Source organism: Streptomyces sp. NPDC051243, from assembly GCF_044455405.1.
Classification (GTDB): domain Bacteria; phylum Actinomycetota; class Actinomycetes; order Streptomycetales; family Streptomycetaceae; genus Streptomyces.
Genome location: NZ_JBITES010000007.1, coordinates 302,964 through 489,423 on the forward strand (window position 1 = coordinate 302,964; position 186,460 = coordinate 489,423).

Here is a 186,460-nt window from a genome sequence, read left to right on the forward strand (position 1 = left end):
CTGACCGGCGAGCGCAACGTCATATTGGGCGGGCTCGCCATGGGGATGTCCCGCGAGCAGATCAAGGAGCGCTACCAGGGGATCGTCGACTTCTCCGGCATCAACGAGAAGGGCGACTTCATCACCCTGCCGATGCGCACGTACTCCTCCGGCATGGCGGCCCGGCTGCGCTTCTCCATCGCCGCCGCCAAGGACCACGACGTCCTCATGATCGACGAGGCGCTGGCCACCGGCGACCGCAAGTTCCAGAAGCGCTCCGAGGAACGCATTCGCGAGCTGCGCAAGGAAGCCGGCACCGTGTTCCTCGTCAGCCACAACAACAAGTCGATCCGGGACACCTGCAATCGCGTCCTGTGGCTGGAACGTGGCGAGCTGCGCATGGACGGACCGACGGACGAGGTCCTCAAGGAGTACGAGAAGTTCACGGGCAAGTAGTCCACCGGGACATGGGCCGTCCGGCCCAGTGCGCTTCCCCGGGCCTCGCCGGAACTGCCCCGGCGGGGCCCCGCGTCTGCAAAGGAAACGTCAACTCCGGCTGGCTCGTGGAATCTTGGCGCCAATCGGTGCGTTGTTGTGATGCGCAGGACACCCCCACAGGCCCGGCCCCGTTGTACAACGTAAGCTGTACCGGTACCGAAACGCGGCAAGTAGGGCGATAAGGAACGACACCTTCCCATGGGCCGCGGTGCGGACGGCTGGGCGGCGTGTCCGAAATAGTGTGCATTGGGTCGGCGGTGTAGAACGGGAGATGTGACGGCAATGGCTACGGAAACTCCCCAGGTCAACGCAGCAGCCTGTGCCGTCCCCGCCCCGGGCAGTCCACGGTGACGGGACCAGCCGGGGGCACGGCTGACCCGGAGCACGGCACACTCGGCAAGGCCGCCGGGGAGAACTTCCCCGTGGCGCCGTTCTTCCTGCCCAGGGCCTGGCGTGCCGACCTCATGGCCGTCTACGGCTTCGCCCGCCTCGTCGACGACATCGGCGACGGCGACCTCGCCCCCGGCGGCGCCGACGCCCGTCTGCTCGGTGTGTCGGCCGCGGACGCCGAGGACCGCCTGGTCCTGCTCGACGCCTTCGAGGCCGATCTGCGCCGGGTCTTCGACGGCACCCCGCGCCACCCGCTGCTCCGCCGCCTGCAGTCGACCGTCCACCGCCGCTCGCTGACCCCGGAGCCGTTCCTCGGCCTGATCGCCGCCAATCGCCAGGACCAGCTCGTCGGGCGGTACGAGACCTACGACGATCTCCTTGCCTACTGCGAACTGTCCGCCAACCCCGTGGGCCGCCTCGTCCTCGCCGTCACCGGCACCGAGACCCCCGAGCGGATCCGCCGCTCCGACGCGGTGTGCACGGCGCTGCAGATCGTCGAGCACCTTCAGGACATCGCCGAGGACCTCGGCCGTGACCGGATCTATGTGCCCGTGCAGGACATGAAGCGCTTTCACGTCCAGGAAACCGATCTGTCGGTGAAAACAGCGGGCGCATCGGTGCGCGCGCTGGTTGCATATGAAGCCGAACGTGCCCAAAACCTCCTGAATGAAGGCACCCCCCTGGTGGGTAGCGTCCACGGCAGGCTCAAGCTGCTGCTCGCGGGTTTCGTGGCGGGGGGAAGGGCGGCGATCCGCGCGATCGCCGCCGCCGAATACGACGTACTTCCCGGCCCGCCCAAGGCAGGCAAGCTCCAGCTGCTGCGCGAGGTGGGCGTGACTCTGCGAGGAGAGGGGTGATCCGGACCGTGGAGTCTGCACCACACGTGTCCGCACCGGTACTCGCCGCCTACCGCTACTGCGAGGCCGTCACCGGACAGCAGGCCCGTAACTTCGCCTACGGCATCCGCCTGCTGCCCACGCCCAAGCGCCGCGCGATGTCCGCGCTGTACGCGTTCTCGCGCCGCGTCGACGACATCGGCGACGGCGCGCTGTCCGGCGAGGTCAAGGCCGCCAGACTCGAGGAGACCCGGGAGCTGCTGACCCGGGTCCGCGACCGGACGGTCGACGAGGACGACATCGACCCCGTGGCCGTGGCGCTCGCCCACGCCGCCGACACCTTCCCTCTCCCGCTCGGGGGCCTGGACGAGCTCATCGACGGCGTCCTGATGGACGTGCGCGGGGAGACCTACGAGACCTGGGACGACCTGAAGGTCTACTGCCGCTGTGTCGCGGGTGCCATCGGGCGCCTCTCGCTCGGTGTGTTCGGCACAGAACCGGGGGCGCGCGGCGCTGAGCGCGCGCCGGAGTATGCCGACACGCTCGGGCTCGCGCTCCAACTCACCAACATCCTGCGGGACGTCCGCGAGGACGCCGAGGGCGGGCGCACCTATCTGCCCTCCGACGACCTTGCCAAATTCGGCTGCTCGTCAGGCTTCAGCGGGCCGACACCACCGGAGGGCTCCGACTTCGCGGGCCTCGTGCACTTCGAAGTGCGTCGGGCCCGCGCCCTTTTCGCCGAGGGCTACCGGCTGCTCCCGATGCTCGACCGGCGCAGCGGTGCCTGTGTCGCCGCCATGGCCGGCATCTACCGCCGCCTCCTCGACCGCATCGAGCGCGATCCGGAGGCCGTGCTGCGCGGCCGGGTCTCCCTGCCCGGGCGCGAGAAGGCCTACGTCGCCGTGCGCGGTCTGAGCGGTCTGGACACCCGGCATGCCGGCCGTCGTACCGTCAGGAGGCGCGCCTGATGGACATTGCGGTCCAAGGTGATGTCACCGGCGAAAAGCGGCGGGCAACCCTCCGCTGCCGGGCCGCGTCCCTGACTGAGACGACCCGCCGTGCGGCGTTCGAGCACCGGCACGGCGGTCGCGCAGGGAAGGGTGCACGATGACCGACGGCATGCGGCCCGAAGAGCCGCTCGCGGACACCCCCGGACACCCCGGGACCGCCGTCGTGATCGGCGGAGGGCTCGCCGGCATCACCGCCGCGCTCGCGCTCGCCGACGCCGGGGTGCGGGTCACCCTGATCGAGGGCCGGCCGAGGCTCGGTGGCCTGGCCTTCTCCTTCCAACGCGGCGAACTCACCGTCGACAACGGACAGCACGTGTACCTGCGCTGCTGCACCGCCTACCGCTGGTTCCTCGACCGCATCGAGGGGACGGCGCTGGCACCGTTGCAGGATCGTCTCGACGTGCCCGTGCTCGACGTGGCGCGGCCCGAGGGCCGACGGCTCGGCAGGCTGCGGCGTGACGCGCTGCCCGTACCCCTGCACCTGGGCCGGAGCCTTGCGACCTATCCGCATCTGTCACTCGCCGATCGCGCCAGGGTCGGGCGTGCCGCGCTCGCGCTCCAGGGGCTCGACCTCGCCGATCCGACCCTGGACACACAGGACTTCGGCAGCTGGCTGACCGCGCACGGTCAGTCGGCGCGTGCCGTCGAGGCCCTGTGGGACCTGGTCGGGGTCGCCACCCTCAACGCGGTCGCGGGCGACGCCTCGCTGGGGCTCGCCGCGATGGTGTTCAAGACCGGTCTGCTGTCCGACCCGGGCGCGGCCGACATCGGCTGGGCGCGCGTCCCGCTGGGCGAACTGCATGACCGGCTGGCCCGCAAGGCGCTCGACTCGGCGGGCGTTCGTACCGAGGTCCGTACACGCGTCACCTCCATCTCCCCTGACGAGAACGGACATTGGAGCGTTCAGGTTCCCGGCGAGACACTTCGGACGGACACCGTCGTGCTCGCCGTGGCACAGCGCGAGGCGTACGACCTGCTGCCCGAGGGTGCGCTCGACGCGCCCGAACAACTGCTGGAGATCGGTACCGCGCCGATCCTCAACGTCCATGTCGTCTACGACCGCAAGGTGCTCAGCCGTCCCTTCTTCGCGGCCCTCGGCACCCCGGTGCAGTGGGTATTCGACCGGACCGAGGCCTCCGGCCTGCGGAACGGCCAGTACCTCGCCCTGTCCCAGTCGGCTGCGCAGGACGAGATCGACGAGCCCGTCGCCGCGCTGCGCGAGCGGTATCTGCCCGAGCTGGAGCGGCTGTTGCCCAGGGCGCGCGGCGCGGAAGTGAAGGACTTCTTCGTGACCAGGGAGCGCACCGCGACGTTCGCTCCCACCCCCGGCGTCGGGCGGCTGCGGCCCGGCGCCCGTACCAAGGCCCCCGGCCTCTACCTGGCCGGAGCGTGGACCGCCACAGGGTGGCCCGCGACCATGGAGAGTGCGGTCCGCAGTGGCGTGAGTGCGGCCGGCGCCGCGCTGAGCGCCCTGGGCCGGCCCCGCCCGAGTCACCTCTTCGACGTGGAGGAGGCGGCGTGATGCTCGATCAGCACACGGCGGCAGGCCCCCGCACCCCCGGTACCGCAACAAGAGGAGAGACTGTGCCCACTGTGCCCCCGGCCTCGAAGGCCGCTCGTGAGACCGCGGTGGACGTGACCGCGCTCCTGGAGCGCGGTCGGACCCTGGCCACACCGGTACTGCGGGCGGCGATCGACCGCCTGGCCCCTCCCATGGACACCGTTTCCGCCTACCACTTCGGCTGGATCGACGCCGAGGGCAACCCCACGGCCGGCGACGGCGGCAAGGCCGTACGCCCCGCCCTCGCCGTGCTCTCCGCCGAGGTCACCGGCGCCGCGCCCGAGGTCGGCATCCCCGGCGCCGTCGCCGTCGAACTGGTCCACAACTTCTCCCTGCTGCACGACGACCTGATGGACGGCGACGAACAGCGCCGCCACCGAGACACGGTCTGGAAGGTGCACGGCCCCGCCCAGGCCATCCTCGTCGGCGACGCCCTGTTCGCCCTGGCCAACGAGGTCCTGCTGGAACTCGGCACCGTCGAGGCCGGCCGCGCCACCCGCCGGCTGACCACCGCCACCCGCGCCCTGATCGACGGGCAGGCGCAGGACATCTCCTACGAGCACCGCGACCGCGTCAGCGTCGAGGAGTGCCTGACCATGGAGGGCAACAAGACCGGCGCCCTGATCGCCTGCGCCAGCTCCATCGGCGCGGTGCTCGCCGGTGCGGACGACCACACCGCCGACACCCTGGAGAAGTACGGCTACCACCTGGGCCTCGCCTTCCAGGCCATCGACGACCTGCTCGGCATCTGGGGCGACCCGGTCTCCACCGGCAAGCAGACCTGGAGCGACCTGCGCCAGCGCAAGAAGTCCCTGCCGGTCGTGGCCGCGCTCGCGGCGGGCGGGCCCGCCTCCGAGCGGCTCGGTGAGATCCTCGCCGCCGACGCCAAGAGCAGCGACTTCGAGAACTTCTCCGAGGAGGAGTTCGCTGCCCGCGCCGCCCTCATCGAGGAGGCGGGCGGCCGCGAGTGGACCGCCGAAGAGGCACGCCGCCAGCACACCATCGCCGTCGAGGCCCTCGACGCCGTCGACATGCCCGAGCAGGTGCGGGCGCAGTTCACGGCGCTCGCCGACTTCGTCGTCGTACGAAAGAGATGACCACCGCGCGAAAAGAGATGATCAGTATCGGTCGAATAGCCCTCGCGTAGTCGCCGGCCGGTGCCGCTGGAAGCAGCGCACCGGCCGACGGCGGACCCGCAGCAGACGCACTACCTGAGCAACTGCACGAAGGGGAAGCCATGACAGCGACGACCGACGGAAGCACCGGGGCACCGCAGCCCCGGGCAGCCGCGGCCAGCGACACCGACAGCGAAACCCCCGTGGCGGCCGGGGTTCACGAGGCCGCCGTACGCGCGGTACAGCGCGCCACCGACTTCCTGCTGGCGAAGCAGGACGCCCAGGGCTGGTGGAAGGGCGACCTCGAGACGAACGTCACGATGGACGCCGAGGACCTGCTGCTCCGTCAGTTCCTGGGGATCCGGGACGAGAAGACCACACGGGCCGCCGCGCTCTTCATCCGCGGCGAGCAGCGCGAGGACGGAACCTGGGCCACCTTCTACGGCGGACCGGGCGAACTCTCCACCACCGTCGAGGCGTACGTCGCCCTCCGCCTGGCCGGCGACGCGCCCGACGCCCCGCACATGGCCAAGGCCTCCGCCTGGATCCGCGAGCAGGGCGGCATCGCCGCATCCCGGGTCTTCACGCGGATCTGGCTGGCCCTGTTCGGCTGGTGGAAGTGGGAGGACCTGCCCGAACTCCCGCCGGAGCTCATCTACTTCCCCAAGTGGGTCCCGCTCAACATCTATGACTTCGGCTGCTGGGCCCGGCAGACCATCGTCCCGCTGACGATCGTCTCCGCGAAGCGCCCGGTACGGCCGGCGCCCTTCCCGCTCGACGAACTGCACACCGACCCGGCTCGCCCCAACCCGCCCAAGCCTCTTGCCACGCCGACCAGTTGGGACGGTGCCTTCCAGCGGCTCGACAAGGCGCTGCACCAACTGCGCAAGGTCGCTCCGCGCAGGCTGCGCAGAGCCGCCATGAACAGCGCGGCCCGCTGGATCATCGAGCGGCAGGAGAACGACGGCTGCTGGGGAGGCATCCAGCCGCCGGCCGTGTACTCGATCATCGCCCTGCACCTGCTCGGCTACGACCTCGAACACCCCGTGATGCGCGAGGGACTGGCGTCGCTGGACCGCTTCGCCGTCTGGCGCGAGGACGGGGCCCGGATGATCGAGGCCTGCCAGTCGCCGGTCTGGGACACCTGCCTGGCGACCATCGCGCTGGTCGACGCGGGGGTGCCCGCCGACCATCCGCAGTTGGTAAGGGCCGCGGACTGGATGCTGGGCGAGGAGATCGTCCGGCCCGGCGACTGGGCGGTCAAGCGCCCCCAACTACCGTCGGGCGGCTGGGCGTTCGAGTTCCACAACGACAACTACCCCGACATCGACGACACCGCCGAGGTGGTCCTCGCACTGCGCCGGGTCAGGCACCACGATCCCGAGCGGGTCGAGAAGGCGATCGGCCGCGGTGTGCGCTGGAACCTTGGGATGCAGTCGAGGAACGGGGCCTGGGGCGCCTTCGACGTCGACAACACCAGCCCCTTCCCCAACCGGCTGCCGTTCTGCGACTTCGGCGAGGTCATCGACCCGCCGTCGGCCGACGTCACCGCGCACGTCGTCGAGATGCTCGCGGTCGAGGGCCTGGCCCACGACCCGCGCACCCGGCGCGGCATCCAGTGGCTGCTCGCCGAGCAGGAGCCGGACGGCTCGTGGTTCGGACGCTGGGGCGTGAACTACGTCTACGGCACCGGATCGGTCGTACCCGCCCTGGTGGCCGCCGGTGTCCCGGGCTCGCATCCGGCGATCCGCCGTGCCGTCACCTGGCTGGAGTCCGTCCAGAACGACGACGGCGGCTGGGGCGAGGACCTGCGCTCCTACAAGTACGTCAAGGAGTGGAGCGGCAAGGGCGCCTCGACCGCCTCGCAGACCGCGTGGGCGCTGATGGCGCTGCTGGCCGCGGGGGAGAAGGACTCCAAGGCCGTCGAGCGCGGCGTCGAGTGGCTCGCGGCGACCCAGCGGGAGGACGGCTCCTGGGACGAGCCGTACTTCACCGGCACCGGGTTTCCCTGGGACTTCTCGATCAACTACCACCTCTACCGGCAGGTCTTCCCGCTCACCGCGCTCGGCCGGTACGTCCACGGCGAGCCCTTCGCCGAGCGGCCCGCGCGGAGCGGGGCCTCCGGACAGCGCGGGGAGCCGGGAAAACCGCTCGCCGAGGCCAAGGGGAGCTGATGAGCCCACAGCCCGCCCCGGCCCCGCTGCTGATCGCCTGCGCGCTCGGCATCGAGCAGCTCGCTCTGCGCACGGGTGAGCGGGGCGGGGCCGGGGGGCCGGTCACCGTGCTCCGGACGGGCATGGGGCCCCGGGCGGCCGAACGCTCCGTCACCCGGATGCTGGCCGACCCGGCCCTCGGCGGGGCCGCCGTGCTCGCCACGGGCTTCTGCGCCGGGCTCGCACCCGGTATGCACCCCGGTGATCTGGTGGTCGCCGAGGAGACCCGGGATCCGGCGGGAACCGTTCCGTGCGCGGGGACCGACCTACTCGTCAAAGAGCTGGTGCGGACCGTCCCCGGCCGCACCGTCCACACCGGACCACTCACCGGCTCCGACCACGTCATCCGGGGCCAGGAACGTTCAGATCTGCTCTCGACCGGCGCGATCGCGGTCGACATGGAGTCGGCGGCCACACTCCTGAGCGCCGTACGCACGGGCGAGCGCCCGGTTGCGGCCGTCCGGGTGGTGGTGGACGCTCCAGAACATGAACTCGTCCGGATCGGCACATTGCGCGGTGGAATATCGGCTTTCCGCGTTCTTCGTTCCGTTCTGCCTGCTTTCTACGAATGGCACCGTTCTTTGCTGCTCCCCAGGAGGTGAGCCAGATGGCCATGCCGCTGCGTCAGTCCATCAAGGTCGCTACTTACTTGGCCGAACAGAAGCTGCGCAGGCGGGACAAGTTTCCGCTCATCGTCGAGCTGGAACCGCTCTTCGCCTGCAACCTCAAGTGCGAGGGGTGCGGCAAGATCCAGCACCCGGCCGGAGTGCTGAAGCAGCGGATGCCCGTCGCGCAGGCCGTGGGCGCGGTGCTCGAATCCGGTGCGCCGATGGTGTCCATCGCCGGCGGCGAGCCCCTGATGCATCCTCAGATCGACGAGATCGTCCGTCAGCTGGTGGCCAGGCGGAAGTACGTCTTCCTGTGCACCAACGCCATGCTGCTGCGCAAGAAGATGGACAAGTTCAAGCCCTCGCCGTACTTCGCGTTCGCCGTGCACATCGACGGACTGCGCGAACGCCATGACGAGTCCGTGGCGAAGGAGGGCGTGTTCGACGAGGCGGTGGAGGCCATCAAGGAGGCCAAGAGGCGCGGCTTCCGGGTCACCACCAACTCGACCTTCTTCAACACCGACACCCCGCAGACCATCGTCGAGGTCCTCAACTACCTCAACGACGACCTCAAGGTCGACGAGATGATGATCTCGCCCGCCTACGCCTACGAGAAGGCCCCCGACCAGGAGCACTTCCTCGGCGTGGAGCAGACCCGCGAGCTGTTCAAGAAGGCCTTCGCGGGCGGCAACCGGCGCCGCTGGCGGCTGAACCACTCGCCGCTGTTCCTCGACTTCCTCGAGGGCAAGGTGGACTTCCCGTGCACCGCCTGGGCGATCCCGAACTACTCCCTGTTCGGCTGGCAGCGCCCCTGCTACCTGATGAGCGACGGCTACGTCCCGACGTACCGCGAGCTCATCGAGGAGACCGACTGGGACAAGTACGGCCGCGGCAAGGACCCGCGCTGCGCCAACTGCATGGCGCACTGCGGCTACGAGCCCACCGCCGTCCTGGCCACCATGGGCTCGCTCAAGGAGTCGCTGCGCGCCATGCGCGAGACGGTCTCCGGGAACCGGGAGTGACGGCATGACCGCCGTCTCCCTGGGCGTCCCCGAGGTACCCCTCCGGCCGATCGCCGAGCGGCGAGTGTCGCGGCAGATCCAGGTCGGTCCAGTGGCGGTCGGGGGCGGGGCCCCGGTGTCGGTGCAGTCGATGACGACGACCCGTACGTCGGACATCGGCGCCACCTTGCAGCAGATCGCGGAGCTGACGGCGTCCGGCTGCCAGATCGTGCGGGTCGCCTGCCCCACGCAGGACGACGCGGACGCGCTCGCGACCATCGCGCGCAAGTCTCAGATCCCGGTGATCGCGGACATCCACTTCCAGCCGAAGTACGTCTTCGCGGCCATCGAGGCGGGCTGCGCCGCGGTCCGCGTGAACCCCGGCAACATCAAGCAGTTCGACGACAAGGTCAAGGAGATCGCGCGGGCCGCCAAGGACCACGGCACCCCGATCCGCATCGGCGTCAACGCCGGCTCGCTCGACAAGCGGCTGCTGCGGAAGTACGGCAGGGCCACACCGGAGGCGCTCGTGGAGAGCGCGCTGTGGGAGGCGTCGCTGTTCGAGGAGCACGACTTCCGGGACATCAAGATCTCGGTCAAGCACAACGACCCGGTCGTGATGATCGAGGCGTACAAGCAGCTCGCGGCGCAGTGCGACTACCCGCTGCACCTCGGAGTGACCGAGGCCGGTCCCGCCTTCCAGGGCACGATCAAGTCGGCCGTCGCCTTCGGCGCCCTGCTGTCACAGGGGATCGGCGACACGATCCGGGTGTCCCTGAGCGCCCCGCCCGCCGAGGAGGTCAAGGTCGGCATCCAGATCCTGCAGTCGCTGAACCTCAGGCAGCGGCGCCTGGAGATCGTCTCCTGCCCGTCGTGCGGACGGGCGCAGGTCGACGTGTACAAGCTGGCCGACGAGGTGACCGCCGGCCTGGAAGGCATGGAAGTGCCCCTGCGGGTAGCCGTCATGGGCTGTGTGGTCAACGGCCCCGGCGAGGCACGGGAGGCGGATCTGGGGGTCGCCTCCGGCAACGGCAAGGGGCAGATCTTCGTCAAGGGCGAGGTCGTCAAGACGGTCCCCGAGTCGAAGATCGTCGAGACGCTGATCGAAGAGGCGATGAAGATCGCCGAGCAGATGGAGCAGGACGGGGCCGCATCGGGCGCCCCCACCGTCACGGGGAAACCAGCAGTGACTGTGAGTTGAAGCAAGGCACGGAACCGAGAGGGGGCCCGAGCGTGACGATTCTGGAGAGCATCCGGGGACCACGCGACCTGAAGGCGCTGTCCGAGGCGGAACTCGATGATCTGTCCCATGAAATCCGGGAGTTCCTGGTGCACGCGGTCGCCAGGACCGGCGGACATCTCGGGCCCAATCTGGGGGTGGTGGAACTCTCCATCGCGCTCCACCGGGTCTTCGAGTCACCGGTCGACCGCATCGTCTGGGACACCGGCCATCAGAGCTACGTACACAAGCTTTTGACAGGACGTCAGGACTTCTCCAAGCTGCGCGGCAAGGGCGGCCTGTCCGGCTACCCCTCGCGCGAGGAGTCCGAGCACGACATCGTCGAGAACAGCCACGCCTCCACCGCGCTCGGCTGGGCCGACGGGCTGGCCAAGGCCCGTCAGGTGCAGGGGGAGAAGGGGCACGTCGTCGCGGTGATCGGCGACGGGGCGCTGACCGGGGGCATGGCCTGGGAGGCGCTGAACAACATCGCCGCGGCCAAGGACCGGCCGCTGATCATCGTCGTCAACGACAACGAGCGCTCGTACGCCCCGACCATCGGAGGCCTCGCCAACCACCTGGCCACCCTGCGCACCACCGACAGCTACGAGAAGGTCCTGGCCTGGGGCAAGGACGTACTGCTCAGGACCCCGCTGGTGGGCAACACGATCTACGAGTCCCTGCACGGGGCGAAGAAGGGCTTCAAGGACGCCTTCGCACCACAGGGCATGTTCGAGGACCTCGGGCTGAAGTACGTCGGCCCGATCGACGGACACGACATCGGGGCCGTCGAGTCCGCGCTCAGGCGGGCCAAGCGCTTCCACGGGCCCGTGCTGATCCACTGCCTCACGGAGAAGGGACGCGGCTACGAACCGGCCCTCGCCCACGAGGAGGACCACTTCCACACCGTCGGCGTGATGGACCCGCTGACCTGCGAGCCGCTCGCGCCGTCGGGCGGGCCGTCCTGGACCTCGGTGTTCGGTGAGGAGATCGTGCGGATCGGTGAGGAGCGGGAGGACGTCGTGGCGATCACGGCGGCCATGCTGCACCCGGTCGGGCTGGGCAGGTTCGCCGAGCGGTTCCCGGACCGGGTGTGGGACGTCGGGATCGCCGAGCAGCACGCGGCCGTGTCGGCGGCGGGGCTCGCGACGGGCGGGCTGCACCCGGTCGTCGCCGTCTACGCCACGTTCCTGAACCGTGCCTTCGACCAGTTGCTGATGGACGTCGCGCTGCACCGGTGCGGGGTGACCTTCGTACTGGACCGGGCCGGCGTCACGGGCGCCGACGGGCCCTCCCACAACGGCATGTGGGACATGTCGATCCTGCAGGTCGTGCCCGGCCTCCGGATCGCCGCGCCGCGCGACGCCGACCAGCTGCGGGCACAGCTGCGGGAAGCGGTGGCCGTCGACGACGCGCCGACGCTCGTACGGTTCCCGAAGGAGTCGGTCGGGCCGTCGATCCCGGCGGTCGACCGGGTGGGCGGCCTCGACGTGCTGCACCGGGACGAGGGCGAGCCGGACGTCCTCCTCGTCGCCGTGGGCGTGATGGCCCCGGTGTGCCTCCAGGCGGCCGATCTCCTGCGGGCACGCGGCATCAACTGCACCGTCGTCGACCCCCGTTGGGTCAAACCGGTCGACCCCGCGCTCGCGCCCCTCGCCGCACAGCACCGGCTGGTGGCCGTCGGCGAGGACAACAGCCGCTCGTCCGGGGTCGGCGCCGCCGTGGCACTGGCACTGAGCGACGCCGAAGTCGACGTGCCCGTACGGCGGTTCGGCATCCCGGAGCAGTTCCTCGCGCACGCCAAGCGGGGCGAGGTGCTCGCCGACATCGGGCTCACGCCGGTCGAGATCGCCGGTCGGATCAGCGCGAGCCTCGCCCTCAAGGAGGCCGAGAACAGCCTGGCCGGTCCGGAACCGGCCGAGGGCGGCCCTGACGGCCGTACCGTCGTGCCAGTCAAGGAGAAAGCCGAATGACCACGGAGTTCGACCTCGGCCACCTCCTCGCCGAGCGCGGAGCCGAGCGCTACGAGCTGCACAGCAGATACCTCAACCACCAGCTCCCGCGCATGCTGCACACCATCGGCTTCGACAAGGTCTACGAGCGGGCCGAGGGCGCCTACTTCTGGGACGCGGACGGCGACGACTACCTGGACATGCTCGCCGGGTTCGGGGTGATGGGGCTGGGGCGCCACCACCCCGTCGTCCGCAAGGCGCTGCACGACGCCCTCGACGCCTCCCTCGCCGACCTCACCCGCTTCGACTGCCAGCCGCTGCCCGGGCTGCTGGCCGAGAAGCTGCTCACGCACAGCCCGCATCTGGACCGGGTGTTCTTCGGCAACAGCGGGACGGAGGCGGTGGAGACCGCGCTGAAGTTCGCCCGGTTCGTCACCGGCAGGCCGCGGATCCTGTACTGCGACCACGCGTTCCACGGGCTGACCACCGGCTCCCTGTCCGTCAACGGCGAGTCCGGCTTCCGGGACGGCTTCGCCCCGCTGCTGCCGGACACGGCCGTGGCACTCGGCGATCTCGATGCTCTGGCCCGGGAGCTGAAGAAGGGCGACGTCGCCGCCCTGATCGTCGAACCGATCCAGGGCAAGGGCGTCCACGAGCCCCCGCCCGGCTATCTGCGGGCCGCACAGGAACTGCTGCACAAGCACAAGGCGTTGCTCATCGCCGACGAGGTGCAGACGGGGCTCGGCCGGACCGGCGACTTCTACGCCTACCAGCACGAGGACGGGGTCGAGCCGGACCTGGTGTGCGTGGCCAAGGCGCTCTCCGGCGGCTATGTGCCGGTGGGCGCCACCGTCGGCAAGGACTGGATCTTCAAGAAGGTGTACTCGTCCATGGACCGTGTGCTGGTCCACTCGGCGAGTTTCGGGTCCAACGCCCAGGCCATGGCGGCCGGGCTCGCCGTGCTGTCCGTCCTGGAGAACGAGCAGATCGTCGCGAACGCGCGGGCGACCGGGGAGCTGCTGAAGTCCCGGCTCGCGGCGCTGACCGACAAGTACGAGCTGCTCGCCGACGTCCGCGGCCGCGGCCTGATGATCGGCATCGAGTTCGGCCGCCCCGACTCGCTGAAGCTGCGCAGCCGCTGGACCATGCTGCAGGCCGCGCGCAAGGGCCTGTTCGCGCAGATGGTCGTCGTACCGCTGCTGAGGCGGCACCGCATCCTCACCCAGGTCTCCGGCGACCACCTGGAGGTGATCAAGCTGATCCCGCCGCTGATCATCGGTGAGCGGGAGGTGGACCGGTTCGTCGACGCCTTCACGGATGTGATGGACGACGCGCACAGCGGGGGCGGGCTGATGTGGGACTTCGGGAAGACGTTGATCAAGCAGGCGGTTGCCAACCGCTGAGGGCGTGGCGTCCCCGATGCCCAGCTGGTCGAGGGTTTTTGCCTCTGAGGCAAGAAATTTGCCGCACAGGCAAAGCTCCGGCTGAATGGAGAGCATGAGCTCTCCCGAGAACGAGCCCGAGGGTGAGGGCGAGTCGGCGGCGCCGGGCGAGGCCCTGCCCGTCGTCGCGCCTCAGCTCCGGGCCCTGCGCCGCCGAGCGGCCCTCACCCTGGAGGGCGCGGCCCGCGCCGCCGGACTGTCGCCCGCCCACCTCTCCCGGCTGGAGACCGGCCGGCGCCAGCCCTCGCTGCCGATGCTGCTCGCGCTCGCGCGTGTCTACGGTACGACCGTCTCCGAGCTGCTCGGCGAGACGGTCGCCGATCGGGACGCGATCGTGCGCGCCGCCGACATGGAGCCGACGGCGGCCGGCGGCTGGACGTACTGGCAGGCGGGCGCTCCGGGGCGCGGCATGCAGGCCCTGCGCGTCCATGTGCCGTACGGATCGCAGGGCGACATCGTGCGCGTACACCCCGGCGAGGAGTGGCTCCACGTCCTCAAGGGGCGGCTGCGGCTGCGGCTCGGGGACACCACGCACCGGCTCGCGCCCGGCGACAGCGCGCATTTCGACTCGCTCACCCCGCACCGCATCGCCGCTCAGGACGAGGGCGGGGTCGAGCTCCTGTTCGTCCACACCTTGCTGCAGAGTCCCACGGCCACCTTGTGCCTGGGCCCCACCCCTGGAGAGACGCCTTGAGCGACATGGAGGAGAAGTTCCCGCGTGCCCTTTGGGTGCGGCTGATCGTCTACATCGCGGTGGGGCATGTCTTCGCCGCCTTCATCTACTTCCTGTTCGAGGCGGGCGCGAAGTAGGCACGCGGGGCGGCCCCCGGCGGCCGGGCGTCAGTCGAGCAGCCGCTCCCGCAGGCGCTCCCGGGCCTCCGGGGTGATCCCCAGGCCCTGCTCCAGATAGGCGTCGACGCCGCCCCACGTCCCCTCGATCGTCTCGAAGGCGGCCGTCAGATACTCGGCGCGCGCGTCGAACAGCGGGCTCAGCAGCTCCATGACCTCGGGGGAGTAGGCCGAGGCGGAGCTGCTGCTGCGGTGCACCTTGTAGCGGCGGTGCTTGGCGTTGGACTCCAGGTAGTCGGCGAGGATCGCGTCGCGCTCCACGCCGAGCGCGAGCAGCGTCACGGCGATGGACAGGCCGGCGCGGTCCTTGCCGGCCGCGCAGTGCATCAGGGCGGGGACGCTGTCCTCCACGAGCGCGTGCAGCACCTGGGAGTGCTCGGCGGTGCGTTCCTTGATGATCATGCGATACGAGGCGATCATCCGGTTCGCCGCCTTGCCGTCGGCGAGGATCTCCCGCAGCTGGTCGATGTCGCCGTCGCGGACCATCTTCCAGAACTCCGCGCCGTCCGCCGGGTCGCTCAGCGGCAGGTTCACATTGCGCACGCCCGGCAGCTCGACGTCCGGCCCCTCGAGCTTCTGGTCCGCCGCGTTGCGGAAGTCGAAGATCGTGTGCAGACCCAGGGAACCGAGGAATGCGGCGTCCTCCTCGGTCGCGTGCGCGAGGTGGCCGCTGCGGAACAGCACTCCGTACCGCACCCGCCGTCCGTCCACGGTCGGCAGGCCGCCCACATCGCGGAAGTTGCGGACTCCGGCCAGCTCCGGCTCGGTCGACGGGATCTGCTGCGTCACGGGGGCTCCTCCCAGTCTGCCCCGTCGGCGCGGCTCGGCGGTGCGGCCGACGGGATGCGCTCTCGACCATACGACATGGATTCCTGGGGCAATGAGTTGTCCACAGGCGTTGCATCGGAGCCGCGCGGGGCTTGATGATGTTGACGCTTGATCGGACCTGTTCGAATGTGTGAGGGCTTGATGCTGGAGATCTCCGACCGCGGGCGTACCTGGGTTCTTTCCGGGCCCACCAGCAGTTACGCCCTTCACCTCACGGAGGGCGCCGAGCTGCTGCACCTCCACTGGGGACCGCGTATCGCGCTCGCCGACGCCGAGGAGCTGGCCGTGCGCCCGCTCCCGGACTACTGGCCCTTCGAGTCGCAGCTCGACGGACGTGAGGAGTACCCGGTCGAGGGTGGCCCCCGCTTCGTGCGCCCGGCCCTTTCCGTGCGCACCGACGAGCGGCGCGGCACCGAGTGGACCTTCGAGGCGTACGAGACCGAGGGCGAGGAGCTGCGGCTGCGGTTCCGGGACGGCGGGCTGGGCATCACCCTGCACTACCGGATGCGCGACGACGTCGTGGAGCGCTGGGTGACCCTGGACAACCAGGGGCCCGACCTGGAGCTGCTGCGCGCCGACTCCGCCACCTGGACCCTGCCCGAGCGCGAGGACTGGCGGCTGTCCCAACTGCACGGACGCTGGGCCGCGGAGTCCCGGCTGACGCAGTCGCCCCTCACCTACGGTGAGAAGGTCATCGGCAGTCGCCGCGGCCACACCGGGCACCCGCTCCTGCCCTGGGTCGCGCTCGACACCGACGCCACCGAGGAGCGCGGCGAGGTGTACGGCTGCGCCCTCGCCTGGTCGGGGTCCTGGCGGATCGCGGTGGCCCAGCTGCCGGACGCGCGCGTGCAGATCACCGGCGGGGTCGGGTACGACGACTCGGGTCTGCTGCGGCTGGCGGCGGGGGAGTCGTTCGTGACCCCCGTCTTCGCCGGGCTGTGGAGCGACGGCGGCTTCGGGGGCGCGAGCCGCGCCTGGCACGCCTACCAGCGCGCCCATGTCATCCCCGACGCCGATCAGGACCGGCCGGTGCTCTTCAACTCCTGGGAGGCGACGGAGTTCGACATCTCCGAGGAGCGGCAAAGGGCCCTCGCGCGACGGGCCGCCGCGATCGGCGTGGAGCTGTTCGTCGTCGACGACGGCTGGTTCGGGGCGCGCACCAGCGACCGCGCCGGGCTCGGCGACTGGACGCCCAACCCGGACCGCTTCCCGTCCGGCCTCAAGCCCCTGGCCGACCATGTACACGGCCTCGGCATGCAGTTCGGCATCTGGGTGGAGCCGGAAATGGTCAATCCGGACAGCGAGCTCTACCGGGCCCACCCGGACTGGGTGCAGTACCAGACCGGGCGAAAGCGGACGGAATTCCGCAATCAGCTCGTATTGAACCTGGCCCGCCAAGACGTCCAGGAATACCTCTGGAACCGGCTCGACGAGATCCTCTCCAGCGCTCCCGTCGACTACGTGAAGTGGGACTTCAACCGCTGCTTCAGCGATGCGGGCTGGCCCGGTGAGCCGTACCCGCAGCGGCTCTGGGTCGACCACGTCCGCGCCTTCTACGCCCTGTTGGACCGGCTCCGCGCCGCCCACCCGGGCGTCGCCTTCGAGTCCTGCTCGGGCGGGGGCGGCCGGATCGACCTCGGCGTGCTGAGCCGTACGGACCAGGTGTGGACGTCCGACAACACCGACCCGCTCGACCGGCTCGCCATCCAGCACGGCTTCAGTCAGATCCACCCGGCGCGGGTCATGGCCGCCTGGGTCACCGACAGTCCGAACGACCAGCTCAACGGCCGGGCCAGCTCGCTGCGGTTCCGTTTCGTGAGTGCCATGGCCGGGGTGCTCGGCGTCGGCGGAGACCTCACGCAGTGGACCGAGGGGGAGCTCGCCGAGGCGCGGGAGTGGGTGGAGCTCTACAAGGAGATCCGGCCCGTCGTGCAGCGTGGCGACCTCTACCGGCTGCGGCCCCCGCGCGGCGGGCTGAGTGCGGTGCAGTACGCGCTCGGTGACGAGACGGTCGTCCTCGCCTGGCTTCAGGCGCAGAGCTACGGCGAATCCGTACCGGCGCTGCGGCTGCGTGGGCTCGACCCGACAGCATCGTACGAATGCCGCGAAACGGGCGAAGTTCACCGAGGTGCCGTATTGCTGCATCACGGACTGCGCACCAACCTGCGCGGCGACCTTGATGCGACAGTTATCCGCCTGCGCCGCATCTAGGGGTTCTGTCCGAATTGACGCCTTCATTCCAACTCGCTCTGAAGCAAAGGAAGCTGGAGCGGAGTCGCGTGAGGAGCGTCATATTCGTGACCGTGCGTCGCCCGTCATGTTCATGTAATTCCCCTGCTTTTCAAGGGGTTTTGAGTCGGGCGGCGCATCAATAATTCACGCAGGGTGACCGAGAATTCCCACAAGGGATCAACAGGAACGCATTCGGACGGAACCTCTCACTTGTTCCCGTGCGTCTTCCTCGCTTACGTTCGCCACCAATCCGGACGGACGCCGAATCCTGCCGCCGACCGGAGCCCGCGCAAACTCACCCGACCATGGCAGGAGCGGGGGACCCACAGGTAAAACCGCCTGTTCCGGTCTCCGGAACAGGCTTGGGGTCAAGTCGCGTCCCGACGCGGCCGGGCATCTCCAGCCCGCACCCGACAGCTCACCTCGCAGGCGCCGGAGAGGAATTCGCCATGCCCGCGAAGGGTAAGCACCGCCGCCCGAAGTCCCTGCGCTTCACCCGCTCCATAGCCGTCGCCGGAACCGGCGGAGCCGCTCTCGCCCTCCCGCTCATCGGAGCCACCGGCGCCCATGCCGCTCCCGCGCAGTCCGTTTCCGGAAAGGCCGTTCAGACACTTCCGGTCGCTGAGAAGAAGGCGGCCGAGAAGAAGGCCGCAGAGAAGAAGGACGCGGCTCGGAAGACGGGTGTGCGGACCTATTCGGTGCAGGTCGGCGACTACCTTTCGAAGATCGCCGACGAGCAGAACGTCAGCGGTGGCTGGAAGAAGCTCTACGCCGACAACCGAGAGGCCGTCGGTTCGGACCCGTCGCTCATCCACCCCGGTCTGAAGCTCACCATCGGTGGCAAGAAGGCCGCGACGAGCACCCCCAAGTCGTCGCCCTCTTCCCCGTCTTCCTCTTCTTCGCCCTCGAAGTCGTCGGATTCCTCGGATTCTTCCGCCGCGAAGTCCTCCGCGACCAAGACGACCAAGGCTGCCCAGAGCGCCGGGGCGACCAGCACCGCCAGTGGCTTCAGTGCCCCGCTGTCCTCGGCCGCCGTCGGCACCGCGTACAAGGTGGCGGGCAGCATGTGGTCCAGCGGCTACCACACCGGCGTCGACTTCTCCGCTCCGACCGGCACCTCGCTGAAGGCCGTGGGCGCGGGCACCGTCGTCTCCGCGGGCTGGGCCGGCGCGTACGGCAACCAGGTCGTCATCCGGCTCGCCGACGGCTACTACGCCCAGTACGCCCACCTGTCCTCGCTCTCCGTCTCGGCCGGCCAGACCGTGACCGCGGGCCAGCAGATAGGCCTCTCCGGATCGACGGGCAACTCGACCGGCCCGCACCTGCACTTCGAGATCCGCACCACGCCGGACTACGGCTCGGACGTGGACCCGGTCGCCTACCTCCGCTCCAAGGGTGTCGCCATCGGCTGATCCCCCGCCGACCCTCCCCGCTCGAGGCTCCTCTCGAGCGGGGGCGGACCCCACGCCTGACACGCTGCCGCAGGCCGGACCCCGATCCCCGGGTCCGGCCTTCGGTGTGTCCGGGCTCGATCGGTCGTGAGCGCCGCATTGCGTTCGTGTGGCGGGCATGTCCGGAGTGTCGACAGGAGGGGAGGCGGGAAGGCACAGTGATCGGCGCAGCACTGCAAGCGCTTTCTGCTGCCCGCGTCAACTCCCCTGTCCGGCGGGGGCGGTGACAAGGCATCGGAGGGCGCCCGTCATCCGCACGGCTGTCTGCACCCTCCCGGAAGGAGCCGTCCCCAGTGACAACCACGCGTAGAGCCTTCGCAGCCCTGGCCGTTGGCGCCGCTCTGACCGCCCTCGGCCCCGCGGGCACCGCCGGCGCGGCCCCGCGCCATCGCGGGCTGATCGCGCACGACGACTTCCGTCACGGTCTCGGCCGGTGGGCCGTGGAACTGGAGAAGGGCGGCACCGTCACCGCCTCGCGCGGGGTACTGGAGGTCGACGTGCCCGCGGGCGCGACGATCTGGTTCAGAAAGCGGCTGCAAGGCCCGTACGCCATCGAGTACACGGCCGTGCCCATCTCGGCCGGCGGCGTCAACGACCGCGTCTGCGACCTCAACAACTTCTGGAACGCCACCGACGTCCGCTCCCCGGACGACCTGTTCGCGACCAGGCGAGGCGGGGCCCTGGCGGAGTACGACCACCTCAGGACGTACTACGTCGGCTACGGCGCCAACACGAACACCACCACACGGCTGCGCAGGTACGTCGGTCAGGCCGGGGTCCGTCCGCTGGTCTACGACTACGCCGAGCCGCTGCTCGTGGCGAACGAGCCCCACCGGGTCCGGATCGTCTCCGACGGCCCGACCGTGCGGTGGTGGAACAACGGCCGGCTCGTCTTCGACTTCACCGACCCGGAGCCGTACGGCGGTGGGCACTTCGCCTTCCGGACCACCTGGAGCCACTTCCGGTTCAGCGACTTCCGGGTGTGGCGATTGAGCCCACAACAGCCCTGATCAGAGGCTTATTCCAGATTTGGTCAACACTTGGGGAGTGGCTTATCTCACCGTCCGTCAACCCTTCCTTACGGTCGCGTAGGTCACATTCGAAGGTGAATCATGCCGGTGTGACAGGCGATTCGAAGAGTGACAGCAGATCAGTGATCGGGTCGTACGTCGCGGTGGGGGACAGCTTCACCGAGGGCGTCGGCGACCCCGGCCCCGACGGGGCGTTCGTCGGCTGGGCCGACCGCTTCGCGGTCCTGCTCGCGGACCGGCGCCCCGAGGGCGACTTCGACTACACCAACCTGGCCGTCCGCGGCAAACTGCTCGACCAGATCGTCGAGGACCAGCTCCCGAAAGCCGTGGAACTGGCCCCGGACCTGGTCTCGTTCTGCGCCGGCGGCAACGACATCATCCGGCCGGGCACCGACCCCGACGAGGTGGCCGAGCGCTTCGAGCGGGCGGTCGCCCGGCTCACCGCCGCGGTCGGCACCGTCATGGTGACGACCGGCTTCGACACCCGTGGCGTGCCCGTGCTGAAGCATCTGCGGGGCAAGATCGCCACCTACAACGGCCATGTGCGGGCCATCGCCGACCGGTACGGCTGCCCGGTGCTCGACCTGTGGTCCCTGAAGACCGTCCAGGACCGCCGGGCCTGGGACGACGACCGGCTCCACCTGTCTCCCGAGGGGCACACGCGCGTGGCGCTGCGCGCGGGCCAGGTCCTCGGTCTGGAGGTGCCGGCCGACCCGGACCAGCCCTGGCCGCCGCTCCCGCCCCGCGGCACCCTCGAGATCCGCCGGGACGACGTCCACTGGGCCCGTGAGTACCTGGTGCCGTGGATCGGTCGGCGCCTGCGCGGCGAGTCGTCGGGGGACCATGTGACGGCCAAGGGCGCGCTGTCGCCGGACGACATCAAGTCGCGGATCCGGTCGGTGGCTTGACGGTCGTGGCTTGAGGCTGCGCGTCGGCGGTGCGGGCCGTGCCCTGTTCGAGGGTGCGGCCCACGCGGCTGTCATGGGGCCTGTTCGGCCGTCGTGGGGCCTGCGTGGCTGTCGTGGGGCGGCCCATCGCCGAGGAACGGCAGGGGCGGCACGGCTGTCATCGGCCGCCCGCCCGGCGCCGAGGACGATTCACACGGCCGTCGTGGGCGAGAAGGGACCGACCACTCGGCCCGCGGTCACCTCACCGCGCCGATGTGGTCAACGCCTCCCGCTCCAGGCCCAGTTCCCGGGCGAGCGTCTCGTCCACCCACTCCTGGGCACGCGCGCGAGACACCGCGCCGGGGTACGACGTCAGCTGGACGGCCAGCCCGTCGAGGAGGGCCGTCAGACGCAGGGCCGTGCCGGTGGGGTCCGGGCAGCGGAACTCGTCGGCGGCCACGCCCTCCGCTATGACCTCGGCGATGGCGGCCTTCCACTGCCGGTCGAGGTTCCGTGTGACCTCGCGCAGCGCGGGCTCGCGCAGCGCCGCCGCCCAGCCCTCGATCCACAGCCGCCAGCCCTTGGCCTGCCCGGTCGGCGCGTACCAGCGCACGGCAGCCCGCAGCCGTCGTAGCGCCGTCGTACGCCGACCGAGAATCCTGCGCAGATGACCCAGGTCGCCCTCGGCCGCATGGGTGAACGCGGCGGCGACCAGTTTCTCCTTCGTGGCGAAGTGATAGAGCACCAGCGCGTTGCTCACCCCGAGCGCCGAGGCCACGTCGGCGATCCTGACCGCCGCCACTCCCCGTGCCTCAATCTGCTCGACGGCGGCACGCAGCAACTCCTCACGTCGCTCCGCCACGCTCAACCGCACTCTTGTCACTCCGTCACCCTAAGGCCTGGGCACGGGCGGTTTCCTGGCTGCCGCAGGGCGGAGTGCCCTGCGGCGGCCGTCATCGGTGACAGCCGAACCGCCCGCCGTCAGCGATGCCGGCCGAACCGCTCGGCGATCACCGGCAGCCGGTCCGCCGCGATGGCGTGGGCGGCGGCGCGGGGCGTCGTCCCGTCGGCCTCGGCGCGGGCCAGCGTGAGGTCGGTCAGAGCCCGCATCGAGCGTCGTACGTGGGCGAAGGCCTCGTCCGCGTCGGCGCCGATGTCGCCGAACAGCGTCCACCACCACCAGGCGTTCGTGGCCGAGTTGACCACGACGTCGGGCAGTACGGTGACGCCCCGCGCGGCCAGCAGGTCCTCCGCATCGGGCCGTACGGGCATGTTGGCCGCCTCGGCGATCCAGCGGGCGGTGATCCGTTCCTGGTTCGTGGCGTCGATCGCGTACGAGACGGCCGCCGGCACCAGCACCTCCGCCTCGGCCGCCAGCCAGGCGCCGCCCGGCAGCTCACGGTCGCCGGGGCGCAGCGCGGCGCGGTCGACCGTGCCGTACGCGTCCCGCGCCGCGAGCATGGCGTCGACGTCGAGGCCCGCCGGGTTGGCGATCGTCCCCTTGATGTCGGCGACCGCCACCACCGTGAGCCCCGCGCGCGTGAGGAAGCGTGCCGTGGCGCCGCCCATGGTCCCGAAACCCTGCACGGCCACGCGCGTCCTCCAGTACGGCACACCGGCCCGGTCCAGGGCCGTGAGCACCGACTCGGCGACCCCGCACCCGCCGACCAGCTCGTCGAGCCCGCTGCCGTCCACCTCGACCGCGAACGCGTCCGCGAGCCGCCCCCGGGCGCCGGCCTCGTCGTCGAGCAGCGGATACACGGCCTGGATGGACGAGACGAGCCCCGCCTCGGCCGCCGCCCGGTCGACCACGTCCTGGCTGAGGCCGAGGTCTTCGCCCGTGGTCCAGAAGCTCTCGATGTACGGCCGCATGGTCCGCAGGTAGCGCACCAGCAGCCCGTAGGCCTCAGGATCCCGGGGATCGCAGTCGATGCCGCCCTTGGCGCCGCCCAGGGGGACGTACCGCGCCTCGGGGTCGTAGTGCAGTGCTTCCTTCATGCTCATGCCGCGGGCGAGCCCGGCGACCTCGTCCAGCGTGCAGCCCGGCCGCATCCGCAGCCCACCGCTGGACACGCCGCGCACCAGCCGGTCGACGACCAGGAAGCCCTGGCGGCCGGTGACGTCGTCGGTCCAGGTGAGCGACAGGAGTGGGGTGGTCATGAGGTCTCCGGTGAGGGCGTGGGGGCCGCGTGCCGCGCGCGGTTACTGAACGGTGGGTCAGTATCGGAGGAAGGGCGCGAACATGTCAACGTACTGAATCGATCTTCAGCGGCAGGGCGGTTCGCGCAGCACCCGGGTCGTCGTCCGAAGGCGCCCGGAGCGCCGCCCGGTTGCGGCGAGATGCGTCGTCACGGGCTCCCGGGAACTCACCGGAGCCATCCGGGGTTGTCAAAGGTGCCGACCATAATGGAAGGCCTCACCGACTCCACCTGGAGGTACCGTGCCCGGTTTCCGTTTCCCGAGCTCCGGGCCCCGTGCCCTGCGGCCCGAGGCCTTCGGCGTGGACCCGAGCGGTGAGCGCATGGCGCGCATCCGCAGATCGCCGCACTTCAAGGACGGGGTGTTCCAGAACCCCGGGGGTACCGCCCGGATGCGGCCCTCCGGGTCCATGCTGGAGTTCGCCAAGGTCTTCTTCGACAAGGACTCCCGGCTCCGCCGCGCCCCGAAGGGCACGGTGCCGCTCCACCCCACCACATACGCCGACCTGGCCAAGCCGCCCGCCGGCGGACTGCGCCTGACCTGGATGGGGCACTCCAGCATTCTCGCGGAGATCGACGGCCACCGGGTGCTCTTCGATCCGGTGTGGGGCGAGCGCTGCTCCCCGTTCCCCTTTGCCGGGCCCAAGCGGCTGCACCCCGTGCCGCTGCCGCTCGCCGCGCTCGGCCCGGTCGACGTCGTGGTCATCTCGCACGACCACTACGACCATCTCGACATGCTCACGATCAAGGCACTGGCCGGCACGGACACCGTTTTCGCGGTGCCGCTCGGCGTCGGCGCCCACCTCGAACACTGGGGCGTGTCCGCCGACCGGCTCCGCGAGCTGGACTGGCACGAGTCCACGAAGATCGGCGGGCTCACCCTGACCGCCACCCCGGCCCGCCACTTCTGCGGCCGCGGACTGCGCAACACCCAGCACACCCTCTGGGCGTCCTGGGTCGTCGCCTCCGAGGAGCACCGGATCTACCACAGCGGTGACACCGGCTATTTCGAGGGCTTCAAGGACATCGGCGCCGACCACGGCCCGTTCGACGCCACGATGATCCAGGTCGGCGCCTATGCGGATTTCTGGCCCGACATCCACATGACACCGGACGAGGGCGTGCGGGCCCACCTCGACCTGCAGAACGACGATCCGGCCGCGGGCGTCCTGCTGCCGATCCACTGGGGGACCTTCAACCTCGCCCCGCACCCCTGGGCGGAGCCGGGCGAGTGGATGATGCGGGCCACGCACAAGGCCGGGGTCACCTTGGCGGCCCCACTGTGCGGCGAGCCCTTCGAGCCGGCGTCGGTGTCGTCCGTGACGCCGTGGTGGCGTGAGGTCGCCGAGGTGCCGGCCGAGGGGTGGCCGACCTGGCCGCCGGTCGCGTCGGTCGCGGATGACCCGGTGGTCGCCTAGAGGGGGCTTGATCTCGCGACGGGTCCGCAGCGCCGCGGAACGCTGCGGGCGGCAGTGCCACGGAACGCTGCGGGCGGCAGTGCCACGGAACGCTGCGGGCGGCAGTGCCACGGAACGCCGCGGGCGGCAGTGCCACGGAACGCCGCGGGCGGCAGTGCCACGGAACGCCGCGGGCGGCAGTGCCACGGAACGCCGCGGGCGTTCGTCGGCTCCACGCGTCCCCTCAAGGCCGTTCACGCCGGGCGTGTGGGAGCTCGCCGGGGCGCACGTGGAGTCATGCGCGCCCTTACCGCCGGTGACGTGCCGGGGAATGGAGAACCGGGCGTTCCGGGTGCTGAATCGTCCCGGCGGGGGCGTTCATGGATCGGGAAACGGGAAGTGCGCAAGGGGCGGGGTCCAGCGGGTGCCCCGCCCCTGACTTTTGGGCGTGACCATTTCTGACCAGGTCCGATCGTTCGCATGCTCCATCTGGGCGAACTGTGGGGCTGGTTATCGGTCTGTCGTACGAGAGCTCATACCAGAGCGGGACGCTGCCTGCGGGACTTTGTCAACTGCCCACCGCACATGATGCGGAGGCGACTACTGTGAGTGTCCGTCGGGCGACGCGGAGCCGAAATCGTGTCGGCTCCGTCGTCCGACATCGCGATGGCGCATGCCCCGGGCCGCGCAGACCGCGCGCACCCCCAGGCCCCGACCGACGGACCAGCACGAGGACCCCGATGTCTCAACTCCGCGCCCCGGCCGCACGCGCAGACCGCCGTGAGGGCGGGCGGCACGGGCGCCCGGCCGCCCGCACCGCACCAGCGCTGCCCGAGACCCATATACGGCCCCAACTGCTGCGCCTGGCCGTACTGCCACCCATCGCGGTGGCCCTGAGCGCCTGCGCGGCTGTGCTGTTCGTCGTACGCACCACCGGAGCGCGGCCGAGCCTCACCCTGTGGGGTGTGCTCACCGGCGCGGTCTCGGTGACCCTCGCCGCCATCCTCATCGCCGCCGTGGCCGCCAACCGCACCGCCAGGTCCGTGAGCGAGCGCATCGGCGCCCTGCGCCGCAGCAGCGCGCGCGGCGAGGCCGATCTGCGGGCCCTGGTCGAGGCGCTGAGGCGCGGCGACGGCCCGCCGAAACGCAAGTCCCGCAGCGGTGCGCCCGAGGGCGCCGACGACTTCGAACTGCTCGCGGCCGATCTCGCCCGTGCCCACGACGGGGCCGTCACCGCCGTCGTCCAGGCATCCCAGCTCTCCAGTCAGGCGGGCAGCGAACAGAAGCTCGAGGTCTTCGTCAACCTCGCCCGGCGCCTGCAGTCACTCGTGCACCGCGAGATCTCGATCCTCGACGAGCTGGAGAACGAGATCGAGGACCCGGACCTGCTCAAGGGGCTGTTCCACGTGGACCACCTCGCCACCCGGATCCGCCGCCACGCCGAGAACCTCGCCGTGCTCGGCGGTGCCGTCTCCCGTCGGCAGTGGAGCAACCCGGTCTCCATGACCGAGGTGCTGCGCTCCGCCATCGCGGAGGTCGAGCAGTACTCGCGGGTCAAGCTCGTGCCGCCCATCGACGGCACCCTGCGCGGGCACGCCGTCGCCGACGTCATCCACCTGCTGGCGGAACTCGTCGAGAACGCCACGGTGTTCTCCGCCCCGCACACCCAGGTGCTCCTCCGCGCCAACCTCGTGACCTCGGGCCTCGCCGTCGAGGTCGAGGACCGAGGGCTCGGCATGCCCGTCGCCGAACAGAACCGTATGAACGCCCTGCTCACCGATCCGGACCAGGTCAACGTCGCCAGCCTGCTGGCGGACGGGCGCATCGGCCTGTTCGTGGTCTCGCAGCTCGCCAAGCGGCACGGCATCCATGTGCGGCTCCAGACCAACATCTACGGCGGTGTACAGGCCGTACTCGTGGTGCCACAGGGGCTGTTGGGGGCGGAACCGGGGACGGGGGCCCGGGGCGGGGCGGGACGGGCGACGGAGTCTGCGGAGCCGCAAGCGGCGGCGGGTACGGCCGTACCACCGCGTACCTCTTCGCAGGCACGACCGAAGCAGGCGTCGGTGCCGCCGCAGCAGCATCGGCAGCCCACGGCGACCGCCTCGGCGAGCGGGCAGCGCGGCACGGCCGAGGCGGCGCCCGGGACTCCTCGCCCGCCGCAACCGCAGACGGGTGGAAGGGGCGCAGCCACCCCGAGGCCCAACGGCAGCGGAACGGCACCGTTGCCGGTACGCGGTGCCGACGACGGGCGGGCCAACCCGGCGGACGCCCTGCCCGGCATCAGGCCCGGCGAGCGGCGGATCGTCGAGGAGAACACGGTCACGCCGCCGACTCCGCGCACCGGAACCGTCCGCGGCACCATGGGCAAACCCCAACTGCCCCGGCGCCGCGCCCAGGAGCACATCGCGCCCCAACTCCGGGACGCCCCCGCACCGCGCCAGGAACCCGACTACCTCGCCGGGCATGACCCGGGGCTGATGGCGGCGTTCCAGCGGGGCATCGGGCTGGCCGAGACGCAGCAGACCATGGAGGCGGCGCACATGGATGCGGGGCACATGGATGCGACGCGCACGGACGCCGGGAGTGGGGAGGGCGCCCACCTGGACGCCGGGCTCATGGATGCGACGCGCATGGATGCAGGGCGCGGGGACGCCGGCCGTGTGGATGGGACACATGCGGATCTCGGGCATTCAGATGTCGGGCACACCGATGTCGGACTTACGGATTCCGAGCACATGGGTGGCGGCCATATGGGCGGCCGCTCCTCGGAGTTGGGGCATCGGGAACCCGGAGGTGTGGGGCCGTGGCACATGGGCGGCGCACACATGGGTGATGCACACATGGACGCCGGGCGCATGGGCGTGGACCACATGGGCGGGGACCACGTGGACGCATCGCACACATCGTCCGGCCACATGACGTACCCGGTGTCCGGCCACACGACTCTGGGCCACACAACCTCGGACCACATGGGCTTGACCCACATGGACGGGGGCCACGGAAACCCCGGCTACATGGACTTGGCCCGCACTGCCACCACGCCGGCCACCACCACGCATCCGACGCCCTCCTCCTACACGCCCCCACCGCACACGACCTCGGACACCACGCCACCCAACCCGGACCCGACGCGTCCGGACCCCGCACCCGAGACCACGCGCCTGGAGTCCGTACGCCCGGCATCGATCCGGCTGGAACCGACGAACCTCGACACAGGGCGCCCGCAGTCCGCGCCTCTGCGCCCGTCCTCTTTGGAGGCACTCCACACGGACGTGACCCCCATGCCCACCCGGCCGCACATGGGCGTAACGCCCATGGACCCGGCCCATATGACCGAGACGCACCCCGGGTCCGCGCCCGGCACCGACCACACCACCCGGCACGACGGGAGCGCACCAGCCGGATGACCACGCCCCTGACCAGCTCGAAGTCCGCCTGGGAGGCCACCCCCACCCCCAGCGCTCCCGCAGACCTTCGTACCTCAAGGAGTCGATCCATCATGGCGAGCGAAGCGCCGACCGCTCATGTTTCCGATCTCGACTGGCTGATGAGCGGCCTCGTGCAGCGCGTACCGCACACGACCAGTGCGGTGCTCCTCTCCTGCGACGGGCTCGTGAAGTCGGTTCACGGCCTCGATCCGGACAGCGCCGACCACATGGCCGCCCTGGCCTCCGGTCTGTACTCCCTCGGCCGCAGCGCCGGAGTCCGCTTCGGCGACGGCGGGGACGTGCGCCAGGTCGTCGTCGAGCTCGACTCGACACTGCTGTTCGTGACGACGGCCGGTTCGGGCACCTGCCTCGCCGTGCTGGCCGGCCGAGAGGCCGACGCGGCGGTGCTGGGCTACGAGATGGCCATGCTCGTCAAGAGCGTCCGCCCGTACCTGGTCACCGCCCCCCGCCAGCACTCCGTCGAACCCTCGGCGTTGAGGCCTTGAACGTGACGGCGGCCGGCGACGGGCCCTGGCTCGACGACGCGGCCGGACGGCTGGTGCGCCCTTTCACCGTCAGCAACGGCCGTACCAGGCCCACCATCGCGCTCGACCTCATGTCGCAGGTGATGGCCACCGGGGCGACCCCCTTCGGCTATCTCGGCCCCGAGCACGAGCAGGCGCTCGTCCTGTGCCGTGCCCCTGTCTCGGTCGCCGAGGTCGCGGCCCACCTGAAGCTGCCGGCGGCGGTCACCAAGGTGCTGCTGTCGGACCTCGTCGACGGCGGGGCGCTCACCACCAAGCCCCCCGAGTTCCACCACAACCCGACTGACCGGGCTCTTCTGGAGGCAGTGCTCGATGGACTACGACGACAGCTCTGACCCCTTCCCCACCGCACTGAAGATCTTGGTGGCGGGAGGGTTCGGGGTCGGCAAGACGACCTTCGTGGGCGCGGTGAGCGAGATCGCGCCGCTCAGCACGGAGGAACTGCTCACCACGGTCAGCGCCGCGACCGACAGCCTCGAAGGCATCGAGAACAAGGTCGAGACGACGGTGGCCATGGACTTCGGCCGCATCACGCTCGACCCGGAACACGTCCTGTACCTGTTCGGCACGCCGGGACAGGAACGGTTCTGGTTCATGTGGGACGAACTCTCCGAGGGCGCGTTGGGCGCGGTCATCCTCGCCGACACCCGGCGGCTGGAGGACTGCTTCGCCGCCGTCGACTTCTTCGAGCAGCGCGGCCTCGGCTTCATCGTCGCGATCAACGAGTTCGACGGCGCCTACCGGTACGACCCCGAGGAGGTCCGCGCCGCCATCGACCTCGACCCGGAGATCCCCGTCGTCCGCTGTGACGCCCGGATCTCCAGCTCCGGCGTGCAGACCCTGCTGACCCTCGTACGGCACCTCATCGCCCACACGCCGGCACCCGCGCCGAGCCACGGCGCCCACATGTGACACCCGCACATACCAGGACGGAGCCGCATATGACCGACGCCCACAGCGACGGATTCCGCGCATGAGCTATGGCCCACCCCGCCCAGTCGCCCGCCTGTTGCTCACCCCCGAGGACAAGGAGGCCCCCGCCCGTGCGGGGCGACTGCTCCGACTGGGGCTGGGAGAACAACCGGACCCGGCCCTCGACCTCTTCGCTGATCATCTCGCCGGGCTCACCGGGGCGCCGTACGCCATGGTCAACTTCATCGGCGAGAACCGGCAGTTCTTCGCCGGCCTGCATGTGCGGCAGGCCGTGAGCCTGGAGCGGGCCGGCGACGCCAAGCCCCGGCTGGGCCGTCATATGGAGCGAGACCATGGGTTCTGCCCCCATGTGGTCGTCCGACACAAGGCGCTGGTGCTGGAGGACGTGCGCGACTATCCGCGGTTCGCGGGGAACCCGATCGTCGACGAGTTCGGCATCCGCTCCTACCTCGGCGCCCCGCTCATCGACTCCACGGGGATGGCGCTGGGCACGGTGTGTGTCGTCGACGTGCAGCCGCGGCCGTGGGGGAGGGCCGGCCTGGAGACCATCAAGGCGTCGGCGGCGGAACTGGTGGTGCGGCTCGAGCGGCGGGCGGCGGACGGGCTGCCGTTGTGAGTGCCGGGTTCACAGGTGACGGCGGAAGGGACACCATGACCGACCTGCGTCTCGGCGCCCTGGGCTGCGGCCTGCGCGGCTCACTCGCCCGCACCGCACACCGGCCGGGCCGCGGCTCCCGAGTGACCGTCGTCGCCGACCCCGACCCGGCACGACGGGACGATGCCTCGGCCCTCATCCCCGGCGTGCGCACGATCGACGACCACCGTAAGGTGGTCGAGGCCCCGGACGTGGACGCCGTGCTCGTCCTGACACCGGACCACACCCACGCCGACCTGGCCTGCGAGGCCCTTCGCGCGGGCAAGCCCGTCTTCGTCGAGAAGCCGCTGGACATCACCGTCGAGCGCTGCGACCGCGTCCTGCGCACGGCACGGGAGACCGGCACCCGCCTCTACGTCGGTCACAACATGCGGCACATGCCGGTCGTCCGGCTGATGCGCGACATCGTCGCTCGCGGCGAGATCGGCGAGGTCAAGACGGTCTGGGTACGCCACTTCGTCGGATACGGCGGTGACTGGTACTTCAAGGACTGGCACGCCGAACGCCGGTACACCACCGGCTTGTTGCTGCAGAAGGGCGCTCACGACATCGACGTGGTGCACTGGCTCGCCGGCGGGTACACGCGCCGGGTGCAGGCGTTCGGCGATCTCATGGTGTACGGCGACAATCCGCACCGACGGGCACCGGGGGAACCCAAGGCCCCCGACTGGTACACGGAGGACGGCCATTGGCCACCGCACACCCAGCGGGCGCTCAATGCAGTGATCGACGTCGAGGACGTGTCGTTGGTCAACATGTGCTTGAACAACGGTGTGTTGGCCGCCTACCAGCAGTGCCATTTCACCCCCGACTACTGGCGCAACTACACCGTCATCGGTGACGCCGGCCGTCTGGAGAACTTCGGGGACGGGCCCGGGGCAGTGGTGCGGGTGTGGAACTCGCGGCGCTCCGCCCATCGTGGGCGGGCCGACGCGGAGTACTCGGTGCCGGATACGGCGGACGACGCAGGGCACGGTGGCGCGGATCCGCTGATCATCGCCGAGTTCCTGCGGTTCGTACGGGAGGGAGGACGGACGGACACCTCGCCGGTGGCCGCGCGGATGGCGGTGGCGGCCGGGTGCGCAGCGACCGAGTCCTTGCGCACGGGAGGTGTCGTACATGAGGTGCCAACGCTGGATCCCGAGCTGATCGCCTACTTCGAAGGCGGGCAGCGGGCACCCGAGCCGAGGGCGTGAAGGAAAGCTGTGGCGCCGCTTAAGAAATCCTCGATGGACCAGCGCGCCGCCGTACGGCAGATTGCTACGCGATTCCACCCCTCTACCCGGCCGCGGGCTTCCTCGGCATGCCCGTGGCCGGGACTCACCCTCAGGAGCCGTAGCGTTGAAGGCGCTGGTCAAGGAGAAGGCGGAGCCCGGGCTGTGGCTCGCGGACGTCCCGGAGCCGGAGGTCGGACCCGGTGACGTGCTGATCAAGGTGCTGCGCACCGGCATCTGCGGCACCGACCTGCACATCCGGTCCTGGGACGGCTGGGCGCAGCAGGCGATCAGCGCCCCGCTCGTCCTCGGGCACGAGTTCGTCGGTGAGGTCGTGGAGACCGGCAGGGACGTCACCGACGTCACTGTCGGGGACCGGGTGAGCGGCGAAGGGCATCTGGTGTGCGGCAAGTGCCGCAACTGTCTGGCCGGGCGCCGGCACCTGTGCCGTGCCACGGTCGGTCTCGGTGTCGGACGCGACGGAGCCTTCGCCGAGTACGTGGCCCTGCCCGCCGCCAATGTGTGGGTGCACCGCGTACCCGTCGACCTCGACGTCGCCGCGATCTTCGACCCGTTCGGCAACGCCGTGCACACCGCGCTGTCGTTCCCGCTCGTCGGCGAGGACGTCCTGATCACCGGTGCCGGCCCGATCGGCCTGATGGCGGCGGCCGTGGCCCGGCACGCGGGGGCGCGCAACGTCGTGATCACCGATGTGAGCGAAGAGCGGCTGGAGCTGGCCCGCAAGATCGGCGTGAGCCTCGCGCTGAACGTGTCGCGGGCGAGCATCTCCGACGGCCAGCGCGAACTCGGCCTGCGCGAGGGCTTCGACATCGGCCTGGAGATGTCCGGCCGCCCCGAGGCCATGCGCGACATGATCGCCAACATGACGCACGGCGGCCGTATCGCCATGCTCGGTCTGCCCGCGCAGGAGTTCCCGGTCGACTGGGCCCGGATCGTCACCTCGATGATCACCATCAAGGGCATCTACGGCCGTGAGATGTTCGAGACCTGGTACGCGATGTCCGTGCTGCTCGAAGGCGGCCTCGACCTCGCGCCCGTGATCACCGGCCGCTACGGCTACCGCGACTTCGAGGCGGCGTTCGCCGACGCGGCGAGCGGCCGCGGCGGCAAGGTCATCCTCGACTGGACCGCGTAACTCCCTTTCGCCGCAAGCACCTCAGGAGCTTTCCCTCATGTTCGACTCCGTGCGCGACGACCTGCGCGCCACCCTCGACGAGATCCGCGCCGCCGGCCTGCACAAGCCCGAGCGCATCATCGACACCCCGCAGTCCGCGACCGTCAACGTCAGCGCGGGCGGCCGCCCCGGCGAGGTCCTCAACTTCTGCGCCAACAACTACCTCGGCCTGGCCGACCACCCCGAGGTGATCGCCGCCGCCCACGAAGCCCTGGACCGCTGGGGCTACGGCATGGCGTCGGTGCGCTTCATCTGCGGCACGCAGGAGGTCCACAAAGAACTGGAGGCGAGGCTCTCGGCGTTCCTCGGCCAGGAGGACACGATCCTGTACTCCTCCTGCTTCGACGCCAACGGCGGCGTCTTCGAGACGTTGCTCGGCCCGCAGGACGCGGTGATCTCCGACGCCCTCAACCACGCGTCGATCATCGACGGCATCCGCCTGTCCAAGGCCCGTCGCTTCCGGTACGCCAACCGTGATCTCGCGGATCTGGAAAGCCAGTTGAAGGAGGCCCAGTCGGCGAGGCGCCGGCTGATCGTCACCGACGGCGTCTTCTCCATGGACGGCTACGTGGCCCCGCTGCGCGAGATCTGCGACCTCGCCGACCGCTACGACGCCATGGTCATGGTCGACGACTCGCACGCCGTCGGCTTCGTCGGCCCCGGCGGCCGCGGCACCCCCGAGTTGCACGGCGTCATGGACCGCGTCGACATCATCACCGGCACCCTCGGCAAGGCCCTCGGCGGCGCCTCCGGCGGCTACGTCGCCGCCCGCGCCGAGATCGTCGCCCTGCTGCGCCAGCGCTCGCGGCCGTATCTCTTCTCCAACACCCTGGCCCCGGTGATCGCGGCGGCTTCCCTCAAGGTCCTCGACCTGCTGGAGTCCGCCGACGACCTGCGTGTCCGGCTGGCCGAGAACACGGCGCTGTTCCGCCGCCGGATGACCGAGGAGGGCTTCGAGATCCTCCCCGGCGACCATGCCATCGCGCCCGTGATGATCGGTGACGCGGCGAAGGCGGGCCGGCTGGCGGAGCTGCTGCTGGAGCGGGGAGTGTACGTGATCGGCTTCTCCTACCCGGTGGTGCCGCAGGGCCAGGCCAGGATCCGCGTCCAGCTGTCCGCCGCGCACTCCACGGACGACGTCAACCGCGCCGTGGACGCCTTCGTGGCGGCGCGGGCGGAGCTGGAGGGCTGATCCGGAGCTCATGGGGCGTTTGAGACAATCGATCGCATGATCGAAGCGCGGCGGCTCCACATCCTCCGTGCGGTGGCCGACCACCGCACGGTGACAGCGGCTGCCGCCGCGCTGTATCTGACCCCGTCGGCGGTCTCCCAGCAGCTGGCGGCGCTGGAGCAGGAGACCGGTCACCGTCTGGTCGAGCGCAGCGCCAAGGGCGTACGGCTGACCCCGGCCGGTGAGATCCTGCTCAGCCACACCAACGCGGTGCTGGCCCAGCTGGAGCGGGCGGAGGCCGAGCTCGCGGCGTACAGCTCCGGAGCGGCCGGCACGGTCACCGTCGCCTCCTTCGCGACCGGTATCGCCCAGGTCGTCGCCCCCGCGGTGGCCCGCCTCGCCGAGTCGGCGCCGGGCATCCGCATCCGGGTCCAGGACGCGGAGGGCGACGCGAGCCTGCCGATGGTGCTGGACCGGCAGGTGGACGTGGCGGTCGCAGTCGAGTACCGCGGGGCCCCGCCCGCCGACGATCCGCGTCTGACCCACGTACCGCTGTATGCCGAGCCGTTCGACGCGGTCGTCCCCGTCACCCACCGCCTGGCCGACACCGCCGAGGTGCCCCTCGCCGACCTGGCCAAGGACTCCTGGATCGGCCCGTACCCCGGCAATCCCTGCCATGACGTGGTCGTCCTGGCCTGCGAGAACGCGGGCTTCCAGCCCCGCCTCGAACACTCCTCGGACGACTTCCGCGCGGTCGTCGCCCTCGCCTCGGCCGACGCGGGCGTGGCACTCGTACCGCGCTCGGCGCTGCGCGGCATGGACCTCACGGGCGTCGTCGTGCGGCCCGTGGACGGGGAGGCGCCCACACGTCGGGTCTTCGCGGCCGTACGCAGAGGCGCGGAGGAGCATCCGCTGATCAGGCCGGTGCTGGAGGCGCTCGGGGAAGCGGCGGGGGAGTGAGCCGCCCGTAACACGCGTGTTTCATATATGGGATAGCGTCCCGGATATGAAACAGAAGAGTTCCGGCGGTGCCCAGGCCCCGGATGTCCCGGACCCGGTCGACGCCCGCCTCGGCGCCCGTCTTGCCGAGCTTCGTGCGGAACGGGGCTGGTCCCTCGGGGAGTTGGCGGACCGCAGCGGTGTGAGCCGCTCGACCCTCTCCCGGGCCGAGCGGGCGGAGATCAGCCCCACCGCCGCACTGCTCAACCGCCTCTGCCATGTCTACGGCCGGACCATGTCCCAACTGCTCAGCGAGGTCGAGTCGGAGCCCACGCTACTGGTACGGGCGACGGACCAGCCGGTATGGGAGGACCACGCCTCGGGGTTCGTACGGCGATCCGTGTCGCCCCCGCACCCCGGGCTGCGCGGCGAGATCGTCGAGGGACGGCTCACGGCGGGCGCCGACATCGCCTACGACCGGCCGCCCGTGCCGGGGCTGGAGCAGCACATCTGGGTACTGGAAGGGGAGCTCGACGTGACGGTGCAGGAGGTCGAGCACCATCTCGGTGCCGGGGACTGTCTGCGGATGCGGGTGTGGGGGGCGACGCGGTTCCGGTGCGCGGGGCCCGAGGCGGTGCGGTATGTGCTGGCGGTGGTGCTGCCGTGATCGTGACACGGCTGGATGAAATCCAACTGCGGGAGCAGGTGGGCGAGTTGGCCGACCTTTTGGTGGACACGGTCGAGGACGGTGCCTCCGTCGGGTTCCTCGCGCCCCTCGACCGTACGGCGGCCATCGCCTGGTGGGAGGAGCGCGCGGCCGCCGTCGCCGCCGGGCAGTCGGCGGTGTGGGCGGCCCATGAGGGGAAGCGGGCGGTCGGCACGGTCAGCCTGGTGTTCCCCGACAAGCCCAACAGCCGCCACCGGGCCGAGCTCGTCAAACTGATGGTGCACCGGGAGGCGCGGGGGCGCGGCCTCGGCCGCAGACTGCTCACCACAGCGGAAACGGCGGCGATCGACGCGGGTGTCACCCTCCTGCACCTGGACACCGAGACCGACAGTCTCGCCGAGCGGCTCTACGGCTCAGCAGGGTGGACCCGGGCCGGGGTGATCCCCGACTTCGCGGCGAGCCCGGACGGGGTGCTGCGGCCGACGACGATCTACTACAAGGACGTCGGACGATCTGCCGTGAGGGCGTCGCGGTAACCGCTCTCACCAGGTGATTGTCAGTGGCGGCCGCTACGGTGCCTTGCATGCCGGATGCCGAAGACGTACGCCGTATCGCCCTGTCTCTGCCGGACACGACGGAGAAGATCGCCTGGAACATGCCCACGTTCCGGGTCGCGGGCAAGATGTTCGCCACGTTGCCCGAGGACGAGACCTCCATCGCGGTGCGCTGTCCCAAGGAGGAGCGCGACGAACTGGTCCTGGCCGAGCCGCGGAAGTTCTGGATCGCCGACCACGAGGCCCAGTTCGCCTGGGTGCGCGTCCGGCTCGCGGTCCTGGAGGACGAGGCCGAACTCCGCGACATCCTGGCCGACTCCTGGCGCCAGGCGGCCCCGACGCGCCTGCAGGACGCCTACCCCGAGCTGGGCCGGCCGGCCGTGGAGTGATCGTCTGCCGAGCGCGGCTGGATCGTCCGTCGTACATGAGGGGATCACCCGCCGCACATAAAGGAGTGCGCGACCACCACCCCGGGTGCGGTATTGTTTCCATGCGCGTTCGGCCGGGGGAAACCCCAGGTCAGACCGCATCGGGACGTGGCGCAGCTTGGTAGCGCACTTGACTGGGGGTCAAGGGGTCGCAGGTTCAAATCCTGTCGTCCCGACTGCTGTAGGACTACGCAGTCGCAGGTCAGGGCCTTGGATCACTTACGTGAGACGAGGCCCTTGATCGTTTCCGGAGCGCTCCTCTCACAACGTCTCACCCATAGAGATGATCTTTCCTGGTCGACGAGTTCGGCAGGCCGGACCGCAAGAACTCTGGAACGCCCAATTGACCCTCGCGTGAGGGTCCAGAGGCCCGCATCAGCATCCAGAGGCCCACATCGGCATGGTGACAGCGCGTGCGCAGGTTCTCTCGCTGGGTTACGGTCCGCTTGGGCGTCGATGGGAGAATCGACATGAGTTACACGCTGTTGCGCGGCCAATTCGTCATCCGTTACCCCGATCTGCCCCGGCAGGGGCCGGAGCCAGACGGTGACACGGTCAAGTTCCGGCCGGACTTGCCGGCTCTGGTCGAGGGGTTGCGTCGGCCGTCGGGGACGCCGCCGGACATCAACGCCAGAGGCATCTCGGTGCGACTGGAAGCAATGGACGCGCTGGAGACGCACTTCGGTGAAACCCACCAAGAGCTGGTCTGTGCAAACGCCGCCCGCGACAGGTTGCTGGAGTTGCTGGGGTTCACCAACATCGTCTTCTTCGAGGACCAGCCGAACAACGTGAAAGCAGCTGATCAGGACAGCCTTCGCGGTTACGTGCTCTCCAATGGGATCGACGCCAACGGGCGGCTGATCGGCTTCGTCTACCGGGGCGACCCCGCGGAGCCGGATGGGGCGAACATCTTCCTGGAGGAAGATCGGGTGGACGGCTCGGCCAACGCGACGCTGATGGAGGAGGGGCTGGCCTATCCGGCGTTCTACGCGACCCTGCCTGCCTCGCTGCGCACCCACCTTGCAGGAAAGTCGCGGGCGGCGCGGGCGGCGCAGGCGGGACTCTGGGAAAACTCAACGGCCGACCCGAACGGCAAGGCTACCGTCCCGAACCTTCTCGGACTGCAGCAGTTGGTGATGTGGCCGAAGCTGTTCCGGCGACTCGTGCCCTACCTTGCGACTGGAGCCGCCGACTTCACCGGATTCGACACCTGGTTGCGCGCCGATGCGGTGCACCGCGACGACCCGCTCTTCCTGCTGGACCGGGGTGAACACGGCAACATGCACGACGTGATCAGTGCCGCGGGCCACGATGTTCAACTCACGGTCTGGCCGGAGGAGTTCATCATCAACCCCGACCCCGCACCCCCAGGAGCACCCACCCGATAGATACCGCCCGCATCCTGCGCCTGACTGACGGGGCACGCGGGTCCTGTTCGCGGTGCAACGGGCCGTGGCCGCCCTCGGCTTCTGCGACCCGCCGACCCCTGGCCTCGACCTCCGAAGTGGTCAGCCCCGCGCAGGGAACCGAGAAGATCGGCCGATCGTCGTAGTGGGCGTGCCTCTTGATCTCATCCATGGAATCGGCCCGTATGCGGCGCCGGGCATGGATAACGATGTCACGCGTGCGGCTTTTGACCAGAAGCCGGTGCGCCGTGGCGAACGCTCCATTGACACGTCGGGTGAGACGGGCGAGGCGGCGAAGCGGCGACCGTGACCGGGAGCTGCTTCCCGCCCTGTGCGGAGGCACCGGGGCGACGCAACCTGAGCACCTCTACAATCCTGGCGACCACATCGGGGGAAAGTCAGTATGGAAACGATCATTGTGCAGCCGCCCGGTCCGTCACGGCCGGGCGAAGTCGACGTCGACAGGCCCGAGTTGCTGCATATGGGACCGGGCGACGTGGCCGACTTCGGGCGGGGGCTGCCCGGCGGCCGGGAAGTCTCCATCGTTCTGCCCGACCCCGGAATCTCCCGGCGGGCGGGACGGCTGGAGGCGGCCGAGGACTACTGGCGGCTGTCGAACTTCAGCCGTGACACCGCGTATGTGGTCGAGAACCTGGAGGGGGCCGGCGAATACCTCACCGTCGCGCCGGGCCGGCTCGGAGCGCCGGTGCCCTTCGAGTTCTCCAGAGTCGTCCTGCCCGCGCTGGGCGGGACCGTCGACTTCAAGGTGTTCGCCCCGCAGCACGCGTATCTGGACGAGCGGTCCTCGCCCGGCGCCGGGGAGTTGACCGTGCATCCCTACGCGCTCGATGCGACGGCGAAGTACTTCCTGGTGCTGGTGGCCCTGTGCGAGCCGCGGCTGCGCGACCCCTCGGACGGCGTACTGCCGGGCGCCGGGGACATCGCGGAGCGACTTCGCCCGCTGGAGAGCTGTCGTGGTCTGACCCGCTCCGCGGTGAACTACCACATCGACTACCTGGCCTTCGCCAAGCTGCGCCTGGACCTCGGTGACGAGCCCGGAGCCGAGGGCAACGGCCGCACCGGCGCCAAGCGCGCCCGATTGGCCTCCCTCGCCCTGCGCTTCGGCCTGGTGCGCGAGGAACACCTCGCCCTGTTGCCGTCCCGCAGACGGCCCGTCCCGCAGGGGAGCGGCGTATGAGCTCGTCAGGCGCCGAGCAGAGCGCTCTCGAAACGCCGCGTCTGCCGGCGGGTTTCCGTATCGAGGGCTGGGAGTTGGACACCGTCATCGGATCGGGCGGCTGGGGGACCGTGTACGAGGCCCGCTCGGTCGCCGACGGCACGATCGTGGCGGTGAAGGTGCTGCCGACCGGTGCCTTGGCACCCGGTCAGCGTGCCGCGCTCGGCGAACTGGTCGCGCGTGAGGTGCGCTTCAGCGCCGAGGCGGACCATCCCCACCTGGTACGGACACATGCCGTGTGCACCGTGGACGCGCCGGATCTGCCTGCGCTGGACGGTGCCATCGCACTCGTCATGGACCGGGCCGAGGCCAGTCTGCGTCAGGTGCTGGACGCTGCAGGGACAGGTCGCCCGATCCCGGACGCCGTGCGGGTCCTGCGTGGCGTCGCCGCCGGGCTCTCCCATATGCACGGCGCCGGTTGGGTGCACGGCGACCTCAAACCCGCCAACGTGCTGCTGGGTGCGGACGGAGCGGTCTGGCTCGCCGACTTCGGCCTCGCCACCGAACTGGAGGGCACCCACGCCTATGTGCCGCCGCTCGGCACGCTCGACCATGTGCCGCCCGAGTGGTGGTCCCAGCGCACCGGGGCGGACGGGACGATGGTGCGGCCGACCGCCGACATCTGGGCCTTCGGCGTCCTGGCCCACCAGGTGCTCACCGGTGGCCTCCACCCGTTCCCCGGCGCCACCGCCCGCGCCCGCTCGCTCGCCGCGCAGGCCTACGCCCGCGGCACCGCGCAACTGCGTCTGGACGCCGGGCTCGACGAGAGTTGGCGCCGTCTGATCGCGGACTGTCTGGCACCCGATCACGCGGGCCGACTGCGCCACACCGCCGCGAGCCTGTCCGCCCGGATCGAGCAACTGGCAAGCCCGCGTGGCCGGCGTCGCCTGCTGCCGGTCGCCGCCGTGGCGCTGGCCGCGGTGTCGGCTGCCGCCATCGCCGGGGCCGCGCTGCTCGGGGGCGGCGGAGGTGCGGGAGACGACGATGACGACCAGGGGCGGGGTGCGCCGGCCGTCGTCACCGGCGCGCACAGCCCGGCCGCCGGGGAGATCCCGGAGGACTCCGATGTGCCCGAAGCCCTGCGGCCGGTCATCGTGAAGGCCGCCCACCGCTGTACCGACGCGGAGGTCACGCCCGCGTTTATCGCCGCCATGCTCAAGGCGGAGAGCGGTTTCGACGTGAACGCGGCCCGCCCGGCGAACGAGGAGTACGGCATCGCCATGTGGACGCCGTCGGTGTTCCGGGCCTGGGCGGTCGACGGTGACGGCGACGGCGACAAGGACTACATGTCGCCACCGGACGCGATCTCCACGATGTCGCTGTACGTGTGCTGGCTCGACCAGCAGTTCAAGAAGGAGAACATGCCCGCCAAGGATCTCCCCGCGTTGATGGCGGCCGGCTACCGCACGAGTGACCGCACGGTCATCACGGAGGGCGGCGTCCCCGAACGGGTGCGGCCCCACGTCGACAAAGTGCTCCGCTACCTCGCCGACTACGAGCGGTGAGGTGGCGGAGCTGCCGCTCAAGGCCGCTCAGCAGTCCTTGACGTCCGGCATCTTGTTGTCGGGCGAGTTGATGTAGATGTTGGATATCCAGCCGTTGTACTGGGGGAGATACGCCCACCATTCGTTGGTGTAGGGCGGCACGGTGACCTCCTCGCCCCTCGCCTGGCAGCCCACCAACACCTCGACCCCCGCCGGGAGTCGGGTGATCGGTGAGTTGCCCGTGCTGGGGTTGGGGCGGACGTTCACGTGGTCGCTCCACGTGCCGTACCACCATCCCGCGGGCCGCGCGGCTCCGGGGACGTTCAGGGAGCGGGTCAACCGGCCGATGTCCGTGTACGCCTTCCCGTACGACGTGCCGACGGGATGCAGCGTGAACACGGCGACGATGGAGCGGTCACCGGCGCCGACGGTGCCCGTGCTGTGCAGCGCCGGCCGGGTCAGGTCCACGGCCGTGGCGGCGGCCGGAGCCGGGCTCGCCGTACCCGTCGCGGTCGCGGTGCTCACTGTGCCGCAGGTGCCCTTCTCGTACGAGGTCCCCGCCCAGCCCTGCTTCACCGCCCACGGTTTCTCGAACGCCCCGGCGATGCCGAAGTGCTGGTCGAATTTGTCCGAGGCGCAGCGGGTGGACTGACGCAGGTTCCCCATCACGAAGTCGCGCACGGGACCGGGCGCCGAGTCCAGGAGGTAGCGGTAGATCGTGACCGTGTCGCGGGCGGAGAGCGCGGTGTAGCCCCAGTAGCCCTCGTACCCGGTGGGCGGTGGTGCCGTGTCCTTGAGGCCGAGGCGGCTCACCATGCGGGTGATGATCGCCGTACCGCCGTTGTCCGACCAGTAGTTGTTGGCCGCGGTGTCGCTGCTGCTGCGCAGCATCGGCTCCAGCCAGGCCCGGTCGGCGGCGGGCACGGAGTAGTCGGGGCCCCGGTTCCACAGGTAGTCCAGCGCCAGCAGCAGCTTGACGACCGAGGCGGACCGGAAACGGGTGCTCGAGTTGAGCTGCTCGGTGAAGGTGCCGGTCTGCCGGTCGAAGACGGCGATCCCGGCGCTGACGCCGGCGGGCACCGCGACGGACGCGGCGGCGCGCTGCACCGGCTGCCCGGCCGGTGCGTCGGCGGCGGCGGAGCCCGCCGCGCCGCCGATCAGCAGGAGCGCGGCGGCGGCAGCGAGAAGGCGGCGCCTCACAGGTAGCGCTCCCAGAGATTGACCGACCCGCCTTCGGCCTGTGCCTGGGCGGCGCCGGTCAGAACGGCGGCGGTGAGGGCGAGCGCGGCGGCGCCTTGCAGGATTCTGCACATGGTGATGCCTTTCGTCGTGAAGGCCGGGAAGGGGGCCGGTCGGCGGGCTCTACCACCAGTCGGAACAGCGGACCACGCCGTCCGACTTCAGCGAGCCGCAGACCCGGAACTGGTACTGAGGGTCGGTGCTGGTGCGGCGGAACGGAGTGGTCAGGCTCTGCCCCGCGGAGCGGACGGTGAAGGGTCCGCACTGGAGCCAGGGGGACACGGCCTGATCGTGGTCCCAGCCGTTGGCACGCCAGTCCATCCAGACGTTGTCGCCGGGCTGGGTCCGTCCGCTGATCTTGCCGAAGGCGATCTGCTGGTCGATGTAGACGCCCTTCTCCAGCGTGATGCGGACGCTGCCGAGGCTGAAGTCGGCGGGCTTGTCGGTGTCACCCTCGGCGTTGTCGGGGTGGTCACGGAAGCCGCGTGCACCGCCCTCGCAGTCGGAGGCCGAGGCGTGGGCCGGCTGCGGGGAAGGGAGAAGGACGATGCCGGTGGTGACCGCGCACAAGGCCGCACCCGTGGCGAGGGTGGAGTGGAACAGGCGCATGAAAGTCGTCTCTTCCTGTGTGTGGAGGGTGCCCCGCGGTACAGCCGAGGCCTGGAAGACGACTCGAACCTTAGAAAAAGGGGGCGGGCCTACGGTCCTGACGAATGTCAGGACGGCGCCCGCGCCAAAGGTCGGGATCCGGCCTGCCGGCTCAGCCCGACAGCAAGTTGACCAGTGCCACACCCGAGGCCGTACGCCGGGCCACTACGTGTTGCCCGCGGCGCTCCCGGGCGAGGAGACCGGCCGCCTCCAGCTGACCGCAGTGGTACGTCACGGTCGCCGGCGTGCAGTTGAGCGCGGAGGCCAGGGAGCCCATGGTGCACGGGCGAACCAGCTCGCGCAGGATCCCCGCCCGCAGGGAGCCCACCAGGAGCTTGAGCGGGTCCCTCTCGGCAGTGGTCTCCTGAGCGGTCCACAGCGTGTCCAGACCGGGCACGGGATAGCCGAACCACACGGCGTCGGAACGGTCGAAGCTGAAGACCGAGGCACCGTTGCCCGATACGATGGGCACCAGCACCACACGGCGGGCACCCCGCTCGAACGTCTCGGGGTGCGGATCGGGCACGTACAGCGTCTGGCCGGCAAAGCGGATCTTGTGTCCTAGTCCGGTCATGACGAGCGGCAGGGCGTTGCTGACGACCGCCACCCCCACCCGCTCGGTCTCCCGGGCCAGCAGGGAGCCGGCCCGCGCCCATATCGGCCCGAAGGCCTCCCACACGGCGCCGAGAATGGCCGCGTACGCGTGGATGAAGGCCTTCGGCCGATCGACGACCGCCTCCCACTGCCGGGGGACCGTCCCCCCGAAGTCCCTCTCCAGCTCCTGCAGCAGCAGATGGGGCGAGAGCTCCGCCAGACGGTCGAGCTGGACCGAGAGATCGGTCTCCCACAGCGGCGCCGTGGGGGTGAGGCAGTCGGGGACCATCGAGTACTCACGGGTGAACAGCGGACGCAGCACCGCCTCCGCTCCCTCGGGCACCGCCGAGCGCAGCGCGCGCCGCCACGTGGGGTGCACGCCCTGGGAACGGCCGCCCAGTGCATCCGCGACAAGCGACATCAGAGTGACGCCGGGCTGCGCCACGACCGACACCGGCACTGTTTCCAGCGGCCCCAGACACAGCTCGGAGAACCCGGCCATGAACACCCCCCGTTGACGTACTACCACCCCTTGGGACGCACAGGTTTGAGCAAGGGTTTCGAACAGTCCGGGCAAAAACGACCGGGACGCGTTTTGAAACTTCTCGAAATGCTGGGTTCGTGCTGCCGGCTTTGAAGGAGACTGTGTCCACCACGGGGGACGGTGGCGGCTGACCAACCGCGCACATCGCTGTGCCCCGCGCAGAACATGCAAGAGAAACGGGGCACTGCATGTCTTTCGGACGCCGTGCCGGCGCGGGGCCGTTCGCCGTGCTGACGGCCTTCGCCGCCACGTTGACGCTGGTCACCCCCGCTGAGGCAGCCGTCCACGACTGCCGTGTGTCGCGGGAGCGGGCGGTCTGCGCGTACGTCACGGGAATCGACGCTCCTGGCTGCGCATGCGCACCGACCCCGGATACGGCCAAGCCGACGTGCCGTACGGCGTCCTGAACAACGGGTCCCGAAGGGGGCCTGAAGAACTGATCCACGGCTGACGGGCCGTGGACAGCCCCGACTGACGCTACTGGATGAGGGGGAACCCCATGAACTCCGCCCGCCGAAAGATCCTCGGCCTCGCCACAGTCTTCGTAACCGCCGTGACGCTGATGGGCACGGCCGGCCCGGCGAACGCCGCGACCTACCCGTGCCAGGTGTCCGGTTCCACGATCCCGTGCACCACGGTCACGGGTATCGACCCGGGTTCCTGGCTCCAGGTGCGCACCGGCCCGGGCTACGACTACGGCCCGATCCATGAGCCGTACAGCCGCCTCTACAACGGCAACCAGGTCGGCCTCACCTGTTGGAAGCTGGGCGACGGCGCCTACGACAACCCCAACTACCGCTACTGGATGTGGGTCGAGGTCGGCAACAGCTACGGCGGCTACGTGAACGACTGGTACCTGAACACCGGCAGCCCGGACGTATGGAAGCAGCAGATCAGACAGTGCCCTGCCTGATCCGGCGGTCCGCTCCCGCCCCATACCCTGCCCTTTGACTCGAGGAATCGACATGACGCTGAACAACCGCCGACGACTGGCCGTCGGCGCCACCCTGATCGCCGCGCTCGCCGCCGGTGTCGTCCCCGCCACCACCGCCTACGCCGCGCCCGCCGTTCCCGCCGCCACCGGCACGACCACCCCCGCCCCCGACATGGAAGGCGTGGTCGCAGCTCTGAACGCCGCCAAGGCCGAGGGCGCACCGGGAGCGATGGCCCGGTTCACCGGCCCCGAGGGCGTCCAGGCCCGGACCGTGGGAGTGCGCGACCGGGACTCCGGTGCCGCCATGGACGTCCGCGCACGCTTCCGTGTCGGAAGTGTGAGCAAGACCTTCTCCAGCGTGGTGCTGCTCCAACTGGTGCAGGAGGAAAGACTGGAGCTCGACGCGCCGGTGAACCGTTACCTTCCCGGACTGCTGCCCGACGACCGGATCACGGTGCGGCACCTCCTGACCCACCGCAGTGGGCTCGCGGACTACACCAACGCCATGTTCGAGCACACCGTGCCCGGCTTCGAGGCCGTTCGCAACAGGGTCTTCAGCTACCAGGAGCTGGTGGACCTCTCACTGAGTGAACCCCGCACCACCGAGCCCGGCGTCGCGTACAAGTACTCCAACACCAACTTCGTGGTGGTCGGCATGCTGATCGAGAAGATCACCGGTAATCCGGTCGCCAAGGAGTACCAGCGCCGGATCATCAAGCCGCTGGGGCTGCGCAACACCTCGTACGTGCACCCGGACGTCCGCATCGCGGGGCTGCATGCACGCGGCTACCTGCACCCCGACGAGGCCGGCGCGCCGCTCGTGGACTCCACCGAGCAGACGGTCTCCTGGGCGCAGTCGGCCGGGGCGATCATCTCCAGCCCGGCGGACCTGAACACCTTCGTGACCGCGCTGATGCGGGGCAGGCTGCTGGCGCCGCGGATGCTGGAGGCGATGACCACCGTCACGCCGACCGACGCCACCAACACCCGCTTCTACGGCCTCGGTCTGCGCCGCTACGACCTGTCCTGCGGTACGCGGGTCTACGGCCACACCGGCACCGTGCAGGGGTACTACACCTACGCCTTCGCGACCGGCGACGGCCGACGCAGCCTCTCCGCGATGGCCAACACCTCGAACAAGGGGTCCGCCAACACGGCGCTCGGCGGCACGCTCGAGGCCGCGTTCTGCGGCAAGAAGCCGACCTCTACGGCGTCGGCGCCCGCTCAGCCCAGGTCGTCCATGGTGCCGGCCGAGTCGGACCTGCCCGAACGCCGCTGAGGCCCGGCCGGGGTCTCGACCCCGGACGCCGACCGCGTCCCTCGGCTCCCGCACCGTGGGGTGAGGGGGACGCGGTCGGATGCCGTGCACCCCTCGGATGCTCCGTATCCTCTCCACCCGAAGCGAGTCTCGGAGACTCTCACCGCGTCGCGTCGGCGCGATCCCGGCCGCGTGTTCGGAAGTACACGGCCGTCATCACCGAGCCGAGGACGCCGAACACGATGGGTCCGGCCAGGGAGTCCCCGTGCTCCCTCCCGTCGTCCTTGGCATCCGTCGCCTTGGCGGAGTCACCACTGACTCGCGCACGTACGGATCTGGGGGCGACCAGGGCCCTGGCCGGATACTGGTCGTCCGTCAGCCTTCCCCGATGCGTGACGCCATCCGCCTTCCACGAAGCATGCGGGCAGCTCAGTCGACCGTATTCGTCACCCACGTAGCGGCTGATGTGACAGTCTCCGTGAATCGACACCGTGGTGAGGGTGACCGGCGGGTCCGTGGTCACCGCGTCGATGAGGGTGACGACAAAGACCCCGGAAAACACCATCGCGGAGGCCTTGACCCATGGTTTGAGGCCATCTCTCATGCGCGGCACGCTGCTGCTGAACCGCCGGGACCCCTCCCGGGCGTGGGGGCACACCATGCGTGGACCGGAACCGCTCCGTGCCCGGGGGAGACCACGATGAACGACCACACGCAAGCCCCACCCGCCATGCCGAGCTCCGTGCCCGACGCCGTCAGGGCACACGATCCGCTGGCCGTCGCCCTCGGCAACGCCTCGCTGCTCGGCGTCGGTTACCTGATGCTGCGGCGGCTCAGGCTCGCCCTGGCGGCCGTGGTCGTGACCGTCGTGCTGGTGTCCCGGCTCGTGGCGACGGCCGACGCGGCGTACGAGATCGCCGTACTCGTGTGGTGGGTGGCTGTCGTCGGCCACGGGTGGTTCCAGGCGCGCCGAGGCGGCGGCAGGGGCCCGGCGCGCGGCCGGCGCCTGGTCGCGCTCGGTGTCACGCTGCCCTTGCTGCTGACCGTGGGGTTGCTGCGGTTCGACGCTGCGAGGATCGGGCAGAGCGTGACCGACGCCCGCGAACGCGGCGACTGCGCCGGGGCGTTGAGCGCACAGGACGAGGTCTGGTTCGGGCACCGTGTCGCCGACGCGCCACTGAGCGCCCGCGGCGACGACGTCGTACGGGCATGCGGCCGACTGCGAACGGCCCGAGCCGAGTTGGCCACCGCGCTGGCCGGGGACACCGACGCGCTGAAGCGGGGCTTCGGCACACTCGCGTCGGTCCTCGCGGAGCCCGGCAACGAGAAGACGGTCGAGACGGCCCTCGACGGGTTCCTGCGTGGCCTGCCCACCAAGGATCCCTGCGAGACGGTCACCGTCACCGACTGGCTCCACGGCCGTGTGCGCAGCGACGACGTACTGGACCGGTCCGCCGACACGGCCGAGCGCACCGCGCCGGGCGCGCTGGTCGGGTGCGGTGACGACCTCATGGCGAACGACAGCTGGGAGCCGGCCCGGACGCACTACCAGCAGCTCCTCGACCGCTACCCCGACCACGAACTCGCGGACCGGGCCCGGCAGGGAGCCAGGAAGGCCACGCTGAGCATCGAGCTCGCCAACGTCCGCAACCTGCTCTCCGCGCAAGCCGGCACACAGCCCGAGTACTGCACCCACCCGGCGAAGTACAGCGGCGCCAAGCCCGTCGGCAAGGGCGCCAACCGTGCGCTGTTCCACCCGGCCGACGGATACAGCATCGCGTCCGACTACCCGAAGGGGTTCCCCCGCTCCTGGAAGGCGGGCGACGCGGCGGACGCCGTACTGGTGGTCTGCATGGGCGAGGAGACCTTCGGCCCGTCCGTCGAGGCGTGCCCGTACCGGAGCAGGTCCTCCGGCACCGTCTCGTACGTGAGCTTCCACAAGATCGAGATTCCGGTGAAGGTCTACGAGCTGCGCACCGGCAAGGTGGTCGCCGACCGCACCGTCCGGATCGGCGGCACGAGTTGCCCCTCGGTCGTCCACGCCCCGCAGGACACTTCCCCGGGCCCGATGTACGTCAAGGCGTCCAGGTCCGGTGTCAACGCCGCCTTCCGGCCCCTGGTCGTGCGGTGAACGGCGGAAGCGGCGATCCGGGAGGGCTCCCGAGCGAGGCGGGTGAGCATGGGGTCGGCGACCGCCCGGAGTTGACGGCGGGCGCTGCGCAAGCGCCGCCGAGGAAGGGGACGTTGGTGACACGGCAGGAACGGGTCATCGCCGGGCGCTACCGGCTGGGGCAGCGGCTGGGCTCGGGCGGCGGAGGAGACGTCTGGCTGGCCGAGGACGCGGAGCTCCGGGTCCCGGTCGCGGTCAAGGAGATCGACGTACCGCGCGAGCCGAGCGGATCCGGCGACGACCCCGCCGGCCGGGGGCGCAAGGAAGCACTGAAAGCCGCGCAGTTGCGCGAGCACCCGAACGTGATCACGGTGTACGACGTGGTGGAGGACGACGGCCGCCCGTGGATCGTGATGGAGTACCTGCAGGGCACGCGGGATCTGCGCGCCGTGGTGAAGGAGCGCGGTTCGCTGCCGAGCGACGAGGTCGCCGGGATCGGCGCGGCCGCCCTCGACGCCCTCTGCGCCGGGCACCGGCTCGGCATCATCCACCGGGACGTGAAGCCCTCCAACATCCTGCTGGCACCGGATCATTCGGGCGCCGCCGACCGCCGGGTCCTGCTCACGGACTACGGCATATCGCTGTGGCCCAGGGAGACCCGCGTCACCCAGAGCGGCATGGTGGTGGGCACCCCGGGCTTCCTGGCCCCGGAGCGGCTGTCCGGCGGCGAGGCGACGCCCGCGACCGACCTGTTCTCGCTCGGCGTCACCCTCTACTTCGCCGTCGAGGGCACCTCCCCGTTCGAACGGGACACCCTCGACGCGTCCCTCATGGCGGCGCTGACCACGCAACCCGAGGCGCCGGAGCAGGCGAGCGAACCGCTCAGCCGCGTGATCATGGGGCTGCTCGCCAAGGATCCGGCCGAGCGCATGCAGGCGGCGCGGGCGCGCGAACTGCTTGCCGAGGCCATGGTGAGCAGGGGCGCGGACAGCGGTGCCACGGGCCGTGGTGTGGTGGGGAGCGAGGCCGGCGCCGCGACGGAGCCCGCCCGTCCCCCGCGTTCCTGGAAGGAGCGCCTCGCAGCCGGCCGGGGCACCTCGGGCGCCGCTCGTCGTTCGCCCGCACCGCGCACCTCCGTGCTGCTGGCGCTCGCCGCCGTGCTGGCCGGGGGCGGCGGATTCGCGCTGGGCGCCGCCACCTACCACGACGGGCGGGCCGAGGCGAAAGGGCCGCGGACCGGCAGCACGAAGATTGCCGCGACAGCGTCCCCGTCCCCGTCCCCGTCCCCGACGGTGACCCGTGCCGCGTACCCGTACGGCAAGCAGGTGGGGTTGCGTGACGGGCTCATGCCGGGGCAGTGCGTCGACGCCGACTGGAAGGACGGGGACTACCGGGGGCGACCCGGGGTGAAGGTCGTCAGCTGCTACGACGACGATCCCGAGGGCCAGGTCATCGCGACCGTCGCGGCCGACGGCGCCGCGCGGGCGTCCGGCGCGGAGTCGGTACGGGACGAATGCGCGCGCCGCACCGCCGAGTTGCGCGAGACCATGGCCGACCCGGTGCTGTACGTGCTCACCCCCGAGCCGCGGCAGAGCGAACCGCCGGAGTCGGCCTGCCTGCTCTTCCTGAAGCACGCCACCCTCGGCGGCCCGCTCGGCGGCTTCCGCAAGCTCGGCGACGAGGTGTACGTCACGCAGCAGGGCCCGGGCGACTGCGTCACCTCCGAGGAGGACGAGGACGGCACGATCACCGACACCCTGGTGAGCTGCGAGGAGCCGCACCACGAGCAGGTGGTCGGCTGGATCCGGGCCTCCGGCGACGGCTCGGCGGACAGCGTCGACACGGACGGTCTCTGCGAGGAGAAGTACGGCGTCAACTGGGCCCGTGGCAAGGGACACGAGATGCGGGGCTGGCAGTCCTCGGACGAGGAGTGGGACGCCGGATTCCGCTACGTGCTGTGCAGCGTGGGCCGGGAGGACGGCGGGAAGCTTCCGGGAGGAGTGCTGAAGTCCGCGTACTGATCCCCCGCGCGCCTCGCCCGTGCGGGAGGGGTCCCGCAGAGCAGGCGGAGAATCGTCGGAACGTCGTACGCCCACCGCCAGGTCCGCCGGCCGGCGCGAAGCCACCGACCACCGCGAGGCCTGCTGGCCGCCGCAAACCCCATGAACCACCGAGCAGTTCACGAACCGAGGAGACCAGCGATGCCCCTCTCCGCCAGCCTCGCGCGTGGTGTCGCGCCCACCACGCCCGGAACCCTGCACGCCCGCACGGTCACCGGAGAGCTCAGCGCACCGCCCCGCCAGGGACTGACGGTCCGGTTCGGACGTGGTGAGAAGCCGGACGTGGACCTGGGGGTCGGCGTGGACGATCTGCGGGTGAGCCGACGGCACGGTGAGTTGACGTACCGTCAAGGGCTGTGGTGGCTGCGCAACACCGGGCAGCAACTCGTCCGCCTGCCCCGCGGCCGGATGATGCACCTCACCACCGAGCCGATCCCCCTCGCCACCGGCTACACCCCGCTGTTCGTCAAGGGCTCCGGCTACCGTGAGCACTTGGTCGAGCTGTACGTGGCGGGCCACGACGACCAGGGGATGGTGTCGCGACGGCGCGCCGAGACCGTACGACCGGAGACATGGTCGCTGGACGACGACGAGCGGCTGCTGCTGGTGGTCCTCGGCCAGCGGTACCTGCTGTACGAGGAGGACCCGCGTCCGCTGACGTACCGTCAGGCCGCCGAGCGGCTCGCCTACCTCCGCCCGGACGCCAAGTGGAACGAGCGCAGGATCGAGTTCCGCGTCGAGGCCGTACGCCGTCGGCTGCACGGCACCGGCTTCAAGTACCCGCTGCTGCACGACAAGTCGGAAGGCCGCCGCCCCGCCGACAACAGTCTGCTGCACAACCTGATCAGGGGGCTGGTGGAGTCCACGACTCTGGTGCCGCCGGACCTGGAACTGATGGAGGACGAGGACGACTGGCCGGACTCCGCGCTGTGAGGACGGGCTCGGCGGCCGCGGCCGACCCCGTCTGTCACGGCTTTCCCGTCATCGCGCGCGGAGTTCGGCGGCGGCGGAGGAGGCAAGGTTCCTGGCCATGGTGCAGAGCCTGTCGGTGGGTTGTTGCCCGCCGACCTCCAGACGCACCATCTCGGCGGCGGTCTCGGCGTTCTGGCCGCTGTACCTGCGGTACTCGACGAAGGCCGTACAGGTGTCGCCGTCGTCGTTCTGCTCGATGATCGTGCGGTATCCGCTGAGTGTGACGGTGGTGGCGCCGTCCTCCGCGGACTTGGGCTGATCGCGGAAGAAGCTCACCTCCGCGTCCAGCTCGTCGACGTCGCTCTGCCACTCGCAGCTCCAGTCCGCGACACCGACCTCCGGCACGTCGACCTTGAGGCCGGGGACGGCGGACAGCGCCTTGGCGTCGAGCAGCTCGCAGGCGTTCGCCCAGGCCAGCGACGCGCGCGGGTACGCCGGTGAACGGCGCTGCAGCTGACCGCGGTTGAGGACCTCGGCCGCGCTGGTGGCCGCCTGCTCGGCGACCGTGCACAGGGTCGCGTTGCCGCCGACCACCGAGCCCTTGCCCATGTTGACGCGGACCCCGACCAGGGTGTCCTCGGTGTCGCCGTCGGACGTCAACAGTCGCTTGCACTCGTCGCTCTCGCCCTGCTCCTCGCGGATTCCGATCCGCCCGAGCGTGCGCGAGGGCTTCGAACCCTCGGGCGGCGAGCCCGGGAGGAGACTGACCGACACATCGATCCGGGTCTTGTCGTCGATGCCCACGAGCACGTCGCAGCGGTCGAAGTTCCCGTAGTCCACGTCCACGCGGATGTCCCCGTCGCCGAACTGGTCGAGAGCGTCGGGGTCGGCCAGGGCGCACACGTCGGCCGTGTGCGGGTCGCCGATCAGGGCCTGCGGTTCGCCGTCCGAGGCGTCCTTGTCCAGCGCGCTCAGGCCGGGTGCGGGGGTGGCCTTCCCGTCGTCGCCGTTGCCGGGGATGAGGGCGAGCCCCAGGGCGAGTACGGCGGTGACGCCGAGCCCGGCCGCGATCAGTGGCCGGCGGCGCCGGCGCCCGGTGACGGTGGTGGCCGAGGCGGTCCCGGAGGACTTCGGGTCGGATCCGGCGACCTCCTCCAGGAGCCGCTTGACCTCGGCGGCTTCGGGGCGTTGCCGTGGGTCGCGTTGCAGCATGGCGGTGAGCACGGGGTACAGCGGTCCCACGGCGGCGTCCAGCTCGACGACGCCCTGCTCGGCCTTCCAGTACCTGAGCCGCTCGGCTTCCTCCCCGTCGGTTCCCGTGCCGGCGGGGCCGGTGTCGTCGTCGGGGGCGTCACCGCGTGGCGGGGCGCCGGTGACCAGGGCGTGCAGGGTGGCGGCCAGGCAGAAGACGTCCGAGGCCGGGCGGGGGACGTTGCCCCGGGCCAGCTCGGGGGCGGCGTAGTCCGGGGTGAAGCTGTACGGGCCGTTGACGGTGATGGTCTCGGAACCGCCGGCCCGATAGGCGGCACCGAAGTCCAGTAACTTCGCGGCCCCGTGCCGGGTGAGGCCGATGTTCGCGGGCTTGACGTCGCAGTGGACGATGCCGGCCTCGTGCAGCGCGGCCAGTGCGTCGGCGAGCTGGGCACCGATGCGGGCCGCCCGTTCGGGAGAGACCGTCGGCTGCCGGTCGAGGCCACCGCCGGGGACGTACTCCATGACGAACCAGTACGTCCGCGAACCGGCCCCGCCGTTCGGGCCGGCTCCGCCTTCCGGGCGCGCTCCGCGTTCCGGGCCTGCTCCGTGCTCCGAGCCTGCTCCGTCCTTGTACCCCGGCCCGTCCTGCGGCACCGTCACGACGTCGTAGAGGGTCACCACGTGCGGATGATCGCGGAACTTGGCCATGGCACGCGGTTCGCCGAGCAGCCGCCGCACCGCGGTATCGCTCTCGCCGTCGGTCCGCTCCGGTTTCAGCGCGACGTCCTGGCCGACCACCGTGTCGTGGGCCTGCCACACATCGCCGCCTCGCCCCGTGCCGATGACCTCCTTGAGGACATAGCGGTCGGCGAACTGGTCTCCGGAACGCACGGATCTTCCCCCTCGGTCGAGCCCGGAACGCACACGGCCCCCCGGCCGCGCGCATGGGTCGAACCTACTGCGTACGGCGGACCGCACGCAGTGTCTACCCAGACCCTCCATCAGTCGCACTCATGCGTAGACGTGGCGAGATCGCGGACCCACGGGACCCCTCCCGGCGAGGACGCCTACGGTACGCCTCGGTAACGACCGAACACCCCCCGACAGGAGACCCCCATGCCCAGAACGCGGACTCTCGTGCTGGCCGGCATCACCGCGGTCGTCTCGACCGCCACCTTCACGCTGTCCGCCCACGCCGACGCCACGACCTCGCCTACGCGGGCGGCCGACCGGTGCACGCACCCCGCCGAGGCCCTCGACCTGACGAACTGGAAGCTCACGCTGCCCACCGGCGACGACGAGGACCCCACCGAGATCACCCAGCCCGAGCTGGCGACCTTCTCCGCCGACCCCTGGTTCCGCGTGGAGACCCACTGCGCCGCCGTAAGGTTCCGGGCCGCGGTCAACGGCGTGACGACCGGAGGCTCCAGCTACCCGCGCGCCGAGCTGCGGGAGATGACCGACGGCGGCGAGGACGAGGCCGAGTGGTCCACCACGGACGGCACCCACACCCTCGTGGTCAGGGAGGCGTTCATGGCACTGCCCGAGGAACGGCCCTATGTGGTCGGCGCACAGGTCCACGGCGGGGACGACGACGTCACCGTCTTCCGCCTCGAAGGCCGCAAGCTCTACATCACCGAGGGCGACGACCGCCACCACCACCTCGTCACCGCCGACTACGAGCTGGGCACCGAGTTCGAGGCCAAGTTCGTGGCCGAGGACGGAGAGATCGACGTGTATTACAACGGCCGCCTGCAGACCACGATCTCCCACGACGGCGACACCAACTACTTCAAGGCAGGCGCCTACACGCAGGCCAACTGCGGCAACTCCGAGCCGTGCGCCGACGACAACTACGGCGAGGTCCGCATCTCGCGCATCAAGGTCAACCACTCCTGACGCAGGAGGCAACTGAGGCGTACCGGGCTCAAGTCGCCCCCGACCGGCCGCGGATGGGGGACGATGGCCAAGGCGGCGAGCCCAGAGATGCGGGGGAGACCGATGGAGGCTGCGGACGTCATACAGGCGCTGGACGGGCTGAAGGGCCCCCGGGCGGTTGTGGTGGGAGGGCGGGTCTGTGTGCACGTGCCCGCCATCGATGACACCGTGCGCATCGACGCCGCCCAGGTGAGGCGGTGCAGGCGGATCTGGGCCCCGAACGGAGACCCCGCCGTGGAGTTCGTGCTGGAGGACGACGGGGGAGTGTGGCCGCTGGTCATCACTCCCGACGACGTCGTCTTCCAGCCGGTGGACACCGGAGCCGTGCTGGACTCCCCGATCGAGTACCGGATCGCCAACGCGCCGCACATCGTGGCGTACACCGAGATGGAACGGGCCGCCGAAGACGTGGCCGTGCACTGCGAGGAGCCGGGGCCGATCGAGTTGAACGGCGCAGGCGTCACTCTGCTGCTGGTGCGGTGCTTCATCGTCGCGGCGACTCTGACCGGGCTGCGGCCGGTGCGCAGCGTGGCGTGGTGGCAGCGGGGCTGGACCGCCCTCGGCGGAGACCTTCCACTGCCGCCGTTCCGAGCCGACCCGGTCTGGGACGAGCTGACGCACGAGGCGTCCCAGCTCACGCTGACGGCCTCGGTCCGGAGGGAAACCGACGGGCCCGAGGCCGCCGCCGGAGTGGCCGTCACGGACTTCCGCCGACTGGAGCCGACGCTCACCGCTGTGGCGCTCGACGACGAGTTCGTGTCGTGCTGGCGTACGACGATGGGGATCACGCCGGCACGGTTCGTCGAGACACTGCTGAGCGGCCTGGACCTGGCGCGGGCCCATGTGGCCCTGTACCCGGGTGGCGGTGGCAGTGTGGACGTCGTGCTCGGCGAGGGCGACGCACAGGCGCTGCTGCAGCTGAGCTGGTCCGACAAGCTCGCGCTGCACGTCGACGAGATCCGGATCGCGGACGCCCTGGCACACACCGGCCTGTTCCAGCGGATGATGTTCAACACCGAGCGTCTCGCGGCCATGCTGGGGTTCTCACAGGTGACGATCCTGGCCACCGGGGTCGGTTCGTATGCCTTCGCGGTGATGGGCTACCCCAGGGATCCCGAGCTGTCCCAGGCGATGCGGCGTCGCCGTTCCTAGCTTCCCCCGGCTTTCCTCACGGCAGGAGTCTGTGGCGGAGCCTGGCCATGGCCTCGGGCCCGACCGCTGTCTCGGTCGCGTCGCGCAGCGTGGAGCAGCAGTCCTTCGCACGCGTCAGGTCAGCCCGGGCGGACGCGATTTCCGCGCGCACCTGATCCCGGGCGCTCCGGGTGGCGAGTCGAATGTCGCGCACTTCGCGGGCGCGGGTGTGCCGGATGCTGTCGGCGACGGCCGCCACGTACGCGGTGCGGTCCACGTCCAGGCCGTCGGGACCAGCATGTGCCCGGCCGGTCTCGATGAGGCGCGTCAGGTCGTCGGCGGGCAGGAAGAACAGGGTGGTTGTGGAGAACTCGCTCAGGGACACCTGACGTCCCCACCGGGTGAGCAGACCGGACTTCTGGTCGGCCAGCGGCGCCAGATCCAGGTAGAGCTGTGCGTCGATGGTGGCCATCAGATCCTTGGAGTCATCGAGGAGCGACCGCAGATCGGCCACCTCGCGCGCTTGCCGGACCAGAAGCCCGGTGAACTCCGCCGACGTCTCCGGCGTTCCCTCGCCGTCGAGCAGCTTCTCGGCCAGTACGAGGAGTTGCTCCCCGCGGACGCACAGATCCTGCAGCGCCACCACCATGCGCACCAGGTGCCGGGCGACCTTCGCGTCCCGGCTGATCTGTCTGCCGTCGAGCAGCCTCCCCCAGTGCGAGGAGAGGATCTCCGCCAGTGTCGAAATCAACCCGAACATTCCGCCCCTTCCCCTGTGGCAGCCGAGTCTAGTGAGGCGGCACCGCCGTTCGGCTCCCTCAGCCGGCGTTCTGATCGGGAGGCAACGGCTGTTCGAACCACACCACCTTGCCGGTGCTCACCCTCGTGGCGCCCCAGCGTCGCGCGAGCTGGTCGACCAGGAACAGGCCGCGGCCGCCCTCGTCGCTGAGGCGGGCGTGGCGCATCCTGGGGACGATCGGGGAGTCGTCCTCGACCTCGCAGCGCAGGACGTCCGTGCGCAGGAGGCGGAGGACGAGCGGCCGGGAGGCGAAGCGTACGGCGTTGGCGACCACCTCGCTGACCAGCAGTTCGGTGGACTCCACCAGGGCGTCGAGGTCCCAGTCGTGCAGGGTTCTGCGGGTCAGCCGGCGGGCCTGGCGGGCGGTCTGCGGGCGCGGGGCCAGGTACCAGTACGCGACGGTCTCCGGCAGGAGGCCCTTGAAGCGGGCGGCGAGCAGCGCGACGTCGTCGTCCCGGTCGCCCGCCCTCAGCGTGCCGAGCGCCTGGTCGCAGAGCGCCTCCAGCGCCGGGGGCGTGGACAGCGAGGCGGCTTCCCGCAGTCGTGCGCGCAGTCGCTCCACACCGGTCAGCAGATCCGAGTCGCGGGACTCGACCAGGCCGTCGGTGTACAGCAGCAGCGTCGCACCGGCCGGTGCGTGCATCTCGGTGGACTCGAACCCACCGCCGCCGACCCCGATCGGCGCTCCGGACGGGACCTGCACGACCTCCGTGCCACCGTCCGGGTGCAGGAGCACCGGCGGCAGATGACCGGCGTTGGACACCAGCAACCGGTGCCGCACGGGGTCGTACATGGCGTACAGGCAGGTCGCCGTGTGCTCGCTGCCCAGGCGCTCCGCCTGTTCGTCGAGGTGGTGCAGGATCTCGTCCGGGGGCAGGTCGAGCCCGGCCAGGGTCTGCACGATGGTGCGCAGCTGGCCCATGATCGCGGCCGAGGTCATGGAGTGGCCCATCACATCGCCGATGACCAGCGCGACTCGGTTGCCGGGGAGCGGGATCGCGTCGTACCAGTCGCCGCCGACCTGCGCGGTCCGCGAGGCCGGCAGATAGCGGCTGGCCAGCTGGATCCCGGCCGGCGTGGGCAGCGACGGCGGGAGCATCGTGCGCTGCAGCGCGTCGGCGACGGATGCCTCGCGTGCGTACAGCACCGCCTTGTCGATGCCCAGCGCGGTGTGCGTGGCGAGCTGGGAGGCGACGAGCAGATCGTCCGCGGTGAAGTCCGCCCGGCCGGGTTCGCGCAGCAGGACGACGCTGCCCATTCCGTGGTGGCGGCCGTGCAGCGGGGCGACGATCAGGCGTCGTCCGGGGGGTACCGCCGGGGGCGGGGTGTCGGTCGCCAGGAGCTCCGCCGCCGCGGACGCGGTGTCCGGGGTGTTCGCGAACACCGGGCGCCCGGCGCGCAGCAGCTCGGTCAGCGGACTGGTGGCGGACGGGCGTACGACCTCAGCCGCCCGGACGGGTGCGGAGGGCGGTGCGGCGGGTCCGGAGCCGTGCGCGGCGGGTCGGCGCAGCGGTGCGCGGTCCGTGATGTGCAGCCGCAGGACGCCGGGGGCGGCGTCCGTCTCGTCGTCGACCGGAAGGGGAGCGTACAGATGGACGAACGCCGCGTCGGCGAATGCCGGGACGGCCGCCCGGCACAGCTCGCGCAGTGTCTCGTCGAGGTTCATCCCGCGGGCGATCTGGCGGGTCGCCGCGTCGAGGTAGCGGAGTCGGTCGGTCCGTGACTCGGTGACGTCCGGCCGGTCGCTTTCCTGGTTGCCGGCGGAGGGCCCGGAAGCGGGCAGACGCTTCGCGGCGTGCGAGGGAGCGGCCGGTCCCCGCACGCCGGCCGCCTGCCCGCCGGCGCCTCCATCGGCGCCGAGGTCCTTCGTCACCCGTCTCCTTCCCGTCTCGTCAGGCGCGCCGCCTGCAGCGCAGGAAGATCTGCACCTCGGGCGGGACATCCACGCTGGCCGGGGCGTACGTGTACGACGACTCCTCGACGATCTCGAAGTCCGCCGCCTCGACGACCTCGCGCAGTTCGTCCCTCAGATAGCCGGACACCCGGATGGTGCTTCCGATGAACGGGATCGAGAAGTCGTCCACGTCGGCCTCCACCATCGACAGCGCGAACAGGCCGCCCGGCTGCAGCAGGTGGTGGATGGTTCGCAGGGCGAGGGGTATCTCCGCGCGCGGCAGCATGAGCAGTGAGAAGAAGGCCGCCACCGCGTCGAAGCGGCCGAGGTCCCGGGGACCTGCGGGCCGCAGATCCGCGATGTCCGCCCGGTGGAACTCCCCGGTGGGCACGTTCTCGCGGGCGAGCGAGACCATTCCGTTCGACAGGTCGACACCGACCACCCGCAATCCCGCCTCCGCCAACTGGAGCGCGGTCGGCACCCCGGTGCCGCACCCCAGGTCCAGCACCCGGGCCCCGGCCGGCAGGGACCGGATCAGCCACTCGGCGGACCTGATCTGCCCCTCCTTGTGCGGGAAGGCCTGGTCATAGCGGTCGCCGATGGCGTCGAAGGCCTCCGCCTGGCCGTCGCGGTCGAGCGGCATGCTCTCGTAGCCGAGCTTGTCGCCAGGAGTGCTCACGAGGAATCTCCTTTGAAACCTTATGTGTGATTTTTTCACAGTTATACAGACCCGGGGAGTCGCCTGGACGGGTCCTCGGCCGTCGCCGGAATGCGGCCACAGTACGAGGCGCGTCGGCTGGTTGGCCCTCGGTGCGCCCTTAAGGATGATGTGTTGCGTCAAGTGAGACATGTGCCGCGATGAGAAGCAGCTGTGGGCGGGCGTGTCACCACCGACGGGTGAATCTCACCGGCCGGTGATGCCGCCCCAGCAAATCTGAGGGAGCCTCACCGTCGTTGTACATCCGGACGACCGCTCTGCACACAGTGGGTCGTAGTCCGTCCGGAGTTCCGGATTGCTGCGGATGACGTCATCGGAATGCGCGGTCTGCGAGCGCGGTGAATGCTGGTGCTCCGCGGGACGACGGGACGACGGGCTAAGGAGAAATCCATGCAGTGCGTGCGGTTCAATTCTTCCGGCAACGAGGCGGCGAAGGTGTCGTACACGGCTCGCCGCCTTGTGGAGCTGGGCTACGGAAGCCCCGGAACACTAGGGCTGAGAATGGAGGATGAGCCTCCACGGGCGGGCGACCTGGTGCTGTGCCGGGTCACCGAAATCGGTCAGCACAGATTCCTCGGGCAGGTGGACGGAAAGCGGAATCGGCTGTTCGTCGGCGACACGATCGTGGTGGCCTATGGCGCCCGCTACGCCCCGGATCAGTTCGAATCGGAGGTGCCCGGCGACCTCGGACCCTGTGACCTGGTCGCCGGAGGCGGCATAGCAGGACGGGTCGTTTCGTCCCACGCCAGAATGAAGTCCCCCACCCAGTTGGAGCCCTTGGGCCTGGTGACCGACGAACGGGGCGAGGTCATCAACCTCGCTCGCCTGGCCAGGCCCGTGGTGCCGGCCCTCGCTCCCCGTCCGCGCACCATCGCCGTACTCGGCACCTCGATGAACGCGGGCAAGACCACCGTCGCCGCCGCCCTCATCCGCGGTCTCAGCCTGGCCGGCCGCCGGGTCGGCGCGGCGAAGGTGACCGGCACGGGTGCGCCCGGCGATCCGACACTGATGTCCGACGCCGGCGCCGCGCGGGTCATCGACTTCACCGACCTGGGCTTCCCCACCACCTACCGACAGCCGATGCCGCAGGTGATCCGCATTCTGCGCGGCGCGATCACGGATCTGACGAGTCACCAGACGGATGCCATCGTGCTGGAGGTCGCGGACGGGCTCCTGCAACGGGAGACGGCGGCACTGATCCGGACGCCGGAATTCCGCGCCAGCGTGGACAGCATCGTCTTCGCGGCCGGTGAATCGGTCAGCGCGGTGGCGGGCGTACGGCTGCTGCGCGAGGAGGGACTTCCCGTAGTGGCGCTGAGCGGGGTGCTGACGTCCTCTCCGCTGGCCATGGCCGAGGCGGTCGCCGAAGTGGGTATCCCGGTGTACAAGGCGGCCGCCATGTCCGACCCGTCCGTCGCCGCCCAACTGCTCGCGGGCACCGTCACAGGCGGGGTCGTCGTGGCGGAAGGCGGCGGGCTGTCGGAGGACGCCGGCCAACTCAGCGACCACGGCGGGCTGCCGCAGGAACGCAGTCGGCTGAACGACTACAGCGGTCCCCTCACGGACTACAGCGGTCCTCTTACGGCCGAAACCGTGGCGTGACCATGGCGGGACGACGGCGTGTCAGGATGCCGCACACCCTCGGCGGTGTGCGGCGCCGACTGATGCTGCTGTTGGTTCTCGCGGGTTTCGGGCAGGCGGTCTGTGTGGTCGGGTTCGCCCTCCTCGTGCATGGCGCGGCCTACCGCGTCACACACGGCGGGGAGATCGAGTCCGGCCACGACCGCAGCGCCCTCTACACGCACGTGGCCGGCTACGAGCCCACCGCACTGGCCGTCGGACTCCTCACGACCGCCTGTGCGACCGTGCTGCTCAAGGCGGTGGGTGAACCGCTCGCGGAACGGCTGGCCCAGAGTTACGTGCACAGCATCAGAATGCGTCTGTTCGACCATGTCGCCGGAAGCGAGGCGGGCGGCCCGTACCGGCGCACGGTCGGCGTGACCGTGCTCCGCTTCACCGGTGACGCGTCCGCCCTCCGGCTGTGGATCAGCAAGGGCGTGGCACCGATTCTGGTGGACGGCGTGTTCGTGGCGTGCGCGCTCGGCGTACTGGCCGTCATCGCGCCGGGGATCGGCGCCCTGTCGGCGGCGCTGGTCCTCCTCGCCGCGGCCGCCGTAGCGCTGTTCGGGCGGCGGCTGCGCGAACGCGTACGCGAGACCAGACGGTATAACGGCAGACTCGCCGCCTTCGTCAACGAACGGGTCACCCACACCGCCGTCATACAGTCCCTCGGACGGGTCGCACAGGAGCGCCGGGTCATGCGGCGGCACAGCCGTGACTACGGTCGCGCCATGGTGCGCCAGGCCCGGCTCACCGGAGCGATGTCGGCGACGGCCGAGGCGTGCGGCATCGGGGTCCTGCTGATCGTGGTCACCATGGGACTGATGGCGGGCATCACCTGGGAGGCCCTCGCCTCGCTGCTGACGGTGGCGAACTTCCTCGGCCGGCCCCTTTCCTCGCTGGTCCGCGTGCAGGAGCACTGGCAGCGGTCGCGCGTCGCGCGGAGGCGCATCGCCGAGGTCCTCAGGGCTCCGGCGCCGTTGCGCAGCACACGCGGAGCCGAACCGCTGGCGAACGGGCCCGGACATCTCGAACTCAAGGACATCCGCGTGGACGGTGTCCTGGAGGTGTCGGCCGTCGCCCTGCCCGGGCAGCGGATCGTGCTGCAGGGACCTCCGGGCTCGGGAAAGTCGCTGCTGCTTCGCCTGATCGCGCGGCTGCAGGACCCCGACGCCGGCGCGGTGCTGCTCGACGGCCAGGACCTCGCCCGGCACGACCCCGAATCGGTACGCCAGGTGGTCAGGCTGACCAGCCCCGAACTGCCGTTGCTCCGCGGCACCGTGGGCAAGAACCTGCGGGACGGTGAACCACCGGACGTGGACCAGAAGGCGGACGAGGAGCACGTCGATGCCCTGGCCGAACTGCTGCCCAACGGTCTGCGCACGCGGGTGGGCGAGGGCGGGCACGGCCTCTCCATGGCCGTGCGCTACCAGGTGGCGATGGTACGGGCGCTGCGCAGCGGCCCCCGGGTGCTGCTGCTGGACGAGGCCAGGTCGGAAGGAGCGCCCGGTTCCGACCTGATGGAACGTCTCCTCGAGAGGTATCCGGGCACGGTCATCTACGTCACCGACGAACCCGCGCTCGCCGCGCGTGCGGACGCGCTCTGGTACCTCGACGACGGCAGGCTGACGGTGCGTGAGCCGGAGCGGTCCGTCACGGAGGCGGAGACGGACCAGCACGGTGCGTCGACCGGCCGCGCATCTCAGGCGGTTGCCGGGGACTCATGACCCGGACAGGGCCCGGCGCACGACGTACGGCAGGACGCCGCCGTGCCGCGTTCGACGTACGTCGACTCGCGTCTGACGGGAAACGGGTGCCTCCCGGCGCCTCGATCTCCCGCCAGATCCGGGTGCCCTGCCGGATGCGCGCGGCGTTGGCCCGGAACATCTCCGGCCGGTCGAACTCCGTGACGCACGCGGCGACTTCCTCGTCCGAGGGCCACAGGTCCTTCAGGTGGACGGGCACTTTCTCGAGGTGCTCCATCTCCGGGTGCGGCCGGGTCGGCGGTGTCGGCGCAGCTGGTGATGGCGGCGATGGCGACCGGTCCGTCCGGCAGCGATTCACCGAAAGTCCAGTATCTACCGACTGTTTCATACCAACCGCCCGGACGTCAGGGAGGCCCGATGCCCGTTTCCCCGATTCCCGGGGTCAGCCGTCCGCGCGGACGAAGACGGGCTTGAGGTGCTTCTCGGGCAGGGCGTCGGGGATGTGGCCCCCGACCTTGTCGCGGGCGATGCGCAGGGTGACGCCGGTGAGGTACATGTCGAGCAGTGGCAGCTCGCCGGGGCGGAAGTGGTTGCCGGCGGACTCGCAGACACCTTCGGGGGCAAGGGACTTGACAGGCCGGGCGAGCTGCTCGACGCGGCCCGTGGCCTCCACGGCGATGTCGAAGCCGTGCCGGACGGGTTCCAGCGTCTCGGCGGTGGCGGCACCGAAGCCGCGGGCGATCTCGCGGTGCGCGGGATCCGGGTCCACGTACAGCACCTCGGAGGCGCCGAGCGCGCGGGCGATGTCGCACACGTACAGACCGATGCTGCCGCGGGCGACGACCAGGACGCGGGCGCCGGGCCGGCTCCTCCGGTGGGGTGCGACCAGACGCCAGGACAGCGACCAGTTGTCACTGGCCGACGCCATGGCGACGGGGTCCAGATCACAGCCCGGCGCGACAGCGGTCGCAGGTGCCGCGGTTGATCGACCACGGGACCACCACCAGATCGCCTGGAGCCACGGTCGTGACGGCGTCGCCGGTCTCCACGACCCGGCCCACGCACTCGTGGCCGAGGGCGAACGGTGGATCGATGCTGTGTTTGATATGCGGCTGCCGCCACGTGGCATGGCCCGCCAGGATCGCGGAATCGACGTCACAGGAGGTCGCGGCGACCGGGGCGACGATCGCCTCCTGGTCCGACCGGAGCCCGGGGCCGGGCGCCTCGCGTCATTCGACCGTGTGCCGGGCGGCGTACGTCAGTTCACGCATCGGCCCGCTGCCCCTTCGCCAGGGCCACGAGGTCGGCGTACCGGATGACCGATCCCCCCGCCCCCCAAGTGCCGTCGGCCTGCTCGTGCACCAGCACCCACACCCGCAGGGCCTCCTCCGAGGGGAGCCCGGCGGCGCCGAGCACGGTCTTGGTGGCCTCCTCGACCAGGCCGGCCTTGCGCCGCTCGGACAGCGCGCCCTGCGGGACCGTCACCTCGACCAGGAAGCGGGGCGCCTCGTCCTCGGCGGTGGTCAGCGCTCCCTCGGGCAGCTCGACGAGACAGCTCCACGCCTGGGCGCGGAAGAACGCCGTGCCGGGTGCCCCCTCCCAGCGCAGCAGTACGGCGGCCAGGTCCCGCTGGACGGTGCTCCGGCCCTCCTCGGTCAGCGAACCGGGCGGGACGGTGAGCCGGATCATCGGCATGGCGAGTCTCCCTTCGTGCTCCGCACGCCGACGCCTGCTCGGCGCCCGGCGTCTATAACAGTCGTTATAAGCGGTCGCGAGGCTAGACTATGACGGTCGTTATAGCCAGAGGGGAGTACGGTCTTGGCCAACTCCAGCGCGCCGTCACGTGACCGCATCGTGGCCGGGGCGGCCGACCTGATCAGCAGGCGCGGCCTGAACGCGGCGAGCATCCGGGAGGTCGCCAAGCACGCCAAGGCGCCGCTCGGTTCGACGTACCACTACTTCCCCGAGGGCAAGCAGCAACTCGCCACCGAGGCGGTGCGGTACGCGGGCCAGGCGGTCGCCGGGATCCTGCGCAAGGAGCTGGACGCGGGCCCGGTCGCCGGCCTGCGCGCGTTCCTGGCCCTGTGGCGCGGCATCGTCGTCGAGAGCGACTTCCGCGCCGGCTGCCCCGTGCTGGCGGTCTCCGTCGAGGAGCCCCCGGCCGACGAGACGCCGCCGGCCCTGGTCGCCGCCGCCGAGGCCTTCCAGGAGTGGGAGCGGCTGCTCGTCGAGACGCTGTGCGCGCACGGGGCCGACGCCGAGCAGGCGCCGGGGCTGGCGGCCCTGGTCGTGGCGTCGGTGGAGGGCGCGATCGCGATGAGCCGGGCCGAGCGCAGTATGCGGCCGCTCGATCAGGTCGCGCGGCAGCTCGAATCGCTGATCGTGGGGGCGGTGGGCCGTCCGGACCGACGGGGAGAGTCTTCGGGACGTTCGGGCGGAGGTACGGGCGTCGAGGGCCGCCGCCGAACTGGCTGACCCGGCTGACTCGGCTGACCCGGACGTCGACCGCTGAGCCCGTCACCGGGCCGTGCGCGTGACGGCAGCCGGGCCGACCGCTGAGCCCGTCACCGGGCCGTGCGCGTGACGGCAGCCGGGCCGACCGCCGGACCCGAACCGCTCCTCAGCCGCCGTCCCTCGGGACCCGGCCTTCCGGCCGGCAGCGGCACAGCTCGTCCGCGCCCTCGCCGGTGACGAGTTCCCGTGCCACCAGCCGGCCGACCGTGGGCGCCAGAGTGACGGCCGAGTGCATAACGGCCACGTACACCGACCCGTCCGGGGTGAGGTGACCGACCAGCGGCCCGCCGGCCGGCACCGGTCGCGCGCTGACGCGGGTGTCCAGGACGCGGCAGCCGTCGGCCCCGTGGAAGGCGGCCTGCAGGTGACGCAGTGCGCCGGCCGATGAGGACGTCGGCGGGACGGTCATCAGCAGCCGGCCCGCCCGCACTTCGCGCACCTCGAACTCCGGCCCGGCGACAATGGCGCGCACCAGCCCGGACGGCGCCGTGAGCCGCACCAGGCGAGCGGGGGACGCCTCGATCGGCACCTCCAGGCCCAGCGGCGCGAGCAGCTCGCACACCTCGGTGCCCGCGGCGAGCACCACCGTCGACGCCGGATGGAACCCGGCGGACGAGGTCACCCCGGCCACGCTTCCGCCGACGGTCTCGAGAGCCGCTCCCGCCACACCGAGGACCGTCCGCGCCCCCAGCCCCCGAGCAGCCCGCACCAGCGCGCCCGTGACCGCCACCGCGTCCACCCCGCCGTCCGACGGCGTGTGCACAGCCCACTCGGGAGGCTCGCGCAGTCCGGGTTCCAGCGCCCTGATCCCGTCGGCGCCCACCCGGAACCGGCCCACGCCGAGCTCGGCCCCCACCGGAGCGCCGTCCCACCTCAGCGAACCGCTCCGGCGCACCGCGAGATCCGGCAGTTCGGCCTCCAGACGCCGGTAGTCCGCAAGGACCGAACCGCGCAGATCCTCGGCGCCGCCGGGCCAGTGGCCGCCGCGGCCGCCGATCCGCGCGAAGGAGGCCCCCGTCACTCCGGTCGCCGGTGCCGGGGCCCGGTCGATCAGCGTCACCGGCGCTCCACGGCGCGCCTGGTGGTACGCCACGGACGCACCGACGACCCCGGCGCCGACGACGACGGACATGCCCGAGCCCGGCCCGGGTCAGATCACGCAGCCCACATGAGCCAGTGCCTGCTTCAGCAGCACCCCGTGCCCGCCCGGCATCTCGCTCTGCACCGCCGGGGACAGTGCCTCCTGCGGGCTGAACCACACCAGGTCGAGGGCGTCCTGGCGGGGGCGGCAGTCGCCGGTCACCGGGACGACGTACGCGAGGGAGACCGCGTGCTGGCGCGGGTCGTGGTACGCCGTGATGCCCTGGGTCGGGAAGTACTCGGCGACGGTGAACGGCTGCAGGGACGCCGGGACGCGGGGGAGTGCGACCGGGCCGAGGTCCTTCTCCAGGTGGCGCAGGAGGGCGTCGCGCACGCGCTCGTGGTGCATCACGCGGCCGGAGACCAGGGTCCGGCTGACCGTTCCGTCCGGTCCGATGCGCAGCAGGAGGCCGATGCTCGTGACCTCGCCGCTGTCGTCGACGCGCACGGGCACGGCCTCGACGTACAGGATCGGCATGCGCGCGCGTGCCATCTCCAGCTCGTCGGGGGTCAGCCAGCCGGGCGTGGTTTCGGTCATGTCAGACATTGCTTGATCATACTTTCCGGGAATTGCGAACGCTCAGTCGCGGGGCTGACGGGAGTCGGGAGCGGGACAGGGGGATGGGGACGGAGCTGGGGGCGGGGAGGGTCGCGTGGCGGGGAGTCCGTAGAGGCGGCGGGCGTTGTCGCCGGCCGTCCACGCCGCGATCCGCAGCGCGTCCGGCAGGCTCAGTTCGTCGGCGTCCACCCGGTCCTGGAGCAGGTCGCCCAGGCCGCGGCGGAACGCCAGTGCGCCGAGCCGGTAGAACTCGGCCAGACCATACGCGTCCGAGCTGTACAGCAGCTTGCGGAACGGGGTGATCTCCAGGGCCTCGGCCAGGATCGCCCGGGACCGGGCGGGGCCGACGTGGTGCAGGGTGAGGCCCACGTCCACGTACACCTGCTCGAACACCGCCGCGAGATAGGCGGCCTGGCGCTGGTAGGGCCAGCAGTGCAGGAGCAGGACGGGGATCGTGCCCCTGGTGAGGTGCAGCCAGTCCGTCAGCAGGGTGGGGTCCACCCGGTGCAGGCGGATGTCGTGGTCGCCGAATCCGGTGTGCAACTGCAGGGGCAGCCCCAGGTCCACCGCCGTCCACAGCAGGTGCCGTACCAGGACCGGGTCGGCCAGCCGGCCGCCCTCCGCCAGCCAGAGCCGGGCCGCCGCGGTGACGAGCGCGTCGCTGGGGCGCGCCGGGTCCAGGTCGAAGCCCGTGCGGTAGGCGGCCACGGACTTCACGGCCACCACGCCCGGACGGCGTACGGCCTCCTCGACGGCCGTGCGGAAGGCGGTGGCGTACGCCTCCGGCTCGACCCCGTCGGCGGCCACCGCTTCGGCGACCGCTTCCAGCCGTAGGACCTCGTACGCCGTCCCGCCGGCGGCCTCCGCCAGTTCCCCGGGTGTGGTGATGCGGTGCGGGGTGTACCCGGTGTCGACGCAGAACACCTCCGTCGCGGCGGCGGCCAGGAGCCGGCGGTTCGCCTCGCGAGCGCCCAGCTCAGCGCGCCGGGCCAGGTACGCGTCGGCCGGGGCGTGGCGCGGCAGATCGAGCAGGGGTGCGCAGTGGCGGCGTACGGCCACCCCCGCCGGGGTGTCGAAGAGCGAGATGCCGGGCCAGGGCTCGCCCTCGGTGAGCAGGGACTCGAAGCCGTCGCGGTCCAGGTCGGCGGCGACCACTCCGTGGCAGTGGTGGTCCACCAGCGGCAGAGCATCGAGCGCCTCGTGGACCGGGCCGGTGGCGCTCATGTCAGTACTTCCAGCGGTAGGCCGCCGCCACCTGGTCGTCGTCCAGTCCGGCGACGGCATCGAGCTCGCCTTCGCGTACGGCGATCACGGCGTCGGCGAGGACCGGGCCCAGCGCGGCCCGCAACGGCTCGTCCGCGCGGAAGTGCCTGACGGCCTCACGCAGCGAGACCGGCAGCCGGCGGACACCTCGGGCCGCCGCCTCCTGCGCGCCCAGCCGCGCCGGATCGCCGGTGATCTCCTCGGGCAACCGCGCGCCCGACGTCAGTCCGTCCAGCCCGGCGGTGATCAGACAGCCGAGGGCGAGGTACGGGTTGGCGGCCAGGTCCACCGGCTTGATCTCCAGATTGGCCGCCTGGTCGCGGTGGCCCGCCGTGCCGGTGACGACGCGCAGCCCCGCCTCCCGGGTCTCCCGGCCCCACGCGGTGAACACCCCGGCCCACTGCGAGGGTTTGAGCCGCAGATAGCTGGCCGGGCTCGGCGCGGTCACCGCCGTGAGGGCGGGGAGGTGGGTGAGGACGCCGGCCGCGAAGGACTCGGCCTCGGGCCGCATGCCGTGGCGGCGGGCACCGCCCGCGTGCAGGTTGACGCCGTCACGCCAGGCGGAGAGGTGGACATGGCCGCCGTTGCCGACGCCCTGCCCGAGGACCGCCGGGGCGAAGGACACCGCGAGCCCGTGGCGTCGCGTCACCGCGCGGATCGTCTGCCGCACCAGCACGCTGCGGTCGGCCGCCGCCACCGGGTCCAGCGCGGCCACCGACAGCTCGAACTGCCCGGCCGCGTACTCGGGATGGAGCTGCTCGACCTCCACGCCCTGTCCCGCGAGCGCCGCCAGCAGATCGGCCGTGCAGTCGCTCAGCTCGACCTGCCGGGTGGCGCCGTACGCCGGTCCCGTGACCGCCGGCACGAACTTGCCGTCGGCACCGGGTGGTTGGGCGACGGCCCACTCGATCTCGATGCTCGCCCTGAACGTGATTCCGTACCGCTCGGCGGCCTCCTGGACCGTCCGACGCAGAAAGGTCCGGCCGCACCCGGGATGCCGCTCGCCCTCCTGGGTGATCCGGTCGACCGGTGCCCACGCCCAGCCGGGCTGCCCGGCCAGCTCCACCAGGTGATCCAGATCGGCGTAGAGGCGCAGATCGCCGTCGGGGGACCCGAGGACGTCGGTGGTGACGATGGAGTCGTTCGCGAGGAACGTGTCGAACACCGGCGACATCCCGACGCCCCAGGCCGCCGCCGAGGCGAGCTTCGCCGTCGGGATCGTCTTCACCCGGGCGACGCCCGCCGTGTCGACGTAGGCCAGGACGACCCCGTGCACGCCCCGCCCGGACAGCTCCCCGCTCAGGGCGGTGGCCCGCTCGACGTCTCCGGGCCGCCCTCCCGGTACGGGGTCGGCAAGGGTGGTCATACGGTCTCCTCGACGAGCTCGGCCGGTCCGTGCCGGGTCGTTGGGATCGTGCGGGTCGTGCGGTCCTGCCGGGCGTCAGGGTTTCACGGCCACCGCGCCGTACTGCGGCACCGGAGCGGGAGAGCCGGGGGCGCGCCACTGCGAGCAGGACACCATGCCCGGCTCCAGCAGCTCCAGGCCGTCGAAGAAGGCGGCGATGTCGGCGCCGCTGCGTGCCGTGATCGGCGGCGTGGCGTTCTCGTTCCAGAACTTCATCGCCGGGATCTGGCCCTCGCCGCCGAGCTCGGAGTCGAAGGTCGGGTGCGTCAGCACCAGCAGGCTGCCGGAGGGGACCGCGGCCAGGACACGCCGGACGATCTCGCGGGCCTTGTCGTGGTCCAGGACGAAGTTGAGGATGCCCAGCATCATCACCGCGACGGGCTCGGTGAAGTCCAGGGTCTGCCCGGCGCGTTCGACGATGGCGTCCGGGTCGTGGACGTCGGCGTCGATGTAGGCGGTGGTGCCCTCGCGGGTGCCGGTCAGCAGCGTGCGGGCGTGCACGAGCACGATCGGGTCGTTGTCGACGTAGACGATCCGGGAGTCGGGCGCGACACGCTGGGCGATCTCGTGGGTGTTCTCCGCCGTCGGCAGCCCGGTGCCGATGTCCAGGAACTGCCGCACCCCGCGCTCCTCGGCGACGAACCGCACCGCCCGGCCGAGGAACTCGCGGTCCGCGCGGGCGATGTCCCGGATGATCGGGAACATCCCGGCGACCTGCTCGCCGACCTGCTGGTCGACCTCGTAGTTGTCCTTGCCGCCGATCCAGTAGTTCCACACACGCGCGTTGTGCGCCACACCGGTGTTCAGCTTCGCCGACCCGCCCGCCGGGGTGTGGCCATCACTCACGACTCGTCCTCTCCTCGCACGCACGACCGAAACCGGCCATCGCCGCCATTGTGCCGCTCCGTTGATCACGTTGTCCCGGGAATCGGCAGAGGAATCGGCACGGCCGGTACGGTCGTCGGCGTGCGGCAGCGGGGAGAGCCGCGGGGCCGGGTTACTCGATCTCGCTCGGGCTCGCGGCCGGCGACTTCCCGGCCAGGACGTCCTGAAGGCGCTGGGTGCCCAGCCTCACCGCCTGCTCGACGGAGTCGTTCTCGTCGCCGTCGAGACCGCCCGCCGTGACGGTGATCGCGTCGTTGCCGACGCGTACGGCGGCGACGTCCAGCGTGAGCGTGGCCTGCTCGCCGCCGGTCGTGCCCCGCACCGTCACGCGCAGACCCGAACGGGCGTCGCCCACGTCGGGCAGCGACGTCTCGATGACCTGCACGGTGCGCTTCTCGCCGTCCGCGGTCATCGTGAACTGGTCGCATTCCTCCGGCAGTTGCGCCATCCAGTCCAACGACTCCTGCGGGTCGCTCCGGTCGTAGGAGGCGACCTGGTACAGCAGACGCGAGTCGTCCTGCGTGAAGCCGCGCAGCGCGCTCGCGCCCGACGGCCTGCCCAGCAGGTCGTCGTCGTAGAGGGAGTCCATGAGCCGCTGGCAGTCGGCGGCTTCGGCCTGGGCGGTGAGGAAGTCCGAGACGTCGACCGTGCCGATCAGCAGGGAGTCGTGCCAGCTCTCGGCCTCCGTGTCCTTGACCTGCGTCCAGTCGTCCTCGATGTCCGCCTCGGTGATCAGCGCCGTCCGCGCGCCGGACTCGGTGAGGGTGGCCGTCGGCGAGGGCGTCGGCTGCTTCCTGGCGGCGGGGGACGCGGTGACGCCCGACCCCCGGGATCCGTCCTGGTCGCCGTCGCCCGAGCAGGCGGCCGTGGCCAGCAGCGCGCCCGCCGCCAGGGCCGAGGAGAGAACGCGGGCGAGCCGGGACGTACGACGGGTCATCGCGAGTGCCTCCTGAGAACGTGACGCGTGTCCTCAGCGCACCATCACGGCCGACGGCCCACCAGCGGCGCCGGACCGTTCGAGTGAGCCCCACCAGGGGCCCGGCGCCTCATCCGCCGGCCTGCGCGTGCCCGTGCTGCCAGGCCCAGGCCGCGATCTCGACGCGGTTCCGGGCGGCCAGCTTGAGCTGCACGCTGGACAGGTGTGTCTTGACCGTGGACAGGGAGACGTACAGCTCGGCGGCGATCTCGGCGTTCGTACGGCCGAGGGCCACCAGGCGGACCACATCGAGTTCGCGGTCGGTGAGCGGCTCCACGGGCGGCGCGGACCTCGCCGGAGCGGCGGGGGCGGGCTCGGCCTGCAAGGCGGTGACGTGCTTGAGCAGGCGGACCGTGACCGACGGGGAGACCAGCGAGTCGTCGGCCGCGGCGGCGCGGACCGCCTCCGCGAGGAGGGCGGGCCCCGAGTCCTTCAGCAGGAACCCGCACGCTCCGCCGCGCAGCGCCCCGTACACGTACTCGTCGAGGTCGAACGTGGTCACCACGACCACCCGCATCGGGTCCGCCACATCCGGTCCCGCCAGCAACCGGGTCGCCTCGAGGCGGTCCAGCTTCGGCATCCGGATGTCCAGCAGACACACGTCCGGCCGCTCCCGCCGGACGATGCGCCGCACGGTGGGCGTGCTGCGCGACACCGGGGAGGAGGCCGACCGCCGCCCGGTCGCCGACCTCGCGGGCATCGCCGGGCTGACGGACGGCTTCGCGAGCCCGGTCCAGCAGGTCACCCTGCGCCGCGACCCCGCCGTCTCCGACGACCTCCCGCACGAGGTGCAGGCCGCCGCCTTCCGGGTCGTGCAGGAGGCCCTGACCGACATCCGCCGCCACGCTGCGGACGCCACACACGTCGAGGTCCGGCTGCGGGACGACGCCGGGCGCCTGGAGGTGTCGGTCGCGGACGACGGACGGGGCGGCACGCAGCTTCCGGCGGCGGCGCACGGGGGCGGATTCGGGCTGGTCGGGCTGAAGGAGCGGGTGACGGCCCTGGGCGGGGAACTGCAGGCGGGGCCGCGGGGCGGGGTGGGCTGGGAGGTGCGGGCGATCTTTCCCGTGCGGGGGACGGCAATCCCCTGAGGGGCGCGGGGCTGCATCGATACCACCCCTCCCTGTTCAATGAGAGCGAACACCCCTGCCCGGCAGAGAGGACCCCACATGCCCCCCGCCACCGTCCCGCCGGTAGGCACCCGCATCCGGCAGGCCCGCCAAGCGCGCGGCACCAGCCTGCGGGCGCTGGCCCGGGAGGTCGGCGTATCGGCAAGCCTGATCTCACAGATCGAGACCGGCAAGAGCCAGCCCTCGGTCAGCACCCTGTACGCCATCACCACAGCCCTCGGCATTTCCGTGGAGAGCCTCTTCGACGCAGGCGAGGACCGAGCCACGGCTCGGCCGGCGGCAGCCTTGCCGCACGCACTCGCCGCCTTCGCCGCCGACCCGGCCCGCCGCATCGGCCCGCTGGTCACGCCGGACGAGCGGGAGGTGCTGGAGCTGGACTCGGGGGTCGTGTGGGAGCGTCTCGGCCACGTTCCCGGCGCCGACGTCGACTTCCTGCTGGTGACCTACCGGCCCGGCGGCGCATCCTCGAGCTCCGGCGGCCTGATGCGTCACGCCGGTACCGAGTACGGCTACCTGACCTCCGGGGAGCTGATCCTCACCCTCGGCTTCGACGAGTACACCCTGCGCCCCGGTGACTCCGTCTGCTTCGAGTCGACGACTCCGCACCGCTACCGCAACGATGGTGGGATACCGGCCGTGGGAGTCTGGTTCGTGTTCAGTGACACTTGACACCCGCCGGGCCGGGTCGTTCACTCCGAAGTGGGGGTGGTCGCCATGGCGATCCGCACATTCGGACCCAACGCCGTCGACTGGGAAGAGCGCGTCGACCTGGACCGGCTGCGCAGACAGCGGCTGGCCCGCCTCGACGAGACCCTGAACCGCTCCGAGCTGGGCGCGCTGCTCACCTTCGACTTCGCCAACATCCGCTACATGACGGCCACGCACATCGGCACCTGGGCGATGGACAAGCTGATCCGCTTCGCCCTGCTGGTGCGCGGCGCCGAACCGGTGGTCTGGGACTTCGGCTCCGCGGCCCGTCACCACCAGCTCTACAACCCGTGGCTCGACTACAGCGACGGCAAGGAAGGCAGCCCGCCCACCGGCGCCCGCGCCGGCATCTCCACGCTCCGCGGCGCCTTCCACCCGGACGCAGGCATAGCCGAGGACGTCGCCGCGAAGATCGCCACCGAGCTGCGCGCCCACGGCCTGGCCGGCGAGCCGCTCGGCATCGACGTCGCCGAGATGCCGATCCTCGCCGCCCTGCGCGCCGAGGGCATCGACGTCGTCGACGGCCAGCAGGTCTTCCTGGAAGCGCGCCGCCTCAAGACCCCGGACGAGATCTCCCTGCTCACCCAGGCCTGCGCGATGGTCGACGCGGCGTACGAGGAGCTGTACGGCTACCTGCGCCCCGGTGTGCGCGAGAACGAGTGCGTCGGCGTGGTCAGCAAGGTGCTGTACGACCTCGGCAGCGAGTACGTCGAGGGCGTCAACGCGATCTCCGGCGAACGCTGTTCACCCCACCCGCACGTCTACAGCGACCGCCTGATCCGCCCCGGCGACCCCGCCTTCTTCGACATCCTGCACAGCCACCTCGGCTACCGCACCTGCTACTACCGCACCTTCGCCGTCGGCAGCGCCTCCCGCGCCCAGCGCGACGCGTACGTCCGCTGCCGCGAGTTCATGGACCGGGCCATCGCGCTCGTCCGACCGGGCGCCACCACCGCCGACATCGTCCAGGTCTGGCCCCGCGCCGAGGAGTTCGGCTTCGCCGACGAGACGGCCGCGTTCGCCCTGCAGTACGGCCATGGCGTCGGCCTGTCCATCTGGGAGAAGCCGATCTTCAGCCGGCTGGTCTCCCTCGACCATCCCGAGGTCCTCGAAGAGGGCATGGTGTTCGCCCTGGAGACCTACTGGCCCGCCGCCGACGGCTGGTCCGCCGCCCGCATCGAGGAGGAAGTGGTCGTCACCGCCGACGGCTGCGAGGTCATCACCAAGTTCCCCGCGGAGGAACTGCTCGTGGCGGGCCGCAAGTACTGGACCGTGGGCGGCGAGCTGAACACCCGGCGCGAGTCGCAGTCACACCTGAACACCTCACGCGGCGACGGGACGCGCTGATGAACCCGGCCGAACTCCTCGCCGCCTACGAGCGGATGACCGTCATCCGCCGCACGGAGAAGGCCGCCCACGACCTGTTCCTGCAGGGCCTGGTCAAGGGCACCACCCATCTCGCCGCCGGACACGAGGCCATCGCGGTCGGCGCGAGCGCCGCCCTGCGCCCCGACGACTACGTGTTCGCCACCTACCGCGGCCACCACCACGCCCTGGCCCGCGGCGCCACACCGCAGGAGTGCCTGGCCGAACTCATGAGCCGGGCTACGGGACTGTGCAGGGCCAAGGGCGGCTCCATGCACCTGACCAAGGCGTCCACCGGCATGCTCGGCTCCTACGCCATCGTCGGCGCCCACCTCCCGATGGCCGTCGGCGCCGCCTGGTCGGCCCGGCTGCGCGGCACCGACCGGATCGCCGTCGCCTTCTTCGGCGACGGGGCCACCAACATCGGCGCCTTCCACGAGGCGCTGAACCTGGCCGCCGTATGGAAGCTGCCGGTGCTGTTCGTCTGCGAGAACAACCTGTACATGGAGTACACGCCGATCGCCGACGTCACGGCGGTGGCCCGGCCCGCCGCCGACCGGGCGCCCGCGTACGGCATCCCGGGCGAGGTCGTGGACGGCAACGACGTCGTCGCCGTACAGGAGACCGTGGCCCGGCTCGCGGCGCGGGCCCGGGCAGGGGACGGGCCCGCGCTGCTGGAGGCGCTGACCTACCGCCACTTCGGGCACAGCCGAGCCGATCCGGCCACCTACCGTCCGGCCGAGGAGGTCGAACGCTGGCTGAAGCACGACCCGTTGGACGTGGCGCGTGGCCGGCTGATCGAGTCGGGGGTGCCCGAGGCCGTGGTCAACGAGGCCGACGAGCGTGCGACTACCGCCGTACGGAAGGCGGTCGAGGCCGCGAAAGCCGCCCCGCCGCCCGATCCCGACGAGGCGCTGACCGACGTATGGGCCGACGGAGGTGCGGCGTGGCGGACGTGATCAGCTACCGGGAGGCGGTCGCCGAGGGCATCGCGCGGGAGATGCGGCGCGATCCGTCGGTGGTGTGCCTGGGCGAGGACATCGGAGAGGCGGGCGGGGTCTTCAAGACGACCGTGGGGCTGCTGAAGGAGTTCGGGCCCGAGCGGGTGTGGGACACGCCCATCTCCGAACAGGCCATCGTGGGGGCCGCCATGGGCGCCGCGATGACCGGGATGCGGCCGGTCGCCGAGATCATGTTCTCCGACTTCCTGGCCTGCTGCTGGGACTACCTCGCCAACGAGATACCGAAGGTGCGGTACATGACGGGCGGGCAGGTCACCGTCCCGCTCGTCGTGCGCACCGCCAACGGCGGAGGGCTCGGCTTCGGCGCCCAGCACTCCCAGGCCACCGAGAACTGGGCGTTCACGGTGCCCGGGCTGAAGATCGCCGCACCGGCGACCCCCGCCGACGTGATCGGCATGATGGCGGCGGCGATCCGCAGTGACGACCCGGTCGTCTTCTTCGAGCACAAGGGGCTGCTCGCCCGTAAGGGAGCCCCTCCGCCGCCGGACCACGTCGTCGAGCTGGGCCGCGCCGCCGTCGTCCGCGAGGGCGCGGACGTCACCGTCGTCGCGCTCGCCTCGATGGTGCCGGTCGCGCTGAAGGCCGCCGAGCTGCTGTCCGACGAGGGCGTCGAGGCCGAGGTCGTCGACCTGCGCTGTCTGGTGCCGCTGGACGTCACCACCGTGCTCACCTCGCTCGGACGGACCTCGCGGCTCGTCACCGTCGAGGAGAACCCGTACCAGGGCGGCTGGGGCGCGACGCTCGTCTCGGTCGTCGCCGACGAGGGGTTCGGCCTGCTGGACGCGCCGATCAGGCGGGTGGCGGGGGAGTGCGTCCCGCTGCCGTTCGCCGACGCGCTGGAGGAGCGGGTGATCCCCACCGTCGAGAAGGTCGTGGCGGCCGTACGCGGACTCGCCGCCTACTGAACACCCCACAGGGAGGAAGGGCGATGACCGATCGGATGCTCCTGCGCGCGGGGCACGTGCTGTCGATGGACCCCGCGATCGGGGACCTGCCCCAGGGGGACGTCCTCATCGAGGACGGCAAGATCACCGCGGTGGAGCGGGAGATCAGCGCCGACGCCGAGGTGCTGGACATGACCGGCCGCATCGTGATCCCCGGCTTCGTCGACACCCACCGCCACACCTGGGAGGCGTCCATCCGGAACGTCGCCCCCGACGCCACCCTCGACGACTACTTCGTCGACATCCTCGACACCTTCGCACCGCTGTACACCCCGCAGGACGTGTACGCGGCCAACCTCGCGGGCTCACTGGAGTGCCTCAACGCCGGCATCACCACGCTCGTCGACTGGTCCCACATCAACAACACACCCGAGCACCCGGACGCCGCGATCCAGGGCCTCGCGGAGAGCGGGATCCGCGCCCAGTACGCGTACGGCAGCGCCAACACCTCCCTCGCCGACTACTGGTTCGAGAGCAAGATCGCGATCCCCGGCGACGACGTACGGCGGATCCGCGGCAAGTACTTCGCCTCCGACGACGGCCTGCTCACCATGGCCCTCGCCACCCGCGGCCCCGGCTTCTGCGTCGACGACGTCGTCACCGCCGAGTGGGCCCTCGCCCGCGACCTGGACATCCCGATCACCGTGCACGTGGCGATGGGCCGGCTGGCGGGCCGCTTCGGGATGGTCAAGCAGCTGCACGACCTGGGGCTCCTCGGCGCCGACACCACCTACATCCACTGCTGCCACTTCCACGAGGACGAGTGGCGGATGGTCGCCGAGAGCGGCGGTACGGTGTCGATCGCGCCGCAGGTCGAGGTGCAGATGGGGCACGGCTGGCCGCCCGTGATGAAGGCCGTCGAGTACGGGCTGCGGCCCTCCCTCAGCATCGACGTCGTCACCACCGTGCCCGGCGACATGTTCACCCAGATCCGCGCGGCCTTCGGCGCCGAGCGCGCCCGCGTCAACGCCGACTGCTGGAACGCCAATCTTCCCGTGCCCGAAACCATGTTGACAGCACGTCAGATGCTGGAGATCGCCACGCGCAACGGCGCACACGTCGCGGGCCTGGAGCACCGCACCGGCTCCCTGACCCCCGGCAAGCGCGCCGACGTCGTCGCGATCGACGCCACCGCGCTGAACGTCGCTCCCGTCCACGACGCGGCCGCCGCGGTGACGCTGTCGGCGGACGTCTCCAACGTCGACACGGTCATCGTCGACGGCGTGGTCCACAAGCGCGACGGCAGGCTGGTGGCCGACGTCGAGCGGGCCCGGCGACTGGTCCAGGAGTCCCGCGACCGGCTCCTGGCCGCGAAGGAGGCGAAGAGCGCCGCATGACCCGACACCTGGTGCGCCGGGCCGCCGACGTCCCGGAACCGCCGTACGACGAACTCGGTCACCGCAGGCGCGAGTTGGTGGGCGAGGACGACGGCAGCGCGCACACCGGCTTCGGTGTGTGCGAGATTCGGCCCGGCGGCCGCGTGGCCGCCCATGTGCACTCCTACGAGGAGAGCTTCCATGTGCTCGACGGGGCCGTGATCCTCGACCTGCCGGAGGGGTCGTATCTCCTGGAAGAAGGCGACTACGGCCTCCTGCCGACCGGCGTCCCGCACGCCTGGCGCGGCGCAGCGGAGACGGGCGGCCGCTGGGCCGACATGCTCGCGCCCGTGCCGCGGGCCCGCTACGGCCACGACACGCAGCCGGTCCCGCCCCTGCCGGCCCGCGACCCCGTCCGCATCGACGTCCGCGACCCGCGCACCCGGTCCTTCGGCCACTTCGAACCCGCGCAGCTGGACCCCGGCAAGCAGTCCCAGGACCTGCTCGCGGTGTCGGCGAGCATGCGCACCGCGCTGCTCGTGTACAGCGGCATCACCGTGAAGATGATGGTCGACAGCGACCTCGGCGCGGTCGCCTCGACCATGTTCATGGTGCAGTACGCCCCCGACGGCGTCGCGGGCACGCACGACCACCCCTTCGAGGAGACCTACCTGTTCCTCGAGGGCGTCGTGGACGCCACCTTCGACGGTGAGCGGTACCGGCTCGGGCCGGGCGACGTCGCCTGGGCCGGGGCCGGATGTGTGCACGGGTTCGCCAACGCCGGGACGGGACCGCTGCGTTGGCTGGAGACACAGGCGCCGCAGCCGCCGCCGCGCCACTCCTACCGGTTCACGCGGGACTGGGAGTACCTGAAGGAGGCCCTGGGGTCATGAGCAGCGTGGTGGTGGTGGGCGGGACGTCCGGGATCGGCCGCGAGTTCGCCCGCTTCCGTGCGGGCCGGGGCGACGAGGTGGTGCTCACGGGCAGGGACGCCCATCGTGCCGGCACGGTCGCGAAGGAGGTCGGCGCCACCCGGGGCATCGCCCTCGATCTGGCCCGGCCGCACGAGATCGCCGCCGCGCTCGCCGGCGTCGAGCGGGTGGACCACCTGGTGATCGCCGGGGTCTCACGGGACGACAACCGGGTGGCCGAGTACGACATCGACGCCGCCCTGCGTCTCGTCACGCTCAAGCTCGTCGGCTACACCGAGGTGGTGCACGCCCTGCGGCCCCGACTGCACGACGACAGCGCGATCGTGCTGTTCGGCGGCCAGGCCAAGGAGCGCCCGTACGTGGGGGCGACGACGGTGGCGACCGTCAACGCGGGAGTGGGCGGGCTGGTGAACACCCTCGCGGTCGAGCTGGCGCCCGTCCGGGTCAACGCGGTGCATCCCGGAGTCGTGGGCGACAGCCCGTACTGGCTGGGCAAGCCCGAGGAGGTGCGGGCGGGGTTGCGGGCCGGAACACCCACCGGGCGGCTCGCCACGATGGGTGACGTGGTGGACGCCGTGGACTTCCTGCTGCGCAACCGATCGGTCAACGCGGTCGAACTCGCCGTGGACGGGGGGTGGTTGCTCGGCTGAGCCGGCGAGGGACAGCGCCTTGTGCGTCGGGTGGAGTCAGCGTTTGAGCCCGACCCCGCCGTACAGCGACACGGGCCCCGCTTCCTCCCGGTTCCCGCCCTCGCCGGGCCGCCAGTCGGACAGGGACACGATCCCCGGCTCCAGCAGCTCGAGTCCCTTGAAGAACCGGCCCGTCTCGGCGTGCGAGCGGGCCACGAGCGTCACTCCGCTCGCCGTGTAGGCCGCGATTCCCCGGTGCACGTTCTCCGGGTCGAAGTCCGCCGTCATCGCCGACAGCACCAGGCAGCTGCCCGGCGCCAGCGCGCCGACCAGGGTGTCCACGAGGTCATGGGCGCCGTCGCTGTCCGCGATGAAGTGCAGGAGCGCGATCAGGGACAGGGCGACGGGCCGGTCGAGGTCCAGGACGGACGCGGCCCGTTCGAGAATCCGCTCCGGTTCGCGCGCGTCGGCCCGGACGTACTCGGTCGCGCCTTCCGCAGTGCCGTGCAGCAGGGCTTTAGCGTGCGCGAGGACGATCGGGTCGTTGTCGACGTACAGCACGCGCGCGTCCGGGACCACCGACTGGGCGATCTGGTGCAGGTTGGGCTCGGTCGGGATACCGGAACCGATGTCGAGGAACTGGCGGATCCCCGTCTCCCGGACGACGGCACGCGTGGCCCGTTCCATGAACCGCCGGTTGGCACGCGCATGCCGCGGAGCGTCACCCTGCAGGGCGGTGATCTGCCGCCCGAGTTCCTCGTCGACCGGGTAGTTGTCCTTGCCGCCGAGGAACCAGTCGTAGACGCGGGCCGGGTGAGGCCTGCTCGTGTCGATCCGGGGTACGGCCGGCTCGGTCCCGGTCACGCAGGTCTCCTCCACTCGACAGCGGTGTGCCGCGAGCAAGTCTTCCACGATCACGCGGCTCGGCGGAGGCTGTCTTCGGCCACCTCCTTGTCGAGCGAGGCCCGCACCAACGCGGCGGCGAGTACGGCCGGTTCGGTGTTTCCGGCCAGGTCGGCCAGCCGGTCCGGGTCCTTGGGCAGACCCAGCCGCTGCGCGCCCGAGAGCGCCTTGGCGTCCAGGTAGGGTGCCACTTCCGGCCAGACCCGCTGGGCCTCGCGCAGGAAGATGTCGGCGCCGGCCGGGCCGATGCCGGGGAACTCCTGGAGCAGGCGGCGCAGTTCGGCGACGTCGCCGTCCGCCTCCTTGCGCAGCCGCCGCAGATCGCCGTTCCACCGGTCCGTCAACAGCTCGGCGGCGTCCCCGAGTTGGGTCGCCGTCCGCTCGTCGTAGCGCCGGTAGCCCCCGCGGCCCAGCGCGTCCACCCGCTCCTGCCAGTCGGCGTCGGCCATCCGGCGCGGATCGCGCAGGCCCGCGTCGTACAGGGCGCGGGCGCTGTCGACGGCGATCGAGCCGCGGATCCGGGCGCTGAGCAGATGCGCCAGCACCAGCAGCCGGTACAGCGGTTGCGGGGTGTCCTTCAGCGCGATGCCCGCCTCTTCGGCGAACGTCTGCCCGTGCGCGCGCACGAGCTCCTGTACGACGCGCCTGTTGTCGCTCATGGCTTCAGCGGGTCGTGGCCGATCGTCATCAGCTGATGCCGGCGGCGGGTCTGTTCGGGTTCGGGCTCGTTCTCCAGGTCCGCCTCCGCGGTGACGGTGTCCACGACGTCGTACATCACCTGGATGTCGTCCTCCGTGAGGTCCGTGCGCCGCTTCTGCAGGATCGCGAGGACGTGCTGCCCGGTCGGCGTGCCGGCCTGGTCCGGCAGCGGCTCGGTCTCCTCGTCCGCGTCACTGACCCGCAGCCAGGCGGCCAGTTCCTGCGAGGTCATGTTCACCACACGGTGGAACTCCTCCCACAGCGTGTCGAGTTCGAGGGCGTCGGCCATGGTGTGCCCCTTCTCTCGGTTCGGCTTCTCATCGGCGTACGGCACTGTGCTCAGGCCGTATGGCTCTGTGACCAGGGTCCACGGCTCCGCGCGGCGCGTAGGGCTGGTCGCGTACGCCCGTGTCACTCGCCGCGCGGCCAGTTCTCCGCGTCGAACATCCAGCGCTGCTTCTCCAGCTCACTGGTGATGCCGATCAGCAGGTCCTGCGTCACCGGGTCCGGCTCGGCGGTCGCGTCGATGCGTTCCCGCAGCCGCCCGATGGCCGCCTCCAAGGTGTCCACGATCAGCTGGACGACCTCGCTGTCGCGTACCCAGCCCTCCTTCGGGCCGGGCAGGGTGTAGGCCGCGGCGATCGTCTCCGGCCGTCCGTCGGGCGGGACGCCGAGCGCGGCGGAGCGCTCCGCGACCGTGTCGGCGTAGGAGCGGGCCACGGACACCACGTCGTCGAGCTGGAGATGGATCGAGCGGAAGCGCGGGCCCACGATGTTCCAGTGCGCCTGCTTCCCGATCAGCGAGAGCCCGAGAAGATCGACGAGAGTGCTCTGCAGCGCGTCCGCGGCCACGCGGCGGGCCGGTTCGGGGAGCGTGCTCTTGACCACAGTCATACGGAGCTCCTCCTTGCTTCTTCTGGCTGCTTGCTCCATGCGGGCGCGGGTGCCCAGGGCGAACCGGTGCAAACGCGACGCATCTCAGGGTGTGAGCACGGTGTCCAGGAAGTGGATGAGGTCCGCGAACACGTCCGCCCGGTTCGTCTCGTGGAACACCTCGTGCCGGGCACCCGCGTAGACGCGCTCGGTGAGCGCCTCCCCGCGCACCGCCTCGATGCCGGTGCGGCTGCCGGGGAGCGGGACCAGCCGATCGTCGCCGCCGTGCAGCCACAGCAGGGGTACGGGCCCGATGCCCCCGCCCTTGGACACGGTGTCCAGCATCCGGGCGAACGCCTCCACCGTCGGCCGCTTCATCGGGCCGTGCCAGACCAGCGGATCCGCCGCGTACGCCAGGCCCACTTCGGGGTCGCGGGAGAGCGCGGCCGGGTTGACGGGGGTGTCGGGGATCGCGTCCAGGGCGAGCAGGCGCCGGGGCAGTTCCCAGTCGCCGATCACGGGCCCGGACAGGACGAGGGCGGCGAGCTCGTCGCCGTGGAGCTGTGCGTAGCGGGCCGCGATCAGGCCGCCCATGGAGTGCCCGATCATGACGACCGGCACGTCCGGATGCGCGGCCCGGGCCAGGTCTGCGACCGCGTGCACATCGGCGACCACGTCGGCGAAGTCCTCGATCAGCACACGCTCGCCCGCCGACCTCCCGTGCCCGCGGTGATCGGGCCCGAACACGGCCGCACCCTGCGCGACCAGGAGCTCCGCCACCTCGGCGTACCGACCGACGTGCTCCCCGTAGCCATGGACCAGCAGCGCCAGGAAGCGGGGTCGCGGGTTCGGCCACTCCCGTACGACGATCGTTCCCCGGCTTGCGTCGAGGGCGTGCTCGCGGGCTTCGGCCATGGCTCCTCCGGCGGCGTCGGTGAGGGTACCGGGGGATCTTCCCAGGGTGCGGCGGGTCGGTCTATAGTCGAAAACTAGCGGTGCTAATTACGAGGGTGCCGATCCAAACTGCCCGGTCAGGAGACCTGTCGTGCGTCCCGTTCACTTCGCGGCCGCCCGCCGCACCCCCATCGGCAAACTCCGCGGAGCGCTGTCGTCGGTACGGCCCGACGACCTCGCCGCGACCGTGATCCGGGGCCTCGTCGCGGATGTGCCCGCACTGGACCCGGCCCGCGTCGACGACGTCTACTGGGGCGCCGCCAACCAGGCCGGCGAGGACAACCGCAACGTCGCCCGGATGGCCGCGCTGCTGGCCGGCCTGCCCGAGTCGGTCCCCGGCGCCACCGTCAACCGCCTGTGCGCGTCCGGCCTGGAGGCCGTGACGACGGCGGCCCGCACCATCGCGGCGGGCGAGGCCGACATCGTGCTCGCCGGCGGCTCCGAGTCCATGAGCCGCGCCCCCTTCGTCCTGCCCCGCCCCGACGAGGCGCTGCCCCACCGCATGGAGACCTTCGACACCCGGCTCGGCTGGCGCCTGGTCAACCCGGCGATGAAGGACCTGCACGGCCTGCTGGCCATGGGGGAGACGGCCGAGGAGGTCGCCGAGCGGTACGGCGTCCCGCGCGAGCGGCAGGACGAGTTCGCGCTGCGCAGCCACCAACGGGCCGCCGACGCCCGCAAGAACGGCCACTTCGACGACGAGATCCTGCCGGTGCCGCGTCCGGACGGGGTGGTGGTCGACAGTGACGAGTGCATCCGCGAGGACACGTCGTACGAGAAGCTGTCGCGGCTGAAGCCGGTCTTCCGCGCCGGCGGCTCCGTCACCGCGGGCAACGCCTCGCCGATGAACGACGGCGCGGCCGGACTGCTCCTGGTCAGCGAGGAGGCTCTGAACGAACTGGGCCTGGAATCCCTCGGCCGCTATGTCGCCGGCGCCTCGGCCGGCGTCCACCCCGACGTCATGGGCATCGGCCCGGTCCCCGCCACCCGCAAGGCCCTTGCCCGCGCCGACTGGGCGGTCGCCGACATCCAGGAGGCCGAGTTCAACGAGGCGTTCGCGGCCCAGGCGCTCGCCTGCGTCGACCAGCTCGGCATCGACCCCGAACTGGTCAATCCGAGCGGCGGCGCGATCGCGCTGGGGCACCCGCTGGGCTGCTCGGGCGCGCGGATCCTGACGACGCTGCTGCACCGGATGCGGCGGACCGGGGCGGAGCGCGGGCTGGCGACGATGTGCGTGGGCGTCGGGCAGGGGAGCGCGGTGCTGGTGGAGAGGCACTAGGCCGTGTCCGCAAAGTCCCGCCTGCCCCGCCGGGCGGACGACGGGACTTTGCGGACACGACCTAGCAACCTCCCGACTGGCGAGACGGTCCTTACCAGTGCTGTTGTCTGCACATACCATCGGTCCCCGCATGGACACGATGACGCTGTGGCACATAACGGGCTGGGAGTTCGCCGCGCTCGCCTTCGCGGCCCTGCTCGTCGGCTTCTCGAAGACGGCCGTGAGCGGGGCCAACACGGTCAGCCTCGCGATCTTCGCGGCCGTGCTGCCCGCCCGCGCCTCCACCGGCGTCCTGCTGCCGGTCCTGATCGCCGGGGACGTGCTCGCCGTCCTCACCTACCGACGGCACGCCCACTGGCCCACGCTGTGGCGGCTGTTCCCCGCGGTCGCGGCCGGTGTCGTCTTCGGCACCCTGTTCCTGATGTGGGCGGACGACGGGATCGTCCGTACGTCGATCGGCGCGATCCTGCTGCTGATGGCGGCAGTGACGGTCTGGCGCCGCCGCGCGGCCGACAAGGGGGACGAACCGGACTCGGTCGGCACCCGGGCCGGCCGCGTCAAGGCCCGCTCCTACGGCGTCCTCGGCGGCTTCACCACGATGGTCGCCAACGCGGGCGGCCCCGTGATGTCGATGTACCTGCTGTCGGCCGGCTTCCGCAAGCTCGGCTTCCTGGGAACCTCGGCCTTCTTCTTCCTGATCGTCAATGTCTCCAAGGTGCCCTTCAGCGTCGGCCTCGGCCTGATCGACGGCCCCTCACTGCTGCTCGACGCCGCGCTCGTGCTGTTCGTCGTGCCCGGTGCGCTGTTCGGCAAATGGGCTGTCGACCGAATCAACCAGCGACTGTTCGAGCAACTCGTGATCGCGGCGACGGTCGTCGGCGGCCTACAGCTACTGCTGCGCTGACCGCTCCCGCAGGTCGGCCAGCAGCGTCGGCAGATCGGCGAAGGAGCCGATCACATGATCGGGCTCGCCGCTCGCGGCCCGATGCGTCTCCGGCAGGTACTTGCCGGTCCTGACCAGCACCCCCGTGACCCCGGCCCGCTGCGCCGCCAGCACATCCGACTCGATGTCGTCACCGACCATCACCGCCTCCCGCGCATCCACCCCCACATGCGCCAGCGCCGCCTCGAAGAACGCGGCCGACGGCTTCCCCGTGATCTCCGCCTCGACCCGCGCGGCCTTCTCCAGACCGACCAGGAACGCCCCGGTGTCGAGCTGCAACCCGTCGTCCGTACGCCAGTACAGGTTCCGGTGCATGGCCACCAGCAGCGCCCCGCCCTGCACATACCCGAAGGCCCGGTTGAGAGCCCCGTAGTCGAACTCGGGCCCGGCGCCCCCGACGACCACCACATCCGGAACCCCGTGCTCCCCCTCCCCGCCGACGAGCGTCACCCCGCCCAGATCCTCCGCGATGTCCCCGCTGTTCAGCAGCGCACACCGCGCCCCCGGCCAGTGCTCGGCGAGATACGCGGCGGTGACGGCCGGCGCGGTCAGGATGTCCTCGGCGGACACCGGGAACCCCGCATCGGCCAGCACCCGCGCGATCGACGCCCGCGTCCGCGACGTCGTGTTGGTGACCAGCGCGACACCGAGACCGGCATCGCGGATCTCCCGCAGCGCCTCGACCGCCCCGGGCAGCGGCTGCCACGAGACGGTGAGGACCCCGTCGATGTCGATGAGGACGGCACGTACGGATCCCATACGAGCGACGATAGTCACCGACCGGCGCGGTCACCGCTCAAGGAGCGATCCCGACGCCTTCGATCCTGCTCCAGGCCCGCTCCTGAGCCGCCGTCATGGCGGGCCACCGCAGCCCGCCCGGGCGCGGCTCGACACGCGAGGCATACGACGACGGACGGAACTCCGGGTCGTAGAAGCAACCGGTGCCGTACGTCCGGTCGAACGCCGCGCACGAGGTCGCCACCGAACGGGCCGTGGGCTTCTCGCCCGCCCGCGCCCACCTGTCCAGCGCCGCCATGGAGGCGGCGTACTCGGCGTCGCTCACCGCACTGTGCTCGCTCTCCCGCGTGAACGTCTGCACCAGATGGCCGTCCCGTCCGGCCCCGCGCAGCGTGTCCCGGTACGCCGCCTCGTGCTCCACGAACGCTGTCGGGTCGCCGATCGAGCGCAGGGTCAGCACCGGGATCGAGACCTGGCCGGTGAGATCGCTGTCGTAGGACAGATCCCGTACGGCCGTCGGGTCCGGGGCGAACCGCTCGACCCCGGCGTTGAGCGCCTCGTCGTCGTGCGACCCGGAGTAGCGGACACCCTGGTTGCCGAACGGGTTCCGGCCCCCCAGACGGTGGTGCACGATGTCCCGGAACGTGAAGGTCGCGAACCGCAGATGCGACTCCAGAGTGCGCTCCGGGACCCTCGTGACGGCCAGGATGTCGTCGAGATTGCGCTGCTGCAGCGCGGTCCGCTCCGCGGGCGCCGACGCGTAACCGGTGCACTCCTGCAGCCGGGCGCGCAGAGCGGCGGTCGTCATGGTCGAGCCGGCCCGCAGCCCCTGCCAGAGCGGGTACTGCGGCTCGGTCGGGCGGGGGTGGTTGCCGCAGTAGTACTGGTAGACCACGCGCAGGTCGACGCGGTAGTCGTAGCCGCGCGAGCCCCCGGCGAGGACGCCGTTGGTGAGCAGCGCCCCGTCGTACGCCCCGCCACGCCCGCCGTACGTCTCGACGACCTTCGCGGCGACGTTCCCGCCCCACGACTGACCATGCACATACGTCCGACCCGGCACGCCGAACTCCTCGACGAACAGCCGGCGCACGCTCTCGGTGTCGGCGGCGGCCATCCGCGTCCCGTAGCCGCCCCGGCGGTACGACGAACCCGCCCAGGCGTAGCCCTCCTTCACCATCACCGTCCAGCGGTTCAGGTCGTCGAGGCTGCGGGCGGGATCGGAGGCCGCGCCGAGATCGGGGCCGCCGTGGGCGTGCACGACGAGGGAGCCGTTCCAGTCGTGGGGCACGGCGATCGCGTAATACGCGCCGGCCGAGTCGCGGCCGCTGTAACAGTCGGCCCTGCCGACCAGATCGGCGGGGCACTCGGCACGCGCCGGTCCAGCCGTCTCCCCGCGGGCGTTCGAGGCACCGACGAGGATGCCCACGGTGAGGGCTCCGGCCAGCACGGCGGTCAGCGCCGTACGCCGCCGCGGGGCCGGCGGAACGGTCCTGCGGATCACTGCGTGCGTTCTCGTCCAGTCCAAGACGCTGCTCCTCGTCCTCGTCGGCGCGTCGTCGAGCCGTGCGCCGCGATGCTAGGGAGCGACGGGGTGAGGAACCACGCTCTGATCGTTGTGTTCATAGTGTTCACGCCATCGGCCCAGCCGCCGCCGGGCACCTGGCTCGCGGGCGTGCGGACCCGGCGCCCCGCCCCCGCGCCGCACCTCGTACGCTCCCCCCATGTCCCCCCGCCACATCCTGATCCTCGGCGGCACCACCGAGGCCCGCGAGCTCGCCGCCACGCTCACGGCGCACCCAGGCGTGCGGGTCACGACCTCGCTCGCGGGGCGGGTGTCACGGCCGGGCGCGGTCGAGGGGGAGGTGCGGATCGGCGGGTTCGGCGGAGTCGAGGGACTGGCCGGCTGGCTGCGCGCCGAACAGGTCGACGCCGTCGTCGACGCCACCCACCCCTTCGCCGAGTCGATCACGGCGAACGCGGCCCGCGCCGCGACGGCGACAGGAGTCCCGACGGTGGTCCTGCGCCGCCCGGGATGGCGACCGGGCCCCGCGGACCGCTGGCACGAGGTCGCGTCGCTGGGCGAAGCCGCCGGGGTGCTGCCGGGCCTCGGTCAGCGGGTCTTCCTGACCACCGGCCGCCTGGGCCTGGCGGCCTTCGCCCACCTGACGGACCTGCACTTCCTCGTACGCTCCGTCGATCCGCCCGAGCCCCCGATGCCCCCGCACACCGAAGTACTCCTGGCCCGTGGCCCGTTCACGGTGACCGGCGAGACAGCCCTCCTCCACGAGCACCGTATCGACGTCCTGGTCACCAAGGACAGCGGCGGAGAGGCGACCTCGGCCAAACTCACGGCCGCCCGCCACCTCAACCTTCCGGTCGTCGTCGTACGACGCCCCCCGCTCCCGGCGGGTGTGGCGGCGGTGGCGGACGTGGCGGGGGCGCTGGAGCGGCTCGGCGTCACCCGGTGACGACCGAGGCGCGCATGCGGTCGACGGCGCGCAGGACCTCGTCGCGGTTCTTCGCCTGCTTGATCCAGGTGGGCAGCCGTGCGACGTAGGTCATCTTCCGGCCGTGCTCGTACCACGGCGGCCGCTCCCGCAGTGACGCGGCCACGAACCGCCGGAGCAGGTCCAGGTGTTCGAGGTTGTACGCCCACACCTCGCCGTGCCGGGTCTCGGCCCGCAGCCACAGCACCGGGTGGAAACACCGCCCGTCCGCACACGACGAGTTCCGGGCGAGGCCGCAGGACAGGCAGACCAGACGCCGCTGCGCGTACGTCGTGCCGTCGGCGTCCGGAGTGAAGGCGGGGCGCCTGTCGCAGTGGGCCATGCCGTCGCAGCGCGGGCAGCGCACCAGCATCGAGTCGGTGAACTGGTACAGCTTGCTGAGGGTATCGCGGAAGCGAAGCGGCGCGGCGGACATGCCGCGAGTATCACCCCGGAACGCCGCGCTCCGCACCCGCGCTTGGCGATCGTGTGGACCGCGGCGCGCAGGTCCGTGCCGGGAGGGCTGCTGATGTCCTGGTGCACGCGTTCCTCGAGCCGGGTGCCCCATGCCCTGCCGATTTCGAGGTTCGGCGCCGGAACTCCACGCGTACTCGTTGCCGCCCCAACTCGTCGCCAGGATCAGCACGCTGCGCCGACCGCGACGAACCCGATCCCCACGTAGTCGATGAGGGGCCGCGCCGCCGACTTGACCTCCGGGATGGTCCGGGCGGCCGCCCCGTTCCCGCAGCGGGATGGCGTCCGTGATCAACGCCATCCCGTCACCATCAGACCGCCCGCCCCGACACCCTGCATCGCCCGCCGGACGATCAGCAACGTCATGTCGGAGGCCAGACCGCACAGGAACGAACCCGTGATGAACACGATCGCGGAGACCTGGAAGACCACCTTGCGGCCGAACTGGTCGCCGAACTCGCCGACCAGGGCCGTCGCGACGGCGGCGGACCGACGGCGCATGCGGGCACGGTCCCCTGGAGTACCGGGCGGGCCGGCTGCCGTGACTGTGTCTCCCCGCCCCCGCGTTCCACTGCTCCCCGCGTTCCGACTACTGCTCCTTCGGGTTCCTGCGCAGCAGATACGTGTCCATGATCCAGCCCTTGCGCTCCCGCGCCTCGGCACGCAGCCGCTCGATGCGGGGCGCGGCCTCGGCGATCGGGCCCGAGGCGAGGATCTCGTCCGGGGTGCCTATGTACGCGCCCCAGTAGATGTCGATGTCCTGGTCGGCGTACTGCCGGAAGGCCTGGTGGGCGTCGAGCATCACGACCACGTCGTCCACGCCCTCCGGAAAGCCCTCGGCCAGCCGCCGCCCGGTCGTGATCTGCACGGGCCGGGCGACCCGGTTGAGCCCCGTCCGGTGCCGGGCGACGAGCGCGGAGACACTGCTGATGCCGGGCACGACGTCGTACTCGAAGTCCACTGCGCCCTTGTCCAGGACCTCCTCCAGGATCCCGAGCGTGCTGTCGTACAGCGCGGGATCACCCCACACCAGGAACGCGCCCGTCTCGTCCTCGCCCAGCTCCTCGGCGATCAGCCGCTCGTAGATCCCGGCGCGGGCACTGCGCCAGTCGCCGACGGCGGGGGAGTAGGCGGTACCCCCGGCCGACCGGTCCCGCTCGGGATCGCGGGCCTCCACGACCCGGTACGTCCCCTCCGGTATGTGCGCGTCCAGCATGTCCCGGCGCAGCCGTGTGAGGTCCGACTTCACCTCGCCCTTGTCGAGGATGAAGAACACGTCCGTGCTCCGCAGCGCCCTGACCGCCTGGAGGGTCAGCTGCTCGGGGTCGCCCGCGCCGATACCGATGACATGAATCTTTCGCACGCCTTGAGTCTGCCGTACGGCACTGACAAGGGGATCACCGCGTCTGTCGTACGACACGACACGACACGACACGACGCGCCACCGCGTCCGAGGTCGCGGCCCGGCCGAACGCGCGCCGCCGTTCGTTCTGTCGGGAGCGGAACGTCGTCCGACATCGGACCGCAGTCGACCTCACGCCCCCAGCCGACCTCAGGCCCGCAGCCGCGGCGCCCGGGCCCCCGCGTCCACCACCCCGCCGCCCCGCTCCACATGCTCCGCCAGCGCCCGGGCCCACCGGGCGAGCCCGTCCAGGTCCATCCCGTACGGCTCCGCGCGCCCCGACGCCGACGCCCAGTCCTCGACGGCCCCGGCCCCGCGCCGCAGCAGCCGCGCCCCGCCTGTCACATTTCCCCGGGCCGCGTGGGTGAGGCCCACGGCGAGCTGGGCGAGCCCCCGCCACAGGGCTCGCTCCTCCTCGGGCCCCGACTTCCAGGCGTCCTCGAAGACCTCGTGCGCGTGGAAGGGCTTCCCCGCGTCGAGGAGTTCCTGAGCCTCGTGGACGCTCTGCTCGGGGGTGCGTACGACGCCCTCGGGCTGTCGCTCGACCCCCGCCGAGCCGTACGGCAGCGGCCGCCCGAGCCCGTCCCGCGGCCGGGCGTTGCGCGCCCGCCCCTCGTCGTCCCGGTCCCGTGCGCCGGCCGGCCGTCCTGAGGATGAGGATGTGGTGCCCATACGTCGATTGTCCCGCCCGGCCGGGCCGTCTTCGAAGCGGCCCGCTACGTGGGGTAAAGTGCTGTTCGCGCGATCACGCGGTTCACCGCGCGAGGCGCACCGGGACGTGGCGCAGCTTGGTAGCGCACTTGACTGGGGGTCAAGGGGTCGCAGGTTCAAATCCTGTCGTCCCGACAGTTCGATGAGACTGTCATCGCAGATCAGGGCCTTGGATCACATGATGTGAGACGAGGCCCTTGATTGTTCCCAAGCAGACGCAGTCACGGAAGCACGGCTAGGTGCTGACCTGGCGATCATGAGCGGAGCCACATCACCAACGCTGCGGCGGCGACCGTGCCGAGGTAGACATGGGCGCGCTGGTCGTATCCGGTCGCGACCGCGCGGAACTGTCGAAGCCGGGTGCCGGCCACCGGTGCTCCCGCGCCGCAGACGGCCGGCCGCTTGGTCGGCTCTCTCCGGGGATGACGTGCCGGTCCCGCGTCCACGCAGGGAGGCGCGGGTGCGACGGTTGCTGTAGCCCCTGTCGGCGCTGACGCTGTCGGGTGTCGTGCGAGGCCGGCCGGTGGCCGGGCGGGGCACCCGGATCCTTTCCATGACAGCCTCGAACTGGGTGCCGTAGGCCTGCTGACCGGGCGTCAGGACGAGCGAGAGGACCCGGCACCCCCCTGAGCATCCGTCTGGCGCTGGCGCCGCCGGGCCGCACACACTACTCAGGCCGCTGACATCGGCCAGTGGTGCGGATTGCCCGGCGTGACTTCGTAGGCCGAGCAGCGAGTTGGCAGCGGGCCTGGTGGTCGGGCTGGTGCTCGTGGCCCAGTTGGCAGGTCGGTCCGGTAGCGGTCGAAGTCGCCGTTGGCGAGCGGCGCGCGGAGTTTCAGGACGGCTTCGGCGCCGGCCCTCCGCCGGCCGTCGACGCGTTCGTCCGACAAATTCGCTACCCGGGGGTCGGAGCGCCGTGATACACCACCCAGGTGCAAAAAATCTTGGAGTTCCCCGAGGTCCTGCGGCTGATCGAGGACCGCTCGGCCGCGTTCCGCGCCGCGATCGCGTCCGCCCCCGACCTTGACGTCCAGGTCCCGACCTGCCCGGACTGGACGCTGCGCGAACTGGCGCAGCACCTCGGTGACGGCCGCCGCCGCCAGGCCGCCATCGTCGCGGCGGGCCCGGGCGCCGAGCCCCCGGCGAGGACGGACCCGAAGGGCGCCCCGACCGCGCCCCGCGACCGCGAAGCCCTGGACTCCTGGCTCGCCGAGTCGACCGAGCTCATGCTCGACGCGATGCGCGAGGCCGGCCCGGACCGCGGCTGCTGGACCTGGTGGGGCCGCTCGCAGGCCCCGGAGACCAGCGGAGCCGTGGCCCGGCACCAGATCCAGGAGATCGCCGTCCACACCTACGACGTCCAGCTCACCCAGGGGGCCGCACAGCCGCTGCCGACGGACGTCGCGGTCGAGGGCGTCGACGAGTTCCTGACGACCGTCGCGGCGACGACCGTCCCCTGGCCGTTCAAGCCGGCGACCATCGACCTGCACACGACCGAGGGCCGCTCGTGGCGCCTGACCCTCAACGCCGACGGCGTCCGCTGCGACGACCTCGCCGCCGACGCGGAGCCGGGCGACATGGCGATGCGAGGCGCAGCGAGCGAACTGGTCCTCTACTTCTACGAGCGCATCCCGCTCGACGGCCTGGAGACCACCGGCGACACCGAGCCGATGGAGCAGCTCGCAGACTGGGACCCGAACGCGTAAGACGCGCACTTGTGACGCAAGCGGCCGGCCGTCTGCGGCGCGGGAGCACCGGTGGCCGGCCACCCGGCTTCGACAAGGAGCGGTACGCCAAGCGCAACACTGTCGGCGCAGGGCCGGGGCTGGCGGTGTCGGTCGCCGGTCGGTCTGGGTCGCCTTCCACAAAGCAACGCGGTGGACCTGGGCGGGCCCGGACTTCCGCCGAGCCCGCCCAGGTCGGCTCCCGACCGGAGCCGGAGCCGTGTCAAGCCGTCAGCGCTGCAGTGTGAGCAGGCCCGGACGGTAGGGGAGGAGGCCGTAGTCGCCGCCGGAGTTGGGGCTGCGGCCCTGGTAGAGCAACTGCAGATTGCAGGGATCGACGGTCATGGTCTGATCGGGGCTGGTGCGGATCAGTTCGCCATGACTGATGTCGTTGGTCCAGGTGGCGCCGCTGTTGGCCTTGCCGGCGAAGGGATTGCTCTCGGTCGCGGCCTGGGGAGTCCATGAGCCGTTCAGACTGGTGGCCGTGAACGAGCGGAAGTAGCGGCCCTGCGAGCCGATCGCCTCGACGATCATGAGGTAGCGGTTCTGGCCCTGCAGCTTGTAGACCTGCGGGGCTTCGAACAGGTTGTTCGTCGTGTCGCTCATGATCACTGTCGAGTTCGTGCCGAAGCTGCCAGGGAAGTTCCCGATCGGCATACTGGCCCGGTAGATCTTGCCGTTGTCGCCGGCGAAGAACAGGTACATGTTCGTCCCGTCAGCGATGAGCGTCTGGTCGATGGGTCCGGTTCCGGAGTCGGAGATGCTCCCGGAGAAGAGAACCTGCTCGGACGACCAGCCATTCGGGTTGGTGGGGTCGCTCGACGTCCGGTAGGAGAAGGCGGTCCTACCCCACTGGTAGGCGAGCACCCAGATGTTCTTCGGTGCGAAGTAGAAGAGCGTGGGCGCGACGGTGGAGGCTGACATCGTGTTCTGGCTGGCCGAGGCCATCTCCGACCAGTTGGCGAACAGGCCGAAGTTCATCGAACCCCACCTCGTCCCCGTGTCGTGCGTCGTCGCATAGACGAGTTGCCTGCCGTTGTAGGGCACGACCGTGAAGTCCTTGAGCGAGACCCACCCCGGCTTGGGCTGCGCCAGCGCGCCCGTTGACGTCCAGCGGTATGTCGACGGAAGGTCGCACGGGCCGGGGTTGCCGGCGCCGACCTTGACGAGCTGCCACTGCTGGTTGCTGCCGCCCCAGTCGTCGTACTGGACGATGTTCGCGTTGTCGGCGGTGGAGGCGCCTTGCACTTCGAGGGCCTTGTTGCTGTGGCGCGAGATGAACCGTACGTAGCCGTCCGAGCTGTCGGCCAGCCGCCATTGCTGGTTGGTGCCGTTCAGGTCGGCCCACTGAACGATCGAGCCGCCGTTCGCGGTGGAAAAGTTGTGGACGTCCAGCACCTTGCCCGAGTGGCGGGACTTGATGCGGTAGTAGCCGCCCCCGGAATCGACGAACTGCCACTGCTGCTGGTTCTGATCGTTCCTGGTCCACTGGGTGATGCGGGCGCCGTCGCCGGTCGCCAGGTTGTAGACATCCAGCGCTTTGCCACTGTTGCGGTTGACCAGCACATACGAGGCGTTGGTGTCTACGGTCGCCGCGCTGGCGGGCTGGGCACCGAGGAAGGTGGCCAGGAGCAACAAGGGCGCAAGGACGGCGAGTAAGCGTCTTGGACGAACCGGGGACGGATGGCGAAACCGCATCAGAGGGGCCTCCTTGGTGGCGGGGTGAGGTGACGCCGATGAACTGCGGAGCGGCCTTACTGGTGGCGGGGACGGATTCGAAACATTCGAAGCGTTCTCCGAACCTTGACGCCACAAGCTAGAAATGCGGAGCCCTTTGGTCAAGGTCTGTCGCTGATCTGTCCACAAACCGTCAATCCCAGGATCGGCAGCGCGGGGCGGTTGGGGAGGTGGACAAGCGGCGTCTGCCCGCTCGCGGTTTTCGAAAGTTTCGATGGAAGAGCAGAAAGTTTCCCTGCGGTGAGTATTGACGATTCACCGTCAATCCCTCAACCTCCCTCTCTGGGTGGCCGACCATGGTTCGAAATTTCGAACTACGTCGGCCTGGGCAAGCGGTGCCGCATGGCGGATCCGCGCACCGCAGCACCTGCTCGGTGATTCCGCGCTGCCGGGTTCCGGCCCCACCCCGTCCGTCTGCCGAGTGGGGGCGGACGACGCTTTCCCGTGCGCTTCCGTCATTTCGTGATGTCTACCTTGGAGGCACAGTCATGGGCTTGTATGCCCTTGTCAGACCCGTTGTCCGCCGGAAGATCCGCGGCCTGCTGCTGGCGCTGCTCGTCGGTGCCCTCGGCGCGGTCGCCGCACTGGTCGCGCCGCCGCCTCCCGCACACGCCGCCGAGAGCACGCTCGGCGCCGCGGCGGCGCAGAGCGGCCGCTACTTCGGCACCGCCATCGCCTCGGGCAGGCTGGGCGACTCGGCGTACACCACGATCGCGGGTCGTGAGTTCAACTCGGTGACGGCCGAGAACGAGATGAAGATCGACGCCACCGAACCCCAGCGGGGCCAGTTCAACTTCACCGCCGGTGACCGCGTCTACAACTGGGCCGTGCAGAACGGCAAGCAGGTACGCGGCCACACCCTTGCCTGGCACTCCCAGCAGCCCGGCTGGATGCAGGCCCTCAGCGGCAGCACTCTGCGCCAGGCGATGATCGACCACATCAAGGGCGTGATGGCCCACTACAAGGGCAAGATCGTCCAGTGGGACGTCGTGAACGAGGCGTTCGCCGACGGCAGTTCGGGAGCCCGGCGCGACTCCAACCTGCAGCGCACCGGCAACGACTGGATCGAGGTCGCCTTCCGCACCGCGCGCGCCGCCGACCCGGCCGCCAAGCTCTGCTACAACGACTACAACGTCGAGAACTGGACCTGGGCCAAGACCCAGGCCATGTACGCCATGGTCCGCGACTTCAAGCAGCGCGGCGTGCCGATCGACTGCGTCGGCTTCCAGGCGCACTTCAACAACGACAGCCCCTACAACAGCAACTTCCGTACCACCCTGCAGAACTTCGCCGCCCTCGGCGTCGACGTGGCCGTCACCGAACTCGACATCCAGGGCGCCCCGGCCTCGACCTACGCCGCCGTGACCAACGACTGCCTGGCCGTCCCGCGCTGCCTCGGCGTCACCGTGTGGGGTGTGCGCGACTCCGACTCCTGGCGACCGCAGCACACGCCGCTGCTGTTCAACGGCGACGGCAGCAAGAAGCCCGCCTACACCGCCGTCCTCAACGCGCTCAACGGCGGCTCCTCCACGCCCCCTTCGGGTTCCGGACAGATCAAGGGCGTCGGTTCGGGCCGCTGCCTGGACGTGCCCGGCACCAGCACCACCGACGGCACCCAGCTCCACCTGTGGGACTGCCACAGCGGCACCAACCAGCAGTGGACGTACACCGACGCCGGCGAGCTCAGGGTCTACGGCAACAAGTGCCTGGACGCCGGCGGCACCGGCAACGGTGCCCGAGTCCAGATCTACAGCTGCTGGGGCGGCGACAACCAGAAATGGCGCCTCAACTCCGACGGATCCATCGTCGGCGTCCAGTCCGGCCTCTGCCTCGACGCCGCCGGGGGTGGCACCGCCAACGGCACCCTGATCCAGCTCTACTCCTGCTCGAACGGCAGCAACCAACGCTGGACCCGCACCTGATGGGACCTGCCACCAACGAAAGGGTGAATCGATGACGGCCTACGGCGCGGTTTCCCCCGCCCCTCCATTGAAGAGACATCGCTGGTGGTCCCGGGTCGCCGCCGTGGTGGCGGCGACCCTCGCGATCGGCATGCTCTGCGCGGTGAATCCGGCGCCCGCCGAGGCGGCGACCGTGGACACCAACGCCTGGTACGTCCTGGTCAATCGCAACAGCGGCAAGGCGCTGGACGTCTCTGGCGCGTCCGCCGCCGACGGCGCGCGGGTCAGCCAGTGGACGCGCAGCGACGGAGCCAACCAGCAGTGGCAGTTCGTGGACTCCGGCGGCGGCTTCTACCGTCTCAAGGCCCGGCATTCGGACAAGGTCCTCGACGTGGCGGGCGCCTCGACCGCCGACGGTGCCGCGATCCAGCAGTGGGCCGACCACAACGGGGCCAACCAGCAGTTCCGGCTGGCCGACTCCGACGCGGGCCACGTCCGGCTGATCAACCGTAGCAGCGGCAAGGCGGTGGAGGTGCAGGGCGCCTCCACCGCCGACGGAGGCAACGTCGTCCAGTACACCGACTGGGGCGGCGCAAACCAGCAGTGGCAGATGATCAAGCTGTCGTCCGGTGGCGGTGGAGGCGGCGGATGCGGCAGCGCACCCACTCTGGCGAGCGGTACGCACACGATCCAGAGCGGCGGCAAGAGCCGCAGCTTCATCCTCAGGGTTCCCGCCAACTACGACAACAGCCACCGCTACCGGCTGATCTTCGCGTTCCACTGGCGGGGCGGAACCGCCGGCGACGTGGCCTCGGGCGGCACGAGCGGGAACGCCTGATCCTACTACGGCCAACAGGAACAGTCGAACAACAGCGCGATCCTCGTCGCCCCCCAGGGCCTCGGCAACGGCTGGGCCAATTCGGGCGGTGAGGACGTCACCTTCGTCGACGACATGATCCGGCGCATCGAGGGCGGCCTCTGTGTCAACCCGGCACAGCGTTTCGCCACGGGATTCAGCTGGGGCGGCGGCATGAGCTACGCGCTCGCATGCAGCCGGGCGAACGTCTTCAGGGCCGTCGCGGTCATCTCCGGCGCCCAGATCAGCGGGTGCAGCGGTGGCACCCAGCCCATCGCCTACTTCGGAATCCACGGCATCAGCGACTCCGTCCTCAACATCGGGCAAGGACGGTCCCTGCGCGACAAATTCGTCGGCAACAACGGCTGCACTCCCCAGAGCCCGCGCGAGCCCGCGCCGGGCAGCCGAACGCACATCACCACCACCTACTCGGGCTGCCGTGCCGGATACCCGGTCCAATGGGCCGCGTTCGACGGAGGCCACATACCCGGTCCGGTCGACGGCTCCTCCGGTGAAAGCGGCGTCACCACCTGGACCAAAGCAGAGATCTGGAGGTTCTTCGCACAGTTCCAGTGACACGGCCGCACCACGCGCGCAGTGGAGCCAGGATGATCCTGGCTCCACTGCGTCGGCGTCCCCCCGGGGGGAGGGGAGGGTTGTTCAGGAGGGAGTTCCCACGCCTTCGGACTGGTCACAGCCGGCGAACAGGCCGTGGGAGACGTGGCGTTCGAAGAACACCTAACGCGGCAAGCGGCCAAGAGGCGGGTCGGGAGAGGGTACGGTTCACCCGGCCCGCGCGACGCCGGCCGGGTCCGGATGGTAGAAGCGGGCCATGACCAACACGCTCATCCAGCCGGCCGGCGCCCGATGACCGCCGGCATCGACACCCCCGACCGCCGCGGCCGCACCGGACTCGACCGGACCGGCCGAGACCTGACCGGCAACCCCCGCGTCAAGGTGCGGGACGTGAAGCTGCTGTCCAGTCACTGGTACGTCGAGCGCGCCACCACCTTCGACTTCCAGCACGCCGACGGCACGTGGAGCACCCAGCAGCGCGAGACGCACGACCGCGGCAACGGGGCCACCATGCTGCTGTACGACGCCGAACGCGAAACCGTCCTGCTCACGCGCCAGTTCCGCTTCCCGGTGTATGTCAACGGGCACCCCGACGGCATGCTCGTCGAGACGCCGGGCGGGCTGCTCGACGACGATGACGAGCACCCGGAGATCGCCGTGCGGCGAGAGGTGGTGGAGGAGACCGGGCACACCATCGGGGACGTGCGGCATGTCTTCGACGTCTACATGAGCCCGGGCTCGGTCACCGAGCGCGTCAGTTTCTACGCCGCCGCGTACGGGCCCTCGACCCGGACGCACGAGGGCGGTGGGCTGGACGAGGAGGGTGAGGACATCGAGATCCTCGAACTGCCCTTCCGCCGGGCCCTGGAGATGATCCGGACCGGTGAGATCGCCGACGCGAAGACCATCATGCTGCTGCAATGGGCCGCGCTGGAGGGCCCGTTCGCCAAATGACCGCCCAGCCCCGCGGCCCCTTGACCTGAAGTGCGCTCCAAGATGGAGACTCCCGTTCGTGGCCCGGAGCGGGCGCACGGACGGGAGGGGACTCATCCATGAAGTACCGCACCATCGGCACCGACCCGAACAACCGCCGCGAGGTCAGCGTGCTCTCGCTCGGCGCGATGCTCTTCGGCTCGCGGACCGACGAGGAGACCTCCTTCGCCGTACTCGACCGCTATGTCGAGGCCGGCGGGAACTTCATCGACACGTCCGACAACTACGCCTTCTGGATCGACGGCGGGCAGGGCGGCGAGAGCGAGGAACTGCTGGGCCGGTGGCGGCGCAGCCGTGGCGTCGGTGACGAGATCGTCATCGCCACCAAGCTCGGTGCCCGTCCCCTGGCCCCTGGCACCAGTTACGTCGACAACGCCGAGGGCCTGTCGGCGAAGGTGATCCGCGAGTCCGCCGAGCGCAGCCGTGACCGCCTCGGTGTGGCCAAGCTGGACCTGCTCTACGCCCACATCGAGGACCACGGCGTTCCGCTGCGGGAGACCGTCGAGGGGTTCGCCGAGCTGGTCGCGGAGGGCACCGTCGGTCTCCTCGGAGTCAGCAACCACGCGATCTGGCGGGTGGAGCGGGCCCGCGCACTCGCCGCCGCCGCGGGCCTCCCCGGCTACGAGGTGCTCCAGTACGCCCACAGCCACCTGCGGCCCCGCTTCGACGTGCCCGATGGCGGCCTGTTCCCCGACGGCAGCCTCGGCCACGCCGGCCCCGAGCTGCTGAGCTATCTGCGCGCCGAGCCCGGCCTGACCCTGGTCGCCTACACGCCGCTGCTCAGGGGCGCCTACACGCACCCCGACCGGCTGCCCGCCGATTTCGACCACCCGGGCACCCCGGCCCGGCTGAACGCCCTGCGCGAGGTGGCGAAGGAGACCGGGGCCACCCTCAACCAGGTCGTCCTGGCCTGGCAGATCGGCGCCGAGCTGCCGATCGTTCCCCTGGTCGGGGCGTCGTCCGTGGCCCAGCTGGAGGAGAGCCTGGCCGCCGTGGACCTGGAGCTGACGCCGGAGCAGCGGGCCCGGCTCGACGCGGCCCACTGACCACACCGGGAGTACGCTCCGAGGAGGAGCCGAAGGAGGGTGGGCCATGCCTCTGTTCCCCAACGAGCGGAACGTCCGTACGACCCCCGAAGGCCTCCTCTGGGAGCCCAGCGAGCGCTGGGTGCGCGGCCGCAAGGGCGACGTCACCGTCGTCGACAGCCGGCACCCCGTCCTGGTCTGGGAACCCGACCTCCCGGTCCCGTGCTACGCGTTCCCGCGCGAGGAGGTCCGCACGGACCTCCTCCGCCCGGCCGGCAACCCGACGCCGGGCAAGCACACCGGATCGCGCGTCTTCTACGACCTCGAGGCCGGCGGAGAGCTGGTGGAGAACGCGGCGTGGACCTTCGCCGCCGACGACCTCGCCGGGCACATCGCCTTCGAGTGGTTCCGGCGCTGGGGGAGCGGCCTCGACCACTGGTACGAGGAGGAGGAAGAGATCTTCGTCCACCCGCGCGACCCGCACAAACGGGTGGACGCCATGCCCAGCAGCCGCCATGTCCAGGTCGAGGTCGGCGGCACCGTCGTGGCGGACACCCGCCGTCCGGTGCTGCTGTTCGAGACCGGGCTGCCGACGCGGTACTACCTCCCCCGCGAGGACGTCCGCCTCGACCTGTTCGAGACCACCGACCACCGCACCGGGTGCCCGTACAAGGGCAGGGCCCAGTACTGGACCTGGCGCGGCGAGGGCGACGTTCCGCGGAACATCCTCTGGAGCTATGCGGAGCCGCTGCCCGCCGTCGCCGCCGTCAAGGGCCTGCTGGCCTTCTACAACGAAGCGGTGGACCTCACCGTCGACGGCGAGCGACTGAAACGTCCCGTCACCGCGTTCACCGCGAGCCTCAGGGCCTGACCAGCAGCTGGAAGTCGAACGCGTACCGGGACGCACGGTAGATGTGCGTGCCGTACTCGACCGGCCGGCCGGTGTCGTCGTACGCCGTGCGCTGCATGGTCAGCAGCGCGGCGCCCTCCTTCTCGTCGAGGCGCTCGGCCTCCTCGGCGGTGGCGCAGCGGGCGCCGACCGTCTGGCGGGCGCTGTGCAGGGTGATGCCGGCGGCGCGCATCATCCGGTACAGGCCGGTCGACTCCAGCCGGGCCGTGCCCAGGTCGAGCAGGCTGCCCGGCAGGTAGTTGCACAGGATGGCCACGGGCTGGCCGTGGGTGCAGCGCAGCCGCTCCAGTAGCGTGACCTCCGCGCCCTCCGCGATGTCCAGCGCGGCGGCGACGTCGGCGGTCGCCGGGACGCGCTCGTTGCGCACGACGTGCGTGGTCGGGCCCTGTCCGGCCGCCTCCAGGTCGTCGTAGAGACTGCTGAGTTCCAGCCCGCGCTTCACCTGGCTGTGCACCACCTGGGTGCCCACCCCGCGCCGCCGGACCAGCAGTCCCTTGTCGACGAGGGACTGGATCGCCTGCCGCACGGTGGGCCGGGACAGGCCCAGCCGCACCGACAGGTCGACCTCGTTGCCGAGGAGGTTGCCCGGGGCGAGGGCCCCGTGCTCGATCGCCGCCTCCAGCTGCTGGGCGAGCTGGTAGTACAGCGGCACGGGACTGCCCCGGTCCAGGGCGAAGTCCAGCGAGTCCAGCGCGGACGACGTGGACGCGGTGCGTGCGGAGCCGCGGGTCTTCGCCATGGGTCCCTCCCCTTGTTCGTCCCTGTGCGTCAGGAGTTGCTCGGGAATCCGAGGTTGATACCGCCGTCGGACGGGTCCGGCCAGCGCGTGGTGATCACCTTCCCCTGCGTGTAGAAGGCGATGCCGTCGTTGCCGTAGATGTGCAGGTCACCGAAGAGCGAGTCCTTCCAGCCGCCGAAGGAGTGGTAGCCGACCGGCACCGGGATCGGCACGTTCACGCCGACCATGCCCGCCTTGACCTCCAGCTGGAAGCGGCGGGCGGCGCCGCCGTCCCGGGTGAAGATGGCGGTGCCGTTGCCCCAGCGGGAGTCGTTGATCAGCTTGATGGCCTCTTCGTACGTCTGAGCACGCACGACCGCCAGCACCGGACCGAAGATCTCGTCCCGGTACGCGTCCGCCGTCAGCGGCACCCGGTCGAGCAGCGAGACCCCGAGGAAGAAGCCGTCCTCGTGGCCCTCGACGGAGTAGCCGGTGCCGTCGACGACGACCTCGGCGCCCTGCTCGGCGGCGCTCGCCACGTACGAGGCGACCTTGTCGCGGTGCTCACGGGTGATCAGCGGGCCCATCTCGGAGGCCGGGTCGTTGCCGGGGCCGATCCTCAGGTTCTTCGCCCGCTCGGCGATCTTGCCGACCAGCTCGTCGCCCGTGTCGCCGACCGCCACCACGACCGATACGGCCATGCAGCGCTCGCCCGCCGAGCCGTACGCCGCGTTGATCGCCTGGTCGGCGGCGAAGTCCAGGTCGGCGTCGGGCAGGACCAGCATGTGGTTCTTGGCGCCGCCCAGAGCCTGCACGCGCTTGCCGTGCTCGACCGCCTTGAGCTGGATGTACTTCGCGATCGGCGTCGAGCCGACGAAGGACACCGCCTCGATGTCCGGGTGCTCGAGGAGGCGGTCGACGGCCACCTTGTCACCCTGCACGATGTTCAGCACACCGTCCGGCAGCCCGGCCTCGGCGGCCAGCTCGGCGAGGCGGAAGGAGGCCGACGGGTCCTTCTCGCTCGGCTTGAGCACGAAGGTGTTGCCGCACGCGATGGCCAGCGGGAACATCCACATCGGCACCATCGCGGGGAAGTTGAACGGCGTGATGCCGGCGACGACGCCGAGCGGCTGGCGGATCGAGGCCACGTCCACCCGGCTCGACACCTGCGTGGACAGCTCGCCCTTCAGCTGCACGCTGATCCCGCAGGCCAGCTCCACGATCTCCATGCCGCGCGCCACCTCGCCGAGCGCGTCGGAATGCACCTTGCCGTGCTCGGCGGTGATCAGCTCGGCGATCTCGTCGCGGTGAGCGTCGAGCAGCTCGCGGTACTTGAACAGAATCGCGGTCCGCTTGGCCAGGGAGGACTGCCCCCAGCTCTCGAACGCGGCCTTCGCGGAGGCGACGGCGGCGTCCACCTCCTCCACGGTCGCGAACGCGACCTGCTTCTCCTGCGCGCCGGTGGCCGGGTTGTAGACGGGGGCGAAGCGGCCGGACGTGCCCTCCACGGGCTTGCCGTCGATCCAGTGGGTGATGGTCTTCATGGTGCGAAAGGGCCTTTCGTAAGGGGGAGTTCAGAGGTGGTGACGGCGTCCGGCGACGTGCTGGTCGTAGCGCTCGCGGGCCTCGACGGCGGACCGGCGGTCGGCGACCTCGGCCACCGGCACGTCCCACCAGGCCTCGGGACCCGGCGAGGTCGGGTTCATGATGTCCGTCTCGACGTACACGCACGTCGGCCGGTCGGAGGCGCGCGCCGTGGCCAGCGCCTCGCGCAGCTCGCGCACCGTCTTGGCGCGCAGCACGTCCATGCCGAGGCTGGCCGCGTTGGCGGCGAGGTCGACGGGGAGCGGGGCGCCGGTGAAGGTGCCGTCGGCGGCCCGGTAGCGGTAGTCGGTGCCGAAGCGCTCGCCGCCGACCTCGTTCGACAGGCCGCCGATGGAGGCGTAGCCGTGGTTCTGGATCAGGACGATGTTGACCGGCAGCCCCTCCTGGACCGCGGTGACGATCTCCGTCGGCATCATCAGGTAGGTGCCGTCGCCAACCAGCGACCACACGACCGTGTCCGGGGCGGCCTGCTGGATGCCGATCCCGGCCGGGATCTCGTAGCCCATGCAGGAGTAGCCGTACTCCAGGTGGTACTGGCGCGGGCTGCGGGACCGCCACAGCTTGTGCAGGTCGCCCGGGAGCGAACCGGCCGCGTTGATCACCACGTCGTCGTCGCCGACCACCGCGTCCAGCGCGCCGAGCACCTGGGTCTGCGTCGGCACGGCCGCCTCGTCGTCGGCGCGGTAGGCGGCCTCGACGACCGCGTCCCAACGCTCCTTGCCCGCGCGGTACTCGGCCTCGTACGCCTCGCCCACACGGTGCCCGGCCAGCTCCTCCGCCAGCTTCTCCAGACCGGCCCGCGCATCGCAGACCAGCGTCCGCGCCGCCAGCTTGTGCGCGTCGAAGCCGGTGATGTTGAGGTTCAGGAAGCGCACGTCCGGGTTCTGGAAGAGGGTGCCGGAGGCGGTGGTGAAGTCCGTGTACCGGGTGCCGACGCCGATCACCAGGTCGGCGGTGCGGGCGATGGCGTCGCTGACCGAGGTGCCGGTGTGGCCGATGCCGCCGAGGTCCGCGGGGTGGTCGTAGCGCAGTGAGCCCTTGCCCGCCTGGGTGGAGGCGACCGGGATGCCGGTGGCCTCGACGAAGGCCTTCAGCGCGGCCTCGGCCTCGCTGTGGTGGACGCCGCCGCCCGCGACGATCAGGGGGCGCTCGGCGGCCCGGATCGCCGCGACGGCCGCCGTCAGCTCGACCGGGTCGGGCGCGGGGCGCCGTACGTACCAGACGCGCTCGGCGAAGAACTCCTCCGGCCAGTCGTACGCCTCCGCCTGCACGTCCTGGGGGAGGGCCAGCGTCACCGCGCCGGTCTCGGCCGGGTCGGCCAGCACGCGCATGGCGTTCAGCGCGGACGGGATCAGGGCCTCGGGGCGGGTGATCCGGTCGAAGTACCTCGACACCGGGCGCAGGGTGTCGTTGACCGACACGTCCGCCTCGGTCGGGTGCTCCAACTGCTGGAGCAGCGGGTCCGGCGCGTGCGAGGCGAAGTAGTCGCCGGGGAGCAGGAGGACCGGCAGGCGGTTGATGGTGGCCAGGGCGGCACCGGTGACGAGGTTCGTCGCGCCCGGGCCGATCGACGTCGTCACCGCCTGCGCGGAGAGCCGGTTGAGCTGCCGGGCGTAGCCGACGGCCGCGTGCACCATGGACTGCTCGTTGCGGCCCTGGTGGTACGGCATCGTCTCCTCGCCCGCTTCGAGCAGGGCCTGGCCGAGGCCGGCCACGTTGCCGTGGCCGAAGATGCCCCAGGTACCGGCGATCAGCCGGTGCCGTACGCCGTCGCGCTCGGTGTACTGGGCGGACAGGAACCGCACCAGCGCCTGGGCGACGGTCAGGCGGACGGTGGACTGGCTCATCGGGGACCTCACTGGGACGGAGCGGTGTAGAGGGGCAGACGGGGGTCGACGGGCTGGTCCGGCCAGGTGCCGCGGATCCAGGCGTGGTCCGGGTGGTCGCAGATCAGCCAGGCACGCTCGGCCTCCGGGCCCGCCATGACGTTGAGGTAGTACATGTGGTGGCCGGGCACGGCCATGGAGGGCCCGTGCCAGCCGTCGGGGATCAGCACGACGTCGCCGCCGCGCACCTCGGCCAGGACGTCGGTGTTCCGGCCGTGTCCGGACGGGGAGACACGCTGGTAGCCGAGGCCGGGGGTGCCCTCGTGGTCGGCGAACTCGAAGTAGTAGATCTCCTCGAGGACCGATTCCTCGCCGGGGCGGTGCTCGTCGTGCTTGTGCGGTGGGAAGGACGACCAGTTGCCGCCCGGGGTGATGACCTCGACCGCGATGAGCTTGTCGCACTCGAAGACGCCCGCCGCGCCGAAGTTGTTCACCTGGCGGGAGGAGTTCCCGGTGCCGCGCAGCTCCACCGGCACCGACGACGCCGGTCCGTAGCGGGCGGGCAGCCGTCGCGTGCAGCGCGCGCCGGTCAGCGCGAAGCGTCCGCCGTCGGTTGACGAGACGGTCGCACGGGCGTCGCGCGGCACGTAGGCGAAGTCGCTGACGCCGCTGAACACGCTGTCACGGCCGGTGAGCCGGAACGTGTCGTGGCCGAAATCGTCGGTGGTCTCGACCGTGCAGCCGCCGGTCAGCGACAGCACGATCCACTCGCTGTCGCCGGTGTCGAAGGTGTGCGAGCCGCCGGGCGGCAGCTCCAGGACCCTCAGGCTGGAGTAGCCCCAGCCGGCCTTCTCTGGCGTGACGTCCACGACGTAGGGGCCGCCGAGCGCCTTTCCCGCGGGAAGGTGATACGTCATCGTGTTCCTCCGCCTCACAATCCGTGTCACAACAGGCCGACGGCCGTGTCCACCGCCGTCTCCACGCTGCCCTCGGCCGGGTAGAGCAGCGAGCGGCCGACGACCATGCCCTGGACGGTGGGGAGCTGGAGTGCCTTGCGCCAGCGCTCGTACGCCCCTTCCTGGTCATCCCCGACCTCGCCGCCGAGCAGGACCACGGGCAGCGTGGACGTCTCGAGAACCTCCGCCATGTCCTCGGGGTCATGGGTGACGGGCAGTTTCAGCCAGGTGTACGCCGACGTGCCGCCCAGACCCGAGGCGATGGCGATCGACTTGGTGACAGCCTCGGCCGACAGGTCGTTGCGGACCTTGCCGTCGACCCGACGGGAGATGAACGGTTCGACGAACAGGGGGAGCCGGAGCGCGGCCATGGCGTCGATGGCGCGGGCCGTGGACTCCAGGGTGGTCAGCGAGCCCGGGTCGGCGTAGTCGATGCGGACCAGCAGCTTGCCCGCGTCGAAGCGCAGCCGGGCGATGTCCTCGGCGCGGTGGCCGGTGAAGCGGTCGTCCATCTCGAAGGACGCCCCGGCCAGGCCACCGCGGTTCATGGAGCCCATGACAACCTTGTCGTCGAGGACGCCGAGGAGCAGCAGGTCCTCCAGGATGTCGGCCGTGGCCAGGACTCCGTCCACGCCGGGCCGCGACAGCGCGACGCAGAGGCGTTCCAGCAGATCGGCCCGGTCGGCCATGGCCAGGCGCCGGTCGCCGACGCCGAGGGCGCCGCGGGCCGGATGGTCGGCGGCCACGATCATCAGGCGGCCGCTGTCGCCCATCAGCGGGCGGCGCACCCGGCGGGCCGCGGCCTCGGCGATCGCCTCGGGGTGCCGGGCTCTGACCGCGGTGAGCTCGGGGATGCTGATACTCAAGGAAAGCTCCGTTCAGGGTGGCTCGGTCGGCCGGGGTGCTCGGCTACGACGCCCGCGCGAGGAGGTCGTCGACCTCGGACTCGGTGGGCATCGCGGACGAGCAGGCGAGGCGGGAGGCGACGAGGGCGCCGGCGGCGTTGGCGTACCGCATGGTTTCGGCCAGGTCCCAGCCGGACAGCAGCCCGTGGACCAGCGAGCCGCCGAAGGCGTCGCCGGCGCCGAGGCCGTTGGCCACCTCGACCGGCACCGGCGGCACCTCGGCCTCCCTGCCGTCGCGGTGCACCGCCAGCACGCCCTTGGGGCCCTGCTTGACGACCGCCAGCTCCACCCCGGCCGCGAGCAGCGCCTCGGCGCAGGCGCGCGGCTCGCGGACTCCGGTGGCGACCTCGCACTCGTCGAGGTTGCCGACCGCGACCGTGGCGTGGCGCAGTGCCTCCGCGTAGTACGGGCGGGCTTCCTCCGGGTCCGTCCAGAACATGGGGCGCCAGTCGAGGTCGAAGACCGTGGTGCCCGCCTTGTCGCGCGCCTTGAGGGCGGCGAGGGTGGCGGAGCGGCTCGGCTCCTCGCTCAGACCGGTGCCGGTGATCCAGAAGACCCGGGCCGAGCGGATGGCCCAGTAGTCGAGTTCGTCGGAGTGTATCTCCAGGTCAGGGGCCTTAGGCTGCCGGTAGAAGTAGAGCGGGAAGTCGTCCGGCGGGAAGATCTCGCAGAACGTGACCGGCGTCGGGTACGCCGCGACGGGCGTCACCCAGCGGTCGTCGACACCGAAGTCCCTCAGCGCTTCGTGCAGGTAGGCGCCGAAGGGATCGTCGCCGGTGCGCGTGATGACGGCGGTGCTCCGGCCGAGCCGGGCGGCGGCCACGGCGACGTTCGCGGCCGAGCCTCCGAGGAACTTGCCGAACGTCTCCACCTGCGTAAGAGGTAGGCCCGACTGCAGGGGGTAGAGATCGACTCCTATCCTTCCCATCGTGATCAAGTCGAAGGGCTTGGCTGACTCGGCCATGCGCGACGCTCCTAGAGCTGGGCTGGGGGTGGGGCCCCCAGGGGGCCTGCCGCCTCCCAGGTGTAGGACGTGGAGGCCGACGCTGTCAATACTTTGTACTTACATTCGGACCTGATTGTGAAATGATGTCTTAACAAAGTATTGACAGCGGGCGCATCCAGCGATTGGATCCCGTCCCAGCGAAACCGCCGTGTCCCACGGCAGACGACCCGGGCTTCCCACTGGTCCGGGCCATGGATCCAAGTGATCAGCCAACCTTTCCCCCCGTCGCAACACCCCCCCCGTCGCACAGTGAGGTGCTGGAAAGATGGACCGCTCTTACTCCCGTTCCCGCAGACTGGCCCCCGTAGTGGCAGTCGCCGCAGCGGCAGCGCTGACGCTCGCAGGCTGCTCCAGCAGTTCCGGAGGCAAGGAGGCTGAGGAGAGCGCGGAGGGCGCCGCCGCCGGCAAGGCGAACACGCCCCGTATGACGGTCGCCCTGGTGACGCACCAGTCGGCCGGTGACACCTTCTGGGACATCGTCCGCAAGGGTGCCGAGGCCGCCGCCGCCAAGGACAACGTCAAGCTGATCTACTCCAACGACCCGAACGCCGGCAACCAGGCCAACCTGGTCCAGAACGCGATCGACCAGAAGGTCGACGGCATCGCGATCACCCTCGCCAAGCCCGACGCCATGAAGGACGTCGTGAGCAAGGCGAAGAAGGCCGGCATACCCGTGGTCGGCCTCAACTCCGGTGTGAGCGAGTGGCAGAAGCTCGGCCTGATGGAGTTCTTCGGCCAGGACGAGACCGTCGCGGGCGAGGCGCTCGGCAAGCGGCTCAACGAGGCCGGCGCCAAGAAGGCCGTCTGTGTGATCCAGGAGCAGGGCAACATCGGCCTGGAGCAGCGCTGCGCGGGTGTGAAGAAGACCTTCGAGGGCGACGTCGAGAACCTGAACGTCAACGGCACCGACATGCCGTCCGTGAAGTCGACGATCACCGCCAAGCTCAAGCAGGACAGCGACCTCGACTACGTCGTCACCCTCGGCGCCCCCTTCGCGCTGACCGCGGTGCAGTCGATCGGTGACGCCGGCGCCAAGGCGAAGGTCGCCACCTTCGACCTCAACAAGGAACTGACCGGCGCGATCAGCAAGGGCGACATCGAGTTCGCCGTCGACCAGCAGCCCTACCTGCAGGGCTACCTGGCGATCGACTCCCTGTGGCTCTACAAGAACAACGGCAACTACATGGGCGGCGGCGAGCAGCCGGTGCTGACCGGACCGGCCTTCGTCGACAAGACGAACGTCGAGACGATCGACAAGTACGCCGCGAAGGGCACTCGGTGATGAGCATGACCCAACAGGCTGAGCCGGCGGTGACCACACCGCCGGCCCCCGGCCCGGGCAAGGAGAAGGACGGGCGGACCGCCGAACGCCCACTGGCGCTACGGCTGTTGGCCCGCCCCGAGGTCGGCGTCTTCCTCGGCGCGGTGGCGGTGCTGGTCTTCTTCCTGATCACGGCGCCGCCGGTACGCGACGGCAGCTCGATGGCCAACATCCTGTACCAGTCGTCGACGATCGGGATCATGGCCCTTCCGGTCGCGCTGCTGATGATCGGCGGCGAGTTCGACCTGTCGGCCGGTGTCGCGGTGATCACCTCCGCGCTGACCGCCAGCATGATCAGCTACCAGCTCACGATGAACGTCTGGGTCGGCGTGATCGTCGCGCTCGTCGTGTCGCTGGCGGTGGGCCTGTTCAACGGCTGGATGCTGGTCAGGACCGGCCTGCCGAGCTTCCTCGTCACGCTGGGCACCTTCCTGATCCTCCAGGGCGTCAACCTCGCGGTGACCAAGCTGATCACCGGCAACGTCGCCACGGACGACATCAGCGACATGGACGGCTTCGACCAGGCCAAGGCCCTGTTCGCCTCGTCCTTCGACATCGGCGGGGTCAACGTCAAGATCACCGTCGTGTGGTGGCTGGTCTTCGCGGCCATCGCGACCTGGGTGCTGCTGCGCACCAAGTACGGCAACTGGGTCTTCGCGGTCGGCGGCAACCAGCAGTCCGCCCGCGCGGTCGGCGTCCCCGTCACGTTCACGAAGATCTCCCTGTTCATGCTGGTGGGCTTCGGTGCCTGGTTCGTCGGTATGCACCAGCTGTTCTCGTTCAACACCGTGCAGTCGGGCGAGGGCGTCGGCCAGGAGCTGATCTACATCGCCGCGGCGGTCATCGGCGGCTGTCTGCTCACCGGTGGTGCCGGTTCGGCGATCGGCCCGGTCTTCGGTGCCTTCATGTTCGGCATGGTGCAGCAGGGCATCGTCTACGCCGGCTGGAACCCCGACTGGTTCAAGGCCTTCCTCGGCGTGATGCTCCTCGGCGCCGTCCTGATCAATCTGTACGTGCAGCGCACGGCGACCCGGAGGTGACCGACATGACATCCACCAACGGAACCGGCACCCACGGCGCCGTCCTCGCCGACAAGGCCCCCGAGAAGGACGGCCCGATCGTCGAACTGCGCAGCGCCGGCAAGTCGTACGGCAACATCCGCGCCCTGCACGGCGTCGACCTGAAGGTGTTCCCCAGCCAGGTCACCTGCGTGCTCGGCGACAACGGCGCCGGCAAGTCCACCCTCATCAAGATCATCTCGGGGCTGCACCAGCACACCGAGGGCGAGTTCCTCGTCGACGACGAACCGGTCCGCTTCACCACCCCGCGCGAGGCCCTCGACAAGGGCATCGCCACGGTCTACCAGGACCTGGCCGTGGTCCCGCTGATGCCGGTGTGGCGGAACTTCTTCCTCGGCTCGGAGATGACCAAGGGCCCCTGGCCGCTGCGCCGCCTCGACATCGAGCGGATGAAGAAGACGGCCGATGAAGAGCTGCGCAACATGGGCATCGTCCTCGATGACCTGGAGCAGCCCATCGGCACCCTGTCGGGCGGTCAGCGCCAGTGCGTGGCCATCGCCCGCGCCGTCTACTTCGGCGCACGCGTCCTGATCCTGGACGAGCCCACCGCCGCGCTCGGCGTCAAGCAGTCCGGTGTGGTGCTCAAGTACATCGCCGCCGCCCGCGACCGCGGCCTCGGCGTCATCTTCATCACCCACAACCCCCACCACGCCTACATGGTCGGCGACCACTTCAGCGTCCTGCGCCTCGGCACCATGGAGCTGAACGCCTCCCGTGACGAGGTCAGCCTGGAAGAGCTCACCAACCACATGGCCGGCGGCACCGAACTCGCAGCGCTCAAGCACGAGCTGGCACAGGTGCGCGGTGTGGACGTCGAGGAGCTCCCGGAAGAGGAAGACCTCACCGCACCTGTGGCGGGCGCGCCCGAAGGGAAGTCCTGACATGCCCCCTGTGCTGGACCGCATCCGGGTCGGCTCCGCCCCGGACTCCTGGGGCGTCTGGTTCCCCGACGACCCCGTGCAGGTGCCCTGGGAACGCTTCCTCGACGAGGTTGCCGAAGCCGGCTACTCGTGGATCGAGCTGGGCCCGTACGGCTATCTGCCGACCGACCCGGCCCGTCTCACCGACGAGGTGAACAAGCGGAACCTGAAGGTGTCCGCGGGGACCGTCTTCACCGGCATGCACCGCGGGCCCTCCGTCTGGGAGTCTACCTGGGAGCACGTCAGCCAGGTCGCCGCGCTCACCCAGGCGATGGGCGCGAAGCACCTGGTGGTGATCCCCTCCTTCTGGCGGGACGACAAGACCGCCGAGATCCTGGAGCCGCCGGAGCTCACCGGCGAGCAGTGGGCTCACCTGACCAAGGGCATGGAGCGGCTCGGGCACGAGGTGAAGGAGACGTACGGCCTCGACATCGTCGTGCACCCGCACGCCGACACCCACATCGACACCGAGGCCCACGTCGAGCGCTTCCTCGACTCGACCGACTCCGAGCTGGTCAACCTCTGCCTCGACACCGGTCACTACGCCTACTGCGGCGGCGACAGCGTCAAGCTGATCGAGACCTACGGCGAGCGCATCGGCTATCTGCACCTCAAGCAGGTGGACCCGGAGATCCTCGCGGACGTCGTCAAGAACGAGATCCCGTTCGGCCCGGCCGTCCAGCGCGGCGTGATGTGCGAACCCCCGTCCGGCGTACCGGAGCTGGGCCCGGTCCTGGAGGCCGCGCAGAAGCTCAACGTGGACCTGTTCGCGATCGTCGAGCAGGACATGTACCCGTGCGAGCCGGACAAGCCGCTGCCCATCGCGGTGCGTACCCGGAAGTTCCTGAAGTCCTGCGGCGCCTGACGACCCGAAAGGACGGCCATGACTGAGCGCGCCACACTCGGAGTCGCAGTCATCGGTACCGGAAAGATGGGTGCGGACCATGTGCGCCGCATCCAGCAGGTCACCAGCGGGGCACGGGTGACCGCCGTCGTGGACGTCGACGCGGAGCGCGCCAAATCGGTCGCCGCCCGCGTCGACGGCTGCACCGCCCACACCGACCCGGCCGCCGCGATGGCGTCGGCCGACGTCGACGCGGTGATCATCGCTTCGCCCGGCCCCGCCCACGAGGCGGCGCTGCTCACAGCCTTCGAGCACGATCTGCCGGTGCTGTGCGAGAAACCCCTCACCCCCGACGCCGCGTCCGCGCTGCGCGTCATGGAGGCCGAGCAGAAGCTGGGCCGGCGCCGCGTCCAGGTCGGCTTCATGCGGCGCTACGATGCCGAGTACATGAAGCTCAAGGCCCTGCTGGAGACGGGCCAGTTGGGCCGTCCGCTCATGCTGCACAACCGGCACCGCAACGTCGCCAGCCCGCCCGGCTGGACGTCCGAGATGCTCATCAACGACTCGGTGACGCACGAGATGGACGTGACCCGCTGGCTGCTCGGCCACGAGATCACGGCCGTCACCGTGCTGGCCCCGAAGCCCTCCGGCAACGCCCCGGACGGCATCCGGGACCCGCAGTTCGTGCTCTTCGAGACCGACGGCGGCGCGATCGTCGACGTCGAGATCTTCGTCAACTGCGGCTTCGGCTACCAGGTCCAGGCCGAGGTCGTCTGCGAGCGGGGTACCGCCCGCGTCGGCGAAGGCCACGCCATGGTCACCCACGCGGCCGGCCGCTGGGGCGGCATCATCGCCCAGGACTACCTCGAGCGGTTCGCCGACGCCTACGACCGTGAGGTGCAGGCCTGGGTCGACGCCACCCGGCGCGGCGAGGTCACCGGACCGAGCGTCTGGGACGGCTACGCGGTCGCCGCGATCTGCGAGGCGGGCGTACGGTCGCTGGAGGACGGCGGCCGGGTCGCGGTGGACCTCGTCGACAGGCCCGCGCTGTACCGGTGAGGCGTGCGGCTTCCGGATCTGCCTGCCGAACCTGGGTGGCGCTCCTTCGGCGGGCCTGAGGCCTTGCAACCGGGCCGTGCCGGACGGGCGCGGCGCGGCGCACGAGCGTTCAGCGGCTGGCGGCGAGTGCCGCGAGGACGGCGTGGGTGAGGCGGGTGACGTAGGCGTCGTCGGTGGGGCCGCCGACCGCGAGCATCCTGAAGTACAGCGGGGCGCCGAAGGTGTCGACGGCCAGGCCCATGTCGATGTCGCCGGGCAACTCGCCGCGGTCCATCGCCTGGCGCAGGAGCGTCGCCACCGCCGCGCGCCGGGGCCGAGGACCGCCCGGTGCGGCGCGGCGCACGAGCGTTCAGCGGCTGGCGGCGAGCGCGGCGAGGACGGCGTGGGTGAGGCGGGTGACGTAGGCGTCGTCGGTGGGGCCGCCGACCGCGAGCATCCTGAAGTACAGCGGGGCGCCGAAGATGTCGACGGCCAGGCCCATGTCGATGTCGCCGGGCAACTCCCCGCGGTCCACCGCCTGGCGCAGGAGCGTCGCCACAGCCGCGCGCCGGGGACCGAGGACCGCCTGGTGCAGCGCGTCGCGCAGGGAAGGGTTGCGGGCCGACTCGGCCACCAGGTCGGGGATGATCCGGCCGGCGAGGGGATGCCGCAGGTCGGCCATGGTGTGCCGGATGAAGCGCTCGACGTCGTCGTGCAGCGATCCGGAGTCGGCCGTCGCGGGAAGATGCGCTGCGGCGGCCTCGGAGACCAGCTCCACCACCATGGCCTCCTTGGCGGGCCAGCGGCGGTACAGAGCCGCCTTGCCGACCCGGGCGCGGCGGGTCACGGCCTCCATGGACATCCGGGCGTACCCGGTCTCGGCCAGTTCCTCGAAGACCGCCCGTCTGATCGTCTCGGTCACGGATTCCCGTAGCACCGCGGAGCCGGTGGGTCTGCGGTCGAAGGTGTTCCGGCTGGTGGAGTCCACCGCGCGAGATTAACACCGGACGGAACGGTTGCGTTCCGTCCGGGCCGGGTGTACGTTCCGCGGCGAGACGGAACGGACCTGTTCCGTTCCGCCCCGGAGAAGTCCGGGAAAGGAGGTCACGATGAAGTTCCTCTTCGACGACGTGGCGTTCTCCTTCCAGGCTCTGCGCACCGCCGGGCACGCCGCCTACGCCGGCGCGGACCTCGGCGAGGTACTCGTCACCTGCCGGAACATCCCGGACGGCGACGAGCGGGCCTGGTACCGCGAGTGGACCGCCCTCGCCGAACGCCTCCACCGCATCGGCGACGAGACGCTCGCCGCGGGCCACCGGGTCAGCGCCCGCGAGGCACTGCTGCGGGCCTCGAACTACTACCGGACCGCGGACTTCTTCCGCGTCGAGAACCGCGACGCCGACACCGAGTCGGACCGGCTCGCCCGGTGCTCGCGCCAGACCTTCGCACGGGCCGCCGAACTCTTCGACGTGCCCGCGCTGCGCCTGGAGATCCCTTACGAGAGCACCACCCTGCCGGCATACCTGTTCCGCGCCGACGGAGCAGGCCGTGCGGCCCGCCCCCGGCCCACCGTGATCCATCACGGCGGCTACGACTCGACCCTGGAGGAGCTGTACTTCATGGTGGCGGGCGGTGCGTTGCGCCGCGGCTACCACGTGCTCGCCTTCGAAGGACCCGGCCAGCAGTCCGTCCGGCGGGAGCAGGGACTCGTCTTCCGGCCGGACTGGGAACACGTGGTCGGCCCTGTGGTCGACCACGCCCTGACCCGTCCGGAGGTGGACCCTGAAAGGCTCGTGTTGTGGGGCACCAGCTTCGGCGGGCTGCTGGCCGCCCGCGCGGCCGCGTTCGAGGACCGCCTCGCCGCGTGCGTCCTGCACAACGGGATCTACGACTTCTACGAACTCCCGCTCCGTGGCATCCCGCCCTACCTGGGCGAGTGGGTGGCGGAGGGCCGCGACGACGTGGCCGGGCCCGTGCTGGACGTCACCATGGTGCAGAGCACGCGGGTGCGCTGGTTCCTGCGGCACGGCATGTGGGTCTTCGGGGCCAAGACACCCCCGGAGGCGCTGCGCGCCTGCGCGCCGTACAACCTCGACGGCGCGGCTGCGCACATCACCTGCCCGACGCTGGTCCTCGACGCGGAGAACGACGTGATCTGCCACGGCGAGGCCCGGCGGGTGCACGACGCGCTGCGCTGCCCGAAGGAGCTGATGGTGTTCACCGACGCCGAAGGGGCCGGTGAACACTGCCAGGAAGGCGCGGCGCTCCGCTTCCACCAGCGGGCGTTCGACTGGCTCGACGAACGGCTGTCCCCGGCATGACCGTCGAAGCGGACACCCGGCCGGACGCCGCGGACGACACCCGGCGCCGCAGTCGCGTCGTACTGGTCCTGCTCGCGCTGTTCATCGTGATCAACGCCGCCGACAAGGCCGTGCTCGGTCTGACCGCGCGCCCCATCAAGGACGATCTCGACCTCACGGCCACCGAGTTCGGCACCATCGCCAGCAGCTTCTACCTGTTGTTCAGCCTCTCGGCGGTCTCCGTCGGTTTCCTCGGCGACCGCATCCGCCCCCGGCCCCTGCTCGCCGTGCTCGCCCTGGTCTGGGCCGCGGCCCAGCTGCCGATCCTCCTCCCCGCAACCGGATTCGCAGCGCTCGTCGCCACCCGGGTGGTGCTCGGTGCCGGTGAGGGGCCGGGGTACCCCCTGGCCAACTACACGGCCTTCACCTGGTTCCCGGAGAAACGGCGTGCCCTGCCCTCGGCCGTCGTGGTCGCGGGAGCCGCCGGCGGCACAGTCCTGGCCGCCCCGCTGGTCGTCCTGGTCAGCAACACCCTCGGCTGGCGGGCCGCGTTCGCCCTGCTCGGGGCCGTCGGGGTGGTGTGGGCCCTCGCCTGGCTCAGGTTCGGCGGCGGCGGGCCGTACACCGCGCGCCTCGGCCCCGCACAGGACGAACCGTCCAGGGCGACGAGGGAGCAGCCCACCGTGCCGTTCTGGCGTGTCGTCACCACCGGCACCTGGCTGGGGGCCACGTTCTCCGCGTTCGCGGTCATGTGGACGCTCGCCCTGGGCTTCGCCTGGCTCCCGCTGTTCCTGGCGGAACAGGCCGGGTTCAGCGACACGGAGGTCAGCGGGATCGTCGGCCTGCCCGCCCTGGCGATGGCCGTCCTCGTACTCACCGCGGGAACCGTCGCGCACCGGTTGCTGCGGCGAGGGGTGACCGCCCGGGTCGCGCAGGGGCTGGTGGGCGCGTCACTTCCGCTCCTCGCCGGCGTCTGCCTGTTCCTCGCGACCCGGGTCGGTCCCACCGCCCTCCTGCTGCCGCTGCTCGTGCTGGCCTTCTCCGCCGGCAACGGACAGACCCCGCTGACCAACGCGGCGATCGCGGACATCTGCCCGCCGGGACGACGCAGTGCGGCTCTGGGACTGTCGTACGCCCTCGCCGCCCTCTCCAGCCTGCTCGCCCCCTACGTCACCGGGCGGATCATCGACGCCGCGCCCACCGAGGCCGTCGGCTACGACCGGGCCTTCGACCTGACCGCCGGTCTGCTGATCACCGGTGCCGTCCTCTCGGCGCTCCTGATCCGTCCCGACCGCGACGCCCTCGCCCTGCTGCCCGAACCCCCCGTGGCGTCCCCCGCGTTCGGCACGGACGCGGAGCCCTCAGCGAAGGAGTGACCCCGATGCCCGTAGACATCGCCGTCGTCCACGGGGCCCGCACCCCGATCGGCCGGTACAAAGGCGCACTGAGCGCGGTGCCCGCCCACCGGCTCGGCGCCGTCGTGATCCGGGAGACGGTCCGGCGCGGCGGACTGGAACCCGACGCCGTGGACGAAGTCGTCCTGGGCTGCGTGGGCCAGGTCGGCCCCGACGCCTTCAACGCCCGGCGCGCGGCGCTGCGCGCCGGACTGCCCGTGCGCACCACCGCGTACAACGTCAACCGGCTGTGCGGATCCGGCCTGCAGGCGGTCTGGTCGGCCGCGCAGAGCCTCACCCTCGGTGCGACCGACGTCGTCGTGGCGGGCGGCAACGAGTCGATGACCCGTCAGCCGCTGCTCGACTACGGCGAACGGGCCTCCGACGAACTGGCCGAGGGCACGACCATCGACGGCACCCTCTCCCTGGTCACCGATCCCTTCGGGGACTACCCCATGGGCATGACGGGCGAGGTGGTGGCCGACCGGTACGGCATCTCGCGGCGGCGCCAGGACCGGTGGGCCGCCGAGAGCCAGCGGCGCACCGCCATCGCCGTTCAGGAGGGACGGTTCGAGGAGCAGATCGTGCCCGTGGCCACCGCGCACGGCATCGTCGAGCGGGACGAACACCCCCGGCCCGGTACGACGGAGGAGAAGCTCGCAGGCCTGCGCCCCGTCTTCGCGGAGAACGGCACGATCACCGCCGGGAACTCCGCCGGCATCAACGACGGTGCCGCCGCGGTGCTCCTGATGCGCCCGGCCGACCTCGACTCCGGCAGTACCCCGCTGTGCCGGCTGCGGGATGTCGCCGTCACGGCGCTGGAGCCGGAGATCATGGGCGTCGCCCCCGCGGAGGCGATCCGCACCCTGCTGCGCCGCAACGACCTCACCGTGGACGAGATCGACGTGATCGAACTCAACGAGGCGTTCGCGGCCCAGGTCCTGGCCGTCATGGACCAACTCAAGCTCGAACCGGACCGGGTCAACCCGAACGGCGGGGCGATCGCCCTGGGCCATCCCATCGGCGCCACCGGATGCGTCCTGCTGCTCAAGGCGGCGCACGAACTGCGCCGCACCGGCGGCCGGCTGGCCGTGGTCGCCCTGTGCATCGGCGGCGGCCAGGGCATCGCCGCACTGATCGAGAATCCGAGCACGGCCCGATGAGCGCGTACGCCTGGTATCCGACGCGGGAGTTCACCGAGCGGAGCAACATCACGGCGTTCTGCCGCAGGCACGGTGTCGACGGCGGCTACCGCGCCCTCCAGGCCAGGTCCGCGGCCGACCCCGAGTGGTTCTGGGCGCGGGCCGTGCAGGACATCGGCATCGTCTGGCACCGGCCGCCGCAGCGCGTGTGCGACGAGGCCGGGGGGATCGCGTTCACGCGCTGGTTCCCGGGCGCGTACACCAACCTCGTGGACTCCTGCCTGGAGCGCCGGGTGCGGCAGGGGAGCGGGCAGGCTCCGGCACTGCGCTGGGAGCGGGAGGACGGCACGCGCGGGGTGCTCACCTACGGTGAAGCGGCCGCGTACAGCGCCCGGGTGGCGGGCGGGCTGCGTGAGCTCGGTGTCGTGTCCGGGGACCGCGTGGCCGGCTGTCTGCCCCCCGGCCCCGAGGCGTTCGTCCTGCTCTTCGCCTGCGCGCGCATCGGTGCCGTACTGGTGCCGCTGTTCTCGGGGTTCGGTGCCGAGGCCATCGCGGTCCGGCTCGTCGACGCCGGCGCCCGGGTCCTGGTGACCGCCGCGGGCGCCGTCCGGCGGGGGCGGCGGCAGGACATGGAGGCGGTGGCCCGCGAGTCACTGAAGAGCGCCACGTGCGTGCGCCATCTCGTCGTCGTGCGGGAGCCGGGCGGGCCACGGCACTCCTGCGACGCACCTGGTCCGCGCGCCCCGGCCGGGCCGGGCGTGCCGTCCGGGACCGCCGAGCCGCAGGGGCGAACAGCGCCCTCAGGGGCCGGCGGCCGCGACCGCGCCGTGCTCGCCACGACCGACTGGCACCGGCTGGCCGCCGCCGACCCCGTCCCGGTCGTCTCGGTGCCCGTGACCGCCCCCTTCCTCCTGCTGCACACCTCCGGCACCACCGGCCGCCCGAAAGGCGCCGTCCACACCCACGGAGGCTTTCCGGCACAGGTCGGCAGCGAGACCCGGTACAACCTCGACCTGCGGCCGGACGACGTGGTCTTCTGGGTGACCGACCCCGGCTGGATCATGTTCCCGCTCATCGCCGTCGGCGGCACCCTCGCGGGCGCCTGCGTCCTGGCGTACGAGGGCGCGATCGACCACCCGGACACCGCACGCCTGTGGCGGCTGCTCGACGACCACGAGGTCACCGTCTTCGGCAGTTCGCCCAGCCTGTCCCGCATGCTGATGGGCCGTGAGCCGCGCAACCCGGTCGCACCCTCCCGGCTACGGGTCCTCGGCTCGACCGGGGAGCCGTGGACCGAGGACGCCTGGCACTGGTACTTCGCCGAGTTCGGCGGCAAACGCTGCCCGGTGATCAACATCTGCGGCGGCACCGAGGTCGGCGGATCCCTGCTCGCCTCCGCGCCCACCCTGCCCCAGTCGCCGTGCGGCTTCGCGGGCCCCTGCCTGGGCATCGCCGCGGCCATCGAGGACGACTCCGGCGCGCAGCCGCCCGAGGGGCAGGTCGGCGAGCTGGTCGTCCGGCGCTCCTGGCCGGGCATGACCCAGGGGCTGTGGCGGGCGCGCGAACGCTTCGCCCAGACCTACTTCGGCCGCAGGCCGGGCCGTTGGTCCCACGGCGACCTCGTCTCACGCACCGGCGACGAGTGGTTCGTCCACGGGCGGCTCGACGATGTCATCAAAGTGGCCGGCAAACGGCTCGGGCCCACCGAGGTCGAGGACGCCCTGGTCGGCGACCCGGCTGTCGCCGAGGCGGCAGCGGTCGGCATCCCGCACCCCGTCAAGGGGGAGGCGCTGTGGTGCTTCGCGGTCCCGCCCGACGGCCGGTCGCTGGACGGGACGGAGGCCGAGCGGATCCGTACGCGGGTGGCCGGCGCTCTCGGCGCCGCGTTCCGCCCCGACCGGGTGATCGCCGTGCCGGAACTGCCCAGGACCCGCAACGGCAAGGTGATGCGGCGGCTCGTCCGCGCCCTCGTCACCGGCGAGGCGCCGGGCGACCTGTCCACCCTCGTCAACCCCGCCTGCCTCGACGCGATCCGCACCGCCCTGCAGGACCAGTGAAGCGCGATCCGCAGGTGATCAACCAGCCCACCGACCGAGGGAGTTCCATGCCGACGATCGACATCCTCCTGCCCGGCTTCGCCATCGACACCGACCAGGGCTATCCCGCCTTCTGCGGGGTGTTCCTGGTCCGCGGTCCGGACGCGGGCGGAAGGGAGCGGAACATCATCGTCGACGCCGCCCACGTCGGCCGCCGCCCCTTCCTCCGCAACGCGCTCGCCCGCCACGGCCTCACCGCCGAGGACATCGACACCGTCGTCCTCACCCACGCCCACTGGGACCACGTCCAGAACATCGACCTGTTCCCACGGGCCACCCTCGTCCTGCACCCCGACGAACGCCGGTACGCGCACCTCCCGCACGCCAACGACTGGGCCACGCCCGCCTGGACGGGGCTGCTGCTGGAACAGCTCCCCGTCCGCGAGGTCACGGACGGGGAGGAGATCATCCCGGGGGTCGGCGTCATCGGCCTGCCTGGCCACTCGCCGGGCAGCATCGGCGTGCTCGTGCGGACCGAGCACGGCCACGCCGCCATCACCGGGGACGCCCTGCACTTCGCGTACGTCGCCCGCACCAAACGCAACCCCCTGGTGTTCTGGGACGCCGACCAGGCCGCCCGCAGCATCGAGCGGGTCCTGACCGTGTCCGATCTGGTCTACCCGGGCCACGACCGGCCGTTCCGGCTCACCGCGGCCGGCGACATCGACTACCTGGCACCGTTCGAACTCACCGTGACCGGGCTGCGGCCCGACGACGACGGCCTCACGTTCGCCGACGCCTCGGCGCGGCCGCTGTGGGTGATGCCCGGCATCCAGGAGCAGCGCACGCTGTACGAGAAGAACGCCGACGACAGCCGGCGGCGGATCAGCCGGGTGCCGCGGGTGGTGCCCCGGACTCCGCGAGAAGCCGGGCCAGTGAACGGTTGAGCCGCTCGAAGAACGCGTCGGGTGCCTCGCGCGGGAAGAAGTGGCCGCCGGGGACCGGGGTCAGGCGGAAGCGGTGCACATACCGCCCCCAGGCCCGCACCGCGGCCGGGTCGACGAGCGGGTCGTCGGTGCCGGCGAACGCCTCGACGGTCAGCGGCAGCCGGGCCCGCTCGTCGTACGGGTCCGGCAGGCCCGCCCGCGGGTGACTCGCGCAGATCCGCAGGTCGTCGCGGAGGATCGGCAGCAGCACCCGCAGCCAGTCCGCCCGCCCCAGGAACCGCGGGTCCAGCCCGCCCAAGTCCACGAGCAGGCGGGCCAGTTCGCCGTCCGGGTACCGGTCGGGCGGCGGCAGCGTGGGCGTACTGTGCGGGGCCGCGTAAGCCCCGAGGAACAGCGCCTGCGGACCGCGACCGCCCGCGCGCAGCCGGGCCGCCGCCAGCGCGAAGGACAGCAGGGCGCCCATGCTGTGGCCGTACGCGGCCCACGGTCCCTCGTCGAGCCAGGGGGCGAGGTCGCGCCCGAGGGCCTCGACGACCTCCCCGGCGTCCTGGTACCGGGGCTCGCCGTAGCGCGCCTCGCGGCCCGGCAGCTGCACCGGCAGGACGTCGACGTCCGACGGCACGCGCCGGGCCCAGGAACTGAAGAACGAGGCCCCGCCGCCGGCGTGGTGGAAGCAGAACAGCCGCAGCCGGGCGTCCGGACGGGGCGCCCGGCTCAGGCAGGAGGCCGAGGCACTCCTCGTCATGCGGGGTCTCCGGCCGACGTACGGGCGAGGCGGTGGCGGGCGCGCAGGACGCGGGCGCGGGCCGAGGCGGCCCGGCGTACGGCACCCGCCGTTCCGGTCATGCGCAGCGCCTGCGCCAGCAGCCACAGCCGGGTCTCGGCCGCCCGGTCGGGCCGGCCACCGAGGACGTCGTTCTCGACCAGGCGCAGATGCGGCACGGTCCGCTCCAGCAACTCGGCGTCCGAGTGGGGCGCGATCTCGTCGTCGCGGCTCGCCGCGTAGGCGACCGGTGTGCGCAGCCGGGTGAGCCGCTCCTCGTCGAGTCCCCAGTCGGCGAGGGCGGCCGGAAGCCGGTCCACCGGTGTGCGCATGACATGGGAGAGGGTCAGGTTCACCAGGCGCGGCAGCGGCGTGCGGTCCGCGGCGCGGACGAAGAAGTCGCGTACCGGGGCCCCGACGGTGGCCAGCCCCCGGATGCGGTCGTCCTCGAGGGCCTGGCGCAGCGCGAGATGGCCGCCGAAGCTGAGGCCCACGACACAGGTGCGGGAGGCGTCGGCGGCGCGGCCGAGCAGGTCGAGGAGGTAGGTGAGCATGCGTGTGCTGTCCGTTCCGTAGGTGAGGGTGTTCTCGCCGACGCCGGGCAGTTCCGTGACCACGACGGCCGCGCCGAGCCGGTCGGCTCCGGCGAGCACGGGGGCCCACTGCTCCTTGGTGCTGGTGATGCCGCCCAGGACGATGATGAGCGGGAGCCTGCTGCGGGTGGACAGGCCGGCGGCCCAGCAGGCGAAGCCGTTCTCCTCAAAGGGCAGGTCGAGCCGGGAGATGCCGCGGACGCGTTTGCGCCAGCGGTCGAAGGCCTCGACGCCGGCGCTCTGCGCCGCCTTGCGCAACGGCCCGTCGACGTACGGGAAGCGGGCCATCGCGTAGCAGCGGACGGCGTCCAGGTCGCGGCCGCGTGCCTCGGCCGCCATACCGAGGGACGACCACTCGTGCACCCAGGCACCGGGGCCCTCGTCATGGACGTCCGTGCTGAGGGTCCGCATCACCCGGTGGATGACATCCTCGGGGATGCCCTGGGCGTGTGCGTGCGGAAGGCCGAACCTCTGCAGCTGCGCGAAGGGGATCATCGGGCCGCTCCTTTCTCTTCCGGGATCCGTTCCGCGGCATCGGGCGTGCCCTCGGCCGTTCGGCCGTCCCCGCGGCCGTTGACGAGGCGGGCGAGACCGGCGCGCACCCGCCTCACCAGGCCGGGGGAGAGGAACACGTCGAGCTGGGTGTCGAGGAACAGGGCGTGGAAGTGCACGCAGGTGCCGGGGTCGTCGGGCGCGAAGTCCGCACGGGAGGTGGTCACGGGCCCGCCACCACCTCGTACATCTGGCGGAAGGTGCGTGCCTGGAGCACGTCGGCCACCGGGACGCGCCGGCCGACGACGTCCTCCACGACGGTCACGAGCCTGAGCAGCAGCACCGAGTCCCAGTCGGGGAAGTCGTCCAGCGGGCGGTCGAGGTCGTCGGCCCGGACGCGCAGGCCGAGTTCTTCCTCCAGGAGCAGGCGGAACTCGGCGATATCGGCGAGGGCGGTGGTCATGTCGGGTCTCCGTCGAACGGCCCGAACGCGGCGTGCAGCCGCAGATGGGCGGGGGCGGGGGCGAGGTCGGTCAGGTCGTGCCGGAAGAAGACGGCCTCGGGATCGTCCGGGTCGGTGCCGACCGGGGCGAAGCCGTGGTCGGCGTAGAAGGAGGCGAAGGCCGCGTTGCGGGGCGAGGGAAGATGGCGGCCCGTCACGGCGCTCGCTCCGGTGTCCCGGGCGAATCCCAGCACCGCCGCCACACAGGCGCTCTCGATGCCCCGGGCGAACACCCGGCAGCTCAGGACGAAGTTGTCGATGCGCAGCACCTCTGCGTCACGCCGCAGGAACAGCGCGCCGACCAGGCCGTGGTCGCCGAACCGGTCGCGTGCGCGTACGGCGAGCACGTGGTGCCCCGGGCGTTCCAGCTGCGCCGACACCTGGGCCGCCTGAAGACGTTCGGTGGCCAGGTGGAACTGGTTGGTGCGCAGGGTGAGCTGGGAGACCCGGGCGATCTCGGACTCGTCCGGCGGCCGCAGGTCGACCTCCAGGCCGAGCCCATTGAGATAGTCCTCGTAGGAGCCGACGTCCTCGCGGAACTCCTGCCGCCGCGCCTCGGTGCGGTAGCGGCCGGCCCGCTCCAGGTCGGCCTCGGTCAGCTCGAACAGGTCGAACCAGCCGTCGGCCAGCAGCGCCGTGGCGTGCAGTGCGGGCTCCTCGTCGACCCGGACCACGGCGACCTCGGGGAGCTGCTCGCCGACCAGCCCGCACTCGAAGGTGCTGTCGTCGACGAAGACGAAGCTGTCCAGGCCGAGCCCGAGCCGGTCGGCGATGTCGCGGAGGTTGTCGTGCTTGGCCTTCCAGTTGGCGTTGACACGGACGAAGTCGTCCTCGCGCAGCACCATGCCCGGGTGGCTGCGCAGCGTCGTGCCGACCGGCTCGGCGTCGTTCTTGCTGCTGACCGCGAGCAGCACACCCTGCGCGCCGAGCTGCCGCACCGTTCGCTGGAACTCCTGGAAGGCCTCACCGCGCAGCCCCGCGCCCAGCTCGATGCCACCGGGCCCGGCCTCGCCGAGCACCCCACCCCACAGCGTGCCGTCCAGGTCCAGCACCAGGCACTTGCGGGTGCGGCCCAGGCGGGCGCGCACGACGTGGGCGGCCTCCCGGGCGTAGGCGGCCAGCAGCGCGTCGGAGAGCCGGGCCCGGGCGTACTGCGCGGCGCGCGGCTCGCACGCGACAACGCCCTCGGCGACCAGCGGATCGAGGTCCACGGTGACCACACCCGGGTACTGCTCGGCCAGCGCCAGCAGCCCGCTGTTGAACTCCCGCCACACCGCGCCGAGCCGGGCCCGCGAGCGCAGATCGACCAGCTGGTGGGTGTGCCGGCGGTGCAGCGGCACGGTGTTGAGGACGAGCAGGCCGCGGCCGGCCTCCTGGTGGGTGCGCACGGCGCCCGTCAGGAGCGCGAGCCGGGCGCGGGCGGCGGCCTCCACGTCCTCGGCCCGCCACGGCACCGTGACGTCGTCGAAGACGGTGTGCGCGTCGAGCAGGCAGAGCGTGAGCTGCGGCTGTTCCTCACCGGCCGCGGCCGGGCGCATCAGATCCTGGAGGTAGGCGCCGTACGGCGAGACCTTCGCCTCCAGCAGCAGCCCGTGCCGGGCCAGTTCGGCCGTGAGGGGGGCCACCAGCGGAGCCACCGTCGAGTGGCCGGTGACCGTGACGGTGACCACCGGCACCTCCGCGTGGCGGCACACCTCCTTGGGATCGAGCCGGGCCAGCAGCTGGCCCGCGGCCGGGAGATCAGCAGCCGGCATGCGCGCCAGCAGGGACCGTACCGAGCCGTACTCCGCGGGGAGCCTGCCCGAGCGGTGCAGGGCGCGCAGCGCGCTCAACGCCTCGGGGTCGTGCCAGCCGGCCGCCGGGTCCCGGGTGCTGTGGTTCGTGGTCGCCGTCATGAACGCTCCAGCGCGACACCGGACTTGATCCACTTGCTGGACTCGATGGCGACGGCGAGGGCGCGCCCGGGGCCGTCCCACTGCCGCAGCAGCTCCTCCAGCTGGAGGAAGGGCAGCGCGTTGCCGTTGTTGCCGACGTGGCGCACCACATTGACGCGGCGGGCGTCCGGGGCGGGCATGCCGTCCGAGATGCGGTCGCTCATCCGGCCGGACAGCTGCGGGGGCAGCAGGAAGTCCAGCTCGTGCGTGCCCCAGCCCACGTCCTCCATGAGCTCCCAGAACATCTGCTGGGCCAGCACGGGCACCGCCTCCTCGATCGCCTTGTAGTCCTCGAAGACGGCGGTGCGGTCGGTGTGCCGGTCGCCGAGCCCGAACCAGTCGACGACCTGGCCCGGCTCCCGGCCCAGCCCCACCAGCCGGTTGAGCACCTGGCGGATCACGACGCGCTGCCCGAGCGGCTCGACGCTCAGCACGGCCGCGCCGGCACCGTCGCCGAAGAGCACGTAGTTGACCAGCTCGGCCGAGGTGCGCGACCCCGGGTCGAAATCCCTCTCCAGGTGCTTGGCGCACACGTCGCCGCCGATCACCAGCACCGTGCCGCAGCGCTCGGCGAGCAGCAGTGTGCGGGCCACGTCGAGGGCCTGTACGGCGCCGGCGCAGCCGGACTGGAGCTGATACGTGGGGACGTTGTCGATGCCGAGCCGGTCCGCCACCAGGTTGACCGTGGCGGGCATCAGCTGGTCCGGTGTGGCCGTGCCCAGGACCAGGCAGTCGATGTCGTACGGCTCCAGACCGGCCTCCGCCAGTGCCCGGTCGGCGGCGGTCGCGGCGATGTCGGCCAGCGTGTGCCGTACCTCACCGGTCGGAAGGTCGACGGTGAAGTGCCGGGTGGTGTTGCCGATGAACATCTCGGCCCAGGTCTCGTCGACACCGACGAGCTTGGCCAGGGTCGCATTGTCCACGGGGTCACCGGGCAGACAGGTGCCGACCGAGGCCAGATGGACGGTGGGTGCGGTCATCACCGGGTTCCTTCCGGGGTTGTGGGAACGGGAGCCGCGGCGCCGTGGCGGTCGCGCAGGAATCCGACGAGGTCACCCACGGTGCGCAGGCCTGCGAGCAGGTCCTCGATCGGGAGCGTGCCGAGTCGCGGGAGCGCGTCCTCGATCCGGGCCTTGAGCTCCATCACCCGGATCGAGTCGAAGCCCAGGTCCTCGTGCAGCCGGTCGTGGTCGTGCACATGCTCGGGGTCGTGCCCGCCGACCCGGCACACCAGTTGGCGTGTCAGGACGGCGAGAGTGTCCGGCAGGTCACCCGCCGGGGCCGGCGGGCACGATTCCCCGCGGTCCGCACCCCTACGGACCGCGGTGTCCGCGCCAGGGGGGCCGGGCGCGGACAGTTCCGGGAGGCCCGGGGCGGTGCCGGTGCGCCAGGCGCGGAACGAGTCGTCGAACACGTACGGCGGCAGCCGGCGGGGCACCCGGTCGGCCTCGGCGTACAACACGTCCCACTCCGGTGCGAGCCCGGCGCACCACAGTTCGCCGAACAGCTGCTGGGGCCGGTGGTCCGGGGCGTGCTCGCCCGGGTGGGCGGCGTGCAGGCTCACCGGGTGACCGGCGTCCGGCTTGAGCCGGGCCAGCAGCGGGGTCAGTACTGCACGCGGGCCGATCTCCACCACGTGGGTCACGCCCGCGGCCAGCAGCGCGCTCGCGGCATCGGCGAACCGCACCGGCGCGGTGATCTGCCGTGCCCAGTAGTCGGCGTCCATGGTTTCCCCGCCGGTGAGTTCATGGCCGTGCACCGTGGAGAAGACCGGAATCCGTGGCCCCCGGGCGGGCACGTCCGCGCACTCCCGGCGGAACTCCTCGACCACGGGTGCCATCAGCGGCGAGTGGAAGGCATGGGAGACGGAGAGCCGCCGGGCGGCCACCCCGCGCTCGGCCAACTCATCTTCGAGTGACGCCAGTTCACCGAGGTCCCCGGCGACCACCGTGCTGCGCGGCCCATTGACGGCGGCCAGGCCGAGCCGCTGCCGCCTCACCAGCAGCGGCTCGACCTCCGCGGCGCCCATGCTCACCGCGAGCATCCCGCCGTCCCCGGGCAGCGCCTCCATCAGCGCCCCGCGCCGGGCGACCAGCCGGGCGGCGTCCGGCACGTCCAGCGCACCGGCCAGGCAGGCGGCGGCGAACTCGCCGATGCTGTGCCCGAGGACGTACGACGGGCCGATCCCGGACTCGACGAGGGCGGCGGCCATCGCGTACCCCACGGCGAACAGCGCCGGCTGGGCCCAGCGCGTCCGGTGGACCTCCGGATCGCCGTCGAGGACCAGGTCGCGCACCGACCGTCCGGTGTGCGGGGCGAGCACTTTGTCGATCTCGTCGAAGTGCCGTGCGTAGGCGGGCCACCATCGGTACCAGGACGCGGCCATGCGCGGGTGCTGGGCGCCCTGCCCGGTGAAGGCGAACGCCACCGACGCCGCCGCGCGTCGCCCGCCGTCCACCCGGGTGGCCTCCTCGGCGTGCTCCGCGGCCTTGCGCAAACCGGCGGCCAGCGTGGGCAGATCGGCGGCGGCGACGGCCGCCCGGTACGGCAGGCGGGACTTGACGCGATTGCTGGTCCAGCACAGCTGCGCCAGCTGGTTCTCCGGGCGCCGGGACAGGACGTCGGCCTGCGCCAGCAGATTGGCGCGCAGCCGCTCGGGGGAGCGGGCGGAGACCGTGAACACCCCGGCCGCCCGGTCGCGGCCGCGGTGCACCGTGCGGGGAGCGGAGGCGAGCACCGCGTGGGCGTTGCTGCCGCCCATGCCGAAGCTGCTGACCGCGGCGTGCACGGTGCCGGACGGCAGCCTGAGCGGTGCCTTGAGCAGGGAGAGCCGGCGCCCTGACAGGTCCAGCCTCGGGTTCGCGTCGGCCGCGAACCGGCTGGGCGGCACCGTGCGGTGGTGGAGCGCCAGTACGGCCTTGATCAGTCCGGCGATCCCGGCCGCGCCCTCGGCGTGCCCGAAGTTGCTCTTGACCGAGCCCAGTGCGACGCTGCCGCCGCTGCGGCCGCTGGTCAGCTCGCCGAGCGCCTGCGCCTCGATGAAGTCGCCCAGCAGGGTGCCGGTGCCGTGTGCCTCGACGAACCGGATGTCGTCGGCGGTGACGCCGGCCCGCTGCCAGACGGACTCGATCAGCCGCTGCTGCGCCCAGCGGTTGGGCGCGGTGATGCCGTTGCTGCGTCCGTCCTGGTTGATGCCGGTCTCCTTCAGCACGGCGTACACCGGCTGACGGTCCGCCAGAGCGTCGCTGAGCCTGCGCAGCACCAGCACCGCGACGCCCTCGGCCCGTCCGATGCCGTCGGCCGAGGCACTGAACGGCTTGCAGCGACCGTCGGGCGCCGAGAGGCCGGCCTGGGAGTAGAAGATGTTGATGACCGGTGTCATGATCAGGTTGGTGCCGGCCGCCAGCGCGTAGTCGCACTCACCGGAGCGCAGCGAGCCCAGCGCGAGGTGGACGGCGTAGAGCGACGAGGAGCAGGCGGTGTCCACGGCCAGGCTGGGGCCCTTGAGGTCGAGGTGGTAGGAGACCCGGTTCGCGCCCATGAAGTAGCCGTTGCCCGAGCCGTACCGGGCGGTGATCCGGTCGTAGTCGGCGAGCTGGAGATACGCCCACTCGTTGGCCATCACCCCGACGAACACGCCGGTGTCTGTGCCGGCCAGGTCCTGCGGGGCGACGCCTGCGTCCTCGATGGCCCGCCACGAGCACTGCAGCAGCAGCCGCTGCTGCGGGTCCATGGCGGCGGCCTCCCGCGGAGCGATCCCGAAGAAGCCCGGGTCGAACGCGTCCGGGTCCTGGATGAACCCGCCGCGCACGGTGTTGCTGCGGCCCGGCGGCCGGGCTTCGGAGGCGCTCTGCGGTGCGGTGGGCGACGCGTGATAGCGGTCGGCGTCCCACCGCTGGCTGGGAACCCGGTCCGTGCCGTCGCGTCCGTCCATGAGGAGCGACCAGTACTCGCGGGCGTCGCGGGCGCCGGGGAAGCGGCAGTCCAGGCCGACGACGGCGATCGGTTCGCGCTCGGTCATGACGGGTCCCCGGAGGCCAGTCGCTCGGCGAGGTGGTCACTGATCGCGTGGACGGTCGGGAAGTCGTAGGCGATGGTGGGGGAGACCGCGAGCTGGAAGTGCGCCTCGATCTCGCCGCAGATGCTGATCGCCGCGACCGAGTCGATGCCGTAGTCGGCCAGCGGGGTGTCCGGGTCGATCTCCTCGGGGGTCCGGCGCAGATGGAAGGCCACCCGTTCGGTCAGCCACCCTTCGAGGTCCGGGGAGCCGGGCTGCCGGGCGCCGGGGTGCGGCGACGGCTGGTCCACGGGGGCGGCGCCGACGGCGGCGGTGGACTGGTCGGTGAGGCTCATGGCGTGCTTCTCTCTTCCGGATCTCAGCTGCGGGAGGAAACGGAGGCGGTGGGCTCGGTCGCCGGTGCCGGGGTGGGGAGCAGGGCGGCGACCGGTTCCTGGAGGCGCTGGTGCAGCACGGGCAGGGCGCCGTCGAGGAACAACTGCCGCATGAGCGTGCGCTGGGTCTTCCCGCTGGTCGTCTTGCGGATCACCCCCTGGCGCACCAGCACCACGCTCACGCCGGGCAGCTGGAACTGCCGGCTGAGCAGCGCCTGGACGGAGGCGGCGAGGCCGGCCAGTTCCTCCTCGCCACCGCCCGCGCGGGCCTTGAGTTCCTGCACCACGACCACATGGGAGCGGTCGGACGCCTCGTCGGTGACGGTGAACACCGCGCCGCCGCCGCGCCGGAACACCTCCCCGGACTCCTGGACGGCCTGCTCGATGTCCTGCGGGTAGAGATTGCGGCCGTGCTGGATGAGCATCTCCTTGATCCGGCCGGTGACGTAGAGCTCCCCGTCGAGCAGGGCGCCGAGGTCGCCGGTGCGGAAGCAGCCGGCCCGGCCGTCGGCCGTGACCGCCTGGAACGTCTCGGTGGTGAGCTCGCGCCGGTTCCAGTAGCCGGCGGTCACCGAGGGGCCGCGCAGCCAGATCTCGCCGATCCGGCGGTCGGGCAGCACCTGACGGGTCGCCGGGTCCACGATCAGGACCTCGGTGTCCGTCGGCCGGCCGCACCCCACGAGGGTCCGGGCCGGGCGGTCGCTGCGCGCGGGCCGCAGCTCGTCCCGCTCCAACGCGACGGCGTCCACGGTGAGTTCGAGGTGCGGCGCCTCGGTGTCGCCGCCGGAGACCAGCAGGGTGTTCTCGGCCAGGCCGTAGCAGGGCAGCAGGGACTCGGCGCGCAGCCCGTTGCCGGCGAAGCGCCGCACGAAGGCGCGCAGGGTGTCGGCGCGCACCGGCTCGGCCCCGTTGAGCGCCACCCGCAGGCTGGACAGGTCCAGCCCCGCCGACTGCTCCTCGGTGACGCGCCGGACGCACAGGTCGTAGCCGAAGTTGGGCGAGGCGGTGCCCTCGACGTGATAGTCGTGGATCATGCGGAGCCAGCGGTGCGGTTGCTTGATGAAGGAGACCGGTGACATCTGCACGCTGGTGCCGCCCACCCACAGGGGCTGGAGGGTCATCCCGATGAGCCCCATGTCGTGATAGAGGGGCAGCCAACTGCCCGCCACGACACCCTCAGGGGTCCGCATCGCGGTGCGGATGGCCTCCTGGTTGGCCGCCAGATTGGCGTGCGTGACCATGACGCCCTTGGGTTCGCTGGTCGAGCCCGAGCTGTACTGGAGGAAGGCCACGTCGGTGTCGCGTACGACGGGCGGTACCCACAGATCGGGATCGGCACCGTCCTGGTCGTCCGGGCCGGTCGACAGGCACACCACGTCCCCCTCTCCGGCGGCGGCCAGCCAGGCTCCGATGGCCTGCCGGTACTCGGGGAGCGTCAGCACCGCCCCCACCTTCGCGTCCCGCAGGATGCCGCTGACCCGGGCCAGCCGCTCGCCCGGCTCGTCGGGCAGGGGCGCGGGAATGGCCGTACGCCCGGCGTAGAAGCAGCCGAGGAAGGCCGTCACGAAGTCGAGGGTCGGCGGATAGAGCAACAGGACCGGGCGCGAGGGATCGCCCTTGGACGCGTGGCGCAGCCGGGCGGCGACGAGGCGCGCCCGCCGGTCCAGTTCGGCGTAGCCGATCTCTTCCGGCCGCATGGCCGGGCCGTCCTCGTGCAGATACACGAACGCGGCACGTTCTGGATGGCGGTCCACGCCGGCGCGTACGGCGTCGGTCAACGTTCGGTGCTGGTGCGGCACAGGCTGTCCTTTCCGCGGTCGGTGACCGGTGCGGTGTGGAACATCCCGGAGGCACCGAGTGCCATCCGGTGCCTCTCAGCCTCCGTGTGCCGTGAAAAGGCGGCGTAAAGCGGAAATTGGCGTGCACGTCAAGGGTTTGGCGTTGTGCGGACGGCGCCCGCTGGAGCAGGTACAACGGGGGGTGCACGAGGCGGCACCTCTCAGGCCTGGCACGGGGTGCCGGTCAAAGGGCGGGCAGAAGGGGTTGTCATGGCAGAACCGGACGCTCTTCCGGTGGGGGGCGAACCCCTCCCTGTCGGTCCGCTGCCCGCGGTGGGGTGGCACGCGGTCCAGGAAGCCGCGCGGCGGCATGGTTACGCGGTCTGCCACGGCCGGCCGGTGGACTGGGGGCGACAGCCCGGCCCAGGCACGCGCGAACTGCTCGGGCCGGACTGGTCGCGGTACTGCGCGGCACGCGAACCCCTCGTGCGGGCGCGGCTGCTGGGCTCGCGACTGCTGCTGCGCCACACCGTGGCCGCCGTGGCCGGTGTGGAGCCGGATCGCGTCGTGCTGGGCCGCGACGGCCGCGGGCGGCCGGTCCTGAACGAGCCCGACGGGCTGGACGTGGCCATCAGCCATACGGCCGGAATGCTGGTGGTCGGGGCCGCCCACGGCCGTCCGATCGGAGTGGACGTGGAGGCGTCGGACCGCCCACTGCTGATGCCCGGACTGGCCGAGAGGTTCTGCCATCCGCGGGAGCTGGCGCAGCTGTCCGGGCTGGCGCCGGCCGAGCGGAATCAGCAGCTGGTGCGGCTGTGGACGCTCAAGGAGGCCTGTGCGAAGGCACAAGGCGTCGGGCTGGCACGGGACTTCGCACGACTGTGCCCCCGCCCGGGACCGCACGGCGACGGCTGGTGGTCTCTTGAGACGGAGCCCGGCTGGCGACTGCGCTGCGACCGGGTAGCCGGGCGGTTCCTCGTCGCCGGGGCGCTGGGTCCGGACGGCCTGTAACCGCCGCTTCCCGAGGGCGGGTTCCGGTGGGTGTGCGGCAACCGGCAATCGAGTCAGGGTTGTTTCGATACACCGTTGACTCGATTGGTCGCCGGGTCTAGCGTCGGCGGTACACGGCACGAGAACGGCACTCAGCTCACGCACCCCCCTCTTACCGAGGAGCGGAATCCGTGACTTCTCAGCCTCACCTCAGGCCCGCCGAGCGGACCCCGTCGGCCGCGCACCCGCACCGGTGGCGCGTGCTGGCGGTCCTGCTGGTCGGCCTCCTGCTCGTCGTCCTGGACACCTCGATCCTGAACGTGGCCCTGAAGACACTCGCCGAGCCGGCACCCGTCGGCCTGGGGGCCACGCAGAGCGAACTGCAATGGTCGATCGACTCCTACACGCTCGTCTTCGCCGCCCTGCTCTTCACCACCGGTGTGCTCGCCGATCGCTGGGGACGCAAGCGGACGCTGCTGACCGGGCTCGTCGTGTTCGGTGGCTGTTCCCTGTGGTCCGCCCACGCGCACACCGCCGGCGAACTCGTCGTCGCCCGGGCGGGGCTGGGCGTCGGAGGCGCCCTCGTGCTGCCCGCCACTCTGGCGATCATCATGGCCGTCTTCCCGCCCGCCGAACGAGCCAAGGCCATCGGTGTCTGGGCGGGCGCCGCCGGACTCGCCGTGGCGCTGGGCCCCGTCACCGGTGGCCTGCTGCTGGAGCACTTCTGGTGGGGCTCGGTGTTCCTGATCAACCTGCCCATCGTGCTGATCGGCGCTGTCGCCGTGCTGTTCGTCGTGCCCGAGTCCCGGGACGCCGGACGCGAAGGCCTCGACCCGCTCGGCGTCGCCCTGTCCGTCGTCGGCCTGACCGCCCTGGTGTACGGGGTGATCAACGGGGGCGAGTCCGACGACTGGGCGGACCCCGCCGTCTGGGGGCCGATGCTCGGCGGCCTCGCCGTCCTGAGCCTGTTCGCCGTCTGGGAACACCGCAGCCGGTGCCCCGCGCTGGACCTCGCCCTGTTCACCGACCGACGCTTCAGCGCCGCCGTGACCGTCATCGGGCTGGTCTTCTTCAGCCTGCTCGGCGCCACCTTCTTCCTGGTCTTCTACCTCCAGAGCGTGCGCGGCTGGACCCCGCTGGAGGCCGGCCTCCTGCTCCTGCCCCTGGCGGTGGCCCAGCTGGCGTTCGCACCGGCCGCGACGCTCACCGCCAAGCGGATCGGGGTCCGGCCGGTGTGCGTCGGCGGGATGCTGCTCACCTCGCTCGGCTTTCTCGCGGTGGCCACGGTCGACGAGGGGACGGAGGTCTGGGTACTGGAGTCCGTCCTGTTCCTCATGGGCGTCGGCATCGCCTGCGTGATGCCCCCGGCGACCTCCGCCGCCATGTCCGCCGTCGGCCAGGGCCGGTCCGGCACCGGAGCGGCGGTCAGCACCACCTTCCGGCAGGTGGGCGGCGCCCTCGGCGTCGCGGTCCTGGGCTCGGTGCTCTCCGTGGCCTACCGCTCCCGGATCGAGGACCACCTGGCGCCGCTGCCCGCCGCGGTCCGCGACCCGGCGGAGGAGTCCGTCGCCGCCACCCTCACCGCCGCCCGGGAACTGGGGCCGCGCGGAGCCGCCCTTGAGGCCCGCGCGGTCGACGCCTTCGTCTCGGCCATGCACCTCACATCCCTCGTCGCCGTGGGCGTCACGCTCCTCGGCGCCCTCGCCGCCCTGCTGCTCCTGCCCTCCCGTACGGCCGCAGGCAGGACCGGCGCCGAAAAGACGATCGCCGAAGAGCCCTACACCGCGGAGGTCTGAACCCGTATGCCGCCACACCTCGACCAGTCGGCGGCCGCCCCGGGACGCACGGCCCGGGGCGGCCGCCAGCGCGACCCCGCCGCCGACCGGGCGATCCTGGACGGCACCCTCGCCCTGCTCAGCGAGGGGTGCAGCTTCGGCGACCTGTCCATGGACCTGGTCGCCCAGCGTGCCGGGGTGGCCCGCGCCACCATCTACCGCCGCTGGCGCAACAAGGAGGAGCTGGTGCTCGCCGCGCTGAGCACCCTTGACCTTCCCGTGCCGCCGCTGACCGGACTGAGCCTGCGGGACAAGCTGGTGACCCTCGTGGACCAGCTGCGCCACCGCGGCCAGGACACCCCGCTGCACCGGCTGATCGGCAGCCTGCTCGGCGAGGCGGTGCGCCGCCCGCAACTGGTGGAGCGATTCGAGGAGACCGTCACCGCCGCCCGGCACGAGGCCCTGCTGGCGACGCTGCGCGAAGGCGTCGACGGGGGCGAGCTACGTGCCGACCTCGACCTGGAGGACGCGGTCGAGATCCTGACCGGACCGATGGCCGCCCGTCTGATCCTGCGTCAACGCCCCGTCGAGTCAAGCGCGTTCGCCGAGTCGATCGTCGACACGTTCTTGAACGGAACCCGCACGACCCCTGCCGGAGCGCGACCCGGCACAGCATCGGAGCACTCCCCACCACCACAGGAGCCGCAACCATGAAATTCCTCTTCGACGACCCCGCCTTCGACTACCAGGCGCTGCGCACCGCCGGTTACGCCGATTACGGCGGTGCGCAGCTGGGCGAGGTCATCGCGGTCGCCTCGCTCATCCCGAACGGCGACACCGAAGCCTGGCGGCACGAGTGGACCTCCCTCGCCGAACGGGCCCACCGGCTGGGAACCGCCGCCAGGGGCGAGGGCCGCCGCGACGACGCGCGCGCCGCACTGCTGCGGGCACACAACTACTACCGGACCGCCGAGTTCTTCCAGCGCGACGACCCCCAGGGCCCGGAGGCCCTCCGGCTGATGCGGCTGTCCCGGGAGACCTTCGCCGACGCCGCCGAACTCATGGACCGGCCACCGGAGTTCGTGCGCATCCCCTACGAGGACACCTCACTGCCCGGCTACCTCTACCGGGCGGACGACTCCGACGGGCCGAGGCCGTTGATCATCCACCACGGCGGCCTGGACTCCACCCTCGAGGAGGGCTATTTCTTCGTGGCGGCCGCGGCGATCGCCCACGGCTACGACTGTCTCTGCTTCGAAGGGCCGGGTCAGGGCTCGGTCCTTCGCGACCAGGGCCTGGCCTTCAGGCCCGACTGGGAGAGCGTGGTCACGCCGGTCGTGGACCACGCGCTGTCCCTGCCGGGTGTGGACCCCGACCGCGTGGTGCTGGTCGGGACCAGCCTCGGCGGCCTGCTCGCCGTGCGCGCCGCCGCGTTCGAGCACCGGCTCGCCGGATGCGTCGCCCATGACGCGGTCTGGCAGCTGGGCGATGTCGTGGCGCTGCCACCGTTCGTGCTGGAGTGGGTCGAGCAGGGCCACGACGACTTCGCCAATCCGGTGATGTGGGGAATCGCCGCGCAGCAGACCTTCACCCGCTGGCTGCTGCGGCACGCCCTGTGGACCTTCGACGCCGACACACCCGCCCAACTGCTGCGCCGGCTCCCGGCGTTCGCCCTGTCCGACGTGATCGGTCAGGTGCGCTGTCCCGTGCTCGTCCTCGACGCGGAGGAGGACCTGTTCTTCACCGGGCTGGAGCACGCGAAGAAGGTGTACACGGGCCTGAACTCGCCCAAGACGCTCCACGTCTTCCCGGCCGACGAGGGCGGCGGGGCGCACTGCCACTCCGGTGCCATGCGCCTGTTCCACGACCGGCTCTTCGCATGGCTGCTCGAGACCCTCGGGGCGGACCGGTCGGCGGCGGCCTGACCGGCGGCGGCCGGTACGCGGCCCATCCAGCCCGAAGCAGCCCGGCCCGCTCCCCGCGGGCCGGGCTGCTCGACTCTGTCGCCGGACCGTCGAATTTCATTCTCCTTAATAGCCGTGTAACGAGCGAGACTGGTATCGAAGAACAAGCTCGCATATGCTGCACGCCATAGCGACGAAATCGCTGAGCATTTTGCGCCCCAGACCAGGGGCGGACGGGGGATCCGAGATTTAGTTGAATGCGTTCCACGCATTCGGGGGGTTGCCGTGTCCCTGTCCCCTTTAGTGGCCGATCAAACCTTAGTGGCCGACCAAGCTCTGCACTACGCGCTACTGGGGCGGCTGCGGGTGTCCCGCGGCGGCGCCGATCTCACACCCGAGCCGCCCAAACTCGCCAAGCTCCTCGCCCTGCTGCTGGTCAGGGCGGGTGAGACGGTGCCGGGGGAAAAGCTCATGGCGGAACTGTGGGAGCGTGAGCCGCCGCGCTGCGCGTCGACGAGCCTGCGTGTGTACGTCTCGCAGCTGCGGAAATCGTTGAATGGCGATCAGCAAGCATCCCCGATCGTCACGACCCCGCCCGGGTACATTCTCGATGTAAGCGGCGCGGTGACCGATTTTCATGAATTCGAAACGCTCTACGGTCGTGGCCGAGAACGGTACTGCGCGGCCGATTTCCCGCACGCATCCGATCTCCTGCACAGTGCACTGTCCCTGTGGCGAGGGCCTGTTCTGGAGGGTATTCCGGGGTCGCTGGACATCGACTCGTTCGCGGCTGTGCAGGAGGAGAAGCGGCTGAACTGCGTCGAGCTGAGCATCGACTCCTCGCTGGCACTCGGCCGGCATCATGAAGTGTGCGAGCGGCTGAAGGGCCTTCTCGTGCAGCATCCCCTGCGGGAGCCCTTCTACCGTCAGCTGATGGTCGCCCTGTACCGGGTGGGCCGCCAGGGAGACGCGCTGCAGGTCTACCGCCGCGCGCGCCGGGTGCTCAAGGAGGAACTCGGGGTCGAACCGGGGCCGGCACTGCGGCTTGCCCAGGAGGCCATCCTGCGGGCGGACCCGAAGCGGCTCGAGGCCTCCGGGACGATCCCGTCCGTTCCCTGACCGTCCGGGCCGTCCGGCCGGTCGGCGCCGTCCCGCTGAGCCGGGCCGAACCGCCGACCGGCCCTGACGTGCTCCCCGTCATGTGCTCCGCACGGCGCCTGCTTTAACCGGCCTTTGCGGCCCCTTAACCCCTCGCCCATAGCGTGCGATCGATCCCGCATGAGCGGGAGAGCTGAGCTGTCGTGCTCGTCCGTGCGCAGCGGCCACCGCCTCGTCGCGGTGGCGGGCACGGGCCACGGTGCCGTGACCGTGGTCCCTGCCTGCGCCGCTTTGCGAGCGCCGTTGCCCGCTCAACCTTCCGGGACGGCCGAGAACGTGCCCCTTCCGGAAACGACGACGGACGGGACGGCTGCCGAGCGGATGCTTCGGAAGCCGACCCGTCCGGGCACGGCCGGATCCCCGGGCTCGGGCGTCAACCCACCGTCGTGCGCGGCCGCGGCTCGAACCCCGCCGCCCGGTAGGCCTCGTCGATCAGCTCCATCGTCGCCAGCGCGTCCTCGGCATCCAGCGGCAGCGGAGCGTCCCGGCGTATGTGCGCGGCCAGCGCCTCCAACTGGTAGGTGTACGACGAGCGCGTGCCCAGCCGCTCCGTCCGCTCACCCTCCGCCGTGCGCACCACGACCCGGTCGTCGCGGTGCGGCAGCACGAAGTTCGGCGCGAGCGCCTCGCCCCGCGAGCCGACGATCCGGCAGCTCATCTCCAGCTCCCCGTACGCCATGTGGCAGCGCGCGGACGCGGTCGCCCCGCCGGGGAACTCCAGCTCGGCGTCCAGCCACTCGTCGACGCCCGGCGCGCCCGCCCGCTCCTCGCCGCGCGCGGACACCAGACGCGGCGCACCGCCCGCCCAGGGCGCGAGCATCCGCACCGCGTGCAGGCTGTAGCAACCGAGGTCCATCACGGCGCCGCCCGCGAGCGGCAGCGACCAGCGTGGGTCGGAGTCACCGGGAGCCGGGATCGCCACCAGCGTCTCCACCCGCTGCAACTCGCCCAGTTCACCGCTCGCCAGGATCTCGTGCAGGCGCCGCGTCACCGGGTGGAAGAGGTAGTGGAACGCCTCCATGAAGACGGTCCCCGACTTGCCGGCCGCCTCCCGGACCTCGGCCGCCTCCTCGGCGTTGCTCGCCGAGGGCTTCTCCGACAGGACGTGCTTGCCGGCCGCCAGCGCGGCGAGGTTCCACGGCCCGTGCAGGCCGTTGGCGAGCGGGTTGTAGACCACCTCGACCTCGGGGTCGGCGAGCAGGTCGGCGTAGGAGTCCACCACCCGCTCCACGTCGTGCTCGTCGGCGAACGCCGCGGCGCGGGACCGGTCGCGGGCGGCCACCGCGACGAGGCGGTGGCCGGTCGTACGGGCCGGGCCGACGAGGGAGAGCTCGGTGATGCGTGCGGCGCCCAGTATTCCGATGCGCAGCGGCTGCGGGCTCGAGTCGTTCATCCCTGCCGTACCTCCTCGATCGTCACCGGGCGGTGCTCGTGCAGCGACAGCGTGCACGCCTCGGCGATCCAGCCCGCCTCCAGCGCGTCCTCGATCGTGCACGGCGAGGGCCGGGTACCCGACACGACCTCGGTGAACGCGGTGAGTTCGGCGCGGTAGGCCTCGGTGAAGCGGTCCATGAAGAAGTCGTGCGGGGTGCCGGACGGGAAGGTCACCCCGGGCTCGACCGAGCGCAGCGGCAGCTTGTCCTCCAGGCCGACGGCGATGGAGTCCTCGAAGCCGTGGATCTCCATGCGGACGTCGTAACCCCGGGCGTTGTGGCGGGAGTTGGAGATCACCGCGATCGTGCCGTCGTCCAGGGTGAGGATCGCGCCCGTCGTGTCGGCGTCGCCCGCCTCCTTGATGTAGTCGGCGCCCTTGTTGCCGCCGACGGCGTACACCTCGGTCACCTCACGCCCGGTGACCCAGCGGATGATGTCGAAGTCGTGCACCGAGCAGTCCCGGAAGATGCCACCGGAGGCGGCGACGTAGGCGGCGGGCGGGGGCGCCGGGTCCAGCGTCGTCGAGCGGACCGTGTGCAGCTTGCCGAGTTCGCCGCTCTGCACGGCGGCGCGGGCGTTGACGAACCCCGTGTCGAAGCGGCGGTTGTAGCCGATCTGGATCGGCACGTCCTTGCCCTGGACGGCCTTCAGCACCTGGACGCCCTCGCTCATGGTCTTGGCGACGGGCTTCTCGCAGAAGACAGGGATGCCGGCCTCGACGCCGGCCAGGATCAGCGCGGGGTGGGCGTCCGTCGCGGCGGCGACGACGATGCCGTCCACGCCGGCCGCCAGCAGGGCCTCGGGCGAGTCCACGACCTCGGCGCCGAACCGCTCCGCGGCCGCCTTGGCGGCGTCCGCGAACGGGTCGGTGACGACGAGGGAGTCGACCGCGTCGAGTCCGGACAGGGTCTCGGCGTGGAAGGCGCCGATGCGGCCGAGGCCGAGGATTCCGATACGCATGGGGGTTGGTGCTCCTTGAAAGCGGTGGTACGGGGGGAAACGGTGGCAGGGGGAGAGAGGAGGGTCAGTCGAGTCCTCCGAGTACGTTCTGGTCCCAGTCGATCACCGACCCGGTGACCACCCCGGACCGCTCCGACAACAGGAACACCACGAAGTCGGCGATCTCGTCCGGCTGGCCCAGCTTGCCCATCGGCAGCTTCGCGGCGGCCTCCTCACGCCAGTCGTCGCCGGCCCCGTGGAAGGCCCTCTGCGTGGCGTCCTCACCCTCGGTCGCGGTCCAGCCGATGTTGAGGCCGTTGATCCGGATCCGGTCCCAGCGGTGGGCGTGCGCGGCGTTGCGGGTCAGTCCGATGAGCCCGGCCTTCGCGGAGACGTACGGCGCGAGGAATGGCTGCCCGCCGTGCGCCGAGGACGTGATGATGTTGACGATCGTGCCCGGAGCCTTGCGGGCGACCATGTCCGTCACGGCGGCCTGCATGGCGAAGAACGGCGCCTTCAGGTTGATCGCGATGTGCTGATCGAACAGCTCGGGCGTGGTGTCGAGCAGCGTGCCCCGGGACGTCAGCCCCGCGGAGTTGACCAGGCAGTCGATCCGCCCGTACGCGTCGACGACCTCGGCGACGGATGCCTTGGCCTGCTCGGCGTCCGACAGATCGGCCTGCACGAACATGACCTTGCCGCCGTCGGCGGCCAGCTCGGCCACCAGCGCCTCGCCGGGCTCGGCGCGCCGCCCGGTGACGGCCACGACCGCCCCCGCACGCACGGCGGCACGTGCGATGGCCGCGCCGACGCCCTGGCTGCCGCCGTTGACGAGGACGACCTTGTCGTCGAGAAGTCCCATGGGTTTTCCGGGTCCTTTCAGCTCTGGCGCCGCTCGGCGCCGGCCCGCAGCTCGTCCCGCAGGGCCTCGGGAGTCCAGGTCTCGCGCAGCGCCCGCCGCACGAGGTCGGCCTGCGAGGGCGGGGCGAGCCCGTCCACCGGCGGATCGCTGTCGAGGTTCGTGGGGAAGGGGTATCCCTCGGCGCTCGCGGCGATGACGTGCTCCAGCCATGCCTCGTCCGCGCCCTCCGACCGGCGCTTCAGCAGCACGGGGTACACGGCGTTGGCCACCGCCTCGCGGTCCACCGTCTCCATCGCCCGCCCGAACGCCGAGGACACCTGGAGCAGGTTCGCCATGCGCCGGATGTCCGCCGACCGGTTGGTGCCGGCCGCGTGGAACAGCGCCGGGTTGAAGAACGCCGCGTCGCCCTTGGCGAGGGGGAGCTGGACGTGGTGCTCCTCGAAGTAGGCCTGGAACTCGGGCAGTCGCCACGCCAGATAGCCGGGCTCGTACGTCTGCGAGTACGGCAGGTACATCGTCGGCCCGGACTCCACCGGCATGTCGCCGTGCGCGACGGCGCCCTGGAGGGTGAGCACGGGGGAAAGGACGTGGACGTGGGCCGGGTAGGCGGCCGCGGCCTCGTTGGAGAGGAAGCCCAGGTGGTAGTCGCGGTGCACGGTCTGCGCTGCGCCGCCCGGGTTGACCACGTTCACCTGTGAGGTCACCTGGTAGCCAGGGCCGAGCCAGGCGGTGGAGACGAGCGCCAGGATGTCGTTGGCGTAGTAGTCGGCGAACGCCTCGGGGTCGTAGAGCGCCGCCTTCTCCAGCGCGTTCCACACCCTGTCGTTGGCGCCCGGCTTGGCGAAGTGGTCCCCGGCGTTCGCACCGCAGGCGCGCTGCTCGGCGATCAGGGCGTCGAAGACGGTGCCGAGCCGGTCGACGATCACCGGGTCGGGAAAGGCCCGCTTGAAGACCGCGATGCCCGGACCGTCGGTGAGGGCGCGGACCAGTTCGGCGCGCACCTCGCGCGGGTTCTCCGCCCCGCGCAGGCGGTCGCTGTCGTAGACGAGGACACCCCGCTCCATGGCGGAGGCGTACGGATAGTCGCCGAGGTCGGTGCCCCGCTCGACGAGTTCACGGAAGGCGGCGAGGTCGCAGTCCCGCTCGGACAGCCACGCACGGCGTGGCACGGAGGTGTAGGACATCGGCGTCCTCTCGGTGACAGGGGCGACTCGGTGCTGTCATTCTTGTCAGTACAAACCCGTCGAACAACCAGCAGGCGGCCATCAAAAACCCCTCAGGACGCCTCCGCAGGCACCCCTCCAGACCAGCTCCGGGAGCATCCGCATGGGCCACCCCTTCCCGATCCGGGAGATCGCACGTCAGGCAGGCCTCAGCGAGGCCACCGTCGACCGGGTCCTGAACGGCAGGGGAGGGGTGCGCGAGAGCACCGCGCGGGAGGTGCACCAGGCCATCGCCGACCTGGACCGGCAGCGCACCCAGGTCCGGCTGGTGGGCCGTACCTTCATGATCGACATCGTGATGCAGACGCCGGAGCGGTTCTCCACCGCCGTACGGGCCGCCCTGGAGGCCGAGCTGCCGGGCCTGCGTCCGGCCGTGGTGCGCTCGCGCTTCCACTTCCGGGAGACCGGCCCGGTGGCGGAGCTGACGCGCACCCTGGACCGGATCGCCCGGCGCGGTTCGCAGGGCGTGATTCTCAAGGCCCCGGACGTCCCCGAGGTCACCGCCGCCGTCGCACGGCTCGCGGAGGCGGGCATACCCGTGGTGACCCTCGTGACCGACCTGCCGTCCACGCCGCGCCTCGCCTACGTCGGCATCGACAACCGGGCCGCCGGGGCGACAGCCGCGTACCTCATGGGCCAGTGGCTCGGCGACCGGCCCGGTCATGTCCTCACCAGCCTCAGCAGCGGCTTCTTCCGCAACGAGGAGGAGCGCGAGATGGGCTTCCGCAGCGCCATGCGCGCCCGGCATCCCGGGCGCACGCTGGTCGAACTGGCCGAGGGGCAGGGCCTGGACGCCACCCAGTACGACCTCGTGCGGGCCGCCCTGGAGCGCGACCCGGAGATCCGCGCGGTCTACTCGATCGGCGGCGGCAACATCGCGACGCTGCAGGCTTTCGAGGACCTGGGGCGCGAGTGCGCGGTGTTCGTCGCACACGACCTCGACCACGACAACACAGGCCTGCTGCGCGAGCAGCGCCTGTCCGCCGTGCTCCACCACGACCTGCGCCAGGACATGCGCGAGGCCTGCCACATCGTCATGCGCGCCCACGGCGCCCTGCCGCCGGCCGGGCCCACACTGCCCTCCGCGATCCAGGTCGTGACGCCGTACAACATGCCCACGCCCATCGGCTGACCCTCCAGGGTGCCCCTGGCGTGTACGCCCGCTCGACGGGCCGTGGCTCCCTACCGTCGTGCGCATGTGGAAATCGAACCCGGACGGCGGGCCCGAACGGCTGGTGGCGCTCGCCGACGGTGTGTTCGCCATCGCCATCACGCTGCTGGTCCTGGACTTCTACGTGCCCCGGGGACTCGACGACGCGCACTACGAAGACGCCCTGCACGAACTCGTCCCGAACCTCGGCGCCTACGCGCTCACCGTGCTGGTGCTCGGTGCCTTCTGGCGCGAGCACCGCCGTATCTTCAGCCTCGTCCGGCAGATCGACGGACAGGTGATCGCACTGACCGTCCTGGGACTGGGCGTCGCGGCTCTGCTGCCCTTCCCCACCAAGCTCATCGCGGAGTACGGCACCGAGCCCGCGTCGGTCGCCGCCTACGCGGGGGCGGTGGCCGCCCTCGGCGCCGCCCACCTCGCGCTGCTCCTCCTCCTGGCCGCGCGTCCCTGGCTGCGCGACGGGGCGGCGCCACCGGAGGGCTTCCGCCTCTTCGCGCTGGACCTCGGGGTGACCGTGCTGGTGTTCGCCCTCAGCATCCCGCTGGCCCTGGCCGTCGGTTCGGCGGCCATATGGCTCTGGCTCGCCCTGGCCCCGGTCAAGTACACCCTCGGCCGGCGAGCCGTCCGGGCACGCTGACTCCGGCCGTCACGCCCCGGCGGCCACATCCGTCCACGAGCCGCTCTGCGCCGACCGCACCATCGCCTCCACTACGGCGGCGCTGTGCACGGCGTCCTGCAGGGTGGCCCCGTGCGGGACGCCCTCGGCGATCGAGCGCAGGAAGCGGTACGCCTCGATGACCTTCAGGTCGTCGTAGCCCATGGCGTTCGCCGCGCCCGGCTGGAAGGCGCCGAACTCGCCGGCGCCGGGGCCGACGTAGACCGTGCTGACGGGCTGGTCCTGGTAGGTGGTGCCGCGACTGACGCCGAGCTCGTTCATGCGGCGGAAGTCCCAGAAGACGGCGCCCTTGGTGCCGTGCACCTCGAAGCCGTAGTTGTTCTGCTCGCCGACCGAGACCCGGCAGGCCTCCAGGACCCCGCGGGCGCCGGACGCGAAGCGCAGCAGGCAGTTGACGTAGTCCTCGTTCTCGACGGGGCCGAGTTCGCCGCCGGTCGCCAGGCTGTGGCCGGCGGTGGCGCCGGTCGGCCGGGCCCGCTCGGGAATGAAGACGGCGGTGTCGGCGGTGAGGGAGGCGATGTCGCCGAGGAGGTGGCGGGCGAGGTCCGCGCCGTGGGAGGCGAGGTCGCCGAGGACTCCGCTGCCGCCGCGTTCCTTCTCGTACCGCCAGGTCAGGGCACCGTCGGGGTGGGCGGCGTAGTCGCTGAAGAGGCGGATGCGTACGTGGGTGACGGTGCCGATCTCGCCGGAGGCGATGAGCTCGCGGGCGGCCGCGACGGCGGGCGCGTTGCGGTAGTTGAAGCCGACCGCGCCCTGGACCCCGGCCTTGGCGACGGCGTCGGCCACCGCCCGGGCGTCGGCCACCGACAGGCCCACCGGCTTCTCGATCCAGATGTGCTTGCCGGCCTCGGCCATCGCGACACCGATCTCGCGGTGCAGGAAGTTCGGGGCGGTGATGGAGACGGCCTGCACGCGCGGGTCGGCGGCGACCTCCCGCCAGTCGCGGGTGGGGGAGGCGAACCCGAACTGCGCGGCGGCCTCCTCGGCCCGGGCCGGTACGTCCTCGGCGACGGCCACGAGCTCCGGCCGGACCGCCAGCTGCGGATAGTGGTGCAGGACGCGGGCGTACGCCTGGGTGTGCACCCGGCCCATCCAGCCGAACCCGACGACGGCGACACCGAGCGATTCCACCATGACAGCCCTTCTTTGGACCGGTCCATTTCCTGTCCAGGCCACCTTGGGTGCCGTTTCCGCCCGCTGTCAACCCTTTGACAAGCCGCGTGAGCTCATGGAACGGTCCACCCCATGAGACCGCCGACGATCCGCGACGTGGCCGACCGGGCCGGTGTCTCCAAGTCCCTGGTCTCGCTGGTGCTGCGCGGCTCCGACCAGGTCCGCCCGGAGAAACGGGACGCCGTACTGCGGGCCGTGCGCGAACTCGGCTACCGGCCCAACACCGCCGCGCGCAGCCTCAGCGAGCGGCGCACCCGCACGGTCGGCGTCCTCCTGAACGACCTGCGCAACCCCTGGTTCGTCGACATGCTCGACGGCCTCAACTCGCTGCTGCACGACAACGGCCTGCACATGCTGCTCGCCGACGCCCGCCTCAACCGCCGTACCGGCCAGGACCCGGCGGGCCCGCTGCTGGACCTGCGCGTCGACGGCCTGGTCGTGGTCGGCACGCTGCCCGACCCGGCCTCGCTCGAAGCGGTGGCCGAGCGGATCCCGGTCGTGGTGGCCGGTGCCCGGGAGCCGGTGCCGTCCGGGGTGGACGTCGTGGCCAACGACGACGAGCAGGGCGCCCGCCTGGTCGCCGAGCACCTCATCGGCCTCGGGCACCGGCGTATCGCGCACATCGCCGGGTACGGGTCGGTGGGCGAGCTGCGGCGGCGGAGCTTCGAGGCGACGATGCGGGAGCACGGCCTCGCGGACGAGGCGGTGATCGAGCCCAGCGACATGACCGAGGAGGGCGGTTACCGCTCCACCGTCCGGCTGCTCAGCCGCCCCGAGCGGCCCACCGCCGTCTTCGCCGTCAACGACATCGCCGCCATAGGCGCGCTCTCCGCGGCCGAGGAACTGGGGCTGCGGGTCCCGCGTGACCTGTCCGTCGTCGGCTACGACAACACGAGCATCGCCCGCCTGCGCCATGTCTGGCTCACCACGGTCGACAACTCCAGCCACGAGGTGGGGCGCCGGGCCGCCCGCTGTCTGCTCGACCGGTTCGAGGGCGCCGGGGGAGCGGGCGAGGTCCATCTCGCGGTTCCGGCGCTGGAGATCCGGGGGACGACGGCGGCTCCCGCAGTGACGTCGTCGTAGCGGAAACCCGCCGGCAGACACCCGCACGCTCCTCGCACCCCCCGGCGGCGTCGACGAAATTGTTGACAATTCTGTTTGGCTAGATTTACGTTCGACAGGCGCTCACTCAGGGAGGGCACATGCCGAACGAAGCCCGTCCGAGCACCGGGGAGCAGGCCAAGCAGCATGCGCTCGCGCAGCTGCGGCAGGCGATCCTGCACGGCGAGATGGCACCGGCTCAGCGGCTGGTGGAGAACGAACTCGCCGAGCAGTTCGGTGTGACACGGGCCAGCATCCGCGCGGCACTCATCGAGCTGGAGGCCCAGGGTCTGGTCGAGCGGATCCTCAACCGCGGTTCGCGGGTCCGGGTGGTGAGCGTGGAGGAAGCGGTCGCCATCACCGAGTGCCGCATGGTGCTGGAGGGGCTCTGCGCGGCGAAGGCCGCCGTCACGGCCGGTGACGAGCAAGTGGCCCGACTCGCCGACCTGGGCGCGGCCATGACCAAGGCCGTGGCCGACGGCGAGCCGATGACGTACTCCGAGCTCAACCAGGAACTGCACACCACGATCCAGGAGTTCTCCGGTCAGCGCACGGCCGTGGAACTGCTGGACCGGCTCAACGCACAACTGGTGCGCCACCGCTTCCAGTTGGCGCTGAGGCCGGGTCGTCCGCAGCACTCCCTGAACGAGCACCTGGCGATGATCGAGGCGATCACGGCCAGGGATCCGCAGGCGGCCGAGGCGGCCGTCCGTGCCCACCTCACCAGCGTGATCGAGGCGCTGCGCGACGGAGCGTAAGAGTCGCCACGCGACGGCGCGTCGGGGCGGGCCCACACCTGTCACTCGAGGAGAAGCAGCCATGACGCACGCCGATGTGCCCGCCGAAGTGCCCTCGACCCCACCACGCTCGACCCTCGTCGTCACCGCGCACGCCGGGGACTTCGTGTGGCGGGCGGGCGGAGCCATCGCCCTGGCCGCCGCCCGGGGCGAGAAGGTCACCATCGCCTGCCTGACGTTCGGCGAGCGCGGCGAGTCCGCGAAGGCCTGGCGTGAGGGCAGGAAGCTCGACGAGATCAAGGCGATACGGCGTGACGAGGCCGAGCGCGCCGCCGCCACCCTCGGCGCCGAGGTCCGCTTCTTCGACGCCGGCGACTACCCGCTGACCGCCACCGCCGAGCTCACCGACCAGCTCGTCACCGTCTACCGCGAGACCCAGCCCGACATCGTCCTCACCCATCCCACCGAGGACCCGTACAACGGCGACCACCCGGCCGCCAACCGCATGGCCCTGCAGGCCCGGATCCTCGCCCAGGCCATCGGCTACCCGGGCGACGGCGACATCATCGGCGCCCCGCCCGTCTTCTACTTCGAGCCGCACCAGCCGGAGATGAGCGGCTTCAGGCCCGAGGTACTGCTCGACATCACCGAGGTGTGGGACACCAAGCGGGGGGCCATGGAGTGCCTCGGCGCCCAGCAGCACCTGTGGGACTACTACACCGATCTCGCCGTACGCCGTGGCGTCCAGCTCAGGCGCAACGCCGGCCCCAACCTGGGCCTGGCCCACCGGACCATGGCCGAGGCGTACATGCGCCCCTTCCCGCAGATCGCGAAGGAGCTGGCATGAGCGGCGTGATCGTCACCGACCCGCCGAAGGCGGACCTGAAGGACGTCGACGCGCTGGCCGGCTTCGGTGTGGCGACGGTGAGCGAGGCGATGGGCCGAACCGGCCTGCTGGGCCCGGGGATCCGTCCCATCCAGCAGGGCGTACGAGTCGCGGGCACGGCCGTCACCGTCATCGGCTGGCCCGGCGACAACCTCATGATCCACGCAGCCGTGGAGCAGTGCCGCGAGGGCGACCTCCTGGTGGTCACCACCACCTCCCCGTCCACGGACGGCCTGTTCGGCGAGCTGTTCGCGACGGCTCTCCAGCGGCGCGGGGTGCGCGGCCTGGTCATCAACGCCGGTATCCGCGACACCCAGGAGCTGCGCGAGATGGGCTTCGCGGCCTGGTCCCGGGCGGTCTCCGCACAGGGCACCGTCAAGGCCACCGGCGGCTCGGTGAACGTGCCGATCGCCATCGACGGCCAGATCGTCCGCCCCGGCGACGTGATCCTCGCCGACGACGACGGCGTGGTCGTCGTCCCGCGCGAGCGCGCCCGCGAGACCGTCGAGAAGTCCGAGGCCCGCGAGGCCAAGGAGGCCGCGACGCGCGCCGCCTTCCTCGACGGCCAACTCGGCCTGGACCGCTACAGGTTGCGGGAGAAGCTCGAGGAACTCGGCGTGCGGTACCGGACGTACGAGGAGTACGAGGGCGAGCGGCCGTGAACGACTCAGTGCCCTGCCTGCTGATGCGGGGCGGCACCTCCAAGGGCGCCTACTTCCTGGCCGCCGACCTCCCCGCCGAACCGGCCCTGCGCGACGACCTGTTGCTGCGCGTGATGGGCAGCCCGGACGAGCGGCAGATCGACGGGCTCGGCGGAGCCCACCCCCTCACCAGCAAGGTCGCCGTGGTGTCCCCCTCCGCCGACCCACGCGCCGACGTCGATTACCTGTTCCTCCAAGTTGCCGTCGACAAGGCTGAGGTGAGTAGCCGTCAGAACTGCGGGAACATCCTCGCCGGCATCGGACCGTTCGCCGTCGAGCGCGGACTCGTGCCGCCGGGGGAGGAGTACACGTCGGTCCGCATCCGGATGGTCAACTCCGGTGACCACGCCACGGCGACCTTCCCCACCCCGGGCGGCCGGGTCGACTACACCGGTGGCGCCGAGATCTCGGGCGTACCGGGTACGGCGGCGCCCGTGGTGATCGAGTTCCCGGCCGGCACCGGCAGGCTCCTGCCCACCGGACAGGCACGCGACGAGATCGACGGCGTTCCGGTGACCTGCGTGGACAACGGCATGCCGACCGTGCTGATCGCCGCGACCTCCCTGAACGTCACCGGCTACGAGGCCCCCGAGGAACTGGAGGCGGACCCCCACCTCGCCGACCGGCTGAGCCGGCTACGGCTGTCCGCCGGACGCCTGATGGGCCTCGGCGACGTGTCGGACACGACCGTCCCCAAGCTCACCCTCCTCGCCCCGCCCCGGCACGGCGGCGCGGTCACCACCCGCACCTTCATCCCCGTACGCTGCCACACCTCGATCGGAGTGCTCGGCGCGGCGAGCGTCGCCGCCGGCCTGCGCATCGACGGTGGCGTGGGCACGGACCTGGCCCGTCTCGACCCCGGGGACGACCGCGTCCGTATCGAACACCCCACCGGATTCCTCGACATCGAGAGCAGCCTCGGCACCGACGCCGCCGGGCTGCCGTCCCCCCGCCGGACCGCCGTGGTCCGCACCGCCCGCAAGATCTTCGACGGCACCGTCTTCCCCCGGGCCGCCGCACAATCCCGAGGAGGTCACCGATGACCCCGCCGCTCGGCGACATCGCCCATATCGGCCACGCCCAGCTCTTCACCCCCGACCTGGACGCGAGCGTCGCCTTCTGCACGGACTACCTGGGCCTGACGGTCAACCAACGCAGCGGCGACACCGTCTACCTGCGGACCTTCGACGACTACGAGCACCACAGCCTCGTCCTCACCGCCCGCGATGAGCCCGGCCTCGGCAGGCTGGCCCTGCGCACCTCGAGCGAGGAGGCACTGCACCGCCGTGTCCAAGCGATCGAGGCGGCGGGCGGGTCCGGCAAGTGGGTCGAGGACGAGCCCGGCGTCGGCAAGCTGTACGTCACCACCGATCCGGACGGCCATGAGCACGCCCTGTACTGGGAGAGCGAGTACTACCGGGCCCCGGACGATCTGCGGCCGGCGTTGAAGAACCAGCCGCAGGCCAAGCCCAACCGTGGCGTCGGGGTGCGGCGCCTCGACCACGTCAACTTCCTCGCCGCCGACGTGCTCGCGAACGCCGAGTTCCAGGAGCGGGTGCTGGGCGCCCGGCCGACAGAACAGATCCAGCTCGACTCGGGCCGGATCGCGGCCCGTTGGCTGACCTTCACCGACAAGTCGTACGACGTCGTCTACACCTCGGACTGGACCGGCTCGACCGGCAGGCTGCATCACATCGCCTTCGCGACCGACACCCGCGAGGAGATCCTGCGCGCCGCCGATCTCGCCATCGACACGGGCGTGTTCATCGAGACGGGCCCCCACAAGCACGCCATCCAGCAGACGTTCTTCCTGTACGTCTACGAGCCCGGCGGCAACCGCATCGAGCTGTGCAATCCGCTCACCCGCCTGGTGCTGGCCCCGGACTGGCCGCTGATCACCTGGACCGAGGCCGAGCGGGCCAAGGGGCAGGCGTGGGGCCTGAAGACGATCGAGTCCTTCCACACGCACGGGACCCCGCCGGTCGCCTGATCCCTCCGCCCCATGCGCCCGCTGATGGGCACTCAGGATCAGCGCTCACCGATTGGCGTCCGTCATATGTACCGATGAGCCGAATTGGGTTATACGACGGTCTCGCCTATTGTTGCGTCATATGCCTGCTGGGACGCGGGCGGCTCTCGGTGCGCCGGGGGCAGGGGAGTTGAACGGCTGAGGGGGATCAGGGACGTGACGGTATTTCTCGCGCTGGTGGCCGTCGTCGGGTACATGGCCACCGCCCACCTGCCGTGGTGGGTGGTGGCGGCCGTGGCCCTGCTGATGGCGGGATTCGCCGCGGGGAGGTCGGGGAGTCCGGGGAGGGGTGCGGTGCGCAGTCCGGAGGTCCTGGTCCGCCGGTGTGTCCGAGGCCCGGAGCCCGTGGAGCGGCAGCGCGGGGGCCTGTGCGAAGAGCCGGAGGCGGCTCAGGGCCCGCAACCGGCAGAGCAGCAGGCCGAGCTCACGGGTTCATCGGCGTTCCACGGCCTCCCGTAGCCGCCGGGCGATGATCGCGTAGACCTCACGCGCCTTCGCGTCGTCCTCCCCGTCGTACCCGTGGTCGGCGCCGCGCACGTCATGGTGCTCGATCAGCGCACCCGCTCCCCGAAGCCGCTCGGCATAGCGCAGGCCCTCGGCCCGCAGCAGGTCGTGCTCGGCGGTGATCAGCACGGCCGGGGCGATGCCCTTCAGGTTCGCGGTGTCCGACGGGTGCGCGGGGGACACAAGAGGGTCGAGGCGCTGCCGCACGTCAGGGACGTACGACGTGTCGAAGACGTCGGCCATCCAGGGCCGCAGCATCGGCTTGGCGATGGTGGCGCGCTTGTCCCGGGCCCCCGTCGCCAGGTCGAGCGGCGGATAGTGCAGCACCTGGAGCGCGATCGAGGGCCCGCCCTCCTCCAGTGCCTGCCGTGCCACGGCCGCCGCGAGCCCGCCGCCCGCGCTCTGCCCGCCCACGGTGAGCCGCTCGCCGTCCCAGCCCTCCTCGGCACCGTGCTCCGCGACCCACCGGACGATGTCGTACGCCTGCCGGGGCGGCGCCGGAAACGGATGCTGCGGCGCGACGACATAGTCCACGTTGATCACGACCGCCCCCGCCTCCGCGGCGAGGAACCGGCACAGCGGGTCGTCGAGTTCGGTCAGCGTCATGACGTAACCGCCGCCATGGAAGTTGACGTGCACCGGGGGAGCGGGCTCGTCGCTCGCCGGCAGATACACGGTGGCCCGGGCCGGTGCGATCGACGTCGGGATCGTCAACTCGCGTACTTTCCGCGGGTATTCGGGAAACCGGGCATGCGAGGCGGCGGCGGAGCCCCGCCCACCGGAGCGGCGGTCCGCCATGGCGGTCACCCGCTGCATGACCTTGGCGACGAAGGTGGCCACCACGGGCCGGGCCAGGAGTGACATGTCGCTCCGTTCGATCGCGGGCCGTGGGGCTTGCCCGGCAGGGATTCCATTGAGTTAGGCAATTATAGGTGACGACAATTATGGGTCAAGGGGTGGGGTCGTTCGAGCCTGAGGCGCGTATGGGGTAGGGTTGACCTGCATGATCACGCGGTTCGCCGCGCGGTGGCACCGGGACGTGGCGCAGCTTGGTAGCGCACTTGACTGGGGGTCAAGGGGTCGCAGGTTCAAATCCTGTCGTCCCGACTGCTGTAAGAATATGTAGTCGCAGGTCAGGGCCTTGGATCACTTGGGTGAGACGAGGCCCTTGATCGTTTCTGGGGCCTCTCGCTGTAGGTGACTGTCCATGAAACGGTCACAGACGAACGACCACGAGGGCGATGTCATCGCGGCTACCGCCGGCGACGCCCAAGTGGAACAACAGTGCGTCGGCAAGTTCTTCCACTGGCAGAGTGCCGTGCTGGGCGAGGGCGTCGGTCAAACGGGCCAGGCCCGTGTCGATGTCTTCGTCGCGACGTTCGATGAGCCCATCGGTGTAGAGCGCGAGGGTGTCCCCCCGGGTATAGGACAGCCCGGCCTGAGGGCGGGGAACATGATCTGGTCTAGCACCCAGTGGTGGATCGGTGGCCTGATCGAGCAGCTCGCAACTGCCGTCCGGATGGACCAGTACCGGCGGTGGGTGGCCGGCGTTGCTGTAAATGATGAGTCGGCTGCGTGGGTCGATGAGCACCTTCGCTACGGTGGTGGCCAACGCCCCGTCGACCGCGCGGGCGTACAAACCCAGAATCTCCAGGGCTTGTGCGGGACTGGGAATGGCCCGAATGGCGGCGCTCAATGCGCTGCGCAGCATGCCCATGACTGCGGCGGCCTGCAGACCGTGACCGACAACGTCGCCGATGGCGATCGCGTAGCGGTCCGGTGGCAGATCGACTACGTCGTACCAGTCGCCGCATACGTTGAGTGATCCCATGGCGGGCAGGTAGCGCACGGCAATGTCCCGGTGCCTGTCCAGGTCGGGAGAGCGGAGCATGACCTCCTGCAGGGTGAGAACGACTTCCCGTTCGCGGGCATGCGCCTGGCGCAGCTGCTCATTCAGCTGTTCAAGATCGCGTGATCGAGTAAACACTTGAGCCACGAGCCCTGTTCGCTGCCCACCCAGCGGATGGGTGAACTCGCCCATACCCGAGGAACGCATGAACTCAGTGACGTCTTCGGCCCGCGCGATGATCCACTTCACGGAGCCGTCCGGCCCCAGGACCGGACTGGACATCCCTGACCACCACCGCTCCTCAAGTTCACCCGGGCGGTCGGCAACGGGAATGTCGAATCGCTGTGGAGTCACGGAATCGGGCTTCCCGGATGCCAGAACGCGCTGCAGCGAGGCAGCGAAATCACGCGCCACATCCGGTGCGGCAGGTGTGTCCGGGAAAGCCTCCAAGACGTACCGCCCAACCAGTTCCTCGCGGGTCCTGCCGGTGACCTGGAGGTAGGCCACGTTGGCATAGCGGATCACCAGGTCGGCGTCCAGCACCAGGTACGGGTTCGGCGCGGCGTCGAAGAGCTCCTCGAAATCGATCTCCGCTGTCGTCACGCGCGTGCCCTGCCGATCTTTTACGAGCGCGACCGCTTCCATCTCCAACCTACGAGGCATCTGCCGAGTGCGCCCACCGGGATGGCCGCTGGTGCTGTCGCGGTGCCGTGCGTCGGAGAGGCGAACTTGATCGCTACCCGGCGTGCCACTAGGACATATTGGATCTTTTCGTATTAATCTCCGGTCGCCTACGAAGTCGATCTCTCACGGATCGCACACCACTCCAAGTCACCGGAGACACGCATGTACAAGCTTCGCAAGGCTGCCGTCGTGGTCGTCGCCCTCGGCAGCGTCGGACTTCTGACCGCGGGCACTGCCAGTGCGCACAGCAAGGACGGCCACGGCCACAAGAAGGATGGCGACAAGGTCAGCGTCCTGCAGAGCTCCAACTGCAAGTCGCACGACCTGAACCTCGACATCCTTGGCCAGGTCGGCATCCTCAACGGCCTGCTGGGCAACGCGCTCAACGGCGAGGGCAACGCCGGCGGGCAGAGCAAGCACATCGGCTCGACCATGGGCTGCAACAACAACGCCTTCTAAGGCGTACCGAGAAGAACTGCTGTTGCTGTCAGGTTGGCCGTTCGGCATGGTCACGGGCGGCCAACCACATTACTGAGGTGGGGGCGTCTCACGCACTTCGGAGGCCGTATTGGAGCATCTGATACGGCCTCTTGGTCATGGCTGAGGGAAACCCGCCGGTGGATCAGCCGGCAGGCCGGGGCTCGCCGGGGTAGGTGCCGAAGGACCACTGGTTGCCCTCGGGGTCGGCGATGGCGAACTCGCGGTTGCCGTAGGGCTCGTCCACGATTTCGCGAGTGATCTTCACGTCCGCCTCCTTGAGGCGTCGGTAGAGGTCGTCGACGTGCTCGGTGACGACGTACGCGCCGAAGGTGCCCGGCCGCAGGGACCACGTCTCGCTATCCGGCTTGTGCGAGCCGAGCATGACGCCGCCCCCCTCGGGCCAGTCGAGCTGGGCGTGCGCGACACGGTCGCCGTCCTCGTACACGGCGGTGCGCAGGAAGCCGACCGTGCCGACGAGGAAGTCGATCAGCGCGGGGGCGTCGTGGGCCTGCAGCGTCGGCCAGACGCCTGGGGCGCGCCGGCGCTGCGTGGAGGGCGTGGTCGGGGTGGTGGTGTTCGTGGCGTTCGCGGTGTTCGTGTGGGTGTTCATGCCTCACACTCTCCGCCGTTGCGGTGGCCGCCCGCTTGGATATTCCGGCACTCTTCGGCCAGCCAGCCGGTGGGGCTCAGGCCCGTGTACTGCCTGAAGTCCCGGACCAGATGCGAGTGGTCGTAGTAGCCGCACTCGGCGGCCACCCGTGCCAGGTCGGGTGTGCCGCCCACGGCGACGGTCCGGACGACGGCGTCGCGCGCGTGCTGGAACCGCATCAGCCTGGCGACCTGCTTGGGGCTGAGGCCGGTCTCGGCCCGGAACAGTGTGGTCAGGCGGCGTGGGCTCAGCGCCACATGGGCGGCCAGGCCTCCCAGCGTGCCGGCGCCCCGATGCCGGGCGAGCCAGGTCCACGCCTCGGCGACCTCGGGCCGTACCTCGGCGGTGCGCCCGGCCTCCGCGACGCGCCGCCGGAGGTAACCGGCGAGGAGAGCGAAACGCCGGCTCCACCCGGCCTCCCCGCACAACCGTTCGTGGATCTCGCCCGCGGCGCCTCCCAGGACGTCCGTGCCCTCGGTGACGAGTACGTCGGCGAGCTCCCCGGCGGGCATGCCGAGCAGTCGCCGGGCCGCCAGGGGGTGTACGGACAACTGGATGCCGGCCTCGTGCTCCGGTTGCCGTACGAACGCCGGACGCTGATGCAGTCCGCCCACCACGATGTCGGTCCGCACGGCGTCGGCGCCGTACGCCTGCTCGGGGGTGCTGCCGCTGACGACGGGGCCGTCGATGGAGAAGATCAGCGTCAGGTACGGGGAGGGCAACCCTCTGTGGAGGGCCGGTCGCAAGCCGGTGGAACGGTAGCCGACCGCGGAGACCACCATGCCGTCCAGTCGCGGCGTGGCCCGCACGAACTCGCGGACCTCCACGGGCGGCTCGCGGTCCCGGCTGGTGGGGGAGCCCATGGTGCCAGTATGCGGCCCCGCGGCCGCCGATCGCTCCCTGCGGGTGACACGTGGCGACCATCCGGACGCGAGCCCGTGTGGCGGGCGTCCGGGTGGTGGTCCGCTGGGAGACGCGTCGGAATTCCCGCACGGCACAGGCGAAGGAGACAACCGCATGTTCGGACAGTCGAAGGCGTTCAGCGGCTTCTCGGTCGACGACCTCGGCAAGGCCCGCGAGTTCTACGGCGAGACCCTCGGCCTCGAGGTGGAGGAGAGCGGGCAGGGCGACATGAGGATGCTCACGATCAAGCTGGGCAGCGGCGCGAGCGTCTTTGTCTACCCCAAGGACAACCACACGCCCGCGAGCTTCACGATCCTGAACTTTCCCGTGGACGACATCGACGCGGCCGTCGACGAGCTGGTGCAGCGGGGCGTGCGGATGGAGCGCTACCCGGAGTTCGATGCCGACGACAAGGGCATCGTCCGGGGCCCCGAGGGCCCGGTGGGAATCGCGTGGTTCACGGACCCGGCGGGCAACGTCCTGTCCGTGCTCCAGGAGAACTGAGCCCGAGCCGTGTCAGGGGCCTTGCGGGCCTCAGGGCGACCGGTGTTCGGGCGGCGCGGCCGGCAAGGGCATGTTCGGTTGCCGGCAGACGGCTGCTGAAGCCCGGTGGGGCGTGTCCGCGGTGAACCGCAACTCCGCCCACCGGCTGGTCCCGCCGGGGTGCACATGTGCGCCGCACCGGGACGCCAGTGCCGTGACGATGGCGAGGCCCCGGCCGTGCTCGTCCGGGTCGGGAGAGGAGCCCGTCGGGGCCGCGGGCCCCATGTCGGTCACTTCGACGCGTACGGCTCCGGACCTGTCCGCCCGGCTCAACGAGAGCGTCAGGGTCGTCGGGGGCAGCGCGTGGACGATCGCGTTGGTGAGCAGTTCCGAGACCACCAGCAGTGTCTCTTCGGTGACGTCCGTGGCCAGTCTCCAATCGGCGAGGACGTCGCGGATGCGCCGGCGTATCCCCGATACCGCCCCCGGCGTGTGGGGCAGGGAAAAGACGTGCTCCACGTCCTCTTCGGCCTCCCCGTGAGGCGCGGCGTGGAGCTGCGCAGTCGTCATGTGTCCTCCTCCTCGGGGAAGCGCGGTCGCCCGCAGTCAGGGCGTTCAGGCACCCTAAAGAGGGACAAGCGAACGGTCAACGAACATTGGTCGGCATTACCGAACGAGAGTCCCTAATCGGAAAAAGTCGGACTACCATCGCCTCATGGCCGGCCCAGTCCAGTCGATAGAGCGGGCAGCGGCGATTCTGCGTCTGCTCGCCGGCGGATCCCGTCGGCTGGGTCTGGGAGAGGTGGCGTCGTCACTGGGGCTGGCCAAGGGCACCGCCCATGGAATCCTGCGCACCCTGCAACACGTGGACTTCGTGGAACAGGACCCGGCGACCGGCAAATACCAGCTCGGGGCGGCTCTGCTGCACCTCGGCACCAGCTACCTCGATGTCAACGAACTGCGTTCGCGCTCCATCAACTGGGCCGACGCCCTGGCCGCCCGCAGCGGGGAGGCAGTCCGGCTGGGTACCCCCCTGGAGGGCAGGGTGCTCGTCATCCACCATGTCTTCCGGCCGGACGACACCCTCCAGACCCTGGACGTCGGCGCACTGCTGCCCCTGCACGCGTCCTCGCTGGGCAAGGTCCTCCTGGCCTTCGGGGCGACGCCTGTGGACGCCCTGCTGGAGGACGAGCCGGAGGCGTACACCCGGCACACCCTGGTCCACCCGGAACAGTTGGACCGGGCGCTCGGAGAGATACGGGATCTCGGCTGGGGCGCCGAGGTGCAGGAGATGAGCATGGGCGAGGCCGGTATCGCCGCGCCGATCCGGGGGCAGGGCGGTCTCGTGGTGGGCGCGATCGGAGTGTCCGGCGCCGTCGAGCGGATCTGCGACACCAAAGGCCGGCCGCTGCCGGCCCTGATCACCGTGCTGCGGGAGGCGGCACGCGCGATCTCCAGAGACCTGGGCGCGACCCGCTGGTAGGGCACCGGCACCTCCGCGGCACATCGGAAGGCAGGGCCGATCATGGTTGAGCGGTATGTGATGTCCATCGACCAGGGCACCACCTCCACCCGATGCATCCTGTTCGACCATGGCGGACGGCTGGTGTCGGTCGCCCAGCGGGAACACCAGCAGTACTTCCCGCGGCCCGGCTGGGTCGAGCACGACGCCGTCGAGATCTGGCGCAACCTCCGGCGCGTCGTCCCGGAGGCACTGGCGAACGCCCGCATCGACGCCGGCCAGATCTCGGCCATCGGGATCGCCAACCAGCGCGAGACGACCGTGCTCTGGGACCGGGCCACCGGGGTCCCGCTGGGGCGGGCGATCGTCTGGCAGGACACCCGCACCGCCCCGCTCGTCGAGCGGCTGAGACAGGACCCGGGAGACGAGTTCTTCCTCGACCGCTGCCGCCTGCCGCCGTCGACCTACTTCTCCGCCCCCCGTATCCGCTGGCTGTTCGACAACGTCGACGGGCTGGAGCGGCGCGCCCGCAACAGCGAGGTGCTGTTCGGCACCATCGAGAGCTGGCTGATCTGGAACCTGACCGGCGGCACGGACGGCGGCGTGCACATCACCGACGCCACCAACGCCAGCCGCACCATGCTCATGGACATCGGGACGCTGACCTGGGACGAAGAGCTCCTGGACTTCTTCGGCGTGCCCGCCACGATGCTGCCGGAGATCCGCTCCTCGGCGGAGACCTACGGCGAGGCGGTCGCCCTGCTGCCCGGCGTGCGCATCACGGCGGCCCTCGGCGACCAGCAGGCGGCGCTGTTCGGACAGACCTGCTTCTCGCCCGGCGAGGCGAAGTGCACGTACGGGACCGGCAGCTTCCTGGTGATGAACACCGGCACCGACCTCGTACGGTCCGAGCACGGGCTCCTCACCACGGTCGCGTACAAGATCGGGGACCACCCCACGGTCTACGCGCTCGAGGGGCCGATCGCCGTCACCGGCTCGCTCGTCCAGTGGTTCCGCGACCGGCTGGGACTGATCCACAGCGCCCCCGAGATCGAGACGCTGGCGCGCACCGTCGAGGACAACGGCGGCTGCTACATCGTCCCCGCGTTCTCCGGCCTGTTCGCCCCCCACTGGCGCAGCGACGCCCGCGGTGTCATCGTCGGGCTCACGTCGTACATCACCAAGGGCCACCTGGCCCGCGCCGTCCTGGAGGCCACCGGCTGGCAGACCCGGGAGGTCGTCGACGCGATGAACGCGGACTCCGCGCTCGCGCTGACCCAGCTCAAGGTGGACGGCGGCATGACGTCCGACCATCTGCTCATGCAGATCCTGGCCGACGTGCTCGACGTTCCCGTCGTACGGCCCCTCGTCGCCGAGACGGTGTCGCTGGGCGCCGCCTACGCGGCCGGCCTCGCAGCCGGCTACTGGCCGGACCTCCAGGTCCTGCGCCGCAACTGGCACCGGGCCGCTCAGTGGCTGCCGGACATGGACGCCGGACGGCGGGAGTGGGAGTACGACTGCTGGAAACGAGCCGTCGAACGGTCGCTGGGGTGGATCCAGCCGTCGCAGCGCTCATGACGTGCCGGTCCGCGGCTGCCGGGTACCTCGACGGACGACTCGCCGCCCGCCCGGCGTTGCCCGGATCGCCGGAGCGGGCAAGCCCTCGACCGGGGAACCGTGACGTGTTCGGGCGGCGAATCGCGTCGAGGTCGGGCACGTGCCGCGTCGCGCCGGCAGATGCCCGACCGCCGGTTCAGTCCTGGCGGACGACGTTCGTGCCCGGGCCGCCGGAGAGAACGTCCTGGCCGGGTCCGCCGTACAGCCTGTCGTCGCCACTGTTGCCGTACAGCTGGTCGGTGCCGCTGTTGCCCCACAGGACGTCGTTGCCCCTGCCGCCGTACAGCAGGTCGTCGCCCTGACCGCCGTACAGCGTGTCGTGGCCGTCGTCGCCGCGCAGGATCTGGTCTCCGGCGCCGCCGCGGAGCACGTCGTTTCCGGCACCGCCTTCCGCGCCGTCACCGGAGGTGCTGATCGTGTCGTCGCCGGCGTCGCCGAAGACCAGGGAGGCCACGCCCGCGGTGATGGTGTCGTTGCCCGGCCCGCCCCGGACCCCGCTGCCGTCCACGCTGCCGGTGTTCGTCAGCCTGTCGTTGCCGGCGCCCAAGGAGACCGAGTTGGAGTAGTACGCCTGGTCGGTCGCGTTGTCGATGGCGACGATGTCGTCGCCGTCGGCCAGGTCCATGTCCAGGACGGCGTAGGGGCTCTGGCTGTCCACGGTGACGACCGTGCAGGAGACCTTGGTGTCGTCGGAGGCGTCGGGGTGGCCGCAGCCGTTGCCCGCGCTGATCGGGACGGTGTCGTCGATGATGAACGTGATGTCGGTGGCGTCGGCGTACGACTCGGTGACGGTCACCTGGTTCTTCTGACCGGCGGCCGCCGTGTAGGAGAGCTCACGGCCGTTGTCGCTGACCGCGGCCGTGGCCGCAGCCGCCGCGGCGCCGGCCGGCGTGGCCAGGGTGAAGGGGAGGGCCAGCCCCGTGCCGAGGGCCAGCGTCAGCGCCGAAGCGGCCCGTAAGGTACGGCGACCGGCGGGGTGAGAGGACATTGCCCAACCTCCGTGAAGCAGTGGGTCCAGTGACAACCTGTGTGACGAGTGGGATGTGCACATGGTTGTCCCCTGGATCACTTCGGCGGGACAACGTCCTTGAGCGACCCGGGAGTTGGCATCGGCCGGGGCTTCACTCCCTGCCGGGGTCTCAGTCCCCGTCCGCCCGCGGTCGGCGCGGGATGCCGAGGGCGCACAGGGCGCCGGCGAAGACGACCGCGACGCCGGTCCACACCGCCGGGTGCAGGCCGTCGACGAACTGCTGAGGGTTCCGTGTGCTGCCGTGCGCCACGAACACGGTGCTGAGGACGGCGATGCCGAGCGCGCCGCCGATCTCGCGGACGGTGGTGTTGGCACCGGACGCCTTGCCCGCGTGCTCCTTGGCCACCGAGCCGAGGACGACCGCGGCCGTCGGCGCGAAGACGAAGCCCATGCCGATGCCCGCCACGACCATCGGGCCGACCAGGGAGGAGTAGGCCGTGTCGGTGTCAGCGACCAGGTTGATCCAGCCGAGACCCACACCCTGGAGGAACAGGCCGAGTGCCATCAGGCGGCCGCCGCCGACCTTGTCGGTGAGCAGGCCCGCGACGGGAGCGACGAACATCGGCATCAGGGTCCAGGCGAGGGTGCGGACGCCGGCCTCCAGCGGGGTGCGCGGGGGCACGATCTGGAGGTACTGGGCCAGCAGGAACAGGGAGCCGAACACGCCGAAGTACATCGTCGCCGAGACGATGTTGGTGAGGGTGAAGGCGCGCACCCGGTAGAAGGACAGGGGCAGCATCGGCTCGGGGGTCCGCGCTTCCCAGGCCACGAACACGGCCAGCAGCACGGCGCCGGCCGCGAACGCGCCGAGCACCTTCGCCGAGGTCCAGCCGTCGGGCTCGCCGTGCACGATCGCCCACACCACCGCGCACAGCCCGGCCGCCGCCAGCACCATGCCGACCAGGTCGAGGCGAACGCCCGGCAGCGCGCTCTCCCGCAGGGCGAACAGGACCAGCGGAATCGCGATCAGGCACACCGGCACGTTGATCCAGAAGATCCACCGCCAGTCCAGGCCGTCGACCACCGCGCCGCCCACGACCGGGCCCATGGCGACGGCCAGCCCGCTCACCCCGGACCAGACACCCAGCGCCATCCCGCGCAGCCGCTCGGGCACCGCCTGGGACAGCAGGGTCAGCGACAGCGGCATGACGGCGGCCGCGCCGAAGCCCTGGAGCGTGCGGAAGGTGATCAGCTGGGCGCTGGTGTCGGACAGACCGCAGCCGACGGAGGCGAGCGTGAACACGGCGATGCCGGCGACGAAGACGAGGCGGCGGCCGAACCGGTCGCCGAGCGCGGCCCCGGTCATCAGCAGGCAGGCGAAGCTGAGGACATAGGCGTTGACGAACCACTGGAGTTCCTGTGTGTTCGCCCGCAGGTCGACGGCGAGCGTGTGCAGGGCCGTGGAGACGACGAGGTTGTCGAGCGCGACCATGAACATGGGCACGCCGGCGGCGACGATCGCGAGCCACAGGGGTATGCGGCGGCCCTCGGGCGCGGCCGGAGCGGTGACCGGGTCGTCGAGGACCGGATTCTCTTCGGACAGCGTCATGGCGGGGGAACTCTCCTGTTGGAATGGTTGTCCGGTGGAGGGCTGGGGGCTGGGGCTGGGGCTGGAGACTGGCGGGATCAGCTGCCGGTTCGGGGCTGCTCGGTGAGGCGGCGCCGGGCGTCCGTCCAGTCGATGGGCAGGCCGGCCGCGGGGACCTGCCAGAACGTGAAGACGGAGTCCTTCATCGTGGGGCGCAGGCCTTTCATGATCGACCGGTGCGGTTCCGTCCTGGCGTAGGTGTACAGCGCGTCCTTGCTCTCCCAGGCCGACAGGGTCCAGAAGGTGCGCTTCAGAGGTTCGGCGATCAGTGAGGCGCCGTACGCGCCGGGGGCGCCGGTGACCTGCTTCCACGCGGACAGCGACTGAAGGAAGAAGCGCGGTACGTCCTTGAGCGAGCGGACCTCCAGCCGGGACGCCATGACGAACGCCTCGGTGTCCGGTGCGGGGGTGCTGACGGTGGTCCAGCGCAGGGTGGGCATGGCTGCGGCCCTCTCGGGAGGAAGTTGGATACCTCTACTATCTATGTTAGACAGTAGAGGTATCCAGTTTCCATTTCCAGAGCGGGCGGCGAACGATGCGTATCTCCGAGTTGAGCCGTCGCAGCGGCGTCGCCGTCACGACGATCAAGTACTACCTCCGCGAGGGGCTGCTCCAGCCCGGCCGGCAGACGGCGGCGACGCAGGCCGAGTACGACGAACACCACCTCCGCCGGCTGAAGTTGATCCGTGCGCTGACCGGTGTCCGCGGCCTGTCCGTGAGCACCACCCGGGAGGTGCTGGACGCCCTGGCCGAGCACACCGGCGACACCCACCGCGTGCTGGGCCTGACCCTCGGCTCCGTCGCCCCGGCCCAGGAGCCCGCCGGCCAGGTCCCCGAATCCGTCGAAGTCGACGCCCTCGTCAAGGAGTTGGGCTGGGACGTGCACCAGGCCGCCCCGGCCCGCGTCACCCTCGCCGAGACCCTCTCCTCCCTGCGCTCACTCGGCGTACCGGTCGACTGGCGCGTCCTCCTGCCGTACGCCCGCCTCGCCGAGCGCACCGCGGTCCTCGACCTCGACCAACTGGGCGGACTCGACGACCCGTTGGAGGTCGCCGAGCGGGCCCTGCTGCTGACCGTCCTCCTGGAACCCGCGCTGCTGGCGCTGCGGCGCATGGCCCAGGAGAACGAGTCGGCCCGGCGGCACACCGGGAACTAGGCCCTGTCGTTTGGATCAGGCCGGCTGTGAGGTACTGCGCTTTTCAGCCGACCCGAGCCGGGTCGATGGGGGTGCCCCCGCGCGAGCCGGGCGAAGCCGGTTCGAGCGTGGGGGAGTCGGCGAGTGACGACAACGCGGCTGGGGGTACCCCCTGCTCGAAGAGCTTGGGGGAGCGCGTGCCAGACTCCGCGACGCCGGCATGATCCAAACGACACGACCTAGCCGCGCAGCTCCCGCAGCAACTGGGCCGCGGCCTCCTTCCCGGAGGAGAACGCCGCCTCGTGCGAGCCGATCTGGTCGTGGTACTGCTGCTTGGAGTGGAAGTACGAGCCGCACAGCTTCACCCGCGGTCCTTCGTTGACCTCGTAGATGCTCTGCTGCGCGGTGCGCATGGCCATGTCGATGACCGGGTGCTCGTAGTGGAAGGTGCGGATCACCGACTCCCCGGCGACCGGCAGAGGGTAGTCGAGCGTGACGAAGTAGTCCGTCTCGGACTCGAAGCCGTGCAGCTTGTTCATGTAGTAGGCGACGTACGTGCGCGGCTGCCCGTCCGCCGTCACCTTGCCGTAGTTCCAGGCCTCCCAGCGCGCGCGGTCGGCCGGCATCACCGAGGGATCGGTGTGCAGGACGACCGTGGAGGCGTTGTAGCGCAGGGGCGAGAGCAGCTCGCGCTGGGCCGGGGTCGGGTTCTCCAGCAGGGCGCGGGTCACATCGGCGTGGGTGGCGGCGACGGCGTGGTCGAAGCGTTCCTCGCCGGACGCCGTTCGCACGACGACTCCGTCCGGGTCCTGCCGGATCCCGGTGACCGGCTCGGACAGCCGGGTCTTCGGGTCGATCGCCGCGAGCGCCTTGCGTACGTACGAGACCGAACCCCCCGCCACCGTCCGCCAGTCGACCCGGCGCCCGCCGAGACCGCTCTCGTCGTGCGCCATGAAGAAGGCGATCACCGTCGTCGCCGGCATCTCCCAGACCAGCTCCGCGGGCACCGACCACACCGCGCTGCACAGCAGGATGAAGTAGCCGTACCGGAACTCCTGGCTGTAGCCGCCCCGGTCGAGGTACTCGCCCATCGGCATGTTGGTGCGCTTGCGGAAGAAGTCGCGGCGGCCCTCCTCGTGGAACCGGCGGGCCTCGCGCCAGATGGTCCGGAAGGACTCGGGGTAGCGGGCGCGGACCTCCTCCTCCGGCAGGTCCATCTCCTCGCTGCCGTACTGGAACCCGGCGTCGAGGTCGAAGAAGTTGAAGCCGCTGATCAACTGTTTGGCTTCCACGCCGAGTTCGTCGAAGAAGCCGCTCAGATTGGGGTAGGCGGGCCGGTTGAAGACGACGAACGCGGTGTCGATGCCCAGGGTCCGGCCGGCGTCCTCCACCTCGACGGTGTTGGCGTGGCCGCCGTAGTGGTCCTCGCGTTCGAACAGGGTGATCTCGGCGTGCTCGCGCAGGGCGTAGGCGGCGGACAGGCCGGCGACTCCGCCGCCGATGACGGCGATGCTGGGCTTGTCGGACATCGGAGCTCCTCGGGGGGCGTGTTGTTCGGGTGTCAGCCGGCCAGGACGGTGGTGCGCATTCCGGCGGGTCCGGCGTGTTCGGTGGCGACGGCCACCACGTGGTGCGGTGTCGGGCGGACGAGGTCGAAGTGCCAGTGATCGGCGGGTCGTCGGCTGTCGTGGAGCCGGATGTGGTCGGTCGTCGGCCTGCTGAAGGCGATCGAGGACAGCTCGCGGCGCAGACCGGTGCCCAGGGCCTTGAGATAGGCCTCCTTGAGCACCCAGTACTCGGCGATCCGCGCCGCCGACGTCGCGCCGTCCGGCACGGCGGCCAGATCGGCCCGTTCCCGCTCGGCGAAGTGCCGCGGCAGATGCCGTACGGCGTCCGGCCCGGCGGGAAAGCCCTCGGCGTCCACCCCGCAGGCGCGGCCGCCGTCGGTGACGACGCAGGCGATCAGGCCGTCGGTGTGGGAGAGATTGAAGCGCAGACCGGAGCCGTCGGGGGACTCCAGCTCCGGCCTGCCGTCCGGGGTGGTGGTGAACCGCCAGGTGGCGGCCGGTAGTCCGGTACGGCTGCTCAGCGCGTGCCGGGCCAGCAGCCGCGCGGCGATGCGGCGACGCCGGGCGGCCGGCGCGAGCGGGCGCTCGCACCGCGCCCGCTCGCCGTCGGTGAGGAGAACCGTTCCGCCCATGCGGGTCACGAACACGTCCGCCGCATGCTCCGGCAGCAACCACAACTCACGGTCGACCGCGGGCATGTCAGCTGCGGGCCGCCGTGAGGTCGCCGCGTTCGGCGAGCGGGAACTGCCAGTACGAGAACAGCCGGTCGCCCCGGTGCAGGTGCCGCAGCACCCGCATCACCTCGTCGACGACCGCCGCGTCGGTGACCGTCTCGTGCGGGCGCAAGTGCCGCCGTATCCGCTCCAGTTGGAGCAGGAGCAGGGCCGCGCTGGGCAGTGGGTCGTCCATGGCGGCGGCCGAGTGGACATGGGCGTGCAGGCAGGCGGCGGTCGCGTGCAGCAGGCAGTACTCCTTCGCCAGGTCGAAGAGCTCGGCGGACTGGCCGAAGTCGCGGCCCAGGGAGGCCTTGAGGGCGGCGACGCGCTCCCTCACCGAGGCCGCGTGCGCGAGCAGGTCCCCGGCGACGGACGCGGACCGCCCCAGCCACTCCCGCTCGTCGCCGTCGGCCCCCTCCGCCAGCCGGGCGAGCCGTGCCAGTGCGGCGGGGGCGGCCAGCAGGGCGTCGTCCCGGCCGCGGCTGAACATGTCCTGGTCCCACGGCCGGTACAGCGGCAGTTCGCGGTCGATGCCGAAGAGGACGGCGGCCCGGGCGTCGGCCTCCGCACGCGGCCCGGGGCCCGCCTCGGCGGCGGTGGTGAGCAGTCCCTCCAGCTGGAGGGCGATGTTCTTGAGGTTCACGACCGTGTTGCCGTCGGCGAAATTGGCCACCGGCAGGTCGCGCAGCATCTTCTGGTGGATGGCGTAGTGCGGGTGGTCGCGCAGGTAGAAGCGGGCGCCCAGCACGACGTTGAGCTGGGAGAAGGTGCGCTCCAGCAGAGTCGGCACGAAGTACTTGACGACCGAGGACCACACGCTGGTCTGCTCCGGGACGACCTGCAGCGCCCGCACGGCGCCCAGACTCACCGCGTCCGCGACCATCAGGTCGGCGAAGCACTCCGCCAACTGGCGGCGCGAGTACGGGATATCACTCACGGTGCGCCCGAAGACCTCCCGGCCCTCGGTGAAGTCGAGCGTGACCCTGAGGCCCGTGTCGACCGCCGACAGCGCGATGCCGCTGATGAGCGCGCGGGCGGTCTGCGACGTCTTCAGCGCGATCTCCAGGCCCTGCCCCCGCCGGCCGAGCAGCGCCGAGTCCGGCACGAACACGCGGTCGAGGCGGAAGCCGCTCATGTCCAGGCCGCGCAGACCGTGCATCCGTTCGCGTGGCAGCTCGTCCACCGACCCGGCGGGTGTACGGCGCTTGTCCAGGACGAACACCGAGTAGCCGCCGGGGCCGCCCCGGGGGTCGGTGCGGGCGTGGACGCTGAGTCCGTCGGCGACCCGGCCGTTGCCGATGAGCCACTTCTCACCGGTCAGGAGCCAGCCGCCGTCGGTCTTCTCGGCGGTGAGCTCGTTGGCGGTGAGGTCGCTGCCGTGCCGGCGTTCGGACAGGCCCCAGGCGTACCGCGTACCGCGCTGGATGGCGTCGACCAGTGCTCGCTTCTGCTCGTCGGTGCCGGCGATCCAGGCGGGCATGAAGCTGAGGCTGGTGATGATGAAGGCGGTGGCCGTGGTCGGGTCGCGGCGGGCGATCAGCCGCATCAGGTTGAAGCCGATCTCCACGTCGCCGGCCTTGCCGCCCTGAGCGGCCGGCAGTGAGTAGTCCAGGGCGCCCCAGCGCTGGAGCAGGTTGACGAACTCGTACGGGTAGTCCTCCCGTTCGTCGTACTCCAGGACACGGGCGTACGGCATCCGGCTGTCCGGGGCGTGCGGGTCGCCCAGGTGCAGCTCCAGCTGCCTCGCCAGCTCCGTGAGGTCCTTCTTCGGCACGAGTGTCTCCGGCGGTCAGGCGAGGTGGACGGGGAGGGCGCTGAACAGTTGGTCGTGGTCGTGGAGGTCCGTGGTGATGTCCAGGGCGGGGAGCTGTTCGGCGCAGTCGCGGCGGGGGTCGGTGCCGTCGGCGCGGGCGAGGAGGTACGTCAGGCAGGCGCAGAGCCATGCGGGGGTGAAGAACGGGTTCGTGGGGTTGGCCCACCACAGGTGGAGACAGCAGGTCGCGGCGTGCAGCCACGCGAAGCGCTCCGCGAGGTCGGCCAGGCCGGTCTCGCGGTCGGCCTCGAACACCTCGGCGGACAGGCCCGTCACAGCCTCGCTCAGCCGCACGACCAGGTGCGCCGTCGCCTGTTCGGCCCGGGCGGTGAGTCTGGCCAGTGCCTCCGGGGCGACGGTGCCGAGAGCGGCGGTGACGGGGTCGTGTCCCCGGGCATTGAGGTCCAGTCGCTCGGGCCGGTACGCAGGCAGGGGCGCGCTCAGATCGAAGACCTGCCGCACGGCCTCCACCGTGTCCGCCGGAACGGCACCCGACACGGCACCGGCGACGGCCGGCAGCTGGGCCGAGTACGACCGCAGGTTCGCCAACGTGCTGGTGTCCACCACCCTGACGATCGCCGCGTCCCGCTGCAGCTTCTGGAACAGCCCCCCGCCCGGCCCCTCGGTCCGCAGCACCGCCCGCGTCGCCAGCACACCCCCGCAGCGGCGCAGTACCTCCTCCGTGCTCTCCGCCACCACGTGCTTCGCCGCGCAGCCCCATACGCTGAACGTCCCGGGGGCCACGTGGATGCCTCGGGCGGCTGCCACGGCCGTGGCGTCGGCTGCCAGCGCGGCGGCGGAGGCGATCGCCAACTCGCGCCTGGAATAGGGGGATTCGAGGAGAGCTTTACGTCCCACCCGGCGGTCCGCGGCGAAGTCCAGCGTCAGGCGCAGCGCCGTGTCGGCGATGCCCAGGCTGCCCGCCATGCTCATCACCCGGACCACCTGCTGGGCTTTCATCACCGATTCCAGTGCCTGGCCCTCGGCGCCCACCAGGGCGTCCGGCGGTACGCGGAAACGGTCGAACCGCAGATGGGCGAAGTCGATGCCGCGCATGCCGCTCGCCTGGACGGCGGGTCCGCGTTCGAGCCTGCCGGTGTCCGTCAGGTCGAGCAGGACCGCCGAGAACGCCCCCGGACCGCGCTCACCCGTCCGCGCCACCAGGTACACCGCCTCGCAGCGCCTGCCCAGGCCCACCATCCACTTCTGGCCCGTCAACTCCCAGCCGGAGTCGACCGGTTCGAGGCGCGCGGTGTTGGCCAGCAGGTCGCTGCCGTGCGCGGCCTCGGAGAGGGCGAAGCCGACCGCGCCGCCCCGGGTGAGGATCTCCGCCGCGTGCTTGCGCTGCTCGGGTGAGCCGTGCAGGGCGAGGCAGGTGGCGGCGGTGATGCCGAACATCGTGCCCGGCATGACGTTGAGGTCGCGGCGGGCGGCCGTGCGGACCAGGAGCATGGTGCGGTCGAACGACTCGAAGCGGCCGCCCCACTCCCGCGGCAGGTAGTGGAGGTGGAAGCCCGCCTCGCGCAGCTTTGCGCACAACTCCTCGGGAAACGCGTCCTGTTCGTCGCGGGCCACCGCCGCCGCGAAGCCGTACGGGTTGGTCGCGTCGTACGGATCGCCGAGCAGCCGCTCGATCTCCTCCGGGGTCATCGGGCACCCTCCAGGGACGGGCTCTCCAGCGGCACCGGACGGTAGTCGGCAGCGGAGGCCGGGATCCGTACGCCCGCCACGCGCAGCTGCGCGAGCCTGGTGTGGAACGCGGCGCCGCGCATCAGATGGTGGGCGACGTCCGCGACGCGGCGGTTGCCCGGGGCCTTGAGATAGCTGGCGGTGACCCAGTCGTTGAAGGCGCCCATCGCCGGACCGCACCACACCTGGTAGTCCAGGACGCGGTCGGGGTCGCCGACGGTGGACCAGCGCGACGCCATGCCGAGGTACCAGCGGAAGACCAGGGCCATCCGCCGCTTCGGGTTGTCCGCGGCCCGGGCGAGCTGCTCGGGATCGCGGCGCCGGAAGTAGCCCACGCACTCCTGCCAGACGTCCTCCAGCCGGCGGCGCATGATCTGCGTCTCCAGCCTGGCGCGCTCCGTGTCCGGGAGGGCCTCCAGGCCGTCGTACGCCTGGTAGAGCTCGTAGAGGCGCTTGGCGCGCATCGGGAACAGGGTGCCCTTCTTCAGCACCTGGAGTTCGACGCCCATTTCGAACATGTCGGCGGCCGGCGCCATCTCGCAGTCCGCGATCCCGGCGTCGGCGAGCAGCGCCTTGGTCGCCTTGGACGTGCCGGACTCGACGCAGGACTGGTTGACCGAGCCGGTCACCACATAGGCGGCGCCCATGGCGAAGGCCGCCGCCACCGACGTGGGACAGCCCAGGCCGCCGGCCGCGCCCACGCGGATGGGGGCGGGGTAGCGGTGCTCGTGCTGCACGGTGTCGCGCAGGCGGAGGATGGTCGGGAGGAGGGCGGTGAGCGGGCGGCGGTCGGTGTGGCCGCCCGAGTCGCCCTCGACCGTGACGTCGTCGGCCATGGGGAGGTACTTGGCGAGATCGGCCTGCTCGGCGGTGATCAGGCCCTGGTCGAGGAGCGCGCTGACGAGCGTGGCCGGGGCCGGGCGCATGAAGCGTTCGGCGGTCTCCGGGCGGGAGATCTTCGCGATCAGCCGGTGGTCGCAGACGACGGCCCCGGACGGGGTGCGGCGCAGGCCGGTCAGGCGGTAGCGGACCACATGCGGGCTGAGGTTCATGAAGGCGGAGGCCTCCACGCAGCGCACGCCGTGCCGCAGGAACAGCTCCACCGCCTCGCGCTCCAGTCGCTCCTCGCTCGGACTGTGGATGAGATTGACGGCGTACGGCAGTCCGGGGATCTCGGCGGCGAAGCGGTTCAGGGCCTTCTCGATCGTCTCCGGCAGCAGTCCGGCCGCCCCGTAGGAGGCGAGGAAACCCTCCCGGGCCAGGGCGATCACCAGGTCGGCCGAGGCGATCCCGCCCGCCATGGCGCCCGCGAGATAGGCGTGGCGGACACCGTGCGCGGCGAGGAAGGCCGGGGAGCCGAGGGAGCGGGCGGGCAGCGGGGCGGCCGCGGCCAGCAAGGGGAGCCCGGAGGCCGCCGCCGTGACCCGGCCGCCGGAGACGGCGCCGATGCCGTCGGGTGTGCGGACGACGAAGCAGGGGCGGTCCAGGTCGGACAGGACCTGGTGGATGCCGGCCGGATCGGTGCTGGGGCCGGCGTCGCCGTACCACCGCAGAGGAGTGGTCTGGGTGTGCATGACTGGGGTGTCTCCTCCGGTCCGTTCAGGCCTGGTCGCGGGTGTCGTCGGGGCGGACCTCGATGGCGATGTCCGTCAGCTCGTAGATGCGCAGGCCCGGCTTCCACAGCTCGGCGTCCGCGATCACCACCAGCCGCTCGGACTCCCGGCGGACCTCCTTGACGTGTACGTCGAAACGCAGCTCGCCGTCGTGCCGCAGGATCTGGCCCCGGTACTTCCAGCTCATCGGGACGTTCGTGGCGAGCGCGAACCGGGGGCTCGCGATCCCGTCCGCCAGGCCCTGCTCCAGCACGTACAGGCGCAGCGCCTGGAGGATCGCCTCGACGCCGAGGGAGCCGGGCATCACCGGGTCACGGTGGAAGTGGCAGTCGAAGTACCACTCGTCGGGGCGGATCGCCCGGTAACCGTGGAGGTATCCCTTGCCGTGCTTCCCGCCGTCCTCGACCAGGTCGACGTGGTCGACGAGGTGGAAGTGCCCGGCGGGCAGCCGCAGCTCCCCGCTGAACTGCGGGGCGTCGTCGGGGAGTTCGATACGTCGGACACTCCCGGGCTCGGTCTGCTCGATCCAGGGGGCGACGTACGTGCCGTTGTCCAGGCCGACCTGGTTGGCCAGCGCGGCCTCGCTGAAGTAGCCGAAGAGCGACTCGCCGGAGTAGAAGACCTCGCCGTCGGCGGAGAGCTCGTAGCGGAAGTTCTGCAGGACGGCCCCCGACACGGCGCTCGTCATCAGCAGCGTCGAGTGGTGGCGGATCGTCTTCCCGCGCAGGTCGACGTCCTTGACCAGGGTGGCCCTGCCGTCGAGGTTGCGGATGGAGTACTGGGTCTCGGGCTGCCTGAGGGTCGCGCCGAGGTAGTAGCCGAGCAGGATCGCCGCTTGGAGCGAGGTCTCCATGTAGACGCAGTTCGGCATGTGCGGGTGGGAGTTCTCGCCGTAGTACCAGGCGTCGGCCGGCGAGTCGTACTCGGTGACCATCTCGGCACCGGGCTTCAACTCACCTCGCACACCCTTGAGGTGCATGATGCGGTCGACGAACTGGAAATCCCCGTTGGGGATGTACGGTGCCCGGCTCTCCTTGTAGACGTCGAACTCCGGGCCCATGGCCGTACCGAGGTCGCCCTTGGCGGCGTGGGCGAGGTGGAGTTCGTTGATCATCGCCGGTTCGCCGGCGCGGTTGCGGCGGCCGAGGAACTCGGGGACACCGCCGAGCGGCGGGCGGTACGGCGTCCCGTCCTTCTCGCGGATCTGGATGCCGAAGTCACGCATCCGGATCACCGGCTTGTCGCCGAGGTACACCAGGATGTCGGCGACCACCGAGGGCCGGGGGAGCAGGGTCAGCTCCATGACCTCGATCTCGTACCGGATCTCGCGGTGCTCGGGCGTGATCTGCCCCCGCACCTGCACCTCGGTCTCCAGGCCGACGATCGTCTGGAAGCGGGCGTCGGGCAGGACCAGGTGCATGCCCTGGTGGAGGAGGTAGGCCTGCAGGGTCTGGACGGCACCCTCCGCCACCATCGAGCCGGCCAGCACCGGGTCGTCCGGGAAGTGGCACTCGAAGTACCACGCGTCCGGCTCCAGCCGCTTGTACGCGGTGATCGAACCGAGTCCGCGCGGACCGCCCGTGCGGTCGATGCGGATCTCGTCGACCATCCGGAGTCGGGCGTCGGGCAGCCGCAGCGCCGGGTTGAGGCCAGGGTCCTGGGCGTGGTGCGGGCCGAAGACGTCGCCGGGACGGCCCTCGGCGAGCAACTCCAGGTCCGCGGCGGTGAGATGGTTCCGGTCCGTGTACGCCAGCGGCTTGAACCAGGTCTTCGTCAGCGCGGCACGCCGCTGCCGGTCCCGCTCGGTGATGACGACGCCGAGCGGGGTGGCCAGCTCCGCCTCGCTGAAGAAGCCGGCGCAGGCGTCCTTGAGTTCGAGGATGAGCTCGCCGTCGGCGTAGCAGAGGTAGCTGAAGAAGAAGAGCGTCGTGTCGCCCTGCCGGACGAAGCGGTTGATGGAGATGTCGTAGCGGAGGGTCTGACCGGTGCGCGGCAGGTCGCCGTGGAAGACCAGCTTGCTGTCCAGCAGCCGGTAGACGCGCTCGCCCTTGTTGCGGAAGTCGATGCCCAGGTAGCTGATGAGCAGCAGGTCGCACTGGCCGGCCTCGATCGCCACGGCGGGCGGGACCCCGCCGTCCACCGCGTACCAGGCGTCCTCGGGGACGTCGTACTCGGTGCGGATGAAGGACGGTTCGTACACGCCGGTCTCGGCCTTCAGGGCGGTGACACGGGTGACGAAGTGGTACGGCGGGGCGGGGAGGCGGACGCGCCTGGCGTAGGCGTCGACGGGGGCGAAGTCGGGGCCGAAGACGTCGGCGACGCGGCCGGTCGCGAAGGCGAGGAGCTGGTGTTCGTCCCAGATGACGCCAGGGGGTGCCTGCCGGGGGGCGGGCAGGGCGGGGGCGGGAGCAGGAGTGGGGAGAGCCGCGGGGGCGGGCGCGGGGGGAGCCGCGGACGCGGACTGTTCGGTGGCCGTGACGGGCTCGGTCCTTTCCCTTGCCGGGTTCGCGGGTCCGTCCAGCAGCGCCTCCGTGCGCGTCAGGGTGTGCTCCTGGAGCACACGCTGGGTCTCCATCACCACCGAGTGGGTGGCCATCATCTGCCGGCGGATCTCGCGCACCAGATCGGCCGCGACGGCACCGGCCGACGACCCGGGGACGGTGGGATGCACCGCTGGTGCGGGAGGGCCCGGGGACATGGCCGGTGTGGGCGCGGGGGCCTGCGCGTGCGTCGGCCCGGCGGCGGGGCCGGCCGCCTCCGCCCAGGGCACGAACGCGATCGGTTCACCGTCGAACGTGATGACCTCGGCGTCGTCGAGGGTCGGGTCGGCGGGCATCGGGTCGGTTACCTCCAGGGTGACGGCCGCCGTACGGGCGGGTTCCGCGTCCTCGGCGTCGGCGGGCAGCGCCTCGGCTGCACCGCTCACCAGCACCGGTGTTGCCGCTGTGCGGACGGACGGCGCGCGTTCGGGCAGTTCGGCCACCCGGGCCGCGACGCCCGCGGGGATGGACGGTCCACCGCCCACCGGCACCCGCAGCCGGGCCGGTCGGGTGCTCTCGACCGGGTCCGGGCCGAGCAGCCCGGTGAGGTCCAGGGGCAGTCCGTGCGCCGTCAGCCGGGCCGCCAACCGGGCCACGGACCGGGCCGCCGGGACCCCGCGCCGGTCCACCGGCACGGCGACATGCGCCGCCTCGCCCAGGGTGTCGTGCACCCAGCGGGTGCAGGTCGCTCCGGGACCCGCCTCGATGAAGTAGCGGAAGCCCCGGTCGTACGCGGCACGCACCAGACGAGGGAAGTCGATGGTGCCGCGCAGGGTCCGGGCAATGCGCCGGGCCACCTCGGAGCGGTCCAGGTCGCCGACGGACTCGTAGTCGTAGGCGCTGAGCAGTTCAAGACCGCCGGTCGAACCCGTCGGATGGTCGTTGAGCTCGGCCAGGCCGTCCAGCTCGCCGTCCACCACCGGACAGTGCATGACCGAGCCGACGGGGGAGCGGGCCGAGGGGCAGCCCAACTCCTCGATGACCGCCCGGCATCGGGCCGGGTCTCCCGCGATGACCGCCTCGGTGGGGGTGTTGACGTGCGTGAGGAACACGCGGTCGTGGCGGGCGAGTGCCTCGGTGACGCGGTCCGCCGACTCCAGCAGGACGAAGCTGCCCCACACCGCGGCGTCGGGAGTGTCCTCGGGCAGGTTCCACAGCTCACGGACCGTGTTGCGGGGGCCGGTGAGGCGGTCCCGGAACAGGGGCGTGGCGCTGATCCGGTCGTCCCGGCGGGCCGAGCGCCGCCAGCCGCCGGTCGCGAAGAGCATGCTGGACTCGCCGAGGCTGTAGCCGAACGCGCCGTGCGCGGGCACCCCCAGCAGGTCGCGGACCAGGTCGGTGTAGAGGATCGCGAAGGTGGTGCCGGTGGCGAGCATGAAGGGGATGTCCTCGCCGAGCCGGCCCTCCTGCTCCATCAACTCCCGCCGGTCGGGGGTGACCTGCGTGCGCGGATAGAGCTGCGCGGCGCGGAACATGCGGTCGGGGTCCGTCGCCTCCGCCTCGAAGCCGCTGAGGAGGGAGGGGAAGGCACGGAAGAGGTCCTGGCCGAGACCGGGGTAGGAGTTGAAGGCCCCCGGGTAGACCAGGGCGACCTTGCCGTCCGGACCGATCGGGCGCGGCGCGAAGCAACTGCCCGCCGGGGTGCTCCACTGCGCACCCCTCTCGTACGCGCCCCGCAGGTCCCGGGCCGCCGACTCCAGCTGCCGCCCGAGTTGTTCAGCATCCTCTCCGACCAGTACGACGCGCAGGGCACTGCCGGGCAGCCGCTCGGCGGCGGCCCGGCCCAGCCGGTACGGGTCGGCTCCGGCGGCCAGCAGCTCACGGTGCCGGTCCACTTCGGCCAGCAGACCGTCCAGGTCGGCCCCGCCCAGCGGAAGCAGCGCCGGTGCGCCGGCCCGGCGCCAGTCGGAGCGGACGTCGTCCCCGCGCGTGCGCTCGGCGGAGAGCACCACATGGCCGTGGGCCCCGCCCGAGCCGATGACACTCACCGCCGCGAACCGGCGGCCCTCGCCGCCCGTGCGCAGCCACGGCCGGGACGCGTCCGGCACATGGAAGGAGGAGGCGGCGAACCGCTCGGCCAGCTCCGGTGCGGGCCGGCGCCAGCCAGGCGCACCGGGCACGTAACCGTGATGCAGACACAGCACCGCCCGCAGCAGCCCGGCGAGCGCGGCGGCGCTCCCCGTGTCCCCGAGCTGCGCCTTGCCGCTGCCCAGCGCGACCGCACCGGCCCCGGCCGGGTAGACCCGGGCCAGCGCGTCCAGTTCGGCGGAGTCCTGCACCGCCGTACCGCCCGCGTGCGCCTCCACATAGCCGACGTGCCGCGGACCGATCCCGGCGGCGGCCAGCGCCGCGCCGGCGGCGTCCGCGAGCGCGTCCGGGTCCGCCTCCGGCAGCACGCCGTCGACGGGGGCGGAGTGCCGTACGGCGATGGAGTCCACCCGGGCGTAGGCGGGCCGTGTCCCCTCGCCGGGACGGGTGACGACGACCGCCCCCGCGCCCTCGCCGATGCGCACCCCGTGCTGTCCGTCGCCGAAGCTCAGCCCCGCCCCGGACACCGGTCGGGCGTTCCGCAGCAGCAGGCTCTCCGGCGAGGCGGCCAGGTCGACCGCGCCGACCAGGACGGCCTCGACGCTCTCGTCGAGCAGCAGGAGTTGGGCGATCTGGAGGGCCTCCGCACCGCCCGCGCCGTCGGAGGAGACCGTGAAGGAGGGGCCGGTCAGGTTCCACAGGGAGGAGATCCGGCTGGCCATGACGTTGCCGATGTAGCTCAGCACCTCGTTGGCGACGATCGGCTCGTGCACCGCCTCCCGGGCGGCCGCGAGCAGTTGCTCCCGCGTCGGCTCCAGCCCGGCCTCGGTGTACGCGCGGCGCAGGAACTCGCCGAGGCCGTGGCGGGCTAGGTGCAGATGGGCGCTCGGCTCGATCTCCATCGCCACGACGACCGCGACCCGGCGCGGCTCGGGTGCCTTCCTGCCCGGCGGCACGGACCTGTCGTAGCCGGCGTCGCGGAGCGCCTCGTCGGCGACCTTCGACATCAGGGCGTGCTGGAGGTTGTAGTTGCGCAGGTCGGCCGGGGGGATGCGGTGGTCGGCCGGGTCGAGGTCGACACGGTCCACGAAGGCGCCCTCGGGCAGGGCGGCGCGGGTCAGGCCCGCCCGCTCCAGGGTGCCGCCGGCGGTGTCCTCCAGGCCGCGCCAGCGGTGCTCGGGCAGCGGCCGGAAGGCGTCGGTGCCGTCGTGCAGGGCGCGTTCGAAGGCGGTGACCGAGCCGAGGGTGCCGAAGTGGGCGCCGAGGCCCACGACGTCCAGGGCGGGAGGCACGACGGGCTCGGTGGTGGCCTCCGGTCCGGCCTCCCGGGAGAGCACCACGTGCGCGTTCGTGCCGCCGAAGCCGAACGCGGACACCGCCGCCCGGCGCGGCCCGGGACGCTCGTCCGGCCAGGCACGTCCCTCGCGCACCAGCGGCAGACCGGCGGCGAGCGGCCGCTCGACGCCGATCGTCGGCGGCACGTGCCCGTGCCCCATGGCCAGGATCACCTTCAGCAGACTGCTCAGCCCCGCCACGGTCAGCAGATGACCGAGGTTGCCCTTCACGGACCCGAGCGGCGGCACCGCGCCACGCCCCCCGAACCAGGCGGCGACCGACTCGGCCTCCGTACCGTCGCCGACCGGCGTGCCGGTGGCGTGGCACTCCAGGTAGTCCACCTGCTCGGGGCCGAACCCGGCGCGGGCGTAGGCGAGTTCGTACGACGTGAGCTGTCCGGCCGGGCTGGGCACCAGCAGGTGGCGGCCGGCGCCGTCGTTGGACAGGCCGATGCCGTCGACGACGGCGTGGATCCGGTCGCCGTCGGCCAGGGCGTCCGCCAGCCGTCGTACGGCGACCATGCCGGCGCCCTGCCCGGTGAGGATGCCCGTGGAGCGGGCGTCGAAGGGCTGGCTGACGCCGTTGCCCGGATAGGCGTGCAGGTCGGAGAAGGACAGGTGGATGAGGGTCGGGTCGGGCGCGCACACACCGCCCGCGAGCACGAGGTCCGCCTGCCCGGCGGCCAGGTGGTCGCAGGCCAGCTTCAGTGCGTACAGGGCCGAGGAGCAGGCGGCGTCGAGGGCGTAACGGGGGCCGCCGAGGCCGAGTGCGGCCGCGGTGACACGGGCGGGGGCGCCGCTGACCCGGGTGTCGGCGGGGTGCACGGCGGCCGGGTCGAGGAGCGGGGCGGGGGAGGGCGCCGGACGGCCGGCGCGGCGCAGTCCGTCGAGGACCGCTTCCTGGACCAGGGGCAGGCTGACGGCGGCGGAGGCCGGAGTGGGGAAGGAGTAGTTGCCCATCACCAGGCCGGTGCGGGCCAGGACTTCGGGACGGTCGGCGTGGCCCGCGTCGCGCAGGGCCTCACGGGCCACGTGCAGGGACCAGTGGAAGACGCGGTCGAGGCGGGTCAGCTCGGCGGGGTCGAGCAGGAACCCGGTGGGATCGAAGGCGAAGCCGGTGACGAAACCGCCCCGGACGCAGGTGATGGCGTGGGCCGGGTCGGCGTCCCGGGGGTCCGCGGGCGGGCCGAAGATCTCGGGGCCGCCCTCCGTACGGCTGTCGACGCCGTCGCGCAGGTTGTTCCAGTACGCGTCGGGAGTGTCCGCCCCGGGGAACAGGCAGGACATCCCGACGATCGCGAACTTGCTCATGGCAGCTGCTTCCTCCAAGGTGCCGGAACCCGGCGGGCGACCGGCGAGGCCGGCCCGCCAGGACCGGCGGTCCGTAAGTCGGTCAGCGGCTCGCGAACTTGGCGGCCAGCTGCGGGGTGGACACAAGGGAGACGCCCGAGAACCGGGCCAGCACGCGTCCGTCGGGAGCGCATGCCGTCACGGTGAGCATCGCGCTCGTGCCGTTCACCGACTCCGGCTCCACCACCACGAGGAACGGCTCGCCGTCGGGCAGCGGCTCGTACAGATCGGCCTGCGCCACCGCCATCGGCAGGCTCGCCGTGTCGCGGTGCAGCCGCATCCACACCAGCGCGGCCTGCAGCAGCAGATCGGTGGTGCCGGGCGCGTAGCGACGGCTGCCGAACGCGCCCCCTTCGGGCCGGTGCTCCGCCAGCGCGCACTCGACCACCAGCCGCGACCGCCGCGACTCACCGGAGCCGCCGGACTCGCCGGACTCCAGCACCCGCCGCAGACCCCGCAGCGACTCGCCGTGGAAGAGCGTGCCGTCGCCGTAGAACACCTGCGCGTCACTGCCCCCGCCCAGCGCCGGCAGCCCGGACAGCCGCCCCGCCTCCGCCGGCACGCCGCCGCCGAAGACGACTCGCGCCGCGTAGTGCGGTCGTACGGCCCCACCGTCGTTCACGGCGCGGATCGCGACGTCCGCCTCGCCACCGCCGGGCGCCGGATCGAAGGCGAGCTGGAACCGGCCGGCGTCCAGAGAGGAGTCGAAGACGACGCCCTTGTGCACCACGAAGTCCCGTACCCGCCCGACGGTTCGCCCCGTGAGCCGCTCGGCGGCACCGGCCGCCCAGCCCAGCGCGGCCGCCGCGGGCAGCACCGGGGTGTCACCGATGACGTGGTCGGCGACCAGCGGATCGCCGACCAGGGCGGTCAGGTCCCGCTCGAGGACGACCGCCGCCACGGGAGCGCTGTCCTCGCGCACCGACAGGGGAGTGGTCGGCCCGAGCACCGTGACCACGTCACCGGCCCGCTCGGGGGCGAACTGCTCGGTGAACAGCCGGGTTCCGGTCTCCACCGGGATCAGGGCGATGCCCCGCTCCTCGAACACCGCCTTGATCTGCGGCGACACCATGCCGCTGTCCCAGGCGCCCCAGTTGAGCGAGGAGACGTGGGCCGCGGGGTGGGTGCGCTTGAAGGCGGTGGCCCAGGCGTTGAGGACCTCGTTGGCCATGGCGTAGTCCGACTGACCGCGGTTGCCGAAGAACCCGGCGACCGAGGAGAACAGCAGGACATGCCGCAGCCGTTCGGCGGGCACCGCCGCGACGACGGACCTCAGACCGCCGAGCTTGACCGCGAAGACACGCTCGATCTCGGCCGCCTTCTTGGCGGAGATCAGCGAGTCGGCCAGGACACCGGCCCCGTGCACCAGACCGGTGATCCGTTCCCGGTACGGCGCGAGGGCGGCGGCGGTCGCGGCCGCGTCGGTGATGTCGACGGCGAGGTACTCGACCTCGCTGCCCGCGGCGCGGATGTCGGACAAGGTCTGCCGGACCTCACGCTCCCCCACGACCGCCTGGAAGAGCTGCTCGACGCGCTTGGGGGTGGGCTTCTCCCCTGTCTCCTTGATCCGCGCGACCGCCGCGGCCTTCAGCCCGGCCGCGTCGGTGAGCCCACGGGCCCACTCCGGCTCCGCGTCGCCGAGCGCCGTTCGGCCCAGGAGCAGCAGGCCCGGCCGGTGCGCGGCGGCCAGGGCCAGGGCGCAGCAGGCGGTGATGCCGCGCCCGCCGCCGGTGACGACCAGGAGGTCGTCCGGGGTGAGCGGAGCGGCGGTCCCGGCGGGGGACACCTCGGTGAGGTTCTCGGTGAGGGTCGGAGCGACCCGTCGCGAGCCGTCCCGGCCCACCTGGACGGGGCTGCCGGCCGCGTCGTACACCTCCTCCAGGACCAGTTCGGCCGCCTCGGACGCGCCGAGCGCCGGGGCAAGGTCGACCGCGCGGCAGAACAGCTCCGGTGCCTCCACGGCCAGGGTCTTGACCATCCCCGCGACGCCGCCGGCGGGGGCGGCCTCCTCGGTCACACCCGTGAAGCCGAACGCGCCGTCGAGCCGGGTGACGGTGACGAACGCGGCACGGTTGCCGTTCGCGGCCGCGTAGGTCAGCGGCCGGACGAGATGCCGGGCGACGAGGAGAGAGTGCGCGAGCCGCCGCACCCCCTCGGCCCACGGCAGATCGTCGGCGGCGACGCAGCAGACGGCGAGATGCACCGGCTCGTCGCCCAACTCGCCCATGAGGTAGGCAAGTTCGCTCACTCCCCAGCCGGCCAGCGGCAGGTCCGCCGCACCGCTCACCCGCTGCGGCACACCCGGCAGGCGTACGACACGCACGCGCCAGCCGGCCGTGCCCAGCCGCGTGGCCAGGGCTTCGGCGACCTCACTTCCGTCGTCCACGACGACCGCCGTCGCACCCTGCGGGTAGGCCCCGACGAGCCGGTCCGGCGACGGCAGGTCCAGCAGGGCGGCCTGGCCCCGGCCGATCGGTGCCGTGGCCTGGTGCGTCTCGGGGGCGGCGGCAGGCTCGGGAGCGGCCGGGCTCTCAGGAGCGGTCGGGTTAGCCGGAGTGTCGGACAGCCCGGTGACGAAGCCGACGATGTCGCCCAGCGTGCGCAGTTCGGCGAGTTGTTCGGGGCCGACGGGGGTGGGGGCGGGGAAGCGTTCTTGGAGGACGCCCATGATTTCGACGCGTTTGATGGAGTCGATGCCGAGGTCGGCTTCGACGTCCATGGTGAGGTCGAGCATTTCGGCGGGGTAGCCGGTCTTCTGCGACACCACGCCGAGGAGGGCCGCGGCGACGGCCTCGGTGCTGATGCCCGCGGTGGGGGCCGGGGCCGGGACAGCCACGGTCGCGCTCGCGCCGCCGAGGCTCAGGACGAAGCCGACGATCTCGCTCAGCGTGCGCAGTTCGGCGAGCTGTTCGGGGCCCACGGGGGTGGGGGCGGGGAAGTGTTCCTGGAGGACGCCCATGATCTCGACGCGCTTGATGGAGTCGATGCCCAAGTCCGCCTCCACGTCCATGTCGAGGTCGAGCATTTCCGCCGGGTAGCCGGTCTTCTGCGACACCACGTCGAGGAGCGCGGCCGCGATGTCGTCGGCGGAGGCCGTGGCCGGCGGTTCGGGCGTGGTGGCGGCGGGCGCCGGCGCGGTCGAAGCCTCGGGGAGTGCCGGGGGCACGGTCGGTGCGGGGACCCGGGGCGGAGGGCCGGTCAGGGCTGCGGGTGGGGTGGACGCCGCCACGGGTGCTAACTCGGTGAGCGGGACCTCCGGAGCCGCCGGAGCCCCCGAACCCGCCGGGGCCGCGGCCCCGAACTCCATCGCGGCCAGGTCCCGCAGGACCTCGTTGGCCTGCAGATGCGTCCGTCCGATCGCCAGTCCGTGTTCCTTGACGGAGGCCACGCCCGGGATCACCGCGTCGACCCGGCCCTGCTCCTCGGCCCGCTCCAGGAGCCCCATCATGCGCTGGGCGCTGGACAGTTGGCCCTTGAGGTACTCGTCGTGCAGGGCCAGGTGGTCGGCTATCAGCGAGGAGAGCCGGTCGTCGGCGGGGATTGCTTCTTCCACGAGCGCGCTCTCCACTACGTCTGAGGCGGGGGTGGGCAGGACTGTGGGGGCCGTCTCCGCTGTGCCCCGTGGGCGCTCGGTGACAGGAGCGGGCGCGGGAGCCGGGGCGGGCACGGGAGCCACCGGGGCGGGAGCGACGGGGGAGGGACGAAGGGCATCGACGTGCTGCGGCGTATCGACCGGCTGCACGGTGGCACCGACGGACAGCGCGACTCCGGCACCGGCACCGGCACCGGCACCGGTACCGCCCGGCAGGCTCACCCGATAACCGTTCTCGAGCGCCTCCCGATACGCCGCCCTCCGCGCGTCGGGCACATGGTTGATCCCGTTCAGGGGCACGGTCATCCCCTTGGCGGGCTCGGCGACTGGTGCCTCGGCCACGTAGCGGTCGGTGGTCGCCAACGGCAGCCCCAGTACGGCCAGTTGAGCCACGGCCCGCTTCAGGGAGACCTCGGCGTCCCCGCCGCTCCCCGGATCGAGCTGCACCGCGAAGTGCTCGCGCTCGCCGAGGATGCGGTCGACGAGCCGGGTCAGCACACCCTTGGGGCCGAACTCGACGAACGTACGGAAGCCCGCCGCGTACATCTCCTCGATCCGGTCGGCGAACTCGACGGGCCGCACCAGCTGCTCCACCAGCGTCCGCCGGTTGGCGTCGACGTCCGAACCGTAGGCGGCCCCCGGCGAGTTGGCGAACACCGGACGGCGCGGCGCGCGGATCTCGGCGTCGGCGACATGGCCGCCGAACGCCTCGACGGCGTGCGCGACGAACGGCGTGTGGAAGGCGGCCGACACCGGCAGTCGCAGTGCCCGTACGCCGGCCGCGCCCGCCGCCTCCACGAACCGTTCGACGGCGTCGGTGGCGCCGCCCACCACGATCTGGTCGGGCGCGTTGCGGTTGCAGACGATCAACTCGGGGTGCGCGGCAAGCAGTTCGCCGACCGTCTCCTCGGCCGCGGTGACGGCGGCCATGGCCCCGGCATCGAAGCCGGACCCGGACCCGGAGGAGCCGGCGGGCGGCGCCATCGACGCACCCCGCGCCCGCGCCAGCGTGAAGTAGGTGTCGTCGTCGAGCGCACCGGCCGCCCACAGCGCGGCCAGCTCGCCGAAGCTGTGCCCGAGGAACCCGTCGGCGTCGAAGCCGAGTTCGGTCAGATAGCGGTAGTGCCCGGCGGCCAGCGCCCCGATCGCCGGCTGGGCGTACTCCGTGCGGCGCAGGTCGCTCTCCTGGGTCGCACGCGTGACTTCGTCGAAGGCGGGCGGCGGGAACGCGACCCGGGACAGGGGGAGTTCATGACCGGCGAACGCCGCGTTGGCCGTGTCGAAGGCCGCCCGCAGCGGGGGCAGCGCGAGCACCGCCGTACGGCCGGGCTCCACGTACTGGCTGCCCTGGCCGGCGAAGAGCGCGCCCACCTTGCCCGTGGGGGCGGCCGCACGGCGGAAGTAGACGCCCTTGGGGTGGGTCCACGACTCCGCCTCCGGCCTGGCGCGCAGTTCGGCCGCGGCGAGGGTGCGCAGTTCGGCGAGCTCGGCGTCGGTACGGGCGACGAGCGCGAGCCTGGGGTGGCCGGCCGGGGCTGGGGTGGTCCTGCCCGGGCCACCGTCCTCCAGGGCCCGAACCAGGCCGTTAATGTCGGGTTCATGCCAGACGTGGATCCGGCTCACGGGGAACATCACCCGCAGGTCGTCCCCGTTCCCGTGCTCCTCCATCACCAGATGGAAGTTGGTGCCGCCGAAGCCGAACGACGAGACGGCCGCCCGGCGCCGCGGACGGCGCGGGTCGCGGATCCAGGGGCGGGTGCGCGTGCCGACGTAGAACGGGCTGTTCTCCCAGTCGAGGGCCGGGTTGGGGCGGTCCACGTTGATCGTCGGCGGCAGCAGTTTGTGGTGCAGGGCCAGTGCCAGCTTGATCATGCTGGCCGCGCCCGCCGCCGCCTTGGTGTGGCCGATCTGCGACTTCACGCTGCCCACCGCGGCGAACTGCCGGTCCTCGGTGTGCTCGGACACGACCGCCGACAGCGCGGACAGCTCGGTCGCCTCGCCGACCGCCGTCCCCGTGCCGTGCGCCTCGAACAGCTCGATGCTGTCCGGAGAGACGTCCGCGTCCTCGTAGGCCCGCCGCAGGGCCGCCATCTGCCCTTCCTTGCGCGGGGCGTAGATGGACTTGAACCGGCCGTCGCTGGAGGAACCGAGGCCGCGGATCACGGCGTAGATCCGGTTGCCGTCCCGCTCGGCGTCGGCGAGCCGGCGCAGCGCCAGCATGCCGATGCCCTCGCCGATGAGGGTGCCGTCGGCGTTCTCGTCGAACGGGCGGATGCGCCCGGCCTTGGAGAAGGCGGGCGTCTTGCTGAAGCACAGGTACATGAAGATGGTGTTCTCGGCGTCGCAGCCGCCCACCAGCATCATGTCGGAGCGCCGCTCCAGCAGGTCGCCGATCGCCGACTTGACCGCGCCGAGCGAGCTCGCGCAGGCCGCGTCGATCGTCATGTTCGTGCCGCCCAGGTCGAGGCGGTTGGCGATACGGCCGGCGACGACGTTGCCCAGCATGCCGGGGAAGGAGTTCTCCTCCCAGGGCGCGAAGGCCAGCTTGAACTTCTCCGCGATCTCCTCGGCATCCCGTTCGGTCAGCCCGCAGGAGCGGACGACCTCCTTCAGAACGGGCGTCTGCAGCCTGGCGGACAGCGGCTGGGTGAGCTGGTTGGCGCCGGTCACGCCGAGGACCACGCCGGTGCGGGAGGCGTCGTACCACTCCTGGTCGGCGCCCGCGTCCTTGAGCAGATCACGGGCGACCACGAGGCTGAGCAGCTGCAGGACGTCGGTGACTTCGAGGGTGTTCGGCGGCAGCCCGAACTCCAGCGGGTTGAACGGGACGGTGGGGATGAAGCCACCGCGTTTGGAGTACGTCTTGTCGGGCGCGGCCGGGTCGGAGTCGTAGTGCTCCGACACGTCCCAGTGGGTGGCGGGGACGTCCTCGATGCAGTCGGAGGCGGAGACCACGTTCGCCCAGAACTCGCGCAGATCACGCGACTTCGGGTACAGAGCGGACAGCCCGACGATCGCGATCGGATCCCGGGCGAGCCGGCGGTCGAGGTCAGAAGCGTGCGAAGCGTTCACGGCGAGGCTCTCTTGGTCGGACGGGGCCGCGTGTGCGGCCCGGGTCGGTTCGGGGCCCTACGGGTGACGCACGGTCGGTCAGGAGGAGGCCCGGAGCAACGGGGCGATCACATCGAGCGAGTCGGGACGGCCGATCATCGTGTAGTGGTCGCCCGGACAGCCGCGCACGGTCAGTCCGTGCGGGGCGAGCGGCGGCCAGCCCAGCGTGGGGTCGCCGGGGAGCAGGCTCCGCTCGGCCTTGACCAGCACCAGCGGTACCGGGGCCGGTTCCGGCCGGTGGGGTGCGGTGAGCCGGTTGTTGCGCAACAGGCCGTCCACGTACGTGTCGTAGAGCTTGCGCAGGCCCGGCAGCGGGGTGCCCGGGAGCAGGGCGCCGGCGGCGACCGCCGCGTCGAGGACGACGGGAAGTCCCTCCTCGGTGCCGAGTCCGGTGAGCGCGTCCGGGGCGAGTTCGACGGCGCTGTCGCGCTTGGCCCCGAGGTACATGGCGAACCAGCCGAGGAGCAGGGCGGGTTCGAGCGCGTCGTCGGGCTGCTTGTACTCGTCGGTGGGCGCGATGCTGTCGAGGAGCACCAGACGTTCGGGACGCAGTGCCCGGGCCATCTCCACCGCCAGCACTCCGCCGAAGGACCAGCCGGCGAGGGTGTACGGGCCGTCGACCGGGGCCATGGCGGCGAGCAGCCGCTCGGCCAGCGCCGGCACGGTCGTCGCGGCCCGGCCGCCGGTCAGCGCCGCCTCGGCGTACTCGGGCACCGCCCCCAGATCCAGCACGGTCAGGCCGTCGCACTCCGGCAGCGCGTCGGCGAGGCCCTGGTAGGCCTGGGCCGGGAGCGCGCCGGGGTGGACCATGTACACGGTTCGCCGGCCGGGTTCGGCGGTGCGGAACGTGCGGGCGACCGGCGGTCTCGGCTCACGCGGCGGCCGCACGCTGAGCGCTCTCCTCGGCCAGGTAGACCGCCAGGTCCTTGACTGTGGGGTGGTACCAGAGGGTGGTCGTGCTGAGCTCGAAGCCGAGCCAGTTCTCCAACTCGCCCGCGAGGATGAGCGCTTCGGTCGAGTCCAGGTCCAGCTCGTCGAAGTACACCTCGCGCGAGACCTCGTCGGTGGTCACTCCCAGACGGTGGGCGATCTTCTCGATCAGCCAGTCCTCGGCCTGGTGGGCGGTCACTACGGCCATGGTGCGTCGTCCTTCCTGAGTGCGCCCGGGGGTGGCCCGGGGCGCGAGCGGATGGGCATGGGGATACGGCGTCGCACGCGTTCGGGCATGCGGACGGCACACGGCGCGGCGGGGGTGCGCGGCACGGTGGTGCGGGTCTGTTCGCGCGCGGTTCGCGTGTGGGAGACGCGAGAAGTCGGCGGAAAGTCAGGCCGGTTGCGAAGGAGCCGAATATTGAACGAAGTTCATGTCGTGGGGAATCACGCCGGGTGCGGCGGACAACAACTTGTCAGTAACCATCCGCGTTGACAGTTCCTGGCGATTGGTGCAGACAAACGGGCCCGTGAGTCCGCTGGTGCCTTCGAGTGGCCGCCCGAAGCACGCAGGTCACAGTCTTGCCACCGTGGTCGATCTCCAACAAGTGCTCTTTCAGATAGTGGAAAGAACTCCGTGTTTACGGGCGTAGACCGGTGCGGCGAATGAGTTACCGACGAGTTAATGGGCTGCCGGTTCACGTCATTACTGATATCGCGCCTTCTCCTCGCGCCGGAAAGCCCCGGGCGTCATATCAACGCGCCGTACGAAGAACTTGCCGAAGTTGGTGACCTCCGAGAAGCCCAACTGCCGGGCGACGGCACTGATGGGCAGGTCCGTGTGGGCGAGCAGGCGGCGCGCCTCCAGTGCCACCCGGGAGTCGATCACGTCCTTGGCGGACGTGCCGGCGATGGCCCGGCAGGCCCGGGACAGTGCGCGGGTGCTGCAGTTCAGTGCCGCGGCATAGTCCTCCACCAGTCGCGTGGATCTGTAGGAACGGTCCAGCTCGCGACGGAACCGGAGAAAGAGATCGCCGCTCTCGCTGTTCGCCAGGGCATTGCTCTGGTGATCTTCTCGGTGCGAGCGGCACAGCTGGTCGATATGGAGCAGGATGACGGCCAGCAAATGCTTCAGCATCTCCTCGCACAGGCCGCGGTCGGACCGCTCGAACTCCTCCTTAAGCACGCTCAGGACACGCTGGAACGAGGAGAGTTCGGTCTCCGAGAGCTGCCAGTGCGAGGGGCGCAACACATCGTCGAGCATTCCCATGTGCGGGGGCATCCGCAGCGGGAACGACTCGATGAACATGATGAGATCGGCGTCCAGGCCGGGCTTCGGGAACGACTGGATCACCTGGTTCGGCCGGGCCCACAGCAGCGTGCCGCGTCGGCAGGAGACGCGTGTGGAGTCGATCGAATAGCTCCCCGTTCCCTCGGTGACCAGCAGAAGTTGGTGGAATTCCAGCCGGTGGGGCGAGGCCATCAGCTTCGGAGGGGCCAGCTCGCGTACCTCCCGCAGGGGTGCCACCGCGATACCGAGACCAGGTCGGCAGGTGGGGAGGTAGGGGACGGAAGGGATCGGTAACGATGCGAAATCGACCATGAACGTTCCGGAATCGACCTTTCGCTGGTCAGTTGACGGTTCAATGATAGGGCTGGCCGCCCGTCACCCGGATCCGTTCCGGTGCATGCACGAGTCAACACGTACCGACAACCTTCAGGTGAAGGGACAACGACGGGATGACCACCCCACACTCCGCCGCTCCGGAGCGCTCCGTCGTCGACCGGACGCTCAGCATCCTGGGCGTCTTCGACCGGGCCAACCGCACTCTGACGTTAAGCGATATCAGCCGTCGGTCGGGGCTGCCGGTCGCGACCGTTCACCGTATCGTCAGCAAACTCCACAGCTGGGGGGCCCTGGAACGCCGCCCCGAAGGCACCTACGGCATCGGGCTGCGCCTGTGGGAGACGGGCTGCCTCGCCACGCGTCCCTCCGCGTTGGTCGAGGGGGCGCAGCCGCACCTGGTGGAGTTGCAGGCACGGAGCTCGGCCATGGCGGTGATCGCGATCCGCGACGGCCTCGAGAGTGTGAGTCTGTCCGTCGTCACCAGCTCCCCCTGCGATGACGCGCGTACCGTCGACCCGGGCTGCCGCCTCCCACTGCACGCCACGTCGCTGGGACTGGTGCTGCTCGCCCACGCCGAGGAGAGCGTGCGGGACGCGATCTGCGCCGGCCCGCTGCGTGCGTACACACCGGCCACGATCACCAACGGCGCCGCTCTGAGACGCCGCCTCGACAAGGTGAGACTGGACGGCTACGCGATCGTCCACGACGCGTTGATCACGGGACGTGGTGGAATCGCGGCTCCGGTGCGCGACAGCAGAGGTGCCGTGGTCGCCGCCGTCGCAGCCGTGGGGGCGGTCGCCGTCATCCGCCCCACGACACTGGTGCCCCATGTCCGCGCCGCGGCCGACGCCGTCTCCCGGTGCGTCCGGACGGCCGGGGCCGGCGTCGGCGAGGTCGGCGTATGACCCGCTGAACCTCCGGACCGGCACCGCGAACCGACGCGCACATGTGCACGTGTCCGCACGGCTGCCCCCGCGTCGTTCAGCGACTGATCAGCAGGCCGCGGCTGCGCAGGACCCAGCGCTCCAGCGGGCTGAAGATGAGCAGGTCGACGGCGATGCCGACGATCAGGATGAGGAGGATGGCGA

159 protein-coding genes, 3 tRNA genes, 6 pseudogenes and 1 riboswitch (1 of these 169 running past the window's edge) are annotated in these 186,460 nt (G+C 71.3%); of the genes and pseudogenes, 95 read left to right on the forward strand and 73 right to left on the reverse strand.

Translation table 11 applies throughout. The features are described from left to right. The 14 genes from ACIBAG_RS19920 to ACIBAG_RS19985 form a co-directional block, all read left to right on the forward strand. Nucleotides 1-435, forward strand: the 3' portion of a protein-coding gene (locus tag ACIBAG_RS19920; protein ID WP_399106801.1) for an ABC transporter ATP-binding protein. Its footprint begins 348 nt before the window's first position; 435 of the gene's 783 nt are visible here — the last part of the coding sequence; its start codon lies off the left edge, out of view; it ends in the stop codon at nucleotides 433-435. 389 nt (nucleotides 436-824) lie between these two features. Beyond that, nucleotides 825-1,724 (forward strand): squalene synthase HpnC, encoded by a 900-nt coding sequence (hpnC, locus tag ACIBAG_RS19925; protein WP_399106802.1) that lies wholly within the window; start codon nucleotides 825-827, stop codon nucleotides 1,722-1,724. Then, nucleotides 1,721-2,671 carry a presqualene diphosphate synthase HpnD gene (gene hpnD, locus ACIBAG_RS19930; RefSeq protein ID WP_399106803.1) on the forward strand — a complete coding sequence of 317 codons (951 nt, stop codon included), beginning with the start codon at nucleotides 1,721-1,723 and terminating at the stop codon, nucleotides 2,669-2,671. Before hpnC ends, hpnD begins: the two co-directional genes overlap by 4 nt. Next, nucleotides 2,671-2,814, forward strand: a complete 144-nt coding sequence (locus ACIBAG_RS19935; protein WP_399106804.1) for a DUF6380 family protein — start codon at nucleotides 2,671-2,673, stop codon at nucleotides 2,812-2,814. The genes hpnD and ACIBAG_RS19935 overlap by 1 nt, the downstream gene beginning before the upstream one ends. Continuing rightward, a complete protein-coding gene (gene hpnE / locus ACIBAG_RS19940; protein WP_399106805.1) occupies nucleotides 2,811-4,235 on the forward strand; it encodes a hydroxysqualene dehydroxylase HpnE in 1,425 nt (474 codons plus the stop codon). Before ACIBAG_RS19935 ends, hpnE begins: the two co-directional genes overlap by 4 nt. Then, on the forward strand, nucleotides 4,235-5,371 hold the full coding sequence (locus ACIBAG_RS19945) for a polyprenyl synthetase family protein (protein ID WP_399106806.1): 1,137 nt from the start codon (nucleotides 4,235-4,237) through the stop codon (nucleotides 5,369-5,371). Before hpnE ends, ACIBAG_RS19945 begins: the two co-directional genes overlap by 1 nt. A gap of 140 nt (nucleotides 5,372-5,511) precedes the next feature. Next, a complete protein-coding gene (shc, locus tag ACIBAG_RS19950; RefSeq protein WP_399106807.1) occupies nucleotides 5,512-7,563 on the forward strand; it encodes a squalene--hopene cyclase in 2,052 nt (683 codons plus the stop codon). After that, nucleotides 7,563-8,204 (forward strand): 1-hydroxy-2-methyl-2-butenyl 4-diphosphate reductase, encoded by a 642-nt coding sequence (locus tag ACIBAG_RS19955; RefSeq protein WP_399106808.1) that lies wholly within the window; start codon nucleotides 7,563-7,565, stop codon nucleotides 8,202-8,204. The genes shc and ACIBAG_RS19955 overlap by 1 nt, the downstream gene beginning before the upstream one ends. A gap of 5 nt (nucleotides 8,205-8,209) precedes the next feature. Then, complete coding sequence (gene hpnH / locus ACIBAG_RS19960) at nucleotides 8,210-9,232, forward strand: adenosyl-hopene transferase HpnH (protein ID WP_399106809.1); 1,023 nt, start codon at nucleotides 8,210-8,212, stop codon at nucleotides 9,230-9,232. 4 nt (nucleotides 9,233-9,236) lie between these two features. Next, entirely contained in the window at nucleotides 9,237-10,412 is a 1,176-nt protein-coding gene (gene ispG / locus ACIBAG_RS19965; protein ID WP_399106810.1) for a flavodoxin-dependent (E)-4-hydroxy-3-methylbut-2-enyl-diphosphate synthase, read from the forward strand. A gap of 32 nt (nucleotides 10,413-10,444) precedes the next feature. Continuing rightward, on the forward strand, nucleotides 10,445-12,403 hold the full coding sequence (gene dxs, locus ACIBAG_RS19970) for a 1-deoxy-D-xylulose-5-phosphate synthase (RefSeq protein ID WP_399106811.1): 1,959 nt from the start codon (nucleotides 10,445-10,447) through the stop codon (nucleotides 12,401-12,403). Then, complete coding sequence (locus ACIBAG_RS19975; RefSeq protein ID WP_399106812.1) at nucleotides 12,400-13,785, forward strand: aspartate aminotransferase family protein; 1,386 nt, start codon at nucleotides 12,400-12,402, stop codon at nucleotides 13,783-13,785. Before dxs ends, ACIBAG_RS19975 begins: the two co-directional genes overlap by 4 nt. Nucleotides 13,786-13,879: 94 nt before the next feature. Further along, nucleotides 13,880-14,518, forward strand: coding sequence for a helix-turn-helix domain-containing protein (locus ACIBAG_RS19980; protein WP_399106813.1), 639 nt, complete (start codon nucleotides 13,880-13,882; stop codon nucleotides 14,516-14,518). After that, a complete protein-coding gene (locus ACIBAG_RS19985) occupies nucleotides 14,515-14,634 on the forward strand; it encodes a DUF6126 family protein (RefSeq protein ID WP_399106814.1) in 120 nt (39 codons plus the stop codon). Before ACIBAG_RS19980 ends, ACIBAG_RS19985 begins: the two co-directional genes overlap by 4 nt. A gap of 30 nt (nucleotides 14,635-14,664) precedes the next feature. Here the strand turns inward: ACIBAG_RS19985 and ACIBAG_RS19990 are convergent, their stop codons facing one another. After that, entirely contained in the window at nucleotides 14,665-15,462 is a 798-nt protein-coding gene (locus ACIBAG_RS19990) for a tyrosine-protein phosphatase (protein WP_399106815.1), read from the reverse strand. 180 nt (nucleotides 15,463-15,642) lie between these two features. Between ACIBAG_RS19990 and ACIBAG_RS19995 the strand changes: the two genes are divergently transcribed. From ACIBAG_RS19995 to ACIBAG_RS20010, 4 genes are all read left to right on the forward strand, one after another. Beyond that, nucleotides 15,643-17,712 carry an alpha-galactosidase gene (locus ACIBAG_RS19995; RefSeq protein WP_399106816.1) on the forward strand — a complete coding sequence of 690 codons (2,070 nt, stop codon included), beginning with the start codon at nucleotides 15,643-15,645 and terminating at the stop codon, nucleotides 17,710-17,712. 307 nt (nucleotides 17,713-18,019) lie between these two features. Then, nucleotides 18,020-18,178, forward strand: a riboswitch (cyclic di-AMP (ydaO/yuaA leader). Nucleotides 18,179-18,182: 4 nt separating this feature from the next. Then, nucleotides 18,183-19,145 (forward strand): LysM peptidoglycan-binding domain-containing M23 family metallopeptidase, encoded by a 963-nt coding sequence (locus ACIBAG_RS20000; protein WP_399106817.1) that lies wholly within the window; start codon nucleotides 18,183-18,185, stop codon nucleotides 19,143-19,145. Nucleotides 19,146-19,477: 332 nt separating this feature from the next. After that, complete coding sequence (locus ACIBAG_RS20005) at nucleotides 19,478-20,194, forward strand: DUF6250 domain-containing protein (protein ID WP_399106818.1); 717 nt, start codon at nucleotides 19,478-19,480, stop codon at nucleotides 20,192-20,194. A gap of 143 nt (nucleotides 20,195-20,337) precedes the next feature. Beyond that, entirely contained in the window at nucleotides 20,338-21,123 is a 786-nt protein-coding gene (locus ACIBAG_RS20010; RefSeq protein WP_399106970.1) for an SGNH/GDSL hydrolase family protein, read from the forward strand. 241 nt (nucleotides 21,124-21,364) lie between these two features. Here ACIBAG_RS20010 and ACIBAG_RS20015 read toward each other — a convergent pair whose 3' ends face one another. Together ACIBAG_RS20015 and ACIBAG_RS20020 are read right to left on the reverse strand one after the other, a co-directional pair. Further along, complete coding sequence (locus tag ACIBAG_RS20015; protein ID WP_399106819.1) at nucleotides 21,365-21,964, reverse strand: TetR/AcrR family transcriptional regulator; 600 nt, start codon at nucleotides 21,962-21,964, stop codon at nucleotides 21,365-21,367. Nucleotides 21,965-22,083: 119 nt separating this feature from the next. Next, on the reverse strand, nucleotides 22,084-23,262 hold the full coding sequence (locus ACIBAG_RS20020; protein WP_399106820.1) for a Glu/Leu/Phe/Val dehydrogenase dimerization domain-containing protein: 1,179 nt from the start codon (nucleotides 23,260-23,262) through the stop codon (nucleotides 22,084-22,086). Between the two features lie 280 nt (nucleotides 23,263-23,542). Between ACIBAG_RS20020 and ACIBAG_RS20025 the strand changes: the two genes are divergently transcribed. From ACIBAG_RS20025 to ACIBAG_RS20105, 17 genes and pseudogenes are all read left to right on the forward strand, one after another. After that, nucleotides 23,543-24,718: an MBL fold metallo-hydrolase gene (locus ACIBAG_RS20025; RefSeq protein WP_399106821.1), complete on the forward strand. Its 1,176-nt coding sequence runs from the start codon at nucleotides 23,543-23,545 to the stop codon at nucleotides 24,716-24,718. 719 nt (nucleotides 24,719-25,437) lie between these two features. After that, nucleotides 25,438-27,261 (forward strand): annotated as a pseudogene (locus ACIBAG_RS20030) (ATP-binding protein); the annotation flags it as partial. Nucleotides 27,262-28,199: 938 nt separating this feature from the next. Then, complete coding sequence (locus tag ACIBAG_RS20035; RefSeq protein WP_399106822.1) at nucleotides 28,200-28,634, forward strand: roadblock/LC7 domain-containing protein; 435 nt, start codon at nucleotides 28,200-28,202, stop codon at nucleotides 28,632-28,634. A gap of 2 nt (nucleotides 28,635-28,636) precedes the next feature. Beyond that, the gene (locus tag ACIBAG_RS20040; protein ID WP_399106971.1) at nucleotides 28,637-29,008 is read left to right on the forward strand and encodes a DUF742 domain-containing protein; all 372 of its coding nucleotides are present in this window, start codon (nucleotides 28,637-28,639) and stop codon (nucleotides 29,006-29,008) included. Continuing rightward, on the forward strand, nucleotides 28,986-29,585 hold the full coding sequence (locus tag ACIBAG_RS20045; RefSeq protein WP_399106823.1) for a GTP-binding protein: 600 nt from the start codon (nucleotides 28,986-28,988) through the stop codon (nucleotides 29,583-29,585). The genes ACIBAG_RS20040 and ACIBAG_RS20045 overlap by 23 nt, the downstream gene beginning before the upstream one ends. Nucleotides 29,586-29,646: 61 nt before the next feature. Beyond that, a complete protein-coding gene (locus ACIBAG_RS20050) occupies nucleotides 29,647-30,222 on the forward strand; it encodes a GAF domain-containing protein (protein ID WP_399106824.1) in 576 nt (191 codons plus the stop codon). A gap of 35 nt (nucleotides 30,223-30,257) precedes the next feature. Further along, the gene (locus tag ACIBAG_RS20055; RefSeq protein WP_399106825.1) at nucleotides 30,258-31,457 is read left to right on the forward strand and encodes a Gfo/Idh/MocA family protein; all 1,200 of its coding nucleotides are present in this window, start codon (nucleotides 30,258-30,260) and stop codon (nucleotides 31,455-31,457) included. Between the two features lie 145 nt (nucleotides 31,458-31,602). Beyond that, a complete protein-coding gene (tdh, locus tag ACIBAG_RS20060) occupies nucleotides 31,603-32,631 on the forward strand; it encodes an L-threonine 3-dehydrogenase (RefSeq protein ID WP_399106826.1) in 1,029 nt (342 codons plus the stop codon). 37 nt (nucleotides 32,632-32,668) lie between these two features. After that, nucleotides 32,669-33,862: a glycine C-acetyltransferase gene (locus ACIBAG_RS20065; RefSeq protein ID WP_399106827.1), complete on the forward strand. Its 1,194-nt coding sequence runs from the start codon at nucleotides 32,669-32,671 to the stop codon at nucleotides 33,860-33,862. 36 nt (nucleotides 33,863-33,898) lie between these two features. After that, entirely contained in the window at nucleotides 33,899-34,801 is a 903-nt protein-coding gene (locus ACIBAG_RS20070) for a LysR substrate-binding domain-containing protein (protein ID WP_399106828.1), read from the forward strand. 46 nt (nucleotides 34,802-34,847) lie between these two features. Further along, entirely contained in the window at nucleotides 34,848-35,447 is a 600-nt protein-coding gene (locus ACIBAG_RS20075) for a helix-turn-helix domain-containing protein (protein ID WP_399106829.1), read from the forward strand. Beyond that, nucleotides 35,444-35,983, forward strand: coding sequence for a GNAT family N-acetyltransferase (locus ACIBAG_RS20080; protein ID WP_399106830.1), 540 nt, complete (start codon nucleotides 35,444-35,446; stop codon nucleotides 35,981-35,983). The genes ACIBAG_RS20075 and ACIBAG_RS20080 overlap by 4 nt, the downstream gene beginning before the upstream one ends. Nucleotides 35,984-36,030: 47 nt before the next feature. Beyond that, nucleotides 36,031-36,390 carry an MmcQ/YjbR family DNA-binding protein gene (locus ACIBAG_RS20085; RefSeq protein ID WP_399106831.1) on the forward strand — a complete coding sequence of 120 codons (360 nt, stop codon included), beginning with the start codon at nucleotides 36,031-36,033 and terminating at the stop codon, nucleotides 36,388-36,390. Between the two features lie 141 nt (nucleotides 36,391-36,531). Beyond that, a tRNA-Pro gene (locus ACIBAG_RS20090) sits at nucleotides 36,532-36,605 on the forward strand. Between the two features lie 294 nt (nucleotides 36,606-36,899). Continuing rightward, entirely contained in the window at nucleotides 36,900-37,817 is a 918-nt protein-coding gene (locus ACIBAG_RS20095) for a thermonuclease family protein (protein ID WP_399106832.1), read from the forward strand. A gap of 421 nt (nucleotides 37,818-38,238) precedes the next feature. Next, on the forward strand, nucleotides 38,239-39,033 hold the full coding sequence (locus ACIBAG_RS20100; protein ID WP_399106833.1) for a serine/threonine protein kinase: 795 nt from the start codon (nucleotides 38,239-38,241) through the stop codon (nucleotides 39,031-39,033). Continuing rightward, nucleotides 39,030-40,577 (forward strand): serine/threonine-protein kinase, encoded by a 1,548-nt coding sequence (locus tag ACIBAG_RS20105; RefSeq protein ID WP_399106834.1) that lies wholly within the window; start codon nucleotides 39,030-39,032, stop codon nucleotides 40,575-40,577. Before ACIBAG_RS20100 ends, ACIBAG_RS20105 begins: the two co-directional genes overlap by 4 nt. Nucleotides 40,578-40,604: 27 nt before the next feature. Here the strand turns inward: ACIBAG_RS20105 and ACIBAG_RS20110 are convergent, their stop codons facing one another. The 3 genes from ACIBAG_RS20110 to ACIBAG_RS20120 all read right to left on the reverse strand — a co-directional run bounded on the left by ACIBAG_RS20110 (nucleotide 40,605) and on the right by ACIBAG_RS20120 (nucleotide 43,539). Then, on the reverse strand, nucleotides 40,605-41,756 hold the full coding sequence (locus tag ACIBAG_RS20110) for a hypothetical protein (protein WP_399106835.1): 1,152 nt from the start codon (nucleotides 41,754-41,756) through the stop codon (nucleotides 40,605-40,607). Between the two features lie 162 nt (nucleotides 41,757-41,918). Further along, on the reverse strand, nucleotides 41,919-42,404 hold the full coding sequence (locus ACIBAG_RS20115) for a hypothetical protein (protein WP_399106836.1): 486 nt from the start codon (nucleotides 42,402-42,404) through the stop codon (nucleotides 41,919-41,921). Nucleotides 42,405-42,555: 151 nt separating this feature from the next. After that, the gene (locus ACIBAG_RS20120) at nucleotides 42,556-43,539 is read right to left on the reverse strand and encodes an ArsR/SmtB family transcription factor (RefSeq protein ID WP_399106837.1); all 984 of its coding nucleotides are present in this window, start codon (nucleotides 43,537-43,539) and stop codon (nucleotides 42,556-42,558) included. 230 nt (nucleotides 43,540-43,769) lie between these two features. On the opposite strand from ACIBAG_RS20120, the gene ACIBAG_RS20125 reads away from it, so the two are divergent. The 3 genes from ACIBAG_RS20125 (at nucleotide 43,770) to ACIBAG_RS20135 (ending at nucleotide 45,794) form a co-directional block, all read left to right on the forward strand. Further along, nucleotides 43,770-43,988: a hypothetical protein gene (locus ACIBAG_RS20125; protein ID WP_399106838.1), complete on the forward strand. Its 219-nt coding sequence runs from the start codon at nucleotides 43,770-43,772 to the stop codon at nucleotides 43,986-43,988. 92 nt (nucleotides 43,989-44,080) lie between these two features. Continuing rightward, the gene (locus ACIBAG_RS20130; protein WP_399106839.1) at nucleotides 44,081-44,494 is read left to right on the forward strand and encodes a hypothetical protein; all 414 of its coding nucleotides are present in this window, start codon (nucleotides 44,081-44,083) and stop codon (nucleotides 44,492-44,494) included. A 52-nt stretch (nucleotides 44,495-44,546) separates the two neighbouring features. After that, the gene (locus ACIBAG_RS20135; protein ID WP_399106840.1) at nucleotides 44,547-45,794 is read left to right on the forward strand and encodes a serine hydrolase domain-containing protein; all 1,248 of its coding nucleotides are present in this window, start codon (nucleotides 44,547-44,549) and stop codon (nucleotides 45,792-45,794) included. Nucleotides 45,795-45,933: 139 nt separating this feature from the next. On the opposite strand, the gene ACIBAG_RS20140 is transcribed toward ACIBAG_RS20135, so the two are convergent. After that, on the reverse strand, nucleotides 45,934-46,377 hold the full coding sequence (locus ACIBAG_RS20140) for a hypothetical protein (protein ID WP_399106841.1): 444 nt from the start codon (nucleotides 46,375-46,377) through the stop codon (nucleotides 45,934-45,936). 96 nt (nucleotides 46,378-46,473) lie between these two features. On the opposite strand from ACIBAG_RS20140, the gene ACIBAG_RS20145 reads away from it, so the two are divergent. The 3 genes from ACIBAG_RS20145 (at nucleotide 46,474) to ACIBAG_RS20155 (ending at nucleotide 50,876) form a co-directional block, all read left to right on the forward strand. Continuing rightward, the gene (locus ACIBAG_RS20145; protein WP_399106842.1) at nucleotides 46,474-47,904 is read left to right on the forward strand and encodes a tol-pal system YbgF family protein; all 1,431 of its coding nucleotides are present in this window, start codon (nucleotides 46,474-46,476) and stop codon (nucleotides 47,902-47,904) included. A 116-nt stretch (nucleotides 47,905-48,020) separates the two neighbouring features. Then, complete coding sequence (locus tag ACIBAG_RS20150) at nucleotides 48,021-49,904, forward strand: serine/threonine-protein kinase (RefSeq protein WP_399106843.1); 1,884 nt, start codon at nucleotides 48,021-48,023, stop codon at nucleotides 49,902-49,904. Nucleotides 49,905-50,084: 180 nt separating this feature from the next. Beyond that, on the forward strand, nucleotides 50,085-50,876 hold the full coding sequence (locus tag ACIBAG_RS20155) for an FHA domain-containing protein (protein ID WP_399106844.1): 792 nt from the start codon (nucleotides 50,085-50,087) through the stop codon (nucleotides 50,874-50,876). 48 nt (nucleotides 50,877-50,924) lie between these two features. On the opposite strand, the gene ACIBAG_RS20160 is transcribed toward ACIBAG_RS20155, so the two are convergent. Continuing rightward, entirely contained in the window at nucleotides 50,925-52,940 is a 2,016-nt protein-coding gene (locus ACIBAG_RS20160; RefSeq protein WP_399106845.1) for a serine/threonine-protein kinase, read from the reverse strand. Nucleotides 52,941-53,165: 225 nt separating this feature from the next. Between ACIBAG_RS20160 and ACIBAG_RS20165 the strand changes: the two genes are divergently transcribed. Continuing rightward, nucleotides 53,166-53,948: a polysaccharide lyase family 7 protein gene (locus ACIBAG_RS20165; protein WP_399106846.1), complete on the forward strand. Its 783-nt coding sequence runs from the start codon at nucleotides 53,166-53,168 to the stop codon at nucleotides 53,946-53,948. 102 nt (nucleotides 53,949-54,050) lie between these two features. Then, complete coding sequence (locus ACIBAG_RS20170; RefSeq protein WP_399106847.1) at nucleotides 54,051-55,139, forward strand: hypothetical protein; 1,089 nt, start codon at nucleotides 54,051-54,053, stop codon at nucleotides 55,137-55,139. Nucleotides 55,140-55,155: 16 nt separating this feature from the next. On the opposite strand, the gene ACIBAG_RS20175 is transcribed toward ACIBAG_RS20170, so the two are convergent. From ACIBAG_RS20175 to ACIBAG_RS20185, 3 genes are read right to left on the reverse strand one after another with little or no spacing between them, the layout of a single operon-like run. After that, nucleotides 55,156-55,878, reverse strand: a complete 723-nt coding sequence (locus ACIBAG_RS20175) for a hypothetical protein (protein ID WP_399106848.1) — start codon at nucleotides 55,876-55,878, stop codon at nucleotides 55,156-55,158. Nucleotides 55,879-55,936: 58 nt separating this feature from the next. Continuing rightward, nucleotides 55,937-57,790 carry a SpoIIE family protein phosphatase gene (locus ACIBAG_RS20180; protein WP_399106849.1) on the reverse strand — a complete coding sequence of 618 codons (1,854 nt, stop codon included), beginning with the start codon at nucleotides 57,788-57,790 and terminating at the stop codon, nucleotides 55,937-55,939. 19 nt (nucleotides 57,791-57,809) lie between these two features. Continuing rightward, a complete protein-coding gene (locus tag ACIBAG_RS20185; RefSeq protein ID WP_399106972.1) occupies nucleotides 57,810-58,454 on the reverse strand; it encodes a class I SAM-dependent DNA methyltransferase in 645 nt (214 codons plus the stop codon). 465 nt (nucleotides 58,455-58,919) lie between these two features. On the opposite strand from ACIBAG_RS20185, the gene ACIBAG_RS20190 reads away from it, so the two are divergent. Both ACIBAG_RS20190 and ACIBAG_RS20195 read left to right on the forward strand, forming a co-directional pair. After that, nucleotides 58,920-60,131 (forward strand): DUF1611 domain-containing protein, encoded by a 1,212-nt coding sequence (locus ACIBAG_RS20190; RefSeq protein ID WP_399106850.1) that lies wholly within the window; start codon nucleotides 58,920-58,922, stop codon nucleotides 60,129-60,131. 26 nt (nucleotides 60,132-60,157) lie between these two features. Further along, nucleotides 60,158-61,876, forward strand: coding sequence for an ATP-binding cassette domain-containing protein (locus tag ACIBAG_RS20195; protein ID WP_399106851.1), 1,719 nt, complete (start codon nucleotides 60,158-60,160; stop codon nucleotides 61,874-61,876). Nucleotides 61,877-62,297: 421 nt separating this feature from the next. Here the strand turns inward: ACIBAG_RS20195 and ACIBAG_RS20200 are convergent. Together ACIBAG_RS20200 and ACIBAG_RS20205 are read right to left on the reverse strand one after the other, a co-directional pair. After that, nucleotides 62,298-63,126 (reverse strand): annotated as a pseudogene (locus tag ACIBAG_RS20200) (alcohol dehydrogenase catalytic domain-containing protein). Continuing rightward, a complete protein-coding gene (locus tag ACIBAG_RS20205; protein WP_399106852.1) occupies nucleotides 63,119-63,550 on the reverse strand; it encodes a 4-oxalocrotonate tautomerase family protein in 432 nt (143 codons plus the stop codon). The pseudogene ACIBAG_RS20200 and the gene ACIBAG_RS20205 overlap by 8 nt, the downstream one beginning before the upstream one ends. Before the next feature lie 123 nt (nucleotides 63,551-63,673). Between ACIBAG_RS20205 and ACIBAG_RS20210 the strand changes: the two genes are divergently transcribed. Next, complete coding sequence (locus ACIBAG_RS20210) at nucleotides 63,674-64,330, forward strand: TetR/AcrR family transcriptional regulator (RefSeq protein ID WP_399106853.1); 657 nt, start codon at nucleotides 63,674-63,676, stop codon at nucleotides 64,328-64,330. Between the two features lie 145 nt (nucleotides 64,331-64,475). Here the strand turns inward: ACIBAG_RS20210 and ACIBAG_RS20215 are convergent, their stop codons facing one another. From ACIBAG_RS20215 to ACIBAG_RS20245, 7 genes are all read right to left on the reverse strand, one after another. Then, nucleotides 64,476-65,501 (reverse strand): NAD(P)/FAD-dependent oxidoreductase, encoded by a 1,026-nt coding sequence (locus tag ACIBAG_RS20215; protein WP_399106854.1) that lies wholly within the window; start codon nucleotides 65,499-65,501, stop codon nucleotides 64,476-64,478. Between the two features lie 18 nt (nucleotides 65,502-65,519). Further along, nucleotides 65,520-66,047, reverse strand: coding sequence for an NUDIX hydrolase family protein (locus ACIBAG_RS20220; RefSeq protein WP_399106973.1), 528 nt, complete (start codon nucleotides 66,045-66,047; stop codon nucleotides 65,520-65,522). Nucleotides 66,048-66,089: 42 nt separating this feature from the next. Next, complete coding sequence (locus ACIBAG_RS20225; protein WP_399106855.1) at nucleotides 66,090-67,292, reverse strand: amidohydrolase family protein; 1,203 nt, start codon at nucleotides 67,290-67,292, stop codon at nucleotides 66,090-66,092. Between the two features lies 1 nt (nucleotide 67,293). Continuing rightward, a complete protein-coding gene (locus ACIBAG_RS20230) occupies nucleotides 67,294-68,697 on the reverse strand; it encodes a glutamine synthetase (protein ID WP_399106856.1) in 1,404 nt (467 codons plus the stop codon). A gap of 75 nt (nucleotides 68,698-68,772) precedes the next feature. Continuing rightward, nucleotides 68,773-69,582, reverse strand: a complete 810-nt coding sequence (locus ACIBAG_RS20235; RefSeq protein WP_399106857.1) for an SAM-dependent methyltransferase — start codon at nucleotides 69,580-69,582, stop codon at nucleotides 68,773-68,775. Nucleotides 69,583-69,733: 151 nt separating this feature from the next. Continuing rightward, nucleotides 69,734-70,558: a hypothetical protein gene (locus tag ACIBAG_RS20240; protein WP_399106858.1), complete on the reverse strand. Its 825-nt coding sequence runs from the start codon at nucleotides 70,556-70,558 to the stop codon at nucleotides 69,734-69,736. Nucleotides 70,559-70,667: 109 nt separating this feature from the next. After that, nucleotides 70,668-71,177: a DNA-binding response regulator gene (locus ACIBAG_RS20245; protein ID WP_399106859.1), complete on the reverse strand. Its 510-nt coding sequence runs from the start codon at nucleotides 71,175-71,177 to the stop codon at nucleotides 70,668-70,670. Between the two features lie 40 nt (nucleotides 71,178-71,217). Between ACIBAG_RS20245 and ACIBAG_RS20250 the strand changes: the two are divergent. The 8 genes and pseudogenes from ACIBAG_RS20250 to ACIBAG_RS20285 all read left to right on the forward strand — a co-directional run. After that, nucleotides 71,218-71,688 (forward strand): annotated as a pseudogene (locus ACIBAG_RS20250) (sensor histidine kinase); the annotation flags it as partial. A 78-nt stretch (nucleotides 71,689-71,766) separates the two neighbouring features. Further along, nucleotides 71,767-72,396, forward strand: a complete 630-nt coding sequence (locus ACIBAG_RS20255; RefSeq protein ID WP_399106860.1) for a helix-turn-helix domain-containing protein — start codon at nucleotides 71,767-71,769, stop codon at nucleotides 72,394-72,396. A 45-nt stretch (nucleotides 72,397-72,441) separates the two neighbouring features. Beyond that, a complete protein-coding gene (locus ACIBAG_RS20260) occupies nucleotides 72,442-73,782 on the forward strand; it encodes a M24 family metallopeptidase (protein ID WP_399106861.1) in 1,341 nt (446 codons plus the stop codon). Next, entirely contained in the window at nucleotides 73,782-74,759 is a 978-nt protein-coding gene (locus tag ACIBAG_RS20265; RefSeq protein ID WP_399106862.1) for a thiamine pyrophosphate-dependent dehydrogenase E1 component subunit alpha, read from the forward strand. Before ACIBAG_RS20260 ends, ACIBAG_RS20265 begins: the two co-directional genes overlap by 1 nt. Continuing rightward, the gene (locus ACIBAG_RS20270; RefSeq protein WP_399106863.1) at nucleotides 74,747-75,727 is read left to right on the forward strand and encodes an alpha-ketoacid dehydrogenase subunit beta; all 981 of its coding nucleotides are present in this window, start codon (nucleotides 74,747-74,749) and stop codon (nucleotides 75,725-75,727) included. The genes ACIBAG_RS20265 and ACIBAG_RS20270 overlap by 13 nt, the downstream gene beginning before the upstream one ends. Before the next feature lie 23 nt (nucleotides 75,728-75,750). Continuing rightward, the gene (locus ACIBAG_RS20275; protein ID WP_399106864.1) at nucleotides 75,751-77,103 is read left to right on the forward strand and encodes an amidohydrolase family protein; all 1,353 of its coding nucleotides are present in this window, start codon (nucleotides 75,751-75,753) and stop codon (nucleotides 77,101-77,103) included. Beyond that, nucleotides 77,100-77,975, forward strand: coding sequence for a cupin domain-containing protein (locus ACIBAG_RS20280; protein ID WP_399106865.1), 876 nt, complete (start codon nucleotides 77,100-77,102; stop codon nucleotides 77,973-77,975). Before ACIBAG_RS20275 ends, ACIBAG_RS20280 begins: the two co-directional genes overlap by 4 nt. Further along, on the forward strand, nucleotides 77,972-78,664 hold the full coding sequence (locus ACIBAG_RS20285) for an SDR family oxidoreductase (protein ID WP_399106866.1): 693 nt from the start codon (nucleotides 77,972-77,974) through the stop codon (nucleotides 78,662-78,664). The genes ACIBAG_RS20280 and ACIBAG_RS20285 overlap by 4 nt, the downstream gene beginning before the upstream one ends. Nucleotides 78,665-78,700: 36 nt before the next feature. On the opposite strand, the gene ACIBAG_RS20290 is transcribed toward ACIBAG_RS20285, so the two are convergent. The 5 genes from ACIBAG_RS20290 to ACIBAG_RS20310 form a co-directional block, all read right to left on the reverse strand. After that, on the reverse strand, nucleotides 78,701-79,507 hold the full coding sequence (locus ACIBAG_RS20290) for an SAM-dependent methyltransferase (RefSeq protein ID WP_399106867.1): 807 nt from the start codon (nucleotides 79,505-79,507) through the stop codon (nucleotides 78,701-78,703). A gap of 50 nt (nucleotides 79,508-79,557) precedes the next feature. Further along, nucleotides 79,558-80,205 carry an endonuclease gene (locus tag ACIBAG_RS20295; RefSeq protein WP_399106868.1) on the reverse strand — a complete coding sequence of 216 codons (648 nt, stop codon included), beginning with the start codon at nucleotides 80,203-80,205 and terminating at the stop codon, nucleotides 79,558-79,560. After that, nucleotides 80,202-80,534: a DUF3140 domain-containing protein gene (locus ACIBAG_RS20300; protein WP_399106869.1), complete on the reverse strand. Its 333-nt coding sequence runs from the start codon at nucleotides 80,532-80,534 to the stop codon at nucleotides 80,202-80,204. The genes ACIBAG_RS20295 and ACIBAG_RS20300 overlap by 4 nt, the downstream gene beginning before the upstream one ends. A gap of 122 nt (nucleotides 80,535-80,656) precedes the next feature. Further along, nucleotides 80,657-81,139 (reverse strand): Dps family protein, encoded by a 483-nt coding sequence (locus tag ACIBAG_RS20305; protein ID WP_399106870.1) that lies wholly within the window; start codon nucleotides 81,137-81,139, stop codon nucleotides 80,657-80,659. A gap of 84 nt (nucleotides 81,140-81,223) precedes the next feature. Next, on the reverse strand, nucleotides 81,224-82,033 hold the full coding sequence (locus tag ACIBAG_RS20310; RefSeq protein WP_399106871.1) for a lysophospholipase: 810 nt from the start codon (nucleotides 82,031-82,033) through the stop codon (nucleotides 81,224-81,226). Nucleotides 82,034-82,163: 130 nt separating this feature from the next. On the opposite strand from ACIBAG_RS20310, the gene ACIBAG_RS20315 reads away from it, so the two are divergent. Both ACIBAG_RS20315 and ACIBAG_RS20320 read left to right on the forward strand, forming a co-directional pair. Next, nucleotides 82,164-83,351 carry a thiolase family protein gene (locus ACIBAG_RS20315; protein WP_399106872.1) on the forward strand — a complete coding sequence of 396 codons (1,188 nt, stop codon included), beginning with the start codon at nucleotides 82,164-82,166 and terminating at the stop codon, nucleotides 83,349-83,351. 130 nt (nucleotides 83,352-83,481) lie between these two features. Next, nucleotides 83,482-84,255, forward strand: coding sequence for a sulfite exporter TauE/SafE family protein (locus ACIBAG_RS20320; protein ID WP_399106873.1), 774 nt, complete (start codon nucleotides 83,482-83,484; stop codon nucleotides 84,253-84,255). On the opposite strand, the gene ACIBAG_RS20325 is transcribed toward ACIBAG_RS20320, so the two are convergent. Then, the gene (locus ACIBAG_RS20325) at nucleotides 84,241-85,053 is read right to left on the reverse strand and encodes an HAD-IIA family hydrolase (RefSeq protein WP_399106874.1); all 813 of its coding nucleotides are present in this window, start codon (nucleotides 85,051-85,053) and stop codon (nucleotides 84,241-84,243) included. The genes ACIBAG_RS20320 and ACIBAG_RS20325 overlap by 15 nt on opposite strands. Nucleotides 85,054-85,090: 37 nt before the next feature. Continuing rightward, the gene (locus ACIBAG_RS20330; RefSeq protein ID WP_399106875.1) at nucleotides 85,091-86,557 is read right to left on the reverse strand and encodes a hypothetical protein; all 1,467 of its coding nucleotides are present in this window, start codon (nucleotides 86,555-86,557) and stop codon (nucleotides 85,091-85,093) included. A gap of 196 nt (nucleotides 86,558-86,753) precedes the next feature. Here ACIBAG_RS20330 and ACIBAG_RS20335 point away from each other — a divergent pair, with 196 nt between their 5' ends. Then, on the forward strand, nucleotides 86,754-87,500 hold the full coding sequence (locus tag ACIBAG_RS20335; protein ID WP_399106876.1) for a cobalt-precorrin-6A reductase: 747 nt from the start codon (nucleotides 86,754-86,756) through the stop codon (nucleotides 87,498-87,500). Here the strand turns inward: ACIBAG_RS20335 and ACIBAG_RS20340 are convergent. The 4 genes and pseudogenes from ACIBAG_RS20340 to ACIBAG_RS20355 form a co-directional block, all read right to left on the reverse strand. Then, nucleotides 87,490-87,954 (reverse strand): hypothetical protein, encoded by a 465-nt coding sequence (locus ACIBAG_RS20340; RefSeq protein ID WP_399106974.1) that lies wholly within the window; start codon nucleotides 87,952-87,954, stop codon nucleotides 87,490-87,492. The genes ACIBAG_RS20335 and ACIBAG_RS20340 overlap by 11 nt on opposite strands. A 159-nt stretch (nucleotides 87,955-88,113) precedes the next feature. Beyond that, nucleotides 88,114-88,472, reverse strand: a pseudogene (locus ACIBAG_RS20345) (MFS transporter); the annotation flags it as partial. Between the two features lie 109 nt (nucleotides 88,473-88,581). Beyond that, nucleotides 88,582-89,355 carry a precorrin-6A synthase (deacetylating) gene (gene cobF / locus ACIBAG_RS20350; protein ID WP_399106877.1) on the reverse strand — a complete coding sequence of 258 codons (774 nt, stop codon included), beginning with the start codon at nucleotides 89,353-89,355 and terminating at the stop codon, nucleotides 88,582-88,584. 189 nt (nucleotides 89,356-89,544) lie between these two features. Next, nucleotides 89,545-90,066 carry a DUF309 domain-containing protein gene (locus ACIBAG_RS20355; protein ID WP_399106878.1) on the reverse strand — a complete coding sequence of 174 codons (522 nt, stop codon included), beginning with the start codon at nucleotides 90,064-90,066 and terminating at the stop codon, nucleotides 89,545-89,547. A 100-nt stretch (nucleotides 90,067-90,166) separates the two neighbouring features. Between ACIBAG_RS20355 and ACIBAG_RS20360 the strand changes: the two genes are divergently transcribed. Together ACIBAG_RS20360 and ACIBAG_RS20365 are read left to right on the forward strand one after the other, a co-directional pair. Further along, a tRNA-Pro gene (locus ACIBAG_RS20360) sits at nucleotides 90,167-90,240 on the forward strand. A gap of 797 nt (nucleotides 90,241-91,037) precedes the next feature. Next, nucleotides 91,038-91,811, forward strand: a complete 774-nt coding sequence (locus ACIBAG_RS20365) for a maleylpyruvate isomerase family mycothiol-dependent enzyme (protein WP_399106879.1) — start codon at nucleotides 91,038-91,040, stop codon at nucleotides 91,809-91,811. Nucleotides 91,812-92,060: 249 nt separating this feature from the next. On the opposite strand, the gene ACIBAG_RS20370 is transcribed toward ACIBAG_RS20365, so the two are convergent. Next, entirely contained in the window at nucleotides 92,061-93,527 is a 1,467-nt protein-coding gene (locus ACIBAG_RS20370) for a non-reducing end alpha-L-arabinofuranosidase family hydrolase (RefSeq protein ID WP_399106880.1), read from the reverse strand. Nucleotides 93,528-94,054: 527 nt separating this feature from the next. Between ACIBAG_RS20370 and ACIBAG_RS20375 the strand changes: the two genes are divergently transcribed. The 5 genes and pseudogenes from ACIBAG_RS20375 to ACIBAG_RS20395 all read left to right on the forward strand — a co-directional run bounded on the left by ACIBAG_RS20375 (nucleotide 94,055) and on the right by ACIBAG_RS20395 (nucleotide 99,788). After that, nucleotides 94,055-95,488: an endo-1,4-beta-xylanase gene (locus tag ACIBAG_RS20375; protein ID WP_399106881.1), complete on the forward strand. Its 1,434-nt coding sequence runs from the start codon at nucleotides 94,055-94,057 to the stop codon at nucleotides 95,486-95,488. A gap of 103 nt (nucleotides 95,489-95,591) precedes the next feature. Further along, nucleotides 95,592-96,899 (forward strand): annotated as a pseudogene (locus ACIBAG_RS20380) (RICIN domain-containing protein). Between the two features lie 291 nt (nucleotides 96,900-97,190). Further along, entirely contained in the window at nucleotides 97,191-97,853 is a 663-nt protein-coding gene (locus tag ACIBAG_RS20385) for an NUDIX domain-containing protein (RefSeq protein ID WP_399106882.1), read from the forward strand. Between the two features lie 98 nt (nucleotides 97,854-97,951). Continuing rightward, the gene (locus ACIBAG_RS20390; protein WP_399106883.1) at nucleotides 97,952-98,938 is read left to right on the forward strand and encodes an aldo/keto reductase; all 987 of its coding nucleotides are present in this window, start codon (nucleotides 97,952-97,954) and stop codon (nucleotides 98,936-98,938) included. A gap of 46 nt (nucleotides 98,939-98,984) precedes the next feature. Continuing rightward, on the forward strand, nucleotides 98,985-99,788 hold the full coding sequence (locus ACIBAG_RS20395; RefSeq protein ID WP_399106884.1) for a DUF427 domain-containing protein: 804 nt from the start codon (nucleotides 98,985-98,987) through the stop codon (nucleotides 99,786-99,788). Here the strand turns inward: ACIBAG_RS20395 and ACIBAG_RS20400 are convergent. Genes ACIBAG_RS20400 through iolC form a run of 6 tightly spaced genes read right to left on the reverse strand, consistent with a single transcriptional unit; the run spans nucleotide 99,778 to nucleotide 106,801 of the window. Further along, nucleotides 99,778-100,566: a GntR family transcriptional regulator gene (locus tag ACIBAG_RS20400; RefSeq protein WP_399106885.1), complete on the reverse strand. Its 789-nt coding sequence runs from the start codon at nucleotides 100,564-100,566 to the stop codon at nucleotides 99,778-99,780. The genes ACIBAG_RS20395 and ACIBAG_RS20400 overlap by 11 nt on opposite strands. 29 nt (nucleotides 100,567-100,595) lie before the next feature. Next, the gene (locus ACIBAG_RS20405) at nucleotides 100,596-102,089 is read right to left on the reverse strand and encodes a CoA-acylating methylmalonate-semialdehyde dehydrogenase (RefSeq protein WP_399106886.1); all 1,494 of its coding nucleotides are present in this window, start codon (nucleotides 102,087-102,089) and stop codon (nucleotides 100,596-100,598) included. 30 nt (nucleotides 102,090-102,119) lie between these two features. Continuing rightward, nucleotides 102,120-103,997 carry a 3D-(3,5/4)-trihydroxycyclohexane-1,2-dione acylhydrolase (decyclizing) gene (gene iolD / locus ACIBAG_RS20410; protein ID WP_399106887.1) on the reverse strand — a complete coding sequence of 626 codons (1,878 nt, stop codon included), beginning with the start codon at nucleotides 103,995-103,997 and terminating at the stop codon, nucleotides 102,120-102,122. Between the two features lie 8 nt (nucleotides 103,998-104,005). Next, nucleotides 104,006-104,893 carry a 5-deoxy-glucuronate isomerase gene (gene iolB / locus ACIBAG_RS20415; protein WP_399106888.1) on the reverse strand — a complete coding sequence of 296 codons (888 nt, stop codon included), beginning with the start codon at nucleotides 104,891-104,893 and terminating at the stop codon, nucleotides 104,006-104,008. 26 nt (nucleotides 104,894-104,919) lie between these two features. Further along, the gene (locus tag ACIBAG_RS20420) at nucleotides 104,920-105,798 is read right to left on the reverse strand and encodes a deoxyribose-phosphate aldolase (RefSeq protein WP_399106889.1); all 879 of its coding nucleotides are present in this window, start codon (nucleotides 105,796-105,798) and stop codon (nucleotides 104,920-104,922) included. 43 nt (nucleotides 105,799-105,841) lie between these two features. Then, complete coding sequence (iolC, locus tag ACIBAG_RS20425) at nucleotides 105,842-106,801, reverse strand: 5-dehydro-2-deoxygluconokinase (protein ID WP_399106890.1); 960 nt, start codon at nucleotides 106,799-106,801, stop codon at nucleotides 105,842-105,844. A 307-nt stretch (nucleotides 106,802-107,108) separates the two neighbouring features. On the opposite strand from iolC, the gene ACIBAG_RS20430 reads away from it, so the two are divergent. From ACIBAG_RS20430 to ACIBAG_RS20450, 5 genes are read left to right on the forward strand one after another with little or no spacing between them, the layout of a single operon-like run. Then, the gene (locus ACIBAG_RS20430; protein WP_399106891.1) at nucleotides 107,109-108,125 is read left to right on the forward strand and encodes a sugar ABC transporter substrate-binding protein; all 1,017 of its coding nucleotides are present in this window, start codon (nucleotides 107,109-107,111) and stop codon (nucleotides 108,123-108,125) included. Continuing rightward, nucleotides 108,125-109,204, forward strand: coding sequence for an ABC transporter permease (locus ACIBAG_RS20435; RefSeq protein ID WP_399106892.1), 1,080 nt, complete (start codon nucleotides 108,125-108,127; stop codon nucleotides 109,202-109,204). The genes ACIBAG_RS20430 and ACIBAG_RS20435 overlap by 1 nt, the downstream gene beginning before the upstream one ends. A gap of 5 nt (nucleotides 109,205-109,209) precedes the next feature. Next, a complete protein-coding gene (locus ACIBAG_RS20440) occupies nucleotides 109,210-110,124 on the forward strand; it encodes an ATP-binding cassette domain-containing protein (protein ID WP_399106893.1) in 915 nt (304 codons plus the stop codon). A 1-nt stretch (nucleotide 110,125) separates the two neighbouring features. Then, nucleotides 110,126-111,028, forward strand: coding sequence for a sugar phosphate isomerase/epimerase family protein (locus tag ACIBAG_RS20445; RefSeq protein ID WP_399106894.1), 903 nt, complete (start codon nucleotides 110,126-110,128; stop codon nucleotides 111,026-111,028). An 18-nt stretch (nucleotides 111,029-111,046) separates the two neighbouring features. After that, entirely contained in the window at nucleotides 111,047-112,066 is a 1,020-nt protein-coding gene (locus ACIBAG_RS20450; RefSeq protein ID WP_399106895.1) for a Gfo/Idh/MocA family protein, read from the forward strand. Between the two features lie 109 nt (nucleotides 112,067-112,175). Here the strand turns inward: ACIBAG_RS20450 and ACIBAG_RS20455 are convergent, their stop codons facing one another. After that, complete coding sequence (locus ACIBAG_RS20455) at nucleotides 112,176-112,409, reverse strand: TetR-like C-terminal domain-containing protein (protein WP_399106896.1); 234 nt, start codon at nucleotides 112,407-112,409, stop codon at nucleotides 112,176-112,178. 6 nt (nucleotides 112,410-112,415) lie between these two features. Beyond that, complete coding sequence (locus tag ACIBAG_RS20460; protein WP_399106897.1) at nucleotides 112,416-113,033, reverse strand: TetR/AcrR family transcriptional regulator; 618 nt, start codon at nucleotides 113,031-113,033, stop codon at nucleotides 112,416-112,418. 121 nt (nucleotides 113,034-113,154) lie between these two features. On the opposite strand from ACIBAG_RS20460, the gene ACIBAG_RS20465 reads away from it, so the two are divergent. Genes ACIBAG_RS20465 through ACIBAG_RS20485 form a run of 5 tightly spaced genes read left to right on the forward strand, consistent with a single transcriptional unit; the run spans nucleotide 113,155 to nucleotide 119,864 of the window. Then, nucleotides 113,155-114,366 (forward strand): alpha/beta hydrolase family protein, encoded by a 1,212-nt coding sequence (locus ACIBAG_RS20465; protein WP_399106898.1) that lies wholly within the window; start codon nucleotides 113,155-113,157, stop codon nucleotides 114,364-114,366. Further along, the gene (locus ACIBAG_RS20470; protein WP_399106899.1) at nucleotides 114,363-115,721 is read left to right on the forward strand and encodes an MFS transporter; all 1,359 of its coding nucleotides are present in this window, start codon (nucleotides 114,363-114,365) and stop codon (nucleotides 115,719-115,721) included. The genes ACIBAG_RS20465 and ACIBAG_RS20470 overlap by 4 nt, the downstream gene beginning before the upstream one ends. A gap of 5 nt (nucleotides 115,722-115,726) precedes the next feature. Beyond that, a complete protein-coding gene (locus tag ACIBAG_RS20475) occupies nucleotides 115,727-116,902 on the forward strand; it encodes a thiolase family protein (RefSeq protein ID WP_399106900.1) in 1,176 nt (391 codons plus the stop codon). Further along, a complete protein-coding gene (locus tag ACIBAG_RS20480) occupies nucleotides 116,899-118,938 on the forward strand; it encodes an AMP-binding protein (RefSeq protein ID WP_399106901.1) in 2,040 nt (679 codons plus the stop codon). Before ACIBAG_RS20475 ends, ACIBAG_RS20480 begins: the two co-directional genes overlap by 4 nt. Before the next feature lie 47 nt (nucleotides 118,939-118,985). Next, a complete protein-coding gene (locus ACIBAG_RS20485; RefSeq protein ID WP_399106902.1) occupies nucleotides 118,986-119,864 on the forward strand; it encodes an MBL fold metallo-hydrolase in 879 nt (292 codons plus the stop codon). On the opposite strand, the gene ACIBAG_RS20490 is transcribed toward ACIBAG_RS20485, so the two are convergent. The 9 genes from ACIBAG_RS20490 to ACIBAG_RS20530 are packed head-to-tail and all read right to left on the reverse strand — an operon-like array spanning nucleotide 119,803 to nucleotide 130,339. Next, on the reverse strand, nucleotides 119,803-120,609 hold the full coding sequence (locus tag ACIBAG_RS20490) for a thioesterase II family protein (RefSeq protein WP_399106903.1): 807 nt from the start codon (nucleotides 120,607-120,609) through the stop codon (nucleotides 119,803-119,805). The two genes, ACIBAG_RS20485 and ACIBAG_RS20490, sit on opposite strands and share 62 nt — an antisense overlap. After that, nucleotides 120,606-121,715, reverse strand: a complete 1,110-nt coding sequence (locus ACIBAG_RS20495) for an alpha/beta fold hydrolase (protein ID WP_399106904.1) — start codon at nucleotides 121,713-121,715, stop codon at nucleotides 120,606-120,608. Before ACIBAG_RS20495 ends, ACIBAG_RS20490 begins: the two co-directional genes overlap by 4 nt. Beyond that, the gene (locus ACIBAG_RS20500) at nucleotides 121,712-121,939 is read right to left on the reverse strand and encodes a hypothetical protein (protein WP_399106905.1); all 228 of its coding nucleotides are present in this window, start codon (nucleotides 121,937-121,939) and stop codon (nucleotides 121,712-121,714) included. The genes ACIBAG_RS20495 and ACIBAG_RS20500 overlap by 4 nt, the downstream gene beginning before the upstream one ends. Continuing rightward, nucleotides 121,936-122,175: a phosphopantetheine-binding protein gene (locus ACIBAG_RS20505; RefSeq protein ID WP_399106906.1), complete on the reverse strand. Its 240-nt coding sequence runs from the start codon at nucleotides 122,173-122,175 to the stop codon at nucleotides 121,936-121,938. Before ACIBAG_RS20505 ends, ACIBAG_RS20500 begins: the two co-directional genes overlap by 4 nt. After that, on the reverse strand, nucleotides 122,172-124,109 hold the full coding sequence (locus ACIBAG_RS20510; protein ID WP_399106907.1) for an HAD-IIIC family phosphatase: 1,938 nt from the start codon (nucleotides 124,107-124,109) through the stop codon (nucleotides 122,172-122,174). The genes ACIBAG_RS20505 and ACIBAG_RS20510 overlap by 4 nt, the downstream gene beginning before the upstream one ends. After that, nucleotides 124,106-125,128 (reverse strand): 3-oxoacyl-ACP synthase III family protein, encoded by a 1,023-nt coding sequence (locus ACIBAG_RS20515; protein WP_399106908.1) that lies wholly within the window; start codon nucleotides 125,126-125,128, stop codon nucleotides 124,106-124,108. The genes ACIBAG_RS20510 and ACIBAG_RS20515 overlap by 4 nt, the downstream gene beginning before the upstream one ends. Further along, nucleotides 125,128-128,169 (reverse strand): type I polyketide synthase, encoded by a 3,042-nt coding sequence (locus tag ACIBAG_RS20520; RefSeq protein WP_399106909.1) that lies wholly within the window; start codon nucleotides 128,167-128,169, stop codon nucleotides 125,128-125,130. The genes ACIBAG_RS20515 and ACIBAG_RS20520 overlap by 1 nt, the downstream gene beginning before the upstream one ends. Next, nucleotides 128,166-128,501, reverse strand: a complete 336-nt coding sequence (locus ACIBAG_RS20525; protein ID WP_399106910.1) for an acyl carrier protein — start codon at nucleotides 128,499-128,501, stop codon at nucleotides 128,166-128,168. Before ACIBAG_RS20525 ends, ACIBAG_RS20520 begins: the two co-directional genes overlap by 4 nt. 23 nt (nucleotides 128,502-128,524) lie before the next feature. Next, entirely contained in the window at nucleotides 128,525-130,339 is a 1,815-nt protein-coding gene (locus tag ACIBAG_RS20530; protein WP_399106911.1) for a fatty acyl-AMP ligase, read from the reverse strand. A 249-nt stretch (nucleotides 130,340-130,588) separates the two neighbouring features. On the opposite strand from ACIBAG_RS20530, the gene ACIBAG_RS20535 reads away from it, so the two are divergent. The 5 genes from ACIBAG_RS20535 (at nucleotide 130,589) to ACIBAG_RS20555 (ending at nucleotide 136,106) form a co-directional block, all read left to right on the forward strand. Beyond that, the gene (locus tag ACIBAG_RS20535) at nucleotides 130,589-131,329 is read left to right on the forward strand and encodes a 4'-phosphopantetheinyl transferase family protein (protein WP_399106912.1); all 741 of its coding nucleotides are present in this window, start codon (nucleotides 130,589-130,591) and stop codon (nucleotides 131,327-131,329) included. A 170-nt stretch (nucleotides 131,330-131,499) separates the two neighbouring features. After that, nucleotides 131,500-133,104, forward strand: coding sequence for a DHA2 family efflux MFS transporter permease subunit (locus ACIBAG_RS20540; RefSeq protein WP_399106913.1), 1,605 nt, complete (start codon nucleotides 131,500-131,502; stop codon nucleotides 133,102-133,104). Nucleotides 133,105-133,110: 6 nt separating this feature from the next. Continuing rightward, on the forward strand, nucleotides 133,111-133,797 hold the full coding sequence (locus ACIBAG_RS20545; RefSeq protein ID WP_399106914.1) for a TetR/AcrR family transcriptional regulator: 687 nt from the start codon (nucleotides 133,111-133,113) through the stop codon (nucleotides 133,795-133,797). Beyond that, a complete protein-coding gene (locus tag ACIBAG_RS20550) occupies nucleotides 133,794-135,008 on the forward strand; it encodes an alpha/beta hydrolase family protein (RefSeq protein WP_399106915.1) in 1,215 nt (404 codons plus the stop codon). Before ACIBAG_RS20545 ends, ACIBAG_RS20550 begins: the two co-directional genes overlap by 4 nt. A 300-nt stretch (nucleotides 135,009-135,308) precedes the next feature. After that, complete coding sequence (locus ACIBAG_RS20555; protein WP_399106916.1) at nucleotides 135,309-136,106, forward strand: BTAD domain-containing putative transcriptional regulator; 798 nt, start codon at nucleotides 135,309-135,311, stop codon at nucleotides 136,104-136,106. A gap of 412 nt (nucleotides 136,107-136,518) precedes the next feature. Here ACIBAG_RS20555 and ACIBAG_RS20560 read toward each other — a convergent pair whose 3' ends face one another. From ACIBAG_RS20560 to ACIBAG_RS20575, 4 genes are all read right to left on the reverse strand, one after another. Further along, nucleotides 136,519-137,538, reverse strand: a complete 1,020-nt coding sequence (locus ACIBAG_RS20560) for a Gfo/Idh/MocA family protein (RefSeq protein ID WP_399106917.1) — start codon at nucleotides 137,536-137,538, stop codon at nucleotides 136,519-136,521. After that, a complete protein-coding gene (locus ACIBAG_RS20565) occupies nucleotides 137,535-138,539 on the reverse strand; it encodes a Gfo/Idh/MocA family oxidoreductase (protein WP_399106918.1) in 1,005 nt (334 codons plus the stop codon). Before ACIBAG_RS20565 ends, ACIBAG_RS20560 begins: the two co-directional genes overlap by 4 nt. Nucleotides 138,540-138,603: 64 nt before the next feature. Further along, nucleotides 138,604-139,380: an SDR family oxidoreductase gene (locus ACIBAG_RS20570; protein ID WP_399106919.1), complete on the reverse strand. Its 777-nt coding sequence runs from the start codon at nucleotides 139,378-139,380 to the stop codon at nucleotides 138,604-138,606. 17 nt (nucleotides 139,381-139,397) lie between these two features. Beyond that, entirely contained in the window at nucleotides 139,398-140,564 is a 1,167-nt protein-coding gene (locus ACIBAG_RS20575) for a phytanoyl-CoA dioxygenase family protein (protein ID WP_399106920.1), read from the reverse strand. Nucleotides 140,565-140,706: 142 nt separating this feature from the next. On the opposite strand from ACIBAG_RS20575, the gene ACIBAG_RS20580 reads away from it, so the two are divergent. Continuing rightward, a complete protein-coding gene (locus tag ACIBAG_RS20580; protein ID WP_399106921.1) occupies nucleotides 140,707-141,735 on the forward strand; it encodes a LacI family DNA-binding transcriptional regulator in 1,029 nt (342 codons plus the stop codon). 64 nt (nucleotides 141,736-141,799) lie between these two features. Then, nucleotides 141,800-142,411 carry a TMEM175 family protein gene (locus tag ACIBAG_RS20585; protein WP_399106922.1) on the forward strand — a complete coding sequence of 204 codons (612 nt, stop codon included), beginning with the start codon at nucleotides 141,800-141,802 and terminating at the stop codon, nucleotides 142,409-142,411. 9 nt (nucleotides 142,412-142,420) lie between these two features. Here the strand turns inward: ACIBAG_RS20585 and ACIBAG_RS20590 are convergent, their stop codons facing one another. Further along, nucleotides 142,421-143,584, reverse strand: coding sequence for a Gfo/Idh/MocA family protein (locus ACIBAG_RS20590; RefSeq protein WP_399106923.1), 1,164 nt, complete (start codon nucleotides 143,582-143,584; stop codon nucleotides 142,421-142,423). A 111-nt stretch (nucleotides 143,585-143,695) separates the two neighbouring features. Here ACIBAG_RS20590 and ACIBAG_RS20595 point away from each other — a divergent pair, with 111 nt between their 5' ends. From ACIBAG_RS20595 to ACIBAG_RS20625, 7 genes are all read left to right on the forward strand, one after another. After that, nucleotides 143,696-144,706: a LacI family DNA-binding transcriptional regulator gene (locus ACIBAG_RS20595; protein ID WP_399106924.1), complete on the forward strand. Its 1,011-nt coding sequence runs from the start codon at nucleotides 143,696-143,698 to the stop codon at nucleotides 144,704-144,706. A gap of 119 nt (nucleotides 144,707-144,825) precedes the next feature. Then, nucleotides 144,826-145,482, forward strand: a complete 657-nt coding sequence (locus tag ACIBAG_RS20600) for a GntR family transcriptional regulator (protein ID WP_399106925.1) — start codon at nucleotides 144,826-144,828, stop codon at nucleotides 145,480-145,482. A gap of 61 nt (nucleotides 145,483-145,543) precedes the next feature. Next, entirely contained in the window at nucleotides 145,544-146,308 is a 765-nt protein-coding gene (locus ACIBAG_RS20605; protein WP_399106926.1) for a PIG-L deacetylase family protein, read from the forward strand. Then, nucleotides 146,305-147,009: a 4-carboxy-4-hydroxy-2-oxoadipate aldolase/oxaloacetate decarboxylase gene (locus ACIBAG_RS20610; protein WP_399106927.1), complete on the forward strand. Its 705-nt coding sequence runs from the start codon at nucleotides 146,305-146,307 to the stop codon at nucleotides 147,007-147,009. The genes ACIBAG_RS20605 and ACIBAG_RS20610 overlap by 4 nt, the downstream gene beginning before the upstream one ends. Nucleotides 147,010-147,032: 23 nt before the next feature. Then, complete coding sequence (locus ACIBAG_RS20615) at nucleotides 147,033-148,091, forward strand: 4-oxalomesaconate tautomerase (RefSeq protein WP_399106975.1); 1,059 nt, start codon at nucleotides 147,033-147,035, stop codon at nucleotides 148,089-148,091. Beyond that, nucleotides 148,088-149,038, forward strand: coding sequence for a catechol 2,3-dioxygenase (locus ACIBAG_RS20620; protein WP_399106928.1), 951 nt, complete (start codon nucleotides 148,088-148,090; stop codon nucleotides 149,036-149,038). Before ACIBAG_RS20615 ends, ACIBAG_RS20620 begins: the two co-directional genes overlap by 4 nt. A 195-nt stretch (nucleotides 149,039-149,233) precedes the next feature. After that, nucleotides 149,234-149,536, forward strand: a complete 303-nt coding sequence (locus ACIBAG_RS20625; RefSeq protein WP_399106929.1) for a hypothetical protein — start codon at nucleotides 149,234-149,236, stop codon at nucleotides 149,534-149,536. Here ACIBAG_RS20625 and ACIBAG_RS20630 read toward each other — a convergent pair. After that, on the reverse strand, nucleotides 149,510-150,445 hold the full coding sequence (locus ACIBAG_RS20630; protein WP_399106930.1) for an alpha/beta hydrolase: 936 nt from the start codon (nucleotides 150,443-150,445) through the stop codon (nucleotides 149,510-149,512). The two genes, ACIBAG_RS20625 and ACIBAG_RS20630, sit on opposite strands and share 27 nt — an antisense overlap. Nucleotides 150,446-150,614: 169 nt before the next feature. Between ACIBAG_RS20630 and ACIBAG_RS20635 the strand changes: the two genes are divergently transcribed. Beyond that, nucleotides 150,615-150,688: transfer RNA gene (locus ACIBAG_RS20635), tRNA-Pro, on the forward strand. 109 nt (nucleotides 150,689-150,797) lie between these two features. Here ACIBAG_RS20635 and ACIBAG_RS20640 read toward each other — a convergent pair. Continuing rightward, a complete protein-coding gene (locus ACIBAG_RS20640) occupies nucleotides 150,798-152,075 on the reverse strand; it encodes a PP2C family protein-serine/threonine phosphatase (protein WP_399106931.1) in 1,278 nt (425 codons plus the stop codon). Nucleotides 152,076-152,276: 201 nt separating this feature from the next. Between ACIBAG_RS20640 and ACIBAG_RS20645 the strand changes: the two genes are divergently transcribed. After that, a complete protein-coding gene (locus ACIBAG_RS20645) occupies nucleotides 152,277-152,573 on the forward strand; it encodes a hypothetical protein (protein WP_399106932.1) in 297 nt (98 codons plus the stop codon). A 163-nt stretch (nucleotides 152,574-152,736) separates the two neighbouring features. On the opposite strand, the gene ACIBAG_RS20650 is transcribed toward ACIBAG_RS20645, so the two are convergent. Both ACIBAG_RS20650 and ACIBAG_RS20655 read right to left on the reverse strand, forming a co-directional pair. Then, a complete protein-coding gene (locus ACIBAG_RS20650) occupies nucleotides 152,737-153,204 on the reverse strand; it encodes a VOC family protein (RefSeq protein ID WP_399106933.1) in 468 nt (155 codons plus the stop codon). Next, complete coding sequence (locus ACIBAG_RS20655) at nucleotides 153,201-154,106, reverse strand: helix-turn-helix domain-containing protein (protein WP_399106934.1); 906 nt, start codon at nucleotides 154,104-154,106, stop codon at nucleotides 153,201-153,203. The genes ACIBAG_RS20650 and ACIBAG_RS20655 overlap by 4 nt, the downstream gene beginning before the upstream one ends. 154 nt (nucleotides 154,107-154,260) lie before the next feature. Between ACIBAG_RS20655 and ACIBAG_RS20660 the strand changes: the two genes are divergently transcribed. Then, nucleotides 154,261-154,650, forward strand: coding sequence for a VOC family protein (locus ACIBAG_RS20660; protein ID WP_399106935.1), 390 nt, complete (start codon nucleotides 154,261-154,263; stop codon nucleotides 154,648-154,650). Nucleotides 154,651-154,680: 30 nt separating this feature from the next. Here the strand turns inward: ACIBAG_RS20660 and ACIBAG_RS20665 are convergent, their stop codons facing one another. After that, on the reverse strand, nucleotides 154,681-155,199 hold the full coding sequence (locus tag ACIBAG_RS20665; protein ID WP_399106936.1) for an ATP-binding protein: 519 nt from the start codon (nucleotides 155,197-155,199) through the stop codon (nucleotides 154,681-154,683). A gap of 145 nt (nucleotides 155,200-155,344) precedes the next feature. Here ACIBAG_RS20665 and ACIBAG_RS20670 point away from each other — a divergent pair, with 145 nt between their 5' ends. Together ACIBAG_RS20670 and glpK are read left to right on the forward strand one after the other, a co-directional pair. Then, nucleotides 155,345-156,112, forward strand: coding sequence for an IclR family transcriptional regulator (locus ACIBAG_RS20670; RefSeq protein ID WP_399106937.1), 768 nt, complete (start codon nucleotides 155,345-155,347; stop codon nucleotides 156,110-156,112). 42 nt (nucleotides 156,113-156,154) lie between these two features. Beyond that, nucleotides 156,155-157,669, forward strand: coding sequence for a glycerol kinase GlpK (glpK, locus tag ACIBAG_RS20675; protein WP_399106938.1), 1,515 nt, complete (start codon nucleotides 156,155-156,157; stop codon nucleotides 157,667-157,669). A 175-nt stretch (nucleotides 157,670-157,844) separates the two neighbouring features. Here the strand turns inward: glpK and ACIBAG_RS20680 are convergent, their stop codons facing one another. From ACIBAG_RS20680 to ACIBAG_RS20690, 3 genes are all read right to left on the reverse strand, one after another. Next, nucleotides 157,845-158,696: a calcium-binding protein gene (locus tag ACIBAG_RS20680; RefSeq protein ID WP_399106939.1), complete on the reverse strand. Its 852-nt coding sequence runs from the start codon at nucleotides 158,694-158,696 to the stop codon at nucleotides 157,845-157,847. Between the two features lie 151 nt (nucleotides 158,697-158,847). Continuing rightward, entirely contained in the window at nucleotides 158,848-160,287 is a 1,440-nt protein-coding gene (locus ACIBAG_RS20685; protein WP_399106940.1) for an MFS transporter, read from the reverse strand. A gap of 77 nt (nucleotides 160,288-160,364) precedes the next feature. Next, nucleotides 160,365-160,766 carry a DUF3291 domain-containing protein gene (locus ACIBAG_RS20690; RefSeq protein ID WP_399106941.1) on the reverse strand — a complete coding sequence of 134 codons (402 nt, stop codon included), beginning with the start codon at nucleotides 160,764-160,766 and terminating at the stop codon, nucleotides 160,365-160,367. Nucleotides 160,767-160,861: 95 nt separating this feature from the next. Between ACIBAG_RS20690 and ACIBAG_RS20695 the strand changes: the two genes are divergently transcribed. Then, nucleotides 160,862-161,482 (forward strand): MerR family transcriptional regulator, encoded by a 621-nt coding sequence (locus ACIBAG_RS20695; RefSeq protein ID WP_399106942.1) that lies wholly within the window; start codon nucleotides 160,862-160,864, stop codon nucleotides 161,480-161,482. 218 nt (nucleotides 161,483-161,700) lie between these two features. Here the strand turns inward: ACIBAG_RS20695 and ACIBAG_RS20700 are convergent, their stop codons facing one another. The 10 genes from ACIBAG_RS20700 to ACIBAG_RS20745 all read right to left on the reverse strand — a co-directional run bounded on the left by ACIBAG_RS20700 (nucleotide 161,701) and on the right by ACIBAG_RS20745 (nucleotide 185,273). Continuing rightward, a complete protein-coding gene (locus tag ACIBAG_RS20700; RefSeq protein WP_399106943.1) occupies nucleotides 161,701-162,990 on the reverse strand; it encodes an NAD(P)/FAD-dependent oxidoreductase in 1,290 nt (429 codons plus the stop codon). 32 nt (nucleotides 162,991-163,022) lie between these two features. Beyond that, nucleotides 163,023-163,727 carry a 4'-phosphopantetheinyl transferase family protein gene (locus ACIBAG_RS20705; protein ID WP_399106944.1) on the reverse strand — a complete coding sequence of 235 codons (705 nt, stop codon included), beginning with the start codon at nucleotides 163,725-163,727 and terminating at the stop codon, nucleotides 163,023-163,025. A gap of 1 nt (nucleotide 163,728) precedes the next feature. After that, entirely contained in the window at nucleotides 163,729-165,519 is a 1,791-nt protein-coding gene (locus tag ACIBAG_RS20710; RefSeq protein ID WP_399106945.1) for an acyl-CoA dehydrogenase family protein, read from the reverse strand. 15 nt (nucleotides 165,520-165,534) lie between these two features. Continuing rightward, nucleotides 165,535-167,208: an acyl-CoA dehydrogenase family protein gene (locus ACIBAG_RS20715; protein WP_399106946.1), complete on the reverse strand. Its 1,674-nt coding sequence runs from the start codon at nucleotides 167,206-167,208 to the stop codon at nucleotides 165,535-165,537. Further along, complete coding sequence (locus ACIBAG_RS20720) at nucleotides 167,205-168,821, reverse strand: PfaD family polyunsaturated fatty acid/polyketide biosynthesis protein (protein WP_399106947.1); 1,617 nt, start codon at nucleotides 168,819-168,821, stop codon at nucleotides 167,205-167,207. Before ACIBAG_RS20720 ends, ACIBAG_RS20715 begins: the two co-directional genes overlap by 4 nt. Nucleotides 168,822-168,846: 25 nt before the next feature. Next, nucleotides 168,847-176,073, reverse strand: a complete 7,227-nt coding sequence (locus tag ACIBAG_RS20725) for a beta-ketoacyl synthase N-terminal-like domain-containing protein (RefSeq protein ID WP_399106948.1) — start codon at nucleotides 176,071-176,073, stop codon at nucleotides 168,847-168,849. Nucleotides 176,074-176,155: 82 nt separating this feature from the next. Further along, on the reverse strand, nucleotides 176,156-182,776 hold the full coding sequence (locus ACIBAG_RS20730) for an SDR family NAD(P)-dependent oxidoreductase (protein ID WP_399106949.1): 6,621 nt from the start codon (nucleotides 182,774-182,776) through the stop codon (nucleotides 176,156-176,158). Between the two features lie 78 nt (nucleotides 182,777-182,854). After that, nucleotides 182,855-183,703, reverse strand: coding sequence for a thioesterase domain-containing protein (locus ACIBAG_RS20735; RefSeq protein ID WP_399106950.1), 849 nt, complete (start codon nucleotides 183,701-183,703; stop codon nucleotides 182,855-182,857). Continuing rightward, nucleotides 183,687-183,953 carry an acyl carrier protein gene (locus tag ACIBAG_RS20740; RefSeq protein WP_399106951.1) on the reverse strand — a complete coding sequence of 89 codons (267 nt, stop codon included), beginning with the start codon at nucleotides 183,951-183,953 and terminating at the stop codon, nucleotides 183,687-183,689. The genes ACIBAG_RS20735 and ACIBAG_RS20740 overlap by 17 nt, the downstream gene beginning before the upstream one ends. A gap of 498 nt (nucleotides 183,954-184,451) precedes the next feature. Beyond that, nucleotides 184,452-185,273, reverse strand: a complete 822-nt coding sequence (locus tag ACIBAG_RS20745; RefSeq protein WP_399106952.1) for a helix-turn-helix domain-containing protein — start codon at nucleotides 185,271-185,273, stop codon at nucleotides 184,452-184,454. 212 nt (nucleotides 185,274-185,485) lie between these two features. Between ACIBAG_RS20745 and ACIBAG_RS20750 the strand changes: the two genes are divergently transcribed. Then, entirely contained in the window at nucleotides 185,486-186,277 is a 792-nt protein-coding gene (locus ACIBAG_RS20750) for an IclR family transcriptional regulator (protein ID WP_399106953.1), read from the forward strand. Between the two features lie 76 nt (nucleotides 186,278-186,353). Here ACIBAG_RS20750 and ACIBAG_RS20755 read toward each other — a convergent pair. Continuing rightward, nucleotides 186,354-186,460, reverse strand: a pseudogene (locus ACIBAG_RS20755) (ABC transporter permease); the annotation flags it as partial.

Bases quoted from the DNA above. Each gene is read 5' to 3' on its own strand.
- ACIBAG_RS19935 (WP_399106804.1), top strand. From the start codon at position 2,671: ATGGACATTGCGGTCCAAGGTGATGTCACCGGCGAAAAGCGGCGGGCA.
- hpnE (WP_399106805.1), top strand. From the start codon at position 2,811: ATGACCGACGGCATGCGGCCCGAAGAGCCGCTCGCGGACACCCCCGGA.
- ACIBAG_RS19945 (WP_399106806.1), top strand. From the start codon at position 4,235: ATGCTCGATCAGCACACGGCGGCAGGCCCCCGCACCCCCGGTACCGCA.
- shc (WP_399106807.1), top strand. From the start codon at position 5,512: ATGACAGCGACGACCGACGGAAGCACCGGGGCACCGCAGCCCCGGGCA.
- ACIBAG_RS19955 (WP_399106808.1), top strand. From the start codon at position 7,563: ATGAGCCCACAGCCCGCCCCGGCCCCGCTGCTGATCGCCTGCGCGCTC.
- hpnH (WP_399106809.1), top strand. From the start codon at position 8,210: ATGGCCATGCCGCTGCGTCAGTCCATCAAGGTCGCTACTTACTTGGCC.
- ispG (WP_399106810.1), top strand. From the start codon at position 9,237: ATGACCGCCGTCTCCCTGGGCGTCCCCGAGGTACCCCTCCGGCCGATC.
- ACIBAG_RS19975 (WP_399106812.1), top strand. From the start codon at position 12,400: ATGACCACGGAGTTCGACCTCGGCCACCTCCTCGCCGAGCGCGGAGCC.
- ACIBAG_RS19980 (WP_399106813.1), top strand. From the start codon at position 13,880: ATGAGCTCTCCCGAGAACGAGCCCGAGGGTGAGGGCGAGTCGGCGGCG.
- ACIBAG_RS19995 (WP_399106816.1), top strand. From the start codon at position 15,643: ATGCTGGAGATCTCCGACCGCGGGCGTACCTGGGTTCTTTCCGGGCCC.
- ACIBAG_RS20000 (WP_399106817.1), top strand. From the start codon at position 18,183: ATGCCCGCGAAGGGTAAGCACCGCCGCCCGAAGTCCCTGCGCTTCACC.
- ACIBAG_RS20020 (WP_399106820.1), bottom strand. From the start codon at position 23,262: ATGACCACCCCACTCCTGTCGCTCACCTGGACCGACGACGTCACCGGC.
- ACIBAG_RS20035 (WP_399106822.1), top strand. From the start codon at position 28,200: ATGGCGAGCGAAGCGCCGACCGCTCATGTTTCCGATCTCGACTGGCTG.
- ACIBAG_RS20045 (WP_399106823.1), top strand. From the start codon at position 28,986: ATGGACTACGACGACAGCTCTGACCCCTTCCCCACCGCACTGAAGATC.
- ACIBAG_RS20050 (WP_399106824.1), top strand. From the start codon at position 29,647: ATGAGCTATGGCCCACCCCGCCCAGTCGCCCGCCTGTTGCTCACCCCC.
- ACIBAG_RS20055 (WP_399106825.1), top strand. From the start codon at position 30,258: ATGACCGACCTGCGTCTCGGCGCCCTGGGCTGCGGCCTGCGCGGCTCA.
- ACIBAG_RS20065 (WP_399106827.1), top strand. From the start codon at position 32,669: ATGTTCGACTCCGTGCGCGACGACCTGCGCGCCACCCTCGACGAGATC.
- ACIBAG_RS20070 (WP_399106828.1), top strand. From the start codon at position 33,899: ATGATCGAAGCGCGGCGGCTCCACATCCTCCGTGCGGTGGCCGACCAC.
- ACIBAG_RS20075 (WP_399106829.1), top strand. From the start codon at position 34,848: ATGAAACAGAAGAGTTCCGGCGGTGCCCAGGCCCCGGATGTCCCGGAC.
- ACIBAG_RS20085 (WP_399106831.1), top strand. From the start codon at position 36,031: ATGCCGGATGCCGAAGACGTACGCCGTATCGCCCTGTCTCTGCCGGAC.
- ACIBAG_RS20095 (WP_399106832.1), top strand. From the start codon at position 36,900: ATGAGTTACACGCTGTTGCGCGGCCAATTCGTCATCCGTTACCCCGAT.
- ACIBAG_RS20100 (WP_399106833.1), top strand. From the start codon at position 38,239: ATGGAAACGATCATTGTGCAGCCGCCCGGTCCGTCACGGCCGGGCGAA.
- ACIBAG_RS20105 (WP_399106834.1), top strand. From the start codon at position 39,030: ATGAGCTCGTCAGGCGCCGAGCAGAGCGCTCTCGAAACGCCGCGTCTG.
- ACIBAG_RS20115 (WP_399106836.1), bottom strand. From the start codon at position 42,404: ATGCGCCTGTTCCACTCCACCCTCGCCACGGGTGCGGCCTTGTGCGCG.
- ACIBAG_RS20120 (WP_399106837.1), bottom strand. From the start codon at position 43,539: ATGGCCGGGTTCTCCGAGCTGTGTCTGGGGCCGCTGGAAACAGTGCCG.
- ACIBAG_RS20125 (WP_399106838.1), top strand. From the start codon at position 43,770: ATGTCTTTCGGACGCCGTGCCGGCGCGGGGCCGTTCGCCGTGCTGACG.
- ACIBAG_RS20130 (WP_399106839.1), top strand. From the start codon at position 44,081: ATGAACTCCGCCCGCCGAAAGATCCTCGGCCTCGCCACAGTCTTCGTA.
- ACIBAG_RS20135 (WP_399106840.1), top strand. From the start codon at position 44,547: ATGACGCTGAACAACCGCCGACGACTGGCCGTCGGCGCCACCCTGATC.
- ACIBAG_RS20140 (WP_399106841.1), bottom strand. From the start codon at position 46,377: ATGAGAGATGGCCTCAAACCATGGGTCAAGGCCTCCGCGATGGTGTTT.
- ACIBAG_RS20145 (WP_399106842.1), top strand. From the start codon at position 46,474: ATGAACGACCACACGCAAGCCCCACCCGCCATGCCGAGCTCCGTGCCC.
- ACIBAG_RS20155 (WP_399106844.1), top strand. From the start codon at position 50,085: ATGCCCCTCTCCGCCAGCCTCGCGCGTGGTGTCGCGCCCACCACGCCC.
- ACIBAG_RS20165 (WP_399106846.1), top strand. From the start codon at position 53,166: ATGCCCAGAACGCGGACTCTCGTGCTGGCCGGCATCACCGCGGTCGTC.
- ACIBAG_RS20170 (WP_399106847.1), top strand. From the start codon at position 54,051: ATGGAGGCTGCGGACGTCATACAGGCGCTGGACGGGCTGAAGGGCCCC.
- ACIBAG_RS20175 (WP_399106848.1), bottom strand. From the start codon at position 55,878: ATGTTCGGGTTGATTTCGACACTGGCGGAGATCCTCTCCTCGCACTGG.
- ACIBAG_RS20185 (WP_399106972.1), bottom strand. From the start codon at position 58,454: ATGCCGCTCGACCGCGACGGCCAGGCGGAGGCCTTCGACGCCATCGGC.
- ACIBAG_RS20190 (WP_399106850.1), top strand. From the start codon at position 58,920: ATGCAGTGCGTGCGGTTCAATTCTTCCGGCAACGAGGCGGCGAAGGTG.
- ACIBAG_RS20195 (WP_399106851.1), top strand. From the start codon at position 60,158: ATGCCGCACACCCTCGGCGGTGTGCGGCGCCGACTGATGCTGCTGTTG.
- ACIBAG_RS20205 (WP_399106852.1), bottom strand. From the start codon at position 63,550: ATGCCGATGATCCGGCTCACCGTCCCGCCCGGTTCGCTGACCGAGGAG.
- ACIBAG_RS20215 (WP_399106854.1), bottom strand. From the start codon at position 65,501: ATGTCCGTCGTCGTCGGCGCCGGGGTCGTCGGTGCGTCCGTGGCGTAC.
- ACIBAG_RS20220 (WP_399106973.1), bottom strand. From the start codon at position 66,047: ATGACCGAAACCACGCCCGGCTGGCTGACCCCCGACGAGCTGGAGATG.
- ACIBAG_RS20225 (WP_399106855.1), bottom strand. From the start codon at position 67,292: ATGAGCGCCACCGGCCCGGTCCACGAGGCGCTCGATGCTCTGCCGCTG.
- ACIBAG_RS20230 (WP_399106856.1), bottom strand. From the start codon at position 68,697: ATGACCACCCTTGCCGACCCCGTACCGGGAGGGCGGCCCGGAGACGTC.
- ACIBAG_RS20240 (WP_399106858.1), bottom strand. From the start codon at position 70,558: ATGACCCGTCGTACGTCCCGGCTCGCCCGCGTTCTCTCCTCGGCCCTG.
- ACIBAG_RS20245 (WP_399106859.1), bottom strand. From the start codon at position 71,177: ATGCCGAAGCTGGACCGCCTCGAGGCGACCCGGTTGCTGGCGGGACCG.
- ACIBAG_RS20255 (WP_399106860.1), top strand. From the start codon at position 71,767: ATGCCCCCCGCCACCGTCCCGCCGGTAGGCACCCGCATCCGGCAGGCC.
- ACIBAG_RS20260 (WP_399106861.1), top strand. From the start codon at position 72,442: ATGGCGATCCGCACATTCGGACCCAACGCCGTCGACTGGGAAGAGCGC.
- ACIBAG_RS20265 (WP_399106862.1), top strand. From the start codon at position 73,782: ATGAACCCGGCCGAACTCCTCGCCGCCTACGAGCGGATGACCGTCATC.
- ACIBAG_RS20275 (WP_399106864.1), top strand. From the start codon at position 75,751: ATGACCGATCGGATGCTCCTGCGCGCGGGGCACGTGCTGTCGATGGAC.
- ACIBAG_RS20280 (WP_399106865.1), top strand. From the start codon at position 77,100: ATGACCCGACACCTGGTGCGCCGGGCCGCCGACGTCCCGGAACCGCCG.
- ACIBAG_RS20285 (WP_399106866.1), top strand. From the start codon at position 77,972: ATGAGCAGCGTGGTGGTGGTGGGCGGGACGTCCGGGATCGGCCGCGAG.
- ACIBAG_RS20295 (WP_399106868.1), bottom strand. From the start codon at position 80,205: ATGAGCGACAACAGGCGCGTCGTACAGGAGCTCGTGCGCGCGCACGGG.
- ACIBAG_RS20300 (WP_399106869.1), bottom strand. From the start codon at position 80,534: ATGGCCGACGCCCTCGAACTCGACACGCTGTGGGAGGAGTTCCACCGT.
- ACIBAG_RS20305 (WP_399106870.1), bottom strand. From the start codon at position 81,139: ATGACTGTGGTCAAGAGCACGCTCCCCGAACCGGCCCGCCGCGTGGCC.
- ACIBAG_RS20310 (WP_399106871.1), bottom strand. From the start codon at position 82,033: ATGGCCGAAGCCCGCGAGCACGCCCTCGACGCAAGCCGGGGAACGATC.
- ACIBAG_RS20320 (WP_399106873.1), top strand. From the start codon at position 83,482: ATGGACACGATGACGCTGTGGCACATAACGGGCTGGGAGTTCGCCGCG.
- ACIBAG_RS20325 (WP_399106874.1), bottom strand. From the start codon at position 85,053: ATGGGATCCGTACGTGCCGTCCTCATCGACATCGACGGGGTCCTCACC.
- ACIBAG_RS20335 (WP_399106876.1), top strand. From the start codon at position 86,754: ATGTCCCCCCGCCACATCCTGATCCTCGGCGGCACCACCGAGGCCCGC.
- ACIBAG_RS20340 (WP_399106974.1), bottom strand. From the start codon at position 87,954: ATGTCCGCCGCGCCGCTTCGCTTCCGCGATACCCTCAGCAAGCTGTAC.
- ACIBAG_RS20355 (WP_399106878.1), bottom strand. From the start codon at position 90,066: ATGGGCACCACATCCTCATCCTCAGGACGGCCGGCCGGCGCACGGGAC.
- ACIBAG_RS20370 (WP_399106880.1), bottom strand. From the start codon at position 93,527: ATGCGGTTTCGCCATCCGTCCCCGGTTCGTCCAAGACGCTTACTCGCC.
- ACIBAG_RS20375 (WP_399106881.1), top strand. From the start codon at position 94,055: ATGGGCTTGTATGCCCTTGTCAGACCCGTTGTCCGCCGGAAGATCCGC.
- ACIBAG_RS20385 (WP_399106882.1), top strand. From the start codon at position 97,191: ATGACCGCCGGCATCGACACCCCCGACCGCCGCGGCCGCACCGGACTC.
- ACIBAG_RS20390 (WP_399106883.1), top strand. From the start codon at position 97,952: ATGAAGTACCGCACCATCGGCACCGACCCGAACAACCGCCGCGAGGTC.
- ACIBAG_RS20395 (WP_399106884.1), top strand. From the start codon at position 98,985: ATGCCTCTGTTCCCCAACGAGCGGAACGTCCGTACGACCCCCGAAGGC.
- ACIBAG_RS20400 (WP_399106885.1), bottom strand. From the start codon at position 100,566: ATGGCGAAGACCCGCGGCTCCGCACGCACCGCGTCCACGTCGTCCGCG.
- ACIBAG_RS20405 (WP_399106886.1), bottom strand. From the start codon at position 102,089: ATGAAGACCATCACCCACTGGATCGACGGCAAGCCCGTGGAGGGCACG.
- iolD (WP_399106887.1), bottom strand. From the start codon at position 103,997: ATGAGCCAGTCCACCGTCCGCCTGACCGTCGCCCAGGCGCTGGTGCGG.
- iolB (WP_399106888.1), bottom strand. From the start codon at position 104,893: ATGACGTATCACCTTCCCGCGGGAAAGGCGCTCGGCGGCCCCTACGTC.
- iolC (WP_399106890.1), bottom strand. From the start codon at position 106,801: ATGGCCGAGTCAGCCAAGCCCTTCGACTTGATCACGATGGGAAGGATA.
- ACIBAG_RS20430 (WP_399106891.1), top strand. From the start codon at position 107,109: ATGGACCGCTCTTACTCCCGTTCCCGCAGACTGGCCCCCGTAGTGGCA.
- ACIBAG_RS20435 (WP_399106892.1), top strand. From the start codon at position 108,125: ATGAGCATGACCCAACAGGCTGAGCCGGCGGTGACCACACCGCCGGCC.
- ACIBAG_RS20440 (WP_399106893.1), top strand. From the start codon at position 109,210: ATGACATCCACCAACGGAACCGGCACCCACGGCGCCGTCCTCGCCGAC.
- ACIBAG_RS20445 (WP_399106894.1), top strand. From the start codon at position 110,126: ATGCCCCCTGTGCTGGACCGCATCCGGGTCGGCTCCGCCCCGGACTCC.
- ACIBAG_RS20450 (WP_399106895.1), top strand. From the start codon at position 111,047: ATGACTGAGCGCGCCACACTCGGAGTCGCAGTCATCGGTACCGGAAAG.
- ACIBAG_RS20465 (WP_399106898.1), top strand. From the start codon at position 113,155: ATGAAGTTCCTCTTCGACGACGTGGCGTTCTCCTTCCAGGCTCTGCGC.
- ACIBAG_RS20470 (WP_399106899.1), top strand. From the start codon at position 114,363: ATGACCGTCGAAGCGGACACCCGGCCGGACGCCGCGGACGACACCCGG.
- ACIBAG_RS20475 (WP_399106900.1), top strand. From the start codon at position 115,727: ATGCCCGTAGACATCGCCGTCGTCCACGGGGCCCGCACCCCGATCGGC.
- ACIBAG_RS20480 (WP_399106901.1), top strand. From the start codon at position 116,899: ATGAGCGCGTACGCCTGGTATCCGACGCGGGAGTTCACCGAGCGGAGC.
- ACIBAG_RS20485 (WP_399106902.1), top strand. From the start codon at position 118,986: ATGCCGACGATCGACATCCTCCTGCCCGGCTTCGCCATCGACACCGAC.
- ACIBAG_RS20490 (WP_399106903.1), bottom strand. From the start codon at position 120,609: ATGACGAGGAGTGCCTCGGCCTCCTGCCTGAGCCGGGCGCCCCGTCCG.
- ACIBAG_RS20495 (WP_399106904.1), bottom strand. From the start codon at position 121,715: ATGATCCCCTTCGCGCAGCTGCAGAGGTTCGGCCTTCCGCACGCACAC.
- ACIBAG_RS20505 (WP_399106906.1), bottom strand. From the start codon at position 122,175: ATGACCACCGCCCTCGCCGATATCGCCGAGTTCCGCCTGCTCCTGGAG.
- ACIBAG_RS20510 (WP_399106907.1), bottom strand. From the start codon at position 124,109: ATGACGGCGACCACGAACCACAGCACCCGGGACCCGGCGGCCGGCTGG.
- ACIBAG_RS20515 (WP_399106908.1), bottom strand. From the start codon at position 125,128: ATGACCGCACCCACCGTCCATCTGGCCTCGGTCGGCACCTGTCTGCCC.
- ACIBAG_RS20520 (WP_399106909.1), bottom strand. From the start codon at position 128,169: ATGACCGAGCGCGAACCGATCGCCGTCGTCGGCCTGGACTGCCGCTTC.
- ACIBAG_RS20525 (WP_399106910.1), bottom strand. From the start codon at position 128,501: ATGAGCCTCACCGACCAGTCCACCGCCGCCGTCGGCGCCGCCCCCGTG.
- ACIBAG_RS20535 (WP_399106912.1), top strand. From the start codon at position 130,589: ATGGCAGAACCGGACGCTCTTCCGGTGGGGGGCGAACCCCTCCCTGTC.
- ACIBAG_RS20545 (WP_399106914.1), top strand. From the start codon at position 133,111: ATGCCGCCACACCTCGACCAGTCGGCGGCCGCCCCGGGACGCACGGCC.
- ACIBAG_RS20550 (WP_399106915.1), top strand. From the start codon at position 133,794: ATGAAATTCCTCTTCGACGACCCCGCCTTCGACTACCAGGCGCTGCGC.
- ACIBAG_RS20560 (WP_399106917.1), bottom strand. From the start codon at position 137,538: ATGAACGACTCGAGCCCGCAGCCGCTGCGCATCGGAATACTGGGCGCC.
- ACIBAG_RS20565 (WP_399106918.1), bottom strand. From the start codon at position 138,539: ATGCGTATCGGAATCCTCGGCCTCGGCCGCATCGGCGCCTTCCACGCC.
- ACIBAG_RS20570 (WP_399106919.1), bottom strand. From the start codon at position 139,380: ATGGGACTTCTCGACGACAAGGTCGTCCTCGTCAACGGCGGCAGCCAG.
- ACIBAG_RS20575 (WP_399106920.1), bottom strand. From the start codon at position 140,564: ATGTCCTACACCTCCGTGCCACGCCGTGCGTGGCTGTCCGAGCGGGAC.
- ACIBAG_RS20580 (WP_399106921.1), top strand. From the start codon at position 140,707: ATGGGCCACCCCTTCCCGATCCGGGAGATCGCACGTCAGGCAGGCCTC.
- ACIBAG_RS20585 (WP_399106922.1), top strand. From the start codon at position 141,800: ATGTGGAAATCGAACCCGGACGGCGGGCCCGAACGGCTGGTGGCGCTC.
- ACIBAG_RS20590 (WP_399106923.1), bottom strand. From the start codon at position 143,584: ATGGTGGAATCGCTCGGTGTCGCCGTCGTCGGGTTCGGCTGGATGGGC.
- ACIBAG_RS20595 (WP_399106924.1), top strand. From the start codon at position 143,696: ATGAGACCGCCGACGATCCGCGACGTGGCCGACCGGGCCGGTGTCTCC.
- ACIBAG_RS20600 (WP_399106925.1), top strand. From the start codon at position 144,826: ATGCCGAACGAAGCCCGTCCGAGCACCGGGGAGCAGGCCAAGCAGCAT.
- ACIBAG_RS20605 (WP_399106926.1), top strand. From the start codon at position 145,544: ATGACGCACGCCGATGTGCCCGCCGAAGTGCCCTCGACCCCACCACGC.
- ACIBAG_RS20610 (WP_399106927.1), top strand. From the start codon at position 146,305: ATGAGCGGCGTGATCGTCACCGACCCGCCGAAGGCGGACCTGAAGGAC.
- ACIBAG_RS20615 (WP_399106975.1), top strand. From the start codon at position 147,033: ATGCGGGGCGGCACCTCCAAGGGCGCCTACTTCCTGGCCGCCGACCTC.
- ACIBAG_RS20620 (WP_399106928.1), top strand. From the start codon at position 148,088: ATGACCCCGCCGCTCGGCGACATCGCCCATATCGGCCACGCCCAGCTC.
- ACIBAG_RS20630 (WP_399106930.1), bottom strand. From the start codon at position 150,445: ATGTCACTCCTGGCCCGGCCCGTGGTGGCCACCTTCGTCGCCAAGGTC.
- ACIBAG_RS20640 (WP_399106931.1), bottom strand. From the start codon at position 152,075: ATGGAAGCGGTCGCGCTCGTAAAAGATCGGCAGGGCACGCGCGTGACG.
- ACIBAG_RS20645 (WP_399106932.1), top strand. From the start codon at position 152,277: ATGTACAAGCTTCGCAAGGCTGCCGTCGTGGTCGTCGCCCTCGGCAGC.
- ACIBAG_RS20650 (WP_399106933.1), bottom strand. From the start codon at position 153,204: ATGAACACCCACACGAACACCGCGAACGCCACGAACACCACCACCCCG.
- ACIBAG_RS20655 (WP_399106934.1), bottom strand. From the start codon at position 154,106: ATGGGCTCCCCCACCAGCCGGGACCGCGAGCCGCCCGTGGAGGTCCGC.
- ACIBAG_RS20660 (WP_399106935.1), top strand. From the start codon at position 154,261: ATGTTCGGACAGTCGAAGGCGTTCAGCGGCTTCTCGGTCGACGACCTC.
- ACIBAG_RS20665 (WP_399106936.1), bottom strand. From the start codon at position 155,199: ATGACGACTGCGCAGCTCCACGCCGCGCCTCACGGGGAGGCCGAAGAG.
- ACIBAG_RS20670 (WP_399106937.1), top strand. From the start codon at position 155,345: ATGGCCGGCCCAGTCCAGTCGATAGAGCGGGCAGCGGCGATTCTGCGT.
- glpK (WP_399106938.1), top strand. From the start codon at position 156,155: ATGGTTGAGCGGTATGTGATGTCCATCGACCAGGGCACCACCTCCACC.
- ACIBAG_RS20680 (WP_399106939.1), bottom strand. From the start codon at position 158,696: ATGTCCTCTCACCCCGCCGGTCGCCGTACCTTACGGGCCGCTTCGGCG.
- ACIBAG_RS20685 (WP_399106940.1), bottom strand. From the start codon at position 160,287: ATGACGCTGTCCGAAGAGAATCCGGTCCTCGACGACCCGGTCACCGCT.
- ACIBAG_RS20690 (WP_399106941.1), bottom strand. From the start codon at position 160,766: ATGCCCACCCTGCGCTGGACCACCGTCAGCACCCCCGCACCGGACACC.
- ACIBAG_RS20695 (WP_399106942.1), top strand. From the start codon at position 160,862: ATGCGTATCTCCGAGTTGAGCCGTCGCAGCGGCGTCGCCGTCACGACG.
- ACIBAG_RS20700 (WP_399106943.1), bottom strand. From the start codon at position 162,990: ATGTCCGACAAGCCCAGCATCGCCGTCATCGGCGGCGGAGTCGCCGGC.
- ACIBAG_RS20705 (WP_399106944.1), bottom strand. From the start codon at position 163,727: ATGCCCGCGGTCGACCGTGAGTTGTGGTTGCTGCCGGAGCATGCGGCG.
- ACIBAG_RS20715 (WP_399106946.1), bottom strand. From the start codon at position 167,208: ATGACCCCGGAGGAGATCGAGCGGCTGCTCGGCGATCCGTACGACGCG.
- ACIBAG_RS20720 (WP_399106947.1), bottom strand. From the start codon at position 168,821: ATGCACACCCAGACCACTCCTCTGCGGTGGTACGGCGACGCCGGCCCC.
- ACIBAG_RS20725 (WP_399106948.1), bottom strand. From the start codon at position 176,073: ATGAGCAAGTTCGCGATCGTCGGGATGTCCTGCCTGTTCCCCGGGGCG.
- ACIBAG_RS20740 (WP_399106951.1), bottom strand. From the start codon at position 183,953: ATGGCCGTAGTGACCGCCCACCAGGCCGAGGACTGGCTGATCGAGAAG.
- ACIBAG_RS20750 (WP_399106953.1), top strand. From the start codon at position 185,486: ATGACCACCCCACACTCCGCCGCTCCGGAGCGCTCCGTCGTCGACCGG.